The following is a 166429-nucleotide window of genomic DNA, read 5'->3' on the forward strand; positions in this document are numbered from 1 at the left end:
GAGGCCGTCGCGTGCGTCGGGCAGGGCGCGCGAGTAGATGACCGAATACGCGTACTCCAGGAAGGAACCCTGCATCTCATCGACGACGTCGATGTCGAGGATCCGCTCCTCGAAGTCCTGGGGCTCCGGTGTGCCCCCTGACGGCGGGGTCTTCGTGCTGCGGCGGGCCATCGCGGCTGCGGCTCCTTCGCTCGAACTCTGCTTCGCTTACGGCTACGGCGTCTGCTGGAACGGCAGGTCGGCGCGGTGCTCGCGTCCCCTGCCGGGGCAGGCCCGACGGCCGAGTCTGCCGGGATCTGCTGTACTCCGGCGCGCTCAACGGCCGAACCTGTCGCGGACCATTGTGGACCGCCGCACTGACATCGCCGACCGCGACCCGTCCGTAACGCCCTGCGCACCGGCCCCGGCCCGCCTCCGGAGCCCCGGGAGCGACGGCCGCGCCAGGGCCGGAAACCGCGCCGCAGGCGGCGAACACCAGAGCGGAACGCAGGTGCGGAGCGCCCCGATCCGGGGAATCTCCTTCCGGCGGGGGTGCCGGGCGGGAACTTCGCCAGATGCCCGCGCGCTTGCATACAGTGACAGAACTTCCTCGCAAGCGGATCGAAGGGACGTACATGCCCATGGGTCACACGGCCACAGAACAAGCCGGCTCCGGCGGCCTGACAGCGACCGAGCACCGGCTGGCCAATGGCCTGCGCGTGGTGCTCTCGGAGGACCACCTGACCCCCGTCGCGGCGGTCTGCCTGTGGTACGACGTCGGCTCCCGCCACGAGGTGAAGGGCCGCACGGGCCTTGCGCACCTCTTCGAGCACCTGATGTTCCAAGGGTCGGCGCAGGTCAAGGGCAACGGTCACTTCGAGCTGGTGCAGGGCGCCGGCGGCTCGCTCAACGGCACCACGAGCTTCGAGCGCACGAACTACTTCGAGACCATGCCGGCGCACCAGCTGGAGCTCGCCCTGTGGCTGGAGGCGGACCGGATGGGTTCGCTGCTGGCCGCACTGGACGAGGAGTCGCTGGAGAACCAGCGCGACGTGGTGAAGAACGAGCGCCGCCAGCGGTACGACAACGTGCCGTACGGGACCGCGTTCGAGAAGCTGACGGCGATGGCCTACCCCGAGGGCCACCCGTACCACCACACGCCCATCGGCTCCATGGCCGATCTGGACGCCGCCTCTCTGGAGGACGCGCGGAACTTCTTCCGCACGTACTACGCGCCCAACAACGCCGTGCTGTCCATCGTGGGCGACATCGACCCCGAGCAGACGCTCGCCTGGGTGGAGAAGTACTTCGGGTCCATCCCCGGCCACGACGGCAAGCAGCCGCCGCGGGACGGCTCGCTGCCCGAGATCATGGGCAAGGAGCTGCGCGAGGTCGTGCACGAGGAGGTGCCCTCGCGCGCCCTCATGGCGGCGTACCGGCTGCCGCACGACGGCACCCGTGAGGCTGATGCCGCGGACGTCGCGTTGACGATCCTGGGCGGCGGCGAGTCCTCCCGGCTCTACAACCGCCTGGTGCGCCGCGACCGCACCGCCGTCGCGGCGGGCTTCGGCCTGCTGCGCCTGGCGGGCGCGCCCTCGCTGGGCTGGCTGGACGCGAAGACGTCGGCCGGCGTGGAGGTGCCCGCCATCGAGCGCGCCGTCGACGAGGAGCTGAAGCGCTTCGCCGAGGAGGGCCCGACCGCCGAGGAGATGGAGCGCGCGCAGGCCCAGTTGGAGCGCGAGTGGCTGGACCGCCTGGAGACGGTCGCCGGGCGCGCGGACGAACTGGCCCGGTACGCGGTGCTGTTCGGCGACCCGCAGCTCGCGCTGAACGCCGTACAGCGCGTTCTGGACATCACCCCGGAGGAGGTCCGCGCGGTCGCCGCTGCCCGGCTGCGCCCCGACAACCGCGCGGTACTGGTCTACGAGCCGACCCGGCCCGCCGAGGGCGCGGCCGCCGGTGAGCCGGAGCCCGCCGTGGCCGCCGTCCAGAACGACACCGAGACCAAGACCGAGGAGGCGGCCCAGTGACCGACGCCGTGACCCCGACCATGACCTTCCACCCGCAGCCGCAGGCCGGGCAGCCGAAGCCGTGGGCGTTCCCGGCCCCGGTGCGCGGCGCGCTCGGCAATGGTCTGACGGTGCTGCGCGCCGACCGCCCGGGCCAGCAGGTCGTGGCCGTCGAGATCAACCTCGTCGCGCCGCTGGACGCCGAGCCCGAGGGCCTGGACGGCGTCGCCACGATCATGGCGCGGGCGTTCTCCGAGGGCACCGACAAGCACGACGCCGAGGAGTTCGCCGCCGAGCTGGAGCGCTGCGGCGCCACTCTGGACGCGCACGCGGACCACCCCGGTCTCCGCGTCTCCCTCGAGGTGCCGGCCTCCCGCCTCGTCAAGGGGCTCGGCCTGCTCGCCGACGCCCTGCGCGCCCCGGCCTTCCCGGACAGCGAGGTCGAGCGCCTGGTGCGCAACCGCCTGGACGAGATCCCGCACGAGCTGGCCAACCCGGCCCGGCGCGCCGCGATGGCCCTCTCCAAGGAGCTGTTCCCGGCCACCTCCCGGATGTCCCGGCCGCGCCAGGGCACCGAGGAGACGGTGGCGCGCATCGACGCCGCCGCGGTCCGCGCCTTCTACGAGGCGCACGTACGCCCCGCCACGGCCACCGCCGTCGTCGTCGGCGACTTCACCGGGGTGGACCTCGACGCGGCGCTGGAGGACACCCTCGGCGCCTGGACCGGCTCCGCCGCCGAGCCGGTGGCCGCCTCGCCCATCACCGCCGACGACCGCGGCCGCGTGGTCATCGTCGACCGCCCCGGCGCCGTCCAGACGCAGCTCCTGATCGGCCGCATCGGCGCCGACCGGCACGACCGCGTCTGGCCCGCCCAGGTGCTCGGCACGTACTGCCTGGGCGGCACGCTCACCTCCCGCCTGGACCGCGTGCTGCGCGAGGAGAAGGGCTACACCTACGGCGTACGGGCCTTCGGGCAGGTGCTGCGCTCCGCCGCCGACGGCACGGGCGCCGCGATGCTCGCCATAAGCGGTTCGGTGGACACGGAGTCCACGGGTCCGGCGCTCGAGGACCTGTGGAAGGTGCTGCGGACGCTGGCCGCCGAGGGCCTGACCGACGCCGAGCGCGACGTGGCGGTGCAGAACCTGGTGGGTGTGGCGCCGCTGAAGTACGAGACGGCCGCGGCCGTCGCCGGGACGCTGGCCGACCAGGTCGAGCAGCACCTCCCCGACGACTTCCAGGCGGAGCTGTACCGGCGCATGGCCGAGACCGGCACGGTCGAGGCGACCGCCGCCGCGGTCAACGCCTTCCCGGTGGACCGCCTCGTCACGGTTCTGGTGGGCGACGCCGCGCAGATCGCGGAGCCGGTGCGGAAGCTGGGCATCGGCGAGGTGTCGGTCGTCACGGGCTGATGCGGAGCGGGCCGGCGGCGGTCGCGGACCGGCGCCGGCAACGCCGGTTGCGGTGGTGAATTCGCCTGCGCGGTACGGCGGAAGGACGGGCCGGAACGCGCCGTACCGGTACCGTCACAGGCTGACTTGAACCGCACCAACACCGCTCACATAGCAGGACATAAAGGATCCCGGGTCGCTAAAGCGGCCCGGGATCTTCGCTTTTGTCCGGAATGCTGTAGGTGGTTGCCTCTGCTGCGTGTGGCGTCCGGCACAAACAACCGATTCTGTTTGCTGATCGCGAGATGTCCCCTTTAGCGTCGGTCCGGCTGTTCGTCAGAAGTGCGCCGCGCCCGCGGCCGCCGGACAGTCATCGCCGAGTCCCCGTACGGCGCGAGCCAGGGGAGCCGGGGACCCACATGTCCCCTTGGGGTGAATCGGCGTCCTCTTCGGAGGCCGCCGTAGGAGACCTTCCTGCTCCGAACCCGTCAGCTAACCCGGTAGGCGAGAAGGAAGGAAAGGAGTGCGCCGGTCATGGCGTTCACCCGTGCCACCGGCAAGCACCGCCGCCCCGGCCGTGCTGCCCGGACCACCCGCAATATCGCCGGCATAGCCGCCGCGACCGGCGTCGTCGTCTCCATCGCCTCCCCGGCGCTGGCCGCGAACGAGGACCCGGCCGCCACCGACACCGGCCTGACCCGCGCCATCGCCGACACCGGCGACCGGGTCGCCGACAACATCGTCGCCCAGGCCGACGCGCAGGAGGAGGCCGCCGAGGTCGCCGCCGCCCGTGCGCAGGTCGAGGAAGCCGCCGTCAAGAGCGCCGAGGCCGCCAAGAAGAAGGCCCAGGAGGCCCAGCGCAAGGCCGCCGCCGAGGCCGCCGAGAAGAAGGCCGCCGCCAAGAAGAAGGCGACGGAGAAGCGCGCCTCGCGCTCCGACGCCCGTACCACCCTCAGCGCCAGTGGCTTCGTGTCGCCGATCGCCGGCAGCTACGTCTCCACGCCGTACAAGGCGTCCAGCGGCCTGTGGTCCTCCGGCAGCCACTCCGGCATCGACTTCCACGCCGCCTCCGGCACCGCCGTCCACGCGGTTGGCGCGGGCACCGTCGTCGAGGCCGGCTGGGGCGGCGCCTACGGCAACAACATCGTCCTCAAGATGGACGACGGCAGCTACACCCAGTACGGCCACCTCTCGTCCATCGGCGTCTCCGTCGGCCAGAAGGTCTCCGCGAACCAGCAGATCGGACTGTCCGGCAGCACCGGCAACTCCACCGGCCCGCACCTGCACTTCGAGGCGCGCACCGGCCCGGACTACGGCTCGGACATCGACCCGGTCGCGTACCTGCGCTCGCACGGCGTCAGCGTCTGAGGGCCCAGCGCCTCTCTGCCTCCCCGAAGCCCCGGCCCCGGCCGGGGCTTCGCCGTCTCCGTATGCGCTCCCGCCCCCGGCTCCCCGGAACTCCCGCCCCCGGCTCCCCGGAACTCCCGCCCCCGGCTCCCCGGAACTCCCGCCCCTTGGCCAAAAAATATCCATGAATTCGTGACGGCCATCGGAAATGCCGGTCCGGTGTCATAGAGTCACGGAAAAGGCGCCGCCCGTACGGCGTTTCCAGAGGATTACGGCGGAGGCACCGACGATGCGAGGGAACATTTCGGCGCATGCGGTCTGCACGGCGATTCGCGACGACATCGTCTCCGGAACGTTCCCGCCCGGCGCCCGGCTGATCGAGGAACTGCTCGCGTCCCGGTACGGCGTCTCCCGCGTCCCCGTAAGGGAAGCGCTGCGCACGCTGGAGTCCGAGGGGTTCGTCACCACCCGGCGGCACGCGGGCGCGTGCGTCGCCGAGCCGACCGAGCAGGAGGCCGCCGACCTCCTGGACATCCGCCTCCTCCTGGAGCCCCTGGGGGCCGCCCGCGCCGCGGCCCGCCGCTCCGCCGCCCATCTGAAGGTACTGCGCGGCCTGGTCCGCCTGGGGCGCACGAGAGCCCGCCACGGCAACGTCGCCGACCTGCGGCAACTGGACGGCTGGTTCCACGAGACGCTCGCCCAGGCGTCCGGCAGCGCGAGCATGACGGCGCTGCTCACCCAGGTGCGCCGCAAGATCGACTGGGTGTACGCGATCGACCTGGACCAGCCGTCGCCGGGCGAGGCGGACCGGTCCTGGCAGGAGCACGGCGCGATCGTGGACGCGGTGGCGCGCGGTGATGCCGAGCGCGCCCGCGCACTGACCGCCGCGCATGTGGAGCACGCGCTGCCCGCCCACCGGCTGCGCCGTCCCGCACCGGCGGTGAGGGAAGCGAAACCATCCGTAAACACGGCACGCGTACGGAATTAACACCGCTGCCGTATACAACTCCTGGGGAATTCTATACCCCTGCTCCGCCGTGCCTGAATTCTTTTCGCGCGCGCCTCGAATGGCTTTTGCGTCGGGCTCCGGCGGAAGGGAAAGGCGGGTAATTCCGTGCCACCGGTGGGGCCTCTCGGAGGACTCGGATGTCCCGCGGTAATGCGAACGGCCCCGCCCGTGACCCGTAAGCGGGTCACTCCGGCGGGGCCGTGACGGCGGAACCGGGCGGTGTGCGGCCGCCGGCCTGCCCGAAGGGTCAGACCGTCTCCGGGAGCTCCTCAAGGCCCTCGGAGACGAGCTTCGCCAGGCGGTCCAGCGCGGCGTCGGCGCCGTCGGCGTCCGAAGCCAGCACGATCTCCTCGCCACCCTGGGCGCCCAGGCCCAGGACGGCGAGCATCGAGGCGGCGTTCACGGGGTTGCCGTCGCCCTTGGCGATCGTGACCGGCACGCCGGAAGCGGTGGCCGCACGGACGAAGATCGAGGCGGGGCGGGCGTGCAGACCCTCGGCCCATCCGACATTGACGCGGCGCTCAGCCATGGTGTTGCCCTTCGAGTAGGGAAAGTTGTCTAGACCAGTCTCTCACGGGGGCACCGGTGGTCCGGTGTGCCCAGCCCCCGTGAGAGCTCGGATCCTAGAAGCCCCAGCCTGCGTCACGCCCCGGCTGTACGCATGCTGAGACCCGGTCGTACACACCGTCCCGCTCCGGAGTACGTACGGTCGCATCCGGGGCACTTCCGGGCACTTCGGTCCGCCCCCGGATACGCACACGGTCGTACGCTGTCCGCATGGAGACGCCGTCGGATGCCGCCGCCTACCCCGCCCACTGGGAAGCCGACGTGGTGCTGCGTGACGGCGGCACCGCCCGGATCCGCCCCATCACCCCGGACGACGCGCAGCGCCTGGTCTCCTTCTACGAGCAGGTCTCCGACGAGTCGAAGTACTACCGGTTCTTCGCGCCCTACCCCCGGCTCTCCGACCGCGACGTGCACCGCTTCACCCACCACGACTACGTGGACCGCGTCGGGCTCGCCGCCTTCGTGGGCGGCGAGATGATCGCCACCGTCCGGTACGACCGCATCAACGCCGACGGCCGGCCCGCCACCGGCCCCGACGCCGACCAGGCCGAGATCGCCTTCCTCGTACAGGACGCGCACCAGGGGCGCGGCGTTGCCTCCGCGCTCATGGAGCACGCCGCGGCGGTCGCCCGCGAGCGCGGCATCCGCCGCTTCGCCGCCGAGGTGCTGCCCGCCAACACCAAGATGATCAAGGTGTTCACGGACGCCGGGTACACCCAGAAGCGCACCTTCGAAGACGGCGTCGTCCGCCTCGAATTCGACCTGGAGCCCACCGAACAGTCCGTGGCCGTCATGCGCGGCCGCGAACACCGCGCCGAGGCCCGCTCCGTACAGCGGCTGCTCGCCCCCGGATCGATCGCCGTCATCGGTACGGGACGCGCCCCCGGGGGCGTCGGCCGCTCGGCCCTCCGCAACATCCTCGACTCCGGCTTCACCGGCCACACGTATGCGGTCAACCACGCCTTCCCCGAAGGCGGCAGCACGCTGGACCCGGAGGGCGTGCCGGCCCACCGCTCCCTCCGCGACATCCCCGGTCCCGTCGACCTCGCCGTCGTCGCCGTGCCCGCCGCGCACGTCCCCGATGTCGTGCGCGACTGCGGCGAGCACGGCGTACAGGGGCTCGTCATCCTCACCTCGGGTTACGCGGAGGCCGGCCCCGAAGGACGCGAGAAGCAGCGCGCACTGCTGCGCCAGGCCCGCTCGTACGGCATGCGGCTGGTCGGCCCGAACGCCTTCGGACTGATCAACACCGCGCCCGCCGTCCGCCTCAACGCCTCCCTCTCGCCCCGGCTGCCCGGCGCGGGCCGGGTCGGCCTCTTCACCCAGTCCGGCGCGATCGGCATCGGGCTGCTGGCCGCCCTCCAGGAGCGCGGCCCCGGGGACGGCGCGATCGCCGGCGTCTCCACCTTCGTGTCGGCCGGCAACCGCGCCGACGTCTCCGGCAACGACCTGCTCCAGTACTGGTACGAGGACCCCGACACCGACGTCGCGCTGCTGTACCTGGAGTCGATCGGCAACCCCCGCAAGTTCACCCGGCTCGCCCGCCGCACCGCCGCCGCCAAGCCCGTCGTGGTCGTCAAGGGCGCACGGCACAGCGGCACCGTCCCGCTCGGCCACACCGTCCCCACCACCCGCGTCCCCGACTCCACCGTCTCCGCGCTCATGCGGCAGGCCGGCGTCATCCGGGTCGGCACGGTCACCGAACTGATCGACGCGGGGCTGCTGCTCGCCTCCCAGCCGCTGCCCGCCGGCCCCCGGGTGGCGATCCTCGGCAACTCCGAAGCGCTCGCCCTCCTGGCGTACGACGCGTGCCTCACCGAAGGGCTGCGCCCGCAGCGCCCCCATGTGCTGCCCTTCGCCGCCACGACCGCCGAATTCCGCGCGGCGCTGACCCGGGCCCTGGCCAACGACCGCATCGACGCGGTCGTCCTCACCGCCATCCCCTGGGTCGCCGAGGGCAGCAGCGCGGACCCGGAGGAGATCGCCGCACTCGCCACGGCCCTGCGCGAGGCCGCGGCCGAGGGACCCGCCAAGCCCGTCACCGTCGTCCACCTGGCCATGGAGGAGCTGGCGGGAGCGCTGTCGGGGACGACAGGGACGACGCGGACGACGGGGCCGACAGGGACGACGGGGGAGCCGGCGGCCACGGACAAGACGGAAGCCCACGGCGAAGCCGCCGACGACGCCGCAGAAGCCCCGGAGGCCCGCCCCGCCGGCCCGCCCCGCATCCCCGCCTACCCCGCCGCCGAACGGGCCGTACGTTCCCTCGCAGAGGCCGTCCGGTACGCCGCCTGGCGCCGCGAGTCCGCCGTACCGGGCAAGGTCCCCGAGTACGAGGACATCGAGGAGGCCGCAGCCGGCGCCGACATCGAACGGCTCCTCGACGAGCTCACCGACGACGCCGAGCCGCACCGCTCCGTGGCACTGCCGGCCGACGAGGCCGCCGCCCTGCTCGGCCGCTACGGCATCCGCGTTCGCGCCGCGCTCCCCGCACCCGACCCGGACGCCGCCGTACGCGCCGCCGAGGCCCTCGGCTACCCCGTCGCCCTGAAGACCACCGCGCCGCACCTGAGGCACCGCGCCGACCTCGGGGGCGTGCGCCTCGACCTCCCCGGAGAACGCGCCCTGCGCCGCGCCTACGAAGAGCTGACCGACTTCCTCGGGAAGCCCGAGGAGCTGCGCCCGGTGGTGCAGGCGATGGTGCCGCGCGGCGTGGACACCGTGATCCGCGCCTCCATCGACCCGGCGGCCGGCGCCGTCCTCTCCTTCGGCCTGGCCGGCGCCCCCTCCCAGCTTCTCGGCGACATGGCACACCGCCTCATCCCCGCCACCGACCGGGACGTCGCCGAACAGATCCGCTCCATCCGGACCGCACCGCTGCTCTTCGGGTGGCGCGGCTCGCAGCCCGTGGACAGCGCCGCGCTGGAAGAACTGCTGCTGCGCGTCTCCCGGCTCGTCGACGACCACCCCGAGGTCGTCGGCATCGACCTGGAACCGGTCGTCGTCGCCCCCCAGGGCCTCGCCGTCCTCGGCGCCTCCGTACGCCTCGCCCGGCCCCCGGCCACCACCGACCTCGGCCCCCGCCGCCTCCCCGTGTACTGAGCCCCGGCCCGCCGCCTGCGGCCCGTGGCGGCCCCGGCGCCCCGTAGGATGGACGGCATGGCTAAGACCGGTACGACGACCCAGGGGCTGCGCGCGGCGATCGAGCGCAGCGGCTATTACCCGGCACTCGTGGCCGAGGCGGTGCAGGCCGCGGTGGGCGGCGAGCCGGTGGTCTCGTACCTGGTCCACCAGGAGACGACCTTCGACGCCAACGAAGTGCGCCGCCACGTCACGGTGCTGGTCCTCACCGGCACCCGCTTCATCGTCAGCCACACCGACGAGCAGGCCGCGGACGCCACGTCGCCGACGCCGTACGCCACCACCTCCACCGAGTCGGTGAAGCTCGGCCGGATCTCCTCCGTCGTGCTCAGCCGCGTCGTCGCCAACCCCGAGTCCTACACCCCCGGGCAGCTGCCCCGCGAGGTCGTGCTGACCATCGGCTGGGGCGCCGTCGCCCGGCTCGACCTGGAGCCCGCCAGCTGCGGCGACCCGAACTGCGAAGCCGACCACGGCTACACCGGCTCCTCCACCGCCGACGACCTCTCGCTGCGGGTCAGCGAGGCCGGCGACGGCCCGGACACCGTCCGGCAGACGCTCGCCTTCGCCCAGGCGCTCTCCGAAGCCACCGCCGCCTCGGCCGCCCGCTGATGGCGGGTTTCGCCGTGGACCCGGCATCCGCCTGGCCCGAGCCGCTCGACCTCGCCACCGCGCCGGTACCCCGCTACGGCACGGGTGCCCTCGCCGACCTCCTGCCCGCCATCACCGCGGGCCAGGGCCTGGCGCACGCGCAGCCGACGAGCCTGGAGCTGGCCCCCGCCGACCGCGCCTGCGTCTTCCTGATCGACGGCCTGGGCTGGGAGCTGCTGCGCGCCCACCCGGCCGAGGCACCCTTCCTGACCTCGCTGCTCGGCACGTCCATGAACGGCACCGGGCTGCCCATGACGGCCGGCTTCCCCTCGACCACGGCCACGTCGCTGGCCTCGGTCGGCACGGGCCTGCCGCCCGGCGCGCACGGCCTCGCCGGATACACCGTCCAGGACCCGGACACCGGCGCGCTGATGAACCAGCTGCGCTGGCAGCCGTGGACGGACCCGTACGCCTGGCAGCCGTACCCCACGGTCTTCCAGCGGGCGCACGCGGCGGGCATCCACACCTGCCAGGTCTCCGCGCCGAACTTCGAGCGCACCCCGCTCACCGAGATCGCGCTCAGCGGCGGCACCTTCCACGGCCGGCTCTCCGGCGAGGACCGGATGGATCTGGCCGCCGAGCAGCTGGCCGCCGGCGACCGGTCGCTGGTCTACACGTACTACTCGGAGGTCGACGGCAAGGGCCACCGCTACGGCGTCGACTCCGACGCCTGGCGCGGCCAGCTGATGTATGTCGACCGGCTCGCGGAGCGCCTCGCCGAGCAGCTCCCGCCCCGCTCGGCCCTCTACATCACCGCCGACCACGGCATGATCGACATCCCGTTCGACCCCGAGTCCCGCGTCGACTTCGACGAGGACTGGGAACTGAGCGCGGGCGTACGGCTGCTGGGCGGCGAGGGCCGCTGTCGCCACGTGTACGCGCACCCGGGCGCGGCCGACGACGTGCTCGCGGTCTGGCGCGAGGTCGTCGGCGAACAGATGTGGGTGGCCGGCCGCGACGAGGCGATCGCCGCCGGGTGGTTCGGTCCGCACGTCGACGACCGGGTACGGGGCAGGATCGGCGACGTGGTGGCCGCCGCACACGCCGACATGGTGATCATCGCGAGCCAGAACGAACCACGCGAATCAGCCATGGTCGGCATGCACGGCTCCATGACCCCGGTCGAACAACTCGTGCCCCTCCTGGAAGTCCGCACCTGAGCTGCTCGATCCGGAAGCCCGCACCTGACGCGCGCCGATGGCGTTGTCAGTGCCACCCGTTACTGTGTTGAGCAGGGGCTCTGCGACCCCCCATGGGGGAAGCGGGGGCTGAAACGGTACGGCACCCGCCCCGCCTCCCCGCCCAGGCTCCCCTCTCCGAGGGGCAGCAGGCGCCAAACCAATACCCGCCCGAACTCCCCCTTCCCTTCGTACGACCCGATCGCCGTCGGCAGGCCCCGACGCGCCCGAAAGGCAACTTGAACCCCCCATGGCTGAACTGGTGTTCTTCAGCGGCACGATGGACTGCGGGAAGTCGACTTTGGCGCTTCAAATCGGGCACAACCGTTCGGCCCGCGGCCTGCAGGGCGTGATCTTCACCCGCGACGACCGTGCGGGGGAGGGCAAACTGTCATCGCGTCTGGGACTGGTGACGGACGCGGTGGAGGCAGCTCCCGGGATGGACCTCTACGGGTACCTCGTGGAGCAGATGACACACGGCGGCAAGGTCGATTACGTCATCGTGGACGAGGCTCAGTTCCTCGCGCCCGAACAGATCGATCAGCTGGCGCGGATCGTGGACGACCTGGCCCTGGACGTCTTCGCCTTCGGCATCACCACGGACTTCCGCACGAAGCTGTTCCCCGGGTCGCAACGGCTGCTCGAGTTGGCGGACCGGATCGAGGCGTTGCAGGTCGAGGCCATGTGCTGGTGTGGCGCCCGGGCCACGCACAACGCCCGCACGGTGGGCGGCGAGATGGTGGTCGAGGGCGAGCAGGTGGTGGTGGGCGATGTGGCCATGCCTGCAGAGGAGGTCGGGTACGAGGTCCTGTGCCGACGCCATCACCGCAAGCGGATGACGAGCGCCACGGCTCGTGCGGCGGCGCTGTCGCCCGATGTCCTGCCGGTCACCACTGACTGAGGCCGGGTAGGTGTACCTGAGCCGGCACCTACGCTCGGGCAGGCGGCTGCGCCCGTCGTGATCTGTGGGCTATGGCGATAGAGACGCACGGACGTTGGCTGGTGCGCCTGTCCGCAGGTTTTCCAGTTCCACACTGCGCTTCCGTCCGGCCGGCTGCGTGCCCGGCACCGGACCCAGGACACGCGGTTACCTCGCCCGCCAACGGGCCGTCAGGCCCTGCTGACTCTGGCCCATCTGCGGTGTGGTGATACTCGTGCCCCAGCTCGCCGCGGGCTTCGGCACCGGGACCTCGACCGCCTGCCGCTACATCCGCGAGGCCGTCGAGGCCCTGGCCGCACTGGCGCCAACCCTCGCCCGGGCCGTGGACGTTGTCCGCCATGCCGAACCCTGCGCGTTGCACACTGCGCCAAGCAACGACGCGCTCAACGGGAAACCGGACCCTGACGATCACGCGGATTCATCACCCCCACGAGCTGGGGCTGGATGTCTTTGTTTTCGGGATCACCACCGACTACCGACTTGCGCAGCAAGCTGTTCCCCGGCTCCCAGCGGCTGGTGGAACTGGCCGACCGCATAGAGGTGCTTCAGGTCGAGGCATTGTGCTGGTGCGGCGCCCGCGCGACGCACAACGCCCGTACGTCGGCGGGCAGGTGGTCGTCGAGGGCGGCCAGGTGGTCGTGGGAGACGTGCACGCGGTCGGGGTCGCGGTCGGGTACGAGGTGCTCTGCCGGCGCCCCGACGTGGTCACTCCGTCGGACGCTGTACCACCATGAACTCCGCGCCCTCCGGGTCGGTGACCGTTGCCAGTCGTCCGTGGGGTGAGTTTCGGGGCGCGCCGGTCACCTGGCCGCCCAGCTCCGTGACCCGGCGGGCTGCCGCGTCCGTGTCGGAGACCGCGAAGTACGTTGCCCAGTGCGGCCCCCGCTCCCGGGGCAGCGCGTCGCCCGCCCCATGGATGCCCGCCACCGGGCGTCCCTTGAGGCACAGCGTCAGGTCGTCGCCTCCGGGGTGGTGCGTCGCCTCCGTCTCGAAGCCGAAGACGTGTTCGTAGAATCTGCCGGCCGGGGCGGCCTCCGGGGTCACCAGTTCGTTCCAGGCCAGGGTGCCCGGTTCGCCGACCACCGCCGTGCCCTTCATGGTGTGCCCCTGCCAGATCCCGAAGACCGCGCCCTGCGGATCCGAGGCGAGCGCCATCCGCCCCGCGTGGTCGGCGTCCAGCGGGCCGACGCCGACCGTGCCGCCGCAGGCGCGGATGCGCTCGGTGACGGCGTCCGCGTCGTCGCTCGCCAGATAGGGCGTCCAGGCGATGGACAGCTGCCGTTCGGCGGGCAGCACACCGATCCCGGCCACCTCCCGGCCGGCCGACAGCGCCCGTACGTAGGGACCGAGTTGCTGCGGCCCCGGGCGGAACTCCCAGCCGAACAGCGCACTGTAGAAGTCCTGCGTGGCGGGCAGGTCGTGCACCATGAGACTCACCCAGCAAGGGGTGCCGGGCGTCCGCCGGCTCGCTGCCTCGGTCGTCATCGTCGCTTGCTCCTCGGACCAATCAAGGGTGGGGACCGTACGGGGTGCGGGCTGTGCCGTGCAGATGCTCGCATCCCCCCGTAGGCGGCGCGGGGCGGCCGCGCCGCTGGTCGCGCGACCTGTTGTGCGGCCGGGTCGGAGAGTGCCCGATCTGATGACGCAGTGGCGTTTCTGCGGATGTCACCGTCCTGTGTGAGGGACCCGTCGGCCATGTGGTGAGCAACCTGTCCTTTAAGTGGTGAGGAATCTGTCCTCTACGTGGTGAGCAGCCTGTCCTCTACGTGGTGCGGAACCTGTCCCTTACGTGGTGATGAACTGGTTCATGTACTTCCTCACCGCTTGCCCGTGGGCGGCGTGGAGCGGTCGTGACTGCGCAAGGATGGGGCCATGAATGCCATCATCTCCGCTACCGAACTGGCGAGCGAGCTGGCGGGCGGGACGCCTCCGGTGCTCCTCGATGTCCGCTGGCAGCAGGGCGGCCCGTCCGGGCACGCCGAGTACGCGACCGGCCATCTGCCCGGTGCCGTCTACGTCGACCTCGACGCCGATCTGGCCGGGCCCGCGGGCTCCGGGGGCCGCCACCCGCTGCCGGACCCGGAGGACTTCGCGGCGGCCATGCGCGCGGCCGGTGTCTCCCGGGACCGCGCGGTGGTCGTGTACGACGGCGGACAGGGCTGGGCGGCGGCCCGCGCCTGGTGGCTGCTGCGCTGGGCGGGACACGAGGACGTACGCGCCCTGGACGGCGGGCTGCCGGCCTGGCGGGCGGCGGGCGGCGAGTTGACCGACGAGGAGCCCGCTCCGAAGCCCGGCGACTTCACGGCGGCGCCCGGGGCGGTGCCGGTACTCACCGCCGACGAGGCGGCCGCACTGGCCCGGCGCGGGGTGCTCCTGGACGCGCGGGCAGGGGAGCGCTACCGGGGCGAGGTCGAGCCCATCGACCCGGTCGCCGGCCACATCCCGGGCGCACGCTCCGCCCCGACGGTCGACAACGTCGCCGCCGACGGCACGTTCCGGCCGGCCGCCGAACTGGCCGAGCGCTTCAGCGCCCTGGGAGCCGCGCCGGGCGCCGAGGTCGGGGTCTACTGCGGCTCGGGCGTCTCCGCCGCGCACGAGGTGCTGGCGCTGGCCGTGGCGGGCGTTCCGGCGGCCCTCTACGTCGGCTCCTGGAGCGAGTGGTCGGGCGACGCGTCCCGTCCGGTGGCCACGGGGCCCGAGGCGGGCTGAGAGGCGAGCCGGGGGCGGTACGCGGGCGGGTGCGAGGGGATCGCACCCGCCGGGGCCGCCCTGCGGCGCGGGACCGTTACGCGGCGAGGGGGGCGGGAGCTCCCGCGGGACCGTTTCCGTACCGGCCCACCGCCCGCAGTACTGCCCGCGGCACCGTTACGCGCGGGCCGGCCGCAGCCCGCAGGACCGTTTCCGCACGCGGGCAGCCCAAGGCCGGAATGCGCCTCGGGCCGACCGCTACGAGGTCAGGCGTCCGGCTTCTTGCGCCGCGTACCGAAGACGATCTCGTCCCAGCTGGGCACCGCGGCGCGGCGGCCGGGGCGGACGCCGTCCGCTTCGGCCTGGCGGTCGGTCGTGCCCGTGAGCCGGTCCCGGTGTCCCGCGACGGCGCGCGGCATCAGTACGTCGGCGTACGCGGAGCCGGCGCCCGCGCTCGCGGCCGGGGCGGCCTCCTCCTCGACCTCGGGCTCCGTGGCCGGCTCGTCGTCCGGCGGCGTCTTCGGCTCGGGGACGACCAGGTCGCCCCGGAAGCTCGGTACCGCCTCCAGCAGGCTGGTCAGCGAGTCGCGCGGGTCCCGCTCCTCGGTCTCCTCGACGGCGGCCGAGGCCGAAGCCGAGGTCGCGGGCGCGTCCTCCTCGGGGGCGGCCGGCGGCGCGGGCCGCTCGGCGGGCTGCGGACGGTCCAGGGTCCGGTCCAGCGGCCGGTCCCGGGGCAGTCGGGCGATCCGCGGTACGAACGGGAAGCTCGGCTCCGGGCTGTCGTCGGTCTCGCCGATCAGCGCCCGTGCCTCGTCGTCCACGGCCTGCACGAGCCGCCGGGGCGGGTCGTACGTCCAGCTCGCGGAGTGCGGCTCGGCCGCGACGCGGTAGACGAGCAGTACCTCCCAGGTGCCGTCGTCGCGGCGCCAGGAGTCCCACTGCACGCTGTCCTTGTCGGCGCCGCGCAGCAGCAGCCGCTCGGCGACCGCCTCGCCCAGCTGCGGACCGGTGTTCTCGCCGGGCCGGCGCACGGGCGTCTTACGGGCGCGCTCGGCCATGAACGCGCGTTCCGCGAGTACCGGGCCCTCGAAGCGCCGCACCCGGTCGACGGGGATGCCGGCGAGCTGCGCGACCTCCTCGGCGGAGGCACCGGCCCTTATACGGGCCTGGATGTCGCGTGGCCGGAGGTGGCTCTCCACCTCGATCTCGATCTGGCCCAGGCGTGCGCGGTCATTGCGCACCGCGGCACGCAGCCGCTCGTCGATCGGCAGCGTGTACTCGGTGCTGTCCGCAGCCTTGAGCACCAGCCGTGTGCCGTCGTTCGAGACGGCCACGACACGCAGTTCGGGCATGGGGACCTCCCGGGTGGTGCCTGCCGACGTCACGTGCGTCGCTGCTTCCGCTAGTCGAGTGTGGCCTGCCCGGGTGCAGCCTGCCACAACATTGCCGAGTTGCCCGGCGTGTCAGGCTGTGGCCCTGAAACGCCGTTATGACACGGTAACCAGTTTGCAACCTCCGGTGACCGTGCCGGTTGCCCTGTGTACCAGCACCCCGTGCCGAGTGGCGGCGCCCCGGGGCGAGAGCCGCCTTGCGGGCCCCTCCCGTGGGTCCGGGCAGCCGGACGGGAAACCGGGGCCAGGATTCGCAACAGTACTCCATTCGGACCACCGGAGTGGGGCGCCGCGCCGCCAAGTTTTCCCTGCCCAGCGGAGTTCGGTCGCCTTGTCGACCTCTCTACTTATGCGATCGAATGGCGAGCCGCACGGAATCGTGTGACCTGGTTCACAAAAACGCCAGAAATGGAACTATCCAGTCCGCCTAAATGTCCCTTCTCTGTGCAAGACGGATCGAAGCGTCGCTCAAGGGCCGAGGATGGACGACAGAACCGAAAGCAAGACAAAGAAGACCGGGAAGGAGAAACGGATCGACCTGAGCGTCGCCCAGGTGTCGGGCAGTGCGCTCGCGGCGGCGGTCGCCGCATACCTGGCCGGGCGGCTCGGCGTCTACGGGACGGTCATCGGCGCCGGCGTGGTCAGCGTGGTCGCCACCACCGGCGGGTCGATCTTTCAGCACCTCTTCCGGCGTACCGGGGAGCAGGTCAAGGAGGCGACGGTCAGCACGCGGCCCCGGCCGCGCCGCCGCCAGCAGCTCGGCAGCCGGATGACGGCCCCCAGTACGGGTGCGCGCGGGGCGACACGCGTCAGGTCCGCGTCCTCGGCGGGCGTGACGATGGTGCTCCCGACGTTCGACCGCGGCGGTACGGAGGACGAGATCACCTCCGTGGCGGCGGCCAAGAACGCCGACGCGACCCGGCCCCTGCCCCGCCCGTCGGCTGCCGAGGAGACGCAGGCCCTCACCGCCCTGCCCGCGGATGACGAGACCCAGGTCCTCACCGCCTCGCCCGCGGCCGACGAGACGCAGGTCCTCAGCCCGCCCGGCGCGGAGGACGCGACCCGGCCTGTGCCGCAGCAGGACACGCGCACGATGGCGCTGCGTACGGTGGCGGAGCCGCCCGGTGGCGCCTCTGTGGCGGAGACCCCCGAAGAGACCCCCGACGCGGAGTTCCGGACGCTGTACGGCACCCGGCTGCGCGGCCGGCGCCGCACCTTGCTCGCCGCGCTCGCGGTCTTCCTGCTCGCGATGGCCGGGGTCACCGCCTTCGAGCTGGCCACCGGGCACGACGCCGCGGGCGGCAACGGCACCTCGGTCAGCAACTTCTTCCGCTCCGGCGGGGGCGGCGACAGCGCCCCGACGACGCCGACGCCGCAGCCGAGCACGACCACCGAGGACACGGACCGCGGCGGCGCCACTGAGGAGCCGACCCCGCAGCCGGACGCCACGGACGGCAGTACGGACAGCGGTTCCGAGGCGCCCTCGGGGGCGGACAGCGGCAGCGACACGGGGAGCGGCTCGGACGACGAGACCACCGCGCCCAGCCCGTCGCCGAGCGACGGCGACGAGTCCCCGGACCCGGAGCCCACGCCGACCGACCGCGCGGACGACGGCGCGAGCAGCAGCCCCGACACCGGGAGCGGCGCCGACGGCGCCCAGGACACCGGCCAGACCCCGGCCCCCGGCTCCTCCTGAGCGACGCCGGGCAGCCCGGGCCCGGGGCGCGCCCCGCGTCAGTCCCCGAGCACGCGACGCAGGTACGCGTTGCCGAACACCCGCTGCGGGTCCAGCCGGTCCCGCAGCACGGTGAACTCGCCGAAACGCGGGTAAGCAGCGGCGAGGTACTCCGCGTCCCGGGTGTGCAGCTTGCCCCAATGGGGCCGGCCGCCGTGCGCGGTCATGATGCGCTCGGCGGCCGTGAAGTACGCCTGGTGGGGCGTGCCCCGGTACATGTGCATCGCTATGTAGGCGGTGTCCCGCCCGGAGGCGGTGGACAGCGGGATGTCGTCCCCGGGTGCGGTGCGCACCTCCACGGGGAAGCTGATCCGGAAGCCGGAGCGCTCGACCAGGGCGCGCAGCTCCTGTAGTGCAGCGACCGCCGCTTCCCGGGGGACGGCGTACTCCATCTCCACGAAGCGCACCCGGCGCGGGCTGGTGAACACCTTGTACGGGATGTCGGTGTACGTACGGGCGGACAGTGCGCGGCTGGAGAGCTTGGCGATGCCGGGGATGGTGGCGGGCAGTGCCTTGCCGACCGCGCAGGCCACCTGGAAGACGCCGTTGGAGAGCAGCTCGTCCTCGACCCAGCCGCTGACGGCGCCGTTCGGTGCCGCGGGTCCCTGGCTCCGGTTGTTGCGCTTGGTGCTGCAGTTCCCGGTGTGCGGGAACCAGTAGAACTCGAAGTGCTCGTTCTCCGCGACGAGCGCATCGAAGTCCGCGGTCACCCGGTCGAACGGCATCGGCTCCTCACGGGCGGTGAGCAGGAACTCCGGTTCGACGGCGAAGGTCAGCTCCGTGAGGACGCCGAGCGCGCCCAGGCCGAGCCGGGCCGCCGCGAAGACGTCGGCGTTCTCCTGTGCGGAGCAGCGCAGTACGGAGCCGTCGGCGGTGACCAGCTCCAGGGCCACGATCTGCGCGGAGAGCGAGGCGGAGTCCCGGCCCGTGCCGTGCGTACCGGTGCTGGTGGCGCCCGAGACGGTCTGCTCCATGATGTCGCCCATGTTGGCCAGCGACAGGCCGTGCGCGGACAGTGCCGCGTTCATGTCCTTCAGGGGCGTGCCCGCGGCCACGGTGACGGTCCCGGCGGCGCGGTCCACTCTCCGTATGCCGGTCAGCCGTTCGGGCCGTATGAGGAGTCCTTCGGTGGCCGCCGCGGGCGTGAAGGAGTGGCCGGTGCCGGCCGCCTTCACGGTCAGCCCCTCGGAGGCCGCCTGCTGTACGGCCGCCGCCAGTTCCTCCGTGGAGGCCGGTGCCACGCTCCGTACGGGGCGGGCCTCGACGTTTCCCGCCCAGTTACGCCACACGCTCTCCCGAGCCGCTCCGGTCACTGTCATCTGCGCCCAGCCCTCCCGTCACCCGGGGCGAGGGTGTCCCCGCCCGCGTCGCCGCCGGCCGCAGCCGGCGGTATCCGAGGAACGCGACCGCGGCCGCGAGCGCTCCGGCCGCGACCGGCACGACGTACCCCGTACGGGCCCCGGCCGCGTCCACCACCCAGCCGGCGGCCGACGAGCCGAGCGCCACCCCGACCGCGAGCCCGGTGCTCGTCCAGGTCATTCCCTCGGTCAGTTGCGCACGCGGTACGTGCTGTTCGACCAGGGCCATGGTGGTCACCATCGTCGGTGCGATGGTCAGCCCCGCGACGAAGAGCGCCACGGCCAGAAACGGCAGGTTCCCGACCAGTTGGAGCGGGATCATACTCACGGCCATGGCGAGCACGCCCAGTACCCAGCGCCGCGCTGCCGGGCCCGAGGGGCGCAGCATCCCGAAGACCGCGCCCGCCGCGCAGGACCCCAGCGCGTAGACCGCCAGGACGAGGCTGGCCGCGCCCTTGTGGCCCTCGGCCTCCGCGAAGGCCACCGTGACCACGTCGATCGCACCGAAGATCGCACCGGTGGCCGTGAAGGTGACGACGAGGACCTGCAGGCCCCGGGAGCGCAGCGCGGAGCCCTTCGTGTGGTGCTCGCGCGGATGCGGTACCGGTTCGGTCGCGCGCTGCGCGGTCAGCCAGAAGACGCCCGCCGCCAGGAAGACGGCGGCCAGCAGGGGCCCGGCCTCGGGGAACCACGACGTGGAGAGCCCGATGGCGAGGATCGGGCCGACGATGAAGCAGAACTCGTCGACGATCGACTCCCAGGAGTACGCGGTGTGCAGCATCTCGGGGGACCCGTGGTGCACCGCCGCCCACCGGGAGCGCACCATCGCGCCGACGCTGGGCACGCAGCCCGCGCAGGCCGCGAAGACGAAGAGCGTCCAGTCGGGCCAGCGCTGCTGTGCCGCCGTCAGCAGGGCGGCGATCGCGGCCAGTGCGACGAGGGTGGCCGGGCGCAGCACCCGGCGCTGGCCGTGCCGGTCCACCAGCCGGGAGATCTGCGGCCCGAGCACGGCGGCGGAGAGCGCGACGGTCGCGGAGAGCGCGCCCGCCAGGCCGTACCGGCCGGTGAGCTGGGAGACCATCGTGACGATGCCGATGCCGGTCATGGAGAGCGGCATGCGCCCCAGGAACCCGGCGGCGGTGAAGGACTTCGTGCCGGGCCGGGCGAACAGGGCGCGGTAGGGACTGGGCAAGGGGGCGCTCCGCCAAGTGAAGGTCCGCGGGAACCGCGGTGAGCCGGGTCAGGACGGCAGTAAGGAACGTACTGCAGCCATACAGCTTACGGGTGGCACTCCGTCGGCGCCTCCGGTTTTCCGGCTGTCAGTGGCGGGTGGGAGGATCGGGACATGCCCGAACAGTCAGTGCCTGCTCCCTATGACGCCCTGCTCCTCCTCTCCTTCGGGGGTCCCGAAGGCCCGGACGACGTGGTCCCGTTCCTGGAGAACGTGACGCGCGGCCGCGGCATCCCCCGTGAGCGCCTCAAGGAGGTGGGGCAGCACTACTTCCTGTTCGGCGGCGTGAGTCCGATCAACGCGCAGAACCGCGAGCTGCTGGACGCGCTGCGCAAGGACTTCGCCGAGCACGGCCTGGACCTGCCGGTGTACTGGGGCAACCGCAACTGGGCGCCGTATCTGACCGACACCCTGCGCGAGATGGTCCGCGACGGTCACCGCCGCATCGCGGTGCTGGCCACGAGTGCGTACGCCTCGTACTCGGGCTGCCGGCAGTACCGGGAGAACCTGGCGGACGCGCTGGCCACCCTGGAGGCCGAGGGCCTGGAGCTGCCGCAGGTCGACAAGTTGCGGCACTACTTCAACCACCCCGGCTTCATCCGCCCCATGGTCGACGGCGTGCTGGCCTCGCTCGCCGAGCTGCCCGACGAGGTCCGCGCGGGCGCCCACATCGCGTTCACCACGCACTCCATCCCCACCGCCGCCGCCGACACCTCGGGGCGCCCGGAGGAGCACACCGAGGGCGGTGAGGGCGGGGCATACGTCGCGCAGCACCTCGATGTGGCCCAGGTGATCGCCGACGCGGTGCGCGAGGAGACCGGTACGGCCCACCCCTGGCGGCTCGTCTACCAGTCCCGCAGCGGCGCCCCGCACATCCCGTGGCTGGAGCCCGACATCTGCGACCACCTGGAGACGCTGCACACGCAGGGCGTCCCGGCCGTCGTGATGGCCCCCATCGGCTTCGTCTCGGACCACATGGAGGTCAAGTACGACCTCGACACGGAGGCCACGGCCAAGGCCGCCGAGCTGGGCCTGCCCGTGGTCCGCTCCGCCACCGTCGGCGCCGACCCGCGGTTCGCCGCGGCCGTCCGCGATCTGCTGCTGGAGCGCGCGGCGGCCGAGCGCGGCCGCTCCCCGGAGCGCTGTGCCCTGGGCGCCCTCGGGGCGAGCCACGACCTCTGCCCGGTGGGCTGCTGCCCGGCCCGCTCGCCCCGGCCCGCCGCCGCGGGCGCCGACTGGAGCGGCGCGCCAGCGGAGGCCTGATGCCCGTCCCGGGCCGCCCGACGGCGTGCGGCCCGGCTGCCCGGCCCGCGGGCGCCCGCCCCGCGGCGGCCCGCGGACCTGCCGTACGCAGCACCCGCGGGGCCTTCCGTACGAACAAGGAGCACCGTGTCCGACCCCCTGAAGGACGCCCCGCTGCACAGCGGTGAGCTGAAGGACGAACTTCTCGCGCTGGCCCTGGAGGCCGCCCGCCGGGCCGGTGAGCTGCTGCGCGACGGCCGCCCCGCCGATCTCGGCGTGGCCGCCACGAAGTCCAGCCCCATCGACGTCGTCACCGACATGGACATCGCCTCCGAGAAGCTGATCACCGGCTTCCTGTCCGAGCGCCGCCCCGAGGACGGCTTCCTCGGCGAGGAAGGCGCCAGCGCGGAGGGTTCCAGCGGGGTGCGCTGGGTGATCGACCCGATCGACGGCACCGTCAACTACCTCTACGGGCTGCCCTCTTGGGCCGTGTCCATCGCCGCCCAGAAGGACGGCGAGACGGTCGTCGGGGTGGTCGCGGCACCGATGCGCGGCGAGACCAGCCACGCCGTTCTCGGCGGCGGCGCCTTCCTGAACAACGCGCCGATCCGGGTGCGCCCCGCGCCGCCGCTCTCCCAGGCCCTGATCGGCACCGGCTTCGGATACGTCGCCGAGCGGCGCGCCGCGCAGGCGGCGGTGCTGGGCTCGCTGCTCCCGCGGGTGCGCGACATCCGGCGGGGCGGTTCGGCCGCCATCGACCTGTGCGACGTGGCCTGCGGCCGGCTGGACGCCTACTACGAGCGCGGGCTGAACCCCTGGGACTTCGCGGCGGGCGAGCTGATCGCCCGTGAGGCCGGCGCGCGCACCGCCGGCCGTCCCGGCGAGCCGGCGTCCCACGAGCTGACCGTCGCCGGTTCCCCGGCCGTGTTCGAGGCGCTGCAGCCTCTGCTGGAGGATCTGGGCGCCTGGCACGACTGATCCGGCCCCCGGGACCCCGGGGGCCGCGCACGCCGCCGTACGGCCCGTACAGGCGTCCAAGTACGACCGGTAGTCCAGGTGCAAGCGGACGTCCAGGTACGACAAAGCGCCCCGGCACCGTCCCCTCGGTGCCGGGGCGCTCTTCGTCGCGCGCGTGGGGTCAGGCGCTGGGCGCGCCGACCTCCACACCGTGCTCAGAGGCCAGGCGCTGCAGGTCCTCCAGCTCGGCCTGCTCGACATCGGCGAGGAAGTCGTCGCCCGTTTCGCGGGCCCGGTCCAGGTCGGCTTCGGTGTTCTTTATGCGCTGCAGAATGCCTGCGGTGAACGCGTCCATGGTGCGCCCCCTCGTCGTGGGTCGGTGGCACGGGGGTGTGCCGACGGGTGTGGGCCCCTCGTCCACGGGGGTGTGGCAGAGGGAGATCACGGCGTGGTCCCTGCGGGCTGCCGGCCGGTCACGGTACGGCGTCGTGCAGGGCGTGATCGCGAGTGTGCAATCGTCCTCCCCATGCGGAACCTCACGGAAACCTCAGGCGGACGGTGAATCCTGCCGATCGGGTGCCCGCGTCCCCGCCATCGGCGGCCGCACCTGCTCTTACAGCCGGTTTACGGCTCTTCGGGGCAGGATGGATGTGCTCGAAATATGTGTGCGCCCTGTTCGGCGGGGCCGTGAGGAAGGACTAGCGACGTGCGTGTACTCGTCGTCGAGGACGAGCAGCTGCTCGCCGATGCGGTGGCCACCGGGCTGCGCCGGGAGGCCATGGCGGTCGACGTGGTGTACGACGGCGCGGCCGCGCTGGAGCGCATCGCGGTCAACGACTACGACGTCGTCGTACTGGACCGCGACCTCCCGCTGGTCCACGGCGACGACGTCTGCCGCAAGATCGTCGAACTGGGGATGCCCACCCGTGTGCTGATGCTGACCGCCTCCGGCGACGTCAGCGACCGCGTCGAGGGCCTGGAGATCGGCGCCGACGACTACCTCCCGAAGCCGTTCGCGTTCACGGAGCTGACCGCGCGCGTACGGGCGCTGGGGCGGCGTACGACGGTCGCGCTGCCGCCCGTACTGGAACGGGCGGGCATCAAGCTCGACCCGAACCGCCGCGAGGTCTTCCGCGACGGCAAGGAGGTCCAGCTCGCGCCCAAGGAGTTCGCGGTGCTGGAGGTCCTGATGCGCAGCGAGGGCACGGTCGTCTCGGCCGAGCAGCTGCTGGAGAAGGCGTGGGACGAGAACACCGACCCGTTCACGAACGTCGTCCGGGTGACCGTCATGACGCTGCGCCGCAAGCTCGGTGAGCCCGCGGTGATCGTCACCGTACCGGGCTCCGGCTACCGGATCTGACGGGCATGGCCACGACACCCGCGGCCCCTCAGACGCCGCCCGCACCGCCCAAGCCCACCTGGGACCCGAAACCGCCGGTCCGCCCGTTCCCCTGGCTGCGCCCGACCATCCGTATAAGGCTCACGCTGCTGTACGGCGGCATGTTCCTGATGGCCGGCATCGTGCTGCTCGCGATCATCTACATGCTGGCCGCCAACGCGCTGCAGGACGGCAACCAGCTGCCGTTCAAGATCATCGGCTCGGACTTCCGGATCGTCACCGACCGCTGCCCCGGAGCGGCCACCAACAACGTCGACCAACTGAACTCCGCCATCAACACCTGCATCTCGCAGCAGCGCGCGGTGGCCCTGAACAACCTCCTGAACCGCTCCCTGATGGCGCTGGTCGGTCTGACCATCGTCGCGTTCGCCTTCGGGTACGCGATGGCGGGCCGCGTCCTGTCGCCGCTCGGCCGCATCACGCGGACCGCGCAGCGGGTGGCCGGCTCCGACCTGCACCGGCGGATCGAGCTGGGCGGCCCGGACGACGAGCTGAAGGAGCTCGCCGACACGTTCGACGAGATGCTCGACCGGCTGGACCGCGCGTTCGAGTCGCAGCGGCGCTTCGTGGCGAACGCCTCGCACGAGCTGCGGACGCCGCTGGCGATCAACCGCACGCTCCTCGAAGTACAGCTCGCCGACCCGGAGGCGTCGCCGGAGCTGGCCCAGTTGGGCAAGACCCTGCTGGCCACCAACGAGCGCAGCGAACAGCTCGTCGAGGGCCTGCTGCTGCTCGCCCGCAGTGAGAACAAGATCGTGGACCGGAAGCCGGTCGACCTCTCCGAGGTCGCCTCGCAGGCCATCGAGCAGGCCCGCGGTGAGGCCCAGACCAAGGGTGTGGAGCTGCGCGGCGTACGCAAGCAGGTCTTCGTGCAGGGCAGCGGCGTCCTCCTGGAGCGCATCGCGCTGAACCTCGTACAGAACGCCGTGCGGTACAACATCCCCACCGGCGGCTGGGTGGAGGTGACCACGGAGGCGCAGCCCGGATGGGCGGTGCTGGTGGTCTCCAATACGGGCCCGGTGGTCCCCGCCTATGAGGTGGAGAACATCTTCGAGCCCTTCCGGAGGCTGCGTACGGAGCGCACGGGCAGCGACAAGGGCGTGGGGCTCGGCCTGTCCATCGTGCGGTCCGTCGTCCGGGCGCACGATGGCACGATCACCGCGGTGCCGCGGGAGGGCGGGGGCCTGGACATGCGGGTGGTGCTCCCGGTGTGAGTGTTCCGGCCAAGGCACCCGCGGGTCCGGCTTGACGCGGCGGCGGGTGTCCGGTCATCCTTCGCCCCGAGTTCGCTTTGCGCGGAATTCGACCGGTCCGTTCGTTGGCCCGGACGTGTGTGATCGCTCACAGGCGCGAATTCCGGGCCATCTACTCTCCGTGATCGCCAAGCCCCTCTGAAGGCCGGGAAAATCCGGGTTTCCCGGGGGTCCGATCACGGGAAGTACACGGGATGGCAAGCGCGAGGTGCGACTTTAGGACCGTGTACGGTCCTATCGCCATCCAAACCGATCACCTCTTCAGGGGTGCGGTTGGGTGTCGATTGAGTAACAGACCTTGATGTGAGGCAAAATCTCCGCCTCAGGTCGGGCACAAGTCCGGCCTCTCACGCGTTACGAGCGCTGAGACACCGCAGACACCCAGAGGGGGAGAGCGACCATGGCTACGGATTACGACACACCACGCAAGACCGATGACGACCTCAACGAGGACAGCATCGAGGAACTGAAGTCGCGGCGGAACGACAAGTCCGCCTCGGCCGTCGACGTCGACGAGTTCGAGCAGGCCGAGGGCCTGGAACTGCCCGGCGCCGACCTGTCCAACGAAGAGCTCGCCGTGCGGGTCCTGCCCAAGCAGCAGGACGAGTTCACGTGCATGAGCTGCTTCCTGGTCCACCACCGCAGCCAGCTGGCGGCGGAGGACAAGAACGGTCAGCCCATCTGCCGCGACTGCGCGGCCTGAGGGCGGGCCGAGGCCGTGGCGCGCGCACCGCACCCGGCCGGGGAGCCGACGGCTTCCCGGACAGGCGCCGCACGCCTCCGCGGCCACCGGGACGACAGCGTGAGGTGAAGCTCAGTGAGACCGTTCCGCAAAGGTAAGCAGGGTGAGACCGGTCCGGCGGCCGGCGCACGAACACGCGAGGAAACCGCGCCCGTGCCCGCCGACCAGGCCGCCCTCCCCGCGGAGCGGCACACCGGAGCGCTGAGGGAGCGTGGCCGCACGGCCACGCTCGCGGCCAGAGTGAGCGACGGCGCACGCAGAGGTGGTGCCGGCGCGCGGTCGGGACTCTCCTGGACCGCCGACCGGATCATCGAGAACGCCCCGCGGATCCCGGTCCGCGACCTGGCCACGCTGCGCCGCCAGTTCCCCGGCCTGACCCCCGAGCAACTGGCAGACAAGCTCGTCGCCGGAGCGACGAAGGGCAGCGCCACCGTCGGCGCGGGAGTGGGCGCGGCGGCCATGATGCCGGTGCCGCCCGCGATGCCGGCCGAGCTGGCCGCCGAGGTCATCGGCGTCGCCTCGGTCGAGATCAAGCTCATCGCCGAGCTGCACGAGGTGTACGGCGTGCGTCCGCAGGGCGGCCTCCGGGCCCGCGGCCTGGCCTACGTCCAGTCCTGGACGGACGAGCGCGGCGTGGACGTCGCGAAGCCCGCCACGCTGAATCTCGCGCTCGGCGGCCAGATGAGACGCGAACTGCGTCAGCAGATCATGAAGCGCATGATGCGCAATCTGCCGAGCATGACGCCGTTCATGATCGGCGCCGCGGTCGGTGCGTTCATGAACCGCCGGGACACCGCCAGGCTGGCAGACAGGATCCGTAAGGACCTGCGCCGCCGCCAGGTCCCCTGGGACGCGCTCCCGGACCCGGCCCCGGCCCCCGTGCACAAGCGGCTCACAGGCCGCGCCGGACCCGGCCTCCTCGGCCGCCACAAGCCCGGCCAGGACGCCTGACCTCCCCGGTCCGTCCCGGGCTTCCCCAAGCCTCCTCAGGCTTCTGCAAGCCCCCTGAACGCCTCAGGCGCGGATCGCCGCCAGCGCCGCCGACAGCTCCTCCGGATGCCGCGTCGACAGGTACACGTACGGCGTCGGGTCCGCCGGATCGGCCACCTCGACCCGCACCGCCGTCGGGATGTAGCTGCGCATCAGCATGAACGCGCGGGTGTCGGCCTTGTACGTACGCCAGGCCCGCGCCTCCGCCGCGTCCAGCACCTGCACCTCACCCAGCGCCCCCGCCGGGATCTTCGCGTCCCCCGCGATCAGCGACCCGGCGACGACCCGGATGCGCGCGGAGCCGTACGAGCTCACCAGGACCGCGGCCAGCGCCGCGCCGCCCACCAGCCCGCCCAGCATCGGCAGCGTCCCGAGCGGCAGCAGCATCAGGGCACAGGCGATGCCGACGGCGACGGCGATCACCCACCAGGAGCGGGGGGCGGTGAGACGTTCTTCGTACGACTGCATGGGTCCAGCTTGGCACGTGCGCGCGCGTGCTCCGCGCGCGCGGGTAGGGTCTCCACCTGTGAGTGCAGCCGAGCCACAGAAGAAACAGACGACGCAGCTGACGCCGCCCGCGGACGCCACCGCGCCGGTGCGGCACCCCGAAGCGCCCGCGCCCGGCGAACTGCTCGGCGCGCACTACGACCGATGTTTCGGGTGCGGCGGCGAGCAGCCGCACGGCCTGCACCTGGAGGCGCGGGCCGGCGAGGGCGTGCGCGTCAGCGCCGAGTTCACCGTCAAGGAGGCCCACCAGGGCGCCCCGGGCCTCGCGCACGGCGGCGTGCTGACCACGGCCCTGGACGAGACGCTCGGCTCGCTCAACTGGCTGCTGCACGCCATCGCCGTGACCGGGCGGCTGGAGACCGACTTCCTGCGCCCCGTGCCGGTCGGCACGGTCCTGCACCTCGACGCCGAGGTCACCGCGGTACACGGCCGGAAGATCTACTCCCGCGCCGAGGGCCGGATCGGCGGCCCGGACGGCCCGGTGGCGGTCCGCGCCCAGGCGGTCTTCATCGAGGTGAAGGTCGAGCACTTCATCGACAACGGCCGGCCCGAGGAGATCCGGGCCGCGATGGCCGATCCCGACCAGCTGCGCCGCGCCCGCGCTTTCGAGGTGAACCCGTGACCCATCAGGCAGACGTGGCCCATCAGGCACAGCCGGTACGGACCCCGGTGGACGTACAGATCCGGCGGATGGATCCGGAGGTTCCGCTGCCCGCATACGGGCACCCGGGCGACGCCGGGGCCGACCTCGTCACCACCGAGGCGGCCGAACTGGCCCCGGGGGAGCGCACGGTGCTGCCCACGGGGGTGGCCATCGCGCTGCCCGAGGGGTACGCCGCGTTCGTGCACCCCCGGTCGGGCCTCGCGGCCCGCTGCGGTGTGGCGCTCGTGAATGCCCCGGGGACGGTGGATGCCGGGTACCGTGGGGAGATCAAGGTGATCGTGGTCAATCTGGATCCGCGCGAGTCCGTGCGCTTCGAGAGGTTCGACCGGATCGCCCAACTGGTCGTCCAGCAGGTCGAGAAGGTGCGCTTCCACGAGGTGGCGGAGCTTCCCGGCTCGGCGCGGGCCGAGGGGGGATTCGGTTCCACCGGCGGTCACGCGGCGGTGGGCGGCGCGGGCGGGAATGGATACGCATCGGTCGGTGCCGACCGGGAAGGACAGTGACGTGTTCGGACGTCGCAAGAAGAACGAGGCTCCTGACGACGCGGTCGAGGCGGTCGATCCTGCCGAGGAGGCGACGTCGTCGGACCGGTCCGACGCGGACGACGAGGGCTACGGCGTGAGCCTCCCGCCGGCCCCGCGCCCCGACGGCCCCTGGGATCTCTCCGAGGTCGGCAATCCGGGCGAGGGCCGGGTGGACCTGGGCGGTCTCTTCGTACCGGGCGTCGAGGGCATGGAGCTGCGGGTGGAGGTCGCCGGTGACGCGATCGTCGCCGCGACCATCGTGCTGCAGGACAGCGCCGTGCAGCTGCAGGCGTTCGCCGCCCCCAAGAACGAGGGCATCTGGGCCGAGGTCCGCGAGGAGATCGCCGCCGGCATCACCCAGCAGGGCGGCGTCATCGACACGGTCGACGGCCCGCTGGGCTGGGAGCTGCGCGCCCAGGTGCCGGTGCAGCTGCCGGACGGGACGAACGGCGTACAGGTCGTACGGTTCGTGGGCGTGGACGGCCCGCGCTGGTTCCTGCGCGGTGTGATCTCCGGCCAGGGCGCGGTGCAGCCGCAGGCCGCCGGGCTGCTGGAGCAGATCTTCCGGGACACGGTCGTGGTGCGCGGCGAGGGCCCGATGGCGCCCCGCGACCCGATCGTCCTCAAGCTCCCCGACGACGCGCAGATGGTGCCCGAGGGCGTCCAGCAGGACGACGCCTCGCAGTCCCGCTTCGGCGGCGGCGTGGAGCGCCTGGAGCGCGGCCCGGAGATCACCGAGATCCGCTGAGCCGGCCTGCCGCCCCGTGGCGGCGGTGCGTACGGGCCGTGTCCCTCCCGGAGGGGTACGGCCCGTCGGCATTCCCGTCAGGGTCCCGTCAAAACCGGGCCTCCGGCTCCCCCTATGCGGCCTTCGTCCCGTTCCTGCTCGGTAGGGTCGGCAGTGGAAACGGCCCCGTCGTGGGCGGCTCGCAGGTAAGACAATGAGGCCATGGGACGCGGCAAGCTTCGCATCTATCTCGGCGCGGCGCCGGGTGTCGGCAAGACGTACTCGATGCTCTCCGAGGCGCACCGGCGCCTGGAGCGCGGCACGGACGTCGTCGTCGCCTTCGTGGAGCACCACGACCGGCCGCGTACGGAAGTACTGCTGCACGGCCTGGAGGAGCTGGGGCGCCGGGAGCTGAGCCACCGGGGCACGGCGTTCACCGAGATGGACGTGGACGCGGTACTGGCCCGCCGGCCCGCCGTCGCGCTGGTCGACGAGCTGGCGCACACCAACGTCCCCGGCTCCCGGAACGAAAAGCGCTGGCAGGACGTCGAGGAACTGCTCGAAGCAGGCATCGATGTCATCTCCACCGTCAACATCCAGCACCTGGAGTCACTCGGTGACGTGGTGGAGTCGATAACGGGCGTCCGGCAGCGCGAGACCGTCCCCGACGAGGTGGTCCGGCGCGCCGACCAGATCGAGCTGGTCGACATGTCGCCCCAGGCGCTGCGCCGCCGCATGGCGCACGGCAACGTCTACGCCTCCGACAAGGTCGACGCCGCGCTGTCGAACTACTTCCGCCCCGGCAACCTCACCGCGCTCCGCGAGCTGGCACTGCTGTGGGTGGCCGACCGGGTCGACGAGTACCTCCAGCAGTACCGCGCCGAGCACTCCATCCGCTCCACCTGGCAGGCCCGCGAGCGCATCGTCGTCGGCCTCACCGGCGGCCCCGAGGGCCAGACGCTGCTGCGCCGTGCGGCGCGGATGGCCGCCAAGGGCTCCGGCAGCGAGGTACTGGCCGTCTACATCGCGCGCAGCGACGGGCTCACCGGCGCCTCGCCCAAGGAGCTGGCCGTCCAGCGCACCCTGGTCGAGGACCTGGGCGGCAGCTTCCACCACGTCATCGGCGACGACGTGCCGAGCGCCCTGCTGGAGTTCGCGCGCGGCGTCAACGCCACCCAGATCGTGCTGGGCTCCAGCCGCCGCAAGGCGTGGCAGTACGTCTTCGGGCCCGGGGTGGGGGCGACCGTCGCGCGCGACTCGGGGCCCGACCTGGACGTCCACATCGTCACCCACGACGAGGTCGCCAAGGGGCGCGGCCTGCCGGTCGCGCGCGGCGCCCGGCTCAGCGGCTCCCGAGTGCTGGCCGGCTGGCTCACCGGCGTACTGGGCCCGGTCCTGCTCACGCTGCTGCTGTACAACCTCGAGAACGGCCCGGGGCTCGCCAACGATGTGCTGCTCTTCCTGTTCCTGACCGTGGCGGCCGCGCTGCTCGGCGGGCTGCTGGCCGCGCTCGCCTCCGCCGCCGTCGGCTCGGTCCTGCTGAACTTCTACTTCACGCCGCCCACCCACAGCATCACCATCGCCGACCCCCAGAACATCGTCGCCATCGCGATCTTCTTCGCGGTCGGGGTGGCCGTGGCCTCGGTGGTGGACCTCGCGGCCCGCCGTACGCACCAGGCCGCCCGGCTGCGTGCCGAGGCGGAGATCCTGTCCTTCCTGGCCGGCAGCGTGCTGCGCGGCGAGACCACGCTGAACGCGCTGCTGGAACGCGTGCGCGAGACCTTCGCCATGGACGCGGTCTCCCTCCTCGAACGGGAGAGCGACGTCGAGCCTTGGACCTGCGCGGGCAGCGTCGGCGAGGCCGCGGCCCCGCGCCGCCCCGAGGACGCGGACGTGGACATGCCCGTCAGCGACCACATGGCCCTCGCGCTCACCGGCCGCAAGCTGCCCGCCGAGGACCGCCGCGTGCTCGGCGCCTTCGCCGCCCAGGCCGCCGTCGTACTGGACCGCCAGCGGCTGGTCGGCGAGGCGGCGCGGGCCCGCGAGCTGGCCGAGGGCAACCGCATCCGTACCGCGCTGCTCGCCGCCGTCAGCCACGACCTGCGCACCCCCCTCGCCGGCATCAAGGCCGCCGTCACCTCGCTCCGCTCCGACGACGTGGCCTGGTCCGAGGAGGACGAGGCCGAGCTGCTCGCCGGCATCGAGGACGGCGCCGACCGGCTGGACCACCTGGTCGGCAACCTCCTCGACATGTCCCGGCTGCAGACCGGCACGGTCACCCCGCTGATCCGCGACACCGACCTGGACGAGGTCGTCCCGATGGCGCTCGGCGGCGTCCCCGAGGGCAGCGTCTGCCTGGACATACCCGAAGCGCTGCCCTTCGTGGCCGTCGATCCCGGGCTGCTGGAGCGCTGCGTCGCCAACCTCGTCGAGAACGCCGTGAAGTACAGCCCGGACGGCGCGCCCGTCACGGTCGCCGCCAGCGCGCTGGGCGAGCGCGTGGAGGTACGCGTCGTGGACCGCGGCCCCGGCGTCCCGGACGCCGCCAAGGACCGCATCTTCGAGCCGTTCCAGCGCTACGGCGACGCCCCGCGCGGCGCCGGCGTCGGCCTCGGCCTCGCCGTCTCGCGCGGCTTCGCCGAGGCCATGGGCGGCACGCTCGCCGCCGAGGACACCCCGGGAGGCGGGCTGACCATGGTCCTGACGCTGCGCGCCGCGGCCGGCCACCCGCCGGTCAGCCCCGGCCTCCCCGCCCGGGCGACGACATGACCGCGCCCGCTCCCCGTACACCGACTGCGGCGGCCCACCGGCCGTCCGCGGGAAAGGCAGGCCCGATGAACCGGGTGCTCGTGGTCGACGACGAGCCGCAGATCGTCCGCGCCCTCGTGATCAACCTCAAGGCGCGCAAGTACGAGGTGGACGCCGCGCCCGACGGCGCCACCGCGCTCCGGCTCGCCGCCGCCCGCCACCCCGACGTGGTCGTCCTGGACCTCGGCCTGCCCGACATGGACGGGGTGGACGTGATCCGGGGCCTGCGCGGCTGGACGCGGGTGCCGATCCTGGTGCTCTCCGCCCGGCAGACCTCCGACGAGAAGGTCGAGGCGCTGGACGCGGGCGCCGACGACTACGTCACCAAGCCGTTCGGCATGGACGAGCTGCTGGCCCGGCTGCGCGCCGCCGTGCGCCGCGCCGAGCCCACCGGGCCCGCCGACGCCGCCGTCCTGGTCGAGACCGACGGCTTCACCGTCGACCTGGCCGCCAAGAAGGTCAACCGCGGTGGCCGCGACGTCCGCCTCACCCCCACCGAGTGGCATCTCCTGGAGGTACTGGTCCGCAACACGGGCCGCCTGGTCAGCCAGAAACAGCTGCTCCAGGAGGTCTGGGGGCCCTCGTACGGCACGGAATCCAACTATCTGCGGGTCTACATGGCCCAGCTGCGCCGCAAGCTGGAGGCCGATCCGGCCCACCCCCGGCACTTCGTCACCGAGCCGGGCATGGGCTACCGCTTCGAACAGTGATGCGTACGCGGTGCCGGACGCGGTGATCCGTACGCGGTGTCGGCCGTCCGCAGCGGTCCGTGTTCGCGGGTCCCGGCCCGTGATCCGGGCGCGAGACGGCCGGTACGCTGGCTGTATGAGTGCTGGGACCCGTTCCGAGAAGCCGGCCGGACGTTTCCGCCGGCTGCTCGACAGGCTGTCCTCCTCCGAGGAGGAGCTGCAGTCCGCCGAGCTGCAGCAGGATGCGCAGAACGCGGGCTGTACGCGGATCTGCGACTGCGACGACCGTCAGATCGTGAAGGTCACGGGTACGCTGCGGCACGTCACGCTGCGTCCCCGGGCCGGGGTGCCGGCGCTGGAGGCCGAGCTGTTCGACGGCTCGGCGGCGCTGGACGTGGTCTGGCTCGGCCGACGCGCCATCACCGGTATCGAGCCGGGCCGTAAGCTCATCGCCTCCGGCCGGATCTCCATGAGCCACGGACGCCGGGTGCTGTTCAATCCGAAGTACGAACTCCGACCGCTCGGACAGGAGTAGCCGGTGACGTCGTTCGAGAAGACGACCACGAGCAACGAGGAAGAGCCCGCTGCCGGGCACGGAGCGGAAGAGCCCGCCGCCGGGCACGGAAAGGCGGGCAAGGCGGCCGCGGAGAAGGCCATCCTGGAGGCGTTCGGCGGCTTCTGGGGCATGGTGGACACGACGGTCCCCGGGCTGGTCTTCGTGCTGATCTACACGATCAAGCGGGACATCCACACCGCCGCGATCATCGCGCTGGGCCTGACCGTCCTGCTGGCGCTGGCCCGGCTCGCCCGCAGGGAAACCCTCAAGCACGCCTTCAGCGGCGTCTTCGGCGTGGCCATCGGCGCGGTCTTCGCGATGATGTCCGGCGACGCGAAGAACTTCTACCTGCCGGGCATGCTCTACACGCTGGGCCTCGCGGTCGTCTACGTGCTCTCGGCGCTCTTCAAGTACCCGCTCATCGGCGTACTGCTCGGCCCGATGCTGCGCGAGAACCTCTCCTGGCGGACGCGCAACCCCGGCCGCTTCAAGGCGTACACCAAGTCCACCTACGCCTGGGGCTTCATCCTGCTCGCCAAGTCCGCGATCCTCTTCCCGCTGTACTGGTGGGGCGACGCCACCCAGCTCGGCTGGGTCAAGGTCGCGCTCGGCATCCCGCCGTTCCTGCTCTGTGTCTACCTGACGTGGATCTTCCTGGCGAAGGCCCCGGCCCCGATCGACGTGATCGCGGAGATGGAGGCCAAGGAGAAAGCCGAGGCCGAGGCGCGGAGCGCGTAGGTTCGCGTACGACGAGGGGCCCGGAACCGCATCGGTTCCGGGCCCCTCGTACGTCCGTGCCGCCTACTCCGTGGGCTTGCGCACCGACAGCAGGTCCTCCAGCTGCTCCTCCCGCGCCTGCGCCGCGACGAACAGCAGCTCGTCACCGGCCTCCAGCGCGTCCTCCTTGTTGGGCGTGAGCACCCGGGTCCCGCGGATGATCGTCACCAGCGAGGTGTCCTCGGGCCACTCCACGTCGCCCACCTGGGTACCGGCCAGCGCCGCCTCCGGGGGCAGCGTCAGCTCGACGAGGTTGGCGTCGCCGTGGCTGAAGCGCAGCAGCCGTACGAGATCGCCGACGCTCACCGCCTCCTCGACCAGCGCGGACATCAGCCGCGGCGTGGAGACCGCCACGTCGACGCCCCACGCCTCGTTGAAGAGCCACTCGTTCTTCGGGTTGTTGACGCGGGCCACCACGCGCGGCACGCCGTACTCGGTCTTGGCCAGCAGCGAGACGACGAGGTTGACCTTGTCGTCGCCGGTCGCCGCGATGACGACGTTGCAGCGCTGCAGCGCGGCCTCGTCCAGCGAGGTGATCTCGCAGGCGTCGGCCAGCAGCCACTCCGCCTGCGGCACCCGCTCCACCGAGATCGCCGTGGGCGCCTTGTCGATGAGCAGGACCTCATGGCCGTTCTCCAGGAGCTCGCCCGCGATGGAGCGGCCGACGGCTCCTGCTCCGGCGATCGCGACCCTCATGCGCCTGCCTCCTCGGGCCCTTCGGCGAACGCCGCCTCGACCTTTTCCACGTCGTCGGTGCGCATCATCACGTGCACCAGATCGCCTTCCTGCAGGACGGTCTGCGAGGTCGGCAGTATCGCCTCACCCAGCCGGGTGAGGAAGGCCACCCGTACGCCGGTCTCCTCCTGGAGCCGGCTGACCTTGTGGCCGACCCAGGACGCGTCGGTGTGCACCTCGGCGAGCTGCACGCCGCCGCTGGGGTCCCGCCACAGCGGCTCGGCGCCCGAGGGGAGCAGCCGGCGCAGCATCTGGTCCGCGGTCCAGCGGACGGTGGCCACGGTCGGGATGCCCAGGCGCTGGTAGACCTCGGCACGGCGCGGGTCGTAGATGCGGGCCGCGACGTTCTCCACGCCGAACATCTCGCGGGCCACCCGGGCGGCGATGATGTTGGAGTTGTCACCGCTGGAGACGGCCGCGAACGCGCCGGCCTCCTCGATCCCCGCCTCGCGCAGGGTGTCCTGGTCGAAGCCGACGCCGGTCACCCGGCGGCCCCCGAAGGCGGAGCCCAGCCGCCGGAAGGCGGTGGGGTCCTGGTCGACCACGGCGATCGTGTGGCCCTGGTTCTCCAGGGTCTGTGCGAGCGCGGATCCGACCCGCCCGCAGCCCATGATGACGATGTGCATCGTCCGCTTACCCCGCACTCCTCGTAGGCCCGCTGGCCTGCCTCAACACCCTGCTCACAACTTTCTTTCCGGCGTACCGGCCGCCCGGGGCGCGCTGGCCCCGGCATCGCCCGGTCACGAGCTTATGCGGCAACGGGGGAGTTGCCCCCGCTGATGTGCGACACCACCGTAACCGGCCGACGGGAGGGAGGGAGTGCTGCCCTTCAGGCGCTGCTCTTCTCGCGCCGCCCTTCTCGCGCTGCCTTCAGGCGCCGGTCCGTCCGGCGGCGGGCGAGCCGGCCGGTCCGAGGCGCGTCCCCACCGGGAAGACGAAGCGGGCGGCGGAGACGGAGAGCGTCAGGCGGGGTGTCGGGGCCGCGAGGTCAGGCAGGGGCGGTTGCCAGTCCAGGACGCCGAGCCGGCCCCGGCCGAGGCGCCCCGAGACCTGCCCGCACAGGAACGTCCGCTCGCTGCCGATCCGGCCGAACCCGCTGCTGGGGGCGCGGAGGACGGGGACGCGCGCCCTGCCGTGCGGGCCCAGGCGGAGGGCCGCGACCGGCCCGTTCTCGCCGTGGATCCGGACGGTCTCCGCGTCCCACAAGAAGCGGGCGAGCTCCTTCGGGATGCCCCACAGCCGCCGCCCGCCGCGCAGCGACGCCGCCGAGTCCACCCAGATGCGGTGGCAGAACAGCCCCACGCGGCGGCCCCGGCGGGCCAGGGAGCCGACCGCGAATTCGTCGTACCGCAGCGAGCCCTCCGTGAAGCGCGCGAGTACGACGAGGAGCGTGCGGCGGCCGCCGACGGGGCTGAGGTCGGCGGGCAGCTCCGGCGCCTCGCGCGCGGTGAGGACGGACATCCACAGCACGCCGCGCGCCTTCCAGGGAGGCGCGGGGTAGTCCGCGGCCGGCGGTCCGGTGGGGTCGGTCACTGCGGTACTCCTTCCAGTGGGGCCCGTCACCACTCTCCTCGCCGTGGGCCGCGCAGCGCGCGCCGGACCGCCGTGAGGCCCAGGGCGGTGAAGGCCAGGGTCTGCGCGGGACAGTGGGTCAGCAGCGGTCGGGGGCCGTGCATCTCCGGGTGGCCCGGCCAGCTGCCGTCCGGCCGCTGCACCGCGGCCAGGTACGCGAGGGCCGCTCGCGCCCCGTCGGCGGGCCCGGACGCCCGGCAGAGCGCCGCCAGGGCCAGCCCGGTGGCCGACGGCAGGCTGTCGGTGTCCGGGCCGTGGGCCCACCCGCCGTCCGGCCGCCGGCTCGCGGCCAGGCGGGCCAGTTCGGCGCGGACCGCGCGGTGGCCGGCCGGCAGCGCGGGCGCGATCTCGCACACCGCGTAGGGGGCGCCGCGGTACCAGCTCGCGGCCCAGCCGTCGCCGGCGGACCCGGCGCGCGCGGCGTACGCGCCGAGCCAGCGGCGGGCCGCGCCGGTGGGGACGCGGTGCCGGCCGCGGTAGCGGTCCAGGGCGGTGACGGCGTGGGCGACCACGTCGGGGGCCGGCGGGTCGCCCGCCGTCTGCCAGGTGGACCACAGCCCTGTCCCGCTCTGCTGTTCGGCGAGGTGGCGGAGCGCGCGGCGCGCCGCGTCCGCCGCCTCCGGGAGGCCGGCGAGGGCGATGAGTACCGCCGCGGTGGTGTCGTTGTCGGACTCCAGCCCCTGCCGGCAGGGCCAGCCACCGTCGGGCCGCTGGGCCGCGCGGAGGAACTCCAGCGCGCGGGGGAGGCCCTGTACTTCGAAGTCGGGCTCGCCCCGGAACGCACGTACGGTCAGCTGGGTGTCCCACACATCGGTGGTCAGGAAGCGCCATGTCCCGTCCGGATGCTGTGCCGTGAGCAGGTAGCCACGGGCCCGGTACCGCGAGGTGCCCGTCGGGACGACCGCGTGCAGCGCAAGCAGCGCGAGGGACGTGCTCAGGATGTTCCCGTAGAACGAGCCGTCCGGCGCCTGGAGGTCCGCGAGGCGCCGGGCTGCCGCTTCCGCCTCCTGCGCGTCACCGAAGTACCGCTCGACGAGCGCGTGCTCGGCCAGCAGGTCCACCAGCGCCCACGACTTCAGCCGGGACCGGCACGCGCCGTCCACCGCCGTGCGCAGGCCGGCGCGGAGCGTCCGCAGGCCGGCCTCCGTGACCGGCTCGCGCCCGGCCGCGTCCGGCGCCACTCGCTCCGCGCACGCCCGCAGGACGGCCAGCAGCCGGAGCCGGGGCGCGAAGACCGGGCCGGTGAACGCCTCCGTGGCGAGGCCGTGCCCGTCGGCCGTGCCGCAGGCCAGGCCGGCCAGCAGGGTCTCCGCGTACTGGGCCAGCGGATGGTGCGTTTGAGGGCGCGCGGTGCGCAGCCACTGGCGCGCCCGGCGGACCGCGTGCCGGGCCGCCGGGGTGGCCTCCCGGCACAGGGCCAGGCACGCCAGGGCGGTCTCCGTGACGCGCGGGTCGGGCGGCGTCCGCCAGCCGCCGTCCTCGTGCTGGTGCCGCAGGCAGTGGTCGAGCGCGCGGGCGAGCATGTCGTCCGCCTGCCGGACGGGATCGTGGTGCAGCAGATCCCGGTACGCCGTGCCGGATTCCCCGCCGCGCCCGGACATGTCAGCGGGCGGGCGGGGGCAGCGGCCCCAGCAACTGGTTTCCCGGCGCGTCCGCGTCGTCGCTCAGAAAGAACTCGCGGAGTGCCTCCCGCCATTCTTCGTGCCTGATGCTGCCGTCGCCGTCCCGGTCGAGCCGGCGGAACGCTTCCTCGCAGTGTGCGGTGTCCACGCCGGCGCGGGTGTAAATACGCCGGTACTCGTCCAGGCTCAGCGTCCCGTTCTTGTCCGTGTCCAGCGCGCGCATCAAGGCGTCGGCGATGGCCAGTACCGCGTCGTCGAGATTTGCGCGCGAGGAGACGAGGGACCGCATACGACTGATGAATTCCTGCCGGTCGATCCGGGTGTCCGGGCCGGAGCCCCCGGAGGGCACCAGGAGCTTCCACCACTTCTCGAAGGCGGCACGGACCGCCGCGGCGTTCTCGTTGTCGCCCCGTGGGGGCAGGCCCGCTATTCCCTCGGCGAAACGGAAGAACCGCTCCCGCGTGAGATATCCCTGGCCTTCCCTGTCGAACATCTCGAAGAGCGCGTCGAATTTCTGGTCCTTGAGCGTGCCGGGCATGACTCTCCGCCCTTTCGTCTGCTGCCACCGATGTGCGGACACGGCCTGGGCATCGCCATGCAGCATCCGCGCCCGGCACCGGGATTTTCAAGCGGGCATTCGGACAGAGTGCTTTATCCGAGTCCGCAGGAATTCAGTGCGAGTACAGCAAGAAATCGTGTCAGCCGGCACGAGAACTGCGTACGGGGAATTCGGCAGTGGCTGCGGAGGCTCCCGGGGCCGCCGCCGGGCCCCGGAGGCGGGACCGCTACCGGGCCTCCGGAGGCCGGGTCGGGCCGTGCCTTCGTGATCTTCGGGAGGCATGCTGGGCGACGTGTCCTCACTGTCACCCGTGCCACAGCAGTCCCAACCGACCCCGCCCGCACCGCACATGGTGGTGTGCGGCGACGACTCCCTGGCCCACCGGCTCGCCGTCGAGCTGCGGGAGGTGTACCGCGAGCAGGTCACCCTCGTCGTCCCCTCCGTACGCGATCCGCGCGGGCCCCGCGTCCCGCAGCCGGCGCGTGGCGGCCTGGGCCGGGCCGGCGCGTTCCTCGGCCGGATGACGGCCGCGGTGGGCCGCGGCGGCAGCCCGGACGACACGAGACCCGCCGACGGCCCGGACGCGCCGCACACCGAGGAGGAGGCCGGGCCGGTACGCGTACTGGAAGCGCCGGAGCCCGACGACGAGACGCTCACCGAAGCCGGCGTCGAGGAGGCCGGCGCGCTGGCCCTGGTCTATGACGACGACGAGACCAACATCCACGCCGCGTTGCGCGCCCGCCGCATGAACCCCCGGCTCCGGCTGGTCATCCGCCTCTACAACCGCCGCCTCGGCCAGCACCTGGAGGAACTGCTGGACCAAGCGGCCGCCGTCGTCTGGTCCGACACCTCCGACATCGACGCCTCCACCACCGTCCTCTCCGACGCCGACACGGTCGCGCCCGCGCTCACCGCCACCGCCGTGGCCGGCACCAGCAAGGTCATCGAGGTCGACGGGCTGCTGCTGCGGGCCGTGGAGCACACCCCGGGCGCGCCCGCCCCGCCGCGCGCCGCCGGCCGCGGCCTCGCCACCCTCGCCCTGCTCTCGCCCTCGGCATCGGACGAGACGGCGCACGAAGGCGGCCCGGCCCCGGCCCCGCCCCCGCCGGGCGGCCGTTCCCGGCACGGCGGCCGCACCGCCCACCGGCGCGCGGCCGACGACGACGGGCCGACGCTGCTGCCCGACGACGCCACCGCCGCGGCCGCCGCCGGGCGCGCCACCATCGAGCTGGAGACCGTCTCCTACCGCGGGCGCCGGCCGTCGGCCCGCCGCCTCGTGGGGCGCGGCGCGCCGCTCGGCTCGCTCTTCTCGCCGCGGCTGCGCTGGTCGATAGCCGCCCTCGTCGGCACCGTACTGACCCTGGCCGTCGTCTCGACCCTGGCCACCGGCGACGACCCGCTGCACGCGGCGTACCTCTCCCTGCTGGACCTCTTCGCGATCAACGAGCCGGCGATCAACGAGGGTCCGGCCCGCAAGGTGCTGCAGCTGCTGTCCGGCCTCACCGGCCTCCTCCTGCTGCCGGTCCTGGTCGCCGCCGCCCTCGAAGCGCTCGGCACCTTCCGCAGCGCCGCCTCGCTGCGTCGCCCGCCGCGCGGCCTCTCCGGCCATGTCGTCCTCCTCGGCCTCGGCAAGGTCGGCACCCGCGTCCTGGCCCGGCTCCGCGAGCTGGGCGTCCCGGTCGTCTGCGTGGAGGAGGACCCCGAAGCGCGCGGCATCCCGCTGGCCCGCCGGCTGCGGGTGCCGACCGTCCTCGGCGACGCCACCGAGGACGGCGTGCTGGAAGCGGCCGGCATCGCCCGCGCCCGTACCCTCCTCGCGCTGACCAGCGAAGACAGCACGAACCTGGAGGCGTCGCTGTACGCCAGGTCGGTCAAGCCGCAGCTCCGGGTGACGCTGCGGCTCTTCGACGACCGGTTCGCCACCGCCGTCTACCGCACCCTGCGCGCCGCCCACCCCACCGCCGTCACCCGCAGCCGCAGCGTCTCCTTCCTGGCCGCGCCCGCCTTCGCCGGCGCCATGATGGGCCGCCAGATCCTCGGCGCCGTACCCGTCGAACGCCGGCTGCTGCTCGTCGCCCACGTCGACGTGCGCGGCCAGACCGAGCTGGTGGGCCGCCGGGCCGACCAGGTGTTCCGGGCCGGGCGGCTGCGGCTGGTGGCCGTCAACATCGGTGCGGCGCCGGACCCCGCGGAGGACCCGGAGACCATGCCGGGCCCCGGCGGGCAGCGCTGGGAGCCCGCCCGGCTGGTCCGCGACCTGCCGCCCGGCTACGTCCTGCGGCCGCAGGACCGCGTGGTCATCGCCGCCACCCGCGAGGGGCTGGGCGAGCTGCTCGGCCGCCGTCCGGGGCCCGCCGGATCCCGGCAGAGCGGATCTGCCGGAACCCGGCAGGGTTGATAGCGTCCTGCTGTCCGGGAGTCGGCAATGAAGGCCGACGGCGAAGCTCCCGGAGCCGGGCCCACGGGCGCCGGGACGAGCATGAGCAGGGAGCACAACAGGTGGAGCGCGGCGCAGCGGAACCGCACGGCCTCGGCGAGTACGCCGACCTCCTCGCGGAGGTGTCCCGGACCGGGCGGCTGCTCCGCCGCGAGGAGCTGGACGTCCTGCGCGAGCGGGGGGAGCGGTCCGCCGAGGAGGGCCTGAGCCTGCGCGAGCTGGTCGGCCGCTACCTGGGGGAGACCCGCCGGCTGTGGGGCTCGCTGCCCGGTGTGGCGCGGGCCGCGGGCGCCGCCGAGCGGGCCCGTACCGGAGACGCGCTGCTCGCGGCCGTCGAGGCGGCCGTCGCCGCGCTCGGCGAGGGCCATGAGCGGGCGCAGCGGCTCGCGGTCCGGCAGGAGGAGGCGGCCCGCCGCGAATTCGTCGACGACCTTCTCTTCGGGCGCAGCGACCTCGGCCGGCTCGCCGAGCGCGCGGAGCGCTTCGGGCTGCGGCTGGCGGGGGAGCACGCGGTGGGCGTCGCGGAGGGCCCGGAGCGCTTCGACGACCTGCACCCGGTGGCCCGGCGCGTGGAACGCGAGCTGCTGGCCCGCTTCGGCGACCGCGATGTACTGATCGCCACCAAGGCCGGGCGGCTGGTGTGCGTGGCGGCGGGCGGCCGGGACGGCGCGCTGGACGCCTTCGCGAAGTACGCGCGCACCGACGGGACCGGCGGGCACGCCGCGCACCGGGTCGCGCTCGGCCGGCCGCACGCCGGCGCGGGCGGCGTGGTCACCTCGTACGAAGAGGCACTGGGCGCCCTGGAGCTGGCGACCCAGCTCGAGCTCGCCGAGCCCGTGCTGCACGCGGCCGACCTGCTGGTCTTCCCCGTACTTCTGCGCGACCGGGCCGCCATGGCCGACCTCGTGCACAGCGTGCTGGGGCCGCTGACCGAGGGGCGCGGCGGGGCGCGGCCGCTGCTGGAGACGATCTGGGCGTGCGCGGCGACGGCGTACGTCAACGCCGAGGCGGCCCGCCGGCTCCAGGTCAGCGTGCGGACCCTCTCCTACCGGCTGGCCCGCATCAAGGAGCTGACCGGCTACGACCCGGCCGACGGGCTGCAGCGCTACACGCTGGAGACGGCGGCGATGGGCGCGCGCGTACTGGGCTGGCCGGACCGGCCGCTGTAGTTCCCCCGGACGTCCGGTCCGCACGGGCCTCCCGGGGGCCGTCCGGCGGGGCAAGTGCCGGTCGGTGAGCCATCAAAATCGCGTAAAGATTGCCGGGAACCGGCAATGTGCCGAGGCCGTGGCGAATGCCACCATCAGGGCGCACCGGCGGGTGCACGGCGGGCGGCGCAGCATCAGGGGTCTGCGCGCCCGCCGGGCCGCCGGCAGCGGATCGGTTGTCCCCACCCTCGACGGGGGTGAGGGTGTGGACACCCCGCTCCGGGCAGGCAGTTCCGGCGTTCGGACGGTGCGTGGCGGCTCCGCACCCCGCCGTCGGACACGGTGGAACGACGGATTCCGTACCCCCGGCGGCAGCCCCGGACGGCCGTGCGGACCAGTCGGGCGGCATCCCCCGGCAGGTGCCTTGCCCCCATGGGTGGCGGGTGGGCGACGGCCTTGACGAAGGCTTAGCATCCTCTGCGTGTCCAAACTGACCGACGTGCCCAAACGCATCTTGATCGGGCGCGCACTGCGCAGCGACAAGCTGGGAGAGACCCTTCTCCCGAAGCGCATCGCACTCCCCGTCTTCGCCTCCGACCCGCTCTCCTCCGTGGCGTACGCGCCGGGGGAGGTGCTGCTCGTCCTGTCCGTGGCAGGCGTGTCGGCGTACCACTTCAGCCCCTGGATCGCCGTCGCGGTCGTCGTGCTGATGTTCACGGTCGTGGCGTCGTACCGGCAGAACGTGCACGCCTACCCGAGCGGCGGCGGCGACTACGAGGTCGCCAACACCAACCTCGGCCCCAAGGCCGGCCTCACCGTGGCCAGTGCGCTGTTGGTCGACTACGTCCTCACCGTCGCCGTCTCCATCTCCTCCGGAGTGGAGAACCTGGGCTCGGCGATCCCCTTCGTGGTCGAGCACAAGACGCTCTGCGCCATCGCGATGATCGTCCTGCTCACCGTGATGAACCTGCGCGGCGTCAAGGAATCCGGCAAGCTCTTCGCCATCCCGACGTACATCTTCGTCGCCGGTGTCTTCGTCATGATCCTCTGGGGCGCCTTCCGCGGCCTGATCATGGGCGACGACATGAAGGCCCCGACGGCCGACTTCACGATCCACGCCGAGCAGGGCGGCCTGGCCGGCTTCGCGCTGATCTTCCTCCTGCTGCGCGCGTTCTCCTCCGGCTGTGCGGCGCTCACCGGCGTCGAGGCGATCTCCAACGGCGTGCCCGCCTTCCGCAAGCCCAAGTCCAGGAACGCCGCCACGACGCTGGCGCTGATGGGCGGCCTGGCCGTCACCATGTTCTGCGGCATCATCGTGCTGGCCATGGTCACCGGCGTGAAGATGGCCGAGAAGCCGGCCACCGACCTGCTGCACAACGGGCAGCCCGTCGGCTCCGGCTACACCCAGAACCCGGTGATCTCGCAGGTCGCGGCCGCGGTCTTCGGCGACGGCACGGCGCCCTTCGTCATCCTGGCCGCCGCCACCGCGCTGGTCCTCTTCCTCGCCGCGAACACCGCGTACAACGGCTTCCCGCTGCTCGGCTCGATCCTCGCGCAGGACCGCTACCTGCCCCGCCAGCTGCACACCCGCGGCGACCGCCTCGCGTTCTCCAACGGCATCGTGCTGCTCGCCGGCGCCGCGGTGATACTCGTCTACATCTACGGCGCCGACTCCACCCGGCTGATCCAGCTGTACATCGTCGGCGTCTTCGTCTCCTTCACGCTCAGCCAGATCGGCATGGTCCGGCACTGGAACCGCCACCTGGCCGGCGAGAACGACCCGGCCAAGCGCCGCCGGATGCACCGCTCGCGCGCGATCAACGCCTTCGGTGCCACCTTCACCGGCCTGGTGCTGGTCGTCGTGCTGGTGACGAAGTTCAGCCACGGCGCCTGGGTCGCACTGCTCGGCATGGTCATCTTCTACGTCACGATGACCGCGATCCGTAAGCACTACGACCGGGTCGCCGACGAGATCGCCGCCACCGACTCGCGCGACGACGAGGTCGCCCGCCCCTCCCGCGTGCACTCCATCGTCCTGGTTTCCAAGGTCCACAAGCCGACCCTGCGGGCCCTGAACTACGCCAAGCTGATGCGCTCCGACACGCTCGAAGCCGTCAGCGTCGACGTGGACCCGGCCGAGACCAAGGCCCTCAAGGAGGAGTGGGAGCGCCGCGGCATCGAGGTACCGCTGAAGGTCCTGGCCTCCCCGTACCGCGAGATCACCCGCCCCTTCATCGACTACGTGAAGTCGCTCCGCAAGGAGAGCCCGCGCGACGCGGTCTCCGTCTTCATCCCGGAGTACGTCGTCGGCCACTGGTACGAGCACCTGCTCCACAACCAGTCCGCGCTGCGCCTGAAGGGCCGGCTGCTCTTCACCCCGGGCGTCATGGTCACCTCCGTCCCCTGGCAGCTCGACTCCTCCGAGGCCGCCAAGGTCCGCGCCCGCAAGCGCGCGGAGTGGAACGCGCCGGGCTCGGTCCGCCGCGGTCCGGTGGCCCAGCCGAAGAAGGAGAAGGCGGCCACCAAGAAGTAGGGGCGCGCCCCGATGGTCGATGGGGTGGTACGGCGGGACGTAGACTTGAAGGCTGTTGTCCCGCCGCACCACCCCACGTTTTTTGGAGCTCACTCGCCATGCCGGAAGAACCGAAGAAGTCCCTGGTCGGCGAGGAGTACGAGGTAGAGGTCGGCCCCGTCGCGCACGGCGGCCACTGCATCGCCCGTACGGACGAGGGCCAGGTCCTCTTCGTACGCCACGCCCTCCCGGGCGAGCGCGTGATCGCCAAGGTCACCGACGGCGAGGAAGGCGCCCGCTTCCTCCGCGCCGACGCGGTGCAGGTCCTGTCCGCCTCCAAGGACCGGGTCGAGGCCCCCTGCCCCTTCTCCGGTCCCGGCCGCTGCGGCGGCTGCGACTGGCAGCACGCCAAGCCGGGCGCCCAGCGCCGCCTCAAGGGCGAGGTCATCGCCGAGCAGCTGCAGCGCCTCGCGGGCCTGACCCCCGAGGAGGCCGGCTGGGACGGCACGGTCGTACCGGCCCCCGGCGACAAGCTTCCCGCCGGTGAGGTACCGGCCTGGCGCACCCGCGTCCAGTACGCCATCGACGCCGAGGGCCACGCGGGCCTCCGCAAGCACCGCTCCCACGAGGTGCAGCCCATCGACCACTGCATGATCGCTGCTCCGGGAGTCTCGGAGCTGGGCATCGAAAAGCGCGAGTGGCCCCAGATCGCAAGCGTCGAGGCCATCGCCGCCACCGGCTCCCACGACCGCCAGGTCATCCTCACCCCGAAGCCCGGCGGCCGCCTCCCCATCGTGGAGCTCGACAAGCCGGTCTCGGTCATGCGCATCGGCGAGAAGGACAAGGGCGTACACCGCGTACACGGCCGCCCCTTCGTCCGCGAACGCGCCGCCGAGCGCACCTGGCGCGTGGGCAACGGCGGTTTCTGGCAGGTCCACCCGCAGGCCGCCGACCTGCTGGTCGAATCGGTCATGCGCGGCCTCATGCCCAAGAAGGGCGACATGGCCCTCGACCTGTACTGCGGCGTCGGCCTCTTCGCCGGCGCACTGGCCGACCGCGTCGGCGACAAGGGCGCCGTCCTCGGCATCGAGTCCGGCAAGCGTGCGGTGGAGGACGCCCGCCACAACCTCGCCGACGTCGACCGTGTCCGCATCGAACACGGCAAGGTCGACCAGATCCTCCCCCGCACCGGCATCAGCGACGTCGACCTCGTCGTCCTCGACCCGCCCCGAGCCGGCGCCGGCCGCGCCACGGTCGAACACCTCGCCTCCCTCACCCCCCGCCGCATCGCCTACGTGGCCTGCGACCCGGCCGCCCTCGCCCGAGACCTCGCCTACTTCGCCACAGCAGGCTACGTCCCGAAGCGCCTCCAGGCCTTCGACCTGTTCCCGATGACGCATCATGTGGAGTGCGTGGCGATCTTGGTACCGGAGTCCAAGGGCCGCTGACCTGCGCGTTCGGGCAATGTGCGGCATATGCGCCGCACGACCGATGGGGCGTCACGCGGCTGATCGGGTAGCTCAGGTGAGGGGTCCGGCTGCCTCGCCGTCCCCACGCTCGACGAGGCGTTCCCCGGCCGAAAGTGACTGGCGCCGCGGGCAGCTCATTGCTCAGATCTTGATCACGGTGGCGCGTGCGCCGCACAGTGTGGTGATGTCCTCCCGGTCGGAGGTGAGGACGGTGATGGGGCCGGGTGCGGCGAGTGCGGTGGCGCTGACCATGGCGTCGATGGCGTACTTGTGCCCGTGCAGCCCGGCATCGGCGACCAGTGCGCCGGCGTGGCGGGCGATCGGCTCGGTGACCGGCTCGACCACGAGGCGGGACAGTGTGGGTGGGTGCCAGGCCCTGGTGCCCGACTCCCTGACTGACTCCCTGCGTGGACCCCGCAGGGGTCCTCGGCCTGCCCGGGATCGGTAACACTTCGGGCGTCTCCGGCAGTTGATCGTCCGTATCCCGATAGGCCACCTCAGTCACATCGGTTACGTGATATATACATCCTGCACGATTTCTTCACTCATTCGGGGGGAGTCTCTGATGTCTGGACATGGGCAGTTAGCGCAGACGGGGATGCCTGCGGTCGTCATCGGTGGGATCACGTATCCGCTTGGCGGCTGGATGCTTGCTGCGGCCGTTGCCGTGGTGCTCGGGGCGATTCTGGTGGTTCGTTTCCGTTACCGGCGGGGGCTTGAAGCCGGGCACGGCGTGGTCGTCGGAGGGCGGCGCGGTTCGGGTCACCGGCGTCGCCGGTGAGCGGCAGACGCCGCGGCAGGCCGGTGCTGGCAGCGCATCAGCACCGGTCTTTGACCGTTCTGTTGGGGATAGTCGTCATGCTTGCGGCCGCGGCCTGGGCCGGGCATCACGCGCTCACTGCGTTTGCGGTCGCCCATGATGGCGCGCTGGCGAGTCGCCTCACGGTCGTGTGGATCGCACTGTTTTTGATCTTCCTGCTGCAGACGTTCATGTACCACCTCGAACGTCCGAGGAAGCTCACGCCCCGGCTCGCCCGGCAGCTCGACGCGTTGCATGTGGCGATTCTGGTGCCCGTTTACAACGAGGACCCCGGATACCTGCGGCTGGGGCTGGAATCCTTTCTGCGGCAGAGTCGGCTGCCGGATGCGGTGCATATCGTCGATGACGGTTCCACCAATGGGGATTACGCCGAGGTGCGGGTGTGGTGGGAGCGCGCCGCGCAGCAGGCCGGTGTTGCCACTACCTGGCAGCGCGTACCCAATGGCGGCAAGCGGCACGCGCAGGCCCATGCCGTGCGTGTCAGCCCCGAGGCCGACATCTACATCACCTGTGACAGTGACAGTTGCTTCGCGCCCAATGCGATTGAGGAGGCGCTGAGCCCGTTCTCCCGGCCGCGGGTGCAGTCCGTCGCCGGCATTGTCATCGCGACGAACAACCGGGCCAACTGGCTGGTGCGCATTACCGATCTGTGGTTCGTGGTCTGCCAGCTCGTGGACCGCTCCGGTCAGTCCGCGGTCGGCGCCGTCATGGTCAACTCCGGGCCGTTGGCCGCGTATCGGGCCGGCATCATCCGCGACAACCTCGACGGCTACCTCAACGAGACGTTCATGGGCCGGCCCGTGAACTTCTCCGACGACAGCATGCTCACCCTGTACGCGCAGGAGCGCGGCCTCACCGTGCAGCAGCCGTCCGCGATCTGCTTCACCGCCATGCCGGAGAAATGGTCGCACTTCAACCGGATGTACCTGCGGTGGATGCGCGGCTCCACGATCCGGTCCGTCTGGCGGATGCGGTACCTCTCCCCGGCGCGCCCCGCGTTCTGGCTGCACACCATGCGGTGGATCCAGATGGTGCTCACCCAGATGGTCACCGTCTGGATGCTGGTCGTCGAACCGATCGCGTACCGCAACATGCCGCCGGTGACGATGCTGATCGTGCCATTTCTCATCGGGTGGGCGCAGGGTCTGCGGTACTTGAGCATTATCCGTTCCGACGAGCGCATCCGCTCCCGGCTCGTGACCTGGCTCGCCATGCCGGGCGCGATCGTCCTCGCCTGGACGGTGCTGCGCTGGCTGCGTTGGTACGGCATCGCCACCTGCGCGAAGACGGGGTGGGGGACCCGGCAGAACGGCGCGGAGGTGTCCCTTGCGGGCAGCCCGACATCCGTATTGCCGGGGTAAGTTGGCCGAATGGATGCTCTTGCGCTGTGCGGCAGTCTGCGGAAACGGTCCCTGAACGGTGCGGTGCTGCGGGCCGCGGGGGAGCTGTGGGCTCCGCGGGGCGGGATGCGCATCGAGCCGAGTCTCGGCTGGCTTCCCTTTTTCAACCAGGACGTGGAGGAGAGCGGCGTACTGCCGCCGGAGGTCGCGGAGTTCCGGGAACGGGCCGGGGCCGCGGGTGGGGTGCTGATCGCTACGCCGGAGTACGCGAGCGGGACCTCCGGTGTGCTCAAGAACGCTCTGGAGTGGCTGGTCGGGGGCGGGCAGTTGTACGACAAGCCGGTGGCGCTGGTGAGCGCGTCGCCGTCCGCGCTGGGCGGTGACCGTGCGCAGGCGTGGCTGCGCGAGACCCTCACGATGATGGGGGCGCGGCTGGTCGCGGACGGGTTGCTGATACCGCAGGCGAGCGCCAAGATCCAGGACGGTCGGGTGGTGGACAGCGCTACGGTGAAGGAGCTGGACGAGTTGCTGGCGCGGCTGTACGAAGCGGGCTGCCCCCGGCCGCCGAGCATGCCCGAAGCCGGTCGGGCGGATGCGTGAGCGGTGCGTTAGTGGTGTGTTAGTGGGGCATCAGTGGGACTCGGCACGGTAGATGGTGCGGGACCGAAGGGACCGGGACCGTACGTACCGACCCGGTAAGGGGATTTCCATGTCGCACCACACCAGCCTCCGCCGCGGCCGCAAGGCCGCCACCGCCACGCTGATCGCCGCCGCGGCCGCGCTCGCGCTCACCGCCTGTCAGGACGACGGTTCCGGGGTGAAGTCGGGTGCCCCGGCCGCCCCCTCCGCCGCCACGTCCGACTCGGGGTCGGCCACGGGGTCGGCGTCGGATTCCTCCTCGGCCGCCTCCGGTTCGTCGTCGTCCGAGGCCGCCTCCCAGTCCCCCTCCGGCCAGGCCTCGAAGGGGACCGCCGTGCGTACCGCCTCGGCGCGTACCGCGGCCGCCGCGTCCACCGACACCTCGGCCGACCGCTGCACCGCCGAGGAGCTGGGCCTGCGGCTGGGCCGTGCCGACGTCGGCGCGGGCAACATCCGCTACCCGCTGGTGTTCACCAACAACGGCTCGACCTCCTGCACGCTGCGCGGCTACCCCGGCGTCTCCCTGATCCAGCGCGACGGCCAGATGATCGGCAAGCCCGCCACCCGTGAGGGCGCGGCGGGCAGGGCCGTCACGCTGAAGCCGGGCGGCAGCGCGTACGCCGTACTGCACACCATTCAGGACGGCCTGAACGACGAGCCGTGCTGGAAGAGCCCGTACCTCCTCCAGACCTACCCGCCCGGCTCCAAGGACGCGATGACGCTTCGTACCTCTGAACTTCGGGTCTGCGGCGGCCGGTTCACCGTGACGGCGCTGGAGCCGGGCGCCGGTCAGTGAAGTGCCCCGGCGGGACGCCGAGGACACGCTTGAAGTGCCGGGTGAGATGCGGCTGGTCGTGGAAGCCCGCGGCGGCCGCGGCGTCCCGCGGTGCCATGCCGTCCAGCAGCAGCCGCCGGGCGAGGTCGACGCGGCGCGCGGTGAGGTACTGGTGCGGGCTGATGGCGAACTCGCGGCTGAACGCCCTTACGAGATGCGCCGGATGGGCGTGCAGCAGCCCGGATGCCTCCTGGAGGGTGAGCCCCTCGGCGATGCGTGCGTCGAGCAGGTCGCGGAGCTGCCGGGCGAGGCCCGGACCTGCGGCGGGCGGCGCGGCAGGGGTGTCCTGACGCGTCGGATGCCGCCGTGTCAGGTGCCGGCGCGTGAGGTGCCGGCGCAGCCGCTCGGTGACGCACACCAGCCGGCTCTCGGACTCCAGTTCCTCGCCGGGCAGCACGAGGGCGTCGTGCAGCCGGTGGATCCGGTCGCGCAGCGTGGTGTCCTCCAGTACGGGCGCGTCGACCGCGAGCCCGATGTACTCCTCGCCCAGGCCCGCCGCCTCGGGATCGAGGTAGAGCACACGCTTGCGGAAGCCCTCCGGCGTGATCGGCGAGCCGTTGTGCGGTACGTGCGGGGGCAGCAGCGTGACGCCCGTCCGCAGCGCGCCGTGCTCGTGCCGGTCCAGGTCGTACCGCACCATGCCGTCGTCGACGATGAGCAGCGTCCACGCACCGTGGGTGTGCATCGGATAGGCATGGCCGGTCAGGTGCGCGTGGTAGACCTCGGCGATGCCGGTCACCGGCGGGCGCCAGGCCGTGACCTGCGGGTGAGGACGGCGGACCATGCAAAGAACGTACAAGACCGGGCCGGGGGCGGCTCGGAAGAATCCACGATATGGAAACTCCGAACGCCGCTGAACACCCCGCGACCGCACCCGCGAACGCACCCGAGCCCGCACCCGTCCGCTTCGACACCAAGATCGCCGTCCTGCTGCGCGAGGACCTGGAGACCTGGCAGCGGCTGAACGTGACGGCCTTCCTCGTCAGCGGTATCGGTACGGAGATCCCCGAGGTGATCGGGGAGCCGTACGCGGACGCCGACGGCAATGACTATCTGCGGATGTTCCGCCAGCCCGTGCTGGTCTTCGAGGGGACGAAGGAGACGCTGACCGCCGCGCACGGCCGTGCGCTGAGCCGGGGCGTCGCCCTCTCGGTGTTCACCTCGGACCTCTTCGCGACCGGTAACGACCGGGACAACCGGGCTGCCGTACGGGCGGTCGGCCGGGATCAGCTCGATCTGGTGGGAATGGCCGTGTACGGGCCGAAGAACGCCGTGGACAAGATCGTCAAGGGTGCGCGTATGCACCCGTGAGACGACCGTACGCATCCGTGAGACGCGGGTTCACGGTTTTTACGGTACGGGCAGCGTCCCGCCGATCCGCAGCGTCAGGTCCCGGGCGGTACGGGCCACCTGCTCGGCGATGGCCGCCTGCTGGTCCGCCGGGACCTCGGCGGCGGGGTAGGTCACGGCGACCCCCGCGACCGGGTGCGCGCTGTGGTCGAGCACCGGTGCGGCAACCGAGGAGAAGCCCGGCGTGACCTCGCCCTCCTCCGTGGCGTACCCGCGGCGGCGCACCTCCACCAGCAGGTGGCGCAGCGCGGAGAGCGAGCCGGGGCCGATGCCGTGCCGGACGACGAACGCGGACGGGTCCGGGAACAGCGCGCGGACCTGGGCGCCCGGCAGCCGCGCGAGCATGGCCCGGCCGCTGGCCGTCAGATGCGCGGGCAGCCGTACGCCGACCTCCGTCACCAGCGGCGCCCGCCCCGGAGCCCGCTCCTCGATGACGTAGATGACCTCGCGGCCGTGCAGCACCGCGAGGTGCGCGCTGTGGCCCGTGCGGTCGACCAGCGCGGTCAGCGGCGCGCGCGCCAGCCGCTGGAAGGGTGCCTGGCGGCTGTACCCGGAGGCCAGCTCGAAGGCGCTGACGCCGAGGCCGTACCGGCGCTCGTCCGGCAGATGCACCACGAAGCCGTCCTGGGCCAGCGTGTCGAGGAGGTGGTACGTCGTGGAGCGGGGCAGGCCGACATCGCGGCTGATCGACGCAGCGGGAACCGGGCCGACCTGCCGGGCCAGGTAACGCAGGATCGCCAGCACCTGTGCTGCCGCGGGCACGATTGTCATGGCGCCGAGATTAACCGCCGTGGGAGTGCGGTCCGGCGGCCCGGTGCCGCGCCGTTGTGGTTGCTCGCGCAGTTCCCCGCGCCCCTGAAAGGCGCTCCCTGACGGGGCGCCCCGCAGGCTGCTACCAAGTGTCTGGGATACCAGACACAAAGCAGGCGGCAGGCATGGAACAGAGGGTCTGACCTGGTGCTTCATTGAGGCATGTCAACTGTTGTTATCGACGTCGGCGCGCTTTCCGCCGACGATGTCGTGGCCGTCGCCCGCCACGGCGCCACCGTCACGCTCTCCCCCGCGGCGCAGGAAGAGATCACCCGCAGCCGCAAGGTCATCGAGGCCCTGGCCGACGATGTCACCCCGCACTACGGCGTCTCGACCGGCTTCGGTGCCCTCGCCACCCGGCACATCCCCACCGAGCTCCGCGCCCAGCTCCAGCGCAGCCTGGTCCGCTCGCACGCCGCCGGCTCCGGCCCCGAGGTCGAGCGCGAGGTGATCCGCGCGCTCATGCTGCTGCGCCTGTCCACCCTCGCCACCGGCCGTACCGGCGTCCGCCTGGAGACCGCCGAGGCGTACGCCGCGCTGCTCAACGCCGGCATCACCCCGGTCGTCCGCGAGTACGGCTCGCTCGGCTGCTCCGGCGACCTCGCCCCGCTCGCCCACTGCGCGCTCGCCGTCATGGGCGAGGGCGAGGTCCGCGACGCCGACGGCGAGCTGCGCCCGGCCGCCGAGGCGCTCGCCGCCGCCGGCATCGCGCCGGTCACCCTGCACGAGAAGGAGGGCCTCGCCCTCATCAACGGCACCGACGGGATGCTCGGCACCCTCGTCCTGGCCTGCCACGACCTGCGTCGGCTGCTCGCCACCGCCGACCTCGGCGCCGCCATGAGCGTCGAGGGCCAGCTCGGCACGGACGCCGTCTTCGCCGCCGACCTCCAGGCGCTGCGCCCGCACCCCGGCCAGGCCGACAGCGCCGCCAACCTCCGCGCCGTCCTCGCGGACTCCGCGATCGTCGCGAGCCACCGCGGCCCCGAGTGCACCCGCGTCCAGGACGCGTACTCGCTGCGCTGCTCGCCCCAGGTGCACGGCACGGCCCGGGACACCCTCGGCCACGCCGAGCTGGTGGCCTCGCGCGAGCTCGCCGCCGCCGTCGACAACCCCGTCGTCACCCTCGACGGCCGCGTCGAGTCCAACGGCAACTTCCACGGTGCCCCCGTCGCCGCCGTCCTGGACTTCCTCGCGATCACCGTCGCCGACGTGGCCTCGATCGCGGAGCGCCGTACGGACCGCTTCCTGGACGTGGCCCGCAACCACGGCCTCAACGCGTTCCTCGCCGACGACCCCGGCGTCGACTCCGGCCACATGATCGCCCAGTACACCCAGGCCGCGATCGTCTCCGAGCTCAAGCGCCTCGCGGCCCCCGCCTCCGTCGACTCCATCCCCTCCAGCGCCATGCAGGAGGACCATGTCTCCATGGGCTGGGCGGCAGCACGGAAGCTGCGCAAGGCGATCGACGGTCTCACCCGCGTCGTCGCGATCGAGATCCTCACCGCGGCCCGCGCCCTGGACCTCCGCGCCCCGCTCACCCCCGCGCCGGCCACCGCCGCGGTCGTCGCGGGCCTCCGCGCCGATGTACAGGGCCCCGGCACCGACCGCTACCTCGCCCCCGAGATCGAGGCGGCCGTGCAGTACGTGGCCTCGGGCGAGGCCCTGCGCGCGGCCGAGTCGGTCACCGGCCGGCTCCGCTGACACCCGGCCACTCCACACTCCGAAAGGACAACACCATGACAGGCGCACGCCCCGTCCGCGCGGCCCGCGGCACCGAACTCTCCGCTCTCGGCTGGCAGCAGGAGGCCGCCCTGCGGATGCTCCAGAACAATCTGGACCCGGAGGTGGCCGAGCACCCGGACAAGCTGGTCGTCTACGGCGGTACCGGCAAGGCGGCCCGTGACTGGCGCTCGTTCGATGCGATGCAGCGCACCCTGCGCACGCTCAAGCAGGACGAGACGATGCTGGTGCAGTCGGGCCGTCCGGTGGGTGTCATGCAGACGCACGAGTGGGCTCCGCGGGTGCTGATCGCCAACTCCAATCTGGTGGGCGACTGGGCGAACTGGGAGGAGTTCCGGCGCCTGGAGCAGCTCGGCCTCACGATGTACGGGCAGATGACGGCCGGTTCGTGGATCTACATCGGCACCCAGGGCATCCTGCAGGGCACGTACGAGACCTTCGCGGCGGTGGCGGCGAAGAAGTTCAACGGCACCCTGGCCGGGACGATCACGCTGACCGCCGGTCTCGGTGGCATGGGTGGCGCGCAGCCGCTGGCGGTGACGATGAACGACGGTGTGGCGATCTGTATCGACTGCGATCCGCGGGCGATCGAGCGGCGCATCGAGCACCGGTACCTGGATGTGAAGGCCGACAATCTGGCGCATGCGCTGCAGCTGGCCACCGAGGCCCGTGACGCCCGGCGCCCGCTGTCCATTGGTCTGCTGGGCAATGCGGCGGAGCTGCTGCCGCAGATGCTCGCCGAGGGCGCGCCGATCGACATCGTCACCGATCAGACTTCGGCGCATGACCCGCTGTCCTACCTGCCGGTGGGCGTGGACTTCGAGGACATGGCGGACGCGGCGGCCAAGGACCCGGCCGGCTTCACCACCCGCGCCCGGGAGTCGATGGCCAAGCACGTCGAGGCGATGGTCGGCTTCATGGACGCCGGGGCGGAGGTCTTCGACTACGGCAACTCCATCCGTGGCGAGGCCCAGCTGGCGGGCTTCGAGCGGGCGTTTGCCTTCCCCGGCTTCGTGCCCGCCTACATCCGTCCGCTGTTCTGTGAGGGCAAGGGCCCCTTCCGGTGGGCCGCCCTGTCGGGTGAGGCGTCGGACATCCACAAGACCGACAAGGCCATCCTGGACCTGTTTCCGGAGAACGAGTCGCTGCACCGCTGGATCAAGATGGCCGGCGAGCGCGTCCACTTCCAGGGCCTGCCCGCCCGTATCTGCTGGCTGGGTTACGGCGAGCGGGACAAGGCCGGTGAGCGCTTCAACGACATGGTGGCGTCCGGTGAGCTCCAGGCGCCCTTGGCCATCGGCCGCGACCACCTCGACTGCGGCTCCGTCGCCTCCCCGTACCGCGAGACCGAAGCCATGCTCGACGGCTCGGACGCGATCGCGGACTGGCCGCTGCTCAACGCCATGGTCAACGTCGCCTCCGGCGCGTCCTGGGTCTCCCTCCACCACGGTGGCGGCGTCGGCATGGGCCGCTCCATCCACGCCGGCCAGGTGTCGGTCGCGGACGGTACGAAGCTGGCGGGCGAGAAGGTGCGTCGCGTGCTGACCAACGACCCGGGCATGGGTGTCATCCGGCACGTGGACGCCGGTTACGACATCGCTGACACGGTTGCCGACGAGCGGGGCGTGCGTATCCCGATGCGCGAGAACCCCTCCGCGTAACCGTTCAACGCCGGGCGGGCCCGTCGCCAATGACGTCGACGGCCCCGCCCGGCGCCTTTTCAAGGGCTTTTTCAGGCCTCTGAGGGGTCCCTTTCGGGACCCTTTTCGGGACGTCAGTCCCGTGCCGGTACGGGGGCTTCGGCCGGCTTTTCCCCGGGGGTTTCGGTTACGGCAGATGCGGCGGAGCGCGGACGGAGCCAGAGGAAATGCACCACCGACAGCAGGGCCAGCCAGACGGCCCCTACGATCAGCGCGATGCGGGTGTCCGCGGAGAAGGCGAGCAGCACCACCACGGCGGCCATGAAGACCATGGCGATGAGCTGTCCGTAGGGCCAGAACGGGACCTTGTAGGCGAGTTCGGTGGTTTCCTTCTCCGACATCTTCCGTCGGGCCGCGTACTGGCTCGCGAGAATCATCAGCCAGACCCAGACGGTCGCGAAGGTGGCGATCGACGAAATGATGAGGAAGATGTTCTCGGGCATGGTGTAGTTCAGCACCACGCCGAGCAGCAGCGCGCCGATCATGATGGCGACGGTCATCGTCGGCACGCCATTGCGCGAGAGGCGGCGCATGACGGCCGGGGCCTGACCGCGCTCGGCCATGCCGTACATGATGCGGCCGGCGGCGAAGATGTCGCTGTTGATCGCGGAGAGTGCGGCGACGATCACGACGACGTTCAGCACGGCGGCCGCGGACTTGATGCCGAGCCCCGCGAAGATCTGCACGAACGGGCTGCTGTCCGAGCCGATGTCCTGCCAGGAATTGAGCGACATGAGGACGGCGAGCGTCAGCACGTAGAAGAACACGATGCGCAGCGGGATGGAATTCACCGCGCTCGGAATGGCCTTCTTAGGGTTCTCCGCCTCGCCGGCTGTGACGCCGATGACCTCGGTACCGCCGAAGGCGAACATCACGACGGCGAAGGACATGATGAAGCCTTCGGTGCCGTGCGCGAAGAACCCGCCGTTGCTCCAGAGATTGGAGACCCCGACGTGCATTCCGCCGCCGCCGATGCCGAGGACAAGAATGGCGAGCCCGCCCACGATCATCGCGCAGATGGCGACGATCTTCACCAGCGAGAGCCAGAACTCCAGCTCACCGAAGACCTTGACGCTGAAGAGATTCAGTACGCCGATGACGAGAATGGCGGCCAGCACCCAGATCCACCGCGGCACATCGGGGAACCAGAATCCCATGTAGACGCCGAGCGCGGTGACGTCGGCGATACAGACGATGATCATCTCGAAGGCGTAGGTCCAGCCGGTCGTAAGCCCCGCCAGCGGGCCGAGGTACCGGGTGGCGTACTCGCCGAAGGAGCCGGCGCAGGGGTTGTTGACCGCCATCTCGCCGAGCGAGCGCAGTACGAGGAAGACGGCCGCGCCGCCGATCAGGTAGGCCAGCAGCACCGCGGGGCCGCCGGCCTGGATGGCCTCGGAGGAACCGTAGAACAGGCCGGTGCCGATGGCCGAGCCGAGGGCGATGAAACGGATGTGGCGGGACCTCAGCCCGCGGTGCAAGGTCGTTTTTTCGGTGCTCACAAGATGCCCTCTCCTTCGGGAACAGCACGCCCGTCCCTGACGTGCGACATGGGCCGTTGCCTGGTGGGAGCGGCTGTCGTCGCTTCTCACTTGAACACAGGCGCCGCATGTATATGCCTGTATAGACAGGACGGTCAAGAGGTGTTCCGGGAGATGGGCAGATGAGGGAGCGGCGGGAATCCGGTATGCCCGGTACGGCCGCGGCCGCGGCCGCGGCCGCGTCCAGCACCTCGCCGGCCGTCGGGCGGGCGCTGGACATCCTCACCCACCTCGCGGGGCGTTCGGGCCCGGTACGGGTCGCGGCGCTCGCCCGCGAGCTGGGCATCCCGCGCTCGTCGGCGTACCACATCCTGACCGTGCTGGCCGGGCGCGGCTTCGTCACCTACCTCCCGGACGAGCAGGCGTACGGGCTGGGCGTCGCCGCCTTCGAGATCGGCTCCGCCTACCTTCGGCACGAACCGCTCGAACGGCTCGCGCGCCCGATCCTGCGCACCCTCGCGGGCCGCCTCGCGCAGCCGGTGCACCTGGGCGTGCTGCACGGCGCGGAGACCGTGTACCTGCTCAAGGAGCAGCCCACCGCGGTGCGCTCGGGCGCCACCGCGGTGCCGCTGGTCACCGAGGTCGGCGTCCGGCTCCCGGCGCACCTCACGGCCAGCGGCCGGGCGCTCCTCGCGCACGTCGGCGAAGCGCAGCTCAAGGCGCTCTTCCCGCGCCCCGGCGACCTGATCACCCGTACCGGCAAGGGCCCGCGGTCGCTGGGCGAGCTGCGGGACCTGCTGGCCCGGGACCGGGCACGCGGCTGGTCGGAGGAGACCGAGCTGGTCTCCGCGGGCTTCCGGTCGGTCGGGGTGGCGGCGTTCGACCACCACGGACGGCCGGTCGCGGCCCTGAGCAGCACCTGGTACCGCCACCACCGGCCGCGCGACGAGGCGTACGTACGCGATCTGCTGCGCAAGGGCGCGGCCCGCCTCACGAACGCGGTCTCGGGCCGTGCGCCCACGGGAAAGCCGTAGTCGCCACGCCAGGGCTCAGCGGTTGTCGAACGTGCCCTGCAGCCGGTACCGCGACCCCGGGTGCAGCAGCCGCGCGATGCTGACCAGCGCCTCGCCCGACCAGGTGCGCCGGTGGATCAGCAGGCACGGCTCGGACTCGGGCACGCCCAGCACCGCGCACTCCTCCGCCGACGGCAGCACCGCCTCCACCACGTGCTCGCCCTTGCCCAGCGGCGCCACCTCGGACAGGAACGTGAACGGGGTCCGCCGCGTGAAGTCCTGCTCCAGATAGCCGGGCGCGAAGTCCGGGTGGACGTACCGGTCCTCGAGCTGGATCGCCACGTCGTCCTCGAAGTGCACCACCCGCGACCGGAAGACCCGGCGCCCGGCGCCCGGGCCGAACTGCGCGCCGACCTCCGGATCGGCGGTCTCCGCCCGTACGTACAGCACCTCGGCTCGGTACCGGTGTCCGCGGCTGCGCACCTCGTCGGCGATGTTGTGCACCTCGACCAGCGCCGAACTGCCCTTGTGCAGCGCCACGAAGCTGCCCACGCCCATCACCCGGCGGATCAGGCCCTGCCCCGCCAGCTCCCGCAGCGCGCGGTTCACCGTCATCCGGGACAGCCCCAGCGAGTCCACGAACTGGCTCTCCGACGGGAGCGCGTCGCCCTCCCGCCAGCGGCCACTCATGATCTGCTCGGTGACGAGGTCCTTCACGCGCTGGTACGCGGGAGCGTTCCCCGGCGCCTGCGCCCTGTACCGCCGCGCGAGGTCAGCAGCCTCCCCGGCCAAGCCGTTCACCGTCCCTCGCATTCGTGGTCATCCGCTCCTCGCGGGTGACGTGGGAACCGGAATCCTAGTGGGTCTCGGATCCGAGGAACCGGGGCGTCCGCGCTGGCCCACGGGCCGGTACCCGGGTGTGATGGCAGCGGATCACCGAGGAGCTGAGGAACCGTGACGAGCACCGTGCAGCAGGCCGCGCAGACCACCGACCTGGAGCGTGCGCAGGACCGGGAAGCGGCCGCGCCCGCTGCGACCATGGAGGCGCCCGCCCTGACCGTGGACGCGCCCGCCGAGTGCTGGACCGGCCGCGACGACGGTCCCGGCATCGAGCATCTGCGCTGGCACCACGCGGTGACGCCGTACCGGGAGTACTCGACGTACGCGACGTACTCGGCCACCGGCCCGGACCGGGCCTGGGACGCGGCCTTCGTCGGCTTCCGGAGCGATGAGGGCGTACGGCGCAACAAGGGGCGGCCGGGTGCGGCCGACGGCCCCGGAGAGCTGCGCCGCGCGCTCGCCCCGATGGCGCTGCAGACGCCGCTGAGCGCGCTGGACGCCGGGGACATCGAGGTCGGCGACGGCGATCTGGCGGCCGGCCAGCGGCGCCTGGGCCGCGCCGTCACCGCGCTCCTCGACCGGGGCCGCCCGGTGACCGTGCTGGGCGGCGGACACGAGGTGGCGTACGGCAGTTACCTGGGCCTGGCCGGCAGCCGCGCGCTGCGCGCCGGCGCCCGGCTCGGCGTCCTCAACCTCGACGCGCACTTCGACCTGCGCGACGACGCCCGGCCCAGCTCCGGCACGCCCTTCCTGCAGATGGCGAACGACGAGGCGGCCCGCGGCGAGGACCTGAACTACTGGGTGCTCGGGGTGAGCGCGCCGAGCAACACCGAGCGGCTGTACCGCACCGCCGACCGGCTCGGCGTCCGCTACCTCCCCGACACCGACTGCGGCCTGCTGAACGTGCACCGCGTCGACGCCTTCGTGGACGACTTCCTCGCGAGCTGCGACCTCGTGCACCTCAGCATCGACCTGGACGTACTGCCCGCCGCCGTGGCGCCGGGCGTCAGCGCGCCCGCGGCTTACGGGGTGCCGCTGGAGGTCGTGGAACACGTCTGCGCCAAGATCGCGGCGAGCGGCCAGCTCGCCGTCTGCGATGTCGCCGAACTCAATCCGGACCTGGACCTGGATCACCGCACGGCCCGTACGGGCGCCCGCCTGGTTCACCGCATCCTGACGAGCGCGCACGGGACGCACCGCCGGCCGTGACCGGGGGCGCGTGCGGCACGGCCCCGGCCCCGGCGGCGCGCCTCAGTGCGGGATGCCGTCGATCAGTTCGCGGGCGCCCTGGCGGAGCAGGGCCACCGCGACGGAGGTGCCGAGGGTCGCGGGGTCGAGCCGGCCCGCCCACTCGTGGGCGTTGAGGATCGTCTTGCCGTCGGGGGTGAACACGCAGGCCCGCAGCGACAGGTCGCCGCCGCCGCGCCCGGACCTGGCGTACCCGGCGATGGGGGAGTTGCAGTGCCCCTGGAGCACGTGCAGGAACATCCGCTCGGCCTGCGTCTCCCGGTGCGTGTCCGGGTCGCCGAGGCCGGAGACCGCGTCGATGGTCTCGGTGTCGTCCTCGCGGCACTGCAGGGCGAGTACGCCGGCGCCGATCGGCGGGCACATCGTGTCGACGGACAGCACCTCGGTGATCACGTCGGGGCGGTTGATGCGGTGCAGTCCGGAGACCGCGAGGAGCAGCGCGTCGGCCTCCCCGGCGTGCAGCTTCTCCATCCGCCGGTTGGCGTTGCCGCGCATCGGCACCGTCTCCAGGTGCGGATGCGAGGCGGCGAGCTGGGCGCGGCGGCGTACGGAGGAGGTGCCGATACGGGTGCCGGGGGGCAGCTCGTCGAGGGTGAGGCCGCCGGGGTGGATCAGGGCGTCCCGTACGTCGTCGCGCTTGAGGAACGCGGCGAACGTCGTGCCGGCGGGCAGCGGCCGGTCGGCCGGGATGTCCTTGACGCAGTGCACCGCGAGGTCCGCTTCCCCGGACAGCAGCGCCGCGTCCACCTCCTTGGTGAACGCGCCCTTGCCCTCGACCGCGGAGAGGTCACCCATCCAGCGGTCACCGGTGGTGGTCACCGGGACGACCTCGGTGGCGATGCCCGGGTGCAGCGCGGCGAGTTCGGTACGGACGCGCTCCACCTGGGCCAGGGCCATGGGGGAGGAGCGGGAGACGATACGGATCAGCTCAGGGGCGGACATGGGGCCACGATAGTCCCGTCCCGCCCCGTCCACCGCCCGGGCCCCGACTCGTAGCGCAAAACTTCGAAGATATCGTCAGCCCGCTCGGACCGCCGGTCTCGGCGGGGTGCTCGGCGGGTCTTGATTCCGGCTGATAGGACGCCTCCAAGTGAGCCGGCGGCTCGACGGGAAGGCGATGATTTCCCATGCACGTGGCCAGGACTGCAGCCACCGCCCTTTCCTCTGTCCTCGTCCTGATAATTCCTGCCGCAATCGCGGTCAGCGGAATGGCGGATATGCGTCCCGGTGAGGCCGGGACGCACGCGGAAGAAGCCGCGCTGTACGGCGGTGATCCCCGGCCGGCCACGGCCCGGGCGGGCCACCGGACGCCCGTCGCGTCCGGCCGGAAGGTCCGGGTCTCGCCGGCCGGGCTGGAGGGGCAGGCCGCCACCTTCGTCGCGGCGGGGCTGACGGAGCAGCGCTTCGAGGCCGCGGCCCGGGCCTCCCGGGCCAGCTCGGAGGCGCGGAGCGCGGCGCTGGAAGAGCGGCGGCGCGCCGCGGCCAGAAAACGCGCCGAGGCCCGGGAGCGGCTGGTGGCGACAGGGCCGGCCGGGTGGATCCGCGCGTGTCTGCGGGTCACGGGATCACCCGAATACTGGTACGCGGGGCTGTGGACGATCGCCCGCAGGGAATCCGGATTCGACCCGAACGCATTCAATGGATGGGACGCCAACGCGGTGGCGGGCGAGCCGTCCCGGGGGCTTTTCCAGACGACCATGGGAACGTTCCGGGCGCACCATCAGCCCGGTACGGCATGGGACATCAATGACCCGGTGGCGAATTGCGCGGCGGCCGTGAATTACATCAAGGCGCAGTACGGCGACATCTCCCGCGTGCAACAGGCCGATGCGGGCAGCCCGCCGAAAGGCTATTAGCCCTGCTCCGCCAGCCGCCGCAGGAGAGCGCCTGCCTCCAGTACCCGGCGGACGTCCTCCGGGGGCAGCGTGCCGAGGCGCCCGGCGAGCGCCTCGGCCTCGCTCTGTGCCACATCGTTCAGCGCGCGGACGCCGTCCTCGGTGATGACGACGCGTGCCGCGCGCCCGTCGGTCGGGTCCGGCTCCCTGCGGACCAGCCCCGCCGACTCCAGGCTCGCCACCGCGGCCGTGGCCGTCGGCTGCGAGCAGGGGATGCGGTCGGCCAGTACGCCGATGCGGGACGGGCCGAGCTGGGTGAGCAGGGCGAGGACGATGAGCTGGGTGGGCGGGACGCGGCGGTCGGGGACGGCCCTGCCCAGGCTGCGCAGCAGCCGGTGCAGGGTCACGACCAGTTCGAGCGCGTCCTCTTCACCGACCGTGCTCAGCGCCGTCCCCTCGCCGACCGCCACGCCACCGTCCACCCGTCTGTCGTCCAAAGACCTGCCTCGATCAGGTCAAGAGAGTGTAATGGTCGGCGAGTACATGTCCATCCAGAGGGCCAGGTCCAAGGTGCGTTCGAGGCCGCGCCGGGACGCCTGGGTGATCTGCGGGACGTCGACCTGCACGGCGCGCTGCAGCCAGTCGCGGCTGACCAGGTCGAAGACCGGGTGCGAGGGCTTGGCGAGCAGGTCCTTGAGGTGGCCCTGGAGCGCGACGGCGTACTTCGGGTCCTGCGTGGACGGGTACGGGCTCTTCACCCGGTCGTACACCGACTTGGGCAGCACGTCGGCGGTGGCCTCGCGCAGCAGGCTCTTCTCCCGGCCGTCGAACGACTTCAGGCTCCAGGGGGTGTTGTAGACGTACTCCACGAGCCGGTGGTCGCAGAACGGCACCCGCACCTCCAGGCCGACGGCCATGCTCGCCCGGTCCTTGCGGTCCAGCAGCACGCGGACGAACCGGGTCAGGTGCAGATAGCAGATCTCGCGCATGCGGTACTCGAAGTCGCTCTCGCCGTCGAGGCGCCGCACGTCCGCGATGGCCGTCCGGTAGCTGTCCTGGATGTAACTCCCCAGGTCCATCGCCTTGGTGACGCCCTCGGTGAGGATGTTGCCGTCGTCGCCGAAGTGCTCGGCGAACTGCACCAGCCAGGGGAAGGTGTCCGCCTCGCGGGCCTTGGGGTCGAAGAACTGCTTGTACCCGCCGAAGACCTCGTCCGCCGACTCGCCGGACAGTGCCACCGTCGAGTGCTCGCGGATCGCCTTGAACAGCAGGTACAGCGAGGAGTCCATGTCGCCGAGGCCCATCGGGATGTCCCGGGCGCGGATCATCTTGGAGCGCACTTCGGGGTCGGCGAGCTGGTCCGAGTTGAGGACGATGTCCTGGTGCTCGGTCTTCGAGGCGCGCGCCACGTCGTGCACGAAGGGGGTGTCCGGGGTGTCGCGAAGTGCGTCCGGGGTGAAGTTCTCGGTCTGGCCCACGAAGTCGACGGCGAAGCTGCGGACCGTCCTGTCCTCGGCGGCCAGCTGCTGTGCGGCCAGCGCGGTCATCGCGGAGGAGTCCAGGCCGCCGGAGAGCAGCGTGCAGCGGGGCACGTCGGCGACGAGCTGGCGGCGCACGATGTCGTCCAGCAGCGACCGCACATGGGCGATCGAGGTCTCCCGGTCGTCGGTGTGCTGCTTGGTCTCCAGCGTCCAGTACACACGGGTGCGCAGGCCGTTCCTGGTCAGCGTGACGACCGTGCCGGGCTCGACCTCGCGCATGCCTTCGTACACCGCGTGCCCCGGTGTCTTGACGAAGGCGAACAGCTCGCGCAGGCCGTCCAGTGTCACGGTGGGGGTGACCTGCGGGTTGGCGAGGATGGCCTTGGGCTCGGAGCCGAAGAGCACACCGTCGTCGGTTTCGTAGTAGTAGAAGGGCTTGATGCCCATCCGGTCGCGGATCATCACGAGCTTCTGCTCGCGACTGTCCCAGATGGCGAAGGCGTACATGCCGTTGAGGCGTTCGGCGACGGCCTCGCCCCACTCCAGGTAGCCGTGGAGCACGACCTCGGTGTCGGAGTCGGTGGTGAAGCGGTGGCCGCGGGCGGCCAGTTCCTTGCGCAGTTCGGAGAAGTTGTACGCCTCTCCGGAGTAGACCATCGCGACCGGTCCGTCGGGGGTCTCGACGGTCATCGGCTGGCGGCCGCCCGGCAGATCGATGATGGCGAGCCGGCGGTGACCGAGGGCCGCCGGGCCCTGGACCCAGGTCCCGGCGTCGTCCGGACCGCGGCAGGACATGGTCTCGGTCATGGCGTCGACGGTGGCCTGTTCGGACCGCAGGTCACGCTGGTAGGCGACCCATCCGGCGATTCCGCACATGCTGCTCCTCCGAATCCGACCCTGGGCTGGTGCGTCGGGGGGCGGCCGGAAAACGGCATGCGTCAGCGGCCGGACACCCAGGGTCACGTGTATCGAGCACCTATGTAACGAGGGTGTGACAGCCGGGTGTCGTCCGTCAACAGGGTCATGGGGGGTGAATGCGGCTGACCGGGCGGGAAGTAAAGCGGGCGCCAAGTGCCGGTATACAAGGGCTATTTGGACGGTCATGGGAGTGCCGCGGCCACTCGCTGTGGCCGCGGCACGGGCGGTCCGGTCAGCCGGCGACCGGCTGGGCCGCCCGCATCAGCTCGCGGCGCGCCTTCATGAAGGGGCGCGGGCGGTTGAGGGCGAGGACCGCCGTGGTGCGGCCGTCGCGCTCGTACGCGGCGAGGAAGCTGCGGTCCTCGGGGGAGCCGTCGATCACCCGCACGGTGTCGGTGGGCAGCCGCCGCCCGGCGAACTGGATGCGGACGCCGTACTGGTCGGACCAGAAGTACGGCACGGTGCGGTGCGCCAGGAGGGTCTCGCCCGCGAGGAGGTTGTGGACGGCGGTGGCGGCCTGTTCGGTCGCGCTGGTCCAGTGCTCGGTACGGGAGCCGCCGACCCGGGCCACGTCGCCGACCGCGACGACGTGGGGGAGCGCGGTCACGCACCCGGTGTCGCAGACCACCCCGTCGTCCAGGGTCAGCCCGGAGCCGGCCAGCCAGTCGGTGTTCGGGCGGACGCCGATGCCGACGACGACGGTGTCGGCGGGCAGTATCCGTCCGTCGGCCAGCTCGACGCCGGTGACGCGGCCGCCGGACTCGCCCTGCAGTGCCGCGACGCCCGTACCGCTGACCAGCGTGACCCCGTGGTCCCCGTGCAGCGCCGCGCAGACCCCGGCCATCTCCTCGCCGAGCTGTGGCAGCAGCGGGAGCGGCGCGGCCTCGACGACCGTGACGTCATGGCCGAGCGCGGCGCACGAGGAGGCGACCTCGGCGCCGATGAAGCCGCCGCCGATCACCACGACCCGCACCGGGCCGCCGGCCAGGTCGGCACGGAGCGCCTGGGCGTCGTCGAGGCTGCGCAGGGTGTGCACCCCGGCGAGCTCGGGCCCCGGCAGCCGGCGCGGGGTGGCGCCGGTGGCGATGACCACCCCGTCGGTGGCGAGGGACCGGCCGTTCTCCAGGGCCACCGACCGGCCGCCGGCGTCCAGCCCGGCGGCGCGCGTCCCCAGCAGCCACTCCGCGTCCAGCTCGGCGACCTCCTCGGCGTCCGCCAGGGCGAGGTCGTCCTGCCCGGCCGTGCCCTTGAGGAAGTCCTTGGAGAGCGGCGGCCGGTCGTACGGGCGGTGGCACTCGTCCCCGACGATCATCAGCCGGCCCCCGAACCCCTGGGAGCGCAGCGCTCTCGCGGCGTACAGTCCGGCCAGCGAGGCTCCGACGACGGTGACCGTCCTCATGCGGCGGTGCCTTCCTGGGCGGCGTGGTGCACGTAGATCATGCCGTTCTCCACGGTGACGGAGTGGGTGCGGACGGCCCGCCGGGCGGGCAGGCAGGTCGGCATGCCGGTGCGCAGGTCGAACGACGCGGCGTGCAGCGGGCATTCGACCAGGCAGCCCTCCAGCCAGCCGTCGGCGAGCGAGGCGTCCTGGTGGGTGCAGGTGTCGTCGATGGCGTAGATCTCGCCGTCGGCATTGAAGACGGCGATCGGAGGTGCGGTGTCGATGCGAAGGGACTCGCCTGCGGGCAGGTCATCGAGGTGGCAGACGGGAATCACGGGGCACCCCTCTTACTGTTCGGTATAGTTGAGTTCCGCGATGCGCACGGCGAAGCGCTCTGCGCAACAGAATCCAAGCCGGGAGGCCGCGCGTCAAGCGCCTCCCTTCAGAAGCCGGCCCGCATCGGGTCGCGCCAGGTGGTGAGATCGGATGACGGACAACGCGAAGGACACGTCGGAGGCCAGGTCAGCGCAGAAATCACCCCGCGGAGCGGGGAGTTCCGTGCAGTCGGTGGATCGTGCGGTCACGGTGCTGGAGATCCTCGCCCGGCACGGTGAGGCAGGGGTGACCGAGGTCGCCGACGAGCTCGGCGTGCACAAGTCGACGGCCTTCCGGCTGCTCGGCGTGCTGGAGAACCGCGGGCTGGTCGCCCAGGAGCAGGAGCGCGGGAAGTACTACCTCGGGGCCGGGGTGCTGCGGCTGGCCGGGGCCGCCGCGGTGCGCCTGGACATCTCGCAGGAGGGCGCGCCGATGTGCCGGCTGCTCGCCGACGAGCTGGGCGAGACGGCCAACATCGCGGTGCTGGACAACGGTGCCGCGGTCAACATCATGCAGGCCCGCGGCCCGGCCTCGGTCACCGCGCAGAACTGGCTCGGCCGCCGCACCCCGCTGCACGCGACCTCCAGCGGCAAGGCGCTGCTGGCGTTCCAGCCGGGCCCGGTGCAGGACGCCGCGCTCGCCCGGAAGCTGCCGCGGCTCACCGAGCGGACCATCACCTCCGTCGCCGAGCTCCGCGAGCAGCTCGCCGAGGTGGTGCGCAATGGCTTCGCGGTGGCGATGGAGGAGCTGGAGCTGGGGCTGCACGCGGTCGCGGCGCCGGTGCGCGCGCACGACGGCCAGGTGATCGGCGCGATCAGCGTATCGGCCCCCGCGTACCGGCTGGAGCCCGACCGTATCCCGGAGGTCGCCAAGCGCACGGTCGAGGCGGCACGGGAATTGTCCCGGCGGATGGGACACGGGAGTTGATCTCCGTCGCGTAGACGGTTCGACCGTGCGCAGGAATGACGCGGGGCCGGTGCCCACCGGCCCCGCGTCCGTGCGTGCCGACCGTGCGCGCGCTTTTACCAACGGTTAACTCCAACCCCTTGACGCCGCCGAGAAGGCGTTCCCAGTATGTCTCTCATCGCGCAACGAGTCGTGCAGTGCGCAACACTGAGGGGTAGGGGCATGCCACACGAAGTCCGTGCTGTGGTCGCGACGAAAAAGGGCGCACCGGTCGAGGTGCAGCCGATTCTGGTGCCGGATCCGGGCCCGGGGGAAGCGCTCGTCTCCGTACAGGCGTGCGGGGTCTGCCACACGGATCTGCACTACCGGGAAGGCGCCGTGGGCGACGACTTCCCGTTCCTGCTCGGGCACGAGGCGGCCGGGGTGGTCGAGGCCGTGGGGGACGGCGTCACCGACCTGCTGCCCGGCGACTACGTGGTGCTCGCCTGGCGCGCGCCCTGCGGCACCTGCCGCTCCTGTCGCCGCGGCCGCCCCTGGTACTGCTTCGACTCGCGCAACGCGGCCCAGCCGATGACGCTGCTCGACGGCACCCCGCTCACCCCGGCGCTCGGCATCGGCGCCTTCGCCGAGAAGACGCTGGTCGCCGCCGCACAGGCGGTCAAGGTCGACCCGGCGGCCCGCCCCGAGGCCGCGAGCCTGATCGGCTGCGGCGTGATGGCCGGCTACGGCGCGGCCGTGAACACCGGGAACGTGCAGCGCGGCAACACCGTCGCGGTCATCGGCTGCGGCGGCGTCGGCAACGCGGCGATCGCGGGCGCCTGCCTCAACGGCGCCCGCAAGGTCATCGCTATCGACGTCGACGACAGAAAGCTCGACCAGGCCGAGAAGTTCGGCGCCACCCACATCATCAACTCCCGCGGTACGGACCCGGTCGAGGCGGTGCGCGCCCTGACGGGCGGGGTCGGCGTGGACATCGCGATCGACGCGGTGGGCCGCCCGGAGACGTACAAGCAGGCGTTCTACATGCGCGACCTCGCCGGCACCCTCGTCCAGGTGGGCGTGCCCGAGCCCGGCATGAAGGTCGAGATCCCGCTCAGCGATCTCTTCTCGCGCGGCGGCGCCCTCAAGTCCTCCTGGTACGGGGACTGCCTGCCCAGCCGCGACTTCCCGGACCTGATCGACCAGTACCTGTACGGGCTGCTCGACCTCGAAAGCTTCGTCACCGAGCGGATCTCCCTGGACGAGGTGGAGGCCGCCTTCGACACCATGCGCGGCGGCCGCGTCCTGCGCTCCGTGGTCGTCCTCTGAGGGACGCCACTCCCGTACGTCCTGCCTGACCCGAAGGAGGGGCATGTCCCGCACACCCGCCACCGATGCCCGCGTGGTCGTGATCGGCGCCGGCATCGTCGGCTGCTCGCTCGCCGACGAACTGACCGCGCGCGGCTGGCGCGACGTCACCGTCCTCGAACAGGGCCCGCTCCCGGCCCCCGGCGGCTCCACCTCGCACGCCCCCGGGCTGGTCTTCCAGACCGGCCCGTCCAAGACCATGACCGAGTTCGCCGCGTACACGGTCGAGAAGTTCAACTCCCTCGAAGTGGACGGGCTTCCCTGCTTCAACCCGCTCGGCGGGCTGGAGCTGGCCACCACCCCCGAGCGCTGGGCCGACCTGCACCGCAAGGCCGGACTCGCCGCCTCCTGGGGCGTACGCGCCGAACTGATCACCCCGGCCGAGTGCAAGAAGTACTGGCCGATGCTGGACGAGGACAAGGTCCTCGGCGGGCTCTACACGCCCGACGACGGCCTGGCCCGCGCCCTCCTCGCCTGCCGCGCCCAGATCACCCGCGCCGAGTCCCGCGGCGCCCGCTTCCTGGACCGGTACACCGTGACCGGCATCGAGCAGGAGAACGGCCGGGTCACCGGCGTCGTCACCGACCGCGGCACCTTCCCCGCCGACCATGTCGTCTCCGCGGCCGGCTTCTGGGGCCCGGTGATCGGCAAGATGGCCGGCGTCGACGTGCCGCTGCTGCCGCTCGCCCACCAGTACGCCAAGACCGCGCCGCTCCCGGAGCTCGACGGCGTCAATGACCCGCGGACGGAGGCGAGCAAGCCGATCCTGCGCTTCCAGGACCGCGATCTGTACTACCGCGAACACACCGACCGCATCGGCATCGGCTCCTACGCGCACCGCCCGATGCCCGTCGACCCCGCGGCCGTGCCCGCCTTCGACGACGCGCCGATCATGCCGTCCTCGCTGCCCTTCACCGAGGAGGACTTCGCGCCGAGCTGGGAGGACAGCGTCGGCCTGCTCCCGGCGCTCGGAGAATCCCACGTCGAGGAGGGCTTCAACGGCGTCTTCTCCTTCACCCCCGACGGCATGCCCGTCCTCGGCGAATCCCGTGAGGTGCGCGGATTCTGGCTCGCCGAGGCGGTCTGGGTGACCCACTCCGCGGGCGTGGCGCGCGCCGTCGCCCAGTGGATGACCGACGGCCGTCCGGACATCGACATTCACGAGTGCGACCTGTACCGCTTCGAGGATGCGCAGCGCTCGCCCGCGTACATCGAGGACCGCGGCGCCCAGAACTTCGTCGAGGTCTACGACGTCCTCCACCCCCTCCAGCCCATGGAGCAGCCCCGCCCGCTGCGGGTCAGCCCCTTCTACGCCCGCCAGCAGGAGCTGGGCGCGTTCTTCCTGGAGGGCGGCGGCTGGGAGCGCCCGCACTGGTACGAGGCCAACGCCCCGCTCGCCGAGGGCCTCGAACTGCCCGAGCGGGACGCCTGGTCGGCCCGGTACTGGTCGCCGATCGCCGCGGCCGAGGCCAAGGTGACGCGCGAGAAGGTCGCGCTGTACGACATGACGCCGCTGCGCCGGCTGGAGGTCACCGGGCCCGGCGCGCTCGCCTTCCTCCAGCGCATGTCCACCAACCAGCTCGACAAGAAGCCCGGCGCGGTCACCTACACGCTGCTGCTGGACGAGACGGGCGGCGTCCGCTCCGACCTCACCGTCGCCCGGCTCGCGCCCGACCGCTTCCAGATCGGCGCCAACAGCGGCTCCGACCTGGACTGGCTGCTGCGGCATGCCCCGGAAGGGGTGCAGATCCGGGACATCACCTCCGGCACCTGCTGCATCGGCGTGTGGGGCCCGCTCGCCCGCGACCTGGTCCAGCCGCTCACCCGCGACGACTTCTCGCACAAGGGCTTCGGCTACTTCAAGGCCAAGCAGACCTACCTCGGCCACGTCCCCGTCACGGCCATGCGGCTGAGCTATGTGGGCGAGCTGGGCTGGGAGCTGTACACCACCGCCGACCTGGGCCTGCGCCTGTGGGACACGCTGTGGGAGGCCGGGCAGCAGTACGGTGTGATCGCGGCCGGGCGCTCCGCCTTCAACAGCCTGCGGCTGGAGAAGGGGTACCGCTCCTGGGGCCACGACATGACGACCGAGCACGACCCGTACGAGGCGGGCGTCGGCTTCGCCGTCCGCCCCGCCAAGGGCGACTTCCTCGGCCGCGCCGCACTGGAGGGCCGCAGTGAGGAGACCGCCCGCCGCAAGCTGACCTGCCTCACCCTCGACGACCCGGCCGCCGTGGTCCTCGGCAAGGAGCCCGTGTACGTGGACGGCGCGCCCGCCGGTTACGTCACCTCCGCCTCCTACGGCTACAGCATCGGCCGCTGCGTCGCCTACGCCTGGCTGCCGGCCGCAGCCGCCGTCCCCGGCACCGCCGTGCACGTGGAGTACTTCGGTCAGAAGGTCGCGGCGACCGTCGCCGAGGAACCGCTGTTCGACCCGAGCATGACCCGCATCCGCAAGTAGCGCTTGGAAGAAGTAGTTCGCTTGAGGAGACGCACATGACGACCACGCCCGAACTCGCCCCGACCGCCACGTCCAGCCTGATCACCACCCTGCCCGGCACCTCCTACACCGACCCGGAGACCTTCCGGCAGGAGCAGGAGAAGATCTTCGAGCGGCTGTGGTTCTGCGCCGTGCGCAGCGCCGACCTGGACAGGCCCGGTGCCTTCCGCACCGTGCAGGTCGGCCGGGAGAACGTCCTGATCACCCGCAACCGCCGCGGCGAACTGCGGGCCTTCCTGAACATCTGCCGGCACCGCGGCGCCCGCCTGTGCACCGAGGAGTCCGGCGAGGCCCGCCGCAACCTCCAGTGCCCCTACCACGCCTGGACCTACGACTTCGACGGCAAGCTCATCGCGGCGCCCAACCTGACGTCGATGCCGGACATCGACCGCACCGAGCGCGGCCTGGTCACCGTCCCGCTGCGCGAGTGGCTCGGCTACGCCTGGGTCTGCCTGGCCGACGAGCCGCCGTCCTTCGAGGACACGGTGATCGGCGCGGCCGTCGAGCGGCTCGGCGACGCCGCCTCCATCGAGCGGTACCGCACCGAGGGCCTGGCCCTGGGCAAGCGCATCACCTACGACGTGGCGGCCAACTGGAAGCTCATCATCGAGAACTTCATGGAGTGCTACCACTGCGCCACCATCCACCCCGAACTCACCGACGTACTCCCGGAGTTCGCGGACGGCTTCGCCGCGCAGTACTACGTCGGGCACGGCGCTGAATTCGCGCCGGAGGCCGAGGGCTTCACGGTCGACGGCAAGGGCGGCTTCGGCCGGCTCCCCGAGATCGCGGAGGACCAGGACCGCCGGTACTACGCGATCACGGTCCGGCCGCAGGTCTTCGTCAACCTCGTGCCCGACCACGTCATCGTCCACCGGATGTTCCCGATGGCCGCCGACCGCACGGTCGTGGAGTGCGACTGGCTCTACCTCCCCGAGGTCGTCGAGTCCGGCGCCGACATCTCCACCTCCGTCGAGCTGTTCCACCGCGTCAACCAGCAGGACTTCGAAGCGTGCGAGCGGACCCAGCCGGCGATGGACTCGCGCGCCTACCGGGACGGCGGCGTCCTCGTGCCGAGTGAGCACCACATCGGGGCCTTCCACCAGTGGGTCACCGAGCAACTGGAGGACAAGCGTGCCTGACCTGTACATCGACGGGCGGTGGCAGTCGGCCGCCGCCGGCGCCACCCGCGAGATCCGCTGCCCCGCCGACCAGAGCCTCGTCGCGGTGGTCGACGAGGGCGACGCAACGGACGCCGACCGGGCCGTCGCCGCGGCTCGCCGCGCCTTCGACACCGGCCCCTGGCCGCACACCACCGCAGCTCAGCGCGGCGCCAAGCTGCTGCGCGTCGCCGACCTCCTGGAGCGCGACAAGGCGATCCTCGCCCGCGCCGAATCGCTCGACACCGGCAAACGGCTGGTGGAGAGCGAGCTCGACATGGACGACATCGCCGCCTGCTTCCGGTACTTCGGGCGTCTGATCACCGAGGAGGGGGACGCGGGCCGGGTGGTCGACGCGGGCAGCGCCACGGTCGAGAGCCGCGTCGTGCACGAGCCGGTGGGCGTCTGCGCGCTGATCACGCCGTGGAACTATCCGCTGCTGCAGACCGCCTGGAAGGTCGCCCCGGCCCTCGCCGCCGGCAACACCTTCGTACTCAAGCCCAGCGAGCTCACCCCGCACACCGCGATCCATCTGATGCGGCTGCTCGCCGAGGCGGGCCTGCCGGACGGCGTGGCCAACCTCGTCCTCGGTACCGGGCCGGAGGCGGGCGCCCCGCTCACCGTCCACCCCGACGTGGACCTGGTCTCCTTCACCGGTGGCCTGGCCACCGGAAAGCGGATCGCGGCCGCCGCGGCCGCTACGGTCAAGAACGTCGCCCTCGAACTCGGCGGCAAGAACCCCAACGTCGTCTTCGCCGACGCCGACTTCGAGGCGGCCGTCGACTACGCCCTGACCGCGATCTTCCTGCACTCCGGGCAGGTCTGCTCGGCCGGCGCCCGGCTGCTGGTCGAGGACTCCCTGCACGACCGTTTCGTCGACGAGGTAGTGCGCCGGGCCCGGGAGATCCGGCTCGGCGGCCCCTTCGACCCGGAGGCCCGTACCGGCCCGCTGATCTCCGCGGCGCACCGGGAGAAGGTCGAGGCGTACGTCGCCACTGGGCTCGCCGAGGGCGCCGTGCTGCGCTGCGGCGGCGCCCGCCCCGACGACCCGGCCCTCGCGGACGGCTTCCACTATCTGCCGACCGTCCTGGACGACTGCACGGCCGACATGTCGGTGGTGCGCGAGGAATCCTTCGGCCCGGTCCTCACCGTCGAGCGCTTCACCGACGAGGACGAGGCGGTACGGCTCGCCAACGACACCGTCTACGGGCTGGCCGGCGCGGTGTGGACCACCGACCCGGCACGCGCCGACCGGGTCGCGGCCCGGCTGCGGCTCGGCACCGTATGGATCAACGACTTCCACCCCTATCTGCCGCAGGCGGAGTGGGGCGGTTTCAAGCAGTCCGGTACCGGCCGCGAGCTGGGCCCCACCGGTCTCGCCGAATACCGCGAGCACAAGCACGTCTGGCGCAACACCGCCCCGAAAGCGCTCCACTGGTTCGACTGATCCGAACGGATCGACCGGTTCGACTGAGGAGAAATGCTCTTGACGGATTCCCGAGCAGAAAGACCACCGCACGACGCACCACCAGCACAGGACGACGACGGTCTCGCGGACTTCGGCTACCGCCCCGAACTCAAACGGACCCTCGGCAACTTCCACACCTTCGCCGCCGGCATCAGCTACATCTCCATCCTGACCGGCACCTTCCAGCTCTTCTACTTCGGTTACGGGCACGGCGGTCCCGCCTACTGGTGGTCCTGGCCGATGGTCTTCGCCGGCCAGCTCATGATCGCGCTGTCCTTCGCCGAGCTGGCCGCCCGCCACCCCGTCGCGGGCTCGGTCTACAACTGGGCCAAACGGCTGGGCAATCCGCACATCGGCTGGCTGGCCGGCTGGATGATGCTGGTCGCCTCGATCGTCTCGCTGTCCGCCGTGGCCCTCGCCTACCAGCTCACGCTCCCGCAGATCTCCCCCGCCTTCCAGTTCATCGGGGACGGCACCGGGCGCTACGACGTCGCCACCAACGGCGTCGTCCTCGCCGGGGTACTGATCCTCTTCACCACCCTCGTCAACGCCTTCGGCGTGAAGCTGATGGCCCGCATCAACACCGCGGGCGTCTTCATCGAGCTGGTCGCCACCGTCGTGCTGATCGTGCTCTTCGCCGTGCACGTGGTGCGCGGGCCCGACGTGGTGCTGGAGACCCACCACGCGGGTGACGGCCAGAGCTTCGGCTACCTCGGCGCGTTCCTCACCGCCTCGCTCGCCTCCGCGTACGTCATGTACGGCTTCGACACCGCGGCCTCGCTCGGCGAGGAGTCCCTGGACCCCTCCCGCAACGCGCCCCGCGCCATCCTCCGCGCCCTGCTCGCCTCCTTCGTGCTCGGCGGCCTGATCCTGCTGCTCGCCCTGATGAGCGTCGGCAGCCTGAACGGCGAGGGGCTGTCCACCGACGGGCTGCAGTACATCGTCCTGGACGTGCTCGGCGACACCGTCGGCAAGGCGATGCTGTGGTGCGTCCTGATCGCCGTCACCGTCTGCGCGCTGGCCGTGCACACCGCCGCCATCCGGCTGGCCTTCGCGATGTCCCGGGACAACAACCTGCCCGCCGCCTCGCTGCTCGCCCGGGTCAGCCCGCGCTTCCAGACCCCGGTCCTGCCGGCCGTGATCGTCGGTGTGCTCTCGCTGGCCGTGCTGCTGATCAACATCCGTCAGCCGCAGATCTTCTCCGTCGTCACCAGCATCGGCATCATCATGATCTACGGCGCGTATCTGCTGGTCACCGTGCCGATGCTGATCGCCCGGCTGCGCGGCCGCTGGCAGCCGGCCCCCGGCCGCTTCACCCTCGGCCGCTGGGGACTGCCGGTCAACATCCTCGCCGTCCTCTGGGGCGCCGGCATGATGATCAACCTCGCCTGGCCCCGCACAGCCGTCTACAACGCGGCCCCGCCGTACCACTGGTACCTGCGCTGGGGCGCCGTCCTCTTCGTGGGCGCCGTCGCCCTCGGCGGCTTCGCGTACTACTGGTTCATCCAGCGCCACCGCACGGGCGTGCTCGCCGAACATGCGGCCCGGAACGAAGCCGAATCCGACACCACAAGGAGCACTCCGACCCATGTCCACTGAAGAGTTCGACTATGTCATCGTCGGCGGCGGCACCGCGGGCAACGTCGTGGCCGCCCGCCTCAGCGAGGACCCCACGGTGACGGTGTGCGTCCTGGAGGCCGGCCCCTCCGACGTCGGTGACGACAACGTGCTGCGCCTGGAACGCTGGATGGGCCTGCTGGAGTCCGGCTACGACTGGGACTACCCGGTCGAGCCCCAGGAGAGCGGCAACAGCTTCATGCGGCACGCCCGCGCCCGCGTCCTCGGCGGCTGTTCCTCGCACAACTCCTGTATCGCCTTCTGGGCCCCGGCCGAGGACCTCGACGCCTGGGAAGCGGGCGGCTGTACGGGCTGGGGCGCGAAGGACACCTTCCCGCTCTACCAGCGCCTGGAGTCCAACGACGCGCCCGGCGACCACCACGGCCGCTCCGGCCCGGTCACCCTGCGCACCATCAAGGGCGCCGACCCCTGCGGCTCGGCGCTGCTCGCCGCCTGCGCCGAACAGGGCATCCCCACCACCCCGTTCAACACCGGTAGGACCGTGATACGCGGCGCCAACTGGTTCCAGATCAACTCCGACGAGAACAACATCCGCCAGTCCTCGTCCGTCGCCTACCTCCACCCCATCCTCGGCCGCCGCCCCAACCTGGAGGTGCGTACCGGCGTCCGCGCCAAGCAGCTGCTGATCGACGCGGACCGCCGCTGCACCGGCGCCACCTACCTCGACCCCGACCTGATCCACACCCGTACCGTCCGCGCCCGCCGCGAGGTCATCGTCTCCTGCGGCGCCATCGACACCCCCAAGCTGCTGATGCTCTCCGGCATCGGCCCGGCCGCCCATCTGCGCGAGACCGGCGTGGACGTCCTCGTCGACTCGCCCGGCGTCGGCGAGAACCTCCAGGACCACCCCGAGGGCGTCATCATGTGGGACGCCAAGCAGCCCATGGTGACCAGCTCCAACCAGTGGTGGGAGATCGGCATCTTCGCCGACACCGAAGAGGGCCTGGACCGCCCGGACCTGATGTTCCACTACGGTTCCGTGCCGTTCGACATGAACACCGCACGGCACGGCTACCCGACGTCCGAGAACGCCTTCTGCCTCACCCCGAACGTCACCCGCGCCCGCTCCCGCGGCACGGTCCGGCTGCGCACCCGCGACTTCCGCGACAAGCCGAAGGTCGACCCCCGCTACTTCACCCACGAGCACGACGTACGGGTGATGACGTACGGGCTGCGCCTCGCCCGCGAGATCGCCGCGCAGCCCGCGCTGGCGGACTGGGCGGGCGCCGAACTCGCCCCGGGCCCGGACGTGCGCACCGACGACGAGCTGCTGGACTACATCACCAAGACCCACAACACCGTCTACCACCCCGCCTGCACGGTGAAGATGGGCGCCGACGACGATGCCATGGCGCCGCTGGACGCCCGGCTGCGCGTGAAGGGCATCCAGGGGCTGCGCGTCGCGGACGGCTCGGTCATGCCGGAGCTGGTCACGGTCAACCCGTGCATCACCACGATGATGATCGGCGAGAAGTGCGCCGACCTGCTCAAGGAGGACCGCTAAGAAGACCCGCCGGCGGGCTTGCGGAACGGCGGCGGCGCCGTGCCGTCCACGACGGAGCGCGCCAGGTCGTGGAGGTTGCGCTGGTGCGCACGGGCGTACCGGCGCAGCTCCGCGAACGCCCCGTCCGTCGGGCAGCCGAACCGCTCGGCGAGCACCCCCTTGGCCTGCTCGATCACGATCCGGCTGCGCAGCGCCTGCTCCAGCTGCCGGGCGTGGTCACGGGTGCGCCGGTGCCGCAGGTGCAGCGCCGCGGCACCGGCGAGCGCCGGCACCGGCGCCGACCCGCCCGCCGGCTGCGGCGTGGCCACGTCGTGGTACAGCACCAGCGCGCCCAGCGGGGGCCCCGGCTGCGCACCTTCCGCGGCGTCGGGGCTTCCCCCGTATGCCACGTCGGCCAGCGGCACCGTGGTGACCAGCAATACCCCCAGCTCCCGCGCCCGCGCGGCGAACCGCGGCCAGCGGGCGGCCGCCGCGTCCTCCAGCGGCACCTCCTCCGCCGGAGCGCCCGCCAGGGTGTCCCGTACCGGGCCCTCGCCCAGCTGCTCCTCCAGCTCCCGCAGCAGCTCGGCCCGCGGGCCCGAACCGGCGGTGACCGGCGGCCGGCCGGCCAGCACGGCCACCGCGTCCGGGGCCGGCTCACCGCCCAGCAGCCGTATGTACTCGACGAGGGAAGCGGCGTGCGCGGCCGGCTCCCGGTCCTCGGGCGAGGCCAGATCCAGCAGCGCACGCGTCAGCAACCGCTCGCGCTCGGGCGTCGGGCGACCCGTGGGCGGACGGTGCGGAAGGTGAGCGGCGGTCGGGTCTGCCGCGTCCATGGCGACGCGCGGCAGCGGAAATGCCTCCATTCGGACAGTCAATGCCTGCGCGGGGCCCGCCGATATCCATTTTGCGTAGCATATGGACACCAAGCGCAGTCGGCTGCTCACTGCGCCAGGGCGACCAGGGACGAGAATCCGAGGGACGGGGGCGGCGATGCCGGGGGAGCGCGGCCGCAGCACAGAACGGCGGGCGCAGTGCGGCCCGCACACCTTCCGCACCGCCGACGTCGAGCGTGCCCGCGCCTGGATCGCCGAGGCGCTGTCCTACCCGGTGGTACTGAACCCCCTCACCGACCCCGCCGACTTCGGCTTCGCCATGAGCGCGCTGCGGCTGGGCCCCGTCACCTTCGCCACCGCGACCTACGGCGCCGACGTCCTCAGCCGGAGCGAGGGACTGGGCGTCGCGTACCACATCAACGTGCCGCGCAGCGGACAGGTGGTGCAGTCGCACCGCGGCGAGGTGTTCCGGGCCACCGCCACCGACGGCCGGGTCCCGGTCTTCGAACCGACCGGCGCCCTCACCGGCGAACTGGACGCCGAGGCCGAGGTGCTGGCCCTGAGCTTCGACCGGCAGGCGGTGGAGAGCACCCTGGAGGAGCACCTCGAACACCCCGTGCGGCCGCTGCGCTTCCCCGGCGGCCTGGACCCGCACCACGGCCGGGGACTCACCCTCGTCTCGCTGGCCCGCGGCCTCGCCGCCGAACTGACCGCGCCGACCGGCCTCCTGACCCATCCCGCGGTGGCCACCGGCCTCGCGGACGCGCTGCTCACCACGATGCTGTACGCCACCCCGCACCAGTACCGCGAAGAGCTCGCCGACCCGGCCACCCGCACCTGCCCGCGCCCGGTCAAGCGCGCCGTGGACGCCATGCAGGCCGACCCCGCGCACCCCTTCACCGTCCTGGAGCTGGCGCGGGTCGCCGGCGTCGCGCCGCGCTCCCTGCAGGCCGGCTTCCGGCAGCACCTGGAGACCACGCCGATGGCCTACCTGCGCCGGCTGCGGCTGGAGCGCGCCCACCGCGACCTGATCGACGCCGGTCCGGCCGTCTCGGTCACCGAGGTCGCGGGCCGCTGGGGCTTCACCCACCTGGGCCGCTTCGCCGCCGCCTACCAGGCCCGCTACGGCAAGCTTCCCTCCCAGGTGCACCGCCGCTGACCGCCTGCCGGACCGGGTTCATTTCCCCTGGTGGGCGTCGCGAGCCGCGTCGACGAAGGCTTCCAGCGTGGCCCAGTAGGGCGAGTAGGCGGCGTCGATCCGCTCCTCGGCAGCGGACCAGGCCGCCGAGCCGTCCTGGTCCCCGAGCGCATGGCGGATGGCCCTGTGGAACTCGCCCGTCGACCTCTGGACGGCGCGCGCCGCCTCGGCAGCGGCCGGCGGTCCCTCCAGTTCCACCACCCGCGCGCAGCGTCGTAGCGTCGCGTACTCCGTCAACTGCCGGTCACTCAGCTGCCGTAGCGCCGCGACACCGCTCGCCGTCCGCGGCTGCTGCAGCACGGCCGAGACCTCCCAGAACAACTCGCCCATCCGGTGCGTCTGTTCGATCAGGTCCAGGTAGGCGGTGCGGCGGCTCTCCCGGAGGCGTTCGCGGCGCTGGGAGTCGGCCGCGGTCTCGGCCTGGATGCGTGCCGCGCGGGTGGCGCCGCGGCTGGTGACCCAGCTGGCCAGTACGGCGGTGGCGCCGGTGACCGCGGCGATCGACAGGGTCCACAGGGTGCTTTCGGCCATGGTCGGCAACGGTACCGGCCGGTCCGGCGACCGTACCGGCCGGGCGGCGTGGCCACCCGACCGGTACGGTCCGTCCATGCCTGACGGCGCGTCAGCCGACGGAGACCGCCGACCAGGCCGCCGCCACCGCGTTCTGCTCGGCGCTGCCCGCGCCGTACAGGTCCTTCGCCGCGTTCAGCGTGGCCGTGCGGGCCGCGGCGTAGTTGGTCCCGGACGTCATGTAGACCGTCAGCGCCCGGTACCAGATCTTGCCGACCTTGTCCTTGCCGATGCCCTGCACCGTACTGCCGTCGCAGGTGGGGGAGTTGTGGGTGACCCCGCCGATGACCTTCTGGCCGCTGCCCTCGGCGAGCAGATACGCGAAGTGGTTGGCGACCCCGGACGAGTAGTGCACGTCGAGGTCCTTCACCTTGGAGTTCCAGCAGTCCGCGGACTTCGTGTCCTTGGACGGCTTGTCCATGTAGCGCAGCGCGGCCTGCCCGAAGTCCGGGCGGACGATCTTCTCTCCGATGAGGTAGTCACCGGGGTCGCTCGCGTTCTTCGCGGAGAACTCCACGAAGGTGCCGAAGATGTCGGAGGTCGCCTCGTTGAGGCCGCCGGACTCGCCGGAGTAGGTGAGGTTCGCGGTGGCCGCGGTGACGCCGTGGGACATCTCGTGCCCGGCGACGTCGAGCGAGACCAGCGGCCCGAAGACCTTGCCGTCGCCGTCCCCGTACGTCATGCAGAAGCAGCTGTCGTCCCAGAAGGCGTTGTTGTAGCCGCTGCCGTAGTGCACGCGGTTGTACGAGCCCTTGCCGTCCCCGGCGATGCCGTTCCTGCCGTGCACGTTCTTGAAGTAGTCCCAGGTGGTGTCCGTGCCGTACTGGGCGTCCACCGCGGCCGAGGCGCGGTCGGCGGTGGTGCCGCTGCCCCAGTGGTTGTCCGCGTCGGTGAAGAGGGCGGCGGGGGCGCGGCCCCAGCAGATGCCGAGGATGCAGGAGTCCGTCTTGTTCTGCGCGTCCCCGGTGTAAGTCCCGCCGCGGGTGGCGTCCTTGAGCTGGTACGAGCTGCCGGACTGCGTGGTCTCCAGCGGCACGGTCCCGCCGTACAGCGACTTGCCGTCGCCGGTCACGGTCTCCAGCCGGTCCCAGGAGTCGATCGCCTTGCCGGTACGGGCGTTGGTGAGCACGACGTGTGCCGCGGGGTTGCCCCGCTCGTCCTGGCCGGCGGCGGTGGTCCGCCAGGCGAGCTGCGGGGCGCCGTGCAGCGCGTCGATGACCAGCAGCGGCTTGGCGGCGACCTTGCTCAGCGCGGTACCGGAGTTGGCGGCGCGCAGCGCCGAGGTGCCCAGCCCCGCGGCCTTCGTCGCGCTGATCAGGGGCTTGACGGTGGGGACGGCGAGGTCGCTGCGGGTGGCCCGGGAGGCGCCGCGGTAGTCGCCGTCGGGGGAGAGGTGGACGACCAGGTCGCCGCCGAGTACGGGGATGCCGCTGAAGGTCCGGTCGTAGCGGACGTGCCGGCTGCCGTCGGAGTCGATGACGACGTCGCGTACGGAGGTGTCCTGGCCGGCGGTGACGGCGAGTTGGGTGGCGTGCGCGGCGAGCGCGGCGTCGGCGCTGCGGACGGCTTCGGCGCGGTCGGGGGCCGGCCGGGTGGTGGCGGTGGCAGGCAGGGTGGCGGCGACCAGAGCGGCCGCCGCCGTGGCTATGACGCTGGTGGCGAGGCGCGTTCTCGATCTCATGGAACTCGATCTCATCGGACTCCTCGGGGGCGGCGGGGCAGCGGCCGGCACGTGTCCGGCGCGCTGAGGGCGAGTCACATTAAGCGTCCATGACAATGCACATGGGGCGTCCATGACAACGCCATGACAACAGGCTGTCCATACCCTGCCCACGACGGGCACATGCCCGGCACCGGTCCTACGCGTCGTCCCCTTCCAGGACGTACCGCGCCGGCTGCATCGTCCGCTCCGACGGCACGACCTGCGCCACCTGCTCCGCGATCTCCTTGACCCGCGGAGCGAGTTCCCCGATGCGCGCGTCGGGGAGGCGCACGGAGGGGACCTGTGGAGTACAGCGGGAAGCGCGCCCCCGGGTGCAGCTCGAAGCGGAGCGGCAGCGTCGACTGGAGATCGCCCCCGAGTCCGGTACCGCCCTGGCGGAACTGCCGGCGCGCGGGCTCAGGCCCCGATGATGCGCAGCGCGCCCCACAGGGCCACCACCGCGAGGGACAGCGCGGCGGGCACCGTGATCAGGCCGAGTCGGGTGAAGTCCTTGAGCACCACATCCGTGTCGTGCGCGTGCAGGATGCGTCGCCACAGGAGTGTGGCCAGGGATCCCGCGTAGGTGAGGTTCGGTCCGATGTTGACGCCGAGCAGGACCGCGAGCACGGCGCCGGGGCCGCTCGGGGCGGTGAGCGGGATCAGGACGAGTACCGCGGGCAGGTTGTTGATCACGTTGGCGAGTACGGCGGCCAGTGCGGCGACGCCGAGCAGTGCGGGCAGCGACGTGCTGTCGGGGACCAGACGGCCGAGCGCGTCGGCGAGCCCGTTGTCGACCACCGCGCGCACGACGATGCCGAGCGACAGCACGAAGGCGAGGAACGGCAGCGAGAGCGATCCCAGGACGGCGCGGACGGTGGTGCGGCGGCGGGCGAGCGTGCGGGCCGCGAGGACCAGCGCGCCGGCCGCCGCCGCCCACGCCGGGTCGATGCCGAGCGCGGAGGCGAGCACGAAACCGGCCAGCGTGCAGGCGACGGTGATCAGCGCGAACACGGGTACGGACGGGGGCTCCGCGGCTGCCGGCGGCATGGCGCCCGCATCCAGGTCGGCGGCGAAGTAACGGCGGAAGACCACGTACTCGGTACCGATGGCGACCAGCCACGGCAGCACCATCAGCGCGGCGAACCGGGTGAAGCTCAGCCCGCTCGCCGTGAAGGCGAGCAGGTTCGTGAGGTTGGAGACCGGGAGGAGGAGCGAGGCGGTGTTCGAGAGGTGCGTGCAGGCGTAGACGTGCGGGCGCGCGCGGGCGCCCAGCCGGGCGGCGGTGGCGAAGACGACGGGGGTGAGCAGTACGACGGTGGCGTCCAGGCTCAGTACCGCGGTGATCGCCGAGGCCAGGCCGAAGACGGCGGTCAGCAGCCGCCGGGGACTGCCCGCCGCCGCCCGCGCCATCCAGGCGCCGCACGCCTCGAAGAGCCCTTCGTCGGCGCACAGCCGAGCCAGCACCAGTACGGCCGCGAGGAAGCCGATCACGGGGCCGAGCCGCGCGGCCTCCTCGCGCGCGTGCGCCAGCGGGATCGCCCCGGTCGCGAGGACGATGCCGGCGGCCGGTACCGCGACGGCCGCCTCCGGCAGCCGGAACGGCCGTACGACCGCGCAGACGAGTACGACGACGAGCAGTGCCGCGGAGAGCGCTTCCGCGAAGGGGGTGTTCAGAGTCGGTCCTTTCCGGTCCGCAAGGGTCGGACAAATGTCGCAGAGTATGCGCTGGCCAGGCGTCATGGTGCAGGATGGGGGCAACGGGTGACGCCGAACGCGTGTCATGCCCCGTCAGGTTTGTATGTATATCCCTAGAATTGCTCGATGCAGATACCGCAGCTGCCCAGCGCCCTTGCGAGCGAGGTGATCCGGTGACCCGCCCCGACGCCACCGACGAACAGTGGGAGGGCCTCGCTGAGGTCGTCCCGCTGCGCGGCGGCCGCGAGTGGCCCTCGTGGCCCGACCACCGAGCCCTGCCCGACGACGAACCGAGCGAGGCGTCCCGCCGGTTCATCGTCATCCGCGTCCAGACCTTCGCCGACGCCCGCGAGGTCGCCGAGCACCTCATGGCCCAAGTGCCCGTGCTGCTCGACCTGAGCAGCGCCGACACGGATGTGGCCAAGCGCATCCTCGACTTCTCCAGCGGCGTCGTCTTCGGCATCGGCAGCGGTATGCACCGCGTCGACACCAACGTCTTCCTGCTCGCCCCGATCGGCACGGAGGTCGACGAACCGCGGGCCGGGGCGGCGCCGCGCCCGTAGGCGCAGCGCCGGCGTCCCCCATTCGTAGGAACGGCCGTCCGGCGTAACGGTTCTCCGGCGACCCGGCTCTCTAGCGTTCCCGGCATGGACCCCTGGAGCGGTACGGACGATGCGACGCCGGAGACTATGGCCGTGGGCGCGGCCCAGAGCGTCGAAGTGAGCGGCTCGCCCCACCCGGCCGAGGCGAGCGGGCCGACCCGCCCCCTCGTCACCGAGCTGCGCCTCTCCGCCTTCAAGTCGCACCGCGGCGCGACGTACCCGCTCGGGCCCCTCACGCTGCTCGCCGGGCCGAGCGGCAGCGGCAAGTCGAGCGTGCTGCAGGCGTACGGGCTGCTCGTCCGGCTCGGCGCCGGCGAGCCGCTGGACCGGGCGCTCGCCGCCGTACCGGGCGGCGCCGCGGCCTGCGTACCGGAGTGGGCCGCGCCGGACGCGCAGGGGCGGCGCGGCTTCCGCCTCGGCTGCACGGTCGACGGACCGGCCGGCCCGACCCGCCTCGACCTCGCCGTACAGACGGAACCGGAGCTGCGGATCGCCGGCGAACGGCTCACCGGCGGCGGACGGACGCTGTTCACCACCGCGCTCACCGACCCCGGCCGCCGCACGGTCCAGGCCGCGTGGCACACCGCCGGTGCCACACCCGTCACCCGCGCGCCGCTCCCCGACGACCGGCTGGGCACCGCACTGCTGCCGCTGCGCGTCGCGGGCACGACAGCGGGCCAGCGCCTGGTGCTGGCCGCCGCCGAACAAACCCTGATCGCCCTGCGCTCCTCCTTCCTCTGCGACCCGCGCCCCGAGGCGGTACGTGCGGTGGCCCGGGGCGCAGGCTCCGTGACGGGCACACCTTCAGGCGCGTCGGGCACTTCGAGTACGTCTTCGGGCGCGTCGGGCACTTCGGGTGCGTCTTCGGGTGCGCGCGTGGCTCAGCGGGCGGGCGTGGTGGACGCCCCCGAAGGCGCACGGCTGCGGTCGGACTGCGGCAATCTCGCCGCCGTACTGGAGCGCACCAGCCGGGAGTGCACCACCCGCCACGCGGCGCTCGTCGACGCGGTACGCGCCGGCTGCCCGGGCCCGGTACAGGGGCTCCGCGCGGAGCCCGGCGTACGGCGGGACGCGGGCCGGGCGGGCGACGTGCCGGCGGTCCGGGCCGTGCTGGAGCGGGGCGGCGCGCGCGGGGCGCTGCCCGTGGACTGGCTGGGCGACGGTGAACTGCGCTATCTCGCGCTGGCGCTGGTGCTGCTGACCGGCCCCGGCGTGCTGGCCGTCGACCCGGTGACCGAGGTGCTGCCGGCCCGTCAGGTGCTGACCGTGGTGGTGGACGGGCTGGACCGCTGCCTGGACGGGCGGCAGTCGGCCGAGCTGTTCGCGCTGGCCGTACGGATGGCGGCGCGCGGCCACGTCCGGCTGCTGGGGACGGTCACGGACGCCTCGGCCGCCGCCCGGCTGCCGGAGGTCGGGGTGCTACACCTGGGGGCATGAGTGAAGATCTTCAGACCTTGCAGCGCCGGCTGGCCGACTTCGCGGCGGCCCGGGACTGGCAGCAGTACCACACCCCGAAGAACCTCGCCGCGGCGCTCAGCGTCGAGGCGTCCGAACTGGTCGAGATTTTCCAGTGGCTGACGCCGGAGCAGTCCGCCAAGATCATGACCGACCCGGCGGCCGCGGCGCGGGTCGAGGACGAAGTGGCGGATGTGCTGGCGTACTTGCTCCAGTTCTGCGGCGTCCTGGGCATCGACGCGGCGGCCGCGCTCGCCGCGAAGATCGAGCGCAATGAGGAACGATTCCCCGCGAATCGCCCCGGCCGTCACTCTCCGGAGTGATGGATCTCGCAAACTCGCCTTAGTTGTCCACAGATTTGCGAATTACTCTAGCGCTTTCGGCGGTTCCAGTTCACTCTGGGTAGTGGCAGGTGTGCGCAAGGCAGCGGACGAGGCAAGGGAAGGGGTCGTGCATGGATGCGGTGCGGATCATCGCGGCCAGTCGGCACGGTCTGGCCCAGGCGCGGACGGTCCAGGACATCGTCATAGAGGCGTGGCAGGCGCAGGCCCTGGCGGAGGCGGTCGGCAGCCTCCTGGCGATATCGGGACCGTTCGAGGTGCGGGCCAAGGCGCGGAGGCTGGGCGAGGCGGGAGGCCGGTCGGGTGCAGCGGTGCTGTGTCCGGTGCCGAGATCGTACGGCCCCAGGGCGGCGCAGCTGTCCGAAGTCCAGGACAGCAAGCTCGCCTTGACGGACCTGTGCGGCCTGCTGGCCGAGGTCTGCGAGGCCCTGGTGAGCGTCGTCTGCGCGGCGGAGGAGGACGGCCTCTACTGGACCTGCGTGGAGGCAATGGACGCAGCCGACGAATCCCGCGACCGCGCCGCCGCGATCCTCAAGCAACTCCTGGTGCGTGACCGACCCCACGACCGGGACATGGCCTGACGGGGAGTCCGAGCCTGAGGCGAACCGGCCCGGAGGAGAAGTTCGGCCGCGGCGGGTGGCGGGCGGCGGACGGCGGGCGGCGGGTTGGTGAGTGGTGGGTTGGTGGGTGGTGGTGCGGGGGGTGGGGGGAGGGGAGGGGGAAGATAGGGGGATGGATCTGCGAATTTTTACTGAGCCGCAGCAGGGCGCCAGCTACGACACCCTCCTCACCGTCGCCAAGGCCACCGAGGACCTCGGCTTCGACGCGTTCTTCCGGTCGGATCACTATCTGCGGATGGGCGCGGCGGACGGGCTGCCCGGGCCCACCGACGCCTGGATCACGCTCGCCGGTCTCGCCCGCGAGACGAAGCGCATCCGCCTCGGCACGCTGATGACCGCCGGCACGTTCCGGCTGCCCGGCGTGCTCGCCATCCAGGTCGCGCAGGTGGACCAGATGTCCGGCGGCCGGGTCGAGCTGGGGCTGGGCGCGGGCTGGTTCGAGGAGGAGCACAAGGCGTACGGCATCCCGTTCCCCAAGGAGAAGTTCGCGCGGCTGGAGGAGCAGCTCGCGATCGTCACGGGGCTGTGGGAAACGCCGGTCGGCGAGGAGTTCTCGTACGACGGGACGTACTACCAGCTCGAGAAGTCCCCGGCGCTGCCGAAGCCCGCGCAGCGCAAGGTGCCGGTGCTGATCGGCGGGCACGGTGCGACGCGTACGCCGCGGCTGGCCGCGCGGTACGCCGACGAGTTCAACATCCCCTTCGCCTCCCTCGAGGACACCCAGCGGCAGTTCGGGCGGGTGCGGGCGGCGGCCGAGGCGATCGGCCGCAAGGGCGACGACCTGGTGTACTCCAACGCGCTGGTCGCCTGCGTGGGCAAGGACGACGCCGAGGTGGCGCGGCGCGCCGCGGCCATCGGGCGGGACGTGGCGGAGCTGAAGGCGAACGGCCTGGCGGGTTCGCCCGCCGAGGTGGTCGACAAGATCGGCCGGTACGCGGAGGCCGGGGCCTCCCGCTTCTACCTCCAGCTGCTGGACCTCGACGACCTGGACCACCTGGAGATCATCTCCTCGCAGGTACAGAGCCAGCTGAGCTGATCGCCCGGCCGAGCGAGGGAGCTGCGCGGCGGGCCTCTGGCCCCTCGGGACCCCAGGGGCCGCGCCGCACCCACCTTCCCCGATACCGAGTGATCATCGTCGAATCCGGCCAGGATGGAGGGATGGGATTCCATGTCGACTCAGAGGTCGGTCACCTCCGCCGGGTCATCCTGCACCGCCCCGACCTGGAGCTGAAGCGCCTCACCCCGTCCAACAAGGACGCACTGCTCTTCGACGACGTGCTGTGGGTGCGGCGCGCGCGGGCCGAGCACGACGCCTTCGCCGACACCCTGCGCGACCGCGGCGTCGAGGTACACCTCTTCGGGGATCTGCTGGCGGAGAGCCTGCGCATCCCGGAGGCGCGGGCGCTGGTGCTGGACCGGGTCTTCAACGAGAAGGAGTACGGGCCGCTGGCCACCGACCACCTCCGGACCGCGTTCGACGAGCTGCCGCTCGCGGAGCTGGTCGAGGCGCTGATCGGCGGGATGACCAAGCGGGAGTTCCTGGAACGCAACCCCGAGCCGACGTCGGTGCGGTTCCATGTGATGGATCTGGACGACTTCCTGCTGCCGCCGCTGCCGAACCATCTCTTCGCGCGGGACACCTCGGCGTGGGTGTACGACGGGGTGTCGGTGAACGCGATGCGCTGGCCCGCACGGCAGCGCGAGACGGTCCATTACGAGGCGATCTACCGGTACCACCCACTCTTCACGCACGAACGTTTCCACGTGTGGTCCGAGGGCCAGGCGGCGTATCCGTCCACGATCGAGGGCGGCGACGTGCTGGTGATCGGCAATGGCGCGGTGCTGATCGGGATGAGCGAGCGGACCACGCCGCAGGCGGTGGAGATGCTGGCCCGCGGGCTGTTCGCGGCCGGCTCCGCGGAGACGATCGTGGCGCTGGACATGCCCAAGCGGCGCGCTTTCATGCATCTGGACACGGTGATGACGATGGTGGACGGCGATACGTTCACGCAGTACGCGGGGCTGGGGATGCTGCGCTCGTACACGATCGAGCCGGGCGCGAGCGAGCAGGAGCTGAAGGTCACCGATCACCCGCCGGAGCACATGCACCGGGCGATCGCGGCGGCGCTCGGCCTGGACGGTGTGCGGGTGCTGACCGCGACGCAGGACGTGCACGCGGCGGAGCGCGAGCAGTGGGACGACGGCTGCAATGTGCTGGCGGTGGAGCCGGGGGTGGTGGTGGCGTACGAGCGAAACGTGACGACCAATACGTTTCTACGGAAGCGCGGGATCGAGGTGATCACGATCCCGGGGAGCGAGCTGGGGCGGGGCCGCGGCGGGCCGCGCTGCATGAGCTGTCCGGTGGAGCGGGACGGGATCGGGTGAGACGGCGGGCGGTCCCGGCTCGGTCCCGTGGCTCGTGGCTTGCGGCCCGTGGCTTGCGGCTCATTGAATAGGAATGCGTGTCGTCGTATACACTTCCATAATTCGACCGCAAGGACGCATCCGATGCGACCGCAAGACCGCGAAGTCGTACCCGACGCGGCCGCAAGGCCGTACCCGACCCGTTCACCGCGACCTAGGAGCCTGCCATGGCGATTGACCTCACGGGCCGCCATTTCCTCAAGGAGCTGGACTTCACCGCCGAGGAGTTCCGCCATCTGATCGACCTTGCGGCGGAGCTGAAGGCCGCGAAGCGCGCGGGCACCGAGGAGCAGCGGCTGAAGGGGCGCAACATCGCCCTGATCTTCGAGAAGACCTCCACCCGCACCCGCTGCTCCTTCGAGGTCGCGGCCGCCGACCAGGGCGCCCACACGACGTATCTGGACCCCTCCGGCTCGCAGATCGGGCACAAGGAGTCGGTGAAGGACACCGCTCGCGTGCTCGGCCGGATGTTCGACGGGATCGAGTACCGCGGCAGCGCCCAGGCGAACGTCGAGGAGCTGGCCGCGCACGCCGGCGTGCCCGTCTACAACGGCCTGACCGACGAGTGGCACCCCACCCAGATGCTCGCCGACGTACTCACCATGATCGAGCACAGCCCCGGCCGGGAGCTCACGGACCTGTCCTTCGCGTACCTCGGCGACGCCCGGTACAACATGGGCAACTCCTACCTGGTCACCGGCGCCCTGCTCGGCATGGACGTACGTATCGTGGCGCCGAAGAAGCTGTGGCCCGAGGAGTCGGTGATCGCCGGCGCCCGGAAGCTCGCGGAGCAGAGCGGCGCCCGGCTGACCCTCACCGAGGACGTCGCCGAAGGTGTGCGCGGCGCGGACTTCGTCGCCACCGACATCTGGGTGTCGATGGGCGAGCCGAAGGAGGTCTGGGACGAGCGGATCGCGCTGCTCAGCCCGCACGCCGTGACGATGGACGTGCTGCGCGCCACGGGCAAGGAGAACGTGAAGTTCCTGCACTGCCTGCCGGCCTTCCACGACCTCGGCACGGCCGTCGGCCGCGAGATCTACGCCCAGCACGGCCTGGAGTCGCTCGAGGTCACCGACGAGGTCTTCGAGTCCGAGCACTCCGTCGTCTTCGACGAGGCGGAGAACCGGATGCACACGATCAAGGCGGTCATGGTCGCGACGCTCGGACGCTGACCGTAGAGAAGACCGTAGAGAAGGCCGCAGAGGAGAACGCAGAGAAGGCCGCGGAGAAGGTCAGGGAAGGGCGCATAGAAATACGCCTCAATGGGCGATCATGCACCATTTCGGTTACCATCGAACCGAACTCAGGGGGACGGGCTCACCAGCCCGTCCCCTTCTCCGTGCCCGCCCACCCCGCCGGGCACGTCGTACCACCAGGAAGAGAACCACCCCATGTCCGCGTCCGGACTGCGCATCAAGTCCCCCGACCTGCTCGTCGCCGAATCCGGCGCGGATCTCGAAGGCCACGGCCTCAAGCGCACCATGGGCCTCTTCCAGCTCGTGTGCTTCGGTGTCGGCGCGATCGTCGGCACGGGCATCTTCGTCGGCCTGTCGGACACGGTCGCCGAGGCAGGCCCCGCCGTCGTCGTCTCCTTCGTGCTCGCCGCGATCACCTGCGTCTTCACCGCGTTCTCCTTCGCCGAGCTGGGCGGCGCGATCCCGGTGTCCGGCAGCTCGTACTCCTACGCGTACGCCACGCTCGGCGAGCGCACCGCCTTCCTCGTCGGCTGGTGCCTGCTGCTGGAGTACGGCGTGTCCGTCTCGGCGGTCTCGGTGGGCTGGGGCCAGTACCTCAACGAGCTGCTGGACAGCCTGGTCGGGTGGCAGCTGCCCGCCGCACTGTCCGCGCCGCCCGGTGACGGCGGCATCGTCAACGTCCCGGCCGTGGTCGTCATGCTGCTCGCCGCCACGCTCCTCGCGCGCGGCATCCGGGAGAGCGCCCGCGCCACCGCCGCGATGGCCGTCCTGAAAATCGGCGTACTGATCCTCTTCTGCGTGATCGCCTTCACCGCCTTCCAGGACGGCAACCTCTCGCCGTTCGCCGCGCAGGGCGCCGCCGGCATCACCTCCGGCGCCTCGCTCGCGTTCTTCTCGTACATCGGCTTCGACGCGGTCACCACGGCGGGCGAGGAGGTCAGGAACCCGCGGCGGAACGTCCCCGCCGCGATCCTGATCTGCATCGGCATCGTCACCGTGCTGTACTGCCTGGTCGCGCTCGCCGCGATCGGCGCGCTCTCCGCGGACGACGTCGCCGACAAGCCCGCCGCGCTCTCCCTGATCGTCGACCGGGTCACCGGCTCGGCACTGGGCGGCGGGATCATCGCCTTCGGCGCGGTGGTGGCCATCGCGTCGGTCGTCCTCGCGGTGATGTACGGCCAGACCCGCATCCTGATGTCCATGTCCCGGGACGGACTGATCCCGCGGGTGTTCGAACGGATCTCGCCGAAGACGTCGACGCCGGTCCGGGGCACCTGGATCGTCGCGGTCGTCTTCGCGGTCCCGGCCGCGGTGGTGCCGCTGGACGTGGTCATGAATCTGACCACCATCGGGACCCTCGCGGTCATGGCCGTGGTCAACGTCTGTGTCATGCGGCTGCGCCGCACCCGGCCCGACCTGCCGCGCCGCTTCCGGGTGCCGCTCTTCCCGCTCAGCCCGCTGCTCGGGGTCGCGTTCTGCCTGTACCTGATCTACGGCACGGGCCCGGCCACCTGGCTGCAGTTCGCCGCGTTCCTGGTGGTCGGGGCGCTGGTGTATGCGGTGTACGGGCGTCGGCATTCGCGGCTGGGGGGTGGTGCGGGGAAATCTGTGGCCGAAGTGCCGCCGAAGGGGTGAACTTCCCTGGCATGGGCCCCTCCCTCTCCCCAACCACCGGCGGTAAGGCCCCTCCCCCACCTCCACCGCACACCCCCGACCGTACCCACCCCGCCCGACACGCCTCAGCCCCTGTGGACAACCGCAGCCCTGTGGATAACCTCCGCCTCAAACTGACGGCTCCCCTCAAGCCGGCGGCTCCCCCTCAAGCCGGAACCACACTGCCTTGCCCTGTTCGGTCGGCCGGTAGCCGGAGTCCGCGCTGAGGGTGCGGATCAGCAGCAGCCCCCGGCCGCCCTCGTCCAGCAGATCCACCTCAGGGGGCGCGTCGTCGCCCAGCCCTTGGACCGGCGCCGGGTCGTTGTCGTGCACCTCCACGTGCTGGTGGCCGCTCGGCAGTACCTCGATGACCAGCTCGATCGGCTTGTCCCCGGGGGTGTGCTCGACGGCGTTGGCCACCAGTTCGCCGGTGAGCAGCTCGGCCGTGTCGCTGTCCGCCGCCACCCGCATGTCCGTGATCGCCATCCGGATCAGGGCACGCGCGATCGGCACCGCAGCAGTGGTGTGCGGCAGCGTGATCCGCCAGGACGACGGGGCGGCTGGCTCCGACAAGGTCCGGTTCCGTTCGCGGGGGCGTGATGTCCTCCTATAACGGTACGAACCTCCGGTGCGATCGGCTCATCACCGCTCGTGGCGATACCGCGCGGGAACGGGCGCACGTCCCATCGCGTACTCGTGATGCCTTATCGCGTACTCGTGACGGCGGTCACGCTTGCGTGATAACTTCCCGGGACGGGTAACGCCGGATACCGGCGGATACCGCCAGGCACCAGCCCTCCGGCTGAAGGGGGCACGACGCCCATGAGCCCGTTCACAGGTTCCGCGCACGCCACCGACGCATGGGAACACCTCCGCGTGACCAGGGAGGACGGGGTCGCCACCGTCACCCTCGCGCGCCCGGACACCCTCAACTCCCTCACCTTCGGCGCATACGCCGACCTCCGCGATCTGCTCGCCGAGCTCTCCCGCGAACGCGCCGTACGTGCCCTGGTGCTCGGCGGCGAGGGCCGCGGCTTCTGCTCCGGCGGCGACGTGGACGAGATCATCGGCGCCACGCTGGAGATGGACACCGGACAGCTGCTGGACTTCAACCGGATGACCGGTCAGGTCGTACGGGCGCTGCGGGAGTGCCCGTTCCCGGTGATCGCGGCCGTGCACGGCGTGGCCGCGGGGGCCGGCGCGGTCCTCGCGCTCGCCGCCGACTTCCGCGTCGCCGACCCCTCGGCGCGCTTCGCCTTCCTCTTCACCAAGGTCGGGCTCTCCGGCGGCGACATGGGCGCGGCCTACCTGCTGCCCCGCGTCGTCGGCCTCGGGCACGCCACCCGGCTGCTGATGCTGGGGGAGGCCGTGCGGGCCCCCGAGGCCGAGCGGATCGGGCTGATCAGCGAGCTGGCCGAGGAGGGGAAGGCGCACGAGGCGGCCGCCGCGCTGGCCCGCCGGCTCGCGGCCGGCCCGGCGCTCGCCCACGCCCAGACGAAGGCGCTGCTCACCGCCGAGCTGGACATGCCGCTCGCGGCGGCCGTCGAGATGGACGCGGCGACCCAGGCGCTGCTGATGAACAGTTCGGACTACGCGGAGTTCCACGCGGCGTTCACCGCCAAGCGCAGCCCGAAGTGGCAGGGGAAATGAGCCCCGGGGACGGGGCGCCGCCCGGCGGCCGGGTGGCCGTCATCGGGGGCGGTCCGGGTGGCCTGTACGCGGCGGTGCTGCTCAAGCGCCTGGATCCGGCCCGCGAGGTGACCGTCTGGGAGCGCAACGCGCCCGACGACACCTTCGGCTTCGGGGTGGTCCTCTCGGACGAGACCCTGGGCGGCATCGAGCAGGCCGACCCGGTCGTCCACGAGGCGCTGCGCCGCGAGTACGTGCGCTGGGACAACATCGACATCGCGCACCGCGGCCGCACCCTCACCTCCGGCGGCCACGGTTTCGCCGCCATCGGGCGGCGCCGCCTCCTCCAGCTGCTGCACGAGCGCTGCCGCGCGCTCGGGGTACGGCTGCGCTTCCGTACCGAGGCGCCGCCTGCCGCCGTCCTGGCCCGCGACCACGATCTGGTGATCGCCGCCGACGGCGTGCACAGCGCCACCCGCGGCGCGCACGCCGACGTCTTCCGCCCGCACCTGACCACACACCGCTGCCGCTACATCTGGCTCTCCGCCGACCTGGCCTTCGATGCCTTCCGCTTCGACATCGCCGAGACCGCGCACGGGGTGCTGCAGCTGCACGGATATCCGTACTCCCGCCCGTCACCCGACCACCGCCCCTCAACGAGGCCCTCCGGGCCGCCCTTGCCAGTCGGGGCCAGTACCGTCATCGTCGAGGCGCACGAGGACGTCTGGCGGCGGGCCGGCTGGGACGCCTGTCCGGTGGAGGAGTCCGTCGACCAATGCGCCAAGATCTTCGCGGACGCGCTGGGCGGCCGGCCGCTGCACGGCAACAACTCCGCCTGGACCGCCTTCCGTACGGTCACCAACGCCCGCTGGTCGCACGGCAACATCGTGCTGCTCGGTGACGCCGCGCACACCGCCCACTTCTCCATCGGCTCCGGCACCAAGCTCGCGGTCGAGGACGCGCTCGCGCTCGCCGCCTGCCTGCAGGAGCATGCGGCACTCCCCGACGCGCTCGCCGCGTACGAGGCCGAGCGCCGGCCCGTCGTCGAGTCCACCCAGCGTGCGGCGCGCGCCAGCCTGGAGTGGTTCGAGAACCTCCCGCAGTACGTCGATCAGTCGCCCCGCCGCTTCGCCTTCAACCTGCTCACGCGCAGCCGCCGGGTCACCCATGACAACCTCCGGCTGCGCGATCCCCGTTTCGTCGCCGCGGTCGAGGAGGAGGCCGGTGTGGCGCCCGGCACGCCGCCGATGTTCACGCCCTTCCGGCTCGCCGGGCTGACGCTGCGCAACCGTGTCGTCGTCTCCCCGATGGACATGTACAGCGCCGACGCCGACGGCACGCCGGGCGACTTCCACCTCGTCCATCTCGGCGCCCGGGCCCTGGGCGGCGCGGGCCTGGTGATGACGGAAATGGTCTGCGTCAGCCGCCAGGGCCGCATTACGCCGGCGTGCACGGGGTTGTACGCGCCGGAGCACGAGGCCGCCTGGCGCCGGGTCACCGATTTCGTGCACGGCGGCGCGCCCGGCACCGCGATCGGCGTCCAGCTCGGTCACTCGGGCCGCAAGGGCTCGACCCGGCTGATGTGGGAGGGCATCGACCAGCCGCTCCCGGAGGGCAACTGGCCGCTCGTCGCCGCCTCGCCGATCCCGTACCGCACGGGCGTCAACCAGATACCGCACGCGCTCACCACCGAGGAGCTGGCCGGCGTGCGCGAGGACTTCGTCCGCGCCGCCGAGCGTGCCGCGCGCGCCGGCTTCGACCTGCTCGAACTGCACTGCGCCCACGGCTATCTGCTCTCCGGCTTCCTCTCGCCGCTCACCAACCACCGCACCGACGCCTACGGCGGCGACCTCACCGCGCGGCTGCGCTTCCCGCTGGAGGTCTTCGACGCGGTACGCGCCGTCTGGCCGGCCGGGCGGCCCATGACGGTACGGATCTCCGCCACCGACTGGGCGGCGGGCGGCACCACCGCCGAGGACGCGGTGGAGATCGCGCGGGCCTTCGCCGCGCACGGAGCCGACGCGATCGACGTCTCCACGGGGCAGGTGGTCCCCGACGAGCGGCCCGCGTTCGGGCGCTCGTACCAGACGCCGTTCGCCGATCGCATCCGCAACGCGGTGCGAATCCCGGTGATCGCGGTCGGCGCCATCTCGTCCTGGGACGACGTCAATTCGCTGATTCTCGCGGGCCGTGCCGACCTGTGCGCGCTGGCCCGGCCGCATCTCTACGACCCGAACTGGACCCTGCACGCCGCCGCGGAACAGGGGTATTCCGGCCCCGGTGCGCCGTGGCCCGCGCCGTACCGGGCAGGCAGCCGCATCCCGCCGACGGGCCGCACGGACGGCCCCAAACAGCGGCTGACGCTGGGCGGATGATGTGGGGCGCCCGCCGTTCAGCCGATGGGGGCGCAGGTCACGGTGGCGGTGAAAACGGCGTCACCGTCGTGCTCGGCCCGCACCGCCACGCGCGGCAGGCCGGCCGCGTCCGGGGTCAGCGCCCGGGCACGTATCCAGCAGGGCACGTCCAGCTCGGCATAGCGGACGAAGGAGCAGTCCATTGCCACGGCTGTCGAGTGGCCGGGCCCGACGGTGGCGTACGCGGCCTGCCGCGCGGCCTCGACCATCAGCATTCCCGGCACGTGGTCCACGGGGTGGTCGAAGAGCACCGGGTGCGTGATGTCGGTCCGCAGCTGCCAGCGGCCGGTCTCGCCAGTGGGGGAGAGCACTACGTCGGCCGTGCGGTCCCGGCCGACCAGCGCCGGAGGGACGGGGGCGGCCGGCGGGATCACGCGCGAGAGGGTGTGGTCGAGGTCGGCGTACGAGCCGCGCAATCTTCGGTAGACGGCGGGGGCGTGGCAGGTGAAGGTGCACTCGACGCGTCCCAGGTGCCGGCCGTCCCGCGTGGCTTCGAACGTCTGCCGCATGCCGGACAGCCGGCTGCCTCTCCGCACGATGTCGTGGTCGTTCACGTGTACTTCGAGGTCGGCGGGGGTGGCGGCGACCTCGAGGGCCTCGGGGGCGACGGTGTACCGCATGCTTCCCCAGATGACCGGGTGGCCCAGTGGTATGCCGTGCCCGACGTGGTTCAGCAGGAGTCCGGCCTGCCGTACGGTCTCCACCAGCATCAGCGGGTCGTGCAGCCCGTGCGCGGGGCCGTAGAAGCTGTGGGCGCGCGGCCATTGGGCGTCGACGGTCCAGGCGTCGGGTCCTCTGCCGCGCCAGTCCGTGAGGAACACCTCGGTGACCGAGCTGCGATGGACGTACTCCCGCGGAACCGTGGTGGTCAGTGCTGCGGAGTCCCCCGAAGGCGCGCCGGGTCGGCGGGGGGCGGAGTGCGGCACGGTCAGAACGACGGTCATGCGGATTCCCTCCCTGGGCGGGCGCGGGGTGCGCCCGTACTCAGCGCCTGCGACCCCAAGATACGAACCGTCTGGTTTGTTTTCTAGTGCTCAGAGTGAATCTCTGGGCAGAAGTGTTACGTGTGATGACGTAGAGATAAGGCCAGGGCTGTTTGCGGCCGTGCTGCATGAAGCGACGGGTGGCCCGGAACGACAGAAGACGGCGGCCAAGTGGCCGCCGTCGGAGGAGGGTCGGGGGTCGGTTCAGGCGGCGTGGCGTTCCCACCGGCCGCTGGGAGTCAGGTGGCTCAAGGCTCCCGGCGGGGCCAGGCCCGGGAGGATGTGCCGCCACAGAGAGGTGACGCGTTCATGCAGGTCGGCGCGGTTCGTGACGGCCTGGGAGAAGAGCTGCACGCCCATGTACGAGGACACGACGAACTCCGCGGCCTTCACCGGGTTCACCGCCGACAGCAACTCCCCGCGCTCGCGCGCCTCGGTGAACATCCGGGTCACGATCTCGATCCAGTCCTGGTACGGCACCAGCGGCTCGCGGCTGAAAGTGGTTTCCACCGCGATCCGGGTGCCGGCCTGAAGTACCGGGTCGTCCCGCAGCGCCTGCGCCACCTGATGGCTGAAGTCGATGACATCCTGCAACCGGGAGTCGCTGGGCGGCGGGACGAGCATCTCGGTCTGTTCCGCGATGACCGCGCGGGCCAGGGCGTCCTTGGACGGGAAGTGGAAGTACAGCGCGCCCTTGGTGACCTGGGCCCGGTGGATGATCTCCGCGATGGTGGCCGCTTCGTAGCCCCGTTCGCCGATGACCTGGGCCGCCGCCACGAGGACGGCCTGTCGAGTGCGCACTGCCCGTTCCTGCTTGGCCACCGGCGGTCCTCCGCGTCTTTCGTTCTGGGGCGCGTCCGCCTCCGGCGGATCTGGCCGAATTCTATTGACGGCGCAAACAATAATCCAACCAGACGGTATTGATCTGCCGTGGAGATTTGGGAAAGCTTCGTTCCGGTCGTACCGGTCCTGCACGGTCGGCCCCGAGTCCGGACGCGGCGCGTGCGTACGGGCTCCCGCAACCGTCCCGCAGCCCTCTATCCCAGGAGCCTCCCCCCATGGCCGCGCCCGTCCACCCCGCCACCCACCGCGAAGTCCGCCTCGCCGCCCGCGCCGACGGCGCCCTGACACCGGATCACTTCACGGTGGCCGACACCCCGCTGCCGGAACCGGCGCCGGGCACGGTCCTGGTGCGCAATCGGATCATGGCCGTGACCGCCGCGATGCGCACGATGATGACCGGGGCCGAACTGCCCATGCCCTCCTTCGTGCCGGGCCGGGCGCTGTGGGGCGCGGCGATCGGCGAGGTCGTGGAGGCGCCCGGCGGCGGCTTCGCGCCCGGCGACCTCGTCCGGCACGACCTGGGCTGGCGGGAGTACGCTCTGGTGGACGCGGCACGGGCGCACCGCATCGACCCCGAGGCGCTGCCCGACCCGGCGGCGCATCTCTCGCAGGGCGCCACGGCCTGGGGCGCCCTGGTGCGCATCGCGCAAGTACGCCCCGGCGACACGGTGTTCATCACCGGCGCGGCCGGTGGCGTCGGCAGCCTCGCGGGCCAGCTCGCCCGGCGCCTGGGGGCGCGCCGGGTCATCGGCTCCACCGGCTCCGAGAGCAAGGCCGCGTACCTGGTGAAGGAGCTGGGCTACGACGAGGTGGTGCTCCGCGGCGCCGGGCCGATCGGCCCGCAGCTGCGCAAGGCGGCGCCCAACGGCATCGACGTGCTGCTGGACACCGTGGGCGGCGAGCAGCTGGCGGCGGCGCTCGAATCGGCCCGTACCGGAGCCCGGTTCGCGCTCGTGGGCGCGCTGTCGGCGCAGCTGGGGGACGACGGGGACGGGATCACGGCGCCGGTCGAGCTGGACGCCGGTCTGGTGGTCTCCCGGCGGGTCACGCTGCGCGGCTTCTCGGTACGCGACCACCCGGGCCTCGCGCAGGAGTGGACCGAGGAGTTCGGGCGCGGGCTGCGCGACGGCACGCTGATCTTCGCGCACAGCCGGCTGCGCGGCCTGGACCAGGCCCCGGAGGCGCTGCGCGAACTCGTCCAGGGTGACCACACCGGGGCGGTGCTGGTCGAACTGTGAACTCCGTGCGGCCCGCCGGGGGGCGGGCCGGGCGGCAGCCGTAGGGGCCCACCCTGACGGGTCCCTGCGGCACACGGGCGCGGCGGTCATCGGGCAGGCGGTGACCGCCGCACCCGTGCGACGACCGTTGCGGGCGGGCGTCTCGAGGGGCTTACGACGGTCAGCGCGGCGGCGTGCGGCGCGGCGCGAAGCCGGCCGGGTCGCGCCCCGCGGCGCCGCGCAGGGCGGGCTGGGGGACGGCGGCGCGCGGCCCGCCGGGCGGCCCGGCCCGCAGCGGGCGCCCCGCGCCGGCGCCGGCGGGCACCGCCCGGGGTGCGGGGACCAACTGCCGCCACATGTCCGTCACGGCCTCCCGGCTCCACCACGTACGGTCCGCGTGGCCGAGCTCCAGCAGCCCGACCACCATCGTGGTCAGCGCCCGGGCGAGCCGCTGCGGGTCGGTGTCCGGGGGCAGCCGGCCCGCCGAGCGGTCGGCGGCGGCCTTCTCCAGGAACAGCGTGCACCACCGCCGGTGCAGCAGGGCGCCGCTGGGCGCGGGGTCGCTCTCCGGGCGGATCCGCAGCCCGGCGCGGACGACGACGTCCCGGTCGACCCGGTCCAGCAGGGCGGCGGCGAAGTCGCGGGACGCGCTCAGCAGCGGGTCGGGCGCGCGCAGGAGCTGCTCCTCCAGCTCGCGCAGTGCACCGAGCGCCTCGTCCCGTACGGCGAGGGTCAGTTCTTCCTTGGACTCGAAGTGGAAGTAGAGCGCGCCTTTGCTCAGTCTCGCGCGCCGGCTGATGTCGACCATGCCGGAGGCGGAGACGCCCTTGTCGATGAAGCTCTGGGCGGCCGAGCGGATGAGCGCCTGGCGGCTCTGGATCGCGCGGTGCTGCGTGGGCACTGTGTCCGTCCTGTCTCTCGTCCGGCTCGCGGGCTCGTGGAGCCGGTCCGGCTCGCGAGCTCGGTGAGCCGAGGGCTCCGTCACGCGGGAGCCCCATGGCTCGATGGCTCACATGGTTCTTGGTTCACGTGGTTCGATGCGGCGAAAGGGTAGCGAGAAAAACCAACCATGCGGTTTCAATATCGTACGGCCCGGCGGTGTCGGGCGCGGTAACCGGCCGATCTCTCGAAGCCGAGGTGGCCGAAGTGCTACCCCCATGATCGTCGCCTTGTGATGGGCGGATGACGGTTCGTCCCGGGTGTCACATGCGTTGCAGTCGTGTACGCGTTGTGTGTGAGGTGTGGCTCAGCGCATTGACAAACAGCGCAGGCGGTTTTTAAATCTGCAAAGGTGAGCAACGAAACGCGTTGCCTCTATGAAAGCCGTTGTAGCGCTTCCCCGCCAGGCCCCCGCGGCGTTGCGCGCCGACGGAACCGCTTCACTCTTCACACATGCATCGGTTTCAGTTCCTCATCGCCGGTGGGAGTCCTGGACTCCGCCCGGCCCGTCAACGCATCGGAAAGGTATCGAGCAATGCGCGATTCAGCGGACGTCGGCGAAGGCATCGGGGGGGCGCCGCGGGGTGGCGGTACGGTCCCGATCCGGGCTGTCGTATTCGACCTGGACGGCACCCTCGCCGACACGCTGCCCGCCATTGGCCGGCTGCTCTCCAAGGTGGTCGCGGAGCAGGGGCGCCGGGTGACGCCCCGGCAGGCCGCGGCCGCGGTCGGCAAGCCGGCACCGGCCGCCTTCGGGCAGCTGCTCGGCCGCCCGGAGACGGATGAGGCGGTGCTCACCGCGATGGGTCGCTACCGCGAACTCTTCGCCCACGAAGTGCTCCGCGAGGGCCCGCGCCTGCTGTTCCCCGGCGTCTCCGCCGGCCTGTCGGCGCTCCGCGCGCACGGCATCGAACTGGCCGTGGCCACCTCCAAGGTGGCGCGCAGCGCCGAGGCGCTGCTGGACGTGATGGGCATCCGCGACCTGGTCGGCCCGGTCATCTGCCACGACATGGTGCGGCGCGGGAAGCCGCACCCGGAGATGGCGCTGCGCGCCGTCTCGCAGCTGGGCGTCTCGCCGCGCGAGAGTGCGTACGTCGGTGACACCGTCGGCGACATGCGCATGGCCGTCACCGCCCACATGGCCCCGATCGCCGTGACCTACGGCGTGGGCCGCTTCGGGGAGCTGGCCGCGGTGGCCGGCACTCGGATGTGCAGCTCCTTCCGGGACGTGGTCGCCGCGGTGGCCGCCTCCCGCCCCCGCCCGGTCGAGATGGCCGCCGGGTACCACCGGATGCGCTGAGGCGCTCCGCTGCCCGTCACCCCGGGGCCGTACCCCGTCCGCCCCGTATGACGTCCGTACGACGCCCGCCCTGTACGACGCCCGCTCCGCACGACGTGCCCCGCGCGCGGACGCGCCGCCACCCCGACGGCCGTCTCCCGCCGGTGCGCACGCCGGACCCCCCATGCGGAGGCCCGTCCCTCACCGGGGACCCAGCGCGCCCCGCTCACCCAGCACGCCGTGCGCGAACTCCGCGCCCGCCGCATGCAGCCGGCGGTGCAGCCGGCCGAAGACCGCCGCCGCGCGGCCACCGGGCCAGTCGTCCGGCAACAGCGCGGCAGGCAGGCCGGGATCGGCGTACGGCAGGCGCCGCCAGGCGTCCAGGGCCAGCAGATAGTCGTGGTAAGCCGTCTCGGGCTCCGTTCCGCGGCGGTGGGTCCAGCGCCGCAGTACCGGCTCGTGCGCGTCGAGGAACGCGCGGTGCCGCCCGGCGATCGCGGGCAGGTCCCACCAGCGCGCGACCGCCTCCACCGTTGGCGCGAACCCGGCGTGCGCGCCGGTGAAGAGGTCGACGTACGGATCGAGATGGAGGCGCCGCAGTACGTGCCGGGTCTCCTCGTAGAGATGGCCCGGGGCGATCCATACGCCCGGAGCCGCGGTACCGAAGCCGAGCCGGGCCAGCCGGGAGCGCAGCAGGTGCCGCTTGTGCCGCTCCTCTTCGGGTACCGAGAACACCGCCAGCACCCAGCCGTCGCTCGCGCGCGCCGCGGGCCGCCCGTAGATCCGCCGGTCGCCGTCGGCCAGCAGCTCGCGCGCGTCCTCCGACAGCGCGTACCCGGCGGCGCCCGCCGGCGTGCGCGCGGGCACCAGCAGCTCGCGGCGCTTGAGCCGGGAGACCGCCGAGCGCACCGACGGCGGGTCCACGCCCACCACGCCCAGCAGCGTGATGAGCGCCGCCACCGGCACCGGCCCCAGCGGTTCCCCCTTCACGTCGCGTCCGTACGCGCCGTAGAAGGTGACGATCAGGGACCGTGGGGTGCGCTGCGGCTGCGGGTCACTCACGCCGTCACTCTAAAGGGGCACCCTGCAAGGGGGCCCGCAGCCGGAAGCGCTGGAGTTTGCCGGTCGGCGTCCGGGGAAGCGCGTCGTGGAAGACGATCTCGCGCGGGCACTTGTACGGCGCGATCTCGGCCTTGGTGAACTCCCGCAGCGCGGCGACGGTTTCCTCCGAACGGGGGAGGTCCGGGCCCAGCACCACATGGGCGACGACGACCTGTCCGCGTTCCGCGTCGAAGCGGCCCACCACGGCCGCCTCGGCCACCGCCGGATGCCGCAGCAGTGCCTCCTCGACCTCGGGCCCGGCGATGTTGTACCCGGCCGAGATGATCATGTCGTCGGCGCGTGCGACATAGCGGAAGTACCCGTCCGGCTCGCGCACATAGGTGTCGCCGGTGAGGTTCCAGCCGTCCCGTACGTACTCCAGCTGGCGCGGATCGGCGAGGTAGCGGCAGCCGGTCGGGCCGCGCACCGCCAGCAGTCCCGGCTCGCCGTCCGGCACCGGCCGGCCCGCCGTGTCCACCACCCGCGCCTCGTACCCCGGTACCGGCACTCCGGTGAACCCGGGGCGGGCGGCATCGTCGGCGGCCGAGAGGAAGATGTGCAGCAGCTCCGTCGCGCCGATGCCGTTGATGAGCCGCAGGCCGGTCGCGGCCCGCCAGGCGTGCCAGGTGGCCGCCGGCAGGTTCTCGCCCGCCGAGACGCAGCGGCGCAGCGACGTCACGTCGTACCCGGCCAGTTCGGGCAGCATCGCGCGGTAGGCGGTGGGCGCGGTGAACAGGACGGAGACCCGGTGGGCCGCGATGTCCCGCAGCAGCCCGCGGGGGCCGCCCCCTTCGGTGAGCAGCGCGCTGGCCCCGGCCCGCAGCGGGAAGATCACCAGGCCGCCGAGGCCGAAGGTGAAGCCCAGCGGCGGGCTGCCCGCGAAGACGTCGTCCGGCACGGGGCGCAGCACGTGCGCCGAGAAGGTGTCGGCGATGGCGAGCACATCCCGGTGGAAGTGCATACAGCCCTTGGGCCGCCCGGTGGTGCCGGAGGTGAACGCGATCAGCGCGACATCGTCGGCGGAGGTGTCCACCGCCGTGTACTCGGCGGGCTTGTCCGCGGCCCGGCGCAGCAGATCGTCGGGCGCCTCGCCGCCGTACGCGGTGACCGCCAGATCAGGCAGCGCGGCCTTGGCCAGATCGTCCACCGACCGTACGTCGCACACCGCGTGCCGGATACGCGCGAGGTCGCAGATGGTGGCCAGCTCGTGGGCGCGCTGCGCGGCCGGTACGGTCACCGCCACCGCGCCCGCCTTCATCACCGCCAGCCAGCAGGCGGCGAGCGCGGGGGAGTTCGGCCCGCGCAGCAGCACGCGCGTGCCGGGCCGCACGCCGAGATCGTCGCTCAGTACGTGCGCGATGCGGTTGACGCGCTCACGCAGCTCGCCGTACGTCCAGACCGTCCCGTCGCCGTCGCGCAGGGCGGGCCGCTCCGCGCCGAACCGGTTCAGCGAGCCGTCCAGCAGCTCGGTACCGCAGTTGAGCCGGTCGGGATAGCCCAGATCGCCGAGGTGCGGCCACTGCTGGGGTGGTGGGAGATGGTCTCGGGAGAAGGTGTCGGCGTGGGCCGATGGCTGTAGGTCCATGACACATGCGCCCCCTCGTGACGCTCAGCCGTGGTGTCCGAGGGCCGCCGGGGACTGCCGTACGGACGGTTCGCCAGCGTAACGTGTTCGTGACGGCAGTCAACAGACCGCGATAAAGCAGACCGTCATAAGGCCGACCGCGACACAGCAGACCGCGACAAGTCGGACCGCGATGGAGCAGACCGCGACAAGGGAGCCGCCCTGTGACCGCATTCGCGCTGGACGCCGGCGACGAGACCTGGTGTGCCGAACTCCGGGCCCTGACCGCCGCCCGACTGCGCCCGCTCGCCGAGAAGGGCGAGCCCGGCCGGATCAACCGCCCGCTGGTGGCCGCGCTCGGTGAACTGGGGCTGCTGAGGCGGCTGTTCCCCGAGGGCGGCACCGTCCGCGCCCTGGATCTGTGCCTGCTGCGGGAGTCGCTGGCCCAGGAGTGCACGGAGGCGGAGACCGCGCTCGCGCTCCAGGGGCTCGGCGCCTACCCCGTACTGCAGTCCGGTACCGAGGAGCAGCGGGCGCGCTGGCTGCCGGAGGTCGCCGCCGGGCGCGCGGTCGCCGCCTTCGCGCTCAGCGAGCCCGGCGCGGGCTCCGACGCGGCGGCGCTCACCCTGGCCGCCGAGCCGGACGGCACGAGCGGCAGCGGCTGGCGGCTCACCGGCGAGAAGTGCTGGATCTCCAACGCGCCCGAGGCCGACTTCGCCACGGTCTTCGCGCGCACCGGCGAGGCCCCCGGCGCCCGCGGTGTCACCGCTTTCCTCGTCCCCGCCGATCGACCAGGGCTGAGCGGCGAGCACCTGGACATGCTCAGCCCGCACCCCATCGGCACCCTCGTCTTCGACGGCGTCCCGGTCACCCGCGCCGACGTCCTGGGCGAGCCCGGCCGCGGCTTCGGCGTCGCGATGCGCACCCTGAACCTCTTCCGGCCCAGCGTCGGCGCCTTCGCCGTCGGCATGGCCCAGGCGGCGCTGGACGCGGCCCTGAAACACGCCGCCACCCGCACCGCCTTCGGCGGACCGCTGAAGGACCTGCAGTCCGTCTCCCACCGCCTCGCCGACCTCGCGACCCGTATCGAGGCGGCCCGGCTGCTGGTGTACGCGGCAGCCGCGGCCTACGACGCGGGCGCGCCCGGCATCGCCAAGCGCGCCGCCATGGCCAAGCTGCTCGCCACCGAGACCGCCCAGGAGGCCGTCGACGCCGCCGTACAGATCCACGGCGCCCGCGCCCTGCGCCGCGGCCACCTGCTGGAACACCTCTACCGGGAGGTGCGCGCGCCGCGTATCTACGAGGGCGCGACCGAGGTGCAGCGGACGATCATCGCGCGGGAGCTGTACCGGTGACGGGCGCCCCGCCGTCGGACACCCCGCCATCGGCCGCGGCGCCGTCCTCCAGCCCCGCGTCCGCCGCAACCACGGCGGCCCGCTCGGCCGTCAGGTCCAGCGAGCGGCAGGCCAGCACGTACACCCCGGCGGAGACCGGCAGCCCGATCAGCATCGTGATGTCGGCGCCGCCCACCCACGCGGCGCCCGGCCCTCTGAGGTCCCCGAGCTCCGCGAACGGCAGCATCGACAGGAAGCCGATCCCGTAGGCGAGCAGCCCGCGCCCGCTCCACCGCCCGTACATCCCGCGCGGGTTGAAGATCTCCCGGATCGAGTAGTGGCCGCGCCGCACCACGTAGAAGTCGACCAGGTTGATCGCCGTCCAGGGGGTGAAGAGGTAGCCCAGTACGGTCAGGAAGTGCTCGAAGTCGGTCAGGAACGACCTGTCGGAGCCGAACGCGATCGCGGTGGAGAGCACGCCGAGTACCAGCAGCGCCGCGATCCGCTTGGCGAGCGTCGGCCGGATCTTCCGTACCGAGTCCATGCTGGAGAGCAGGGTCAGGCTGCCGCCGTAGAAGTTGAGCGTGCCGATGGAGATCAGCGGCACGACGGAGACCAGCAGCAGCGTCACGCCGAAGCCGGGGAACAGCGCGTCCCCCGCCGAGATCACCGAGTCGACCAGCTCGGCCTTCGGGAACAGCCCCGCCGCGACCGTGCCGATCAGCATCATCCACGCGCCGCCGATCCACGCGCCCAGGTACGTCCACCAGAAGGACGACCGCACACCGACCGTCGGCGGCAGATACCGCGAGTAGTCCGAGACATAGATCGACCAGGACATCTGGTACACGGCCGCGGTGAAGAACTGCACCAGGAACGGCGCGAGGGCGAAGCTGCCGAGGTCGAGCTGCGCGGGCGAGAAGGGGGCGACCGCCACGACACCCACCGAGAAGACCGCCAGCACCGCGATCACCAGGTACGTGAGCCAGCGGGAGGCGCGGTGGATGACGTCGTAGCCGATGACCGCGAGGACGATGGCGAGTGCCGCGTAACCGATGTAGCTCGCCGCGGCCGGGGTGCCGGCCAGGTGGTGCATCGCCTGCGCGATCAGGATCTGGTTGAACGCGGTGTACCCGATGTACGTGGTCAGCGCCACCACCCACACCAGCAGCGCGCCCACGTACCCGAACTGCGGGCGGGACTGCACCATTTGCGGCAGCCCGAGCTGCGGGCCCTGGGTGGAGTGGAAGGCCATGAAGAACGTGCCGAACGCGCCGCCGAGCACCACGGCGATCGCGGTCCATATGAGATTGCCGCCCAGCGCGACGCCGATGGCGCCGGTCGCGATGGTGGCCAGGTGGGCGTCGCCCGCGAACCACACGGGGAAGAGGTGCCACACCTTGCCGTGCCGCTCGGCCAGCGGCACGTAGTCGATGGACCGGGTTTCGATGATCGGACTCGCTGTCACGGTGCGACTCCTCCTGAAGAAAGACGTCTGCGGGGAAGGGAAGGGGGCGGGCCGCGGGTCCCTCTCCGCGGCCCGCCCCCGGGGCTCTCAGCTGTCGTCGGTGCGGTGCAGTGCCGCGTACGCGAGCTGTTCCAGCAGCAGGCCCGTCTCGCGGGGCGCCTCGGCGACCCGGCCGTGCACGGTGACCTCGACGGTGCCCGCCGTACCGGTGGCCGCCACTCATGCCTCCGGAGCGGGCGCCGGGGCGAAGGACAGCAGCCCGCCGAGCCCGCGCTTGGTGATCTCGTTGGCGATCACCAGCCGCTGGATCTCCGAGGTGCCCTCCCAGATGCGGTCGACGCGCAGCTCGCGCCAGAGCCGCTCGACCGGCTGGTCCCGCATGTAGCCGCGGCCGCCGAAGATCTGCTGGCAGCGGTCGACGACGCGGTTGGACGCCTCGGACGCGGCGAGCTTCACTGTCGCGGCCCGCGCGTGCAGCAGCTTGCGGTCGCCGCCCTCGGTGAACTCCCAGGCCACCTGGTGGGTGAAGGCCCGGTTGGTGGTGATGTCCACGACCGAGTCCGCGAGCATGCCCTGGATGAGCTGACGGTTGATCAGGGGTTCGCCGCCCTGGACGCGCTGCTTGGCCCAGTCGGTGGCGAGCGTCAGCGCCCGCTCGGCCGCGCCGATCGTGCGCGCCCCGATCATCAGCCGCTCCTCGGTGAACCAGTCGCGGGTCAGCTCGTACCCCTGGCCGACCTCGCCGAGTACGGCGTCGGCGCCGACCCGGACGTCCTCGAAGAGGAACTCGGGGTGCTCGTAGACGAAGGTGTGGGTGTAGCGCGGGGTGCGCTTGACCGAGACGCCAGGGGTGTCCTTGTCGATCAGGAAGAGCGTGGGGGCGCCCGACGGCGCGACGTTGGCGAGGACGATCAGGAAGTCGGCCGCGTCGCCGACCGTCACGAACCACTTCTCGCCGTTGATGACGTACCCGTCGCCGTCCGGCGTGGCCGTGGTCCTGATACCGGACGGGTCCGAGCCCGCGTCCGCCTCGGTGATCGCGACGGCGTCCCGGCAGCGGCCCTGGATGCCGGGCAGCAGATAGCGCTCGCGCTGCTCGGGGGTGGCGGCGCGCAGGCAGTTGGCGGGTCGCCAGACCGTGTCCCAGAGCGCGCCGGTCAGCTTGCCCAGCTCGTCCTGGACGACGACCTGCTCCAGCACGGTCAGCCCGGCGCCGCCCCACTCGGCCGGCATATTGATCGCCTGCAGGCCGCTGGCCAGCACCTCGTCCCGGATGGCGGCCAGCGCCTCGGGGGCGAGGCCATTGTTCGCCTCGCACTCCTCCTCGTACGGCATGATTTTCGCGGCGAGTCCGGCGGCACGTTCCTTCAGCTCGGCCAGGCGCGGGGTGTAAGCGAACTGCACGGTGTCTCCTCAGACGTCAAAAAGTGATGGGTCGTCAGTCGGCGAGGACGATGCGGGCGTCCAGGCCGAGGCAGCCGTCCGGCGTCGCGAGCAGCGGATTGACCTCCAGCTCGGCGATCTCCGGGTGCTCGGCGGCGAGGGTGGCGATGGCGGCGACGGACTCGGCGAGCGCGTCGAGGTCGACGGCGGGCCGGCCGCGTACGCCGTGCAGCAGCCGGGCGGCGCCCAGCCGCTGCAGCAGCTCCTTGGCCTGGGCCGGTACGAGCGGGGCCAGCGCGAAGGTCACGTCGCGCAGCACCTCGGTGGTGATGCCGCCGAGCCCGGCCATGGCGACCGGGCCGAACCTCGGGTCGCGCTGCACGCCGACGATGATCTCCACGCCCCGGCTCAGGTCCGCCATGGCCTCGACGCAGAAGCCGGGCGGGGCCAGCCGGTCCGTCATGTCCTGCGCTGCGGCCCGTACGGCCTCGGGGTCCGCGAGTCCGAGGGCGACGCCGCCCGCGTCGGACTTGTGCAGCAGGCCGAGGGCCTTGACGACGTACGGGCCGCCGCCGATCTGCCGCGCGGCCTCGGCCGCCCCGTCGGGCGTACTGACCTGCCGGGCCGCGGGAAAGGCCACGCCCGCGGCGCGGACCAGCTCGCGCGCGGTCCAGTAGCCGTTGTCGGCGACCGGCCGGCTGCCTTCGCCCTCCGGCAGGCCCGGCCGGTCGGCCGGTTCGGCGCGCCGGGCCAGCATCCCCAGGCACTGCGCGGCGTCCTCGACGGCCGCGAAGACCGGCATGCCCTGCCGGCGCAGCTCCTCGACGGCCGCGCTGTCGGGGCACATCGTGTGCACGACGACCGGCTTGCCGTAGTCGCGGACCAGCTCGCCCAGCTCCCGGGCGGTGGCCAGCTCCGCACCGGCCAGCCGTTCGCCGTAGCTCGCGTATCCGCCGAAGTACCCGGTCAGCAGCACCGCGTCGGTGTCCGGGGCGGCCAGCAGCAGCTGCATCGTGCGGGCGAAGGACGTGATGTCCCGCTCGCCGGCGCCCGCGATGTCGACCGGGTTGCCGACGCCCGCGGACGGCGGCAGCGAGGCCCGCAGCGCGGCGGCCAGCTCCGGCCCGAACTCCGGTACGGACAGCCCCTGTGCCTCGGCCAGATCGCAGGCGACCGCCGCGTGCCCGCCGCCGTCGGCCAGTACGGCCACCCGGTCGGCCCGCGCGTGCCCGAAGCGGTGCAGCGCGGTGAGCAGGTCGGTCATCTGCCGGGGACTGGTGACCCGGTCGATGCCGGCCGCCCGGCAGGCGGCGTCGATGACGCTGCTGTCGGTGGTCAGCGCGCCGGTGTGGGACTTGGCGCCGCGTACGGAGGCGGCGCTGCCGCCCACGGTGAGCAGTACGATCGGCTTGCCCGCGGCCACCGCGTCCGCGGCAGCGGCCACGAAGGCGCGCCCGTCCCCGAAGTCCTCGCAGTACAGCGCGATCAGCTCGGTACCGGGGTCTTCGGTGTACGAGCGGATCAGGTCGGCGGCGCCCAGGTCGGCCTGGTTGCCGAGCGAGGCGAAGCGGGAGAAGCCGAGGCCGCGGTCGGTGAGGAAGCGGCTCAGCTCGAGCGCCACGTTACCGCTCTGCGAGATCAGCCCGACGGTCCCGGCGGGCAGCGGGTTGGAGGCCAGGTACAGGCCGGTGGTGCTGTCCAGTACGCCGAGGCAGTTGGGGCCGAGCAGGACGGCACCGGCCGCGCGCACCCGGGCGGCGAGCGCGGCCTCCCGGGCCCTGCCCTCCGCACCCAGCTCGCCGAAGCCCGCGGTGATCCCGACGATCGCCTTCGCACCGGCCGCCAGCGCGTCCTCGACGGCGGCTTCAAAACCGGCCGCCGGCACCGCGATCACCACGAGGTCGACCGGCTCGGGGAGTTCGGCGAGGGTCCGGTACGTGGGCTCGCCGAGCACCGGCTCGCCGCGCCTGCTGATCAGGTACACCGCGCGCCGGCCCTGCATCCGCAGCGCCTGCACGGAGAGCCAGTTGCCGTACTTGGCCTGGTCGTTGCTCGCGCCGACCACGGCGACCACGCGGGGCGCGAACAGGGCGGTCAGATCGCGTACCTGCCCTTCGGGGGTGAGCACCGTCACGGGTTGGCCTCCTCGGAGCGCGGCGGGGACTGCGCGGGGACGGGGTGCCCGGTGCCCCAGGCGTCGGCGCCGCCGTCGACGACGACGGTGGTGCCGGTGATGTACGCGCCTCCGGGCGAGGCGAGGAAGGAGATCAGGCCGGAGACGTCCTCGGCGCGGCCGAGCCGACCCAGCGGCACGGCCTGCGCCCACCGTTCGCGGTCCGCCTCGGTGTAGGTCTCTTCGAGGCCGCCGGTGGCGATGGTGCCGGGCGCGACGCAGACGCTGCGGATGCCGTACCGGCCCCACTCCAGGCTCAGCCCGGCCGCCAGGTTCTCCACGGCGGCGCGGGCCGCGGTGGCGTGCACCATGCCGGGGATGCCGCGGCGCGGCGAGAACGCGAGGAAGAAGACGGCCCCCGACCGTTGCGGGATCATCGCCTTCCGCGCGACCTCGCGGGTGACGTTCCAGGCGGCGTCCACGGCGAGCCGGTGCACGGCCCGCCAGCCGTTCGCGCTGATGTCCTCGGCGGGCGCGGTGAACTGCCCGCCCGCGTTGTTGACCAGTACGTCGACCCGGCCGTAGGCGTCCAGCGCCCGGTCCACGACCGCCGTGACCTGCTCCTCGTCGCGGATGTCGGCGGCGATGTCCAGGCAGTTGCCGCCGGCTTCCTCGATCTCCTTGCGGACCTCGGCCAGCGGCTCCGCGCGGCGGCCGCAGACGACCACGCTTGCCCCGCCCGCGGCGAGGTCCAGCGCGGTGGCCCGGCCGATGCCGGTACCGCCGCCGGTGATCAGGGCGACCTTGCCTTCGTGTACGCCGGGCCGCAGGACGGACGCGGTGGCGTACGGGGGTGATGCGCTCCCCACAGGGGCCTCCTCGTTGAGCGGAACTCGTCTGACTGATGCGTCAGTCAGCCTCATCACAAGGGGAGCCGTCAAGGGATACGGCCAACGTTTCCCGGCGGTAATTTCCGCGGACCGACGAGGGGTGCCGAGGGCCCGGGGTTGTGTTTGACTGACGCGTCAGTAGGCTTTGGCCAACTGTTGCCGTACCCGGAGGACGGGATGACCGCTGCGCCACGTACCGATGAGGACCGCCGCCAGGCGATACTCGAAGCCACCTGGCAGCTCATCGCCGAGCGCGGCATCCACTCCGTACGGATCGCCGACATCGCCCGCGTCTGCGGCACCAGCACCGGCACCGTGCACTACTACTTCCCCGGCAAGAGCGATGTGCTGGCCGAGGCGCTCAAGTACTGCGTGGAGCAGGCGTTCGTCCGGCAGAGCGAGGAGCTGCGCGCCATCGACAACGCGCACGAACGGCTGCTGAAACTCATCGACATGCAGCTGCCGCGGCTCGGCCGGGTGCGCGACGAGTGGTCGATCTGGCTGCAGTACTGGGCCGAGGCTGTGGTGCGCCCCGAATTCCGCGCCGCGCACAATGAGTTCTACGCCCGCTGGCAGGACGCCGTGATCCGTATCGTGCTGCGCGGCCAGCGGCAGGGCGTCTTCCGCGCCGACCTCGACCTGGAGGGCGTGGCCCTGCGCCTGACCGCGCTCACCGACGGCGCCGCGATCCAGGTCCTCACCGGCGCCCCGCGTATGACGGTCTCGGTCATGCGGGAGCTGCTGGTCGACTTCGTGCGACGGGAGCTGGTGGCCGAGATCCCGGCCGTACGGTACAGTTGATCTTGAGCTCGTCGCCGGGAAAACCGGTGCAGAGCCCGGCGTTGGTGGTCCAAGGAAAGGCGCCCCACTTCCTGTGGGGAGATGCAGGTGCAAGGCCTGCCCAGCGCTCGCGACGAACCCCGGTCTCCCACAGGGAGACCGGGGTTCTTTTCGGTGGGGGGGCAGCGGCCATCGCGCAATCACAGGCCACGCGGCTTCAGAAGGCCACCGGGTCGCGCATGATCGGACAGGTCATGCAGTGCCCACCACCGCGGCCGCGCCCCAGTTCGGCGCCGACGATGGTGATGACCTCGACCCCGGCCTTGCGCAGCAGCGTGTTGGTGTGGGTGTTGCGGTCGTACGTGAAGACGACGCCCGGCTCGACGGCGACGGCGTTGTTGCCGCTGTCCCACTGCTGCCGCTCGGACGCGTACACGTCGCCGCCGGTCTCGATGATCCGCAGGCCGCTCAGGCCGAGCGCCTTGGCGACGACGTCGACGAACGGCGTGGCGCCCTCGTCGGTGATGTGCACACCGGGCGCCTTGTCGGTGGGACGCAGCGAGAATGTGTGCACCGAGTCCATGATCCGCGGATAGAGCGTGACGATGTCCCGGTCCGCGAACGTGAAGACCGTGTCCAGGTGCATCGCGGAGCGCAGCTTCGGCATTCCCGCGACGACGACATGCTCGGCGGCGCCCTTCTCGAACAGGGCGGCGGCGACCTGCGTGATGGCCTGGCGGGAGGTGCGCTCGCTCATGCCCATCAGGACGACGCCGTTGCCGACGGGCATGATGTCGCCGCCCTCGAAGGTTGCCTGCCCCCAGCCCTTCTCGGGGTCGCCCCACCACACCGTCGACCCCACGAAGTCCGGGTGGAAGAGGTAGACCGCCTTCATCAGCAGCGTCTCGTCGTGCCGCGCCGGCCAGTAGAGCGGGTTGAGGGTCAGTCCGCCGTACAGCCAGCACGTGGTGTCGCGGGTGTAGAGCGTGTTGGGCAGCGGCGGCATCAAGTATTCGCGCGCGCCGGTGGATTCGCGCGCCAGCGACACATAGGCGGAACGGTGGTCGTCCGGCAGATCGGCGGTGGCGAGCCCGCCGATGAGGTACTCCGCGAGCAGCCGCGGCTCGAGCGTCTCCAGGAACGCGCGGGTGTCGTCGATGAGGCCGACCCCGACCTGATTGGCGACGATCTTGCGGTCCAGGAGCCATGCCTTCGCCTCGGGGATCGCCACCGTCTGCGCGAGCAGCTCGTGCAGCTCCACGACGTCGACGCCGCGCCCGCGCAGCTTGTTGACGAAGTCGGCATGGTCGCGCTGCGCGTTCTCCACCCACATGACGTCGTCGAAGAGCAGGTCGTCGGAGTTTGTCGGGGTGAGCCTGCGGTGCGCGAGCCCCGGCGCGCAGACGAGGACCTTGCGCAGCCGGCCCACCTCGGAGTGGACGCCGTACGCGGCGGAAGCAAAGGTGTCGTGGTCAGTCACGGTGTGCCTTCCGGGGGTGACGTTCAGAGGCTGATCCAGCCGGCGGCCAGGGCCACGATGCCGAGCACGGCGCCGACGACGGAGACGACGAAGATGATGAGCTCCCGCGGCGAGAACAGGCGTCTGCCCTGCTCCCTGCGGGCCATCACGAACAAGATCGTGGCCGGGGCGTAGAAGATGAACGACACCAGGACGAACTTCAGCCCGGCCGCGACGAGCATGAACGCGGTGTAGACCGTGGCGACGGTCGCGATGGTGGTCTCGCGGGGGGTGGTGCGCCCGCCGTCGGTGAGCGGATCGGCCCGCGTTCCGATCTTCACGGCGAACCCGGCCGCCAGCAGGTACGGGATGAGCGAGAGCGAGCTGGTCAGGTCGAGCGCGAAGTTGAACGCGTCGTCCGAGAACGCGGTGGCGACGAGGACGAGCTGCGAGAGGGCCGTCGTCAGCAGCAGGGCGGGTACCGGGACGTCGGCCCGGTTGGCGCTGCGCAGGAAGCGCGGCATGTCGTCGTCCTTGGCGGCGACGAACAGTACTTCGGCGGCCATCAGGGTCCAGGCCAGATAGGCGCCGAGCACCGAGATGATCAGGCCGACGCTGATGAACACCTTGCCCCAGGGGCCGACGGCCTCCTCCAGGGCCCCGGCCATGGACGGCTGACGCAGCTCGGCGATCTCGGCCATCGGCATGATCCCGTACGAGACGATGACCACGGAGGCGAAGACGGCGAAGACGCTCAGGAAACCGAGGATCGTCGCCTTGCCGACATCGGAGCGCTTCTTAGCGTGCCGGGAGTAGACGCTCGCCCCCTCGACGCCGAGGAAGACGAAGACGGTGGCGAGCATCGTGCCGCGGACCTGGTTGAACAGGGAACCCGCGTAGTCCGCGCCGCCCCAGTTCTCCGCGAAGACGTCCGCCTTGAAGTAGAAGAGCGCCAGCAGGACGAAGACGAGGATCGGCACGATCTTCGCCACGGTCACGATCTTGTTGATCGCCGTGGCCTCCTTCACGCCGCGCCGGATCATCAGGAAGAACGCCCACAGCCCGGCCGAGGAGAGCACCACGGCGATCGCGGTGTCGCCTTCGCCGAGCGCGGGCCAGATCGCGCCTACCGTGGACATGATCAGCACCCAGTACGTCACATTGCCGACGCAGGCACTGGCCCAGTAGCCGAACGCGGAGAAGAAGCCCAGGTACTCGCCGAACCCGGCTTTGGCGTACGCGTAGACGCCCGCGTCCAGATCGGGCCGGCGCACGGCCAGGGACTGGAAGACGAAGGCGAGCATGAGCATGCCCGTGCCGGCGATGGCCCAGGCGATGAGCGCGCCCGCGACCCCGGTCTCCTCGGCGAAGCGCCCGGGCAGCGAGAAAACCCCCGCGCCGACCATGGAGCCCACGACCATGGTGATGAGGGTGAACAGGGTCAGTTTCGCCGGCGGTGGGGACTGTGCTGCCGGGTCGGCGGTGGTGGCGGCCTTCTCCATGTCGTCCTCACGATCGCGCTGCGGAGTCAACGGGACGCTCAGGCAACAGTCTCTTGCCGAATCGAGGGACGCACCTTTTATGGGGACAGTTGCATGAATAGCCGGATTTACATGGTGCGTGCATCATGGGGGCAAGCCGTCCTACGAGAGAAGGTCCACAGCCATGCGACGCACCGTGAGGTCGGCCGTGCCGGCCGCGCTGGCCGCGTGCGCGGCGGCGAGTGCTCTGGCGCTGTCCGCCTGCAGCACCGACAACGGCAACGACGCGGATCCGAGCGTCAGTGCCCGCCCCACCGCCCCCGACACGTCGAACTTCTCGGGCGAGCCGCCCTCCGCGCTGGCGTCGAAGAAGGCCGAGGTGAAGGAGTCCGCCTCCAAGGCGGCGGAGTCGGCCTCCCAGCGGGCGCACGACTTCGAGGCGTCGGTCTCCGCCGACGTGGAGCGCAACCGCCAGGAGTTCACGAAGGAGCTGGACAAGGCCGACGGCCGGGGCAACGCCATGAAGGACGTCTCCCTGACCGGCAAGCCCCTCGCCCAGACCAACGGAGTCCGCGCCCAAGTCGTGAACATCACCAACAGCACCGACGAGACGGCCTCCTACGCGGTGCGGGTCGACTTCCGCGACGCCGACGGCAAGGTCGTGGAGTCCACCGTCGTGGGTGCCAAAGACGTGAAGCCCGGCGACAAGGCGCAGCCCCTGGCGATCAGCACGAAGCCGCCGGAGCCGCACCTCACCGCGAAGATCGCGAAGGCGCAGCGGTACTGAGAGGTCGGTGGGTGACAACACGATCGAACGCCCGGCGAGGGCCGTGTCAATGCCCCTGACCCAGACGGCCTCGACTCCCATGAGACGCGAGGCTTCTGGACGGTCGCTCACTCACCTGGAGCAGCCAGGCCCGGTGGGGCTTTGGGAACCATGTCCGTGAGACGGCCCAAGCGTCCGTCCACCTGGCAGACCACACCCGGTCAGCCGGGACGCGTACCGCACCGGTCACGCGGCCAGGCGGGCTCCGAGGAGCACCATGCGCAGCGCCCGCTCCGTCGCGTCCGTGAGGAACTCCGCGCCCCTGCCGAGTGCCTCGTGCAGCGACACGGGGGCGGGCAGGATCGAGCTGTACGCGTCCACGCCCACGGCCTCGATCTGGCGCGCGCCCTCGCCGATGGTGCCGGCGAGCACCAGGACCGGGCGCCCGGACAGCTTGGCGCGCCGGGCCACTTCGGCCGGCACCTTGCCGCGCGGCGTCTGGTGGTCGAGCGCGCCCTCGGCGGTGACCACCAGATCGGCGCGGGCCAGCCGGGCGTCCAGGTCGAGGTGGTCGAGGAGCACGTCGAAGCGGGGGAGGAGCCGGGCGCCGAGGGCCGCGAGTCCCGCGCCCAGGCCGCCGGAGGCGCCGGTGCCGGCGCCGAGCCGGAGGTCGGTGTCGGTGGGCAGATCGCGCCCGAGGACGTACGCCCAGCGCTCCAGGGCGGCCGAGAGCTCCTCCACCTGCCGCGGGGTCGCGCCCTTCTGCGGGCCGAAGACGCGGGCCACGCCGCGCTCCCCGCACAGCACGTTGTACGGATTGCAGGCGACGAGCAGTTCGACGTCCTTGAGGCGGGGGTCGAGGTGCGTCGGATCGATGCGGTCGAGGCGGCCCAACTCGCGGCCGCCGGGCGGCAGTTCGTACCCCTTCGCGGTGAGCAGCCGGGCGCCCAGGGCCTGGAGCGCGCCGGCGCCCCCGTCGGACGTGCCGGAATCGCCGCAGCCGACGAGGATGCGGCGTACGCCCGTGTCGAGGGCGGCGCGGAGCAGCTCGCCGACGCCGTACGTGGTGGTGGCGCCCGGGTCGCGCCGGGTGTGCGGCACCAGGGAGAGCCCGGCGACGGCGGCCATCTCGACGACGGCCGTACCGGAGTCCAGCAGCGCGAAGTGGGTGCCGACGGGCTCGCCGACCGGGCCCGTCGCGGGCAGCGCGACCAGGCGTCCGCCGGCGGCGGTGGCCAGCGCGGCGGCCGTGCCCTCACCGCCGTCCACCAGCGGAATCAGATCGACCTCGGCCCCGGGGACCACGCGGCGCACCCCGGCGGCGATGGCCTCGGCCGCGGCCCGGGCGGACAGCGACTCCTTGAAACCGCTGGGCGCTACGGCGAATCGGGTCAGCATGTGGGTTCCTTAGGGTTGAAGTGGGTGCCCGGCTCACGGATCGGTTCACGGCCTGAGGAGCGGTACGGATCGGCTCACGGCTCGAGGAGCGGTACGCCCAGCAGCGGCCACACCGCGAGCGCGAACAGCAGGACCAGCGCGGCGGTCAGCGGGGCCAGTACGGCGGACAGCCGCAGCAGGTCGCGCGGCGCGTACGTGGGCGTCCCGGGTATCTCGGCGAACAGCGCGACCGGCTTCGCGGAGGCGGGCAGCGTGTGGCAGAACCCGGCCGCCGCGGTGGACGCGAGGGCCGCGGCGACCGGGTTGACCCCCGCACCGACGGCGGCCGCCACCACCAGTGGCACGAGGACGGAGGAGCGGGCCGAGCGGGACTGCAGCACCAGATGGGCGGCCGTACTGAGGACGATCACGACGGCCAGGAAGAGGGCGGGCGGTACCGCGACGGGCAGCCCGGAGACCAGCCACCGGGCCGCGCCGGAGTCGGCGAGCGCGACGCCCATCGCCATCGTCGCGGCCATGAAGAGCAGCAGCGCCCAGGGCACGGTCTTGAGCGCGTCCTTGAGGCGCACGGTGCCGAGGGCGGGGGAGACCGCGACGACCGCGCCGGTCAGGGCCACCACCGCGGGCGGCACCCGGTGCAGCGGCTCGCTGCACCACAGTGCGACCACCGTGCCGAGCAGCAGCGCACAGCGGGTCTCCTCGGTGCTGAGCGGACCGGTGACGGGCTGCTCGCTGTGCTCCTGGATCTGCTCGGTCGTGATCCGTACGGGACCGCGGCGGTCGGCCCGCCGGGTCGTCGTCAGGAGGACGGCCTCCGCGGCAAGGTGGGACGAGGCGACGGCGAGCGGCAGGCCGAGCAGCAGCCAGCGGGTGAAGTCGATGCGCTCGCCGGTCGCCTCCCAGAGCACCGACACGGTGATCAGATGCGCACCGGCCCCGATCAGGGTCGCCACCGCGGACAGCAGGATCACGGTCGGAAAGAGCAGCGCGAGCATCACGACCAGTCGCTTCCGGTCGGCGAGCACCTTGGCGAGCGCCAGGAACACCGGCAGCGCGAGTGCGGCGCGGCCCGAGGTGGCCGGCACCGCGAAGGCCGTGACCACCAGTGCCGCGGTCGTCAGATGCGTCAACTGCCGCACGCTGCGCGCCCCGCTGACCAGGAACGCGGCGGCCCGCCCCGCGAGCCCCGTCCGGGCCACCGCGGCGGCGAGCACGAACGCGCAGATCAGCAGCCACACGGTGGAGTCCCCGAGGGTGCCGAAGAGCGTCTCGCTGCTGATCACCCCCGTGACCGTGAGGGCGAGTCCCGCGCCCAGGGCGATGTACGTGTCGTCGATCGGCGTGCCGATCCACGCGCAGGTGGCGAGGGCGAAGACGGCGAGGGTCAGCCGGGCGTCGCCGCCGAGCCCGGGGAAGTTCCCGGGCACGACGAGCAGGGCGCAGAGGCTCAGGGCCACGCACAGGGTCGCGGCTTGGCGGAGGTTCAGGCTCACCCCCTCAGCGTCGGATGACGCCGTGAGTCATCGATGAGCCGTACATGAAGGGAACTTCACGCGGACAGCCGGTACCCCATTCCGCGTACCGTCTCCACCCGCTCGGCGCCCAGCTTCTTGCGCAGCGCCCGTACGTACACATCCACGATGTTGGAGCCGGGGTCGAAGTCGTACCCCCAGACGTGGGAGAGGATCTGCTCGCGCGAGAGCACCTGCCCCGGATGGCGCAGGAACAGCTCCAGCAGCACGAACTCCCGGGCGGTCAGGTCCACCAGCCGCTCGCCCGACCGCGCCCTGCGGGTCCGCAGGTCCAGCGACAGCCCGCCGCTGCGCAGCACCGTCACCTCGGGCGCGCGCGCCGCCGTACGCAGCCGCAGCCGCACCCGCGCGAGCAGCTCCTCGAAGCGGAACGGCTTGGTCATCCAGTCGTCCGCGCCGCCCTCCAGACCCGCCACCGTGTCGCGTACGGAATCGCGTGCGGTGAGCACGATGACCGGCAGGGTGATCCGGTCCTCGCGCACCTGCCGCAGCACGGTGAAGCCGTCCCGGCCCGGCAGCCCGATGTCGAGCACCATCAGGTCGAAGCCGCCGGTGAGCGCGTAGTCGTACGCCGAGTCCCCGTCGCCGACGACCGTCGTGGTGAAGCCGTTGGCGCGCAGGCCCTTCTCGATGAACGAGGCGATCCGCTCCTCGTCCTCGACGATGAGAATCCGCTTCAACTGCCCACCCCGTTCTTCTCGGTGTTCTTCGCTGTGTTCTTTTCGGTGTTCTCAATCTCCAGTACGAAGGTGGCGCCGCCGCCCTCGGTGGCGTGCAGCCGGACCCGGCCCCGGTGGCCCTCGGCGATCGCGCGGACGATCGACAGGCCGAGGCCGGCCCCCGAGGTGCGCGTCCCGCGGCGGGCCGTCCCGCGCCGGAACCGCTCGAAGATCACCTGGGCGTCCTGCGGCTGCACGCCGGGCCCGGAGTCGGCGACGTACAGCTCGATACGGCGGCCCGCGGCGCGCGAGCCGATGCGGATCGTCTGTCCGTGCGTGGTGTGCTGCACGGCGTTCTGCGCGAGCTGCACCATGGCCTGGGTGATGCGCTGCGGGTCCACCTGGATCTCGCGGTCGGCGACCTCGCCCAGCTCCCAGCGGCGCTCGCCCAGCGTGCGGGCCTTCACGAAGACATCGGCGGTGAGCTCGGCGAGCTGAACCGGCTCCGGGGTGACGAAGTCGGGCCGCTCGGCCTTGGCGAGCAGCAGCAGGTCCTCGACGATGCGGCTCATCCGGTCCAGCTCGTCGGTGACCAGCCGCACGGTCTCCTCGCGCTCGGCCGGATCGTCGCCCATCAGCTCCAGATGGCCGCGCACGATCGTGATGGGGGTGCGGAGTTCGTGCCCCGCGTCGTCGACGAAGTCGCGCTGCGCCGCGAAGGCCCGCTCCAGCCGGTCCAGCATCCCGTTGAACGTGTCGGCCAGCGCGGCGATGTCGTCCCGCCCCTGCACGGGGATCCGCCGGGTCAGATCCTGCTCGGTGAGCTGCGCTGCGGCAGTACGCACCACCCGTACGGGCTTGAGTATCCGGCCCGCGACGGCCCACCCGATGCCCGTCGTCATCAGCAGCGCGACCCCCGAGATGGCGAGCAGGATACGGAATACCTCGTCCGCCTTGTCCCGCTCGCGCTCCGGGTGAAAGGCGACGACGAAGGCGGCCTCGGGACCGTCACCGTGCGGACTTCCGCCGTGCCGGGCGACATCGACCTTGGCCCAGCGGATCTCGCCCGCCGGACGCCGCAGGGTGCCGGTCGGCTCCTTCGAAGCGAAGATCGCCCGGCGCGCCGCGGCATCGTCGCGCAGCGGACGCTCGGTGGGGATCTCCCGCGGCTGTACGAGTTTCGCGGGCTCGCGGCCCTCCCGCCGTACGAGACCGATCAGCTCCTCGTCGGCATCGGCGTACTGCCGCTCCAGGAAGACCCGGAGCAGCCGGTCGGGTTCGGTGAATCGGCGGCCGGTCTCCGGGTCGAAGCCCTGTTCCTCGAAGTTGGCGAATTCACTGGCCTCCTGCGCGAGCAGCCGCGTGATCCGGTGATCCACGTCGCGCAGCAGGATCGAGCGGGTGGTGGCGGCCACGGCGGTGAGCGCCACGGCCATCACCACCAGGAGCCAGAGCAGGATGCGGACCCGGGCGGATATCCGCCGGCGCGGTGCCGGATCAGCCGTCGTCACGGTCTCCGGCGCCGCGGTCGTCATCGTCGTCGGCGGAGTCGTCGGCGCCATCATCGGACGCACCGCCGGACGGGCCGCCGGAGGCATCGTCGGACGCGTCGCCGGAACGGTCGTCGCTCACCGGCGGCCGCGAGACCACCTCGTCGCTGGGCGTCGGCCCGGGGCCGGTCGGCCCGGCCGACGGGGAGCCGCTGTCCAGCTCGACCTTCGGGGGCGCCTTGGGCGATTCCGGGCTGTCGGTGAGGGCGTAGCTGGTCGCCGCGATACCCAGCGGTATCGCCACGACCGCGGCGAGCGCCGCCATGCGTTGCGAGAAGGCCATGGCGACGAGCCTGCGGGACGTACCGCATCGTCACGATGAGCCGGAGATGAAGAAATCTTCATCCAGCGGGCGGGCTGCGGTCGTGGCGCTCACGGCTGACTGTCTCCCCAGGTACACGTCCCACGGGTGCGGCCGCACCCCCTCCTGCTCCGCATTCTCACGGATCAGGAGGGGGCGGCGGCAAGCGCGGCTCAGATGTCCCGGAAGATCTCGATCTGGGCGCCCAGGGAGTTGAGGCGCTCGGCGAGGTCTTCGTAGCCGCGGTTGATGACGTAGACGTTGCGCAGTACGGAGGTGCCCTCGGCGGCCATCATCGCCAGGAGGACGACGACGGCGGGGCGCAGGGCCGGCGGGCACATCATTTCCGCCGAGCGCCAGCGGGTCGGGCCGTCGACCAGGACGCGGTGCGGGTCGAGCAGCTTGACGCCCGCGCCGAGACGGTTGAGGTCCGTCAGGTAGATCGCGCGGTTGTCGTAGACCCAGTCGTGGATCAGGGTCTGCCCCTGGGCGCTGGCCGCGATGGCCGCGAAGAACGGCACGTTGTCGATGTTCAGGCCGGGGAACGGCATCGGGTGGATCTTGTCGAGCGGGGCGCTCAGCTTGGAGGGGCGGACGGTGAGGTCGATCAGACGGGTACGGCCGTTGTCGGCGGTGTACTCCGCGCTGCGGGTGTGGTCGAGGCCCATCTCCTCCAGGACCGCGAGCTCGATCTCCAGGAATTCGACGGGTACGCGGCGGATCGTCAGCTCGGACTCGGTGACGACCGCGGCGGCCAGCAGGCTCATCGCCTCGACCGGGTCCTCCGACGGCGCGTAGTCCACGTCCCGCTCGATGTGCGTGACGCCGTGCACGGTGAGGGTGGTGGTGCCGATGCCCTCGACCCGTACGCCCAGCTGCTCCAGGAAGAAGCACAGGTCCTGGACCATGTAGTTGGAGGAGGCGTTGCGGATGACCGTGACGCCGTCGTGCCGGGCGGCGGCGAGCAGCGCGTTCTCGGTCACGGTGTCGCCGCGCTCGGTCAGGACGATCGCGCGCTTGGGCGCCACGGCCCGGTCGACGTTGGCGTGGTATGTGCCCTCGGTGGCGGTGACCTCCAGGCCGAAGTGGCGCAGCGCGGTCATGTGCGGGGTGACCGTCCGGGTACCGAGGTCGCAGCCGCCCGCGTACGGGATCTTGAAGTGGTCCATGCGGTGCAGCAGCGGGCCGAGGAACATGATGACGCTGCGGGTGCGGCGGGCGGCCTCGGTGTCCATCGCGTCGAGGTCCAGCTCGGCGGGCGGGACGACCTCCAGGTCGTTCCCGTCGTTGATCCAGCGCGTACGGACGCCGATCGAGCCCAGCACTTCGAGGATGCGGTAGACCTCCTCGATGCGGGCGACACGGCGCAGGGTGGTGCGGCCGGCGTTCAGCAGCGTCGCGCAGAGCAGAGCCACGCAGGCGTTCTTGCTCGTCTTGACGTCGATACTGCCGGAGAGACGGCGGCCGCCGACGACGCGGAGATGCATGGGACCCGCGTACCCCAGGGAGACGATTTCACTGTCCAGCGCCTCGCCGATCCGGGCGATCATCTCAAGGCTGATGTTCTGATTACCGCGTTCGATGCGGTTGACCGCGCTCTGGCTCGTGCCGAGCGCCTCCGCCAGCTGCGTCTGTGTCCAGCCCCGGTGTTGCCGGGCGTCACGGATGAGCTTGCCGATACGTACGAGGTAGTCGTCTGCCATGAGGAGAACGTTATCTCAGATATGAGATGGATGTTGAACTGTCACCCGTTCGCGCCGACGGCTTTGCGACGGCCGGCGGACACGGCTCGTACGAACGGCGTACGGGCGGCGGCCCGCTCCTGCGGTCCGCCGCCCGCGCCACAAGGGGAGGCCACTTACCAGGTCGGCCCCGCCACCTGCCGGGTCGTCACGTTGATCCGGTTGAAGAGGTTGGTCAGGCCGACCATGAGGACGATCGACGCCAGCTGCTTCTCGTCGAAGTGGTCGGCGGCCGCGTCCCAGATCTCGTCCGGCACCGGGTCCGGCTGGTCGGCGAGCCGGGTCGCGGCCTCGGCGAGGGCCAGCGCCGCGCGTTCGGCCTCGGTGAAGAACGGCGCGTCGCGCCAGGCCGCCACGGCGGCGAGCCGCTCGTCGGTCTCGCCCGCCTTCTTCGCCTTGAGCGCGCCGCCGACCACGCAGTAGCCGCAGCCGTTGATCTGGCTCGCCCGCAGGTGCACCAGCTCCAGCGTCGTCTGCGGCACTCCGCCCGAGCCGGCCGCCTTCAGGAGCTGCTGCACGGCCGCCGTGGCCTCGGGAAAGATGGTCGCGGGGTTCTGCATCCGTGCCTGCATGATCGCTCTCCTCGTGATCAGACTTGTGATCGGATTTCCGTGCTTCACCCCTACGACGGCAGCGGCCCACGAGATGTGACATGCGGGCCGAGCCATCCGCAAAAACTTTCCGCGCCCTCCGCACCCACCCTCTGTACCTACTGGTATGTATGCTTCCCTCATGAGCACTGCGAAAGGCCGGAGCGGCCCGAACGGCCCATCGGCCGGCACCTCGGAACGCCTCATCGAAAGCACCCGCGAGCTCCTGTGGGAGCGCGGCTACGTCGGTACGAGCCCCAAGGCGATCCTGCAACGCGCGAACGCGGGCCAGGGCAGCATGTACCACCACTTCACCGGCAAGCCGGACCTCGCGCTGGCCGCCATCCGGCGCACCGCGGAGGAGATGCGGGCCGAGGTGGCGCGGCTGCTCGCCGGGCCCGGCACGGCGCCGGATCGCATCGGCGCCTACCTGCGCCGGGAACGCGACGTCCTCAAGGGCTGCCCGGTCGGGCGGCTCACCCAGGACCCGGACGTGATGGCCGACCCGGCGCTGCGCGCCCCGGTCGACGAGACGTTCGACTGGCTGCGCGGCGAGATCGCGGCGGTGCTGGCGGAGGGTCAGGAGCGCGGCGAGCTGGCCGCGGAGCTGGACCCGGCTGCCACGGCCGCCACCGTGGTCGCGGTCGTCCAGGGCGGCTACGTCCTCGCCCGCGCCGCCGGTACGCCGGACGCCTTCGACCAGGCGGTCACGGGCGTACTCACCCTGCTGGCCGCACACGCCACCCGGAGCCGCTGATGTACGCAGCGCAGTACGAGATCACCCTGCCCGCCGATTACGACATGGGCGTCATCCGCAAGCGGGTGGCCGACTACGGGCATCTGCTCGACGACCGCGCCGGGCTGGGCCTGAAGGCGTACCTGATCCGCGAGCGCGGCACCGACGGCTCGCCGGTCAACCAGTACGCGCCTTTCTACCTCTGGCAGGACGTCGACGCGATGAGCCACTTCCTCCTCGGCGGGGGCGGCTTCCAGGGCATCATCCGCGACTTCGGCCGCCCGGCCGTACAGCACTGGACCGGCGTGACCACCCTGCCGGGCCCCGCCCGCGAAACACCCCCACGCACCGCCTCCCGCCGCCTGACCCCTCTCCCGCCCGCCCCCGACCCGGACGGCACGGGCCTGGGCCTCTCCCGCCTCATCGAGCAGGAAACCGAAGCCCTCCACACCCTGACCCGCCGCCCCGACGTCCACACGGCAGCCCTCGCCGTCGATCCGTACCACTGGCACCTGCTGCGCTTCGTCCTGTGGACGGACACCGTCCCCACCGACGAGGACACCACCGAGCGCTACGAGGTGCTCCATCTGTCGGCTCCGGCCGCCGGGTAGTCGACGTACCCGGCGGCCCCGCCCGTGTAGTACGTGGCGGGGTCGCCCGCCGCCAACTCCTGTCGGAGGGCGAAGCGGGTGACGAGATCCGGGTTGGCGATGAAGTGGGTGGCGTACGAGACGGCGTCGGCGAGCCCCGCGGCGATGACCGCGTTGCCGGAACGCCGGTCGAAGCCGTTGTTCGCGATCAGCGGGCCGGGGAACAGGCGTCGGTAGCGCGCGAAGGCGGCGAAGTCGGGGGCTCCGTCCGGCGCCGCGCGGTCCGGCCCCCGCAAGTGGAGGTACGCCAGGGGCCGGTCGCCGAGCTCCGCCACAAGGGCGTCGTGGTCGGCGCGCGTCCCGGTGTCCGCCTGGAACCGGCCACCGGTCCAGTAGGGCGAGAGCCTGAGACCCACGCGCCGTCCCTCCCATGGCTCGGCGACCGCGTCGACGATCTCCAGCAGCAGGCGCCGCCGCCCGGCCGGGGTGCCGCCGTACCCGTCGGTGCGGCGGTTCAGCCGCGGGTGGAGGAACTGCGCGAGCAGGAAGGTGCCGAGGGCGCCGATCTCGACGCCGTCGAACCCGGCTCGCCGGGCGTTCGCCGACGCGGCACGGAAGCCGGCGACCGTGGCGGCGATGTCGTCCGCGGTCATCTCCCGGGGAGTGACGGTCGGCTTGAACCCGCTGGGAGTGCGGGACCGTTCGTGGGGATCGACCGCCGACGGGCCGGCGGGCAGTCGCCCGCCGAGGTGGTCGGGGTGGGATGCGGCACCGGTGTGCCAGAGCTGCAGCACGATGCGGCCGCCGAGAGCGTGCACGGCATCGGTGACTCGCCGCCACCCGGCGACCTGTTCCGCGCTGTAGATGCCAGGGACGTGAACGAAGCCGATCGCCTGCTCGCTCACCCAGGTCCCCTCCGTGACGATCAGCCCGGCCCCGGCTCGCTGGGCGTAGTACACGGCATGCAGCTCCGTCGGGACCAGCCCGTCGTTGGCCGCGCGCGCCCGGGTGACCGGAGCCATCACCACCCGGTTGGGCAGCCGGAGGTCCCCGAGGTCCGCGCCGGTCAGCAGCGGCTGGCCGAGCGCGACCGGCCGGCTCGTCGTCGTCCTCATCGCGCGTTCTCCTTCCACGTCACTTCTGCGGTGGCACATACGTCATGTCGGTGACGGCGCGCGACGAGGAAAGGTGACCGATGGACGAGTACGGCGGGGCGGCGGCCCGGAACGGGGATGGCGGGCCGGCCGCACGGTTCGAGGCGCACCGTGGCCACCTGCGGGCGGTCGCCCACCGGATGCTCGGCTCGGCCGCCGAGGCGGACGATGCCGTGCAGGAGACCTGGCTGCGGCTCGGCCGCACCGACGCAGGAGAGATCGAGAACCTGGGCGGCTGGCTGCGGACCGTTCTCTCCCGCATCTGCCTCGACATGCTGCGGACCCGCGCGACACGCCGGGAGGAGCTCCTCGGCCACCGGCTGCCCGACCGGCTCCACACGCCTTCGGACACCGGGGGCGGCGGCCCGGAAGAGCAGGCACTGCTGGCCGACTCGGTCGGCCGCGCGCTGCTCGTCGTACTGGACACTCTCGCATCCGCCGAACGGGTCGCCTTCGTGCTGCACGACCTGTTCGCCGTGCCGTTCGCGGAGATCGCGCCCCTCGTGGACCGCTCACCGGACGCTACGAAGAAGCTCGCCAGCCGGGCCCGCCACCGGGTACGGGGCACGACCACGCTCCCCCCGGCCGAACTCGCCCGGCAGCGGCGGGTCGCCGACGCCTTCCTGGCCGCCTCGCGCCGCGGCGACCTCGACGCGCTGCTCGCGGTCCTGGCGCCCGACGTCGTACGCCGCGCCGACCGTGCCGCCCTGCCGCCGGGAGCCCCGACGGAGGTCCGCGGGGCACGGGCCGTGGCCGAGGGAACCCTCGTCTTCGGGCGGCGCGCACGGTACGCGGAGACCGCGCTGGTCGACGGGGCCGTGGGGATCGTCGTCGCCCCGTACGGGCGGCTGCGCCTCGCGCTCACCCTCACGGTCGAGCGGGACCGGATCACCACGTACGAGGTCATCGCCGACCCCGCCCGGCTGCGCCGCCTCACTCTGGCGCTACCGGAGGAAGCGGACACCAGGTAGGCAGGGCATGACCGCGCGGCGGCGATGTACTAGAGTTATCTCGACATCGAGATATCTGCCGAGAGACGTACCGCTGCCGCGCTAGTAAGGCTCCCCTAACTAAGTCTTACCTTAGCTGATCGGCTGGGGCCGGTGACGGCAGGATCGTGGTGGTACGCGCGAATTCATGCATGAAGGAGACTGTCGTGTCGGCGAACAGCTTCGACGCCCGCAGCACCCTGCAGGTGGGCGACGAGTCGTACGAGATCTTCCGGCTGGACAAGGTGGAGGGCTCCGCCCGCCTGCCGTACAGCCTGAAGGTGCTGCTGGAGAACCTGCTCCGCACCGAGGACGGCGCGAACATCACCGCCGACCACATCCGGGCGCTGGGCAACTGGGACTCGCAGGCCCAGCCCAACGAGGAGATCCAGTTCACGCCGGCCCGCGTGATCATGCAGGACTTCACGGGCGTGCCCTGCGTCGTGGACCTCGCCACCATGCGTGAGGCCGTCAAGGAGCTCGGCGGCGACCCGGCGAAGATCAACCCGCTGGCCCCGGCCGAGCTGGTCATCGACCACTCCGTCATCGCCGACAAGTTCGGCACCAACGACGCGTTCGCGCAGAACGTCGAGCTGGAGTACGGCCGCAACAAGGAGCGCTACCAGTTCCTGCGCTGGGGCCAGACCGCCTTCGACGAGTTCAAGGTCGTCCCGCCCGGCACCGGCATCGTCCACCAGGTGAACATCGAGCACCTGGCCCGTACGGTCATGGTCCGTAACGGCCAGGCGTACCCGGACACCCTCGTCGGCACCGACTCGCACACCACGATGGTCAACGGCCTGGGCGTCCTGGGCTGGGGCGTCGGCGGCATCGAGGCCGAGGCCGCGATGCTCGGCCAGCCGGTCTCCATGCTGATCCCGCGCGTGGTCGGCTTCAAGCTGACCGGCGAGCTCACCCCCGGCACCACCGCCACCGACCTGGTGCTGACCATCACCGAGATGCTGCGCAAGCACGGTGTCGTCGGCAAGTTCGTCGAGTTCTACGGCGAGGGTGTGGCCGCGACGAGCCTCGCCAACCGCGCCACCATCGGCAACATGTCGCCGGAGTTCGGCTCCACCGCCGCGATCTTCCCGATCGACGACGAGACCCTGAACTACCTCAAGCTCACCGGCCGCTCCGAGCAGCAGGTCGCGCTGGTCGAGGCGTACGCCAAGGAGCAGGGCCTCTGGCTGGACCCGGCCGCCGAGCCGGACTTCTCCGAGAAGCTGGAGCTGGACCTGTCGACGGTCGTCCCGTCGATCGCCGGCCCGAAGCGCCCGCAGGACCGCATCGTCCTGGCCAAGGCCGCCGAGCAGTTCGCGCAGGACGTGCGCAACTACGTCTCGGACGACGAGGAGGCGGGCAAGGAGTCCTTCCCGGCCTCGGACTCGCCGGCCCGCACCAACGGCGTGCCGACCAAGCCGACCCAGGTCGTCGCCGCCGACGGCTCGGTCTTCGAGATCGACCACGGCGCCGTCACCGTCGCCGCGATCACCTCCTGCACCAACACCTCGAACCCCTACGTCATGGTCGCCGCGGCGCTCGTGGCCAAGAAGGCGGTCGAGAAGGGCCTGACCCGCAAGCCGTGGGTCAAGACCACCCTGGCCCCGGGCTCGAAGGTCGTCACCGACTACTTCGACAAGGCCGGCCTGACCCCGTACCTGGACAAGCTGGGCTTCAACCTGGTCGGTTACGGCTGCACCACCTGCATCGGCAACTCCGGTCCGCTGGACGAGGAGATCTCGAAGGCGATCAACGAGGCCGACCTCGCCGTCACCTCGGTGCTCTCCGGCAACCGCAACTTCGAGGGCCGGATCAACCCCGACGTCAAGATGAACTACCTGGCGTCCCCGCCGCTGGTCGTCGCGTACGCCATCGCCGGCTCCATGAAGGTGAACATCACCGAGGAGGCCATCGGCAACGACACCGAGGGCAACCCGGTCTACCTCAAGGACATCTGGCCCACCGAGGCCGAGGTCAACGACGTCGTGGCCAACGCCATCGGCGAGGACATGTTCAACAAGTCCTACTCCGACGTCTTCGCGGGCGACGCGCAGTGGCAGGCGCTGCCGATCCCGACCGGCAACACCTTCGAGTGGGACGCCGAGTCCACCTACGTCCGCAAGCCCCCGTACTTCGAGGGCATGACGATGGAGACCACCCCGGTCGAGGACATCGCGGACGCCCGCGTCCTGGCCAAGCTGGGCGACTCGGTCACCACCGACCACATCTCCCCGGCCGGTGCGATCAAGGCCGACACCCCGGCCGGCAAGTACCTCACCGAGCACGGCGTCGAGCGTCGCGACTTCAACTCCTACGGCTCCCGCCGTGGTAACCACGAGGTCATGATCCGCGGCACGTTCGCCAACATCCGCCTGCGCAACCAGATCGCGCCGGGCACCGAGGGCGGCTTCACCCGCGACTTCACCCAGGCCGACGGCCCGGTGTCGTTCATCTACGACGCCTCGCAGAACTACCAGGCCGCCGGCATCCCGCTGGTCATCCTGGCCGGCAAGGAGTACGGCTCCGGCTCCTCCCGCGACTGGGCCGCCAAGGGCACCGCGCTGCTCGGCGTCAAGGCCGTCATCGCCGAGTCCTACGAGCGCATCCACCGCTCGAACCTGATCGGCATGGGCGTCCTGCCCCTGCAGTTCCCCGAGGGCGCCTCCGCCCAGTCCCTGGGCCTGACCGGCGAGGAGACCTTCTCCATCACCGGCATCACCGCCCTGAACGACGGCGGCATCCCGGAGACCGTGAAGGTCAAGGCTGCTTCTCCCTCTGGGGCAGATGTCGAGTTCGACGCCAAGGTCCGCATCGACACCCCCGGCGAGGCCGACTACTACCGCAACGGCGGCATCATGCAGTACGTGCTGCGCAGCCTGATCCGCAAGTAAGCGGAGCCCGGCAGCGGCAGGAAGGGCCGCACCCCTCGGGGTGCGGCCCTTCCGCATGCCCGGCTTGTACCACGGAAAGTCCCGGTAGGGCGGGTGTGCGGGGCCGCTCGGGGTGATCACGAGGCCGGGGGAGTGGTGTCGGGGCGTACCGGGTGAGAAGGCGGCGGGGCGCGGTACGTCTTGCGTCGTCCTTATTTCCTGCTGACAGGAGAATCACATGCGCAGGTTCATCGGCCGGTCCGTCGCGGCCGCAATGCTCGCGACGGCGGTCGTCCTCCCGGTCTCGGGCGTGGCCCAGGCCGCCCCGCAGGCGCCGTCGGTCGCGACGTGGCAGCACCACGACCGCGGCGACTGCAAGTGCAAGCACAAGCACGACCGCTGGGACGACGACGACCACCACGGCTGGTGGGGCCACCACGGTCTGCTCAGCAGCCTGCTCCACATCCTCCTCTGAGCCGTCCGGGAGCCGCACAGGGCCGCACCGTCCGTTCGCGGGCGGTGCGGCCCTGGCCTGTGGCACACGGTGCGGTCAAGAGAGCAGTTCGATCTCGGCGAGGGTGGCCCTGCCGGCCGGGACCAGCCGGTAGTGCCGGTACGTGCCCGGCCGCTCGACGGAGAAGACGCGGGTCTGCTTGTCCCAGGTGAAGGACTCGGCGGAGCGGCGGTCCAGGGTGGTCCACTTCCGGCCGTCCGGGGAGCCCTCCAGGGTCCAGCCGGCCGGCGCGTCCTCCTTGGCCGACGAGGTCAGCGTGTACGAGGTGACGCGGGCCGCCTTCGGGAGGTCGGCGGCCGCCGTCCCGAAGGACGCCGACGTGTCCGAGGTGTTGTCGAAGAGCGCCGAGCCGTCCGGCGCGGTCGCGTCACCGGCCGGGGACGGGACCTTCTCGTCCTGGGTGATCGAGGTGGGCGCCGCGTGCGCGCCGGTGCCCCAGCGGGACGGCTCCGGACCCATGGCGAAGTCCAGCGTGCCGCCGCGGGCGAGGACGGAGTGCGGGAGCGCCGTGGAGGTCCAGGGCTTGCCGTTGACCTTCACCCCCTGCACGTAGACGTTCCGGGTGCTGTTCTTCGGGGCCTTGATGACCAGGTTGCGGCCGTTCTCCAGGTGGACGGTGGCCTTCGTGAAGAGCGGGGAGCCGATCGCGTACTCGGGCTGGCCCATCACCAGCGGGTAGAAGCCGAGGGCGCTGAAGACGTACCAGGCGGACATCTCGCCGTTGTCCTCGTCGCCGGGGTAGCCCTGGCCGATCTCGCTGCCGAGGTAGAGCCGGGAGAGCACCTCGCGGACCTTCTCCTGGGTCTTCCACGGCTGCCCGGCCGCGTCGTAGGCGTACGCGATGTGGTGCGAGGGCTGGTTGCTGTGGCCGTACATGCCCATCCGGGTGTCGCGGGCCTCGGTCATCTCGTGGATCACGTTGCCGTAGCTGCCCGCGAACTCCTTGGTACCGGTCTCGGGCGTCGCGAAGTACGTGTCGAGCTTCTTCGCGAGGCCCGCGCGGCCGCCGTAGAGGTTGGCGAGGCCCTTCAGGTCCTGCGGCGCGGTGAAGGCGAAGGACCAGCCGTTGGTCTCGGTGTAGTCGTGGCCCCAGACGCGCGGGTCGTACTTGTCCGGTGTCAGCCGCCAGTTGCCCTGCTCGTCCTTGCCCTGGAAGAAGCCGACCCTGTCGTCGAAGAGCTTGACGTAGTCCCGGGCGCGGTTGAGGAAGTACTCCGACTCCTCCTTGTAGCGCTTCTCGTGGGTCTTCTTGTAGAGCGCGCGGCCCATCTGTGCGATGCCGAAGTCGTTGAGGTAGCCCTCCAGGGCCCAGGACATGCCCTCGCGGGTCTTGGTGGACGTGTACCCGAGGAACGGCGAGGTGTTCATGCCCTTGCGGCCGACGCCGGGGCTGGGCGGCGCGACGGTGGCGTTCTTCAGCGCCGCCTCGTACGCCGCCTTGGCGTCGAGGCGCACCCCCTTGGCGTACGCGTCGGCGAACGCCACGTCGGAGCTCGTACCGGTCATCAGGTCGGCGTAGCCGGGCGAGGACCAGCGGGAGATCCAGCCGCCGTCCTTGTACTGCTGGACGAAGCCGTCGGCCAGCTCGCCGGCCAGCTTCGGGGTGAGGAAGGAGTACGCGGGCCAGGTGGTCCGATAGGTGTCCCAGAAGCCGTTGTTGACGTGGACCTGGCCATCGACGATCTTCGATCCGGTGTGGGTGGGGGTGTCGGGGCCGGTCGCGGGGGAGAAGGGGCTGGCGTAGCGGACCTTGCCGTCCACCTTCTCCGAGCCGGAGTTGGGGTAGAGGTACAGCCGGTAGAGGTTGGAGTAGAGCGTGGTGAGCTGGTCGTGGCTCGCGCCCTCGACCTCGATGCGGCCGAGGATGTCGTCCCAGGCGGACCGGGCCCGGTCCCGTACGGAGGCGAAGGACGCGCCTTCGGGGGCCTCCTGACGGAGGTTCTCCTTCGCCTGGTCGACGCTGATGAGGGACGTGGCGATGCGCATCGTCACCGTGCGGTCGGTGCCGGGCTCGAAGCGGAGATAGCCGGTGACGTCGGGGCCGCCGCCTCCGGTGAGCTTGCCGCCGGCGGTGACCGGCGCGTCGAACGTGGCGTACACGAAGAGCCGCGTGGCCCCCGTGGACAGCCCGCTCTTGACGTCGGAGAAGCCCGTGACCACGCCGTTCTCGGTGTCGAGCGTCAGGCCGCCCTTGTTGTTGACGTTGTCGAAGATCAGGCTCGCATCGTCACCCGGAAAGGTGAACTTCATCAGGGCGGCGTGGTCGGTGGGAGCGATCTCGGTCTTCAGTCCGTTGTCGAAGGTGACGCCGTAATAGTGCGGCTTCGCCGTCTCGCGGGAGTGGTGGAAGGGGAGCGCGCGGGCGGTGCGGGAGGCGTTGGGGGTGCCGGCGGCCGCGGACGGCATCACCTGGAAGGTCTGCCGGTCGCCCATCCAGGGGCTGGGTTCGTGGCTGGCGGAAAATGCCTGGAGGGTGGGGAGGTTGTCGGCGTTGTTCTTGCGCGCGTATTCGTAAAGCCAGTCCTGGGAGCCGGCGTTGGTGACCGGGGTCCAGAAGTTGAAGCCGTTGGGGACGGCGGTCGCGGGGAAGGTGTTGCCGCGGGAGAAGCTGCCGCTGGAGTTGGTGCCGCGGGTGGTCGAGGCGTAGTCGGCGAGGTGCGCGAGACGCTTCTCGGGCGCCTTGGGTGCGAGCGTCACATCGTCGAGCCAGCCGCGGAAGGCGCCGGTGCCCTGAGGCGCGTCGTACGCGATGAGGATGCGGTCGACCGTCTTTCCGGCGGCCACCGCTCCGATCCGTGACTCCCGGTTGTTCCACTGATTGACGTAGAGCGTCTTGGCGGCGCCCTGGCCCTGCGGCGTCAGCGGAGCGCCGTACTGATCGGCCGGTTTCAGGTCGCTGAGGTAACTGCCGTCGGTGAAGGCGAGATCAACGGAGACGTGGGTGGCGCGGTAGTCACGGGCCGATCCGGCCATTTCGGGGAAGAGCTTGTAGGAGAGGGCGGTGTCGCGATCGACCTGGACGTCGACGTCGAAGACCTTGTTGTACGCGTAGCCGTGGCCGCCGGCGGTGTGGCTGCCGCCGTAGCGGAGCGCGCGGGTGCCCGTGAAGCCCGCGTTCTGCTTCGCCGTGGGGGAGTCGGTGGGGCCGGTGTCGACGTGGCTGGTCATGCCGGGTGCCGTGCCGCTCTCGGGGCGGACGCCGGAGGCTCTCAGGGTGCCGTCGGGGCCCGTTTCGGTGGTGTCGCGCCAGTCCGCTGCCGGCTCGCCGGACTCGAACGAGGAGCTGAACTCCTGGGCTGTGCCCGGTGGTTCCTGTGGTGCGGAGGGCGCGGCCACGGCCGCGCCGTGTGCCGTCACGATCAGCAGGGCGGCGGCCGTCAGGGCGACAGGCCGGTTGATCCCACGCAAGTGTCCGATCCGCACGCGAGCATCTCCACTCATCTGACATGGCTCAACTGACATCGTTGTCATACCGGCATTGCAGAGATAACCAACAGCCGTGCGGCCTTTGGTGTCAAGGGAGCCGGGAGAGGTGGCGGCAATGACCCCTGCCCGATCCGCGCATGTCGGCGTGCATGTCGGAGAGGTCTCAACTCGGGAAAGACTGGCGGCAAAAGCTGCTTTTGATCTTGCCCCGCTCGCGTGAAGTGGACTATACCTGTCGGCGTCCGAATGGCTGTGCGCTTCGAGCCGTCCGGAACCGGGGGACCAGCGGGGAATCCCACGTTTTCCCTGCGTATCTCTAGCGCGCCCGGTGCACATCCCGTACAACTCAGCTTCATCTGACCCGCGGTGCCGGGGTGGCTCCGGTACACCGCCTGAGTCCTGGAGAAGGCGAGGACTTGAGCATGGGATCCACCTCAGAAACCAGCCGTCGCGATCTGATCAAGCGGTCCGCGGCGCTCGGAGTGTTCGCCGTCCCGACGATGAGTGCCCTCGCCTCGTGCGCGAGCGGTGGTGACAGCGGCGGCGGTGACAAGGTCGACAAGGGCACCAAGTCCGCGAAGAACCCGCTCGCCGTCAATGAGAGCGCGGCTTTGGACGTGGTCATCTTCGACGGCGGTTTCGGCGACAAATACGCCAAGGACGCCGAGGCGCAGTACGCGGCCGCCTACCCCAAGACCAAGGGGAAGATCAAGCACGCCTCCACGCAGAAGATCCAGTCCACGCTGCAGCCCCGTTTCAACGGCGGCAATCCGCCCGACCTGGTCGACAACTCCGGTGCGGAGCAGATGGACTTCAGCACCCTGGTCGGCAAGGACCAGCTGACGGACCTCACGCCGCTGCTCGACGCGCCCTCGATCGACGACCCGAGCAAGAAGGTGCGCGACACGCTGCGCCCCGGCGTCGTGGAAATGGGCCAGTTCGGCGGCTCGGAGATCTGGACCCTGTACTACGCCTACACGGTCTACGGCGTCTGGTACTCCAAGACCAATCTCAAGAAGCTGGACGCGGAATACCCGGAGACCTGGGACGACATGCTCGCGCTCTGCGCGAAGGCGAAGAAGAAGGGCATCGCCGGCTGGACGTACCCGGGCAAGTACCCGTACTACGTGCCGTTCAGCCTGTACCCCTTCATCGCGAAGATCGGCGGCGCCGAGGTGCTGCGCCGGATCGACAACCTGGAGCCGGGCGCGTGGAAGGACCCGGCGGTGCGCGCCGCGTTCGAGGCGTACTACGAGCTGTACAAGAAGGGGTACATCCTCAAGGGCAGCCCGGGCCTGGACCACCTGCAGTCCCAGAAGGCGTGGGCCGAGGGCAAGGCGCTGTTCATCCCGAACGGCTCCTGGGTGGAGAACGAGTCGGGCAAGCAGATCGAGGCGGCCGGCAACTTCGACCTCGCCGTGGGCGCCCCGTCCGGCCTGGACTCCTCCGACAAGATGCCGTTCGGGACGCTCTGGGCCTCCGGCGGCGAGCCGTTCATCGTGCCCAAGCAGGCGCAGAACGCCGAGGGCGGCATGGAGCTGCTGCGCATCATGCTCAGCGAGAAGTCCTCCAAGAACTTCACCAAGCAGGTCTCCTCGCTCACCTCGCTGAACGGCGGTACCGAGGGCCTGACCCTGCCGCCGGGCCTGTCGTCCGCGCAGCAGGCCCTGGAGAAGGCCGGCAAGAACGTCCTCAACCCTCGGCTGCAGGACTGGTATGTCGCCCTGCAGAAGGAGAAGATCGGCGTCGGCTGCATCGGCGAGATGATGGCCGGCCGGCTGACCCCGGCCGAGGCCATCAACAAGATCCAGAAGTACGCGGACGAGACCCGCAAGGACTCCAGCGTGAAGAAGTACAAGCGCTGACCGACGAATTCGCTGTGTCACCAGCGGCAGCCGCCGCAGGACAAGAACGGGATCGTACGTCATGCAGCACGGTAAATACCGTTTCATCGCCGGGTTCCTGATCCTTCCGCTGGCCATCTACGCGGTCTTTGTGATCTCCCCGTTCGTGCAGGCGATTTACTACTCCTTCACGGACTGGACAGGTCTGAGTTCCGATTTCGGGATGGTCGGGTTCGACAACTACGCGCGGCTCTTCCAGGACGGTGTGTTCTGGTCGGCGGTGGGCAACAGCGTGACCCTGCTTCTGCTGCTGCCGGTGGTGACGATTTCGCTCGCGCTGTTCTTCGCGTTCATGCTCAACGTCGGTGGCCGCCGCACGAAGAAGGCGGTCATCGGCGGGGTGCGCGGCTCGGGCACGTACAAGATTCTCTATTTCTTCCCGCAGGTGCTATCGGTGCCGATCGTGGCGCTGCTGTTCCAATTCGCGTACAACCCGGAGAGCGGCGCCATCAATTCGGCGCTCTCCGCGGTCGGCCTGGACGCCATTCAGCCGGACTGGCTGGGCGACCCGCAGCTCGCGCTGTGGTGCGTCATGGCCGCCATGGTGTGGGCCAACGTCGGTTTCTACGTGGTCCTCTTCTCCGCCGGAATGAGCTCCATTCCCAAGGATTTCTACGAGGCCGCGCTGCTGGACGGCGCGGGCCGCGCGAACACGTTCTTCCGCATCACCCTGCCGCTGCTCTGGGACACCGTGCAGACCGGCTGGATCTACATGGGAATCCTGGCCCTGGACGTGTCGGCCTTCGCGTTCGTGCAGATCATGAGCGTCGGCCCGGGCGGCCCGGACTACTCGACGGAAGTACTGCCGCTGTACGTCTACCAGAAGACCTTCCGTGACGGTCAGGCCGGCTACGCCACCGCGATCGGCGTCTCGCTGCTCATCGTCACCCTGATCTTCGCGGCCGTCGTCATGCGGCTGGGCCGTCGAGAGCGACTGGAGTTCTGATGACCGCACAGACCGATCCCCCTGAGCTCCAGGGCGTCACGAAGGGCTCCCCGCAGGACCTCGCGCAGGGCGGCGGTACGGGCGGCGCGGCGCCGGAGCCGCTCGCGCCCGCCGGCCGCGGGACGGGCCGGGGCAGGAAGGGCAGCAGCGAGGGCGGCGTCCTGAACGTCTTCTCGCACGGCGTGCTGGTGATCTGGGGCGTCCTCGTCACCATGCCGCTGCTCTGGGCCGTGGTCAGCTCGTTCAAGGACGACTCGGAGATCTTCGGCTCGCCGTGGGGGCTGCCCTCCGCGCTGCACTTCGAGAACTGGGTGCGGGCCTGGGAAAAGGCCAATATGGCCCAGTACTTCGGCAACTCGCTGATCGTGGTGGGCGGTTCGCTGATCGGTACGATGCTGCTCGGTTCGATGGCCGCGTACGTCCTCGCCCGCTTTGAGTTCCCCGGGAACCGCTTCATCTACTTCCTGTTCGTCGGCGGCATGGGCTTCCCGGTGATCCTGGCGCTGGTGCCGCTGTTCTTCGTCATGAAGAACATGGCGCTGCTGGACACGTACCACGGCCTGATCCTGGTCTACATCGCCTATTCGCTGCCGTTCACCGTCTTCTTCCTCAGCGGGTTCTTCCGTACGCTGCCGTCCTCGGTGGCCGAGGCCGCGCTCATCGACGGGGCCTCGCACGCGCGGACGTTCTTCCAGGTCATGCTGCCGATGGCCAAGCCGGGCCTGATCAGCGTCGGCATCTTCAACTTCCTGGGGCAGTGGAACCAGTACCTGTTGCCCACGGTCCTCAACGTCGGCGACCCCGACAAGAAGGTGCTGACCCAGGGCCTGGTCGCGCTGGCCGTCAGCCAGGGGTACAAGGGCGACTGGTCCGGGCTGTTCGCGGGCCTGACCATCGCGATGCTGCCGGTGCTGGCGGCGTACATCGTCTTCCAGCGCCAGGTGGTCGCGGGCCTGACCGCGGGGGCGGTGAAGTAGCGGGCGCGCACCCCCGAAAGGACACCGCAGAACGGAGGGCCTTCCGTCGCGTGGGCGACGGGAGGCCCTGGGGTGTGTCCACGTCCGGGGTCGGCCGTCGTGCGTGGATATCCGCCCTGCAGCGGTCGAGGACTTGACGGGAGCGGACCCGGGCGGCTCAGCTTAGATTCACATGTTGGAGACAAGCCGGGCCCCATCGCTGTGGTCCGGCCGGCGGGCGGTCGTCGTGCCGCCCGCGGCAGGCGGGAGTGGATGAGTCGATGGAGACTCCGGGGTCGCAGTCCTCGCTGCACCGGGCCAATCTTGAGCGGGTCGTGCGTGCCGTACGGATGGCGGGATCGCTCACCCAGGCGGAGATCGCCCGGACCACCGGGCTGTCGGCGGCCACGGTCTCCAACATCGTGCGGGAGCTGAAGGACGGCGGGACCGTCGAGGTCACGCCCACCTCGGCGGGCGGCCGCCGGGCCCGCTCCGTCTCGCTCTCCGGCGACGCGGGCGTCGTGGTCGGCGTCGACTTCGGCCACAGCCACCTGCGGGTCGCGGTCGGCAACCTCGCGCACCAGGTGCTCGCCGAGGAGTCCGAGCCGATCGACGTGGACGCCTCGGCCGCCGAGGGCTTCGACCGGGCCGAGCAGCTCGTCAGCCGGCTGGTGGAGACCACCGGCATCGACCGGTCCAAGGTCGTCGGGGTGGGCCTGGGCGTGCCCGGCCCGATCGACGTGGTCTCCGGGACGCTCGGCTCGACCGCGATCCTGCCGGGCTGGTCCGGCACGAACCCGGGCGAGGAGCTGTCGGACCGGCTCGGCGTGCCGGTGCACGTGGACAACGACGCGAACCTCGGCGCGCTGGGCGAGCTGGTGTGGGGTGCCGGGCGGGGCGCCGCCGACCTCGCGTACATCAAGGTGGCCACCGGCGTCGGCGCCGGGCTGGTGATCAGCGGGCAGATCTACCGCGGCCCGGGCGGCACGGCGGGCGAGATCGGGCACATCACGCTGGACGAGTCGGGGCCGGTGTGCCGCTGCGGCAACCGCGGCTGTCTGGAGACCTTCGCCTCGGCCCGGTACGTACTGCCGCTGCTCCAGCCGAGTCACGGCCCGGACCTGACCATGCCGGGCGTCGTCCAGCTCGCGCGCGAGGGCGACCCGGGCTGTCGCCGGGTCATCGCGGACGTCGGCCGGCACATCGGCAGCGGCGTGGCGAACCTGTGCAATCTGCTGAACCCGAGCCGGGTGGTGCTCGGCGGCGATCTGGCGGAGGCCGGGGAGCTGGTGCTCGCGCCGATCCGCGAGTCGGTGTCGCGGTACGCCATCCCCAGCGCGGCGCGTCAGCTCGGGGTCGTACCGGGCACGCTGGGCGGCCGGGCCGAGGTGCTGGGCGCGCTGGCGCTGGTGCTCAGCGAGATGGGGGACTCCACGCTGCTGGACGGCACGGTCGCCGCGGACGCGCCCGCCATTGCCTGACCCGGCCTTGCCCGACCCGCCATTGTCTGAAGCGAAAGGGGTGCCCCACCGCTGCCAAGGGGCACTCTGAGTTCACACAGCTAACGGATGGCACCGTTGTCATCTCGTTAAGGATTTACTCCTTGACGCCCTGCGAGCGGCCGAGTTGACTCCAAGCACCTCGGCCGCAAGGACGCGGCCATGTCAGGGAGGGCCATCCCCATGAACGCATTTGTGCGTCGCGTCGTCATAGCCACCACCGCGGTCTCCATGGCCGCGACCGTGGCCGCCTGTGGCAAGGCCGGCAGCGGTGACGACAGCGGTGGTGACAAGAAGACCATCGGCCTCTTGCTGCCGGAGAACAAGACCACGCGCTACGAGACCTTCGACCGCCCCCTGATGGAGGCGAAGATCAAGGAGCTCTGCGCGGACTGCGTGGTGAAGTACAACAACGCCGCGCAGGAGACCGAGACGCAGAAGAAGCAGTTCGACGCGCTGATCACGCAGGGCGTCAAGGTCATCATCCTGGACGCGGTCGACTTCAAGGCCACCAAGTCCTGGGTGAACCAGGCCGCCAAGAAGGGCGTGCAGGTCGTCGCGTACGACCGCCTCGCCGAGGGCGACATTTCGGCATACGTGTCCTACGACAACGAGAAGATCGGCCGCCTCCAGGGCGAGGGCCTGGTCAAGGCCCTGGGCAGCGACGCCAAGAACGCCAACGTTGTCATGATCAACGGCTCGCCGACCGACCCGAACGCCCCCTTCTTCAAGAAGGGCGCGCACACGGTCCTCGACAAGCAGGTCAAGAAGATCGTCTACGAGCAGGACATCCCGGACTGGTCGCCGGACGAGGCCAACAAGAAGATGAACTCGGCGATCGACTCGCTCGGCAAGGACGGCTTCCAGGGCGTCTACTCCGCCAACGACGGCATGGCCGGCGGCATCCTCACCGCGCTGAAGCAGCGGAACGTCGACGTCCCCGTCGGCGGCCAGGACGCCGAGCTGGCCGGTCTGCAGCGGATCCTGAAGGGCGAGCAGTCCTTCACGATCTACAAGCAGATCAAGCCGCAGGCCGAGACCACCGCCGAGGTCGCGGTCAAGCTCCTCAAGGGCGAGAAGCTCGGCTCCCTCACCCCGGACAAGGTCGACAGCCTCAGCGGCGAGGTCAAGGGCATCCCGGCGAAGCTGTACGACGCGCAGATCGTGACCAAGGACGACATCAAGGACACGATCATCAAGGACAAGGTCTACAAGGCGAGCCAGCTCTGCACCGCGGACTACAAGAAGGCGTGCGAGGAAGCCGGCATCAAGTAACCCCCTCGGACGGCCCGCGCCCACGAGAGGCGCGGGCCGCCGGGCAGCCTCGTACGCACCATTCCCGCCCGACAGGCGGCGAAGGAGATGATTCACGTGTCCGCTGCGCCCGTGCTGGCGTTGCGCTCGGTCTCCAAGCGGTTCGGCGCCGTCCAGGCGCTCACGGACGTCACGCTGGAGATCGAAGCCGGTGAGGTGGTCGCCCTGGTCGGCGACAACGGCGCCGGCAAGTCGACCCTCGTCAAGACCATCGCCGGGGTCCACCCCATCGACGAAGGCACCATCGAGTGGGAGGGGCGTCCGGTCCGCATCAACCGGCCGCACGACGCCCAGGAGCTCGGTGTCGCCACCGTCTACCAGGACCTCGCGCTCTGCGACAACCTCGATGTCGTCGCCAACCTCTTCCTCGGCAGCGAGCTGCGCCGCGCCTCCGTGCTGGACGAGATCGCCATGGAGAAGCGCGCCAAGGAGCTGCTGGACACCCTGTCCATCCGCATCCCCAGCGTCCGCATCCCCGTCGCGGCGCTCTCCGGCGGCCAGCGCCAGGTCGTCGCCATCGCCCGCGCGCTGATCGGCGACCCCAAGGTCGTCATCCTCGACGAGCCGACCGCGGCGCTCGGCGTCGAGCAGACCGCGCAGGTCCTCGACCTCGTCGAGCGGCTCCGCGAGCGCGGCCACGGCGTGATCCTGATCAGCCACAACATGGCCGACGTACAGGCCGTCGCGGACCGCGTCGCGGTGCTGCGCCTCGGCCGCAACAACGGCGTCTTCCCTGTGGCGGACACCTCCCACGAAGAGATCATCGCCGCCATCACCGGCGCCTCGGACAATGCCGTCACGCGCCGCAAGGCCCGCACGGACCAGGTGAAGAAGGAGCAGGGCGCGTCATGAGCAGCGACCTCACCAAGAGCGACGCGGGCGCCACGCCGGAGCAGTCGGCAGAGAAGAGTGCCGTCCCGGCCGCGGCCGTCGACCCCCGCCTGCTCGTCCGCGAGCAGGGCTTCAAGGGGTACTGGACCGACTTCACCCGGCGGATGCGCGGCGGCGAGCTGGGCTCGCTCCCGGTCGTCCTCGGCCTGATCGTCATCGCGGTGATCTTCCAGCTGCAGACCAGCAGCTTCCTCTCCGCCGGCTCCCTCGCGAACATCGGCATCTACACCTCCGGCCTCGGCATCATGGCCGTCGGCATCGTCTTCGTCCTGCTGCTGGGCGAGATCGACCTCTCGGTCGGCTCGGTGGCGGGCGTCGGCGCCGCGGTCTGGGCCGTGCTCAGCGTGACGAACGGCCTGAACGACTGGCTGTCCGTACTGATCGCCATCTTCTGCGGCCTGCTGATCGGCGCGCTGCACGGCTTCTTCTTCGCCAAGATCGGCGTGCCCGCCTTCGTGGTCACCCTGGCCGGCTTCCTCGGCTGGAGCGGCCTGCAGATCTGGATGATGGGCAAGGAAGGCTCCATCAACACGCCGGACGGCAGCGTGGTCGCCTACCTCACGGGCTACTACTTCGAGGACAAGGCGGCGGCGTACGGGCTGGCGCTGGTCGCCGTCCTGGCGTACGCGGGCTCGCTGCTGCTGGACACCAAGCGGCGCAAGGCCGCCGGGCTGCCCTCGCGGCCGCTGAGCGAGGTGGGCCTGCGCACCGCCGTGGTCGCGGTGATCGCCTTCGCCGTCGCGTACGTGCTCAATGAGCCGGCTGGCGCGCGCGGCCTGCCGCTCGCCCTGGTCGTCTTCCTGGCCGTCCTGGTCGTCGCCGACTTCGTGGTCCGCCGCACGACCTACGGCCGGCAGATCTTCGCGGTCGGCGGCAACGCGGAGGCCGCGCGCCGGGCCGGTATCAACGTCGACAAGATCCGGATCACGGTCTTCGCGATCTCCGGGATGCTCGCGGCCTTCGGCGGGCTCTTCATCGCCAGCCTCTCCGGCGGCGCCACGAAGAACCTCGGCGCGGGCAACACGCTGATGAACGTGATCGCCGCGGCGGTCATCGGCGGCACCAGCCTCTTCGGCGGCCGCGGCAAGATCTGGTCGGCGCTGCTGGGCATGCTGGTCATCCAGTCCATCCAGCAGGGCCTGAACCTGCTGGGCATGGCCAGCGAGATCCAGTACATGATCACCGGCGCGGTGCTGCTGGCCGCCGTCGTGATCGACTCGGTCTCCCGCCGCACCCAGAAAACGGCCGGCCGCACCTGACACGCCCGGCCCGCCGCCCGGCCCCTGCCCGGTTCCCTCCGGGCAGGGGCCATATGCGTGACATTCCTCGCACGGCCCGCGCGCAGTGGCAGCGCGCGGAACATTAGACTCGTCTGATCGGCAAGCTCGATCAGCTCGGACCGGTAGCGAAGGTCCGGAAAACAGCTCGACGCACAAGGAGGCACGGGTGGCCCTGCTGACCCGTATCAGGGGACCGCGCGATCTGGACCGGCTCGGCCCGGAGCAGCTCGAGCAGCTCGCGGCGGAGATCCGGACGTTCCTCGTCGACGCCGTCTCCAAGACCGGCGGACACCTCGGCCCGAACCTCGGCGTGGTCGAGCTGACCATCGCCCTGCACCGCGTCTTCCACTCGCCCCAGGACAAGGTCCTCTTCGACACCGGACACCAGTCCTACGTCCACAAGCTGCTGACCGGCCGCCAGGACTTCTCGAAGCTGCGCGCCAAGGGCGGCCTGTCCGGCTACCCCTCGCGCGCCGAGTCCGAGCACGACGTCATCGAGAACAGCCACGCCTCCACGGTGCTCGGGTGGGCCGACGGCCTGGCCAAGGCCAACCAGGTGCGCGGCAAGGACGACCACGTCGTCGCGGTGATCGGCGACGGCGCGCTCACCGGCGGCATGGCCTGGGAGGCGCTGAACAACATCGCGGTCGCCAAGGACCGCCCGCTGGTCATCGTCGTCAACGACAACGAGCGCTCCTACTCTCCGACCATCGGCGGCCTGGCCGACCACCTCGCCACCCTCCGTACGACCGACGGTTACGAGCGCTTCCTCGCCCGCGGCAAGGAGATCCTGGACCGCACCCCGGTCGTCGGGAAGCCGGTCTACGACGCGCTGCACGGCGCCAAGAAGGGCCTGAAGGACCTCGTCGCCCCGCAGGGCATGTTCGAGGACCTCGGCCTGAAGTACGTCGGCCCGATCGACGGCCACGACATGGAGGCGCTGGAGTCCGCGCTGCAGCGCGCCAAGCGCTTCGGCGGCCCGGTCATCGTGCACTGCCTGACCGAGAAGGGCCGCGGCTACAAGCCCGCCGAGCAGGACGAGGCCGACCGTTTCCACGGCATCGGCGTCATCCACCCCGACACCGGTCTGCCGGTGTCGTCCGGCGGCGCCGACTGGACCTCGGTGTTCGGCGAGGAGATGGTCAAGCTCGGCCGCGAGCGCAAGGACATCGTCGCGATCACCGCGGCCATGCTGCAGCCGGTCGGCCTGAAGAAGTTCGCCGAGGCGTTCCCCGACCGGATCTACGACGTGGGCATCGCCGAGCAGCACGGCGCGGTCTCCGCCGCCGGCCTGGCCACCGGCGGCCTGCACCCGGTCTTCGCGCTGTACGCGACGTTCCTCAACCGCGCCTTCGACCAGGTCCTGATGGACGTGGCGCTGCACAAGTGCGGCGTCACCTTCGTCCTGGACCGCTCCGGCGTCACCGGCACCGACGGCGCCTCGCACAACGGCATGTGGGACATGTCGCTGCTGCAGGTCGTCCCGGGCCTGCGGATCGCCGCGCCGCGCGACGCCGACCAGGTACGCGCCCAGCTGCGCGAGGCCGTCGAGGTCGATGACGCGCCGACCGTGGTGCGCTACTCCAAGGGCGCGGTCGGCCCGGCCGTCGAGGCGGTCGGCCGCATCGGCGGCATGGACGTGCTGCGCGCGCCGGCGAAGGACGTCAAGAAGCCCGACGTGCTGCTGGTCTCCGTCGGCGCGCTCGCCCCGATGTGCCTGGAGATCGCCGACCTGCTGGACAAGCAGGGCATCTCCACGACCGTCGTCGACCCGCGCTGGGTCAAGCCGGTCGACGCGGCCCTGCCGGGCCTGGCCGACCGCCACCGTGTCGTGGTCACGGTCGAGGACAACATCCGCTCCGGCGGCGTCGGCTCCGCGGTCGCGCAGGCGCTGCGGGACGCGGGCGTGGACGTGCCGCTGCGCGACTTCGGCATCCCCGAGAAGTTCCTCGACCACGCGTCGCGCAAGGAGATCATGGCCGAGATCGGCCTCACCGCGCCGGACATCGCCCGCCAGGTCACCGGCCTGGTCGCGAAGATCGACGGTCGTTACGACGACGCCGCGGACGCCGAGGACGCGCCGGCCGCCGAGCCGGCCCAGGTCGCCCAGGACTGATCGGTCCGACGCCGGAGGGACCGGTCCGCACTCCTCCGGGTGCGGGCCGGTCCCTCCGCATATCGAGTGATCTGTGGCGCCTCCGGGCACGCCGTCAGTGACCTTTCCCCGCAATTGCCGAGACTCGGTCAGTTGGGGATTCATTGACGGTCGCCCAGGCGGAGGTTCGCCCATGAGCAGTTCGTTGCCAGAGCAGGAGGGCCGCCGCCGCGGCCTTTTCCGTACCAAGACGGTCGAGGAGTCGATCCGCGACACCGAGGAGCCCGAGCACGCGCTCAAGAAGTCACTGTCCGCGCTGGATCTGACGGTCTTCGGCGTCGGGGTGATCATCGGTACCGGCATCTTCGTCCTCACCGGCAAGATCGCCAAGGAGACGGCGGGCCCGGCGGTCGCCCTCTCGTTCATCGCCGCCGGGGTGGTCTGCGCGCTGGCCGCCCTCTGCTACGCCGAGTTCGCCTCCACCGTCCCGGTCGCCGGCTCCGCGTACACCTTCTCCTACGCCTCGCTGGGCGAGTTCCCCGCCTGGATCATCGGCTGGGACCTGGTCCTGGAGCTGGCGCTGGCCTGTGCGGTGGTGTCCGTGGGCTGGTCCGGTTACATCCGCTCGCTGCTGGACTCCGCGGGCGTACAGCTGCCGGCGGGCCTCTCCGGTACGCACGAAGGGCAGTTCGGATTCGACCTGCTGGCCTGCATCCTCGTGCTCGTGCTGACGGCCATTCTGGTCGCGGGCATGAAGCTGTCGTCGCGGGTGACCGCGGTGGTCGTGGGCGTCAAGGTCACCGTCGTACTGATCGTCATCGCGGTCGGCGCGTTCTTCATCAACGGCTCGAACTACGAGCCGTTCGTGCCGGAGTCCGTGCCCAGCGAGGGCGGCAGCGGCTGGCAGGCGCCGCTGGTCCAGCTGATGTTCGGCTTCACCCCGGCGAGCTTCGGGGTGATGGGCATCTTCGCGGCCGCCGCCGTGGTCTTCTTCGCCTTCATCGGCTTCGACATCGTCGCCACCGCCGCCGAGGAGGCCCGCAATCCGCAGCGCGACGTGCCGCGCGGCATCCTCGGCTCGCTGATCATCTGCACGATCCTCTACGTCGCCGTGTCCATCGTCGTCACCGGCATGCAGAAGTACAGCCGGCTCTCCACGGACGCGCCGCTCGCCGACGCCTTCAAGGACATCGGGCACCCCTTCTGGGCCGGTCTGATCAGCTTCGGCGCGGCCGTCGGCCTCACCTCCGTCAGCATGATCCTGCTGCTCGGCCAGAGCCGGGTCTTCTTCGCGATGAGCCGCGACGGCCTGCTGCCCCGGGTCTTCTCCACGGTCCACCCGCGCTTCGGTACGCCCTACCGGTCCACGATCGCGCTCGGCGCGGTGGTCGCCGTGGTGGCCGGCTTCACGTCCATCGACGTGCTGGCCGAGCTGGTCAACATCGGCACGCTGTTCGCCTTCGTCGTGGTCGCCGTGGGCGTGATCATTCTGCGCCGCACCCGCCCCGACCTGCCGCGTACCTTCCGAACCCCGCTGGTGCCGCTGGTGCCGATCCTGTCCGTCATGGCGTCCGTGTGGCTGATGATCAACCTGACGGCGGAGACCTGGCTGCGGTTCGCCATCTGGATGGCCGTCGGGCTCGCCTTCTACTTCGTGTACGGGCGGTCGCACAGCCGCATGGGGCGGCGCGGCTGACGGCTCCTCATCTGCCGTACGCCCGGCCGCCGCCGGTGCCGACCGGGCGTACGGAACGGGGGCCCGTCACCCGGGCGCCCAGCGCCTCCACGCGCGCCCGCAGCCCCCGGTCGGCCGTCACGACCACACACGGCCGTCCCTCGGGCCGCGCCGCGACCAGTTCGACGATGCGGTCGTCACCGCTGCCGTCGGCCGACTCCACCCGTACGCCGTCGACGCTCGCCACCCCGCGCGCCGCGCCCTCCACGACGAGCACCAGCTCCACCGGCGGATCCGCGAGGCCGGGCAGCCCGCTCTCGCCGTACGCCACGAGGCCGTCGCGCAGCCGCTCGGCCGCGCCCCGCCGGTCGTGCCACCAGCCGTCGGGCACCGAGCCGACGACATTGGCGCCGTCGACGATCAGAGTGGTCATCACTGTCATGCGTCCATCGTGGCAGCTGGGCAGGGATGCGGTGCGGTTATCCACAGGGGGCGGCGGCTGTCGGCGGGGACGGTACTCCACTGGGGACGTCGTCCTCGGCAGCTCGTGCCTGGCAGAGCGTTTTCCAGGAGGACTCTGCTGCTGCCCGCGCGTCTCGTCCGTAGTCCGCATCGCTCAGCACCATGGCGCGGCTGGCGGCCCCGTCCGCGAGAGTGACGAGTTGTTCGGCGAGTGCGGCGGGCTCGCGGCAGCCCAGTTCCGTTACGAGTGCAGTGACCAGCCGCACCATCAGCAGTTGCGGGCCGCCCTCGAGGCAACCACCGCCTTCCACGTCCAGCCCGCTCCGGGGCCTAGCCGCGGCCCCACGTCGGCGTGACGCCGGCCATCGCCCCCGCGGCCATGTCCGCCCGGCCCTCGTCCTTCCGCACCTCCCGCGCGTACTCGACATGCAGGAAGGGCACCCCCGAGGCGGCGGCGCGGCTGCCCTGGACGTTGGTCCTGCCCTCCAGCGGGCAGGACCGGGCCCAGGCACGGCACACCCGGAAGCCGCGGTCGCGCAGCGCGTCGGCGAGCCTGCGGGCGTCCGGGCGGCCGTCGGTCCCGCGGCCGGTGGAGACGATCGCGTCGTAGCGGGGTGCCGAGTCGTGGGCGAAGCCGTGGATCTGTACGGCGGGCAGGCCGCGGCGTACGAGCTCGGTGCAGACCGCGTCGAAGACCGTGTCGCGGCGATGTGCCGCATCGGCGGCGTCGCCGTGGCCCGCCGCGCGGTGTGCGCCCGCCAGGACCAGCACGCCACCGCGGGCGCCGCGCAGGACGCCGGTGCCCAGCCGCTCGGTGTCCAGATCGGCCACCGGGTGCGGTACCTGTACCGACCAGCGGGCTGTCGCGTCCAGGTCGAGATAGACCCGGCCCCAGCCGCGGCGGGCCTCGGCGCTCCGGCTGCGGCCGGCGACCTCGGCGACACGACGGCCGGTGGCACGGTCGGTGAGGGTCCGTACGGTGTAGCCGGCGTCCGCGAGCCGCTCGCGGGCCGCGCCCCGGCGGCCGTCGAGCAGCAGCCCGACCCCCTCGGCGATCGCGCGGCGCTCGGCCGGGGCGGGCGGGGAGTAGCCGCCCGACGAGGAGAAGCCCGCGGTGTACTCCCGCACGTGACGGGCGAGGTCGACGTCGGTGCGGGACTGCCCGGCGGCGCGGTGGCCGACCGGGTCGTCACGCAGGCCGTCAACGCCGCCATGGGGCCCCTGACAAGCCGTCAGGACCGTCAGGGCGGCCGCCGACGCCACCGCCGCCAGGGTGCGCGTCGCCCGCGTCAACCTTGTGACTCTCGCCCGGTGCATGGTCGTGGTCATGGTCGTACGGAGTGTAATCAGCCAGATGCGGTGAATTACCGGCGAAGCGCCGTATTCGGATAGCGATGCCCGTCACATCAGGATCTTTCCCCGGTGATACCGCCATTCGCGTGGTTATCGTGCCTTGGCTTGATCGTTCTTCCTCAACCCCCCGAAAGGAGCCCCGCGTTGGGCTCTTCGGCTGCGAAGCGGCGGCACCCGGGCCGCCGGAGGGCCGGCATGCCTCTGCTGGGCGGCGTCGGCCCGCCCATCGCCGTGCTGTCGGTCCTGCTCCTCGCCCTGGCGGGCCTCACCGCCCGCACACTCGGCCGGACGGCACAGGACCCGGTGCCCCAGGGCGTACTGACCTCCCAGCAGCACTTCGCCGAGGACGGAGCGATCGCCATGCGCGCCTCCATCGACGAGAGTGTCACCGACATCGAGCGGGTCGCGGGACTGTTCAACGCCGCCGCTCCGGTCCCCGCCGACACCGTGCTCGACAAGCTCGGCACCGTGTACCAGAAGTGGTACGGCACCGCCGTCATCGACAGTGCGTCCGGCCGGCTCCTCGCCGCCCGCGGTGAGCACCTGCCGCACAGCGTCATGGACCGCACCCGCCTCAGCCGCCAGGGCGGCCCCTCGCCCCTGGTGGTCCGGCTCCCGGGCGGCGAGTTCCGCCTTCTCACCTTCGCCCTGCTGGACGGCCCCGGCCGGCCGCGGCAGCTGCTGGTCGCCTCCACCGGCCTGACATTCCCCGGGATCAGCCTCGGCGACGGGCGTTCCCTCGCCGTCGTCGACCGGCAGGGCACCGTCCTCAGCAGCACCGGCATCCCCGAGCGCGAACAGATTCGTACCGCCGCCCGCGCGGACGTTGCCCGGGCCCGGCAGCAGCTGACAGCCTTCGCGACGGACGCCGCCCGGCTCGCCGGCCGCAACCCCCTCACCGCCAAGGAACCGGGCTCCGGCGGCTTTCCGGGCATCAGCGGATCGCTCATCGGTGACGGCCGCCGCGCCACACCCGGTCAGGACGGCGCCGGGGCGCGGGACGCGGCCGGCCGTGGCGGCCTGCGCGCGATCGCCGGATACGCCGGTCTCGCCGGACCCGTGCCCGGCGAGGCCACCGTCGCCACCGGCCTCGGCCTGACCGTGGTCGCCATGGTCGAGGTGCCCGAGGATCCGAAAACCGCCCGCGGCCCGCTCTTCGGTCTGCCGGCCGCCGGTGCCCTGCTGGTCCTCGGCGGCCTCGTCGTCACCCTGCTGTTCGGGGCCGTCCAACGCCCCCTGATCCGGCTCTTCCTGGAGAGCCGACGGCTGGCGCGCGGTGACCTGGCCCACCCCGTGACCGTGCCCCGCTACGGCGAGCCCGCACGCATCGGCGCCGCGCTGGAGATCCTGCGCCGCCAGATGCTGGGGGAGGGGGTCGGCGAGGAGGGGCCGAGCGGCCACCTGCCGCGGCGGCGCGCCCGCTTCGGCAGCCGCGCGCTGGTCGCCGTGTGCGCCACCCTGCTGCTCGTGTGGTGCGTACCGCTGCTGCTGGTGCTCAACCGGGCCGGGGAAGCCGTCGCCACGGGGCGGGGGACCGTACCGCAGCAGCTCGTCGACGACCAGCGGGAGCGTACCGACACCCTCTCCGACCGGGTGCGCCGGGCGCTCAACGAGGGCCGGGCCGACCTGGTCTCGGTCGCCGGTCTGCTCGGCGACCGCACCCGGCCCGCGCAGCTGACCCCCGTCCTGCGCCGCGCCCTCGCCGCCCACCCGCGGTACGCCTCGTTGTACGTGCTCGACGCACGCGGCACGGTCCTCGCGCGCGCCGGGGGCGAGCCGCACAGCCCGCCGGGCAGGGGCCCGTCCACGGTGCCGGTGCGGGTGCTCGACGACCGGGCCGAGGAACCGCTGGTCGTCGGTACGGCGGCGGTACCGGGCCGCAGGGGCACCGCCGTGGTCGGCGAGTTCCGGATCGACTTCGTCAACTCGCTGCTGCGCAGACCGGGGCTGGGCGAGATCCGCGTCGTGGACCCCCGGGGCCGGGTCATCGCGGGTAACGCCGGCTACCTCGCCTTCGACCGGCTCGACGACGACGGGTCGCGCTCCCTTGTGGCGCAGGCCCGTACGGGGACGGACCGGCGCGCCCGCGGTGCTCTCCGGCACGACGCGGACGGTCCGCGGATCGTGGCCGCCGCGCCGTTCTCCGGTTCCGGCGAGGCCGGATCGCTCGGCTGGACCGTGGTCAGCGCGCAGCCCGTCTCCCGGCTCGCGATCCCCGTGGTCAGCCTGGAGAACCGCACGGTGCTGGCCGGGCTGCTGGGCACCACCGCGGCCGTGGCCTGCCTCGGCTGGCTGGGCATCGGCGTCGTACGGCCGCTGCGCGCACTCGCCGGACAGGCCGAGGCGCTGGCCGGCGGCGACCGCCGCACGGTGCTCTATCCACGCCAGCACGACGAGGTCGGCGCCATCGCCCGCCGCCTGGAGCTCATTCGGCAGCGGCTCCGGGGCGGCCGGTCGCGCAGCCGGGACGCCGTACCGCCATCGCACTCGCACGAAGAAGGAACTGAACCGCCGTGCTCTTTCTCTACACCGTTCTGATGGTGTCGTGCGTGGTGCTGCTGGTGGCCGGCGTCATCGAGCAGCGCCGGCACTTCGCCAGCCTCGAACGGATACCCACACGGGTACTGGTCAACGGCATCCGCGGCAAGAGCTCCATCACCCGCCTGTGCGCGGGCGCGCTGCGTGGCGGCGGGCTGACCACGGTCGCCAAGACCACCGGTACGGCCGCCCGGTTCATCCACCCGGACGCCACCGAGGAGCCCGTCCACCGCAAGTTCGGCATCGCCAATGTCGCCGAGCAGATCGGCATCGTGCGGCGCGCGGCGATGTACCGCCCGGACGCGCTGGTCATCGAGTGCATGGCCGTGATGCCCGCGCTCCAGGAGATCAATCAGTCCAAGCTGATCCGCTCCACGATCGGCGTGCTGTGCAACGTCCGCGAGGACCATCTCGCCGAGATGGGGCCGACGCTGGACGATGTGGCGCGCTCGTTGTGCCGGTCCATGCCGGAGCGCGGTGTCTGCGTCACCGCCGAGAGGGATCGCCTCGCCATCCTCCAGGAGGAGGCGGCGGCCAGGAATTGCGTTCTCGTCCATGCCGATCCGGAGAAGGTGACGGACGAGGAGATGCGCGGATTCGGCTGGTTCACCTTCAAGGAGAACGTGGCGATCGCCCTCACCGTCGCCGGCCTGCTGGGCGTGGACCGCGCGACGGCCCTCAAGGGCATGTACGACGCGCCCCCGGACCCCGGCGTGCTCTCCGTCGAGCGGTACCGGACCGAGGACGGCAAGAAGCTTCGGTTCGCGAATGTCTTCGCCGCCAACGACCCCGAGTCGACGCTGATGAACATCCGCCGGCTCCTGGACCTGGGCGCCATCCACCGGCCGCTCAGCATCGTCATCAACTGCCGTCCCGACCGCGTCGAGCGCAACGGCCAGATGGGCCGGCTGATCCCGGAACTGGCGCCCGAACAGGTCTTCGTCATCGGGCACCCCGTGAAGAGCGCCATCGACGCGATTCCCCCCGGGTGGCGGGACCGGGCCGTCGACCTGGGCGGTGACCGGCGCGCCCCGGAGGAGCTCATGGCGGAGTTGCTCGGGCGGCTGGCACCCGATTCCTCGCTCGTGGCCATCGGCAATATCCATGGTCAGGGCGAGTCGCTGCTGGAGCAGCTGGCCGAGCTGCCCGCCGGTGACTCCGAACCGTCCGCCGATGACGCCGCGGCGCCGACCGTCGCGGCGGCCGTCGGAATCCCGTACCAGCGCGGCGTGTTCGAGCCGCAAGCACGGCAGAGCCCAGGAGAAGAAGACCGTTGATCCCGTCCGTCCTCACTCCTGAGATCGCCGCGATCGGGATCGCCCTCGGCCTGCTCTTCTCGCTGGTCTGCTATCTCGCGACCAATCTCTCGCCGGGCGGCATGATCACCCCCGGCTGGCTGGCGCTCACCCTCGTGGAGGACCTCCAGCGCGCCGCGATGGTCGTGGAAGTCACCGCGCTCACCTACGTCTCCGCCGTGATCCTTCAGCGCTTCGTGATCCTCTATGGCAAGCGGCTGTTCGCCGCGGTCGTGCTCACCGGCGTGGTGCTGCAGTCGACCGTGATGATCGTGCTGTCGATGGAGTTCCCGCTGCTGTACGCGAATCAGACGCTCGGCTTCATCGTCCCCGGCCTGATCGCCTATCAGCTCGTCCGCCAGCCCAAGGGGCCCACGCTGCTGGCCACCGGTTCGGTGACCCTGCTGGCGTTCGTCGTCCTCACCGCCGGCATTCTCCTCGGCTTCATGCCGTCCGCCTGACGCCCCGTACGGAAACAGGAAGACAGGAACCGAGCCAGAGGATGAGCGCCGCGTACAGGAAGACGCACAAGAACCAGCACAAGAAGAGACGACCCCTCCTGCACACCGTCACCGTGCTCGCGCTGCTCGCGGCCGGCGCGTATCTGACCGTGGAGCTGCGCGAGCGGGAGCAGGCGGCACTGCCGCCGCTGGAAGCGGTCACCGACGGCGCGGTGCCGGCGGCGGGCGCCGGCCGGCACACCGGGACCGGGCGCAGGCACTGGGAGCGGCTGCGGCACCCCGACCGCTCGGTGCTGCGCGGCGCGCACGGCGAAGTGCTGGCCACCTTCACCGACGGCGCCCGCACCGCCGCTCTCAAGGGCCCCAGCCGTGTCTTCACCGAGCCCGCGACCACCGCGTCGAGGGTGGTGACGGAGGACTGGGTGCGGCTGCTGCCGAAGCAGTGGCGGCAGGGAGCGGAGAAGGAGCGGTGGTTCCAGGACTGGTTCGGGCGGCACTACGGCAGCGAGCAGGACGACATCCTCGCGATGGGTTTCCAGTACGTGGACCGGGCCCCGGTGAAGAAGGACGCCAAGGGCGTCGCATACGCCGGTGACGCCGCCTTCGGTCCGCTGAATCCGCACGGCAGCCTGGGGAACGATCTGCGCGAGGAGAAGTCCGACTTCTACGACTACCTGGGCATCCCGTACACCTACCGGGACGGCGTCACCGCCCGGCCCGAGGCCGCCCGGTACCACGCCGTGGACTGCTCGGGCTTCATTCGCCTGCTGTACGGCTACCGCGCCCACTATCCGCTGAGGTCCAGGGGGCAGTCGGGCGGTGGGCTGCCCCGCATCTCTGACGCCATGGCGCGCTCCGCGATCGGCGCGGACGTCATCCCGCCGCGGGGCGGTGGTCCCGGCGCCCGCCCGGCCTCCATCGACGTCCTGCAGCCGGGCGATCTGGTCTTCTTCGAACTGGACGCGCGCACCGGCGCCCGGCTGGACCACGTCGGGGTGTACGTGGGTCATGACAGCGACGGGCACAAGATTTTCCTCTCCAGCCGGGAAGAGGCCAATGGGCCGACCGTCAGCGGCAAGGGCGGGGTGTCGTGGCTGGACGGGGACGGCTACTACGCGGAGCGGCTGCGCAGCGCCAAGCGACTGTGATGAGCGAGGGAAATCGACAACCCAGGGTTGACGCTCGGGCATCGTCAACCTACCGTTGACGCATGGCAGATTCCGTGGAACCCGTACGCAGCACGCACCCGGTGCGCCTCGACGACCTGATCGAGGCCATCAAGAAGGTGCACACCGACGCCCTCGACCAGCTCACCGACGCGGTCCTCGCCGCCGACCACCTCGGCGACGTGGCCGACCACCTGATCGGCCACTTCGTGGACCAGGCCCGCCGATCCGGCGCGTCCTGGACGGAGATCGGCAAGAGCATGGGCGTCACGAAGCAGGCGGCCCAGAAGCGCTTCGTCCCGAAGGGCCCCGCGACCCCGGACCTCGACCCGAACGAGGGCTTCGGCCGCTTCACGCGGCGCGCCCGCAACGTCGTCGTCACCTCCCAGAACGAGGCCAAGGCGGCCGGCCATCCCGAGATCCGGATTGGCCACCTGATCCTCGGCCTCCTCGCCGAACCGGAGGGGCTCGCGATGAAGGCCGTCGCCGCCCAGGGCAGCACACCCGAGGCCCTGCGCGAGGCCGCCGTCGCCGCCCTGCCCCCGGCCACGGACGGCGACGTCCCCGCCCTCATCCCCTTCGACGCCGCGGCCAAAAAGGCCCTCGAACTGACCTTCCGCGAGGCCCTGCGCCTCGGCCACAACTACATCGGCACCGAGCACCTGCTGCTCGCCCTCCTGGAACAGGAGGACGGCGAGGGCATCCTGACCGGCCTCGGCATCACGAAGGAGGCCGCCGAGGAATGGGTCACGGAGGCCCTGGAAACCATCATGGCGGCACACGGCAAGGAGTGACGGCCCGTCATGCGGGAGCCGTGCCCGGCCGCTGCAGGCGGCTGTAGTCTGCGTCGATGCCGATACTCAGACGGTTACGGGGGCGCCGCTCGGCCCGGGTACTGCTCGTCGACGGCGGCGGCCGGGTGCTCCTCTTCCGGTCGCTCCGGGAGCCGGGGCGGCCGGCGGCCGGGTACTGCTGGTTCACGCCCGGCGGGGGAGTGCACCGTTGGGAGCGCACGGCGCGGGCCGCGGCGCGCGAACTGGCCGAGGAGACCGGCCTGTCGGTGCCGCACACGGAGCTGACCGGGCCGGTGGCCCGCACGTCCGGGTACGCGGACCTGGGGTGGAAGCGGGGCTGGTTCTCGGACGTCTTCTACGTGTGCCGGGTGGCCCGGCACGACGTGGACACCGGCGGCTTCGAGGCCCATGAGCGGGCGACCATCGTGGACCACCGGTGGTGGACGGCCGGGGAGCTGGCGGCGCCGGAGGAGGAGGTCTACCCGTACGGCCTCGCGGGCCTCCTCACGGACATCCTCACCGACCGCCTGCCAGTGAAGCCCGTACGGCTGCCCTGGCACCACTGAACGGCGCCCGGGGCCGCGACGGCCGCCCTTGCCTCACTGATCCTGCACGGGCGGGCAGTAGCCGGTCTTCTCGCCGATGGTGTTGATCTCGGCGTTGGGCCGGGGGTCTCCGGCGTAGTTGATCTGGTTCGTGCAGCTCACGTCGGGCTTCTTGGGGGTGCCCGACGGCGTGCCGGCCTTCTCCGGTGCCGGGCAGTGGCCGGTCTCCGCGCCGATGGAATTGATCTCGGCGTTGGACCTCGGGTCGCCCGCGTAGTCGAGCTGGTCCGTGCAGCGCGCGTCGGACTGCGTGGCGGTGGCCGACGGCGTGGCCTCGGTGGCGCTCCGGGAGGTCTTGTCCGTGGCGGTGTCCTTGGCGGTGTCCGTGCCGGTGGGGGACTGCGTGGCGTGCGCGAAGGGCGACGAGGCCGAGGCCGAGGGGGCGGACGAGGCGCCGGTGCCGCCTTCCTGGCAGGCGGTGAGCCCGAGCGCGGCTACGGCGATCACCATGGCGGCGGCGGCCTTGCGGGCGTGGCGGAGGGTGGTGCGGTGCAGCATGTGCGTCCCCGTTCTCTGTTCTCTGCGTGGTGTCCCGGTGTGTGAGAACAAGAGTGTCGGCCGCTGCTGGTGATCCACCGCCGTACGGCTAACGTCTCGCTAACGTCCACCCGCGCACAGAACTGCCCCGGCACCACTGAGGGATGGTGCCGGGGCAGTTCGCCCGTGGGGGGCGTGTGCGGCCGCGTTACGCGGGCACGCTCGCGACGCCCGGGGCGAGGAACTTCTTGCCGTTCACGCGCTCGGAGACGCCCGCACGGTCCAGGTACGGCGTGATGCCGCCCAGGTGGAAGGGCCAGCCGGCGCCGGTGATCAGGCACAGGTCGATGTCCTGCGCCTCAGCGACGACACCCTCGTCCAGCATCAGGCCGATCTCCTGCGCGACGGCGTCCAGGACGCGGTCGCGGGTCTGCTCCTCGGTGAGGACGGTGTCGCCCTGCTGGAGGAGCGCCGCGACCTCCGGGTCCAGCTCGGGCGCGCCCGAGTCGTACACGTAGAAGCCGCGCTTGCCGGCGTCCACGACGGCCTTGAGGTTCGGCGAGACCTTGAAGCGCTCCGGGAAGGCGCGGTTCAGGGTCTCCGAGACGTGCAGGCCGATCGCCGGGCCGACCAGCTCCAGCAGGACCAGCGGCGACATCGGCAGACCGAGGGGCTCGACGGCCTTCTCGGCGACGGCGACCGGGGTGCCCTCGTCGATGACGTTCTGGATCTCGCCCATGAAGCGGGTCAGGATGCGGTTCACGACGAAGGCGGGCGCGTCCTTGCACAGGACGGCCGTCTTCTTCAGCGACTTGGCGACCGAGAAGGCGGTGGCCAGCGACGCGTCGTCGGTCTTCTCGCCGCGCACGATCTCCAGCAGCGGCAGGATCGCGACCGGGTTGAAGAAGTGGAAGCCCACGACCCGCTCGGGGTGCTTGAGCTTCGACGCCATCTCCGAGACGGACAGCGAGGAGGTGTTGGTGGCGAGGATGGCGTGCGCCGGGGCGACCGCCTCGACCTCCGCGAACACCTGCTGCTTGACGCCCATCTCCTCGAACACGGCCTCGATGACGAAGTCCGCGTCGGCGAAGCCCTCCGCCTTGTCCAGGACGCCGGAGACCAAGCCCTTGAGGCGGTTGGCCTTGTCCTGGTTGACGCGGCCCTTCAGCAGCAGCTTGTCGATCTCGCCGTGGACGTACTCCACGCCCTTGTCGATCCGCGCCTGGTCGATGTCGGTCAGTACGACCGGCACCTCGAGGCGGCGCGCGAAGAGCAGCGCCAGCTGAGAGGCCATCAGACCGGCACCGACCACGCCGACCTTGGTGACCGGGCGGGCCAGGTTCTTGTCCGGCGCACCGGCCGGGCGCTTGGCGCGCTTCTGCACCAGGTTGAACGAGTAGATGCCGCTGCGCAGCTCGCCGCCCATGATCAGGTCCGCGAGGGCCTGGTCCTCGGCGTCGAAGCCCTGCCGCAGGTCACCGTTCTTGGCCTTGGCGATGATGTCCAGCGCGCGGTACGCGGCCGGAGCGGCGCCGTGCACCTTGCCGTCGGCGATGGCCTTGCCGCGCGCCACGGCCTGGTCCCAGGCGTCGCCGCGGTCCAGCTCGGCCCGGACGACCTCGGTCTCGCCCTTGAGGACGGACGCGGTCCAGATCAGCGACTGCTCCAGGAAGTCCGCGCCCTCGAAGAGCGCGTCGGCGATCCCGAGGTCGTAGACCTGCTGGCCCTTGAGCTGCTTGTTCTGGTTGAGCGAGTTCTCGATGATCACGCTCACGGCACGGTCCGCGCCGATCAGGTTCGGCAGCAGTACGCAGCCGCCCCAGCCGGGCACCAGGCCGAGGAAGACCTCGGGCAGCGAGAAGGCCGGCACGGCCTTCGACACGGTCCGGTAGCTGCAGTGCAGACCGACCTCGACGCCGCCGCCCATGGCCGCGCCGTTGTAGTACGCAAAGGTCGGCACGGCGAGCTGCGACAGCCGCTTGAAGACGTCGTGGCCGCCCTTGCCGATGGCGAGCGCGTCCTCGTGCTTCTTCAGCAGCTCGACGCCCTTGAGGTCGGCGCCGACGGCGAAGATGAACGGCTTGCCGGTGATGCCGACGCCGACGATGCCGCCGTCCGCGGCCTCCTTCTCGACCTGGTCGATGGCGACGTTGAGGTTCGCCAGCGACTGCGGCCCGAAGGTGGTCGGCTTGGTGTGGTCGAGGCCGTTGTCCAGCGTGATGAGCGCGAACTTGCCGGCGCCCTGCGGGAGGTCGAGGTGGCGTACGTGCGCCTGGGTCACGACCTCGTCGGGGAAGAGCTCGGCCGCGCCCTTCAGAAGCTCTGCGGTAGTAGTCACTTGTTCCCCTCGAAGTGCGGGTTCTCCCAGATCACGGTGCCACCCATGCCGAAGCCGACACACATGGTGGTGATGCCGTAGCGGACGTGCGGCTGCTCCTCGAACTGCCGCGCCAGCTGCGTCATCAGACGCACACCGGAGGAGGCAAGCGGGTGGCCGAACGCGATGGCGCCGCCGTACTGGTTGACGCGCGGGTCGTCGTCGGCGATGCCGTAGTGGTCAAGAAGCGACAGCACCTGAACGGCGAACGCCTCATTGATCTCGAAGAGACCGATGTCATCGATCGTCAGACCGGCCTTGGCCAGCGCCTTCTCGGTCGCCGGGACCGGGCCGATGCCCATGACCTCCGGCTCGACACCCGCGAACGCGTAGTCCACCAGGCGCATCTTGACCGGCAGGCCCAGCTCGCGCGCCACGTCCTCGGCGGCGATCAGCGAGGCGGTGGCACCGTCGTTCAGACCGGCGGCGTTACCCGCGGTGACCCGCCCGTGCGCACGGAACGGGGTCTTGAGGCCCGCGAGGTTCTCCAGGGTCGTCCCCGGCCGCATCGGCTCATCGGCGGTGGCCAGACCCCAACCGGTCTCACCGGCCTCCGCGTTGGTGCGGCGCACGGAGATCGGCACCAGATCGGCCTGGATCTTCCCGTCCGCGTACGCCTTGGCCGCCTTCTCCTGCGAGCGCACCGCGTACTCGTCCGCGCGCTGCTTGGTGATGTGCGGCAGCCGGTCGTGAAGGTTCTCGGCAGTCATGCCCATGAACAGAGCGGACTGGTCGACCAGCTTCTCGCTGACGAACCGCGGGTTCGGGTCGACGCCCTCGCCCATGGGGTGGCGGCCCATGTGCTCGACGCCGCCGGCCACGGCGATGTCGTACGCGCCGAAGGACACGCCGCCCGCGATGGACGTCACGGCGGTCATCGCACCCGCACACATCCGGTCGATCGAGAAGCCGGGTACGGACTGCGGCAGACCGGCCAGAATTCCGGCGGTCCGGCCCAGGGTCAGGCCCTGGTCGCCGATCTGGGTCGTCGCGGCGAGCGCGACCTCGTCGATGCGGGCCGGATCCAGATCCGGGTTGCGGCGCAGCAGCTCCCGGATGCACTTGACGACCAGGTCGTCGGCGCGGGTCTCGTGGTAGATGCCCTTCGGGCCCGCCTTGCCGAACGGGGTGCGGACGCCGTCGACGAAGACGACGTCCCTAGCGGTACGAGGCACGTTGGCTCTCCTCCAGGTGCGGGATGGCACTGCTGCGGGGCGCACTCATGGCGCGCTGCCCACCGTCATGCTACTTGCGGGTAACCAACCTGCCCAGCCCCCTCGGCCGGAGCGGCGAACGTCACATTCACCTGCTGTTGCTCCGGAGGTGTCCAGAGGCTTCCCGCGATCCGGGTGGCTTCGGCCGGTCTTCGCTGCGCCGCGGACGTAAGGGGACGTACCGCCCCTACTCTGCCCCCATGGATACGAAGCGAAGCGGAACGCTCGCGTACGGGAATCGCGCGGCGCGGCTGCGCGCGGCCGGCCTGCTGTGTGCCGTGGCGGTGGCGGGCGCCCTGGTCACCGGCTGCGGCGACGACAACGGCGGAGGCGGGGGCGGCTCCGCGTCCCCGAAGGCGTCCGATGGCGGCAAGTCCGCCGCCGCCTCTCCGACCACGAGCGGCAAGCTCACCGAGGACCAGACCGAGCGCAAGGCCCTCATCCCGAAGGCGAAGATCACCTACGACAAGGCGCTGTCGGCCGCCACCGGCGCGGTGTCCGGCTCCAAGCCGGTCTCGGCCGAGCTGAAGCGCGGGATGAACGGCAAGCCGGTGTGGGAGACCGAGGTCGCCACCACTGACGGCACCAAGAGCATGGTCACCGTCGACGCGGCCTCCGGGAAGGCGGCCAAGCCCCGGACCGACAGCGACGAGGACGCCGACGACAAGGCGAAGCTCGCCGGCTGGCTGAAGAAGGCCAAGGTCACCGCCCAGCAGGCGGCCCAGGTGGCCACGGACAAGAAGAAGGGCACGGTCAGCTCGGTCGAGCTGGACGACAACGACCAGGGCAAGGAAATCTGGTCCGTCGACGTCGTCACCAAGAACGACTGGAACAAGACGACCTACGACATCGACGCGTCCAACAAGAAGGTGCTCCGCACCCACGTCGACAGGGACTGAAACAAGCCCGGCAGGGCGAAAACGCCGGACGGGCCGGCATGCCACCAGCCCGTCCGGCGATTGAGGGCAAGACGCCCGGGAGGCGTCAGCCCGCAGACGCGGTACTCAGCGCCTCCACCAGCAACGGCGTCACCAGCTCGACCTGCCAAGGGCGAGCACCGTACCCGGCCAGCGCCTCCGCAACCGCCGGCTTCGTCGCCTCCGGGGGCTCCCAGCAAACCCGCCGCACCGTATCCGGCGTGATCAGATTCTCCTGCGGCAGGTTCAGCTCCTCGGCGAGCGTCGTCACCGCCGTACGGGCCGCGGTCAGCCGCGCCGCGGCCGCCGGGTCCTTGTCGGCCCAGGCGCGCGGCGGCGGGGGACCGTTCAGCGGCTGGCCCGGCTGCGGCAGCTCGGACTCGGGCAGCGTCCGCGCCCGGTCGATCGCCGCCTGCCACTGCTCCAGCTGCCGGCGGCCCATGCGGTGTCCGAAGCCGGGCAGCGCGGCGAGCGCGTGCGCGTTCGGCGGGAGGTTCAGCGCGGCCTCCACGATCGCCGCGTCCCCCAGCACCTTGCCCGGCGAGACGTCGCGCTTCTGCGCGACCCGGTCGCGGGCCGTCCACAGCTCCCGTACGACAGCCATCTGCCGCCGTCGCCGCACCTTGTGCATGCCGGACGTGCGGCGCCAGGGATCCTTGCGGGGCGGCGCCGGCGGGGCAGCGGCGATCGCCGCGAACTCCTGCCGGGCCCAGTCCAGCTTCCCCTGCCGGTCCAGCTCCTCCTCCAGCGCGTCCCGCAGGTCGACCAGCAGCTCCACGTCCAGCGCCGCGTACCGGAGCCAGGGCTCGGGCAGCGGGCGGGTGGACCAGTCCACCGCGGAGTGGCCCTTCTCCAGCGCGTAGCCGAGGACGTTCTCCACCATCGCGCCGAGGCCGACGCGGGCGAAGCCGGCCAGCCGGCCGGCCAGCTCGGTGTCGAAGAGCGAGGCGGGGAGCATCCCTATGTCACGCAGGCAGGGCAGGTCCTGGGTCGCCGCGTGCAGCACCCACTCGGCGTCGGCGATGGCCGCGCCCAGCGCGCTCAGGTCGGGGCAGGCGACCGGGTCGATCAGGACGCTGCCGGCCCCTTCGCGGCGCAGCTGTACCAGGTAGGCGCGCTGGCCGTAGCGGTACCCGGAGGCCCGCTCGGCGTCCACGGCGACCGGGCCGCTGCCTGCGGCGAAGGCCGCGACGACCTGCGCGAGGTCCTCATCGGTCGCGGTCACGGGCGGGATGCCCTCGCGGGGTTCGAGAAGCGGAACCGGCGCCGGCCGGGGGTCTTCCGTTGCGTCCCCGGGGGTTCGCAGTGTCGAGTCTTCTGCGGTCTTTTGGGCGTCGGTCACCAGTCAAGGGTATCGGTGTATGCACCACGTCCGCCGAGGGAACGTTCCCTCGACGGACGCTGTGCCTCTGTAAAGGCGCTATGGGTGAGGCGGTCGGGCGGCCGGGCGGCCTCAACGGGTGGTCCCGGTACTCAGTGCTTGATCCCGGTTACTCAGTGGATGATCCCGGTGCGCAGCGCGACGGCGACCATGCCGGCGCGGTCGCCCGTGCCGAGCTTGCGGGCGATGCGGGCGAGGTGGCTCTTGACCGTGAGGGCCGAGAGTCCCATCGAGACGCCGATGGCCTTGTTCGACTGGCCTTCGGCGACCAGTCTCAGCACCTCGACCTCGCGCCCCGAGAGCTCGCGGTAGCCGCCGGGGTGGCCGGGGGCGCCGGGCGGGCGGCGGTGCATGCGGGCCGCGCCCGCGCCGATGGGCGCGGCGCCGGGCCGGCCCGGAATGCCGAGGTTGGTACGGGTCCCGGTGACGACGTAGCCCTTGACGCCGCCCGCGAGGGCGTTGCGTACCGCGCCGATGTCGTCGGCGGCGGAGAGCGCGAGGCCGTTGGGCCAGCCCGCCGCCCGGGTCTCGGACAGCAGGGTGAGGCCGGAGCCGTCGGGAAGGTGGACGTCGGCCACGCAGATGTCGCGCGGGTTGCCGACGCGGGGGCGGGCCTCCGCGATGGACGACGCTTCGATCACGTCGCGTACTCCGAGGGCCCACAGGTGGCGGGTGACGGTGGAACGGACGCGCGGGTCGGCCACGACGACCATGGCCGTCGGCTTGTTCGGGCGGTAGGCGACCAGGCTCGAAGGTTGCTCGAGGAGAACAGACACCGGGCCTCCTGGGGAGTGGCGGGGACGGAAGCCGGCTTCAGGGGAGTGAGCCGGAGTGCTCCCGTGTTTGAAGGGTCACAGACCTCTTCGGCAGTAATCCGGCAGGACTTTAGAGTTTGATCACGATTTAGTTTGGGCAATTCGGGCAAATCGGATGGGTGATCGAGGTCGGGACGGCACGTATACGCAGCGCGGGCCGCCCCTTCGGAGGGGGCGGCCCGCGCGGTTTCAGGGTCCCTGTACGACAGAAGAAACGATCAGCGCAGCTGCGGTCCCCGGCGCTGCGGCAGCGGCACCACACCGCCCCGTCCCGCCGGCTCCACCGGCGCCGGCGGCAGCCCCGCCACCTGGCACAGCAGATCGCACCAGGCTGTCAGATGCGCCCCGATGTCCCGCACCCCGTGCGGTCCCTCGGCCGGCGTCCAGGAAGCCCGGAGTTCGAGCTGGGTGTCCGGCGGCCGGTCGCCGATGCCGCCGAAGTAGTACGAGCCCGCGCGCGTGACCGTGCCGCTCGGCTCGCCGTACGGCACGCCGCGCGCCTCCAGCGCCCCGGTCAGCCAGGACCAGCAGACGTCCGGCAGCAGCGGATCGGTGGCCAGCTCCGGCTCCAGCTCCGCGCGGGCCAGCGTCACCACCCGGAAAGTGCCGTGCCAGGCGTCGTGCCCGGCCGGGTCGTGCAGCAGTACCAGCCGCCCGTCGGCCAGATCCGTATCGCCCTCCGTGTCCCGCTCGACCACCGTCGCCTCCAGCGCGTGCGCGAACGGCGCGAGCCGTTTGGGCGCGGGCATCGGCGCGATCTCGATCTCGGATCGCAACCGGGCCGCATGGAGGGCCTCGACCGCCTGACGGAAGGCGATCGGGGTCTCGTCCGCGCTGTCCGCGAGGTGTTCCTGAGCCGCTGCCATGCTGGGAAGGTTAGGCGCAATGCCGTGTTCATATGCGGAGGACACCCGGTGGGCGGGTCGCCCGTTCGGAGGTGTCCCACGGCACGTGCGAAGATTCGGTGCGTGAGTGCCAACGACGTTCCCCGCGCTCTTCACTCCGACCGAGCAGGGGAGACCCCCATGACGGGCCAGCAGCCGACCGCCTCCTTCGCACCGGAGAGCACGCGGGAGTCCGCGTTCCTCAAGGCGTGCCGCCGGGAGCCGGTCCCGCACACGCCGGTGTGGTTCATGCGCCAGGCAGGGCGCTCACTGCCGGAGTACCGCAAGGTCCGCGAGGGCATCGCGATGCTCGACTCCTGCATGCGGCCCGAGCTGGTCACCGAGATCACGCTGCAGCCCGTACGCCGGCACAACGTGGACGCTGCGATCTACTTCAGCGACATCGTCGTCCCCCTGAAGGCCATCGGCATCGACCTGGACATCAAGCCCGGCGTCGGCCCGGTCGTCGAGCGGCCGATCCGGACCCGCGCCGACCTGGAGCGGCTGCGCGACCTCACGCCCGAGGACGTCTCGTACGTCACCGAGGCGGTCCGGATGCTCGTCGGCGAGCTGGGCTCCACCCCGCTCATCGGCTTCGCGGGCGCGCCCTTCACCCTCGCCAGCTACCTCGTCGAGGGCGGCCCGTCCCGCAACCACGAGCACACCAAGGCGCTCATGTACGGCGACCCGCAGCTCTGGGCCGACCTGCTGGACCGCCTCGCCGAGATCACCGCGGCCTTCCTGAAGGTGCAGATCGAGGCCGGCGCCAGCGCCGTGCAGCTTTTCGACTCCTGGGTCGGCGCGCTCGCTCCGGCCGACTACCGCCGCTCGGTCATGCCGGCCTCCGCGAAGGTCTTCGAGGCGGTCTCCGGGTACGGCGTACCGCGCATCCACTTCGGCGTCGGCACGGGCGAGCTGCTCGGCCTGATGGGCGAGGCGGGCGCGGACGTCGTGGGCGCCGACTGGCGGGTGCCGCTGGACGAGGCCGCGCGCCGGGTCGGTCCCGGCAAGGCGATCCAGGGCAACATCGACCCGGCCGTGCTCTTCGCCCCGCGCGAGGCCGTGGAGACCAAGGCCCGCGAGGTGCTGGACGCCGCCGCCGGGCTGGAGGGGCACATCTTCAACCTCGGCCACGGCGTGCTCCCGAACACCGACCCGGAGGCGCTGACCCGCCTCGTCGAGTACGTCCACGAGCAGACGGCGCGCTGAGGCGCGGCGGGGCGTCCGCCGCACGGCGGGCGCCCCGGCTCCTCTACTGCGGCGCGGCGTCCGCCCGTACCGCCTGGACGGCCTTGCGCGCCGCCACCAGCACCGGGTCCCACACCGGTGAGAACGGCGGCGCGTACCCCAGGTCCAGCGCCGTCATCTGTTCGACCGTCATCTTGGCCGTCAGCGCCACCGCCGCGATGTCCACCCGCTTCGCCGCGCCCTCCCGCCCGACGATCTGCATGCCCAGCAGCCGCCCCGAGAGCCGCTCGGCGAGCATCTTCACCGTCATCGGCGCGGAGTTCGGGAAGTACCCCACCCGGCTCGTCGACTCGATCGTGACGGCCACGTACTGCAGCCCCACCGCCCGCGCGTCCTTCTCGCGCAGCCCGGTACGGGCGATCTCCAGGTCGCAGACCTTGCTCACCGCCGTGCCGACCACGCCGGGGAAGGTCGCGTAACCGCCGCCCACGCCCGAGCCGATGACCTGGCCGTGCTTGTTGGCGTGCGTGCCGAGCGCGATGTGCCGGTCCCGCCCGGAGACCAGGTCCAGCACCTCCACGCAGTCGCCGCCCGCCCAGATGTCCTCGTACCCGCGCACCCGCATCGCGAGGTCGGTGAGAATCCCGCCGGACGCCCCCAGCGGCAGCCCGGCCGCCTCGGCGAGCGTGGTCTCCGGCCGTACGCCCAGCCCCAGCACCACCACGTCCGCCGGGTACTCCTTCTCCGGCGTCACCACCCCGCACGCCCGGCCGTCGTCCCCGGTGCGGATCTCCGTCACCTCGGCACCGTTGACCATCTCGATGCCCAGCCCCGTCATCGCGTCGTGCACCAGACAGCCCATGTCCGGGTCCAGCGTGGACATCGGCTCCGCACCGCGGTTGACGACCGTGACCTCGTACCCGCGCTGGATCAGCGCCTCGGCCATCTCCACGCCGATGTACCCGGCGCCCACCACGACCGCGCGCCGCCCCTTGGTACGGGCCAGCGTGTCCAGCAGCGCCTGCCCGTCGTCGAGGGTCTGCACACCGTGCACGCCCGGCGCATCGATGCCCGGCAGCGGCGGACGGACCGGCGTCGCGCCGGTCGCGAGCACGAGCTTGTCGTACTCCGTCCACTCCTCCGCGCCGGTTTCGAGATCGCGCGACCGCACCCGCCGCTTCTCGACATCCAGCTCCGTGACCTCCGTCCGCATGCGCAGGTCGATGTCCCGCTCCCGGTGCTGCGCGGCGGTCCGGGCGATCAGCGCGTCCCGCTCGTCCACCACCCCGCCCACCCAGTACGGAATGCCGCAGGCCGAGTACGACGTGAAGTGCCCGCGCTCGAACGCGACGATCTCCAGCTCCTCGGGCTTGCGCAGCCTGCGGGCCTGGGACGCGGCGGACATCCCCGTCGCGTCCCCGCCGACGACCACCAGTCGCTCCGGTCGCTCAGCCATGGCCGGCTCCCTCCTCGCTCCGCGGACGCACCCGCGCCCGGCACCGGAAAGGCTACGACCCACGGCCCCCGCCATCCTGCGCCCGCGCCGCTGTCACGCCTGTGTCACAGCACTGTGTCCGGTGTTGGCAGAGATGTCCCTGGGTTGCGAAGATGTCTCGGCAAACAAGCCGTCCAGCCCGGCAGGGGGAGCCTGATGAAGTTCGACATGGGAGCGCAGACGCTGTCGACGCTGCAGTCGAAGTCGCGTGGGTCGAGTGAGGATCTGGGGACGCTGATCCGGCAGCTGGTGGACGCCGCGGCGCCGCTGGAGGGGAAGTTCAACGGTTCGGGCAAGGCGGCCTTCGATCAGTTCAAGGCCCGTTCGGACGAGATCGCCTCTGCCCTGCAGAGTTCTCTGTCGGGGATTCTGGGCGGTCAGTCGGGGATGGATTCGGCGTTCAGCTCCGGTGATCAGGAGAGCGGGGACAACGCGCGGCAGCAGATGTCGGCGGCCAATTTCGACGCGGCGCGGTTCGGCAGCCGCTGAGCTGGTTCTTCGGTCCGCTCGGGCGGGCCGTCTTCGGTGACGGGGAGTGTGTGTGATGGCTGGTGGACAGGATCGTCGTTCGTACGACACGGGTGCGTCGGCGGATGCGCAGGGCAATATCCAGACGGTGATTGCGCGGCTGGAGCAGGTGATCACGGCGCGCGATGGTCAGGTGAAGGCGGCGATGGCGGACTTCACGGCCGATGGTGTGGCGGATGAGTACCACGGCAAGGAGCTGCGCTGGAACCGGGCCTCGCAGGAGGTCAAGAGCATCATCCAGCTGCTGAAGACGACGCTGGAGAAGAACGACGGCACGGCGCAGCACACGCTGTCCCGGGCCAAGTCTGCGGTCGACAACATCGGCTGACCTGCCTGGGCACGGGCGGGCCGGTAACGGGGAGCGTGGGGTAGGGCATGGCCGGCTGGGATCTGGATCCGCAGGGCATCCAGGGTGTGCTGAAGACGACCGGTGAATTCGCCGGGAAGATCGAGACGCATACCAAGGCGTACGGGGACCATCTGCAGTCCGCGGCCACCAGCGCGGGCACGATCACCGCCGAGGGCGGCGGGCAGGGCGGGGAGAAGGCGGCCGGGGGGCTGGTGGCGCTGGCGCTGTCGCAGTTCTCCGAGCACACCATCAATGACCTGAAGTTCATCGCGATGCGGGCGGGCAAATCGCTCAACGGCGCGGTGGATGCCACGACGGCCTACACCAATGGTGATCTGGAGATGGCCGCGGAGGCGCAGCGCAAGGCGTTGGGGGCGGTGGATGTGGATCCGAGCAAGCCGGGGGCGCAGCAGGCATGAAGATCGAGCTGAAGCCTGATCAGATCCCGCAGTACACCGGTGATCTGGCGCAGCTGGAGAAGGATCATGCGGCGCTGAAGACGGATGCCGGGCATATCCGCACCACCGGCGCGGACGTCCACTCCCATTTCCAGGGCCTGTCGGCGTACTACAAGGCTCCCGAGGCCGAGCAGCTCTTCGCCACGACGAAGCCGGTGCAGGACCGGGCGGACGGCTTCGCCGACGGCCTGGAGACGGTCGCCTCGGCGCTGTCCGCCTATGCCGATGAGATCCGCCCGCTGGTGCCGAAGCTGGCGGAGCTGAAGACCAAGGCGCAGAACTTCATCCGGGACCACAAGGACGATGAGGACGGCGACTAC

At 71.7% G+C, this 166429-nt stretch carries 141 protein-coding genes, 5 pseudogenes and 1 riboswitch (1 of these 147 only partly in view); of the genes and pseudogenes, 87 read left to right on the plus strand and 59 right to left on the minus strand.

Annotation, left to right across the window (positions count from 1 at the left end):
- On the minus strand, positions 1-171 hold the start of the coding sequence (locus IF04_RS0122530; protein WP_030260817.1) for a DNA gyrase/topoisomerase IV subunit A. Its footprint begins 2298 nt before the window's first position; only the first 171 of its 2469 coding nucleotides appear in the window; its start codon is at positions 169-171; its stop codon lies off the left edge, out of view.
- A 449-nt stretch (positions 172-620) separates the two neighbouring features.
- On the opposite strand from IF04_RS0122530, the gene IF04_RS0122535 reads away from it, so the two are divergent.
- From IF04_RS0122535 to IF04_RS0122550, 4 genes are all read left to right on the plus strand, one after another.
- Positions 621-2009 carry a M16 family metallopeptidase gene (locus IF04_RS0122535; protein ID WP_037960335.1) on the plus strand — a complete coding sequence of 463 codons (1389 nt, stop codon included), beginning with the start codon at positions 621-623 and terminating at the stop codon, positions 2007-2009.
- 20 nt (positions 2010-2029) lie between these two features.
- The gene (locus tag IF04_RS0122540; protein ID WP_106975649.1) at positions 2030-3397 is read left to right on the plus strand and encodes a M16 family metallopeptidase; all 1368 of its coding nucleotides are present in this window, start codon (positions 2030-2032) and stop codon (positions 3395-3397) included.
- A gap of 343 nt (positions 3398-3740) precedes the next feature.
- Positions 3741-3898: riboswitch (cyclic di-AMP (ydaO/yuaA leader) on the plus strand.
- Positions 3899-3910: 12 nt separating this feature from the next.
- Positions 3911-4744: a M23 family metallopeptidase gene (locus tag IF04_RS0122545; RefSeq protein ID WP_030260824.1), complete on the plus strand. Its 834-nt coding sequence runs from the start codon at positions 3911-3913 to the stop codon at positions 4742-4744.
- Between the two features lie 268 nt (positions 4745-5012).
- On the plus strand, positions 5013-5711 hold the full coding sequence (locus IF04_RS0122550) for a GntR family transcriptional regulator (RefSeq protein WP_030260826.1): 699 nt from the start codon (positions 5013-5015) through the stop codon (positions 5709-5711).
- 268 nt (positions 5712-5979) lie between these two features.
- On the opposite strand, the gene IF04_RS0122555 is transcribed toward IF04_RS0122550, so the two are convergent.
- Positions 5980-6261: an HPr family phosphocarrier protein gene (locus tag IF04_RS0122555; protein WP_030260828.1), complete on the minus strand. Its 282-nt coding sequence runs from the start codon at positions 6259-6261 to the stop codon at positions 5980-5982.
- A 248-nt stretch (positions 6262-6509) separates the two neighbouring features.
- On the opposite strand from IF04_RS0122555, the gene IF04_RS0122560 reads away from it, so the two are divergent.
- The 6 genes and pseudogenes from IF04_RS0122560 to IF04_RS37700 form a co-directional block, all read left to right on the plus strand.
- Positions 6510-9401, plus strand: coding sequence for a bifunctional acetate--CoA ligase family protein/GNAT family N-acetyltransferase (locus IF04_RS0122560; RefSeq protein WP_030260831.1), 2892 nt, complete (start codon positions 6510-6512; stop codon positions 9399-9401).
- 57 nt (positions 9402-9458) lie between these two features.
- A complete protein-coding gene (locus IF04_RS0122565) occupies positions 9459-10049 on the plus strand; it encodes a DUF5998 family protein (RefSeq protein ID WP_030260834.1) in 591 nt (196 codons plus the stop codon).
- On the plus strand, positions 10049-11248 hold the full coding sequence (locus IF04_RS0122570; RefSeq protein WP_030260837.1) for an alkaline phosphatase family protein: 1200 nt from the start codon (positions 10049-10051) through the stop codon (positions 11246-11248). The genes IF04_RS0122565 and IF04_RS0122570 overlap by 1 nt, the downstream gene beginning before the upstream one ends.
- A 268-nt stretch (positions 11249-11516) precedes the next feature.
- On the plus strand, positions 11517-12167 hold the full coding sequence (locus IF04_RS0122575) for a thymidine kinase (protein WP_030260839.1): 651 nt from the start codon (positions 11517-11519) through the stop codon (positions 12165-12167).
- Between the two features lie 94 nt (positions 12168-12261).
- A pseudogene (locus IF04_RS37695) lies at positions 12262-12531 on the plus strand (helix-turn-helix domain-containing protein); the annotation flags it as partial.
- A gap of 106 nt (positions 12532-12637) precedes the next feature.
- Positions 12638-12901 (plus strand): annotated as a pseudogene (locus tag IF04_RS37700) (thymidine kinase); the annotation flags it as partial.
- Positions 12902-12911: 10 nt separating this feature from the next.
- Here IF04_RS37700 and IF04_RS0122585 read toward each other — a convergent pair.
- On the minus strand, positions 12912-13691 hold the full coding sequence (locus IF04_RS0122585) for a VOC family protein (RefSeq protein WP_030260840.1): 780 nt from the start codon (positions 13689-13691) through the stop codon (positions 12912-12914).
- A gap of 387 nt (positions 13692-14078) precedes the next feature.
- Here IF04_RS0122585 and IF04_RS0122590 point away from each other — a divergent pair, with 387 nt between their 5' ends.
- On the plus strand, positions 14079-14915 hold the full coding sequence (locus IF04_RS0122590) for a sulfurtransferase (RefSeq protein WP_030260842.1): 837 nt from the start codon (positions 14079-14081) through the stop codon (positions 14913-14915).
- A 245-nt stretch (positions 14916-15160) separates the two neighbouring features.
- Here the strand turns inward: IF04_RS0122590 and sepH are convergent, their stop codons facing one another.
- Positions 15161-16279: a septation protein SepH gene (gene sepH, locus IF04_RS0122595; protein ID WP_078600646.1), complete on the minus strand. Its 1119-nt coding sequence runs from the start codon at positions 16277-16279 to the stop codon at positions 15161-15163.
- Positions 16280-16766: 487 nt separating this feature from the next.
- On the opposite strand from sepH, the gene IF04_RS0122600 reads away from it, so the two are divergent.
- Entirely contained in the window at positions 16767-17981 is a 1215-nt protein-coding gene (locus IF04_RS0122600) for a hypothetical protein (protein ID WP_030260847.1), read from the plus strand.
- Between the two features lie 38 nt (positions 17982-18019).
- Here the strand turns inward: IF04_RS0122600 and IF04_RS0122605 are convergent, their stop codons facing one another.
- Both IF04_RS0122605 and IF04_RS0122610 read right to left on the minus strand, forming a co-directional pair.
- Positions 18020-19339 (minus strand): D-arabinono-1,4-lactone oxidase, encoded by a 1320-nt coding sequence (locus tag IF04_RS0122605; RefSeq protein ID WP_030260850.1) that lies wholly within the window; start codon positions 19337-19339, stop codon positions 18020-18022.
- Positions 19299-20570: an MFS transporter gene (locus tag IF04_RS0122610; protein ID WP_030260853.1), complete on the minus strand. Its 1272-nt coding sequence runs from the start codon at positions 20568-20570 to the stop codon at positions 19299-19301. Before IF04_RS0122610 ends, IF04_RS0122605 begins: the two co-directional genes overlap by 41 nt.
- Positions 20571-20723: 153 nt before the next feature.
- On the opposite strand from IF04_RS0122610, the gene IF04_RS0122615 reads away from it, so the two are divergent.
- Positions 20724-21872 (plus strand): ferrochelatase, encoded by a 1149-nt coding sequence (locus IF04_RS0122615; RefSeq protein ID WP_030260856.1) that lies wholly within the window; start codon positions 20724-20726, stop codon positions 21870-21872.
- 126 nt (positions 21873-21998) lie between these two features.
- On the plus strand, positions 21999-22829 hold the full coding sequence (locus IF04_RS0122620; protein ID WP_030260860.1) for an inositol monophosphatase family protein: 831 nt from the start codon (positions 21999-22001) through the stop codon (positions 22827-22829).
- Between the two features lie 160 nt (positions 22830-22989).
- On the opposite strand, the gene IF04_RS39135 is transcribed toward IF04_RS0122620, so the two are convergent.
- The gene (locus IF04_RS39135; protein WP_169746148.1) at positions 22990-23163 is read right to left on the minus strand and encodes a hypothetical protein; all 174 of its coding nucleotides are present in this window, start codon (positions 23161-23163) and stop codon (positions 22990-22992) included.
- 351 nt (positions 23164-23514) lie between these two features.
- Between IF04_RS39135 and IF04_RS0122630 the strand changes: the two genes are divergently transcribed.
- The 4 genes from IF04_RS0122630 to IF04_RS0122645 all read left to right on the plus strand — a co-directional run bounded on the left by IF04_RS0122630 (position 23515) and on the right by IF04_RS0122645 (position 27153).
- Positions 23515-24168 carry a response regulator transcription factor gene (locus IF04_RS0122630; protein WP_030062975.1) on the plus strand — a complete coding sequence of 218 codons (654 nt, stop codon included), beginning with the start codon at positions 23515-23517 and terminating at the stop codon, positions 24166-24168.
- A gap of 5 nt (positions 24169-24173) precedes the next feature.
- Positions 24174-25421, plus strand: coding sequence for a sensor histidine kinase (locus IF04_RS0122635; protein ID WP_030260866.1), 1248 nt, complete (start codon positions 24174-24176; stop codon positions 25419-25421).
- Positions 25422-25860: 439 nt separating this feature from the next.
- On the plus strand, positions 25861-26163 hold the full coding sequence (locus IF04_RS0122640; RefSeq protein WP_003982531.1) for a DUF4193 domain-containing protein: 303 nt from the start codon (positions 25861-25863) through the stop codon (positions 26161-26163).
- Between the two features lie 192 nt (positions 26164-26355).
- A complete protein-coding gene (locus IF04_RS0122645; RefSeq protein WP_245654469.1) occupies positions 26356-27153 on the plus strand; it encodes a hypothetical protein in 798 nt (265 codons plus the stop codon).
- A gap of 63 nt (positions 27154-27216) precedes the next feature.
- Here IF04_RS0122645 and IF04_RS0122650 read toward each other — a convergent pair whose 3' ends face one another.
- Positions 27217-27660: a DUF3093 domain-containing protein gene (locus IF04_RS0122650; RefSeq protein ID WP_030260873.1), complete on the minus strand. Its 444-nt coding sequence runs from the start codon at positions 27658-27660 to the stop codon at positions 27217-27219.
- 58 nt (positions 27661-27718) lie between these two features.
- On the opposite strand from IF04_RS0122650, the gene IF04_RS0122655 reads away from it, so the two are divergent.
- The 7 genes from IF04_RS0122655 to IF04_RS0122685 all read left to right on the plus strand — a co-directional run bounded on the left by IF04_RS0122655 (position 27719) and on the right by IF04_RS0122685 (position 34405).
- On the plus strand, positions 27719-28321 hold the full coding sequence (locus IF04_RS0122655; protein ID WP_051831464.1) for a PaaI family thioesterase: 603 nt from the start codon (positions 27719-27721) through the stop codon (positions 28319-28321).
- Positions 28318-28866, plus strand: a complete 549-nt coding sequence (dut, locus tag IF04_RS0122660) for a dUTP diphosphatase (RefSeq protein ID WP_281179684.1) — start codon at positions 28318-28320, stop codon at positions 28864-28866. Before IF04_RS0122655 ends, dut begins: the two co-directional genes overlap by 4 nt.
- Position 28867: 1 nt before the next feature.
- Positions 28868-29635, plus strand: a complete 768-nt coding sequence (locus tag IF04_RS0122665) for a DUF3710 domain-containing protein (RefSeq protein ID WP_030260882.1) — start codon at positions 28868-28870, stop codon at positions 29633-29635.
- A gap of 201 nt (positions 29636-29836) precedes the next feature.
- The gene (locus IF04_RS0122670; protein ID WP_030260886.1) at positions 29837-32383 is read left to right on the plus strand and encodes a sensor histidine kinase; all 2547 of its coding nucleotides are present in this window, start codon (positions 29837-29839) and stop codon (positions 32381-32383) included.
- Positions 32384-32448: 65 nt separating this feature from the next.
- Positions 32449-33132: a response regulator gene (locus IF04_RS0122675; RefSeq protein WP_030260888.1), complete on the plus strand. Its 684-nt coding sequence runs from the start codon at positions 32449-32451 to the stop codon at positions 33130-33132.
- A 115-nt stretch (positions 33133-33247) separates the two neighbouring features.
- Complete coding sequence (locus IF04_RS0122680; protein WP_030260891.1) at positions 33248-33646, plus strand: OB-fold nucleic acid binding domain-containing protein; 399 nt, start codon at positions 33248-33250, stop codon at positions 33644-33646.
- Positions 33647-33649: 3 nt separating this feature from the next.
- Positions 33650-34405 (plus strand): DUF3159 domain-containing protein, encoded by a 756-nt coding sequence (locus tag IF04_RS0122685; RefSeq protein WP_030260894.1) that lies wholly within the window; start codon positions 33650-33652, stop codon positions 34403-34405.
- A 63-nt stretch (positions 34406-34468) separates the two neighbouring features.
- On the opposite strand, the gene IF04_RS0122690 is transcribed toward IF04_RS0122685, so the two are convergent.
- From IF04_RS0122690 to IF04_RS0122710, 5 genes are all read right to left on the minus strand, one after another.
- Positions 34469-35140 carry a potassium channel family protein gene (locus IF04_RS0122690; RefSeq protein ID WP_030260896.1) on the minus strand — a complete coding sequence of 224 codons (672 nt, stop codon included), beginning with the start codon at positions 35138-35140 and terminating at the stop codon, positions 34469-34471.
- Positions 35137-35805 carry a potassium channel family protein gene (locus IF04_RS0122695; RefSeq protein WP_030260898.1) on the minus strand — a complete coding sequence of 223 codons (669 nt, stop codon included), beginning with the start codon at positions 35803-35805 and terminating at the stop codon, positions 35137-35139. The genes IF04_RS0122690 and IF04_RS0122695 overlap by 4 nt, the downstream gene beginning before the upstream one ends.
- 244 nt (positions 35806-36049) lie before the next feature.
- Positions 36050-36712 (minus strand): acetoacetate decarboxylase family protein, encoded by a 663-nt coding sequence (locus IF04_RS36720; RefSeq protein ID WP_051831465.1) that lies wholly within the window; start codon positions 36710-36712, stop codon positions 36050-36052.
- A 26-nt stretch (positions 36713-36738) separates the two neighbouring features.
- Positions 36739-38352, minus strand: a complete 1614-nt coding sequence (locus IF04_RS0122705; RefSeq protein WP_051831466.1) for a prenyltransferase/squalene oxidase repeat-containing protein — start codon at positions 38350-38352, stop codon at positions 36739-36741.
- 1 nt (position 38353) lies between these two features.
- On the minus strand, positions 38354-38911 hold the full coding sequence (locus tag IF04_RS0122710; RefSeq protein ID WP_030260907.1) for an EF-hand domain-containing protein: 558 nt from the start codon (positions 38909-38911) through the stop codon (positions 38354-38356).
- A gap of 301 nt (positions 38912-39212) precedes the next feature.
- Here IF04_RS0122710 and IF04_RS0122715 point away from each other — a divergent pair, with 301 nt between their 5' ends.
- The 4 genes from IF04_RS0122715 to IF04_RS0122730 all read left to right on the plus strand — a co-directional run bounded on the left by IF04_RS0122715 (position 39213) and on the right by IF04_RS0122730 (position 46477).
- The gene (locus tag IF04_RS0122715) at positions 39213-41330 is read left to right on the plus strand and encodes an NAD(P)-binding protein (protein ID WP_030260911.1); all 2118 of its coding nucleotides are present in this window, start codon (positions 39213-39215) and stop codon (positions 41328-41330) included.
- 101 nt (positions 41331-41431) lie between these two features.
- Positions 41432-42538: a PucR family transcriptional regulator gene (locus tag IF04_RS0122720; protein ID WP_030260914.1), complete on the plus strand. Its 1107-nt coding sequence runs from the start codon at positions 41432-41434 to the stop codon at positions 42536-42538.
- Between the two features lie 460 nt (positions 42539-42998).
- A complete protein-coding gene (locus IF04_RS0122725) occupies positions 42999-45050 on the plus strand; it encodes an APC family permease (protein ID WP_030260917.1) in 2052 nt (683 codons plus the stop codon).
- A 98-nt stretch (positions 45051-45148) separates the two neighbouring features.
- Positions 45149-46477 (plus strand): class I SAM-dependent RNA methyltransferase, encoded by a 1329-nt coding sequence (locus IF04_RS0122730; RefSeq protein ID WP_030260920.1) that lies wholly within the window; start codon positions 45149-45151, stop codon positions 46475-46477.
- Between the two features lie 162 nt (positions 46478-46639).
- On the opposite strand, the pseudogene IF04_RS0122735 reads toward IF04_RS0122730, so the two are convergent.
- Positions 46640-46858 (minus strand): annotated as a pseudogene (locus IF04_RS0122735) (type II toxin-antitoxin system VapC family toxin); the annotation flags it as partial.
- 498 nt (positions 46859-47356) lie between these two features.
- On the opposite strand from IF04_RS0122735, the gene IF04_RS35975 reads away from it, so the two are divergent.
- From IF04_RS35975 to IF04_RS0122750, 3 genes are all read left to right on the plus strand, one after another.
- Positions 47357-48679, plus strand: a complete 1323-nt coding sequence (locus IF04_RS35975) for a glycosyltransferase (RefSeq protein ID WP_078600666.1) — start codon at positions 47357-47359, stop codon at positions 48677-48679.
- 9 nt (positions 48680-48688) lie between these two features.
- Positions 48689-49258: an NADPH-dependent FMN reductase gene (locus IF04_RS0122745; RefSeq protein WP_063829511.1), complete on the plus strand. Its 570-nt coding sequence runs from the start codon at positions 48689-48691 to the stop codon at positions 49256-49258.
- A gap of 109 nt (positions 49259-49367) precedes the next feature.
- The gene (locus IF04_RS0122750) at positions 49368-50093 is read left to right on the plus strand and encodes a DUF4232 domain-containing protein (RefSeq protein WP_245654470.1); all 726 of its coding nucleotides are present in this window, start codon (positions 49368-49370) and stop codon (positions 50091-50093) included.
- Here IF04_RS0122750 and IF04_RS0122755 read toward each other — a convergent pair.
- Complete coding sequence (locus IF04_RS0122755) at positions 50056-50916, minus strand: AraC family transcriptional regulator (protein ID WP_030260940.1); 861 nt, start codon at positions 50914-50916, stop codon at positions 50056-50058. The genes IF04_RS0122750 and IF04_RS0122755 overlap by 38 nt on opposite strands.
- 50 nt (positions 50917-50966) lie before the next feature.
- Here IF04_RS0122755 and IF04_RS0122760 point away from each other — a divergent pair, with 50 nt between their 5' ends.
- Positions 50967-51443 carry a DUF2000 domain-containing protein gene (locus IF04_RS0122760; protein ID WP_030260942.1) on the plus strand — a complete coding sequence of 159 codons (477 nt, stop codon included), beginning with the start codon at positions 50967-50969 and terminating at the stop codon, positions 51441-51443.
- Between the two features lie 39 nt (positions 51444-51482).
- Here IF04_RS0122760 and IF04_RS0122765 read toward each other — a convergent pair whose 3' ends face one another.
- Positions 51483-52253 carry an IclR family transcriptional regulator gene (locus IF04_RS0122765; protein ID WP_030260945.1) on the minus strand — a complete coding sequence of 257 codons (771 nt, stop codon included), beginning with the start codon at positions 52251-52253 and terminating at the stop codon, positions 51483-51485.
- A 201-nt stretch (positions 52254-52454) separates the two neighbouring features.
- Here IF04_RS0122765 and hutH point away from each other — a divergent pair, with 201 nt between their 5' ends.
- Positions 52455-53993, plus strand: coding sequence for a histidine ammonia-lyase (hutH, locus tag IF04_RS0122770; RefSeq protein ID WP_030260948.1), 1539 nt, complete (start codon positions 52455-52457; stop codon positions 53991-53993).
- A gap of 35 nt (positions 53994-54028) precedes the next feature.
- Complete coding sequence (gene hutU / locus IF04_RS0122775; protein ID WP_030260951.1) at positions 54029-55693, plus strand: urocanate hydratase; 1665 nt, start codon at positions 54029-54031, stop codon at positions 55691-55693.
- Between the two features lie 113 nt (positions 55694-55806).
- Here hutU and IF04_RS0122780 read toward each other — a convergent pair whose 3' ends face one another.
- Positions 55807-57231, minus strand: a complete 1425-nt coding sequence (locus tag IF04_RS0122780) for an amino acid permease (RefSeq protein WP_051831468.1) — start codon at positions 57229-57231, stop codon at positions 55807-55809.
- Positions 57232-57416: 185 nt separating this feature from the next.
- Between IF04_RS0122780 and IF04_RS0122785 the strand changes: the two genes are divergently transcribed.
- Positions 57417-58244, plus strand: coding sequence for an IclR family transcriptional regulator (locus IF04_RS0122785; RefSeq protein WP_030260959.1), 828 nt, complete (start codon positions 57417-57419; stop codon positions 58242-58244).
- 15 nt (positions 58245-58259) lie between these two features.
- Here the strand turns inward: IF04_RS0122785 and hutC are convergent, their stop codons facing one another.
- Complete coding sequence (gene hutC / locus IF04_RS0122790; RefSeq protein ID WP_051831469.1) at positions 58260-59036, minus strand: histidine utilization transcriptional repressor HutC; 777 nt, start codon at positions 59034-59036, stop codon at positions 58260-58262.
- A gap of 141 nt (positions 59037-59177) precedes the next feature.
- Between hutC and hutG the strand changes: the two genes are divergently transcribed.
- On the plus strand, positions 59178-60272 hold the full coding sequence (gene hutG, locus IF04_RS0122795) for a formimidoylglutamase (RefSeq protein WP_245654471.1): 1095 nt from the start codon (positions 59178-59180) through the stop codon (positions 60270-60272).
- A gap of 42 nt (positions 60273-60314) precedes the next feature.
- Here the strand turns inward: hutG and hemC are convergent, their stop codons facing one another.
- Positions 60315-61253 carry a hydroxymethylbilane synthase gene (gene hemC, locus IF04_RS0122800; RefSeq protein ID WP_030260971.1) on the minus strand — a complete coding sequence of 313 codons (939 nt, stop codon included), beginning with the start codon at positions 61251-61253 and terminating at the stop codon, positions 60315-60317.
- Positions 61254-61438: 185 nt separating this feature from the next.
- Here hemC and IF04_RS36725 point away from each other — a divergent pair, with 185 nt between their 5' ends.
- Positions 61439-62167, plus strand: a complete 729-nt coding sequence (locus tag IF04_RS36725) for a transglycosylase SLT domain-containing protein (RefSeq protein WP_157847696.1) — start codon at positions 61439-61441, stop codon at positions 62165-62167.
- Here the strand turns inward: IF04_RS36725 and IF04_RS0122810 are convergent.
- The 4 genes from IF04_RS0122810 to IF04_RS0122825 form a co-directional block, all read right to left on the minus strand.
- Positions 62164-62643 (minus strand): MarR family winged helix-turn-helix transcriptional regulator, encoded by a 480-nt coding sequence (locus tag IF04_RS0122810; protein WP_245654472.1) that lies wholly within the window; start codon positions 62641-62643, stop codon positions 62164-62166. The two genes, IF04_RS36725 and IF04_RS0122810, sit on opposite strands and share 4 nt — an antisense overlap.
- Positions 62644-62661: 18 nt before the next feature.
- Positions 62662-64503 (minus strand): asparagine synthase (glutamine-hydrolyzing), encoded by a 1842-nt coding sequence (gene asnB / locus IF04_RS0122815; protein ID WP_030260981.1) that lies wholly within the window; start codon positions 64501-64503, stop codon positions 62662-62664.
- Positions 64504-64777: 274 nt separating this feature from the next.
- Positions 64778-65944 (minus strand): NAD(P)/FAD-dependent oxidoreductase, encoded by a 1167-nt coding sequence (locus tag IF04_RS0122820; protein WP_030260984.1) that lies wholly within the window; start codon positions 65942-65944, stop codon positions 64778-64780.
- Positions 65941-66261, minus strand: a complete 321-nt coding sequence (locus IF04_RS0122825) for a bifunctional 3-phenylpropionate/cinnamic acid dioxygenase ferredoxin subunit (protein ID WP_030260990.1) — start codon at positions 66259-66261, stop codon at positions 65941-65943. Before IF04_RS0122825 ends, IF04_RS0122820 begins: the two co-directional genes overlap by 4 nt.
- A gap of 223 nt (positions 66262-66484) precedes the next feature.
- On the opposite strand from IF04_RS0122825, the gene IF04_RS0122830 reads away from it, so the two are divergent.
- The 7 genes from IF04_RS0122830 to IF04_RS0122860 all read left to right on the plus strand — a co-directional run bounded on the left by IF04_RS0122830 (position 66485) and on the right by IF04_RS0122860 (position 76824).
- Positions 66485-67228, plus strand: coding sequence for an IclR family transcriptional regulator (locus IF04_RS0122830; protein ID WP_030260993.1), 744 nt, complete (start codon positions 66485-66487; stop codon positions 67226-67228).
- Between the two features lie 201 nt (positions 67229-67429).
- Positions 67430-68515, plus strand: coding sequence for an S-(hydroxymethyl)mycothiol dehydrogenase (locus tag IF04_RS0122835; protein WP_030260996.1), 1086 nt, complete (start codon positions 67430-67432; stop codon positions 68513-68515).
- A 43-nt stretch (positions 68516-68558) separates the two neighbouring features.
- The gene (locus tag IF04_RS0122840) at positions 68559-71015 is read left to right on the plus strand and encodes a GcvT family protein (RefSeq protein ID WP_030261000.1); all 2457 of its coding nucleotides are present in this window, start codon (positions 68559-68561) and stop codon (positions 71013-71015) included.
- Positions 71016-71050: 35 nt separating this feature from the next.
- A complete protein-coding gene (locus IF04_RS0122845) occupies positions 71051-72196 on the plus strand; it encodes an aromatic ring-hydroxylating oxygenase subunit alpha (protein WP_030261003.1) in 1146 nt (381 codons plus the stop codon).
- The gene (locus tag IF04_RS0122850) at positions 72189-73661 is read left to right on the plus strand and encodes an aldehyde dehydrogenase family protein (protein ID WP_030261006.1); all 1473 of its coding nucleotides are present in this window, start codon (positions 72189-72191) and stop codon (positions 73659-73661) included. Before IF04_RS0122845 ends, IF04_RS0122850 begins: the two co-directional genes overlap by 8 nt.
- A gap of 39 nt (positions 73662-73700) precedes the next feature.
- A complete protein-coding gene (locus IF04_RS0122855; protein WP_245654473.1) occupies positions 73701-75281 on the plus strand; it encodes an APC family permease in 1581 nt (526 codons plus the stop codon).
- Positions 75271-76824: a GMC family oxidoreductase gene (locus IF04_RS0122860; RefSeq protein ID WP_030261011.1), complete on the plus strand. Its 1554-nt coding sequence runs from the start codon at positions 75271-75273 to the stop codon at positions 76822-76824. Before IF04_RS0122855 ends, IF04_RS0122860 begins: the two co-directional genes overlap by 11 nt.
- Here the strand turns inward: IF04_RS0122860 and IF04_RS39895 are convergent.
- Positions 76821-77669, minus strand: coding sequence for an ANTAR domain-containing protein (locus IF04_RS39895; RefSeq protein ID WP_051831472.1), 849 nt, complete (start codon positions 77667-77669; stop codon positions 76821-76823). The two genes, IF04_RS0122860 and IF04_RS39895, sit on opposite strands and share 4 nt — an antisense overlap.
- 127 nt (positions 77670-77796) lie before the next feature.
- On the opposite strand from IF04_RS39895, the gene IF04_RS0122870 reads away from it, so the two are divergent.
- Complete coding sequence (locus IF04_RS0122870; protein WP_051831473.1) at positions 77797-78798, plus strand: AraC family transcriptional regulator; 1002 nt, start codon at positions 77797-77799, stop codon at positions 78796-78798.
- Positions 78799-78816: 18 nt separating this feature from the next.
- On the opposite strand, the gene IF04_RS0122875 is transcribed toward IF04_RS0122870, so the two are convergent.
- The 4 genes from IF04_RS0122875 to IF04_RS0122890 form a co-directional block, all read right to left on the minus strand.
- On the minus strand, positions 78817-79368 hold the full coding sequence (locus tag IF04_RS0122875; RefSeq protein WP_030261021.1) for a hypothetical protein: 552 nt from the start codon (positions 79366-79368) through the stop codon (positions 78817-78819).
- 91 nt (positions 79369-79459) lie between these two features.
- Complete coding sequence (locus IF04_RS0122880; protein WP_245654474.1) at positions 79460-81088, minus strand: M4 family metallopeptidase; 1629 nt, start codon at positions 81086-81088, stop codon at positions 79460-79462.
- Between the two features lie 178 nt (positions 81089-81266).
- Positions 81267-81401 (minus strand): hypothetical protein, encoded by a 135-nt coding sequence (locus IF04_RS40135; RefSeq protein ID WP_281179687.1) that lies wholly within the window; start codon positions 81399-81401, stop codon positions 81267-81269.
- 125 nt (positions 81402-81526) lie between these two features.
- Positions 81527-82783: an SLC13 family permease gene (locus IF04_RS0122890; protein ID WP_030261031.1), complete on the minus strand. Its 1257-nt coding sequence runs from the start codon at positions 82781-82783 to the stop codon at positions 81527-81529.
- A 194-nt stretch (positions 82784-82977) separates the two neighbouring features.
- Here IF04_RS0122890 and IF04_RS0122895 point away from each other — a divergent pair, with 194 nt between their 5' ends.
- From IF04_RS0122895 to IF04_RS0122935, 8 genes are all read left to right on the plus strand, one after another.
- Positions 82978-83367, plus strand: coding sequence for a cell division protein SepF (locus IF04_RS0122895; RefSeq protein WP_030261034.1), 390 nt, complete (start codon positions 82978-82980; stop codon positions 83365-83367).
- Between the two features lie 126 nt (positions 83368-83493).
- Positions 83494-84843 carry an AAA family ATPase gene (locus tag IF04_RS35985; protein WP_037960343.1) on the plus strand — a complete coding sequence of 450 codons (1350 nt, stop codon included), beginning with the start codon at positions 83494-83496 and terminating at the stop codon, positions 84841-84843.
- Positions 84840-85184, plus strand: coding sequence for a nucleotide pyrophosphohydrolase (locus IF04_RS0122910; protein WP_030261037.1), 345 nt, complete (start codon positions 84840-84842; stop codon positions 85182-85184). The genes IF04_RS35985 and IF04_RS0122910 overlap by 4 nt, the downstream gene beginning before the upstream one ends.
- 131 nt (positions 85185-85315) lie before the next feature.
- A complete protein-coding gene (locus tag IF04_RS0122915; protein ID WP_030261040.1) occupies positions 85316-85783 on the plus strand; it encodes a DUF6099 family protein in 468 nt (155 codons plus the stop codon).
- 151 nt (positions 85784-85934) lie between these two features.
- On the plus strand, positions 85935-86858 hold the full coding sequence (locus tag IF04_RS0122920) for an LLM class F420-dependent oxidoreductase (RefSeq protein ID WP_030261042.1): 924 nt from the start codon (positions 85935-85937) through the stop codon (positions 86856-86858).
- 122 nt (positions 86859-86980) lie between these two features.
- On the plus strand, positions 86981-88207 hold the full coding sequence (locus tag IF04_RS0122925) for an arginine deiminase (protein ID WP_030261045.1): 1227 nt from the start codon (positions 86981-86983) through the stop codon (positions 88205-88207).
- A gap of 206 nt (positions 88208-88413) precedes the next feature.
- Positions 88414-89418, plus strand: coding sequence for an ornithine carbamoyltransferase (gene argF / locus IF04_RS0122930; RefSeq protein ID WP_030261048.1), 1005 nt, complete (start codon positions 88414-88416; stop codon positions 89416-89418).
- Positions 89419-89637: 219 nt separating this feature from the next.
- Entirely contained in the window at positions 89638-91077 is a 1440-nt protein-coding gene (locus tag IF04_RS0122935) for an amino acid permease (RefSeq protein WP_030261051.1), read from the plus strand.
- 165 nt (positions 91078-91242) lie between these two features.
- On the opposite strand, the gene IF04_RS0122940 is transcribed toward IF04_RS0122935, so the two are convergent.
- Positions 91243-91668 (minus strand): ATP-binding protein, encoded by a 426-nt coding sequence (locus tag IF04_RS0122940; RefSeq protein WP_030261058.1) that lies wholly within the window; start codon positions 91666-91668, stop codon positions 91243-91245.
- A gap of 249 nt (positions 91669-91917) precedes the next feature.
- Here IF04_RS0122940 and IF04_RS0122945 point away from each other — a divergent pair, with 249 nt between their 5' ends.
- Entirely contained in the window at positions 91918-92745 is an 828-nt protein-coding gene (locus IF04_RS0122945) for an enoyl-CoA hydratase family protein (protein ID WP_030261060.1), read from the plus strand.
- The gene (locus tag IF04_RS0122950; RefSeq protein WP_030261063.1) at positions 92742-95099 is read left to right on the plus strand and encodes a bifunctional salicylyl-CoA 5-hydroxylase/oxidoreductase; all 2358 of its coding nucleotides are present in this window, start codon (positions 92742-92744) and stop codon (positions 95097-95099) included. The genes IF04_RS0122945 and IF04_RS0122950 overlap by 4 nt, the downstream gene beginning before the upstream one ends.
- 17 nt (positions 95100-95116) lie before the next feature.
- Here IF04_RS0122950 and IF04_RS0122955 read toward each other — a convergent pair whose 3' ends face one another.
- Positions 95117-96082, minus strand: coding sequence for a ScbA/BarX family gamma-butyrolactone biosynthesis protein (locus IF04_RS0122955; protein ID WP_051831474.1), 966 nt, complete (start codon positions 96080-96082; stop codon positions 95117-95119).
- A 243-nt stretch (positions 96083-96325) separates the two neighbouring features.
- On the minus strand, positions 96326-96922 hold the full coding sequence (locus IF04_RS0122960) for a ScbR family autoregulator-binding transcription factor (RefSeq protein WP_245654475.1): 597 nt from the start codon (positions 96920-96922) through the stop codon (positions 96326-96328).
- A 257-nt stretch (positions 96923-97179) separates the two neighbouring features.
- Between IF04_RS0122960 and IF04_RS0122965 the strand changes: the two genes are divergently transcribed.
- Positions 97180-98202, plus strand: coding sequence for an MDR family NADP-dependent oxidoreductase (locus tag IF04_RS0122965; RefSeq protein WP_030261073.1), 1023 nt, complete (start codon positions 97180-97182; stop codon positions 98200-98202).
- Positions 98203-98362: 160 nt separating this feature from the next.
- On the opposite strand, the gene IF04_RS0122970 is transcribed toward IF04_RS0122965, so the two are convergent.
- Positions 98363-99082 carry a TetR/AcrR family transcriptional regulator gene (locus IF04_RS0122970; RefSeq protein ID WP_063829512.1) on the minus strand — a complete coding sequence of 240 codons (720 nt, stop codon included), beginning with the start codon at positions 99080-99082 and terminating at the stop codon, positions 98363-98365.
- A 573-nt stretch (positions 99083-99655) separates the two neighbouring features.
- On the opposite strand from IF04_RS0122970, the gene IF04_RS35990 reads away from it, so the two are divergent.
- Positions 99656-100420, plus strand: a complete 765-nt coding sequence (locus IF04_RS35990) for an HAD family hydrolase (RefSeq protein WP_078600652.1) — start codon at positions 99656-99658, stop codon at positions 100418-100420.
- Positions 100421-100600: 180 nt separating this feature from the next.
- On the opposite strand, the gene IF04_RS0122980 is transcribed toward IF04_RS35990, so the two are convergent.
- On the minus strand, positions 100601-101461 hold the full coding sequence (locus IF04_RS0122980) for a PaaX family transcriptional regulator (RefSeq protein ID WP_030261087.1): 861 nt from the start codon (positions 101459-101461) through the stop codon (positions 100601-100603).
- Between the two features lie 4 nt (positions 101462-101465).
- Positions 101466-103085 (minus strand): AMP-binding protein, encoded by a 1620-nt coding sequence (locus tag IF04_RS0122985; RefSeq protein ID WP_030261090.1) that lies wholly within the window; start codon positions 103083-103085, stop codon positions 101466-101468.
- A 203-nt stretch (positions 103086-103288) separates the two neighbouring features.
- Here IF04_RS0122985 and IF04_RS0122990 point away from each other — a divergent pair, with 203 nt between their 5' ends.
- On the plus strand, positions 103289-104419 hold the full coding sequence (locus IF04_RS0122990; protein ID WP_030261092.1) for an acyl-CoA dehydrogenase family protein: 1131 nt from the start codon (positions 103289-103291) through the stop codon (positions 104417-104419).
- On the opposite strand, the gene IF04_RS0122995 is transcribed toward IF04_RS0122990, so the two are convergent.
- From IF04_RS0122995 to IF04_RS0123015, 5 genes are all read right to left on the minus strand, one after another.
- A complete protein-coding gene (locus IF04_RS0122995) occupies positions 104394-105866 on the minus strand; it encodes a purine-cytosine permease family protein (protein WP_051831475.1) in 1473 nt (490 codons plus the stop codon). The two genes, IF04_RS0122990 and IF04_RS0122995, sit on opposite strands and share 26 nt — an antisense overlap.
- A gap of 87 nt (positions 105867-105953) precedes the next feature.
- Positions 105954-106085 (minus strand): hypothetical protein, encoded by a 132-nt coding sequence (locus tag IF04_RS40140; RefSeq protein WP_281179689.1) that lies wholly within the window; start codon positions 106083-106085, stop codon positions 105954-105956.
- Positions 106086-107270, minus strand: coding sequence for an acyl-CoA dehydrogenase family protein (locus IF04_RS0123005; protein ID WP_030261097.1), 1185 nt, complete (start codon positions 107268-107270; stop codon positions 106086-106088).
- Between the two features lie 34 nt (positions 107271-107304).
- Positions 107305-109383, minus strand: a complete 2079-nt coding sequence (locus IF04_RS0123010; RefSeq protein WP_030261101.1) for an acetate--CoA ligase family protein — start codon at positions 109381-109383, stop codon at positions 107305-107307.
- Positions 109380-110231, minus strand: coding sequence for an SDR family oxidoreductase (locus IF04_RS0123015; protein ID WP_051831476.1), 852 nt, complete (start codon positions 110229-110231; stop codon positions 109380-109382). Before IF04_RS0123015 ends, IF04_RS0123010 begins: the two co-directional genes overlap by 4 nt.
- A 198-nt stretch (positions 110232-110429) precedes the next feature.
- Between IF04_RS0123015 and IF04_RS0123020 the strand changes: the two genes are divergently transcribed.
- Positions 110430-111053, plus strand: coding sequence for a TetR/AcrR family transcriptional regulator (locus tag IF04_RS0123020; protein ID WP_030261107.1), 624 nt, complete (start codon positions 110430-110432; stop codon positions 111051-111053).
- Positions 111054-111249: 196 nt separating this feature from the next.
- Here the strand turns inward: IF04_RS0123020 and IF04_RS0123025 are convergent, their stop codons facing one another.
- Together IF04_RS0123025 and IF04_RS0123030 are read right to left on the minus strand one after the other, a co-directional pair.
- A complete protein-coding gene (locus IF04_RS0123025; RefSeq protein ID WP_030261109.1) occupies positions 111250-112512 on the minus strand; it encodes an arginine deiminase in 1263 nt (420 codons plus the stop codon).
- A 23-nt stretch (positions 112513-112535) separates the two neighbouring features.
- Positions 112536-113993, minus strand: a complete 1458-nt coding sequence (locus IF04_RS0123030; protein WP_030261110.1) for a basic amino acid/polyamine antiporter — start codon at positions 113991-113993, stop codon at positions 112536-112538.
- Between the two features lie 163 nt (positions 113994-114156).
- Here IF04_RS0123030 and IF04_RS0123035 point away from each other — a divergent pair, with 163 nt between their 5' ends.
- Positions 114157-114759, plus strand: coding sequence for an FxLYD domain-containing protein (locus IF04_RS0123035; protein WP_030261111.1), 603 nt, complete (start codon positions 114157-114159; stop codon positions 114757-114759).
- 225 nt (positions 114760-114984) lie between these two features.
- Here IF04_RS0123035 and IF04_RS0123040 read toward each other — a convergent pair whose 3' ends face one another.
- From IF04_RS0123040 to IF04_RS0123070, 7 genes are all read right to left on the minus strand, one after another.
- Positions 114985-116136, minus strand: a complete 1152-nt coding sequence (locus IF04_RS0123040) for a glycerate kinase family protein (RefSeq protein ID WP_030261126.1) — start codon at positions 116134-116136, stop codon at positions 114985-114987.
- A gap of 74 nt (positions 116137-116210) precedes the next feature.
- Complete coding sequence (locus tag IF04_RS0123045) at positions 116211-117629, minus strand: SLC13 family permease (RefSeq protein ID WP_030261128.1); 1419 nt, start codon at positions 117627-117629, stop codon at positions 116211-116213.
- Between the two features lie 56 nt (positions 117630-117685).
- Positions 117686-118348, minus strand: coding sequence for a response regulator transcription factor (locus IF04_RS0123050; RefSeq protein WP_030261130.1), 663 nt, complete (start codon positions 118346-118348; stop codon positions 117686-117688).
- Positions 118345-119862, minus strand: coding sequence for a sensor histidine kinase (locus IF04_RS0123055; RefSeq protein ID WP_078600656.1), 1518 nt, complete (start codon positions 119860-119862; stop codon positions 118345-118347). The genes IF04_RS0123050 and IF04_RS0123055 overlap by 4 nt, the downstream gene beginning before the upstream one ends.
- The gene (locus IF04_RS0123060; protein ID WP_030261142.1) at positions 119825-120160 is read right to left on the minus strand and encodes a hypothetical protein; all 336 of its coding nucleotides are present in this window, start codon (positions 120158-120160) and stop codon (positions 119825-119827) included. The genes IF04_RS0123055 and IF04_RS0123060 overlap by 38 nt, the downstream gene beginning before the upstream one ends.
- Positions 120161-120351: 191 nt before the next feature.
- Positions 120352-121881 (minus strand): helix-turn-helix domain-containing protein, encoded by a 1530-nt coding sequence (locus tag IF04_RS0123065; protein ID WP_030261144.1) that lies wholly within the window; start codon positions 121879-121881, stop codon positions 120352-120354.
- Positions 121882-122036: 155 nt separating this feature from the next.
- Complete coding sequence (locus tag IF04_RS0123070; protein ID WP_030261147.1) at positions 122037-122492, minus strand: carboxymuconolactone decarboxylase family protein; 456 nt, start codon at positions 122490-122492, stop codon at positions 122037-122039.
- A gap of 160 nt (positions 122493-122652) precedes the next feature.
- Between IF04_RS0123070 and IF04_RS0123075 the strand changes: the two genes are divergently transcribed.
- Together IF04_RS0123075 and IF04_RS0123080 are read left to right on the plus strand one after the other, a co-directional pair.
- Positions 122653-123267: a TetR/AcrR family transcriptional regulator gene (locus IF04_RS0123075; protein ID WP_051831477.1), complete on the plus strand. Its 615-nt coding sequence runs from the start codon at positions 122653-122655 to the stop codon at positions 123265-123267.
- Positions 123267-123857, plus strand: coding sequence for a DUF4865 family protein (locus IF04_RS0123080; protein ID WP_030261153.1), 591 nt, complete (start codon positions 123267-123269; stop codon positions 123855-123857). Before IF04_RS0123075 ends, IF04_RS0123080 begins: the two co-directional genes overlap by 1 nt.
- Here IF04_RS0123080 and IF04_RS0123085 read toward each other — a convergent pair.
- Entirely contained in the window at positions 123818-124951 is a 1134-nt protein-coding gene (locus IF04_RS0123085; protein WP_037960350.1) for an alkene reductase, read from the minus strand. The genes IF04_RS0123080 and IF04_RS0123085 overlap by 40 nt on opposite strands.
- Before the next feature lie 80 nt (positions 124952-125031).
- Here IF04_RS0123085 and IF04_RS0123090 point away from each other — a divergent pair, with 80 nt between their 5' ends.
- The 3 genes from IF04_RS0123090 (at position 125032) to IF04_RS0123100 (ending at position 129327) form a co-directional block, all read left to right on the plus strand.
- Entirely contained in the window at positions 125032-125961 is a 930-nt protein-coding gene (locus IF04_RS0123090; RefSeq protein WP_030261159.1) for a sigma-70 family RNA polymerase sigma factor, read from the plus strand.
- Positions 125962-126146: 185 nt separating this feature from the next.
- Entirely contained in the window at positions 126147-128873 is a 2727-nt protein-coding gene (acnA, locus tag IF04_RS0123095) for an aconitate hydratase AcnA (protein ID WP_030261161.1), read from the plus strand.
- A gap of 217 nt (positions 128874-129090) precedes the next feature.
- Entirely contained in the window at positions 129091-129327 is a 237-nt protein-coding gene (locus IF04_RS0123100; RefSeq protein WP_030261164.1) for a hypothetical protein, read from the plus strand.
- A gap of 75 nt (positions 129328-129402) precedes the next feature.
- On the opposite strand, the gene IF04_RS0123105 is transcribed toward IF04_RS0123100, so the two are convergent.
- On the minus strand, positions 129403-132807 hold the full coding sequence (locus IF04_RS0123105; RefSeq protein ID WP_030261167.1) for a GH92 family glycosyl hydrolase: 3405 nt from the start codon (positions 132805-132807) through the stop codon (positions 129403-129405).
- Positions 132808-133214: 407 nt separating this feature from the next.
- Between IF04_RS0123105 and ngcE the strand changes: the two genes are divergently transcribed.
- The 9 genes from ngcE to IF04_RS0123150 all read left to right on the plus strand — a co-directional run bounded on the left by ngcE (position 133215) and on the right by IF04_RS0123150 (position 145373).
- Positions 133215-134657, plus strand: coding sequence for an N-acetylglucosamine/diacetylchitobiose ABC transporter substrate-binding protein (gene ngcE, locus IF04_RS0123110; protein WP_030261169.1), 1443 nt, complete (start codon positions 133215-133217; stop codon positions 134655-134657).
- Positions 134658-134718: 61 nt separating this feature from the next.
- Positions 134719-135642, plus strand: a complete 924-nt coding sequence (locus IF04_RS0123115) for a carbohydrate ABC transporter permease (protein ID WP_030261171.1) — start codon at positions 134719-134721, stop codon at positions 135640-135642.
- On the plus strand, positions 135642-136619 hold the full coding sequence (locus IF04_RS0123120) for a carbohydrate ABC transporter permease (protein ID WP_030261174.1): 978 nt from the start codon (positions 135642-135644) through the stop codon (positions 136617-136619). Before IF04_RS0123115 ends, IF04_RS0123120 begins: the two co-directional genes overlap by 1 nt.
- Before the next feature lie 260 nt (positions 136620-136879).
- Complete coding sequence (locus IF04_RS0123125; RefSeq protein WP_030261176.1) at positions 136880-138079, plus strand: ROK family transcriptional regulator; 1200 nt, start codon at positions 136880-136882, stop codon at positions 138077-138079.
- A 201-nt stretch (positions 138080-138280) separates the two neighbouring features.
- Positions 138281-139372 carry a sugar ABC transporter substrate-binding protein gene (locus tag IF04_RS0123130; protein WP_030261179.1) on the plus strand — a complete coding sequence of 364 codons (1092 nt, stop codon included), beginning with the start codon at positions 138281-138283 and terminating at the stop codon, positions 139370-139372.
- Between the two features lie 87 nt (positions 139373-139459).
- A complete protein-coding gene (locus IF04_RS0123135; protein WP_030261182.1) occupies positions 139460-140263 on the plus strand; it encodes an ATP-binding cassette domain-containing protein in 804 nt (267 codons plus the stop codon).
- Positions 140260-141561 (plus strand): sugar ABC transporter permease, encoded by a 1302-nt coding sequence (locus IF04_RS0123140; RefSeq protein ID WP_030261184.1) that lies wholly within the window; start codon positions 140260-140262, stop codon positions 141559-141561. The genes IF04_RS0123135 and IF04_RS0123140 overlap by 4 nt, the downstream gene beginning before the upstream one ends.
- A 187-nt stretch (positions 141562-141748) precedes the next feature.
- On the plus strand, positions 141749-143698 hold the full coding sequence (dxs, locus tag IF04_RS0123145) for a 1-deoxy-D-xylulose-5-phosphate synthase (RefSeq protein WP_030261186.1): 1950 nt from the start codon (positions 141749-141751) through the stop codon (positions 143696-143698).
- Positions 143699-143870: 172 nt separating this feature from the next.
- Complete coding sequence (locus IF04_RS0123150; RefSeq protein WP_051831478.1) at positions 143871-145373, plus strand: amino acid permease; 1503 nt, start codon at positions 143871-143873, stop codon at positions 145371-145373.
- 7 nt (positions 145374-145380) lie between these two features.
- Here IF04_RS0123150 and IF04_RS0123155 read toward each other — a convergent pair whose 3' ends face one another.
- Positions 145381-145785: an NTP pyrophosphohydrolase gene (locus IF04_RS0123155; protein WP_425428442.1), complete on the minus strand. Its 405-nt coding sequence runs from the start codon at positions 145783-145785 to the stop codon at positions 145381-145383.
- A 359-nt stretch (positions 145786-146144) separates the two neighbouring features.
- Entirely contained in the window at positions 146145-147143 is a 999-nt protein-coding gene (locus IF04_RS0123165) for a hypothetical protein (protein WP_245654476.1), read from the minus strand.
- 219 nt (positions 147144-147362) lie between these two features.
- On the opposite strand from IF04_RS0123165, the gene IF04_RS0123170 reads away from it, so the two are divergent.
- The 6 genes and pseudogenes from IF04_RS0123170 to IF04_RS0123195 all read left to right on the plus strand — a co-directional run bounded on the left by IF04_RS0123170 (position 147363) and on the right by IF04_RS0123195 (position 153987).
- The gene (locus IF04_RS0123170) at positions 147363-149705 is read left to right on the plus strand and encodes a cache domain-containing protein (protein WP_051831479.1); all 2343 of its coding nucleotides are present in this window, start codon (positions 147363-147365) and stop codon (positions 149703-149705) included.
- A pseudogene (gene pgsB / locus IF04_RS0123175) lies at positions 149681-150910 on the plus strand (poly-gamma-glutamate synthase PgsB); the annotation flags it as partial. The gene IF04_RS0123170 and the pseudogene pgsB, both read left to right, overlap by 25 nt.
- 68 nt (positions 150911-150978) lie before the next feature.
- Positions 150979-151461, plus strand: a complete 483-nt coding sequence (locus IF04_RS0123180) for a poly-gamma-glutamate biosynthesis protein PgsC/CapC (protein ID WP_030261199.1) — start codon at positions 150979-150981, stop codon at positions 151459-151461.
- Between the two features lie 41 nt (positions 151462-151502).
- Complete coding sequence (locus IF04_RS0123185) at positions 151503-152609, plus strand: NlpC/P60 family protein (RefSeq protein WP_051831480.1); 1107 nt, start codon at positions 151503-151505, stop codon at positions 152607-152609.
- A gap of 62 nt (positions 152610-152671) precedes the next feature.
- Positions 152672-153421 (plus strand): Clp protease N-terminal domain-containing protein, encoded by a 750-nt coding sequence (locus IF04_RS0123190; RefSeq protein ID WP_030261203.1) that lies wholly within the window; start codon positions 152672-152674, stop codon positions 153419-153421.
- A gap of 56 nt (positions 153422-153477) precedes the next feature.
- Complete coding sequence (locus tag IF04_RS0123195) at positions 153478-153987, plus strand: NUDIX domain-containing protein (protein WP_030261205.1); 510 nt, start codon at positions 153478-153480, stop codon at positions 153985-153987.
- A 33-nt stretch (positions 153988-154020) separates the two neighbouring features.
- On the opposite strand, the gene IF04_RS0123200 is transcribed toward IF04_RS0123195, so the two are convergent.
- The 3 genes from IF04_RS0123200 to IF04_RS0123210 form a co-directional block, all read right to left on the minus strand.
- Positions 154021-154524, minus strand: coding sequence for a hypothetical protein (locus tag IF04_RS0123200; RefSeq protein WP_030261208.1), 504 nt, complete (start codon positions 154522-154524; stop codon positions 154021-154023).
- Positions 154525-154711: 187 nt separating this feature from the next.
- Positions 154712-156841: a 3-hydroxyacyl-CoA dehydrogenase NAD-binding domain-containing protein gene (locus IF04_RS0123205; RefSeq protein WP_030261210.1), complete on the minus strand. Its 2130-nt coding sequence runs from the start codon at positions 156839-156841 to the stop codon at positions 154712-154714.
- A complete protein-coding gene (locus IF04_RS0123210; protein ID WP_030261212.1) occupies positions 156838-158055 on the minus strand; it encodes a thiolase family protein in 1218 nt (405 codons plus the stop codon). Before IF04_RS0123210 ends, IF04_RS0123205 begins: the two co-directional genes overlap by 4 nt.
- Positions 158056-158294: 239 nt before the next feature.
- On the opposite strand from IF04_RS0123210, the gene IF04_RS0123215 reads away from it, so the two are divergent.
- Positions 158295-158993 carry a PepSY domain-containing protein gene (locus IF04_RS0123215; RefSeq protein WP_030261214.1) on the plus strand — a complete coding sequence of 233 codons (699 nt, stop codon included), beginning with the start codon at positions 158295-158297 and terminating at the stop codon, positions 158991-158993.
- An 85-nt stretch (positions 158994-159078) separates the two neighbouring features.
- Here IF04_RS0123215 and IF04_RS0123220 read toward each other — a convergent pair whose 3' ends face one another.
- The 3 genes from IF04_RS0123220 to IF04_RS0123230 all read right to left on the minus strand — a co-directional run bounded on the left by IF04_RS0123220 (position 159079) and on the right by IF04_RS0123230 (position 162073).
- Positions 159079-160353 (minus strand): ribonuclease D, encoded by a 1275-nt coding sequence (locus tag IF04_RS0123220; protein ID WP_078600662.1) that lies wholly within the window; start codon positions 160351-160353, stop codon positions 159079-159081.
- 152 nt (positions 160354-160505) lie between these two features.
- The gene (locus tag IF04_RS0123225; protein ID WP_030261220.1) at positions 160506-161168 is read right to left on the minus strand and encodes a response regulator transcription factor; all 663 of its coding nucleotides are present in this window, start codon (positions 161166-161168) and stop codon (positions 160506-160508) included.
- Positions 161169-161425: 257 nt separating this feature from the next.
- On the minus strand, positions 161426-162073 hold the full coding sequence (locus IF04_RS0123230; RefSeq protein ID WP_030261222.1) for a DUF3000 domain-containing protein: 648 nt from the start codon (positions 162071-162073) through the stop codon (positions 161426-161428).
- Between the two features lie 159 nt (positions 162074-162232).
- Between IF04_RS0123230 and hemE the strand changes: the two genes are divergently transcribed.
- Positions 162233-163300 (plus strand): uroporphyrinogen decarboxylase, encoded by a 1068-nt coding sequence (gene hemE, locus IF04_RS0123235; protein WP_030261225.1) that lies wholly within the window; start codon positions 162233-162235, stop codon positions 163298-163300.
- A 43-nt stretch (positions 163301-163343) separates the two neighbouring features.
- On the opposite strand, the gene IF04_RS0123240 is transcribed toward hemE, so the two are convergent.
- Positions 163344-164735, minus strand: coding sequence for an FAD-dependent oxidoreductase (locus IF04_RS0123240; protein ID WP_030261228.1), 1392 nt, complete (start codon positions 164733-164735; stop codon positions 163344-163346).
- A gap of 195 nt (positions 164736-164930) precedes the next feature.
- On the opposite strand from IF04_RS0123240, the gene IF04_RS0123245 reads away from it, so the two are divergent.
- The 4 genes and pseudogenes from IF04_RS0123245 to IF04_RS0123260 form a co-directional block, all read left to right on the plus strand.
- Complete coding sequence (locus IF04_RS0123245; protein WP_030261231.1) at positions 164931-165263, plus strand: hypothetical protein; 333 nt, start codon at positions 164931-164933, stop codon at positions 165261-165263.
- A gap of 55 nt (positions 165264-165318) precedes the next feature.
- On the plus strand, positions 165319-165630 hold the full coding sequence (locus IF04_RS0123250) for a pore-forming ESAT-6 family protein (RefSeq protein WP_030261233.1): 312 nt from the start codon (positions 165319-165321) through the stop codon (positions 165628-165630).
- A gap of 47 nt (positions 165631-165677) precedes the next feature.
- Entirely contained in the window at positions 165678-166070 is a 393-nt protein-coding gene (locus tag IF04_RS0123255; protein WP_030261236.1) for a DUF6507 family protein, read from the plus strand.
- Positions 166067-166429, plus strand: a pseudogene (locus IF04_RS0123260) (ADP-ribosyltransferase); the annotation flags it as partial. The gene IF04_RS0123255 and the pseudogene IF04_RS0123260, both read left to right, overlap by 4 nt.

The sequence above is a fragment of the Streptomyces violens genome, assembly GCF_000717745.1.
GTDB classification, from domain to species: domain Bacteria; phylum Actinomycetota; class Actinomycetes; order Streptomycetales; family Streptomycetaceae; genus Streptomyces; species Streptomyces violens.

Bases quoted from the DNA above. Each gene is read 5' to 3' on its own strand.
- IF04_RS0122535 (WP_037960335.1), top strand. From the start codon at position 621: ATGGGTCACACGGCCACAGAACAAGCCGGCTCCGGCGGCCTGACAGCG.
- IF04_RS0122540 (WP_106975649.1), top strand. From the start codon at position 2,030: ATGACCTTCCACCCGCAGCCGCAGGCCGGGCAGCCGAAGCCGTGGGCG.
- IF04_RS0122545 (WP_030260824.1), top strand. From the start codon at position 3,911: ATGGCGTTCACCCGTGCCACCGGCAAGCACCGCCGCCCCGGCCGTGCT.
- IF04_RS0122550 (WP_030260826.1), top strand. From the start codon at position 5,013: ATGCGAGGGAACATTTCGGCGCATGCGGTCTGCACGGCGATTCGCGAC.
- IF04_RS0122555 (WP_030260828.1), bottom strand. From the start codon at position 6,261: ATGGCTGAGCGCCGCGTCAATGTCGGATGGGCCGAGGGTCTGCACGCC.
- IF04_RS0122560 (WP_030260831.1), top strand. From the start codon at position 6,510: ATGGAGACGCCGTCGGATGCCGCCGCCTACCCCGCCCACTGGGAAGCC.
- IF04_RS0122565 (WP_030260834.1), top strand. From the start codon at position 9,459: ATGGCTAAGACCGGTACGACGACCCAGGGGCTGCGCGCGGCGATCGAG.
- IF04_RS0122570 (WP_030260837.1), top strand. From the start codon at position 10,049: ATGGCGGGTTTCGCCGTGGACCCGGCATCCGCCTGGCCCGAGCCGCTC.
- IF04_RS0122575 (WP_030260839.1), top strand. From the start codon at position 11,517: ATGGCTGAACTGGTGTTCTTCAGCGGCACGATGGACTGCGGGAAGTCG.
- IF04_RS0122585 (WP_030260840.1), bottom strand. From the start codon at position 13,691: ATGACGACCGAGGCAGCGAGCCGGCGGACGCCCGGCACCCCTTGCTGG.
- IF04_RS0122590 (WP_030260842.1), top strand. From the start codon at position 14,079: ATGAATGCCATCATCTCCGCTACCGAACTGGCGAGCGAGCTGGCGGGC.
- IF04_RS0122600 (WP_030260847.1), top strand. From the start codon at position 16,767: ATGGACGACAGAACCGAAAGCAAGACAAAGAAGACCGGGAAGGAGAAA.
- IF04_RS0122605 (WP_030260850.1), bottom strand. From the start codon at position 19,339: ATGACAGTGACCGGAGCGGCTCGGGAGAGCGTGTGGCGTAACTGGGCG.
- IF04_RS0122615 (WP_030260856.1), top strand. From the start codon at position 20,724: ATGCCCGAACAGTCAGTGCCTGCTCCCTATGACGCCCTGCTCCTCCTC.
- IF04_RS39135 (WP_169746148.1), bottom strand. From the start codon at position 23,163: ATGGACGCGTTCACCGCAGGCATTCTGCAGCGCATAAAGAACACCGAA.
- IF04_RS0122635 (WP_030260866.1), top strand. From the start codon at position 24,174: ATGGCCACGACACCCGCGGCCCCTCAGACGCCGCCCGCACCGCCCAAG.
- IF04_RS0122640 (WP_003982531.1), top strand. From the start codon at position 25,861: ATGGCTACGGATTACGACACACCACGCAAGACCGATGACGACCTCAAC.
- IF04_RS0122650 (WP_030260873.1), bottom strand. From the start codon at position 27,660: ATGCAGTCGTACGAAGAACGTCTCACCGCCCCCCGCTCCTGGTGGGTG.
- IF04_RS0122670 (WP_030260886.1), top strand. From the start codon at position 29,837: ATGGGACGCGGCAAGCTTCGCATCTATCTCGGCGCGGCGCCGGGTGTC.
- IF04_RS0122675 (WP_030260888.1), top strand. From the start codon at position 32,449: ATGAACCGGGTGCTCGTGGTCGACGACGAGCCGCAGATCGTCCGCGCC.
- IF04_RS0122680 (WP_030260891.1), top strand. From the start codon at position 33,248: ATGAGTGCTGGGACCCGTTCCGAGAAGCCGGCCGGACGTTTCCGCCGG.
- IF04_RS0122690 (WP_030260896.1), bottom strand. From the start codon at position 35,140: ATGAGGGTCGCGATCGCCGGAGCAGGAGCCGTCGGCCGCTCCATCGCG.
- IF04_RS0122695 (WP_030260898.1), bottom strand. From the start codon at position 35,805: ATGCACATCGTCATCATGGGCTGCGGGCGGGTCGGATCCGCGCTCGCA.
- IF04_RS0122705 (WP_051831466.1), bottom strand. From the start codon at position 38,352: ATGTCCGGGCGCGGCGGGGAATCCGGCACGGCGTACCGGGATCTGCTG.
- IF04_RS0122710 (WP_030260907.1), bottom strand. From the start codon at position 38,911: ATGCCCGGCACGCTCAAGGACCAGAAATTCGACGCGCTCTTCGAGATG.
- IF04_RS0122715 (WP_030260911.1), top strand. From the start codon at position 39,213: ATGCTGGGCGACGTGTCCTCACTGTCACCCGTGCCACAGCAGTCCCAA.
- IF04_RS0122730 (WP_030260920.1), top strand. From the start codon at position 45,149: ATGCCGGAAGAACCGAAGAAGTCCCTGGTCGGCGAGGAGTACGAGGTA.
- IF04_RS35975 (WP_078600666.1), top strand. From the start codon at position 47,357: ATGCTTGCGGCCGCGGCCTGGGCCGGGCATCACGCGCTCACTGCGTTT.
- IF04_RS0122745 (WP_063829511.1), top strand. From the start codon at position 48,689: ATGGATGCTCTTGCGCTGTGCGGCAGTCTGCGGAAACGGTCCCTGAAC.
- IF04_RS0122750 (WP_245654470.1), top strand. From the start codon at position 49,368: ATGTCGCACCACACCAGCCTCCGCCGCGGCCGCAAGGCCGCCACCGCC.
- IF04_RS0122755 (WP_030260940.1), bottom strand. From the start codon at position 50,916: ATGGTCCGCCGTCCTCACCCGCAGGTCACGGCCTGGCGCCCGCCGGTG.
- IF04_RS0122760 (WP_030260942.1), top strand. From the start codon at position 50,967: ATGGAAACTCCGAACGCCGCTGAACACCCCGCGACCGCACCCGCGAAC.
- IF04_RS0122765 (WP_030260945.1), bottom strand. From the start codon at position 52,253: ATGACAATCGTGCCCGCGGCAGCACAGGTGCTGGCGATCCTGCGTTAC.
- hutH (WP_030260948.1), top strand. From the start codon at position 52,455: ATGTCAACTGTTGTTATCGACGTCGGCGCGCTTTCCGCCGACGATGTC.
- hutU (WP_030260951.1), top strand. From the start codon at position 54,029: ATGACAGGCGCACGCCCCGTCCGCGCGGCCCGCGGCACCGAACTCTCC.
- IF04_RS0122785 (WP_030260959.1), top strand. From the start codon at position 57,417: ATGCCCGGTACGGCCGCGGCCGCGGCCGCGGCCGCGTCCAGCACCTCG.
- hutC (WP_051831469.1), bottom strand. From the start codon at position 59,036: ATGCGAGGGACGGTGAACGGCTTGGCCGGGGAGGCTGCTGACCTCGCG.
- hemC (WP_030260971.1), bottom strand. From the start codon at position 61,253: ATGTCCGCCCCTGAGCTGATCCGTATCGTCTCCCGCTCCTCCCCCATG.
- IF04_RS36725 (WP_157847696.1), top strand. From the start codon at position 61,439: ATGCACGTGGCCAGGACTGCAGCCACCGCCCTTTCCTCTGTCCTCGTC.
- asnB (WP_030260981.1), bottom strand. From the start codon at position 64,503: ATGTGCGGAATCGCCGGATGGGTCGCCTACCAGCGTGACCTGCGGTCC.
- IF04_RS0122820 (WP_030260984.1), bottom strand. From the start codon at position 65,944: ATGAGGACGGTCACCGTCGTCGGAGCCTCGCTGGCCGGACTGTACGCC.
- IF04_RS0122835 (WP_030260996.1), top strand. From the start codon at position 67,430: ATGCCACACGAAGTCCGTGCTGTGGTCGCGACGAAAAAGGGCGCACCG.
- IF04_RS0122840 (WP_030261000.1), top strand. From the start codon at position 68,559: ATGTCCCGCACACCCGCCACCGATGCCCGCGTGGTCGTGATCGGCGCC.
- IF04_RS0122845 (WP_030261003.1), top strand. From the start codon at position 71,051: ATGACGACCACGCCCGAACTCGCCCCGACCGCCACGTCCAGCCTGATC.
- IF04_RS0122860 (WP_030261011.1), top strand. From the start codon at position 75,271: ATGTCCACTGAAGAGTTCGACTATGTCATCGTCGGCGGCGGCACCGCG.
- IF04_RS39895 (WP_051831472.1), bottom strand. From the start codon at position 77,669: ATGGAGGCATTTCCGCTGCCGCGCGTCGCCATGGACGCGGCAGACCCG.
- IF04_RS0122870 (WP_051831473.1), top strand. From the start codon at position 77,797: ATGCCGGGGGAGCGCGGCCGCAGCACAGAACGGCGGGCGCAGTGCGGC.
- IF04_RS0122875 (WP_030261021.1), bottom strand. From the start codon at position 79,368: ATGGCCGAAAGCACCCTGTGGACCCTGTCGATCGCCGCGGTCACCGGC.
- IF04_RS0122880 (WP_245654474.1), bottom strand. From the start codon at position 81,088: ATGAGATCGAGAACGCGCCTCGCCACCAGCGTCATAGCCACGGCGGCG.
- IF04_RS35985 (WP_037960343.1), top strand. From the start codon at position 83,494: ATGGCCGTGGGCGCGGCCCAGAGCGTCGAAGTGAGCGGCTCGCCCCAC.
- IF04_RS0122910 (WP_030261037.1), top strand. From the start codon at position 84,840: ATGAGTGAAGATCTTCAGACCTTGCAGCGCCGGCTGGCCGACTTCGCG.
- IF04_RS0122915 (WP_030261040.1), top strand. From the start codon at position 85,316: ATGGATGCGGTGCGGATCATCGCGGCCAGTCGGCACGGTCTGGCCCAG.
- IF04_RS0122920 (WP_030261042.1), top strand. From the start codon at position 85,935: ATGGATCTGCGAATTTTTACTGAGCCGCAGCAGGGCGCCAGCTACGAC.
- IF04_RS0122925 (WP_030261045.1), top strand. From the start codon at position 86,981: ATGGGATTCCATGTCGACTCAGAGGTCGGTCACCTCCGCCGGGTCATC.
- argF (WP_030261048.1), top strand. From the start codon at position 88,414: ATGGCGATTGACCTCACGGGCCGCCATTTCCTCAAGGAGCTGGACTTC.
- IF04_RS0122935 (WP_030261051.1), top strand. From the start codon at position 89,638: ATGTCCGCGTCCGGACTGCGCATCAAGTCCCCCGACCTGCTCGTCGCC.
- IF04_RS0122945 (WP_030261060.1), top strand. From the start codon at position 91,918: ATGAGCCCGTTCACAGGTTCCGCGCACGCCACCGACGCATGGGAACAC.
- IF04_RS0122950 (WP_030261063.1), top strand. From the start codon at position 92,742: ATGAGCCCCGGGGACGGGGCGCCGCCCGGCGGCCGGGTGGCCGTCATC.
- IF04_RS0122955 (WP_051831474.1), bottom strand. From the start codon at position 96,082: ATGACCGTCGTTCTGACCGTGCCGCACTCCGCCCCCCGCCGACCCGGC.
- IF04_RS0122965 (WP_030261073.1), top strand. From the start codon at position 97,180: ATGGCCGCGCCCGTCCACCCCGCCACCCACCGCGAAGTCCGCCTCGCC.
- IF04_RS35990 (WP_078600652.1), top strand. From the start codon at position 99,656: ATGCGCGATTCAGCGGACGTCGGCGAAGGCATCGGGGGGGCGCCGCGG.
- IF04_RS0122985 (WP_030261090.1), bottom strand. From the start codon at position 103,085: ATGGACCTACAGCCATCGGCCCACGCCGACACCTTCTCCCGAGACCAT.
- IF04_RS0123020 (WP_030261107.1), top strand. From the start codon at position 110,430: ATGACCGCTGCGCCACGTACCGATGAGGACCGCCGCCAGGCGATACTC.
- IF04_RS0123030 (WP_030261110.1), bottom strand. From the start codon at position 113,993: ATGGAGAAGGCCGCCACCACCGCCGACCCGGCAGCACAGTCCCCACCG.
- IF04_RS0123035 (WP_030261111.1), top strand. From the start codon at position 114,157: ATGCGACGCACCGTGAGGTCGGCCGTGCCGGCCGCGCTGGCCGCGTGC.
- IF04_RS0123040 (WP_030261126.1), bottom strand. From the start codon at position 116,136: ATGCTGACCCGATTCGCCGTAGCGCCCAGCGGTTTCAAGGAGTCGCTG.
- IF04_RS0123055 (WP_078600656.1), bottom strand. From the start codon at position 119,862: ATGACGACCGCGGCGCCGGAGACCGTGACGACGGCTGATCCGGCACCG.
- IF04_RS0123060 (WP_030261142.1), bottom strand. From the start codon at position 120,160: ATGGCCTTCTCGCAACGCATGGCGGCGCTCGCCGCGGTCGTGGCGATA.
- IF04_RS0123065 (WP_030261144.1), bottom strand. From the start codon at position 121,881: ATGGCAGACGACTACCTCGTACGTATCGGCAAGCTCATCCGTGACGCC.
- IF04_RS0123070 (WP_030261147.1), bottom strand. From the start codon at position 122,492: ATGCAGGCACGGATGCAGAACCCCGCGACCATCTTTCCCGAGGCCACG.
- IF04_RS0123075 (WP_051831477.1), top strand. From the start codon at position 122,653: ATGAGCACTGCGAAAGGCCGGAGCGGCCCGAACGGCCCATCGGCCGGC.
- IF04_RS0123080 (WP_030261153.1), top strand. From the start codon at position 123,267: ATGTACGCAGCGCAGTACGAGATCACCCTGCCCGCCGATTACGACATG.
- IF04_RS0123085 (WP_037960350.1), bottom strand. From the start codon at position 124,951: ATGAGGACGACGACGAGCCGGCCGGTCGCGCTCGGCCAGCCGCTGCTG.
- IF04_RS0123090 (WP_030261159.1), top strand. From the start codon at position 125,032: ATGGACGAGTACGGCGGGGCGGCGGCCCGGAACGGGGATGGCGGGCCG.
- IF04_RS0123100 (WP_030261164.1), top strand. From the start codon at position 129,091: ATGCGCAGGTTCATCGGCCGGTCCGTCGCGGCCGCAATGCTCGCGACG.
- IF04_RS0123105 (WP_030261167.1), bottom strand. From the start codon at position 132,807: ATGAGTGGAGATGCTCGCGTGCGGATCGGACACTTGCGTGGGATCAAC.
- ngcE (WP_030261169.1), top strand. From the start codon at position 133,215: ATGGGATCCACCTCAGAAACCAGCCGTCGCGATCTGATCAAGCGGTCC.
- IF04_RS0123115 (WP_030261171.1), top strand. From the start codon at position 134,719: ATGCAGCACGGTAAATACCGTTTCATCGCCGGGTTCCTGATCCTTCCG.
- IF04_RS0123120 (WP_030261174.1), top strand. From the start codon at position 135,642: ATGACCGCACAGACCGATCCCCCTGAGCTCCAGGGCGTCACGAAGGGC.
- IF04_RS0123125 (WP_030261176.1), top strand. From the start codon at position 136,880: ATGGAGACTCCGGGGTCGCAGTCCTCGCTGCACCGGGCCAATCTTGAG.
- IF04_RS0123130 (WP_030261179.1), top strand. From the start codon at position 138,281: ATGAACGCATTTGTGCGTCGCGTCGTCATAGCCACCACCGCGGTCTCC.
- IF04_RS0123135 (WP_030261182.1), top strand. From the start codon at position 139,460: ATGATTCACGTGTCCGCTGCGCCCGTGCTGGCGTTGCGCTCGGTCTCC.
- IF04_RS0123140 (WP_030261184.1), top strand. From the start codon at position 140,260: ATGAGCAGCGACCTCACCAAGAGCGACGCGGGCGCCACGCCGGAGCAG.
- IF04_RS0123150 (WP_051831478.1), top strand. From the start codon at position 143,871: ATGAGCAGTTCGTTGCCAGAGCAGGAGGGCCGCCGCCGCGGCCTTTTC.
- IF04_RS0123155 (WP_425428442.1), bottom strand. From the start codon at position 145,785: ATGACCACTCTGATCGTCGACGGCGCCAATGTCGTCGGCTCGGTGCCC.
- IF04_RS0123165 (WP_245654476.1), bottom strand. From the start codon at position 147,143: ATGACCACGACCATGCACCGGGCGAGAGTCACAAGGTTGACGCGGGCG.
- IF04_RS0123170 (WP_051831479.1), top strand. From the start codon at position 147,363: ATGCCTCTGCTGGGCGGCGTCGGCCCGCCCATCGCCGTGCTGTCGGTC.
- IF04_RS0123185 (WP_051831480.1), top strand. From the start codon at position 151,503: ATGAGCGCCGCGTACAGGAAGACGCACAAGAACCAGCACAAGAAGAGA.
- IF04_RS0123190 (WP_030261203.1), top strand. From the start codon at position 152,672: ATGGCAGATTCCGTGGAACCCGTACGCAGCACGCACCCGGTGCGCCTC.
- IF04_RS0123195 (WP_030261205.1), top strand. From the start codon at position 153,478: ATGCCGATACTCAGACGGTTACGGGGGCGCCGCTCGGCCCGGGTACTG.
- IF04_RS0123200 (WP_030261208.1), bottom strand. From the start codon at position 154,524: ATGCTGCACCGCACCACCCTCCGCCACGCCCGCAAGGCCGCCGCCGCC.
- IF04_RS0123215 (WP_030261214.1), top strand. From the start codon at position 158,295: ATGGATACGAAGCGAAGCGGAACGCTCGCGTACGGGAATCGCGCGGCG.
- IF04_RS0123230 (WP_030261222.1), bottom strand. From the start codon at position 162,073: ATGGCAGCGGCTCAGGAACACCTCGCGGACAGCGCGGACGAGACCCCG.
- hemE (WP_030261225.1), top strand. From the start codon at position 162,233: ATGACGGGCCAGCAGCCGACCGCCTCCTTCGCACCGGAGAGCACGCGG.
- IF04_RS0123240 (WP_030261228.1), bottom strand. From the start codon at position 164,735: ATGGCTGAGCGACCGGAGCGACTGGTGGTCGTCGGCGGGGACGCGACG.
- IF04_RS0123245 (WP_030261231.1), top strand. From the start codon at position 164,931: ATGAAGTTCGACATGGGAGCGCAGACGCTGTCGACGCTGCAGTCGAAG.
- IF04_RS0123250 (WP_030261233.1), top strand. From the start codon at position 165,319: ATGGCTGGTGGACAGGATCGTCGTTCGTACGACACGGGTGCGTCGGCG.
- IF04_RS0123255 (WP_030261236.1), top strand. From the start codon at position 165,678: ATGGCCGGCTGGGATCTGGATCCGCAGGGCATCCAGGGTGTGCTGAAG.